This is a genomic window from Intrasporangium flavum (assembly GCF_001956915.1).
GTDB classification, from domain to species: Bacteria; Actinomycetota; Actinomycetes; order Actinomycetales; family Dermatophilaceae; genus Monashia; species Monashia flava.
In genome coordinates, this window is record NZ_MLJO01000013.1 from 1 (window position 1) to 223,101 (window position 223,101).

The window sequence follows — 223,101 nt, forward strand, 5'->3', positions numbered from 1 at the left end:
GTTGACGACCGACTCGGCGGCGTCGGAGAGCAGGCCGACCGAGCCGGTGAGCCGCCACGCGATGACCTTGAGGGTGATGGTGACGATCGCCGCCGCAATCGACAGGTAGGCGAACCGGCTGAGGTCGCGGGTCTGCAGGCCGCGTCGGGCGTCGGCCGACGCGGTGGCCGCGGTGGGCACGGTGTCGGGGCTGGTCTGGCTGCGGTCGGGGTCGGCGTCGCTCACGCCTCCAGTGTCGCAAAGCACACCGACGGCGTGGGTCGGCGCTCCCCATGCGGACGGCGTCGGTGCTGGTCGGTGGTGCACGAGCGCGCGATCCGGGTAGGGCAGGAGTGACCGAACGGAGAAAGGAGCCCGCATGGGTACCGAGGACAAGGCACGCAACATGGGCGAGGACCTCAAGGGCAAGGCCAAGGAGGCCGCCGGAAAGGTCACCGACAACGAGCGCCTCGAGGCCGAGGGCAAGGGCGACCAGGCGGCGGCTGACCTCAAGCAGCGGGGTGAGCACCTCAAGGACGCCTTCAAGACCGACTGACCACCTGCGTCACCGGTGAGGTGGGCCGGCTCCTGCACGGGCCGGCCCATCGCCGTGTCCGGACGCGTGCGGCTGCGCCCCGCGTCGACGCGTCCGCCGGGCGGGCCCCTCGGGCCTCAGGCGCCGCGCGGTGCGACGACGACCTCGACGCCGTTGCCGCGGAAGCGGTCGAGCTCGGTGGCGTCGGCCGACGCGTCGGTGACGAGCGTCCAGCGCGCGGGCATGACGGCCCACGCGTGGAACGGCGACTGGCCGAGCTTGTCGGCGTGCGCGAGGACGTAGGTGTGCTCGGCGCGGCTCATCATCAGCTCCTTGAGCCGCGTCTGCTCGAGGTCGGCCTCGCAGATGCCGCGGTCGGCGTGCACGGCGTCGGCGCCCATGAAGGCGCGGTCGAACGACAGCCGCTGCACGGCCGCCTCGGCCAGTGGCCCGACGAACGCCTGGCTCAGCGCTCGCAGGCGCCCGCCGAGGGCGATGACGTCGATGCCCGGCCGCTCGGCCAGGGTCGACATGGCGCTGATGCCTGCGGTGACGACGGTGAGCTCGGTGAGCGACGTGGTGCGGGCCATGGCGTCGGCGAGCGCCCCCGTGGTCGAGCCGGCGTCGAGCAGGACGGTCTCGCCCGGCTCGACCTGCGACGCGGCCCACCGGGCGATGTCGCGCTTGGCCTCGTGCGCCTCGCCGAGGCGCTGGCGCAGCGAGGCCTCGGGGTGGTGCGACAGGCTCATGACGCCGCCGTAGGTGCGGGCCAGCTTGCCCTGCGCCGTCAGCTTGGCGAGGTCGCGGCGGATCGTCGACGGCGTGACGCCGAGCTGGTCGGAGAGGTCCTCGACGCTCGCGAGGCCGCTCGTCGTGGCCAGGCGCACGATCTCGCCACGGCGCGTCTGTGCGCTCTGCTTCGCCACGAGCGGCACCTTAGGCGTCGGCGGGCTGCGGCGCCATCTCCGCGCCGAGCCGCAACGCCTCGATCATGGAGCGGTGGTCGGCGATGCCCGTGCCGGCGATGTCGAAGGCCGTGCCGTGGTCGACCGACGTGCGGATCACCGGCAGGCCGACGGTGACGTTGACGCCGGCCTCGAGGCCGAGCACCTTGACCGGGCCGTGGCCCTGGTCGTGGTACATCGCGACGACGAGGTCGTAGTCGCCGCGGCCGGCCAGGAAGAAGAGGGTGTCGGCGGGCAGGGCGCCGTGCACGTCGATGCCGTCGGCGCGGCAGGCCTCGACACCGGGGTTGATCTTGGCCTCCTCCTCGCCGTGGCCGAAGAGGCCGTTCTCGCCGGCGTGCGGGTTGATGCCGCAGACGCCGATCTTCGGGTTCGGGGTGCCGGCGTCGACGAGGGCCTTGTGGCCGCGGCGGATGACCCGCTCGACGAGGCCGGGCTCGATGCGCTCGACGGCGTCGATGAGCCCGATGTGCGTCGTGACGTGGATGACCTTGACCTTCTCGGTCGAGAGCATCATCGAGACCTCGGGGGTGCCGGTGAGGTCGGCGAGCAGCTCGGTGTGGCCCGGGTAGAGGTGGCCGCCCGCGTGCAGGGCCTCCTTGTTGAGGGGGGCCGTGCAGATGGCCTGGACCTTGCCGGCCATCGCGAGCTCGGAGGCGACGCGGATGTAGTGGTAGGCGGCGTCGCCCGCCACGGCCGACAGCTCGCCGAAGGGCAGGTCGGCCGGCAGGAGCCCGAGGTCGATGACGTTGATGCGGCCCGGGGCCTCGACGGCCTCCTCGACGTCGGAGACGGTGACGATGTCGACGGCGGCACCGACGATCTCGGCGGCCTGCTTGAGCCGCAGCGCGTCGCCGACGACGACGGTGCGCGCGAGGGTGGAGACCTCGGGCTCGGCGAGCGCCCGGACGATGATCTCCGGACCGATGCCGGCGCCGTCGCCCATGGTCACGGCGATACGGGGAAGGACGGTGCTCATCGGTTCTCCTTGGTGAAGGCGCTCGTGCGCGACGGGGGTGTGGGTGAGTCGGGTGCGGGGGTGGCAGCGGGTGCGGCGGTGGGGAGGAGCTGTTCGGCGACGCGGCGCAGCGAGGCCGCGTCGCCGAAGCTGCCGGGGCGGGTCACCACGACGCGGGTGCGCGGGGCGACGCCGGTGGCCTCGGATCGGTCGGGGGAGGCCTCGGGGGTGGGGCGCAGGCTGGCGACGGTGCCGGGGCCGAGGGCGGACACGACCTCGAGCGATCGGGTGCCGAGCCGGTCCAGGACCGCGCGGGCGGTCTGGCCGCCGGCGAGGAAGAGGCCCTCGAAGCGGTCTGCGACGGCGGCGACGGCGTCGGCGAGGGCGGCGACGATGGCCTCGGACGCGGCGGGGTCGGCCGGGGCGGCGGGGTCGAGTGCGACGACGGCGAGACCGTCGGGAACCTGGCCGTCGGGGGCGAGGGCCTCGAGGTCGGCCAGCACCGACCGGGGGTCGGTGAGCAGCGCGGCGGGGTCGACGTGCACGCTCGCCCGAGCCAGCGGGGCGACCTCGTCGAGCTGGGTCGCGACGACGCCCGCCCGGGTGCCGAGCACCATGAGCAGCGACCGCACTGCGGGCGGCCGGGCGACGGACGCCGGGCCCGCTCCCAAGGTTGCGGACGTATCGTGCCCGGTGTGCGCGGCGCGTTCGTGGGGTGGGAGGGCACGGATCGCGGCCGCCGCCAGGGCGCCGGACCCGACGAGCAGGCTCTCGCCGAACGCGGCCCGGGCCGCGGCCACGACCGTGTCGAGGTCGGCGTCGTCGGTGGCGTCGCACACGGGCGCGCTGCCGTCGGCGGCGGCCCGGCGGAACGCCTCGGCCAGCGCCCCGACGCCGGAGCGGACGGTGTCGAGTGGCACCGGCGTCGTGCGCACGGTGCGCAAGGCGTCCGCGACGCCTGCCGGTGGGGCTCCGGGCTCGACGGCCCACAGGGTGGTGTCGTGCAGCGGCGTGCCGCCCACGTGCAGGACGCCGTCGGTGACCGTGCGTCCGAGCGCCGGGTTGGCCACGGCCACGACCGGTGTGCGGGCCAGGCTCTCGGCGAGGGCGGCGACCTCGACGGCGACGTTGCCGCGCAGCAGCGAGTCGATCTTGTGCACGACGACCGGGGCGCTCGCGACGAGCTGGCTTGCGGCGCAGACGCGCTCGCGGGCGGCTGGCCCGCTGAGGACGCGCGTGTCGGTGTCCACGACGACGACGCGTCCGGATGCGTCGGGCGCCTCGCGGGGCGCGCCGGCGTCGGCGGGGGAGAGGAGCTGGAGAGCAACACTGCGCGAAACGCGCAGCAGGCCGTGCGCGGCGCACTCGGCGGCGCCGCTGAGGTCGTCGGCGACGACGGCCAGCTCCGGGGTGGTCTGCACTGCTCTCTCCTCTCCGCTGTGGTGCCAGTTAATCCTTTGTGGGACAAGGAGTTAGGCGACCTTGCCCACGCAGGAGCGGGACGTCCGGGTGGGGCGGCGCGGGGGCCGTCCGACCGGCTCCCGGCCGCAGGGCCGGGGATCCGCTCGTGAAAATGACGGTACAGGTCTTGCGCATTTCGCGCAATGGTGGGAGCGTTACCTCATTCCGAACGGCGCACAACGCGCAGTTGCGGTCACGGCCAACTCAACGAGGAGTCCAGATGCCCCACACGCCAGCACTGCTGACCCAGCCCGACCAGCCGGCGCGCGAGGTCTCCCGCCGGTCGATCCTGAAGTTCGCGTCGCTGGCCGGCGCCGGAGCCCTCTTCGCTCCCGCGATCGCCGCCTGCGCCGGACCGAAGTCGGCGACGAACGCGAGCACCGCCGGTGCCGCGGCGTCGGGCGGCAAGCTGAGCATCGTGCTCAACCGCAACCTGGTCAGCCTCGACAACAAGCTGAACCAGTACGACGCGGCCGTCACCGTCCAGCGCGCCGTGCGCGAGGCGCTGACGAAGATCGGCGACGACCTCACCCCCGAGCTCGTCCTCGCCGAGTCGTTCGAGCAGACCAAGCCCACCGTCTGGACGGTCAAGCTGCGCAGCGACATCCACTACTCCGACAAGTCGCCCGTCACGGTCGAGGACGTCGAGACGGCGCTCAAGCTCTACTTCCAGGTGCCCGCCGGCTACGTCGCGGCGCAGTTCCCCGAGCAGCCGACCTTCGCCAAGGTCGACGACAAGACCTTCACGCTCACCACCAAGGTGCCCGTCGTCACGCTCAACTCGCTGATGTCGAACATCCTGATCACGCCGGCCAAGGACAACAAGGCCGAGGAGCTGTCGACCGGCCTCGGCACCGGGCCCTTCACCATCGCGAGCGCCGACACCGGCACCGGCACCTACCGCCTCGCCCGCAACGAGAACTACTGGGGCCAGAAGGCCGCGCTCGAGGAGGTCAACGTCTCCTACCAGGAGGAGGAGGGCGCGCGCGTCATCGCCATCACCTCCGGCCAGGCCGACGTCATCGACACCATCACGCCCGAGTCGGCCGCCTCGCTCAAGACGAACGCCGACATCGACGTCATCGAGACGCCCGGCACGCGGCTGATCCACCTCTTCTACAACTTCCGCAAGCCGGCCGGCCACCCCCTCGCCGACCCGAAGGTGCGCGAGGCGCTGACGTACGCCATCGACCACGACTCGCTCATCAAGGCCCTCATGAACGGCCAGGTCACCTCCGCCGAGGGCGTCGTGCCCACGACCCTGGCCGGCTACGCCAAGACCGGCTCGTACGTCTACGACCAGGCCAAGGCCAAGCAGCTGCTCGCCGACGCGGGCGTCTCCGGCCTCAAGCTCACCTTCATCTGGGAGGACTCCGAGTTCGCCGGCGCCTCGCGCGTGCTCGAGGCGATCTCGCAGATGCTCGCGGCCGTCGGGGTCACCGCCACCCTGAAGATGATCCCCAAGGGCGGCGAGATCAACGCCTGGCGCCGCGGCGAGGCCGGGGACTGGGACGTCCTCGCCAACGGCTACGGCAACCAGACCGGCCTGGCGCTGACCAACCTCGTCGGCCAGTACGGCGGCACGCCGGCCAAGGAGAAGACCAAGGACACCTACCAGGGGTACGTCTTCCCCGACGTCGTCGCACTCCTCGACCAGGCCGGGGCCGAGCCCGACGAGGCCAAGCGCAACGACCTGCTCAAGCAGGCCCAGGAGAAGGTCTGGGCCACGTGGCCGGCCCTGTGGGCCTGGACGCCGAACAACGTCCTCGCCAAGCGCAAGCGCGTCGCGACGCTCAAGCTGCGGGCCATCAACTCCTACGACCTCGGATCCGTGACGGTCTCGGCCTGATCGGTCCACCACCCAGGTGAAGCCATGCTGAAGTACGTCCTCAAGCGCATCGGACAGACCGTCCTCACCGCGTTCCTCGCGACCGCGACGGTGTTCGTCCTGCTGCGGATGGCCCCGGGCGACCCGGCCGCGAACTACGCGCCGCCGAACCCCACCTCGGCCCAGCTCGAGGCCATCCGCGTGCAGTTCGGGCTCGACCAGTCGATCCCCGTGCAGTTCGTGACCTTCCTGCAGCACCTGTTCCAGGGCGACGTCGGCACGTCGTTCTTCTTCAAGCGCCCCGCGCTCGAGGTCGTCCTGGAACGGCTGCCGTACACGATCACCCTCGCGGTCGCGGCGATCGTCGTCACCTCCGTCGTCGCGATCCCGCTCGGGGTCTGGATGGCGCGACGGGCCAACACGGCCACCGAGCTCGGCGCCAACATCGGCACCATCGCCGGGCAGTCGATGCCCGACTTCTGGATCGGCTTCGTGCTGCTCATCCTCTTCGCCGTGCAGCTGCAGTGGTTCGAGCCCTCGGGCTTCAACTCGATGGCCTCCATCGTGCTGCCGACCCTGACGGTCGCGATCCTGCAGATCGCCCTCATCTCCCGGCTCGTGCGCCGCGAGATGGTCGTCAACCTCGCCGCGCCCTACCTGACCGTGGCGCGCTCGCGCGGCATCTCCGAGCGGGCCCTGACGTGGCGCTACGCGTTCGGCAACTCGGCGCTGCCCGTCGTCACCGCGCTCGGCACGCGCTTCGCCGCGATGCTCAACGGCGTCGTCATCGTCGAGGTCGTCTTCAACTGGCCGGGCGTCGGTGAGCTCGTCGTCAACGCCCTCAAGCAGCGCGACTTCCCGCTCATCCAGGCCACCGTCCTCGTCACCGTCGTGCTGGCGCTCGTCGTCCAGCTCCTCGTCGACCTGCTCTACCCGCTCATGGACCCGCGCGTCCGTCTCGGAGAGGCCAGCGCATGACCACCTCCACGCCGAACCTGCCCGGTCACCCGCAGGTCCCGAACCTCAGCGAGGTGCCCGGCTCGATCCTCGGCCGCGACTCTGCGGTGACGAAGGTGCTGCAGCGACGCTCGTCCGCCGCCCGGCGGGCCCGCTACAGCACCATCAAGATCTGGGTCGGCGCGATCTGCGCGGGAGTCGTCGTGATCCCCGTCGTGCTCGCTCGCGTCCTGCCGCTGCCCGACCCCATCGTCGGCGCCCTCGCCGAGTCCTCGCTGCCGCCGTTCAGCCCCGGGCACCTCTTCGGCACCGACCCCAACGGCCGTGACCTGCTCAGCCGCATCCTCAACGGCGGCCAGACCTCCCTCGTCATCGGGTTCCTCGCGATCTTCGTGTCGGGCCTGGTCGGCATCGTGGCGGGGGCGGCCGCGGGCTACTTCGGCGGCTGGGTCGACACCGTCGTCTCCCGCCTGCTCGAGGCGCAGATGTCGCTGCCGCTGCTGCTCATGCTGCTGCTCGTCGTGGCGCTCTTCGGCCCGTCGATCCCGGTGATCACGCTCGTCATCGCCTTCGCCCAGTGGCCCGAGCCCGCCCGCATCACCCGCGCGCTCGTCCTCGTCGAGCGCGAGAAGCCCTACATCGCCGCGGCCCGGGTGCTCGGCCTGCACCGGATGTCGATCATCACCCGCCACGTCGTGCCCAACATCCTGCAGCAGGTCCTCGTCGTCGTCCTGCTGCTCCTCGCCCAGGCCGTGCTGCTCGAGAGCGCGCTGTCGTTCCTCGGGGCCGGCGTCCAGCGTCCGTACCCCACGTGGGGCGGCATCATCTCCGACGGCCGCGAGCTGTTCGTCACCGGCAAGTGGTGGCTCGTCACGATCCCGGGCATCGTCATCGCCCTGCTCGTCGTCGGTGTCAACCTCATGGGTGACGGCCTGCGCGACCGCGTCCGCCGCGCGAAGGGAGACCAGTCATGAGCGTCCTCGAGGTCACCGACCTGCAGGTCGAGCTGATGGTCGGCGACGGCAACGTCGTCCGGGCCGTCGACGGCGTGAGCTTCCACATCGACCGCGGCGAGACCGTCACGATCATCGGCGAGTCCGGCTCGGGCAAGTCGACGACGGCCATGGCGATCCTGCGCCTGCTGCCCGACGACCTCGCCGTCATCTCGGGCGAGGCCCGCATCAGCGGCCACGACGTCACCGGTGACCGCAAGGTCATCAACGGGCTGCGCGGCCGCACGGTGGCCCTGATCCCGCAGGACCCGATGACGGCGCTCAACCCGATCCGCACCATCGGCAAGCAGATGTCCGAGGCCGTGCGCATCAAGTACCCGAAGCTCAGCAAGGCCGAGGCCAGGGCGCGCTCGCTCTCGCTCATGGAGCAGGTGCACATCCGCAACCCGGCCAAGCAGTACGACGCCTACCCGCACCAGCTGTCCGGCGGCATGCTCCAGCGCGTCCTCATCGCGATGGCGGTCTCGACCGACGCCGACCTCATCGTCGCCGACGAGCCGACGAGCGCCCTCGACGTCACGGTGCAGGCCGGCATCCTCGACCTGCTCCTCGAGCTGCAGGAGCAGACCGGGATCGCGATGCTGCTCATCACGCACGACCTCGGCGTCGCGCGCCTCATGAGCGACCGCATCCACGTCATGAAGTCGGGCGTCTTCGTCGAGGGCGGCCCCGTCACCGACGTCGTCGACCACCCGCAGCACCCGTACACGCAGAAGCTGCTCGGCGCGATCCCCGAGCTCGGGCCCTGGCAGGACCCGGCGCTCACGGCGACGGACGCGTCCGGTACGCCCGACGCGTCCGGTACGTCCGACGCGTCCGGCACGCCCGACGCGTCGGGCACGCCCGACGACCCGTCCGCCGCCACGCGCGTCAAGGAGGCCAGCCATGGCTGAGGACCTGCTCACCGTCCGCAACCTCGTCGTCGAGTACGGCACCGGCAAGAACGTCTTCCGCGCCGTCGACGACGTGTCGTTCAGCGTCCCGCGCGGCGGCACCCTCGCGATCGTCGGCGAGTCCGGCTGCGGCAAGTCGACGATCGCCAAGGCGCTCGTGCGGCTGCTCAAGCCGACGTCGGGCTCGATCGACCTCGACGGCACCGACCTCGCTGAGCTCACCGAGAAGCAGCTGCGCCCGATGCGCCACCGCGTGCAGATGGTCTTCCAGGACCCCTACGGCTCGCTCGACCCGCACCTCACGGCCCAGGAGATCGTCGCCGAGCCGATCGCCGTCCGCGGCGAGAGGTCGCGGAAGGTCCAGCGCGACAAGGCCGCCGAGCTCATCGACCGCGTCGGGCTGCCGAAGACGGCGCTCGACCGCAAGCCCCCGGAGTTCTCCGGCGGGCAGCGCCAGCGCATCGGGATCGCCCGCGCCCTGGCGTCGGGCCCCGAGCTGCTCGTCTGCGACGAGGCCACGAGCGCCCTCGACGTGTCGGTGCAGGCGCAGGTGCTCGAGCTGCTCGCCGACCTGCAGGAGGAGACCGGCCTGACCTACCTGTTCATCTCGCACAACCTCGGCGTCGTGCGGGCCATCTCCCAGGACACGATCGTCATGCGGGCCGGCCGCATCGTCGAGAGCGGCCGCACCGACGACCTCCTCTCGCGCCCGCAGGAGGACTACACCCAGCGCCTGCGTCGTTCGGCGCTCGAGCCCGCGCTCATGACGGGCATCAAGCCGCGCCACCTCATCCGCCACATCGCCGCCTCGCGGGCGGCCGAGACCGAGAAGGCCTCATGACCCTCCCCGCCACCGACCTCCCCGGCCTCGAGCAGCCGCTCTCGCAGCTCGTGCTCGGCACCATGACGTTCGGCGACACCGTCGACCTCGACACCGCGCGCACCATGGTCGACACCGCCCTCGACGCCGGCATCACCTCGCTCGACACCGCCAACGGCTACTCGGCCGGCCGCAGCGAGGAGATGCTCGGCGAGATCCTCGCCGGGCGCCGCGACAGCGTGACCGTCGCGACCAAGGCCGGCATCTACCCGGGCGACGCCGGTGGGCAGCCGCTGCTGTCGGCGCCCGCCCTGCGCTCGTCCCTCGAGGCGAGCCTGCGCCGGCTGCGCACCGAGTACGTCGACGTCTACTACCTGCACCAGCCCGACCGGTCGGTGCCGATCGACGAGACCGTCTCCGCGCTGGGCGACTTCGTCAAGGAGGGCAAGGTCCGCGCCATCGGCGTCTCCAACTTCTCCGCGTGGCAGATCGGCGACGTCAACGTCGCGTGCGACGCGTTCGGCACGCCGCGCCCGGTGCTCGCCCAGCAGCTCTACAACCTCGTGGCCCGCCGGATCGAGGCCGAGTACGCGGAGTTCGCGACGACCAAGGACCTCGCGACCATCGTCTACAACCCGCTCGGTGGCGGCCTGCTCACGGGTCGCCACTCGTTCACCGAGTCGCCCACCGAGGGGCGCTTCGGGTCGTCGGCGCTGTCGACGATGTACAAGGACCGCTACTGGAACGCCGAGACGTTCGCGGTCATCGACGCCCTGTCGTCCGTCGCGGCCGGCGCCGGCGTCTCCCTGCCCGAGCTCGCGCTGCGGTGGCTGCTGTCCAAGCCGGTCGTGTCCGCGGTGCTCCTGGGCGGGTCCAAACCACACCAGCTGGAGGCCAACATCACTGCTGCACAAACCGGTCCGCTCCCCGACGACGTCGTCGCCGCGTGCGACGAGGCAGGCGCGCCCCTCCTGGGCTCGATGCCGGGGTACAACCGATGAGCCCCGCGGCCGACGGCGGCCAGACGGCGATGGAGCGCAGCCGCGCCCGCGTGCTCGACTTCGCCCGGCGCGTCCGGTCCCGCCAGCCGATCCTCGGCTACTGGGTCATCATCGACTCGCCGGTCTCGACCGAGCGGCTGGCGCGCGTCGGCTACGACTACGTGTGCTTCGACGCCCAGCACGGCCTGCTCGACTACAAGGGCATCCTCTCGGGCATGCAGGCCATCGACGCCGGCGGCGAGTCCGTCGGCATGGTGCGCGTCGGGGCCAACGACCCGTTCCTCATCGGCCAGGCGCTCGACGCCGGTGCCGCCGGCATCATCGTGCCGCTCGTCAACACCGCCGAGGACGCCGCCCGCGCCGTGACGTACGCCAAGTACGGCCCGGAGGGCATCCGCTCCTACGGCCCGATGCGCTCGCAGCTGCGGATCGGCCCGAACCCCGCCGACTCCAACGAAGCCACCGTGGTGCTCGCGATGATCGAGACGCCCCAGGGCCTCGAGAACGTCGAGGAGATCGCGGCGATCCCCGGTATCGACGGGCTCTACATCGGCCCCTCCGACCTGCGGCTCGCCGTCGGCGGCGCGACATCGACCGACCCGGCCGTCGACGACGTCTTCGAGGCGGCCGTGGAGCGCATCCTGCGGGCCGCCGACGCGGCCGGCATCGCCGCCGGGTTCCACACTCCCGGTGGGGAGGTCGCGGCCAAGCGGCTCGGCCAGGGCTTCACGCTGGCCACCGTGTCGTCCGACCTCGTCCACCTCGAGCAGGCGGCCGCCGCCCACCTGCGGGCGGCCCGGGGCGAGTCGTGACCGTGGCGGCGGGGGCCGTCGCGGACGGCGTCGTGCGGGTCAGGGACGAGGCGTCCTTCCCGCACGCGTTCCCGACGGCCCTGCTGCCGACGCCGACCGTGCAGTGCCACGCGGCGAACCTCGCGTGGCTGCCCGGCGGCGACCTGGCCTGCGTGTGGTTCGGCGGCACCCAGGAGGGCGTCGCCGACATCTCGGCCCACCTGTCGGTGCTGCCGGCCGGGTCGGACACGTGGCGCGAGCCGGTGCGGCTCAGCGACGACGCCACGCGCTCGGAACAGAATCCCGTGCTCTTCACGGCCCCCGACGGCGCCGTGTGGCTGCTCTACACGGCCCAGCTGGCCGGCAACCAGGACACCTCCGAGGTGCGCCGACGCGTGTCGCGCGACGGCGGTGCGACGTGGGGCGAGCCGACGGTGCTGTTCCCGGCCAGCGACCGCGGCGGCGTCTTCGTGCGTCAACCCCCGGTCGTGCTGCCAAGCGGCCGCATCGTCGTGCCGGTCTTCAACTGCGTCAGCGTGCCCGGCGAGAAGTGGTCCGGGGACGCCGACACCTCGAGCGTTCGGGTCAGCGACGACGGCGGCGCCACGTGGACCGACGTCGAGGTGCCCGGATCGCTGGGCTGCGTGCACATGAACATCGTTCTGCGGCAGGATGGTTCGCTGTGGGCGTGCTTCCGCAGCCGGTGGGCCGACCACGTGTACGAGACGACGTCGGTCGACGACGGCTCGACGTGGGCCGAGCCGGTGCCCACCCCGCTGCCGAACAACAACTCCTCGATCCAGGCCACCGCGCTCGGCGACGGGCGACTCGCCCTCGTGCTCAACCGCAGCAGCGCCGCCGACGCCACCGCGCGACGCGTGTCGCTCTACGACGAGATCGACGACGAGGGCATCCGCGAGGGCGTCGACGGGCCGGTGCTCGCCGACGCGGACGGGGCCGATGCGACGGGCACCCTTGTGGCGTCGGACGACTCGGGTGACGGGAACCGGCCGCGGCGCGCGTTCTGGGGCGCCCCCAGGGCGCCGATGACCCTCGGCGTCAGCGTCGACGACGGCCGCACCTGGCCGGCGCTGCTCGACGTCGAGACCGGCGACGGCTACTGCCTGTCGAACAACTCGCGCGACGGCCTCAACCGCGAGCTGTCCTACCCCTCGGTGCTGCCCGGCCGCGACGGCGACCTCCACGTGGCCTACACGCGGCACCGCCGCGCGATCCGGTACGTGCACGTGCCGGCCGAGACCGTCGAGGCCCTGGTGCGCGACGCGATGAAGGCTTCCGGGCAGGCGTGACCGGCGTGACCGGGCCGGCGACGAGTGGACCCCTGACCGGCGGGACGCGCCCACCCGCGCCCCGCACCGCCGTCGTCACGGGCGCCAGCTCCGGGATCGGGCTCGCCGTGGCCCTCGACCTCGTCGAGGCCGGGTGGCACGTCATCGGCCTGAGCCGGACGCGCGGGTCGCTGCCCGGCGGCACCACGTGGCTGACGTGCGACCTGGCCGACGTGACCTCGGTCGACGCGGCCGTCTCGGCCGTGCGCGAGTCCGCGGCCGGCGGCGTGGACGCGATCATCCACGCCGCCGGCCTCCAGCACTCCGGCCGGCTCGGCTCGCTCGACCACGCCGGCGGCGAGCGCATGTGGGCCGTGCACGTCCGCGCCGCCGAACGGTTCGTGGACGGGCTCGTCGACGACGTCGTCGACGGCGGACGCGTCGTGCTCGTGGGCAGCCGCACCATGACCGGTGTGCCCGGCAAGAGCCAGTACGCGGCCACGAAGGCGGCCCTCGCCGCCCTGGCCCGCTCGTGGGCGGCCGAGCTCGCCCCCCGACGCGTCACCGTCAACGTCGTGGCGCCCGGCCCCACCCGCACGGCGATGCTCGAGGACCCGAACCGCTCGATGACGCCTCCGGTCGTGCCGCCACTCGGGCGCCTCGTCGAGCCGTCCGAGGTGGCGGGCCTCGTGCGGTTCCTGCTCGAGCCCTCCGGGGCGATGGTCACGGGGCAGACGCTCGTCGTCTGCGGCGGCGCCTCGCTGCCCTGACCCGACCCCACCCGAAGCGTCCGGAACCGCCCCCGCGATCACCCACGCGGTAGGACGCTGGGGTGATGGACACCGTGGTCAGGACCCGCCACGGCGTGGTCCGCGGGCTCGTGGAGGACGGCGTGCACGTCTTCCGCGGCATCCCGTACGCCGCGCCCCCGTTCGGCCCGAACCGGCTCCGGCCTCCGGCGCCCGTGGTGCCGTGGGACGGGACGCGGGACGCCACCAGGCTCGGACCCGAGCCGCCCCAGGTCGCGCCACCGTCGACGGGCGGGACGGCCGAGGGCGCGCAGGAGGAGTGGCGTGACGTCGACGCCGCGTTCGCCGCCGTGGAGCGGGCGAGGGCGACCGAGGACTGCCTCAACCTCAACCTCTGGACCCCGGACCCCGGAGCCGCCGCCCTGCCCGTCATGGTGTGGATCCAGGGCGGCATGTTCGAGCTCAGCTCGACCGCCGCCTACGACGGCAGCAGGTTCGCGCGCGACGGGGTCGTCTGCGTCGTCGTCAACTGGCGGCCGGGTGCCGAGGGCCTCCTGCACCTCGGCGACGGCGTCGCGAACGTGGGGCTGCTCGACCAGGTGGCGGCCCTGGAGTGGGTCCGCGACGACGTCGCGGCGTTCGGCGGCGACCCCGGCGACGTCACGGTCTTCGGTGAGTCCGCCGGGGCGATGAGCATCGGCTGCCTGCTCGCGATGCCACGCGCCGAGGGCCTCTTCCGGCGGGCGGTCCTGCAGAGCGGCGCCGCCCACCACGTGCTGTCCTCGGCCGACGCGCGTCGGGTCGCCGACCGGCTGGCCGCGGCGCTCGGCGTCGAGGCGACCCGGGAGGCCATCGCCGGGGCGGGCGTCGACCGGCTCCTCGGCGCGCAGGCGGCGCTCAAGCAGGAGCTGCTCGCCCGGCCCGACCCCGCGATCTGGGGGCAGGACGTCGTCGCGACCGTCATGCCGTGGCAGCCCGTCGTCGACGGCGTCGTGCTGCCGGCACTGCCGATCGAGGCGATCGCCGCCGGGTCGGCCCGCGGCGTCGACGTGCTCGTCGGCACGAACACCGACGACTGGAGGCTCTGGCTCCTCGTCAGCGGCGCCATGGGCCAGGTCACCGACGCCATGCTCGCCGGCCCGGTGGAGCGGTTCGGCCACCTCAGCCTCGCGGCGTACGGCCTCGACGCCGGTGACGACCTGGCCGCCTACCGTGCGCACCACCCCGGCCTGGCGCCGGGGGAGCTGCTCGCGAAGGTGCAGACGGACTGGTGGATGCGGGTGCCCGCACTGCGCCTCGCCGACGCGCACCTCGCCTCGCGGAGGGACGCGTCGACGCGCACGTTCGTGTACGAGTTCGCCTGGGGCGCACCGGGTCTGGGTGCCGTGCACGCGCTCGAGGTGCCGTTCGTCTTCGACACGGCACACCCGGACGCGCCGCTCTTCGGGCCGCTGCTCGGCCCGGACCCGCCGCAGGACCTCGCGCGGGCCGTGCACGCGGCGTGGGTCGGCTTCGCGCGGGACGGCGACCCCGGGTGGCCCGAGCACGACCTCGCCCGGCGCGCGACGATGCGCTTCGACACTGCGAGCGGCGTCGTCGACGACCCGTACACGTGGGAACGCACCTTCTGGGAGGGGCGGAGGTGAGCGGCGCCGGCGGCTACACCGTCCGGGACATCCCGCCCGAACGGCGGCCCGTGCTCGACCGCCTCGCCGGGGCCGCGCGACGGTTCCAGGTGCACGCGCTCGTCGAGCTCGACGTCGCGGAGGCGCAGCGCCGGATCGACGCCGCGACGGAGCACGTGTCGTGGACCGGCTTCGTCACGGCATCGGTCGCCGCCGCGGTGGCGCTGCACCCGGAGGTCAACGCCCGCAAGGCGGGCCGTCGCATCCTGTCCTTCGACCGGGTCGACGTCGGGGCCACCGTCGAGCGCCTCGAGCAGGGCCGCGCAACGCTCGACATCGTCGTGCTGACCGACGCGGACCGGCTCTCGTGCGCGGACGTGACGGCCGCGCTGCACCGGGCCAAGGTCGGCCCGCGCCAACCGCACCCGCAGGGCAGGCTGCTCGGCGCGGTGCTCCGCCTGCCGGGACCGGTGCGGCGGGCCGCGGTGCGGGCCGCCGCGACGAGCCCGGCGGTGTCGGCGTCGTTCGGTCCCGCCGTCGGGGTCACCTCGATCGGGATGTTCTCCTCGACGTGGGGCTGGGCCGTGCCGCTCGCCCCGCTCACGGTCATCGTCACCGTCGGCGGCGTAGCCGAGCGTCCGGTGGCGCGGGACGGGCAGGTCGTCGTGCGGCCGATGCTGCCGCTCACGATCAGCCTCGACCACGCCGTCGTCGACGGCGCCCCGGCGGCCCGGTTCGTCGAGACGCTGCGCCGGCTCGTCGAGACGGCCGCCGTGCTCGACGCCACGCGTCCGACGGGGGACGCCGCAGCCGCCCGCTAGGCCGAAGGCGGGTCCGGGGGCGCCATCCTGCTGCCGAGCTGCGCCTCGACGGCGCGGTGGACGCTGCCGTGGATCCGGTCCGCCCCGATCCGCTCGAGGACGCCTTCCCGGTCGAGGATGTCGCGGGCAGCGGGCTTGAGCTTGGCCAGCCGGAGGGTGATCCCCGACTGTTCGGTGAGGTCGAGGATGTCGGCGATCTTGCCCGAGCCCTGGGAGTCCACGTAGGCGATCCCAGAGCAGTCCAGGACGATCCCGGTGAGCCCGTCGCTCGAGTTGATCACCTCCCTGATGCGGTCCTGGAGGGCGTCGGACGTCGCGAAGAACAGGCCCCCGTCGAGCCGGAGCGCGGCCACTCCCGGCACCTCTTCGTCCTCGGGGTGCTCGGAGAGCTCTCGGAAGACCTGCGTGCCGGCCTCGCGCGCCAGCGTCGGCATGGCCGGGTGGGTGGCCACCCACACGAGCCAGAGCAGCGACAGCGCGATCCCGATGACGACGCCGGCGAACACGCCGAAGAGCAGCGTGCCCACGATGGCGGCGGTCGCGATCCAGAAGTCGAAGCGTTGCACGCGGAAGAGCCGGCGCATCTCGGGCACGTCGATCATCCCGCTGACGACCGCCTCGATGATGAGCGCCGCGAGAACCGGCTTGGGCAGCTGGGAGAACAGGGGGGCCAGCACGACCAGGGTGAGTAGGACCGTCACGCCGGAGGTCAGCGACGCCAGACCGGTCCGAGCCCCGGACCTGTCGTTGAGCGAGCTCGCGGACAGGCTGGTCGATACCGGCATCCCCTGCAGCAGACCGGCGCCGGTGTTGGCCACCCCCTGGGCGAACGACTCCTGGTCCATGTCGATGCGGTAGCGGTGCCGTGCTGCGAAGGCCCGGGCGTCCCCGGCGGTCTGGGAGAACCCGATGAGCACCAGCGCCGTCGCCGCCACGGCCACGACACCGACGTGGTCGAGGGCTAGCCCGAGGTCGGGCACCTCCACCGAGGGCAGCCCCCGCGGCACCTCACCGACCAGCGCCACCCCCCGGGCGCCGAGGTCGAGCAGCCACGACGCGACCAGACCACCGACGACCAGCACCAGGGCTCCCGGGACCGAGGGCGCCAGCCAGCGGAGGCCGAAGACGACCGCGAGGGCCGCGACCCCGACGAGCACGGTCCACGCGTCGGACTGCCCCAGCGTCCCGAACCAGGACCACAGCTCCTGCACGGGGTTGGACCCGGTCGTCTCGGTCCCGGTCAGCTTGGGCAGCTCACCGATGACGACGTCGAGCGCGGCTCCGAAGAGGAACCCGGTGACCACCGCCCGGGACAGGAACTGTGCGATCCAGCCGACGCGGAGCACGAACATCAGCAGGAACAGCACGCCCGAGGCCAGCGTGATCCCGGCGACGAAGCTCGCGATCTCGTGCTCGGCGGTGAGCCCGGCGGCCAGCGTCGCACCGGCGGCCACCGCCGCCAGCCCGGAGCTCGGCCCCACCGAGATCTGGCGGCTCGTGCCGAAGACCGCGTACAGGATGGCGCCCGCGGCCGCCGCGTAGAGCCCGTTCTGCAGCGGGATGCCGGCGATGCCGGCGTAGCCGAGGTTCTTCGGCACGATGAGCGCCGCGACGGTGACGCCGGCGACGATGTCGGGACGCAGCCAGCTCCGGTCGTAGGAGCGGAGCCACCCGGCGATGGGCACGAGGCCCGGCCGCGTGGCGGTCATCGCGCCGTGGGCGTCAGCGTCCGTGCGCCCGTCACGCGGGTCGGCCCGCCGTGGCGCAGGTGGTGCAGCGGCCGGCCGGGGACCGGCGTCGGCACCGGCTCGACCGCGGCCGGCACGACCATCGCGTCGCAGGGCAGCGCGTCGAGGGCCCCGCGCAGGACCGAACCGCGGACCATCTCGACGAGCGCTCCCCGTCCGGGTCGGCGCACCTCGTCGTGGCCGCCGACGACGACGAGGTCATCGGGGTGGCAGCGCGTCGTCAGGGTGTCGACGCGGTGGTCGAGGACGACGACCTCAGCCCGGCACCGCAGGGCGGCACTCTCCGCGACGGTGCTCTCCGCGACGGTGCGGACCGCGTCCCACGCCGCGACGAGGGCCGCCTGCCGCTCCGCCTCGCCCCCGAGCGCCCGGACCGTGCGGACGACCGAGAGGGGGTCGCCGCGCAGCCGCGCCTCCCGGACCGCGCACCGCAGCACCTCGCCGTCGTCGGCCCGGCCGGTCAGCGCCGCCCGCACGGCGGGGCCGCGGTCGGGGGAGCGGTCGAGGTCGGCGGGGTGCACGTGGGGGGCCCGACGCGTCACGTGCGGCAGCATGACCGGGCACCCGGCGCGTCGGATCACCTCGTCCGCGGTCCGGCCCAGGAAGAGCACCTGGTGCCCGCCGAGCCCACGGGCCGGCGCCACGAAGAGCGCCGCGCGCGCGGCCAACAGGCCCATCGCCGCGTCGTCCTCCCGGGGGATCGAGGCGATCTCGACGGGCACCGTCGGGTCGGTGGCCTCGGCGACGATCGCGGCCCGGCGCGCTGCCGTGTGCATCGCCTCGGCGGACAGCCGCCGGTGGCCCGGCACGCTGATGCTCGTGCTCGACTCGTCGACGACGAGCAGCACGAGGTCGTGCCCCCGGCGCGCCGCCTCCGCCGTGGCGGTGGCGATGGCGGCCTGGTCCGCAGCCGACCGCCCACACCCCACGACGACTGCGTCACAACGCTTTCGATCGAGCATGGCCCACCGCCCATCCGCGCCACCCTGCCGCCTCGCGCAGGGCCGAGGTCCGACCTCGCCGCCGCCAGTGTTGCGCCGCCGCCACGCGGCGGGATCACTCCTGCGGGATGAGGCTGACCCCGCGCCCGTCGACCACGCTGGTCCTGACGACCACCGTGGCGTCGAGCTGGCTCTTCGAGAGGACTGGCATGGACAACATCACGACCAACTTCTGGGACGTCCTGCTGTGGAGCTTCTGGTTCTTCATCTGGTTCGCCGCGATCTTCGTGTGGGTCCGGTGCATCTTCGACGTCTTCCGGGACCGGGACCTCAGCGGCTGGGGCAAGGCCGGCTGGGCCATCCTGCTCATCCTCGTGCCGTGGCTCGGCGCGCTGATCTACCTCATCGTCCGCGGGCGCAGCATGTCCGACCGGCAGATGCGCGAGATGGCGCAGGTGCAGCAGCAGCAGGAGGAGTACATCAGGTCCGTGGCGTCCGGCTCGGGCGCTGCGCCGAACGCGGCGGACCAGATCGCCAGCGCCAAGTCGCTGCTCGACTCCGGCACGATCACGCCAGAGGAGTTCGAGGCGCTGAAGACGAAGGCCCTCGCCTGACCCTGCGGAGCGACAGGGTCGGAAGGAGCACCCCGATGGCGAAGAGCACCGCGCCCGCAGTCGCGGCGACGGCGGGCGCGGGCTCTGGCGCCATCCTCGTCACGCTGGCCTCCGGCCAGTTCCTCATGGCGCTCGACAGCTCGGTCATGAACGTGTCGATCGCGACGGTCGCCGCCGACCTCGACACCTCGGTCACCGGTATCCAGACGGCCATCACCCTCTACACGCTGGTGATGGCCTCACTCATGATCACCGGCGGCAAGGTCGGCCAGATCCTGGGCCGCAAGCGGGCCTTCGCCCTCGGCTGCATCATCTACGGCTGCGGGTCGCTGACGACCTCGCTGTCGCCGAACCTCACGGTCCTGCTCATCGGCTGGTCGATCCTCGAGGGTGTCGGCGCCTCGCTCATCATGCCGGCCATCGTCGCCCTCATCGCCGCCAACTTCGGTCGGTCGGAGCGTCCGCGCGCGTACGGCATGGTGGCCGCGGCGGGGGCCATCGCGGTGGCGGCCGGCCCGCTCATCGGTGGGCTCTTCACGACGTACCTGTCGTGGCGGTGGGTGTTCGCCGGGGAGGTCCTCGTGGTGCTCGGCATCCTCGTGCTGACCCGCAGGATGGCCGACACGCCACCGGAGTCCGGCGTGAGGCTCGACCTCGTCGGCACCGCGCTGTCGGCCTCCGGCCTGGCGCTCGTCGTCTACGGCATCCTCCGCGCCGGGTCGTGGGGGCTCATCGACCCCAAGCCCGAAGCGCCGACGCTCTTCGGCCTGTCCGCGGTCATCTGGCTCATCCTGGCCGGTGGCTTCGTCCTCGTCGGGTTCCTCGCGTGGGAGCGTCGACGCGTCGAGCGCGGGGAGGCCGCACTCATCGACCCGGCGATGCTGCGCAACCCGCTCCTGCGCGGTGGGCTCACCGGCTTCTTCTTCCAGTACCTGCTGCTCGCCGGCCTGTTCTTCGCCGTGCCGCTGTTCCTGTCGGTCTCGCTCGGCCTGTCGGCGATCGCCACCGGGGTGCGGATGCTGCCGCTGTCGGTGACGCTGCTCATCGCGGCCGTCGGCGTGCCGAAGTTCTTCCCCGACGCCAACCCCCGTCGCGTCGTGCGCCTCGGGTTCCTGTCCCTCCTGCTCGGCCTCGTCACCCTGCTGGGTGCGCTCCAGCTCGGCGCCGGCCCCGAGGTCGTCACGCTGCCGATGCTGCTCGCGGGGCTCGGGATCGGCGCCCTGGCCTCCCAGCTCGGCAGCGTCACCGTGTCGTCGGTGCCCGACGAGGAGACGGACGAGGTGGGCGGCCTGCAGAACACCGTGACGTTCCTCGGGTCCTCCTTCGGCACGGCGCTCAGCGGCGCCGTGCTCATCGCGGCGCTCTCCTCGTCGTTCTTCACCGGCATCCAGGACAACCCGGCGATCCCTGCGAGCCTCTCGTCGCAGGCACAGGTCGAGCTGTCCGCCGGCGTGCCCTTCATCCCGGACTCGCAGCTGAGCGCCGCCCTCGACGCGGCCGGCGTCCACGGCGACACCGCGGCCGCGGTGATGGACGAGAACACCGCCGCCCGACTCGCCGGCCTGCGGGCCTCGCTCGGGGTGCTCGCGCTGCTCGGGCTCGTGGCCATCTACTCGGTGGGCGGCATCCCGACGCGCCAGCCGGGCGCCAAGCCCGAGACGACGGCCGCCGGGGACGAGGCGGGGGCCGCCCCCGACCCGGAGGCCGCCGGGTCGTCGTGACGCGTGGCGCCCTTGACGTGGTCCGGAGGGGGACGGACAGTGAGGCGTCGGGTCGGCGGCTCGGGTGAACAGGGGGCACGTGGTGCGTCGCGTGGTTGTGGCTTCTGCGGGCGTCGCCGTGGTGGCGTCGGTGGTCGTCGGGGTTCTGGCGTGGTTGGGTGCCGGGCCCTTCCGAGCACCACTCAAGGAGTACTCGTTCTCGCCGACCGAGGTTCGTACGCTGGGCGAGGGCGGGGACCCGCTGGTGATCTCCGTCATGTTCCCGTGGGGCGAGGACGGGGTGTGTTCGGGCCAGTTCACGGTGACGGCGGTCGAGTCCGCGTCGTCGGTGGTCGTGAGCCAGGTCAAAGGCTCGGAGTGGCCAGCCGGAGAGCTGTGCGCGGACCTCGGAACGCCGGATGGGGTCTCCAGTGCGGAACTCACACTGCGGAGTCCGCTGGGCGACCGGACGGTCACCAGGGCTCAGGATGGCGCGGTGCTGCCCGTGCTGGATCCGTGTGAGCGGCAGGGTGTGCCGTCGATGTGCCCACGGCTTCAATAGCGCTACTTCGCGCTCGAGCCACGTACAGAAACTCTTCACCGGGTCGAACGCCGGGCCGGAGTCCTCCTGCGGTGACGTGCTTGTCCGTCTGTGCAGCTGGGGGCTCGAGCCGTCAGCGAGTCAGCCCCCGACTGCGAACGCCACAACCTCGTGGTCACGACATGCGTCGGGTAGCAAGGAGCGCACGTCGGTGCCGTGTGGCCTCCCAACGCCTCCATCGAGCCGGTCGCCGGGTCGAAACGTCATGCCGTTGACGCGGACCTCGAAACTGTCTCCGCGAGAAACCAGTTCGGTGCCTGGGGGCCACGCGAGAACGGTGTCGTCGTCCAGGAAGCCGACGCACGTGCGTGCGACCAGGCCCAGCTGTCCACCTCCACCGACCATGTCCCCGCTGTCCCCCTGCCTACCGAGGGTCTCGCTTCGTGCATCGATCAAGAGGGTGACGCCGTCGGCGTGCTCGAGGTGTGCGGCAGAGCCTCGCGGGAGCACCGAGAAGGCAACAGCGGCGCCGACCAACACGACAGCGGCCGTGACAGCGCACAAGATCCACAGTCGGGCAGGCCCGCTCGGATCGATCCCGCTCATGCGGCTGTCTGAACGTGCGCGACGCCGACATCCATGAGGCGATCCTGTCACCTGACCCGCGTCGAACGCGCCGTCAGAGGCGAGCCCCGACGACCTGCTCTTCACTGCTCCCGAGGACGGCCTGCGTCGTCCGGACAACCGGCGTGGATGCGTGCTCGACCCGGAGACATGTGGTGGGCCCCGTCGGGCTCGAACCGACGACCAGCGGATTAAAAGTCCGACGCTCTACCAACTGAGCTAGAGGCCCGGGTGGGTGGGGACGTTAACAGGGAGAACCGTAGGGACAACAACGGTGTGATTCGCCTGGATCCCAGCCCGCCGTCAGTATGCCGCACGGACCCTCCGCTGAGACCCGCACCCGGTGCCTCGGCCCGGAATCGAACAGCGCGCCCGACCGCGCCGGGACCGCGTGGCCTGGGCCGCGGGCAGCCTCGAGATGGCGCTATGTCCGGTCGAGGAGCCCGGCGCTGCGGGCGGCCGCGATCGCGGCCGTGCGGCTGTCCACACCGAGCTTGGTGTACGCGTGGTTCAGGTGCGTCTTGACCGTCGCCTCGCTGACGAACAGGCGCTTGGCCACCTGCCGGTTCGACAGCCCCTCAGCGACGAGCCGCATGACCTCGAGCTCGCGCGCGCTCAGCCCGGCCTTGCGGGTGCGCAGGGTCGCGATCATGCGCTCGGTCATCGACGGGCTGAGGACGGTCTGCCCGGACGCCGCGGCCACGATGGCAGCGACCAGCTCGTCGGTGGCGACGTCCTTGAGGAGGTATCCCGAGGCGCCCGCCTCGACGGCGCGCACGATGTCGGTGTCATGGTCGTACGTCGTCAGGATGAGTACCGCAGGCGCAGGGGGCGTGAAGGAGAGGACCGCTCGGGTGATCGCGACCCCGTCCATGCCGTCACCGAGTCGCAGGTCGCACAGCACGACGTCCGGGCGCTGCTGCGCCGCAGCGGACAGCGCCGCCGGGCCGTCCCCGGCTTCGGCGACGACCTCGACCTCGGGCCGGGCTGCCAGCAGCATGCGCAGTCCAGCCCGCACCACCGGGTGGTCGTCGACGATGAGGACGCGGACGGGCGTCATCCAGCGACTCCCGCGCGCAACGGCACGTGCGCGGTCAACGCGGTGCCCTCACCCGGCGCGGACTCCACGTCGAGACCGCCGCCGAGCTCGCGCAGCCGTGCCCGCGTGGACGACAGCCCGTAGCCGCCGGCCTCGGGCGCGTGCGGTCTCGAGTCGACCGCTCTGGGGTCGAAGCCGATTCCGTCGTCGACGACGTCGAGGCGTACGGAGTCCGTTGTCTCCGACAAGGACACGACGACACGGGTGGCGTGGGCGTGCCTGCGCACATTGGCCAACGCCCCCTGCAACGTGCGGACCAGGGCGACCTCCAGGGCCGTCGGCAGGGCATCAAGCTGCCCGTCCAGACGCAGGTCGGTGGGGATGCCGGTCTGGTCGGTGAACGAGTCCAGCAGGCGCCGGAGGCTGGTCGGCAGGGTCGCCCCATCGAGCTGCCGTGGCGCCAGCGACGCGACGACCCGTCGTGCCTCATGCAGGTTCTCGGACGCCGTGGACTGGATGTGACGCAGGAGCTCACGTTGGCGCGTCCGGTCGGTCACCTCCTCGGCTGAGCGCGCCAGCAGCACGATCGAGGAGAAACCCTGCGCCAGGGTGTCGTGGATGTCGCGGGACAGGCGGGCCCTCTCGCCGAGCGCGCCGGCCTCACGTTGGGTGGCGGCCAGTTGTGCATGCAGCGACTCGGCCTCGGCCTGCGCTTCGACGAGGGAAGCGATGAGGCGTTCGCGTTCCACGCCGTACCGGACGAGCTGGACCTGGCCCCAGGAGACGATGAGGGCGAACAACGCGCCGATCGCCGGCCCGATGACCCCCGCGACCGTGAGCACGCCCAGCGCGTGCCACGGCGCGACCACGACCACGGCCAGCACGGCGAGCGCGTACGGCACGGACCAGCGCCACGGGAGAAAATGCCCGGCAAGCAACCAGAGGCTGAACGCGACCCAGACGAACTCCGCGGAGAGGGCGACCAGGACGAGCCACAGGGCCGTCAGCCCGAGCAGCCATACGAGTACGGCTGATCCGGCGCCCGATGTGGCACCGGGGACTCTGCCGGTGCGCTCGGTCTCCCGCGAGGCGGGTGCGCCAGGGCCCGCTCCGCCATGCACCCGTCGGCGCCGGGAGAAGACGACGCCGAGGACGTACCAGCCCAGGAACGCGACGGTGAGCGCCACGGCGGAGGCCGGCGATGCCCCGAGCGTGACGGCCCTGACCAGTCCGATGCTCGTCAGGGCCACCAGGAGCAGGTGCTGGAAGCCGGTCAGGAACCGCAGGGCCGAGTCCACATCCCGAACCTACGGCACAGCCCGATTCGCGGGGACGGCCTCGGCGTCAGCGGGTTCTTCGCCGGTACCTGTGGCGGCACGACGCGAGCGGGTCGGGCGGGTCGAGCGGGTCGGGCGGGTCGGGCGCGCCGGCCACCACAGGCGGTCCTGCACGAGCCCGGCCAGCGCCGGCACGAGCACCGTGCGCACGACGAGCGTGTCGAGCAGGACCCCGAGCCCGACGATCAGCCCGAGCTGGCCCAGGGTCACCAGGGGCAGCACGCCCAGGGCGGCGAACACGGCGGCCAGGACGACTCCGGCGCTGGTGATGACGGTCCCGGTCGCCCCGACCGCGCGCACCATGCCGTCCTTCGTGCCATGCGCGACGGCCTCGTCACGGGCGCGGTGAGCCAGGAAGATGGTGTAGTCGACACCGAGGGCCACCAGGAACAGGAACGCGATGAGTGGAACCTGCAGGTCGAGGGCCGGCCAGCCGAGCAGGTGCGTGCCCACCCAGGAGCCGGCGCCGATGGCACCCAAGGCGCTCAGGGCGTTGACCGGCAGCAGGAGCAGCGGCGCGACGAACGAGCGCAGCAGCACCAGCAGGACCAGCCCGGTGATGGCGAAGACGAGCGGCACGATGAGCCTCAGGTCGGCCTCGTTCCCGGCGCGGGCGTCGACGTCGGTCGCCTCGGGACCGCCGACGAGCACGGCCGCCCCTGGGACCTGGTGGACGGCTGCACGGATGGCTTCGACGCTCTGCCGCGCTTCGGCAGTGCCGGGCGAGGCGTCGCTGATGACGGTGACCACGACGGGTCCGGTGCCGGTGGCTGCGGCAGTGTCTCCCGCGGTGCCCGCAGCTGATGGTGCACCGAGGACGTGCACGCCCGGCACGGTGGCGGCGGCGCGGGCCACCCCTTCGGCATGGTGCGCGTCGGTGATCACGACGGTGGGCTGTGCGGCCCCGGCCGGGTAGTGCTGGGCGAGCACCTGCAGCCCGGTGGCGGACTCTGCCGAGCCGCGGAAACGCTCGGTCTGGCTCAGGCCGAGGTTGGTGCCGAACAGTCCGGTGCCGAGGACCGCGAGGAGGGCCACGGCGGCCGAGGCCATGACCGCGGGCCGGCGCACGACGCGAGTGGCGACGCGTCCGAAGGCGCCGGCACGGACGTCACGGCTCGTGCCCGCGTCAGGTACGAACGGCCAGAAGACGCGACGGCCGGTGATGGCCAGGGCCGCGGGCAGCAGCACGAGCACGCAGACGAGGGTGATGAGCAGACCGGCGGCTGCAGCCACCCCGAGGCCGCGGATGCCCGGTGTCGAGGCGAAGGCGAGACTGCCCAGGGCCAGCACGACCGTGACGTTGCTCGCGAGCACAGCCGGGGTGGTGCGTCGCCGAGCGGCAGCCAACGCGGTGAGGTGGTCGGGGTGGGTGTGCAGCTCCTCGCGGTAGCGGGAGATCAGCAGCAGCGCGTAGTTGGTGCCTGCACCGAAGACCAGGACGCTGACGATTCCGGTGTCGAACTGCAGGTCGAGCGCCGCACCGAGCCGGGCCGTGACGGTGGCTGCCGCCTGGTCGGCGAGGGCGACGACCGCGAGCGGGATGAGCCACAGGATGGGGGAGCGGTAGGTGAGCAGCAGCAGCAGGGCGACGATGCCGACGGTGATCAGCAGCAGGGTCACGTTCGCGCCGTCGAAGGCGGAGGCGATGTCGGCGCCGAACGCCGGCCCGCCGGTGACGAGCACCTGCACCCCTTCCGGGCGCGCGTCGGCGATGCGTTCGCGCAGCGTGGCGATGGTGGCGGCGTTGTCGGTGTTGGACGCTGCGGTGGCGACCGGGAGCTGGATCGTCGCGGCGAGCCGGTCGGCGGAGCGGGTCGCGCTCGAGGCGGGATGACCTGCCGGTGTCGGCAGGTGCCGTCCGAGCTCGTCGAGGGCTTCCAGGTCGGTGCTGGTGACGGGGTGGCCGTCCTGGCGGGTGGCGACCAGCAGGACGGGCTGGACCTCCTGCCCGGGCAGGGTCCCCAGGACCCGGGCTGCGCGCGCTGACTCACTGCTCGTGGGCGCTGGTTCAGAGCGCGAGGCGGCGTCGGTGGTCTTCAGGCCGCCGATGGCGGCCAGGACGGTGACCAGGCCGAGCACGAGCGTGATCCACGCTCGACGACGGCTGGTTGTTCGGTCAGTGGACACGGTTCTCCTTCAACCAAGGCGGAGCACGGCGCTGCCGCGGGGATGAGTCGCGGTGGCCGCGCGACGGTGACGGGGGCCTGGCGGCGGTGCCTGGCGGCGCGAGTGGGTCGAGCGGCGGGGCGGCCCCTCCCCGGCGCCGACCGTGGCACGCAGGGTCAGCCGGCCGCGGAGGTCACGGGCTGGGCCGGCTCGCTGGTCTCTGCGGCGTGGGTGGGGCTGTGCACGCCGGGATCGTCGGCCGGCGCGTGGAGCGCTGACGCGCCGGCAGCGTCCGTTCGTTGGGCGGGCACGCCGAGCGGGCTCGCCGGTGCCAGGCGTGCCACTCGGATGGCGCCGAGGACGCCGAGGCCCACGAGGACCGCGGCGCTGATGAGGGCGAGGCGGGTGGCGTCGGCGAACCCGGCCGACAGCGCGTCCGTCACCAGCGGCCCGATGCCGCCGAGCGGACCGTGGGTGCCGTCGGCCCTCAGCAGCGGGATGACCCCTCCGGCGCTGTCGGCGCTGGAGGCTGCCAGCTGCTGGGCGAGCTCGTTCGGCAGCTGGGGGATGCGTGCGAGCCGGTCGGGCAGGCCCGCCGACAGGCCGGCCGCGAGAGTGGAACCGGCGATGGCGGTGCCCAGGGCCGAACCGAGCTGGCGTGCCGTGCTCTGTGCCGCGGACGCCGACCCTGACTGCTCGGTCGGCACGTCGCCCAGCACGGTGCTGGTGAGCTGCGCCGAGGCCAGGCCGAGCCCGACGCCGTAGACGACGAGGGTGGCGGCCAGCGCCCACGGTGAGGTGTCCGGCCCGACCATGAACGCGGTGACCAGGACGCCGGCCAGCTCGAGCGCCAGGCCGAGCACCACGATGACGGGTGGGCGAAGGCGCGTGGCCAGGCGGCGTGCCTGCGCCCCCGACGCGAACGCCCCCAGCGCCATCGCGGCCACGACGACGCCGGTGGACAGGACGGTCAACCCGAGCACGTTGACCAGGTAGAGCGGCAGCACGAAGACGAGGGCGAACTCGCCGGCTGCGACGGCGAACGCGGTGAGGTTGCCCCAGGAGAACGTGGGCACCGCGAACAGGCGCAGGTCGAGCAGCGCGTCACGGCCCGCGCTGGAGCGGCGCCGCTCCCACACGGCGAACAGGACGAGCAGCCCGACCCCGGTTGCGATCGCCGGCACCACGACGCTGACGGGGGCGGTCACCGGCCACGTCAGGCCGGCAAGGGTGAACGTGGCGGTCGGCCTCCACCACCCCAGGGGGGTGCCCTCGATGAGGCCGAAGACGACCAGGGCCAGACCTGGCCCGCTGGTGAGGAGACCGCCGACGTCGAGACCCCGGTGGGAGCGGGCGCCCTGGGTCTGCGGAACGGTCAGGGCCGTACCGATGAGGATCAGCACCCCAAGGGGCACGTTGACGTAGAAGATCCAGCGCCAGTCGAAGCTCGTCACGAGCCAGCCGCCCAGCAGCGGGCCGACCGCAGCCATCCCGGCCATCACGGCTCCCCAGATGCCGAACGCCCGGGCGCGGTCCTGGCCCCGGAACGTCGCGTTGACCGTCGACAGGGTCGCGGGCAGGATCATGGCGCCGCCGATGCCCTGCAGGGCCCGCGAGGCGATGAGGGCTGAACCGGAACCGGCCTGCCCCGCGATGATGCTGGCGACGACGAACACGGCGACACCTACCGCGAACACGGTGCGGCGGCCGAGCCGATCGGCCAGCCTGCCGAACACCAGCAGGAGCGCTGCGAACACCATCGCGTAGAGGCTCGAAACCCACTGTGCGTCAGTCAGGTCCAGATGCAGGTCGCCGATGATGCGCGGCAGGGCCACGCCGACGATGGTGCCGTCGAGAACGATCATCGACAGGCCGGCGGCCAGAACCCCCAACGCGAGCCACTTCCTCGGCTGCTCGCTCACAGTCGGTGACAGAGCCTGCATCGCTCAGGCCTCTGCGCGCGCCGTCGCGGCCCCCATGAGCACGTGCTGACGCTCGGCCTCGACCTGGCGCACCACGCGCCCGATCCCGACGAAGAGCAGTACGAACGCGCCGGTCAGCACCATGTGGCCGAGGCCAGAGACCCCTGCCAGCGCCGCACTGTCGGCGGCGTCGTTGCCCAGGACCTGCAGGACGCCCTTGACGAGCATGCCCCCGGTCGTCAGGACCAGGCCTGCCTGCCACACCCAGAAGCCCGCCCTGAACGGGCGAGTCGTCGCCAGCCGGCTCCAGATCCCAACCAGTGCCAGCAGCACGAGCGAGACGACGGTGCCGAGCACGAGCGTGTGCGTGTGCACCAGAGCCAGCTGGGTGCCGCCGGCGACATCGTTGAGCTTGGTGAACTCGCGGTAGAAGAGCCCACCGGTGAGGCCGACAGCGGTCCAGGCGGCGGCCGAACGGTAAAGCAGGGGAAGCATTTTCGAGACCTCTCATCGACGTGTCATCAACGTCTTCGACGCTACGGAGCGCCGGCGCCGCCGCCCACCGGCCGGCATCAACCTTTCGGTGGAGCCGGTCAGCGGAGCCCCCGGTCGACCGGCCGAGGCGCGTCCGTGTTTCGGCCGCGGCCGCGGCGACGAACGCTCCCGGCTCGTGCTGAATCACCCGCCGCCGACGATCCATCCGGATCACCCCTCGCAGGCGATCTCGGACCGCGGACCTCAGCAGGCGGACGGCAGGGCGTCGGCCGACCCCGGGCTGCGGTAGTCGAGCCGGATCCCGTCGCCGCGCGGTACGGCGACGGCGCTGCCGTCACTGCGCGTCCAGCCGACGGGCAGGAAGACGTACTGGCCGTCGGTGTTGAGCAGCAACACCAGGCCCGAGTACCGGAACGCGTACGCGTTCTGGCCGCCGCCCGCACAGCGCAGGACCTGCACCCCGTGCTCGGCGGGGATGCCGAGCGACTTCTCGCTGTAGACCACGACCCGGGCACTGCCCTGCAGGCCCGCTGCGAGCTGGGCGGCCCGCTCACGTCCCACGGCGGAGGAGTAGTCACCGGCCGCCCAGAACAGCGCCATGGCGACGACGACGGTGAGCCCGGTGACCTCGGCGATGCCGGAGGTGCGCGAGTACGAGGGGCGTCGTGGACGGACGGCGTGGGCTGCGTAGCTGAGCAGCGTCACCCCGGCGACGAGGCACCCGGGCCCGACGCCGACCCGGTCCGGCAGCAGGCGCACGCCGAGGACCGCGAGCAGCCCGGTCGCCGCGAGAAGCAGACCGACGACGGCGACCGCCGGTGCGACCCGGCGACGGACGTCCGGGCCGAACCGGCCGCTGCGCCGGACGGCGGGCGCCAGCCAGAGCACCGCGAGCGCGACCATCGCGATGACGACGCCGGGCACGAAGAGGCCGTCCTGGCTCACCAGCAGGTAGTCGGCGTTGCTGAACCCGAGAGATGTCGGGTCGATCCCGAACCACCCGAACAGCGCCGTGGTGCGCGACCAGCCGAAGTAGACGAGCAGGGCCGTGACCAGGGTGACCGGCGCGACGACCGCGCCGATGACCTTCGTGACCCCGGGCAGCTCGCGCAGCATGCTCGCCGGGCTGTCCAGGACCTCGGCCGTGAGCTCCTCGGACCGTGGCGTCGTCCCGCCCGCACCGTCCGGCCGAGGCGCGTCGCCAGGACGGGGCTCGGTCACGACCCGGCGCCCTGCCCGGTGGCCGGCACGCTCGTCGACCCGTCCGTCGACCCACCGGACGACCCGCCCGACGAGTCGCCCGTCGACGAGCTGTCGGAGGGCTCCTGCGTCGGCTCGACCGTCGGTTCGTCCGTCGGTTCCGGGGGCCCGTTGTTCGCGGCGTCGCACTCCTCCTGCGACTCGGTCAGGACCGTGACGGTCGACCCGCGGGCCGCCGTGGTGCTGGGCGAGTAGCCGAGGAGGCAGGCGCCGTCGCCGTACTCCAGCTGCACGCAGAGGGTGTCTCCGCCGCAGGCCGTGACGAAGGCGCCCTCGATGGCCGACCGCAGCCCGTCCATCGAGGTGTGCGGGTCGGGGATCGTCGGCACGTCGATCGGCGACCCCACCGCGCCGCCACCGCCGTTCCCGCCGTTGCCATTTCCGCTGCCGCTGCCACCACCGCCGGTGCCGCCGCCTCCACCACCGCCGCCCGCGCCCGTCGGCTCCACGGCCGAGCCGGTCGACGGCGCAGGCGTCGACGCCGTGACCGTGGTCGGCTCGGACGCGCCCGCCTGGGTCGTCGCGGAGGAGGCGACCGGGGTGTCCGGCGGGCCCGAGGGCGCGGCCGAGCGTTCGCACGCCGTCAACGCCGCGACGGCAACGAGCAGTGCGACCATCCCCCGCAGAGCTTCTCGTCCAGGCATGGTGAGTTCCTCACGACCAGTATTCCCCCGTGATCAGAGCCGCACACCGGATCGCCTGATACGAGAGGCGACCGGGCGTGGGACCGTGCGAGAGGGACGCGCGACCGTCACGTTCGCCCTCGCCCGACGCGCGTGTGGGGTTGACTGGCGCCCATGTCGCTGCCGCCGGTCGAGATCACCGACCTCCTGTGGTCGTTCGACGCCTCCGGCGGGCGCCGCGCGACCGGCCGCACCGCGGTGGTCGAGCGGCTCCGGGCCTCCGGCCAGGAGCGGGCGGCGCGGCTCGTGTCGCGGCTGCCCGTGACCGACGGCGACGTCCTCGACCCTCGGCACGTCGACGCCCTCGGGATCCGGGCGCACGCCGAGCTGCAGCGCCTCGCCGAGGAGCTGCTCCTGTGGCGGCGCGTCCGGGCGACCCTGGCGCCGCTGCTCGCCGACGTCCGCCTCCGCGCGGCCGCAGCGGCAGGTCCGGGTGCTCCGGTGACGACCCCGCCGGTGCGCGTCGTCGACGTCGGGCGCGGGCTCGGGTACGTCGTGCGAGCCCTGGCCGCCCGGGGCGGCCTCGGGGCCGGCGTCGACCTCGTCGGCGTGGACCTGAACCCGGTCCTCGTCGGCGAGGCGCGTCGCCTCGCCGAGGTCGAGGGCCTGGCCGCGCGGTTCGTCGTGGGCGACGCCCTCGACCCGGGGGTCGCCGTCGACGACGGCGCGACGACGATCGTCATCTCCACGGGCCTGCTGCACCACCTCCCCGCCGAGGCCCTGCCGGGCTTCTTCGCCGCGCACGCCCGGCTCGGCGTCGCGGCCTTCGCGCACTGGGACCTCGTGCCCGGACGCGTCGCGCGCCTCGGCTCGTGGGTCTTCCACCGCGCCCGGATGCGCGAGCCGCTCTCGCGGCACGACGGCAACCTCTCGGTCCGGCGGGCGCACGAGCCCGCGCTCCTGCGCGCAGCCGTGGCCGACGGCGCGCCGGGCTACCGCCTCCCCGACACGTCGGGCGGGCTGCTCCAGGTGCCGGCCCTCGAGGTGCTCCGTCCCACGGTCGGGGTCCGGGTGTGAGCCCGCCCGCCGTCGTGACCGGCGTGCTCCCGCCGGGCCTGCCCACCGTGGCAGCGCTGTCGACGCTCCTCGTGCTGGCCGCTCTCGACGCCGCCTTCTCCGGGTTCGGGCCTCGGCCGGACGCGACGGGGTGGTGCGCCACCGTCGCCGCGACCTGGTGGCGTCGGCGCGCGGACTGGCCGCCCTGGCTCTGTCCTCGTTCCCGCTGCTCCCGCTCCTGGTGCTGAACCTCAACCACGGAGCCACGCTCGAGCGCTGGGGGAGCGCCGCGAACGCGATGCTCGTCGTCTACGTGCCGTACGCGCTCGTCGTGCTCACGGCGCTCGCGGCCCACGCGGTGCTGCCGTGGGAGGTCGGCTACCTGGCCACCGCCGTGCTGCTCGGGCCGCTGACGCTCGTCCGACCCCTCGTCGCGGTCGGCGGGGCCGCGTTCGCGTGGTTCGCCGTCGACGCGCTCCTGGTGAGGCTCGGCGTCGTCGTCGCGCTCGTCGTGATCCTCAGCGTCGAACGTGACGTGTCGCTGCGGTGGTACCGGCCCGCCCGGGCCTGACCCCAGCCCGGGCGTGACCCCTGCCCGGGCACCCGCCCGCGGGGCGAGCGGCGTCAGGGTGCGTAGCGCTCGGCGAGCGCGGCCGCCACGGCCTCGGGCCCGGGCATCGCGGCGATCTCCTCACGCACCTGCGTCACCCGGCCGCGCAGCGACTCGTCGGTGAGCAGCGCGTCGACCGCGGTGCCCACGTCGGACGTGTCGGCGTCGTTGTGCACCGCGTGGCCGAGCCCCAGCTCGGCGAGGCGCGAGGCGTTGAGGAACTGGTCGGCGCCCTGTGGCGTGATCACTTGGGGGACACCGGCGGCGAGGCAGCCGAGCACCGTGCCCGTACCGTCGTGGTGGACCGCGATGTCGACCCGGTCGAGGACGGCCGGCTGGTCGACGTAGCGCTCGACGCGGACGTGGTCGGGCAGCGCGCCGAGGGCCTCGACGTCGGCCTCCGGCCCGGCGGCGACGAGCACCCGGTCGCACCGCTCCGCCGTCTCGAGCACGGAGCGCCGCAGGATGTCCACGGCGCCGAAGGCCACGGTGCCGAGGGTCAGGTAGGCCGTGGGTCCCCCTGCAGCGTCGAGCCATTCGGGTCCGGCGCCGCGCGGGTCCGACCAGCCGGTCGAGCGCACCGGGACGCGCTCGAAGGGCAGCTCCTCGCTCCCACGCCACGAGTCGGGCCGCGGGTCGAGCATGACGTCGAGGGGAAAGTCGATGACCGAGCGCAGGGCGTCGAGGAAGAACATCGGGGGCGTCAGCGACACGTGGAACGACACGGCCGGCACGCCGGCGGTCCGCGCCGCGACGGCCGCACCGACGTTGCTGCCCTCGTGGACGACGAGGTCGGGCCGGCCGTGCCGGTCCCAGTGCGCGAGGAGGCGCGGCGTGACGTGCCGGGGCATGACGACGCCGAACATCGCGGTGGGCCAGCCCATCGGGTCGCTCGGGTCGCGCACCTCGGCGCGGGCCTCCTCCTCCGCGTCGTGCAGGGTCATCCCCTCGGGCACGATCGGCACGACGGGGACGGGGACGTGCCCGGCGAACGTGACCCCGGCGCCGAGCTCGACGTCGTGGCCCGCCGCCGCGACCGCGGCCGCGAGCGGCAGCAGCGGCAGCACGTGCCCGTGGGCCGGGATCGACGCGAACATGACGCGCATGGACCGAGTGTCGGGCCGTGTCAGGCGGTGGCGCAACGGCTTTGCGCCGCGCCGGTCACAGGGCGGCGAGGATGCGGTCGGCCACCTCGGCGGGCCGGATGCGGGTCGTGTCGATGACGATCGCGTCGGGCGGGGCCGGTAGCTCGGGGATCGGCAGCAGCGTCCGGAGCACATCGGGGTCCATGAGCTTGGCGCGCTGCGTCCGCTCGGGCCCGACGACGCGCGCGGCCAGCTCGTCGGCGTCGGCGGTGAGCCAGACGGGCACGAAGCGGGCGCCGCGGCGCCGAGCCAGGTCGCGCAGCCGCTGGACGAGCGCCGCGTTCTCCGGCTCGTCCGGCAGCCAGTTGGTGAAGACGTGGCTGAAGGAGGACGGCGCCAGCTCGGCGGCCTCGTGGACGACGGACAGCACGCGTCGGCGCAGCTCGTCCGTTGCCCTGATGCCCTCGCCGCGGTGCACGCCCATCGGCACGAACACGGGGTCGTTGACGAGGTGGTTGTCGACGACGATGGCCCCGGTGCGCCTCTCCAGCTCGCGGGCGACGGTCAGCTTCCCGACGGCGGGCGGCCCGACGAGGTAGAAGAGGTGCGACATGGGTCGTCAGTGTGCCGGACCAGCGTGCCGGACCCGGCACGACGCCGCGGGAGCCGGACCTGCCGCGCCTGCATCTTCGTGCAACCGGCCGTGCCGCGGCCCTCGGCGGGCACCCCGGCCACGTACCGTGCTCGCACACCGGGCCGGGCCGCACGCCGACCGGGCCCGGGTGACCGACTCCCGCCAGCGCGGGGGCGAGCCACGACAGGGGACCCACATGACACAGACCCACCGAGCGGCGGTGGCCCGGCCCTCGCCGCGGGGCGCCGGACCGATCCTCGACCGGACCGACTGGCGCCGCGGCTTCGACCTCGCCGCCACCGGCCTCGACTGCCGCGAGTGCGGCGCTCGCGTCGGCGTGCGCCCGGAGCTCGCCGACCGGCACCGCCGGTGGCACGCCGAGCTCGCCGGCCTCCTCGCAGCGCCTCTCGAGGACGCGCCGGGCGGACCCGACCGGGGCCCTGCGGGGTCGTGACGCCCCGGGGGCTGCTTGTGGACCGCTTGCGGCGCCCTTGCGGAAATCTTGCGAAACCGGCACGAAACGGGCAGAGGTTTCCGACACTGGGTGGGATTCCACCCTTCGTCGTCCGGAGCTCCGCATGTTCTTCACGTCCCGCCGCCACCCTTCCCGACGGTCCAGCGCCGGTCGGGTCGCCCCGGTCATCGCGCTCGCTCTGGGTGCCCGGGGCGCGCTGGGCGCCGGCGGCGCCCGGCTCGCCGTGACGACGCTCGCGATCCTCGCCGCGGCGGCAGGAGCCCTGGCCACCGCGCCGGGGGCCGCCGCCGCGACGACGACGCCGGGCGCCGACAGCCGAGCCATGTGGGTCTGGGACACGAGCACGCCCGCCGCCACGGTCGACCTCGCGGTCAGCACCGGCATCGACCAGCTCTTCGTGGCCGTGCCGCCCAACGTCACGACGTCGAGCCGGCTGCCCGAGATCAAGGACCTCGTCGGCCGCGCCCGCGCCGCAGGCATCCGCGTCGACGCCCTCGGGGGCGACCCCGGCTGGGTGGACAACCCGTCGTGGGTCGTCACGTACTGGCTCAAGCCCGCGAAGAACACGGGCCTGTTCACCGGCATCCACGTCGACGTCGAGCCGTACTCGACATCAGCCTGGACCACCGACCAGCCCACCGTCGTCGCGAAGTACCTGACGCTCCTCGACAAGCTCAAGGCCAACGCCGGCACCTACCCGGTCGAGGCCGACATCCCCTTCTGGTTCGGCGAGATCCCGGCGACCGCGAGCAGCGGCGCGGCCTCGAGCCTCGACCGCGAGATCATGAAGCGCACGGCGGGTGTCACCGTCATGTCCTACCGCAACACCGCGACCGGCCCCGACGGCACGCTCGACGTCGCCGCCGCGGCGCTCGCGGCCGGCGCGTCCCTCGGCAAGCCGGTCCGTCTCGGGCAGGAGACGAACTACCTCGGCAGCACGGCCGTCGACGCGAAGCAGACGTTCTTCGGCTGGACCCGCACCGACATGGAGGTGCAGCTCGCGCAGGTCGTGGCCGGCGCGTCCGGCTCGGCGACGTTTGCCGGCCTGGCGATCCACGACGCCTCCGGCTACGCCGCCATGGCGCCCTGACCGAGCCGCCGCCGGCCCCCCGGGACCGACCTGCCCGACGCGGCTCAGTCGTCGAGCGACGACACGTACTGCTCGAGGGCGGCGCGGTCGGTGCCCAGCTGCTTGACGTCGTGGCCGAGCGCCTGAGAGGCCGCTGCCGCGGTGAGGGTGAACGTCGTCCCGTTGGCCTCCACCGTCACGCGTTCGAGGTTGCCGACCGTGCCGAGCAGGAGCGTTGCCTGCGAGGTGACGTCGACGGGTCCGCCCGACTTGACCGGGTCGGGGAAGCGGACGGTCACGCCGTAGGGCGAACGGTCGGTCTGCAGCGAGATCGTCCGCCGGCCCAGGGCGTCGAGCCCGGTGTCGCCGACGAGGGCGATGACCTTGCTGTTGTCCCCGACGTGCGCCGTGCGGTCGGCCCACAGCTGCGCGACGAGCCTGCCCGACGCGTCGGTCGGGGCCTCGCTCGGGGTGGCGTCGCGGCCCGACGTCGCGGAGCAGCCGGTGAGGAGCGCGACGGCGGTGAGGGCGGCCATCGCGCCCGCTCGGGACACGGGGGAGTGCGGCGACGGGGTCTGGTGGGGCATGGGATCTCCTGTGCTCAGGCCGGGCTCGCCGGGTGCGGCGCTCCGGGTGGACGCTGGCAGGCGCCGATCGGATCCCTCCTTTCCCGGACGTGTCCCCGTGCACCGCGGCCCACCTGAGAGGCTGGACGCGTGTACGTCAAGGTGTGCGGTCTCAGGGACGCCGCGATGGCGCGGGTGGCCGTCGAGGCAGGCGCCGACGCGGTCGGCGTCGTCATGAGCGAGGGCAGCCCGCGGCACGTGACGCCCGAGGCTGCGGCCCGCGTGGTCGAGGCGGTCGATGGCCGGGCCGACACGGTGCTCGTCGTGCGCGAGATGCCGGTGGAGCAGGCGGTCGAGACCGCGAGGCGGATCGGGGCCGACGTGCTCCAGCTGCACGGTGGCTACTCGGCGGCCGAGTTCTCCACGGCGCGAGCGGGTTTCGCGCGAGTCTGGCGCGCGACGGCGCTCGGTGCGACCACCGACCTCACCGTCGGAGCGTGGGGCGAGGAGCTGCTCCTGCTCGATGCGCCCGTCGCCGGCTCGGGGCACACCTGGGACCTCGGGGTGCTCGAGCACCGAAGGCCCGAGGGGCGCTGGCTGCTCGCGGGCGGTCTCGACCCCGCCAACGTCGCGGCCGCCGTCGAGGCCGCCCGCCCGTGGGGCGTCGACGTGTCGAGCGGTGTCGAGTCGAGCCGCGGGGTCAAGGACCCCGACCTCGTGCGGGCCTTCGTCGCCGCGGCCCGTGCTGCGGACGCCGCGGGTCGCTGATCCCGCAGGGCAGGCTGCCTCGGGCGCGGACGCTAGCGGCTCGGCAGCGGCGTGCCGGTGACCGGCGTCGTCGTGCCGGCACCTGACGCGGTCGTCGCGGCGAGGCTCGACGAGGTCGCCTGGACGGGAGCGCTCGACGTCCCCGGGCCCGGCGTGCCGGACGTGCCCGGCGAGGTCGCCTGGGTCGTCGGGCTGGTGGGTGTGGCCGTGATCGTCGAGGTCGCCGTGACGGTCGCCGTGACGGTCGCCGTGACGGTCGCCGTGACGGTCGCGGTCGTCGTGCTGCGCGCGGTCACCGTGGAGGTCACCGTGACCGTGGTGCGGGGAGGCGTCGCCCGGGGGAGCGGCGTCGACGCCGAGGGAGGCGGCGCGGGTGCCGGAGGGCCGCCCGTGCCCAGGGCCCCGACGTCGCCGGCACCGGATGGCACCGCGGCCCGCGCCATGAGGCGGAGCACGGTGGCGAGGTAGGCCCGCGAGTGGTTGTACGACAGCACCGCGCCGCGCAGGTCGGCCGGGCGGGCGAGGTCGCGGCCGGACGCGCAGAGGTAGGCGGCGGCGGAGGCTGCCGCGTCCTCGACGTCCTGGGGGTCGCGGGCGCCGTCGGCGTCACCGTCCCGGCCCCACCGGCGCCACGTGCCGGGCAGGAACTGCATCGGTCCCACCGCGCGGTCCCACACCCGGTCCCCGTCGAGCGCGCCGCCGTCGCTGTCGTGGACCGCCGCGGTCCGCGTCCCGTCCAGCCGGGGGCCGAGCACCGCCGGCACGACGACGTGGTCGGCCGTCAGGCGCCGACCCCGCAGCGACCCCGACTCGACCTCGCCGATCGCGGCGAGCAGCGACACGGGCAGGTGGCACGAGGCGCGGGTCGAGCGGGCCGCCCGTGCGTACGCCGCCCCGAGCACCGCCGGGACTGTCCACGGGGCCGCGTGGCCGAGCGTCCCCCCGGCCGTGCTGCCGGCGTCGGCGTGACGCGTCGATGCCGTACCGACGACTCCCGTGGAGGTTGGGGGCAGGGCCGTCACCGAGGCGGGGACGGGGTCGACCGGCGAGGAGCCGATCCCCGTGCCGAGGAGCGCGACGGCCGGTACCGCCGACCGGCCGAAGCGGGCCACGACGACGGCGGCGTCGGCGGCAGCCGCTTCGGCCGGAGGGACGATCGCGAGCTCGACGCCCGGCCGGCCGTCGGCAGCGAGCTGCGACCCGGTGGGCAGCGTCCGCGCCGACGGGTCGCCACCCAGCCCGCCGAGCACCATCAGGCCCGCGCAGAGCAAGAGCGCCACGCGTGGACGCGACCTCAGCCCGGCCGACCACGCCGAGGCGGTCAGGACGGGCCCGGACACGACGCGTGCCGGCCACCGATCCCGTCGCGCCTCGTCCACGGTGCACCCCCGCACGCCTCGGGGCAGGCCCGATGACCCGCCGCACCGACCGTCGCACCACCGCGGGACGCCCGCTCCCGGACGGGCCGGGTGCTCACGCGTCGGTCATGTGCGGCCGAGGTCCGCATCACGACCCGGTCAGGTCGCGCAAACACCTCTGTCATGTTCCTGTCAGGATCCCGCACCCTTTCGTCCGGGACCGTCCGCATTCGGGCCGCCCGACGGGAGCGACATATCGGACATCGCCTCATCAGGAAGCTCACAGGTGCTGAACTGATCTGACTTGTCAGTACGGGGGACGTCAAGGGGGACCGAGGATGGCCACAGTCATGGTCGTCGACGACGAAGAACGCATTCGGGGACTGCTGGCGAGATCGCTCTCGTCGGAAGGGCACTCGGTCGTGACGGCGGCCACCGCCAACGCCGCGCTCGACCGCCTCCAGGGCGGGGGCGTCGACCTCGTGCTGCTCGACCTGGTCATGCCCGGACCGAGCGGCCTGTCGATGCTCAAGGTGATGAAGCAGCGCACCGACATGCCACCGGTCATCGTGCTGTCGGGGGTCACCGACGTCGGGGCGCGCGTCCAGGCGCTCGACAACGGGGCGGTCGACGTCGTGGCCAAGCCGTTCAGCCTCACCGAGCTGCTCGCCCGGGTGCGCCGCAACGTCGGCCAGGCACGCCCGGCCCGCGACGACCAGGTGCTCGAGGCCGGCGGGGTCCGCCTCGACCTCGGCCGCCGACGGGCCGGCTTCCACGACGTCGGGGTGACGCTGACCGAGCGCGAGTTCAGCCTCCTCGCCCACCTCATGCGTCGACGCGGCCAGGTGTGCCGCCGGGAGGAGCTGCTCCACGACGTGTGGGGGCTCGAGTTCGACCCGGGGAGCAACGTCGTCGAGGTGTGCGTCGGCCGGCTGCGGAGCAAGCTCGGCCAGGACCTGCCGCTGGAGACGGTGCGCGGCGTCGGCTACTGCTTCTACGAGGACTGAGGAGAGGCCGTGGTGGCGCGTCGGTCGTTCTGGGTCTGGGTCGTCGTCGGCATCGTCTGCTCGGCGATCATGTGGGCCGTCCCCGGCAGCGAGACCGTGCCGTACCACATCGCGTGGGCCACCTTCGCCCTCTGCTTCGGGCTCGAGGTGTGGAGCGCCGCGGCCACGTGGACCAGCCTCGCGATCTTCACGGTGGTGACCGGCTCGATCCTCGTCCTGCGGGTCGCGGAGGGCGTGCTCGACTGGCAGGAGGCCGCCGAGATCCCGCTCATGCTCCTGCTCATGGCGCTCATGGTCGTGCACGTGCGGCGCCGGCAGGGAGCGATCGCCGCACTCACCGCGCTGCACGAGCGCGAGAGCCGCGAGGCCCACTCGCGCGAGCTGCTGACACGTCGCACGTCGCACGAGATGCGCTCGCCGCTGACCATCACGCGCGGCTACATCGAGGTGCTCGAGGACCGGCACGTCGGCACCGAGTCGGCCATCGAGCTGGCCATCGTCAGCGACGAGCTCAAGCGGCTCACCCGGGTCTGCGAGCGGCTCGTGCGCAGCCTGCTCGCGCAGCAGGACCTCGAGCTCGAGGCCGTCGACCTCGACGACCTGCTCCTGCGCACGCGCAACGCGTGGGCCGCCGTCGCCGAGCGCGAGTGGCTCGTCACGGCGAGCGCCGGCACGTCGAGCTGCTCGCCCGAACGGCTGCGCGCCTGCCTCGACACGCTCGTCGAGAACGCGATCCGCTACACGCGCCCCGGCGACACGATCGAGCTCTTCGGCAGCCGCGGGCTCGACGGCTGGATCTCCGTCGGGGTGTCGGACTCCGGCCCGGGCTTCTCCGCGGGCACCCGCCGCGCGGTGCTGGCGGGTGCGCACACGCAGGCCGTCGGGGCCGTCGGGGCCGGCGGTGACGTGAACGGCTTCGCGGCTGAGGGGCCGGATTCACCTGTGGCACAGCTGGGCTCGCCGGACGCGTTCGGGGACGAGCTGTCGCAGACCGGGCTCGGTCTCGGCATGGTCGAGGAGGCGGCGTCCCGACGCGGGGGCCGGCTCGAGATCGGTGTCTCGCAGTGGGGCGGTGCGCGGGTCGGGTTCTCCTGGCCGGCGCGGACCGCCTGACGCCGCGCCCGTCGGCTCGGCCCGTCGGCTCGGCCCGTCGGCGCGTACGACGCGCCTCCGGGCGTGCGTAGTGCTTGCATGGGGGCACGCGCCGGGCACCCATCGTGCCGGCGGTCGTCGAACAGGGGCACGGAGGTCGGTCGTGGACGCAGCGTCGCAGGTCGGGAACGAGCAGTCGCCCGGCGCCGGGGGACCGGCGCCGCAGCCGGGGCAGGGGACCGCCCCCACGCCACCGGGGGTGACGATCACTCTCGGTGCGGGCGACGGCATCGGCTGGGCCGTCGCCGCCGGGCTCGCGCTCGCTGCCCTCTTCGTGCCGGGCGTCCTCCGGGCGCGCTCTTCGTCGTGGCGGGCCTGGTGGCGACGGCCACGGGGAGCCCGCGCTGGCTCGGCATCCTCCTCGTGACGGCGGGCGTGCCGATCCTGCTGCTCGTCCTCGTGACGCGTTCGTACTGGTTCGGCTGACGCCGCGCGCACCCTCGTCCCTGACCGATCGGTCGGTGGCTGACCGATCGGTTTGACGCTGACCGATCGGTCAGTGCACCATCGGACCGTGAGCAGGCCACCCCGTGACGCCCTCCGGCGCGAGATCGTCGACGTCGCCCAGCGGATGTTCGCCGGCATCGGCTTCCGCGGCACGTCGCTGCGGATGATCGCCGACGAGGCGGGCTGCTCGAAGGCCGCGCTGCTCTACCACTTCAAGACGAAGACGGCGATCCTCGAGGAGCTGCTCGACCCCCTCGTCGTCGACGTCGAGCACATCCGCGCGAGCGCGCCGGAGTCCCCGCCCACCGACGCCGTGGCCTTCGCCCTCGAGCACGCGGCCGCCCTCGTCGTGAAGCACCGCAGCGCCATCGCCATGCTCCGCGGCCTCGAGGACATGGCCGACGAGATCACCGTCGTCGGCCGTGGGCAGGAGTGGGTCGACGAGCTGACCGAGGTCGTCGTCGCCGACGAGGACACCCTCGACCGACGCGTCGCCGCCCACGCCTTCGTCGCCGGCCTGCTCGCCGCGTGCCTCTCCCTGCCCGACGTCGACGACGAGGCCCTGTCCGGGGCCCTGCTGCGGCTCGGGGCGCGGATGTTCGACCGCGACCCGGCGAGCCTCACCACCGTCCGTCTCTGACCCGACCGACCCACCCACTGGAGACCCGCATGGCCACCCTGCTCTACCGACTCGGGCGCCTCAGCTTCCGCCGACGCGGCATCGTCGCGACGCTGTTCGCCCTCGTGCTCGCCGCCGTCGTCGGCGGGTTCGTCGCCGCCGGAACGCCGCCCACCTCGAACATCACGATCCCGGGCACCGAGTCGCAGCGCGCGCTCGAGGCGCTGAGCACCGAGTTCCCGCAGGCGAGCGGCGCGGCCGGCACCGTCGTCGTCCGGGCGCCCGAGGGCCAGACGGTCATGACCCCCGCCGGCCAGGCCGCCGTCAACGCGGTCGTCGCCAAGGCCAACCAGCTGCCCGGCGTCCTCGGCGCGATGAGCCCGTTCGACACCAAGGCGATCAGTCCCGACGGCCGGTACGCCCTGGTCACCGTCCAGTACAAGCAGAGCGCCGACAAGCTGACCCCCGACCAGCGCACCGCCTACGAGCACCTCGGCCAGGGCGCCCCGGCCGGGTGGACCGTCGCCTCCGGCGGTGAGCCGCTGCTCGCCGAGCCGGAGGTGGGCTCGACCGAGGGGCTCGGCGTCGTCGTCGCGCTCGTCGTCCTGCTCATCACCTTCGGCTCGCTCGTCGCGGCCGGCATGACGATGCTCAACGCGCTCGTCGGCGTCGGCCTCGGCGTCGCCGGCCTCATGCTGCTCGGGCACGTCGTCGACCTCACGAGCACGACGCCGATCCTCGCGCTCATGCTGGGCCTCGCCGTCGGCATCGACTACTCGCTGTTCATCACCTCGCGCTACCGGGACGACATCGCGGTCGGCATGGACCGCGAGGAGGCCGCGGGCCACGCGGTGGGCACGGCCGGGTCGGCCGTCGTCTTCGCGGGCCTCACCGTCGTCATCGCCCTCGCCGGCCTTTCGGTCGTCGGCATCCCGTTCCTCACGGCGATGGGCCTGGCCGCGGCCGGGACCGTCGCGATCGCCGTCGTCGTCGCGGTGACGCTGCTGCCGGCCATCCTCGGCTTCGCCGGCGACCGCGTCCTGTCGCGGAGCCAGCGCAAGGCGCGCCGCGGCGGCGCGCCCGCCGCCGACCTCGAGGACGCCGCGACCAACCGTGGGTTCGCCTGGGGCCGAAGGGTGGTCAAGGCCCGTGGCCCGGTGCTGCTCATCGGCGTCGTGCTGCTCGGCGCCCTGGCGATCCCCGCCGCGAGCATGCGTCTGGCCCTGCCCGACGACGGCACCGCCCCGAGCGGCTCGAGCAAGCGCGTCGCCTACGACATGGTGTCCGAGGGCTTCGGCCCCGGCTTCAACGGCCGCCTCGTCATGGTCGTCCACGGCGACGACGCCGCCGGGGTCAAGGCCGCCGTGCACCAGGCCGCCGGCATCGCCCAGAAGACGCCCGACGTCCTCGCGGTCGCGCCCGGCCAGACCAGCGCCGACGGCCGCACCACGATCCTCGCCGTGATCCCGAAGTCCGGCCCGAGCGACGAGGCCACCTTCGACCTCGTCCGCGACCTGCGCTCCGGCGTGGCGCCCGTCGCCACGTCGACCGGGGCGGAGATCTCGCTGACCGGCGTCACGGCCATCGGCGTCGACGTGTCGGACAAGCTCTCGGCAGCCCTGCCCGTCTACCTGCTCGTCGTCGTCGGGCTCAGCTTCGTGCTGCTCGCCCTCGTGTTCCGCTCGGTCCTCGTGCCGCTCAAGGCGACCGTCGGCTTCCTCCTGTCGGTCGGGGCGACGTTCGGCGCCACGGTGGCCGTGTTCCAGTGGGGCTGGCTCAAGGACGCCATCGGCCTCGACACCCCCGGGCCCCTCGTCAGCTTCCTGCCGATCCTGCTCATCGGCATCCTCTTCGGCCTGGCCATGGACTACGAGGTGTTCCTCGTGTCGCGGATGCGCGAGGACTTCGTGCACGGCGAGTCGGCCCCCGAGGCGATCGTCTCCGGGGTCGGCCACGGTGCGCGAGTCGTCGTGGCGGCGGCGCTCATCATGATCAGCGTCTTCGCCGGCTTCGTCTTCGTCGACGACGCGATCATCAAGTCGATGGGCTTCGCGCTCGCGTTCGGCGTGCTCGTCGACGCGTTCGTCGTCCGCCTCGCGCTCGTGCCGGCCGTCATGTCGTTCTTCGGCGACCGGGCGTGGTGGCTGCCGCGCTGGCTCGACCGGCTCCTGCCGAACGTCGACATCGAGGGCGAGAGCCTGCGCCGGCGCACCGCCGCCTGAGGTCCCTGAGATCCCTGAGGAGCCACGGACGCCCGCGGGGGCAGCGGGCCGCGCGGACGCCGTCAGGCCGGGCGGTGCAGCACCGCGCCGGAGGGGGCCACGGTCAGCGTGCCCTCGCCGGTGCCGACGACCTCGCCGTCGACGATGAGCGAGCGGCCGGCGGGGTCGCGTGCCGGGAAGACGAGCGTCACGGCCGGCCGGTCGGCGACGATCCCGGTCGCCGTGCTCCCGACCCGGTCGACGACGAGCCCGCCGTCCTGCTCCGACCCGGGTCTGACGCGCACCGCGAGCACGTGCGGGCGCTCCGCGCCCTGCGCCACGAGGAACGCGTAGTCGTGGTCCTCGAGGGCTCGCGGCAGGTCCGCGAGCTCCACCCTGATGCTCATGGCCACCTCCGGGTCCGGCCGCACGCCGCGCGCGTCGTCCCTCGGATCCTCCCGCGTCGGGGCCCGGGTGACCAGAGCGAGGCCCACATGGGTAGGCACAGTGCAGGGCCTTCGGCGATGCCGGCTCGACCTATCGGCCCAGGCCCGGGTGGTTCTGACCGTGAGCCGCCCGGGCCGTCCCCGCTGGATCGTGCACCTCGCCGTCGGCCGGGAGGGCTAGCCTGCCGGGATGAGCGATGGCGAGCACCGCAGCAACCCCCGCCGTCCGGCGTTCTTCAGCCCGGCGGCGCTCGAGGCGCACGGCCCCGCCTACGACCCGACCGAGGAGATCCTCGTCGCGCACGAGACGGCCCGGGCCCTCGTCCGCGCGGGGCGCGCGGCCGCCGACCCCGATGTCACGGCCAAGCTCGTCGCGCTCGTCGACGAGATCGGGCTGTCCACCCTCGCCGAGCTGTGGTCGCAGCGCCCGGCCCGCAGCCTGCCCGGTGCCCTGTGGCGCCTCTACGTGCTCCGCGAGTGGGTCCGGCGGACCCCCGACGACGCCAGCCGCGAGTACGGCGCGGGCATCCGGTTCACCGGTCCGAACCACGCCGTCGCCGGCGCCGCCGAGCCACCGGGCCCGCAGGAGATGAGCCGGCTCGTCGACGAGGTGCTCCGGGGCGTCTTCGAGGGCGACCTTGCCGTGGCCCTGGAGCGGGCCGCCGCCTTCTGCCGCGTCGTCGCCGCCGGACGGGCCGACCTCGGCTCGGGCGACGAGAGCGCCGAGCAGGCGGCCAACGTCCTGTCGATGGGCGAGGACCTCGCCGCGTGCGCCCGCCTCTGGCGTGCCGACACCCTCGACTGAGCCTCCGGTCCCGCACGCGCCCCGCACGGGCTCCCGCAGCGGGCCCGCACGGGCCACGCCGCCCGGGTCCACGTTTCGACGCGGTTTCTTTGGACTTCGCCGCGGACGCGCCTATCCTTGAACCCGCGTCGGGCCGCGGTAGCCCCGGGTCCCAAAATCCGCCGCTACGAGCGGCCCAGTGCCGAGAGGCGCTCCCGGCCCGACGTCACCATCCACCGGAGTCCGGCCTGCTGTCGCCACGGTCCAGCCGCCACCCGCCCCGATTTCCGCGGCCCGTGGGTGGGGGGTGATGATGCTCCGTGTGGCTCCACCCGCATCCCTGTCATCTCGTCGTCCCCTTCCACGCCCGGCACCTGCCCGGCGGATCTACTCTGGGCGCATGACGCCCGAGGAGGAGCGGTCCTCAGACCTGCTCGATGTCGCCCTCCGGGACGAGATCGAGCTCGTCTCGGACCTCGTCGTGGCCGCCTCCGGCAGCCCGCGCCACTTCACCCCGGCCGAGGTCGACGAGCTTCTCGGGGTCGGTGAGGACGCCTGCCCCGATGCCTCGCCGGCGCCGGATCCCGCTGCGGCAGCAGGGGCTTCGCTCCCCGTCGTCCCCGACGCCCCGGGTGCCGTCGTCGGCGACGTCGCTGCCCACCGCGCCGACTGACGCGCCGACCGACGCCGACCGGCGCCGACCGCGGCTCCGCTGCGGCGCCGCTGCGGCTCCGCCCGTCCCGCGGGGTGGTCCCACGACCCCTACCCGCCGGTAGGGCCCGCTCCGCCGCCCGAACGGGAGGTGAACCCCGGGTGGAGCCTCGATTGCGTCGCATGTCGTCCTTGCCCGTAGCATCGTCCCCGGACCAGACCCCGACTCGACCGGAGCACGCCCGTGGGTTTTCGCCTCACACCCCAGGACACGAGCTTTTTCTCCCTCTTCACCTCCTCCGCACAACTCCTCGTCGAGGCGACCCGGGAGCTGACCCGCTTCCTCGAGGTCGAACCGGCGAAGCGCCAGGAGGTGGCCGACCGGCTCAAGGAGCTCGAGCACGCCGCGGACGACGCGACGCACGAGCTCATCAACAAGGTGAACAGCTCGTTCATCACGCCGTTCGACCGCGAGGACATCCACAACCTCGCCGCGTCGCTCGACGACTGCATGGACCTCATCGAGGAGACCGCCGACCTCATCGTGCTCTACCGCGTCGGTGAGATCCCCGAGGGTCTCGTCGACCAGTTCGAGATCCTCGCCCGGATGGCCGAGGTCACCGCCGAGGCGATGCCGCGCCTGCGCTCGCTGCAGGACCTCAAGAGCTACTGGATCGAGATCAACCGTCTCGAGAACCAGGCCGACTCGCTGCACCGCACCATGGTCGCGAACCTCTTCAACAACTCCGTCGACCCCGTCACGGTCATCAAGGTCAAGGCCATCGTCGACGGCTTCGAGAACGCGGCCGACGCGTTCGAGAAGGTCGCGCACGTGGTCGAAGGCATCGCGGTCAAGGAGTCCTGACCCTCCGATGGACACCACCGTCCCCCTGTTCGGCGTGGTCGCGGTCATCGCGCTCGCCATGGGCTTCAACTACACCAACGGCTTCCACGACGCGGCCAACGCCATCGCGACGTCGGTCTCGACGCGCGCGCTGACCCCGCGCGTCGCGCTCGTCATGGCCGCCGTCGCCAACCTCTTCGGTGCGTTCTTCGGCCAGAAGGTCGCCGCGACGATCGGCAGCGGCATCATCGCCCAGCCCACCGGCGTCGACGGGCTGTGGCTCGTGGCCGCCGCGCTCGTCGGCGCCACCGGCTGGAACCTGCTGACGTGGTGGTTCGGCCTGCCGTCGAGCTCCTCGCACGCCCTCATCGGCGGCCTGGGCGGCGCGGCGCTCGTCGCGGGCGTCGCCGTCCAGTGGTCGGTCATCTGGACCAAGGTCGTCATCCCGATGGTCCTGTCGCCGGTCATCGGCCTCGTCGTGGGCTACCTCGTCATGGCGGCGATCCTCTGGCTCTTCCGCCGGTCCAACCCCGGACGCGTCACCCGCGGGTTCCGCCTCGCGCAGACCGCCTCGGCCGCCGCGATGGCCTTCGGCCACGGCCTGCAGGACGCCGCCAAGACCGCCGGCGTCGTCGTGCTCGCCCTGACGATCGCGGGCTACCACACCGGACCCACGGTGCCCCTGTGGGTGCTCGTGCTGTCGGCGGTCGTCATCTCCCTCGGCACCTACGCCGGTGGCTGGCGCATCATGCGCACCCTCGGCCGTCGCATCATCGACCTCGGGCCCCCGCAGGGCTTCGCGGCCGAGACGACCGCCGCGTCCATCCTCTACGTGGCCGGCCTCGCCTTCGGCGCCCCGATCTCGACGACGCACACGATCACCTCGGCGATCATGGGCGTCGGGGCGACCAAGAGCGTGCGCGCCGTGCGCTGGAACGTCGCCGGCAACATCGTCGGCGCGTGGTTCCTCACCTTCCCGGGTGCCGCGCTCGTGGCCATCCTCTGCTGGTACGCCACTGCGATCTTCCGCTGACGCGCGGTCGCGCAGGCCGGTGAGACCCGGCCCCGCGCACGAGAAAGCGCCCACCCGACCTGACGGTCGGGTGGGCGCTTCGTCGTCCGGGCCGGTGCGGCCCCGGGCCCCGGGCCTCCGGCTCAGCCGAAGCGGCCGGAGATGTAGTCCTCGGTGGCCTGCTCGGTCGGGTTGTTGAAGATGCGGGTCGTGTCGTCGAGCTCGATGAGCCGGCCCGGCTCGCCCGTCGCCTTGAGGTTGAAGAACGCGGTGCGGTCCGAGACGCGGGCCGCCTGCTGCATGTTGTGCGTGACGATGACGATCGTGTACTCGCTCTTGAGGTCGTTGATGAGGTCCTCGATGGCGAGCGTGGAGATCGGGTCGAGCGCCGAGCACGGCTCGTCCATGAGCAGCACCTGGGGCTGCACGGCGATGGCCCGGGCGATGCAGAGGCGCTGCTGCTGGCCGCCGGACAGGCCCGCGCCGGGCTTGCCGAGGCGGTCCTTGACCTCGTTCCAGAGGTTGGCGCCCTTGAGCGAGCTCTCGACGATGCCGTCGAGCGTCTTCCTGTTCTTGACGCCGTTGAGGCGCAGGCCGGCCGCGACGTTGTCGTAGATCGACATCGTCGGGAACGGGTTGGGCCGCTGGAAGACCATGCCGACGGTGCGGCGCACCGCCACCGGGTCCATCGACGGGGCGTAGAGGTCCTGGTCGTCGAGCATGACCTTGCCCTCGACGCGTCCGCCGGGGATCACCTCGTGCATCCGGTTGAGGGTGCGCAGGAAGGTCGACTTGCCACAGCCCGAGGGGCCGATGAACGCCGTGACGGACCGGGGCTCGACCGTCATCGTGACGCCCTCGACGGCCTTGAAGCCGCCGTAGTAGACGTTGAGGTCGCTGACGTCGATTCGCTTTGCCATGTCAGGGGATTCGCTTTCTCTTACTTCTTGACCGAGCCGAAGTGCGCGATGAGCCGGCCGATGACGTTGAGCATCAGGACGAGGATGATCAGCGTCAGGGCCGTGCCCCACATCCGCTCGGCGGCGGCCGCGAGGGCGATGTCGCCACGGTCCTGGTTGATCATCATGGGCAGCGTCGGGAAGTTGCCGTTGAACAGGTCGCGCTGGAAGTTCTTGGTGTACGGGGCGAGGATCAGCAGCGGGGCCGTCTCGCCCATGACGCGGGCGACGCCGAGCAGCACGCCGGTGACGATGCCCGAGAAGGCGGTGCGGAGCACCACCCGCACGACGGTGACCCACTTGGGCACGCCGAGGGCGTACGACGCCTCGCGGAGCTCGTTCGGGACGAGCTTGAGCATCTCCTCGGTGGAGCGCACGACCACGGGGATCATGAGCAGCACGAGCGCGAGCGAGGCCGCGACGCCCGAGCGGTCGATCCCGAAGGTCGTGACCCACACGGCGTAGATGAACAGGGCCGCCACGATCGAGGGGATGCCCGAGAGGATGTCGACGGTGAAACTGATCGTGCGGGCGAACCAGCCACGGCCGTACTCGACGAGGTAGACGGCGGTGAGGATGCCGATCGGCACGGCGATGAGCGCCGTGAAGCCGACCATCTCGAGGGTGCCCTCGATGGCGTGGCGCGCGCCGCCGCCGACGTCGTCGGAGTTGATGTTGCGCTGGTTGCCGGTCCACCACACCGAGGTGGTGAGCATGTGCGCACCCTTGAGCACGACGGTGCCGAGGATCCACACGAGCGGCACCATGGCGAGCAGGAAGGCGCCCCACATGACGACGCGGGCCACCACGTCCTTGACGGCGCGGGCCCGGTGCGGGTTGCTCATCTCGCGCAGGGCCTCGCGGCCGCGCTTGCCCCCGGGCGGGGTGGCGTCGGTGGTGGTGCCGTCGGTGCTGTCGAGGGGGCCGCGGTTCTCGGTCACCGTGCTCATTCGCTGAAGGCCTTCCTGCGCTCGATGACGACGCGGGCGATGCTGTTGACGACGAAGGTCAGCACGAACAGCACGAGCCCGGCCGCGATGTAGGCGCCGGTCTTGCTCGGGTTGCTGAACTCGGCGGCGTTGTTGGCGATCTTCGAGGCGAACGTCTCGCCGCCGTTGAACAGCGAGAAGGTCCAGTCGGTGCCGTCGGCGAGCGCCGACACGAGGAAGGTCACCGCGATGGTCTCGCCGAGCGCGCGGCCCAGGGCCAGCATCGCGGCGGAGATGACGCCGGGGCGACCGAAGGGCAGCACCGCGGTGCGGATCATCTCCCACTGGGTCGCGCCGAGGGCGAGCGCGCCCTCCTTGTGCGTGACCGGCGTCTGGTCGAAGACCTCGCGCGAGAGCGCTGTGACGATGGGCAGGACCATGATCGACAGGACGATGCCGATGAAGAAGATCGTGCCGCCGGAGATGCCGGTCGGCGCGAGGAGGGGGAACCAGCCGAGGGTGGACTCGACCCACGTCTGCACGGGCTTCCACACCGGGAAGAACACGATGAGGCCCCAGAGGCCGTAGACGATCGAGGGCACCGCGGCCAGCAGGTCGACGAGCGTCGCCGCCGGCCGGCGCAGCCAGGCCGGGGAGTACTGGGTGAGGAACAGGGCCACGGCCACGCCGACGGGCACCGCGATGCACATCGCGATCGTCGAGGCGGCGACCGTGGTCCAGAGGAACTCGAGGATGCCGAAGGCGGGCTTGTCGCCGCCCGGCGCCCAGACGCGGCTCGTCAGGAAGCTCGCGTTGTTGTCGACGAGGGCCGGGACGGCCTCGACGACGAGGAACACCGCGATGAGGGTCACGATGGCGATGACGAGGAAACCGGACAGCGTCGCGGCGCCGCCGAAGAGGCGGTCGCCGATGCGTCCGGTGGAGGCGCGGTCGGCCTCGAGGGGGGCTCGTCCGTCGGGGCCTGGCATCTCGTCAGTGGCGGATGCACCCGTCACGCTCGACATGTGGGGCCTTCCTGCTCGGGGTCAATCGGGTGGTGCCTGGGTCCGGTACCGCCTCAGGGGCGGACGCCGGTTCGGCGTCCGCCCCTGAGCGGTCGGTCGGTCAGGAGATGGCGTCGACGGCCGTCTTGACCTTGGTCGCGACGTCGGTCGGCAGGGGCGCGTAGCCCTTGGTCTCGAGGTCCTTCTGGACCTCGTCGGAGGCGAACGTCTTGAGGAAGGCCTTGACCTTCTTGCCCGTCTCGGCGTCGGCGTACTTCGAGCAGACGACCTCGTAGGTGACGAGGACGATCGGGTAGGCCCCGGCCTCCTTCGTCGCGTAGTCGATCTTGAGCGCGAGGTTGTTGCCGGTGCCGGTCTGCTTCGCCGTGGCGATCGTCTTGCCGGCAGACTCGGCGGTCAGCTCGACGGGGCCGGAGCCGGTGTCGATCTGCGCCATCGGCAGCTGGTTCTGCTGGGCGTAGGACAGCTCGACGTAGGTGATGCCGCCGTCCTGGCCCTTCGTCGCGGTGGCGACACCGGCCGACTTCTCCTTGCCCTCGCCCTTGCCGGTCCACTTCTTGCCCGGGTCGTAGCTCCAGGCCTCGGGTGCGGCGGCCTTGAGGTACTTGGTGAAGTTCTCGGTCGTGCCCGACTCGTCGGAGCGGAAGTAGACCTTGATCGGCGTCGACGGGAGCGTGACGCCCTTGTTGAGCGCGGCGATGGCCGGGTCGTTCCACGCCGTGATCTTGCCGTCGAAGATCTTCGCGGCGACGTCGGCGTTGAGAACGAGCTTGTCGACGCCCTTGACGTTGTAGGCGATCGCGATGGGGCCGGTGACCATGGGCAGGTTCCAGGCCTCGGAGCCGCAGGCCTGCTTGGCCGCGTCGGACTCGATGACGCCGTCCTTCGGCTCGGTCTTGAGCGCCGAGTCGGAGCCGGCGAAGTCGACCTGCTTGGCGATGAACTGCTTGATGCCGGCACCCGAGCCCGTGGGCTGGTAGTCGATGTTGGCGTCGGCGCAGGCGCTCTGGTAGGCCTTGATCGCCTCGTCGATGGCGTTCTTCTGGGCCGAGGAGCCCTCTGCCTTGAGGTCGCCGCTGAAGCAGTCGCCGGCGGCGGTCGAGCCGCCCGCAGCGGTGGAGCCGGCGCCGGGAGCGGCACCGTTGTTCTCGGACGCGCAGGCCGAGAGCGCAAGGGCCCCGGACAGGGCGATGGCGCCGAGGGCGCTGGTACGCGAAACAGACACGAGTGTGTTCCCTCTCGATGGGACGGTCCTGGTGGCCGGGCGGGCGCTGCCGTCCGACGGTGAATGACGTTTCATCCACCGCGAAGGTAGGGCTGCAGGGTGTCCGTTCCCCCACGTCCGGTTAACTCCGGGTGAACGAGGAGCGACGTCTTGGGGTCGGCGCTCGGCTCGGGATGCGCGGGGGTGCGCACGCGCCGACGATGGAGGGTTCGGGCGGGCGCGCAGGCGCGAGCACGGGGGATGCGGCGCGGTCCGCAGGGGCGGCGGGTGCAGCCGGTCGGCCTCAGGTGTCGATGCGCTCGACGTCCACGACGCGCGCGTCCGCGCCGGCGCCGGCGACGTGGCACACGAGCACCTCGCCCTTGTGCATCGCCTTGGCGCCGGCCTCGGCGAGGTGCTCGCGCATGAGGTCGGCGTCGGGGCTCGTCGCGTCGACGGCCTCGGTGAGCCGCGCGATGAGGGTCGGCAGCACGGGGCCGTGGCTGCACAGCGCGGCCGGCCGGGCCTTGCGCAGCAGCTTGTCCAGCTGGCGGCAGGCCCCGGACGGGTCGGCCTCGAAGCCTTCCTCGGAGAGCGAGTCGCGGGTGCGCAGCCTGACGCCGGCCCGCGTCGCGTACGGCTCGACGGTCTCGACGCAGCGGGTGCTCGACGAGCTGACGACGCGGCGCACCCCGAAGGCTCCCAGCACCGCGGCGACGTCGACGGCCTGGGCGCGGCCGACGGCGTCGAGCGGGCGCTCGCGGTCGTCGGCGCTCCACCGGCTTCGGGGCCGGGCCTTGGTGTGGCGCACGAGAGCCAGCGGCCACGTCGCGAGCTGCTCGGCCCGGTCGAGGCGCACGAGGGCGAGCAGCTGGTCGCGGTCGCGGGCGTAGTCGAGCCGGCCGTGCGCCGTGCGCACGTCGACCCAGGCCACCTCGTCGATCTCGTGGAGCAGGCTCCCGTCGCCGCCGATCACCTCGGCTGCCCAGTAGTGCACCTGCTTGGTCGCGGGCCCGCCGGTGGCGTCGAGCACCGCGTACTCGGCCGGCGGCAGCGAGGGTCCGAGCCGCACCACGAGCCCGGTCTCCTCGAACGTCTCGCGCACGGCGGCCACGCACGGGTGCTCGCCCGGGTCGAGCTTGCCCTTGGCCCAGCTCCAGTCGTCGTACTTGGGCCGGTGCACGAGCGCGACCTCGACCCCCTCGTCGGTGCGGCGCCACGGCAGGGTGCCGGCGGCGGGGATCACGGAGGCCACCCGCGTCAGCCTGCCAGACGCGTCGGGCCCACGGGGGCAGGCACGGGAGACTCCCGCGGTGGCGTCAGCGTCGCCGGGCCTTGCGGCGACGCTTGTCGTGCCGCTCGATGAGCGTGGCCTGGAGGTCGTCGAGGGGCTCGCCGTCCTCGTTCTGGTGGTAGCGCACCCACCGGCCGTCGGAGCCGAGGTCCCAGCGCGAGGTCGAGTCGGCGAACGCGAGGTCGATGAGGTCGGCGAGCTCGAGCACGTGGCCCGGGTCGGTGATGCGCACGAGGGCCTCGACGCGTCGGTCGAGGTTGCGGTGCATCATGTCGGCGCTGCCGATGTACACCTGCGGGTCGCCGCCGTGGTCGAACCAGAAGACCCGCGAGTGCTCGAGGAAGCGGCCGAGGATGGAGCGCACCCGGATCGTCTCCGAGAGCCCCTCGACGCCGGGGCGCAGGGCACAGATGCCGCGGACCCACACGTCGACGCGGACCCCGGCCATGCTGGCCCGGTAGAGGGCGTCGATGACGGCCTCGTCGACCATGGCGTTCGCCTTGATGACGATGCGCCCCCGGCCGTCCCCGCCGCGAGAGCGGTGGATCTCGATCTCCTGCTCGATGAGGTCGACGAGCCCGGAGCGCGCCGTGCGGGGCGCGACGAGGAGGCGCTTGAACTTGCTGCGCGGGGCGAACCCGGAGAGGAGGTTGAAGAGGCGCGAGAGGTCCTCGCCGACCTGCGGGTCGGTGGTGAAGAGGCCGAAGTCCTCGTAGACGCGGGCCGTCTTCGGGTTGTAGTTGCCGGTGCCGATGTGGCAGTAGCGCACGAGGCCGTCGGACTCCTGACGCACGACGAGGCACAGCTTGGCGTGGGTCTTGAGGCCGACGACGCCGTAGACGACGTGGACGCCCGCCTCCTCCAGCTTGCGGGCCCAGCTGATGTTGTTGACCTCGTCGAAGCGGGCCTTGATCTCGACGACGGCGAGCACCTGCTTGCCGGCCTCGGCGGCGTCGATGAGGGCGTCGATGATGGGGGAGTCGCCGGAGGTGCGGTAGAGCGTCTGCTTGATCGCGAGGACCTTCGGGTCGTTCGCGGCCTGCTCGATGAAGGCCTGCACCGACGTCGAGAACGAGTGGTACGGGTGCTGGACGAGCACGTCCTTCTGGCGCACGGCCGCGAGCAGGTCGATGGCCTTGGCGCTCTCGGTCGGGGCGAAGTCGGGGTGCGTGCGCGGGAAGAACTTCGGGAACTCGAGGTCGCTGCGGTCGACGTCGGCGATGGTGAACAGGCCGCGCAGGTCGAGCGGGGTGGGCAGCCGGTAGATCTCGCGGTCGCTGATCTGCAGCTCGCGGCTGAGCATGTCGAGGACCTTGGGGTCGATCTCGTCCTCGACCTCGAGGCGGATCGGCGGGCCGAACCGGCGGCGCGTCAGCTCCTTCTCGAGCGCGGTGAGGAGGTTCTCGGCGTCGTCCTCCTCGACCTCGAGGTCCTCGTTGCGGGTGACGCGGAAGGAGAAGTGCTCCTGCACGAGCATCCCGGGGAAGAGCTGGTCGAGGTGGCTGGCGATGACGTCCTCGAGCGGCACGAACCGCTTGCGCTCGACCTCGGAGTCGATGTCCTCCTCGACGAGGATGAAGCGCGGCAGGCTCGGCGGCACCTTGACGCGGGCGAAGTGCTCGGAGCCGGTCTTCGGGTTCTGCAGCAGCACCGCGAGGTTGAGCGACAGCCCCGAGATGTAGGGAAACGGGTGCGCGGGGTCGACGGCGAGCGGCGTCAGCACCGGGAAGACGCGGTCGGCGAAGAAGAAGTGCAGCGGCTCGCGCTCCTCGTCGTCGAGCTCGTCCCAGCGAACGATGGTGATGCCCTGCTCCTCGAGCTCGGGGCGCACCTCGTGCTGGAAGACGGCCGCGTGCTGGAGCATCAGCTCGTGGGCCAGGCGCGCGATGCGCTCGATGAGCTCGCGCGGCTCGATGCCGGCGGCGGTGCGCACGGCGAGGCCGGTGGCGATGCGGCGCTTGAGCCCGGCGACGCGCACCATGAAGTACTCGTCGAGGTTGTTGGCGAAGATCGCCAGGAAGCGGGTGCGCTCGAGCAGCGGCACGGCCGGGTCCATCGCCAGCTGGAGCACGCGCTCGTTGAACTGCAGCCACGACAGCTCGCGCTCGAGGTACCGGTCGGCGGGCAGCTCGTCCTGGGCCTCGTCGGGCGCGGCGCCGCCGACGAAGCGGCCGTTGGCGGCGCGCGTCGGGATGCGTCGGGCGTGGACGGTGCTCGTGAAGGAGCTGACCTCGGCGCCCTCGACGAGGGCCTCCTGCCCCTCGCGGCCGGCCTCCGGGGCCCGGTCACGGCCCTGCTCACGGTCCTGCTCACGGTCCTGGTCGTGGCCGTGCTCGCGGTCCTGCTCGGCGACGTCGGTCGGGGTGAGGCTGCCGGTGCTCATGCGCTCATCGTGGCACCGTTCGGCCACGCCGGGGTGAACTCGTCCCAGCCGCCGGGCACCTCACACGTGCCGGCCGCGCGAACCCCACCCGCCCCGCGGAGGCGACCGGACGCGTCAGGGCCGCGCGAACTGGCGGTGCACCTCGACGTCCTCGAAGCCGAGGCCCCGGTAGGTGCGCACCGCCGCCGTGTTCTCCTCGTCGACGTAGAGCACGACGCGTGCCAGGCCGAGCGAGCGCAGGTGGTCCAGCCCCAGCACGGTGACGGCCCGGCCCAGGCCCTCTCCCTGGTGCTCGGGGGACACCGCGACGACGTACACCTCGCCGACGTCGCCCTCCGGCGGGTCGACCTTCGTCCAGTGCGAGGCGACGAGCCGGGCGGGGTCATCGGCCCGGACCACGAGCAGCAGGCCGTCCGGGTCCCACCACGGCTCGGCCGTGCGCTGGTCGAGGTCGGCGCGCGTCAGCGACCCCTGCTCCGGGTGGTGGGCGAAGGCCGAGGCGTTGAGGGCCAGCCAGGCGTCCTCGTCGCGCCCGGGCTCGAAGCGTCGCACGGCGTACCGCTCGGGGACGACCGCCGCGGGCCACCCCGGGCCGTCGACGAGCGAGCGACCCATGACGTGCAGGGAGCGGACCGGGCGCAGGCCGTTCGCGGCCGCGAACGCAGCAGCGCCCTCGCCGGCGGGGCCCGACGCGTGGCTCCACACCCGCGCGTCCGGCGGGAGAGCCTCGAGCAGCCAGGTGCCGACGCCGGTGCGCCGCGCCGACGGGGCGACGACGAGCTCGGCCGACGGCGGCTCGCCCGGCGCGCCGTCGCGCACCTGTGCGTAGCCGACGACGCGTCCGCCGGAGCGGGCCACGACGTGCCGCGCGCCCTCGCTCGAGGCCGCGCGCAGCGCGAGCTGGAACTGCTCGGACAGCGGCGACGAGCCGTCCGCGTCGGCGGCCTCGGAGGCCACCGCGAGCGACTCGGCGACGTCCACGGCCGACAGGGGGCTCGACGCGTCGTGGACCGTCACGTCGAGGTCGGTCGGGTCCGGGGCGGTCGGGTCCGTCATGGCGCCGATTCCACCACACACCGGACCCCCCGACCGCGGGGCCGGGGACGAAAGCCGCAGTTGACAAAGCGATGCGCGCCAAGCGCCCCGACGGTCGCTGCCGCGCACTACAGTCCGTCGCGTGCCCCCGGCACGCAACGTCACTGCCAGACAAGGGGAGATCATGTCCCGTTCCACCCGCCGTATCGCCGGCGTGGGCATCGCAGGCATCTGCGCGGCCGCGCTCGCGGCACCGGCCCTCGCGGCCCCGTCCGCCGCGGCGCCCGACGCTCCGGGCAAGACCCAGTTCAAGATCCAGATCCTGTCGTTCAACGACTTCCACGGCAACCTGGAGCCGCCGAGCGGTTCCAGCGGCCGTATCCAGACCGGTCCCGCGTCGACGCAGACCACCGACGTCGGGGGCGTCGAGTACCTCGCGGCGCACCTCAAGGCGGCCCGTGTCGGTCACGACAAGACCGTCACCGTGGCGGCCGGCGACATGGTCGGGGCCTCCCCGCTGCTGTCCGCGGCCTTCCACGACGAGCCCACCGTCGAGGCGCTCAACAGCCTCGGCCTCGAGGCCACGTCCGTCGGCAACCACGAGTTCGACGAGGGCTACAAGGAGCTGCAGCGCCTGCAGAACGGCGGCTGCATCGACGACGGCGACGGCGCCAACAACCAGAACTCCTGCCCCGCCGGCACGTTCACCGGTGCGAAGTTCCAGTACCTCGCGGCCAACGTCGTCGAGAAGGCCACCGGCAAGACGATCCTGCCGCCCTACTGGGTCAAGAACTTCAACGGCGCCAAGATCGGCTTCATCGGCATGACCCTCAAGGACACGCCGACCATCGTCACCGCCTCGGGTGTCGCGGGCCTGCAGTTCAACGACGAGGTCGAGACCGCCAACGCGCTCGTGCCCGTGCTCAAGGCCCAGGGCGTCAACGCCATCGTCGTGCTCGTCCACCAGGGCGGCACCCCGCCGGCCAACACGCCCTACGACTACACGTGCAAGGGCGGCGGCACGCTGTCGGCCGACTCGCCGATCATCCCGATCGTCAAGAACCTCGACCCGGCGATCGACATGGTCATCTCGGGCCACACGCACCAGCCGTACGTGTGCGCGATCCCGGACTCCAACGGCGTCCCGCGCCTCGTCACCTCGGCCTCTTCGTTCGGCCGTCTGTACAACGACACCGAGGTCACCTACGACCGTCGCACGTCCGACATCGTCCGTCCGACCGAGGCCGACTCCGTCAACAACCTCGTGACGCGCACCATCGCCCCGGACACCGCCCAGACGGCGCTCATCGCCAAGTACAAGGACCTCGTCAAGGCGATCGCGAGCAAGATCATCGGCACGATCTCGACCGACATCGTGCGCACGCAGAGCGCCGCCGGTGAGTCCCCGCTCGGTGACCTCATCGCCGACGCCCAGCTGGCCGACACCTCGGTCGTCCCGAGCGGCCAGACGGCGCCGGTCGTCGCCTTCATGAACCCGGGCGGCATCCGCACCGACCTCACCTACGCCAGCTCGAAGTATGGCGAGGCCCCCGGGGCCATCACCTACGAGGAGGCGTTCAACGTCCAGCCGTTCAACAACTACCTCGTGTCGATGAACCTCACCGGCCAGCAGATCTATGACGTCCTCAACCAGCAGCGCACCGGCAAGAACGCCGGCAGCGCCGCGAAGATGCTGCAGGTCAACAAGGGCTTCACCTACACGTGGAGCACCGCGACCCAGCAGGTCGTCGACGGCACGGTGGCGATCAACGGCACGCCGGTCAGCAAGACGGCGTCCTACCGCATCGTCACGAACAACTTCCTGTCCGACGGCGGCGACAACTTCCCCGCCTTCCAGGGCGGTACGGCCAAGTACTTCGGTGGGCTCGACATCGACGCCTTCGCGAACTACCTGTCCAAGCCGGAGAACGCCAACTACGCGCCCGCCCCGGCGACGCGCATCAGCGTGGTTCCCTGACGGCGGCGACGCCTGCGACGCACGACGCGTGGCCCGGACTCCCCAGCGGGGGTCCGGGCCACGCCCGTTCCCGGACGCCTCACGCGGTGGCGTCGGCGCGGTCGGGCACGAGGCGGTAGCCCACGTTGCGCACCGTGCCGATGAGGGCCTCGTGGTCGGGGCCGAGCTTGGCGCGCAGCCGGCGCACGTGCACGTCGACGGTGCGGGTGCCGCCGTAGTAGTCGTAGCCCCAGACCTCCTGGAGCAGCTGGGCGCGGGTGAAGACGCGTCCGGGGTGCTGCGCGAGGTACTTGAGCAGCTCGAACTCCTTGTACGTGAGGTCGAGCGGCTGGCCGCGGAACCGGGCCGAGTAGCTCGCCTCGTCGATGACGAGCTCGCCCGAGGTGATCGGCAGGTCGAGGTCGGCGTCGTCCTCCTGGCCCTTGGTCATCGCGAGGCGCAGGCGCGCGTCGACCTCGGCGGGGCCGGCGGAGTCGAGGATCACGTCGTCGAGGCCCCACTCGGCCGTGAGACCAGCAAGGCCGCCCTCGGTGAGGACGGCCAGGAGCGGGGTGCCGATGCCGGTGGTACGGAGCACCCGGCACAGCGACCGGGCACTGGCCAGCTCCCGTCGCGCATCGACGAGCACGACGTCGCAGTCCGGCGCGTCGACGAGGGCCGTGGCCTCGGCGGGCAGGATGCGGACCGTGTGGCTGAGCAGCCCGAGCGCGGGCAGCACCTCGGCGCTCGGAGCGAGCGCGTTGGTGAGCAGCAGCAGGCGGGCCATCTCATGCAGGATAGGCGAGACTGGTCGGGCCCGGACCGAACGGCATGAACGATGAGACGGAGTCCGATGACCTCGAGCCAGACCTCCCCGGCAGCCACCGACGCCCCCGTGGCCGCAGGCACCGTCGGCGCTCCCGCGCCCGCGGCGGCCCCGGCGTCCGGCGTCACGGTGCGCTACTGGGCGGCGGCGCGCGCTGCGGCCGGCACCGACTCCGACGTCCAGCCCGGCGACACCGTGGGATCGGTCGTCGACGCCGCGGTGGCGGCGCACCCCGGGCTCGAGCGCGTCGCCCGCGTCGCCACGTTCCTGCTCGACGGGCGCAAGGTCGGCCGCGAGACGTCGGTCCCGGCCGGCGCGACGGTCGAGGTCCTGCCGCCGTTCGCCGGCGGGTGATGCACAATGGCCCCCGTGCCCGACGACCCCACGGCGGCCCAGCCGGCCGACGGACCCGCCCCCGCTGACCCCGGCGGCCGGCCCGAGGGCACGCTCCACGTGCCGATCTCGCCGGTCGGGGCCGACCGCGTCCGGTGGGTCGCCATCGGGGTGACGCTCGTCGGGGCGCTCGCGCTGCTCCCCGCGTTCGCCTCGGGCTACGGGGCGACCCTCGCCCTCACGCTCGTACTCGCCCTCGTCACCGCCTGGGGCTGGCCGGTGCTCTCGGGCTCGGCGACCCCCGACGCCACCTCGGTCGTCCTCGCCCTCTCGGCCGTCGCCGTGGTGCTGAGCGCCGTGCGCGACGACCTGCGCTGGGTCGCCGCCGCCGTCGCGTTCGGCATCCTCCTGTCGTTCTCGGCCCAGCTGCTGCGGCGCACGGGCCGCGAGGGTCTCGTGCTGACCCTCCTGTCCTCGTTCGGCGGCCTGGCCGTCATCGCCTCCGGCACCACGGCCGTCGTCGCGGCCGACACCGGTCGGGGTCGCGCCGTCGCCGTGGTGGCGATGGCCGCGGTGGCCGCGGCCCTGCTCGCCGACGCCGTCGCCGCCGTGCGGGTGGCCGCCCCGGCCCTCGGGCTCGTGGCGCTCGTGGCCGCCTCGGTCGTCGCGATGCTCGTGTCGACGCGCGTCGACGAGGTCGGGCTCGCCGGCGCGTTCGGCATCGGCGCGGCCGTCGGCACGGTGTCGTGGTCCTTCCGCCGCGTGCTCGCGCTCGAGCCGGCGATGATGACGCTGCGCGGCCAGGTGGGTGCCGGCGCCGGGTCGGTCCTGGCCGTCGGCGCGGTCGTGCACCTCTTCGCCGTCTTCTCCTGACCCGCCCTACACCGTCGAGAGGTCACGTTCGGTCGGCTCCCGACCGTCGAGAGGCCACGATCGGTTCCTGCGACGTGGTCAGTAGACGAGGGCCTGCGCGCCCGGGGCCATGACCTCCTCGACGAACGCCGCGGCCCCGCGGATGACCGCACCCTCGACGAGCCGGTCCTCCGTGAGGTCGCGCCGGGCGGCGCACTGGGTGCACACCGTGAGCCGGCCCCCGGCCAGGACGGCCTCGCGCAGGTCGACGATCGAGGCGGCGTGCGGCAGCTCGAACGCCTCGGCCCGCCCGGGCACCGCCATCCACGACGCCTCGCCCGTCAGCCACAGCGACACCTCGACGCCGCTCGCCACCGCCGTGGCCGCGACGGTGAACGCCTGCGACAGCCGTTCGGGCGCCTCGACGCCGGAGGTGACCTTGACGACGAGCGAGCGGGCGGGGGAGTCCATGGGCTCAGGCTACGATTCCGGGCATGTTCAACCTCGACCAGGACATCCCGGAGCCGCTGCGACCCCTCGCCTGGCTCATCGGACGCTGGGAGGGCGCCGGGGTCGTCGGCTACCCGACGATCGAGTCGGCGCACTTCGGCCAGGAGATCGAGGTGAGCCACGACGGCCGCGGCTTCCTCAAGTGGGAGAGCAAGGCGTGGATCCTCGACTCCGAGAACGGCGCCAAGGTGCGCCCGGCCGCCGTCGAGTCCGGCTTCTGGCGTCCCCTGGACAACGGCGAGGTCGAGCTGCTCCTCGCCCACCCGACCGGCATCCTCGAGCTCTACTACGGGAAGATGGAGCCGGCCAAGATCGAGCTGCGCACCGACGGCGTCCTGCGCTCGCCGGGCGCCAAGGAGTACAACGCGGCCACCCGCCTGTACGGCCTGGTCGAGTCCCAGCTGATGTGGGTCATGGACATGGCGGCCGTCGGCCAGGACATGCAGAGTCACCTCTCGGCCCAGCTCAAGCGCGTCGAGTGACGGCCCCGCGGAATGCAGCCCCCGCGCCGCTCGTTCCACCGACATGAGTGACGTCGACGTGCCCGCAGCACCCGCCCGCGCGAGCCACCGCAGCCCGCTCCTCGACGCGCCCCGCGCGGTCGCGGGGGAGGGGCTCGAGGCCGGGGTGGCCGTGCACTACGGCGACCCGATGCGTGAGCAGCGCCTCCTCGAGGAGGGCCTGGCGGTCGTCGACCTGTCGCACCGCGACGTCATCACCGTCACCGGCCCGGACCGGCTCAGCTGGCTGCACTCGCTGACCACCCAGCACCTGCTCGGCCTGGAGCCGCGGCAGTCGCGCGAGGCCCTCGTGCTGACGCCGAAGGGCCACGTCGAGCACTCGCTGCACCTCGTCGACGACGGCACGACGACGTGGGTCACCACCGAGCCCGGCGCGGGCCCGGCCCTGGCCGGGTGGCTCGACAGGATGCGCTTCATGCTCCGCGTCGAGGTCGCTCTCGTCACCGACGACTGGGCCGTCCTGGGCGAGCCCCACGCGTCGGAGTCGGTCGAGGGCGAGCCGCTGGCCTGGCGCGACCCGTGGCCTGACCTCGTCGGCGACACCACGGCCTACGGCCCCACCGAGGGCCATCCCGGAACCGAGCGGTCCTGGCGCGAGGTCATCGTGCCGCGCGCGGATCTCGTTGCAGCCGTGGGTGATCGGCCGCTCGCAGGGCTGTGGGCCGCGGAGGCGCTGCGCGTCGCCGCCTGGCGCCCGCGGCTCGGCCTCGAGACCGACCACCGCACGATCGTGCACGAGGTCGACTGGCTGCGCACCGCCGTGCACCTGCACAAGGGCTGCTACCGCGGGCAGGAGACCGTCGCGCGCGTGCACAACCTCGGCCGGCCGCCGCGTCGGCTCGTCTTCCTGCACCTCGACGGCTCGGGCCACACCCTGCCGGCGCGGGGCAGCGAGGTGCTCGCGGGCGACCGCGTCGTCGGCCACCTCACGTCGGTCGGCCGCCACCACGTCGACGGGCCCATCGCCCTCGCGATCGTCAAGCGCAACACCGACCCCGGCCTCGAGCTGCTCGTCGACGGGCTGTCGGCCGCGCAGACCGTCATCGTCGCCCCCTGACGCCGCCGCCCGGGTGCCCTGACGCGTCGGGCCGTTCGGGCCAGTCGGGAGCGGCCCGCGCTGGCAGGATGACGCCATGAGTCCTGCACGCAGCGCCGCGAGCACCCTGATCACCGTCGCGCCCACCGGCGCCGAGACCGCGAAGGCGGACGTCCCGGCCCTGCCGACGACGCCGGAGGAGCTCGTCGAGACGGCCGTCGCGTGCGAGCGGGCCGGCGCCGGGCTCATCCACATCCACGTGCGCGACCGCGACCACCAGCCGACGCTCGACCGGGTGCTGCTCAAGGAGGCCGTCGACGCCGTGCGCGAGGCCACCGACCTCGTCGTGCAGCTCTCGACCGGCGGTGCCGTCACCGACCCGCTCGAGCAGCGGCTGACCGTTCTCGACGCCGACCCCGACTCGTGCTCGCTGACGTGCGGCACGACGAACTTCGGCGACGGCGTCTTCCTCAACCCGTGGGGGTTCATGGTCGACCTCTACCGGCAGGCGCAGGAGAGGGAGGTCGTGCCGGAGTTCGAGCTGTTCGAGCTCGGTCACGTGCACGCGCTGCGCCGGCTCATCGACGAGTGCGGGCTGCCCTACGGCGGCAAGGTGCACGTCGACTTCGTCACCGGCGTCCCCGGGTCGATGCCCGGGACGCCGCAGGCGCTGCTCGCCGGCGTCGCGATGCTGCCCGAGGAGGTGACGAGCTGGTCGGCCACCGGCATCGGCCGGGCGCACCTGCCGATCGTCGCCGCCGCGCTGTCGGCCGGGGGTCACCTGCGGGTCGGTATGGAGGACAACCTGATGTTCGCCAAGGGCCAGCCGGTTGCCCACAACAGCGAGCTCGTCTCTCGCGCAGCCGAGCTCGCGACGCTGATGCAGCGGCCGCCGATGTCGACCGTCGAGGCGCGCGCCGTCCTCGGCATCAGGGACCGCCGCACCCGCTGACCTCCCGCTGGCCTCCCACCGGCCTTTCACGTGGCCGGCCCGCCGAGTGTGGGACGGCTCACGCTGCCTGGGGTTTGCATTCTGCTTGCTCCAGTTAGCACAATGGAGGGGTGAGCAAGCTTCCGCTACCCGACCTCGGGGCGTACCTGCGCGAACAGCGCGAGAACGCCCAGCTGTCGCTGCGCCAGCTCGCCGAGATGGCCGGGGTCTCCAACCCGTACCTGTCCCAGATCGAGCGAGGCCTCAAGCGCCCGAGCGCCGAGATCCTCCAGCAGATCGCCAAGGGCCTGCAGGTCTCGGCCGAGTCGCTCTACATCCGGGCGGGGATCCTCGACGAGCGGGTCGGCGACGACCCGGTCACCGCCCCCGACGTGCTCACCGCGATCGCCGCCGACCCGGTCCTCACCGACCGCCAGCGAGGCGTCCTCGTCGAGATCTACCTGTCGTTCGTCGGCACCGCCGCCGCGACCCCTGACGTCACCCAGAAGGAGAAGTGAGATGGCACTGACCAAGAAGATCACCAAGGCCGTCAAGGACGCCCAGAAGCAGGCCGAGGCCGCCGTGGCCGACGTCCGCGGGCAGATCGACGGACGCATCCCCGAGGTCACCGTCGACCCGACCCCGTTCTACGCCGTCGTCGGCGCCGCCAACCTCGCGATCGCCACGGTCCGCACCGCCGGCGAGCAGCTCGACGCGGGGCGCAAGCAGGCCAAGAACGTCGACCTGCGCAAGGGCGCCCGCAAGGAGGCCGACCAGCTGCAGAAGGACCTCCAGAAGCGCATCGTCGACCTCCAGGCCCGCACCGCCGACCTGCAGCGCATCGCCGCGACGTACGCGGACCGCTTCGTCGCGCAGGCCCAGGAGCTGCCGGCCCACGTGCTCAACCAGGGCTTCGTCCTCGCGAGCAACGCCAAGGACCAGTACGACGCCGCCGCCGCCCGCGGCGAGAAGGTCGTCACCGACGCCCGCGCCCAGGGCCAGCGCGCCGCCTTCGACGCCGTCGAGAAGGGCAACGCCGTCATCGCCCGCGGTCGCCGCGTCGCGAGCACCGCGACCGCCGAGGGCGAGAAGGTCGCCCAGAGCGTCCTCGGTGCCGTGTCCGACGACGCCGCCACGGTGACCGCCCAGGTCGAGAAGTCGGCCGCCGCCGTCGAGAAGGCCGCGGCGCCGGTCCCGGCCACGCGCACCGCCGAGCACGAGAAGGCCCTCCGCTCCGCGGCCGCCAAGAAGTCGGCGGCCACCCGCAAGGCCGACGCCGTCGAGTCGACGACGACCCGCAAGGTCGCCGCCCGCACCTCCTCGCCGGCCAACGACGCCGAGACCACGACCGGCTCGACGAAGACCGCCTCGCGCAAGACGGCGGCCAAGAAGTCCGCCGTCAAGAAGTCGACGGCCAAGAAGGCCGCCACGGCCAAGACCGCCGCGAAGAAGACCGCAACGAAGGCCACGACGACCCAGTCCTGACCCGACCCGCACCCGCTCGCACGAGGGCCGTCACCGATCCGGTGGCGGCCCTCGCCGCGTCACCGGGCCCCTCCGGCATACTGCGGGTCGTGTCCGACCACGCGCAGACCCCGTCCGCCAACGCCCCCGACGCGACGCCCGACGCGACGCCCGTGTCGCCGGCCCTCGCCGACGCCCCCGTCGTCGCGCACGTCGTGCGCGCCGGCTTCGTCGAGTCGGTCCACCACGGCACCGTCGTCGTCACCGCCCCCGACGGCTCGGTCGAGCTCGAGGTGGGCGACGCGTCGGGCCCGGTGTTCCCGCGCAGCTCGAGCAAGCCGCTGCAGGCGCTCGCCATGCTCCGCTCGGGCCTGCAGACCGACGACCTCCACCTCGCGCTCGCGTGCTCGAGCCACTCCGGCGAGGACTTCCACGTCGCGGCCGCCCGCGAGATCCTCGCCGGTGCGGGTCTGACCGAGACCGACCTGCAGAACACCCCGGACTACCCCTACGACGAGGCCGCCCGCATCGCCTGGATCGCGAACGGCCTGCCCAAGCAGTCGATCGTGCAGAACTGCTCGGGCAAGCACGCGTCCATGCTCGCCACCTGCGTGACCAACGGCTGGGACCTCGCCACCTACCGCGACCCGGCCCACCCGCTGCAGGTCGCCGTGGCCGACACCGTGCGCGAGCTGTCCGGCGCCGAGCCGGGCGCGGTGGCCGTCGACGGCTGCGGCGCCCCGATCCACGCCATCCCGCTATCGGCGCTGGCCCTCGCCTTCGGCCGCCTCGCCGCAGCCACCGACGGCCCCGAGGCCCGCATCAGCGCGGCGATCCGCGCCTACCCCGAGTACCTCGGCGGCACCCACCGCGACGTCACGACGCTGATCCGCGGCGTCGACGGCCTCGTGGCCAAGGACGGCGCCGAGGCCGTCTACGCGGTCGGCCTGCCCGACGGCCGCGGCGTCGCCGTCAAGGTCGCCGACGGGTCCTCGCGGGCGCGGCCGGTCGTCCTCGCGGCCGTCCTGCGCCGCATCGGCGTCGACGCCGAGGACACCCTGGCCGCCCTCGAGCACCAGCCGGTCCTCGGGCACGGCCAGCCCGTCGGCTCGGTCGTCGCCGTCGGCATCTGAGGCGGGGCGACCCACGTGCGTGCGGTCCTCCAGCGCGTCACCAGCGCCCGCGTCGAGGTCGACGGCGAGGTCGTCGGCGCCATCGACCGGCCCGGGCTGCTCGCCCTCGTCGGCGTGACCCACGGCGACGGTCCCGAGCAGGTCGAGCGGCTGGCCCGCAAGATCGCCGAGCTGCGCATCCTGCGCGACGAGCAGAGCGTGCTCGACACCGGCGCACCGGTGCTCGTCGTCAGCCAGTTCACCCTCTACGCCGACACCCGCAAGGGCCGGCGTCCGTCGTGGGGCGCCGCGGCACCCGGTCCCGTGGCCGAACCGCTCGTCGGCGAGGTCGTCGCGGCGCTGCGGTCGCGCGGGGTCGAGGTGGCCGAGGGCCGCTTCGGGGCGATGATGCAGGTCTCGCTCGTGAACGACGGACCCGTGACGCTCGTCGTCGACGCCTGAGGCGGCCCCGGGCTGGGCGTCCGCTGGGAGACCGCTGGACGGGTTCGGGCCCAGAGACGCGGGTTACGCTTCCACCATGCAGCTCTACTACGGGTTCCAGAGCGTCGTGCAGCTCGTCCTCGGTGTCGTCGCGCTCGGCTGCGAGGTCTGGGCCTTCGTCGACGCGCTCCGGCACCCGGAGGGCGCCTACGTCGCCGCGGGCAAGCGCACCCGCACCTTCTGGCTCGTCCTGCTCGGCGTCGCCCTGGCGCTGGGCTTCGTGACGGTCCTCAACCCCCTCAGCCTGTTCGGCCTGCTCGGGTTCGTCGGGGCGGCGGTCTACCTCGCCGACGTCCGGCCGGCCCTGCGCCAGGTGCGCGGCCTCGGCGGGCGGTCCGACCGCCCCTGGTGAGGCGCGAGCCCGGCCCCGGCCGGCGATCTCGCACGCCGTCGGGCGCAGGCACCGCTGCCCATGGGGCACACTGGTGCACTCACAACCGATAGGAGAACCATGTCCGACCAGCAGCCTGCTGCTGCCGTCGTCGACGACGTCGACGCGCACCTGCACGACGCGCGTCCGTCGCACGGACCTGACGAGTACGACCTCGGCGACCGCAACCCCACCGAGGACATCTTCGTCGCCGAGCGGCCGTGGGGACGGTTCCAGCAGTTCGTGTCGAACGAGCAGGTCACCGTGAAGATCATCACGGTGCAGCCCGGGCACCGGCTCTCGCTCCAGCGTCACGACCACCGCGGCGAGATGTGGCAGGTCCTCGACGTGCCGATCGACATCACCGTCGACGACCGGCAGTGGACCGCCGGCCCGGGCGAGACCGTCTGGGTCCCGCGTGGGGCCACCCACCGCATGGGCAACTCCGGCGACCAGCCGGGTCGCCTCCTCGAGGTCGGCTTCGGCCACTTCGACGAGCACGACATCGAGCGCCTCGAGGACGACTACGCGCGCTGAGCGCGACGCGTCGAGCATCCTCACGTGCCGCTGGACCCCTGGGGTCCGGCGGCACGCGCGCGTCCGGCCCCGTGCGTCCGGCCCCGTGCGTCCGGCCCCGTGCGTCAGCGCCGGCGCCGCGGGTCAGTCCGACAGGTCGAGGTCGGCCCAGACGACCTTCCCGCCGGGCAGCGACTGCGCGCCCCACGTGCCCGACAGCGCCTCGACGATCTCGACGCCGCGCCCGTCGACGGCGTCCGCCGAGCGCTCGCGACGCTCGAGCGGGGCGTCGGTCGCGTCCTCGACGCCGATGCGCACGCCGCCGTCGCGCCGCTCCACGAGGGCCCGGAACGGGGTCACGGCGTGGGAGAGCGCGTTGGTCGCCAGCTCCGAGACGATGAGGGCCGCGTCGGTGGTGAGGCCGTCGTGGCCCCACGAGCGCAGCACGTCGAGGACGAAGTGACGCGCGGCCGGCACCGACTCGGGCAGCGGCTGGTACACCTGCGAGTACGCGTGGGTCAGCCCGAGCTGCGGGGTCACCCGTGGTGCGCCGGGTTCGCCGGACGCGCCCGCCCGGGCAGCCGGGTCGACGTGCAGGTCGACGTGCAGGGCCGTGATGCGGGCGACGTCGACGAGCTCGGCGTGGTCGACGATGCGGCCCGGGTAGGCGCAGACGAGCTGGAAGCCGTAGGCGTCCATCGCCTCGGCCCAGTGCAGCTCGAGCTCGATCGCCGCCTCGACGAGCCCGCGCTGCCACAGCAGCGACAGGGTCTCGCTGAAGACGCGGACGCGGCGGCCGCCGGAGACCTCGGGGCCGACGAGCGTGCGCGCCATGCGCCAGAAGGCGTCGACGTCGAAGCGTCCGTCGAGGACGAAGCCGGCGATCGAGGCCTCGGGGTCGCGCGGCCAGTACCGGGCGGAGGCCACCTCGGCGGCAGGATCGCAGCCGAGCCTGGCGAGCGCGCCCTCCACGCGTCGCCGTAGGTCCGTCGTGCAGATCGAGACGACGCACTCGTCATGGTCCCAACCGTCGGCGACGTACCTCGCCACGGCCGTGACACCCTCGTTGTCGAGTGCGTAGAAGCTCACTCCACGACCCCGCCCCCACGCGGCCATGCCGCCCTGCGACATGTCGCTCATGCTACGCCCGGGCTCCACGCCGGCGGCGGACCGCGGACCCGGGAGTTTTTCGTCCGGGTTGGGGGGCTTCGGGCGGTCCATGTGGTTCGGGGGTCGGCCGCGTCGGGGCCAAGGGGACTCAGGCGGGGGCGACGGCCTCCCAGGCCACCGTGAGCTCGCCGAGGCGCCATCGCGAGGGACCGTCGAGAAGCGGCCACTCCTGCCGGACCTCGCGGGCCATGGCGAGGAAGCGCTGCCGCGCGCCCCACGACGACTGCGGCGCGCTGCGCGCCCAGGCCCGGTCGAGGTCGCCGAGGAAGGCGTGCACGCGCTCGCCGGGCACGTTGCGGTGGATGAGCGACTTGGGCAGGCGCTCGGCGACGTCGGAGGGCCGCTCGAGCCCGCCCATCCGCAGCGACACGGTGAGGCTGAGCGGCCCGGACGCGTCGACGGCCACCCAGCTGGCCCGCCGCCCGATCTCGTCGCACGTGCCGTCGACGAGGAGGCCGCCGGGGGCGAGGCGCTGCTGCACGAGCGCCCAGGCGTCGGCCACCTCGTCCTCGGCGTACTGGCGCAGCACGTTGAAGGCGCGCACGACGGTCGGGCGGGCGCCGGCCTCGAGGGGCACCTCGAAGCCGCCGAGGCGGAAGGTGAGGCCCTCGCGCTCGAGCGGCCGTCCCGCCGCGACGCGCGCCGGGTCGATCTCGACGCCGACGACCTGCACGTCGGGGCGCACCCGACGCAGCCGGTCGTGCAGCTCGACGGCGGTGATCGGCGAGGCGCCGTAGCCGAGGTCGACGACGACCGGGGGGCCGGGGCTGCGGCGCAGCCGCCAGGCCTGCGGGCCGGCGAGCCAGCGGTCGCAGCGCCTGAGCCGGTTGGGGTTCGTCGTGCCCCGGGTGATGGTCCCGACGGGGCGAGCGCGGCCGGCCACGCCCGCAGCCTACGCGGGCGACCCCGCCGCCCCCGAGTCGACGGGTGCGCCGGAGGGGCAGGTCACCGGCGACCGCGGAATACATCGAATCGGCGGGATGGTTGTGTCGGGGAGAGCAGGGACCACAGACGAAGGGATGCCGACGGTGGCCGATCCGAGACGGGTCGCGATGATCAGCGTGCACACCTCGCCGCTGGAGCAGCCCGGCACGGGCGATGCCGGCGGCCTCAACGTGTACGTCGCCGAGACGGCGCGCCAGCTGGCCTCCCGCGGGGTCGAGGTCGACATCTTCACCCGGCGCACCACCGGCGACGTCCCGGTCGAGGCCGACCTCGTGCCCGGCGTCCGCGTCCGGCACGTCACGGCGGGGCCGTACGAGGGCCTCTCCAAGGAGGACCTGCCCGGACAGCTGTGCGCCTTCTCGGCCGGCATCATGCACGCCGGGCTGTCGGTGCCCGAGGACCACTACGACCTCGTCCACAGCCACTACTGGCTCTCCGGCCAGGTCGGCTGGCTCGCCGCCGACCGCTGGCGCGTCGCCCTGGTGCACACGATGCACACGATGGCCCGGGTCAAGAACCTCCACCTCGCCGAGGGCGACGCCCCGGAGCCGCGCGGGCGCGAGATCGGGGAGGTGCAGGTCGTCGAGGCCGCCGACCGGCTCGTGGCCAACACCGACGACGAGGCCCGCGAGCTCGTCCAGCTCTACGACGCCGACCCGGGCAAGGTGTCGGTCGTGCCGCCCGGCGTCGACCTCGAGACGTTCACGCCCGGCGACCGGTCGCAGGCGCGCAGCGAGCTCGGCCTGCCCGTCGACGGCCACCTGCTGCTCTTCGTCGGGCGGATCCAGCCGCTCAAGGCCCCCGACGTCCTCGTGCGCGCCGCCGCCGAGATGGTCCGCCGCGACCCGACGCGTCGCGAGCGCCTCACCGTGGCCGTGCTCGGTGGCCCGAGCGGCTCGGGCCTGGCCCGGCCCCGCGACCTCGAGGAGCTCGCCGCGGCCCTCGGCGTCGCCGACGTCGTCCGGTTCGTCCGCCCGGTGGCCCGACCCGAGCTCGCGCGCTGGTACCGCGCGGCCGACGTCGTCGCCGTCCCCAGCTACTCCGAGTCGTTCGGCCTCGTCGCGATCGAGGCGCAGGCCTGCGGCACCCCCGTCGTCGCCGCCGACGTGGGTGGCCTGCCCACGGCCGTCGGCGACGCGGGCCTCCTCGTCCCCGGCCACGACACGGGGGAGTGGGCCGACGCCCTCGACGCGCTCCTGCTCGACGAGCCCCTGCGCGCCCGGCTGGGTCGCCGTGCCGTGCGCCACGCCGCCGGGTTCGGGTGGGCCGCGACGACCGACCGCCTCCTCGACGCGTACCGTCGGGCCATGCGAGCCCGCAGCGACGCACCCGACTCACCCATCGACGACGGCGAGAGCCTGACCGGCGTGCCCACCGCGGTGATCCCGTGACGGCACCCGCCGAGGGCGTCCGCGCCGACGCGGAGGCCGGTCTCCGCGGCTACCTCGACTCCGTCGACCTCGAGTGGGAGCTCGGCGGGCGCGCGGGCGAGTACGTCGTGACCCTGCCCGGGGAGAAGAAGCTCAAGACCGTCGTGTCCCTGCTCGTGCGCGACCGCACGACGAGCGTCAGCGCCTTCGTCATCCGCAACCCCGACGAGAACCACGAGGCGTTCTACCGGGCCCTGCTGCGCAAGAACCTGCGGCTGCAGGGCGTCGCGTACGCCATCGACACCGACGGCGACGTCTACCTGCGCGGGGAGGTGCCGACGGTCGCGCTCGACGCCGAGCACCTCGACCAGCTCTTCGGCATCGTGCTCGCCGCGAGCGACGACGTCTTCAACGAGCTCCTCGCGCTCGGCTTCCTCGGCTCGATGAGGAAGGAGTGGGCCTGGCGCGTCTCGCGCGGCGAGTCGACCCGCAACCTCGACGCCTTCCGTCACCTGCTGGACGACGCCTCGGAGGCCTGAACGGCCGTCGCTAGGCTGGCGCGCATGACCTACACGCTCGTCCTCGTCCGCCACGGCGAAAGCGACTGGAACGCCAAGAACCTCTTCACCGGCTGGGTCGACGTCGACCTGACCGACAAGGGCCGCGCCGAGGGCGTGCGCGCCGGGCAGCAGCTCAAGGAGGCCGGCATCCTGCCCGACATCGTGCACACCTCGGTGTTGCGCCGGGCCATCACGACGGCCAACCTCGCGCTCGACGCGGCCGACCGCCACTGGATCCCGGTCAAGCGCGACTGGCGGCTCAACGAGCGGCACTACGGCGCGCTCCAGGGCAAGAACAAGAAGCAGACGCTCGAGCAGTTCGGCGAGGAGCAGTTCATGCTGTGGCGCCGCTCCTACGACGTGCCGCCGCCGGCGATCGACCCCGAGGACGAGTTCGCCCAGACCCACGACGCGCGCTACGCCGGGCTCGGCGAGGCGATGCCGGCCACCGAGTGCCTCAAGGACGTCGTCGCCCGGATGCTGCCCTACTGGGAGAACGAGATCCAGAACGACCTCGCCGACGGCCTGACGGTCATGGTCGCGGCGCACGGCAACTCGCTGCGGGCCCTCGTCAAGACGCTCGACGACATCTCCGACGAGGACATCGCCGGGCTCAACATCCCCACCGGCATGCCGCTCGTCTACGAGCTCGACGACGACTTCCGCCCGGTGACCCGCGGCGGTCGCTACCTCGACCCCGAGGCCGCCGCCGAGGCCGCCGCCGCGGTCGCCAACCAGGGCCGCTGACGACGCGCACCCCCGAGCACCTCGAAGGGCCACCTCCCATGGCGGGAGGTGGCCCTTCGACGGTGCGGCGGACGCGTCAGGCGTGGGAGTCGTGCTCGATCGACTCGAGCACGTCGGCGTCCTCGGCGTCCTCGTGGTCGTAGCTGACCTCGGAGTCGTACTCGCCGGTGACGAGGTAGATGACGCGCCGCGCCACCGAGACGGCGTGGTCGGCGAAGCGCTCGTAGTAGCGGCCGACGAGCGTCAGGTCGAGGATCGAGCTGCGCGACCACGACGTGTTCTCGTCGAGCAGCGCCGCGAAGAGCTGCCGGTGCAGCTCGTCCATGGCGTCGTCGTCCTTGTCGAGGGCGATGGCCGCCGCGACGTCCTTGCTCGCGATGATCGAGCCGCACTTGGCCACGATCGACTCGGCGACCTGGCCCATCTGCAGGATGTGGGCGCGCAGCTCGGGCGGCACGGCGGAGTCGGGCGTGCGCAGCCGCGCCACCTTGGCCACGTGCCGGGCGAGGTCGCCCATGCGCTCGAGGTCCGAGCTCATGTGCATCGACGTGACGACGATGCGCAGGTCGGTCGCCACGGGCTGCTGCCGGGCGAGGAGGTCGATGGACCGCTCGTCGAGCTCGATGCGGATGTCGTCGAGCTTGCGGTCGGCCTCGATGACCGACTCGGCGAGGTGGACGTCCGCGTCGAGGAGGGCGGTCGTCGCGCGGGAGATGGCGGACCCGGCCAGGCGGGTCAGCTCGACGAGCTGGTCCGTGATGGTGTCGAGGTCCTCGTGGAACTGGTCGCGCATGCTCTTCCTGTCGCTAGCCGTTCTGGGCCGTCTCCGGCCCGGCGTGGGCACCGGGGCGTGCGGCTCGTGGTGCGGGGCCGCCGACACGGTGGCGCTGCGGACACGTCCCAGCGTCCTTCCCACCCTGCCACTGCGCGGCGCTCGACACACGGCCGACACGACCCTGTCCCGCAGAGGGTGGCACCGCTGCGTGAACGGGTGGGTGCGCCAAGGTGAACACTCGGTTCCTGGCCCGCGTGCGGGCCGTCCACGCGTCCGGAGCACGCGTCGGCCGTGCGTACGCTTGGTGACGTGGACCCGACGACCGCGGCAACGCTCGGTGGCATCGCCGGCCTCGCCCTCGGCGGGGTGGCGATGGTGGCCGTTCGCCTGTCCGACCGCTCGACCGCCGCCGAGGAGGTGCTGGCCCCCGAGCCGGCCCTGCCGCCCGGTGTCGCCGAGGTCATCGCCGTGCTGCGCTCGAGCGGCATCCTCCTCGACGCCTCCGACCGCGTCGTCAACAACTCGCCGGCGGCCGTGGCCCACGGCCTCGTGCGCGGCCACGAGGTCGTGCACACCGAGCTGCTCGACCTCGCGCGCGCCGTCCGCCGCGACGGCGTCATCCGCGAGGCCGAGCTCGAGCTGCGCAAGGGGATCGGCGAGGGTCGCATCGTCGTCTCGGCGCGCGTCGCACCGCTCGGGGCCAACCACGTGCTCCTCCTCGTCGAGGACCGCACCCAGGCCGCGCGCGTCGACGAGATCCGCCGCGACTTCCTCGCCAACGTCAGCCACGAGCTCAAGACGCCCGTCGGGGGCATCGCCCTCCTCGCCGAGGCCATCCGCGACGCGCACGACGACCCCGAGGCGGTCGCGCGGTTCGCGACCCGCATCGGCGTCGAGTCGACGCGTCTGACGCGGCTCGTCAAGGAGATCGTCGAGCTCTCGCGCCTGCAGGGCGCCGACGTCATCAAGGAGCCGCAGCTCACCGACGTCGGGGCGTGCGCCGACGACGCCGTCGAGCGCAGCCGGCTGCTCGCCGAGGAGCAGGGGATCACGCTGGCCAGCTCCGTCGAGCCGGGCTGCGAGGTGTGGGGCGACGCCGAGCTGGTCACGACCGCGATCAGCAACCTCGTCGGCAACGCCATCGCCTACTCCGACCGCGACACCCGGGTCGGCGTCACGGTGCGCCGGACGCCGGGCGGCCTCGTCGACGTGTCGGTCACCGACCAGGGCCTCGGCATCGCCCCGGAGGAGCAGGCCCGCATCTTCGAGCGCTTCTACCGCGTCGACACGGCCCGGTCGCGCGCCACCGGTGGCACCGGCCTCGGCCTCGCGATCGTCAAGCACGTCGCCGACAACCACGGCGGCCACGTCCGCGTCTGGTCCGAGCCCGGCCGCGGCTCGACGTTCACCATCGAGCTGCCCGCGGCCACGCCTCCGGTCCGACCGGCCGGCGGCCCGCCGGCCGACGCGTCCGTGACCGTCTTCACGACGCCGGCCGCACCCGCGGCGCCCGCCGCGCCGGACGCGTCGCCCGCGTCGCCCGCGTCGCTGACCCCCGCACCCTCCAGCCCGACCTCCTCCAGCTCGACCGAGCACCCGTCCCACACCGTCGCCTGAGTCGCCCGATCCCTGAAGAGGACCCCTTGAGCCGCATCCTGATCGTCGAGGACGAGGTCTCGTTCTCCGACCCGCTCTCCTACCTGCTGAAGAAGGAGGGGTACGACGTCGCCGTGGCCGAGACCGGCCCCGACGGCCTGGCCGAGTTCGACAAGAACGGCGCCGACCTCGTCCTGCTCGACCTCATGCTCCCCGGCCTGTCGGGCGTCGACGTGTGCCGGGCGCTGCGCCAGCGCTCGTCGGTCCCGGTCATCATGCTCACCGCCAAGGACAGCGAGATCGACAAGGTCGTGGGCCTGGAGATCGGCGCCGACGACTACGTCACCAAGCCGTACTCGAGCCGCGAGCTGCTGGCGCGCGTCAAGGCCGTGCTGCGCCGCCTCACCGAGCCCGAGGACCTGCTGCCCTCGACGCTCGAGGCCGGACCGGTGCGGATGGACGTCGAACGGCACACCGTCAGCGTCCGCGGCGAGACGGCGTCGCTGCCCCTCAAGGAGTTCGAGCTGCTCGAGATGCTGCTGCGCAACTCCGGCCGGGTGCTGACCCGGATGCAGCTCATCGACCGGGTCTGGGGCAGCGACTACGTCGGCGACACCAAGACCCTCGACGTGCACGTCAAGCGGCTGCGCGCCAAGATCGAGCCCGACCCGGCCAGCCCGGTGCACATCGTCACGGTGCGGGGCCTGGGCTACAAGTTCGAGGCCAGCTGACCACCGACGGGGCCTCGGGCCCCGCGAACGACGACGGCCGCCCCGCGCGATGCGGGGCGGCCGTCGTGTCGTCGTGCGGCGGTGCGGCGCCGGTCAGCCGGTGGTCGTGCCGGTGGGCGCGGGCGTCGCGGTCGAGTAGTAGCCGTCGGGCGGGAGGACCGGCACCTGGGCGACCGTGGTGCCGCCGGTGCTCGAGGTGATGGTGACCGGCACGAGCGTGCCCGGCTTGGCGGTGACGCCCGAGAGCTGCAGGCCCTTGCCGGCGAGGTCGACCTGCTCGCGCGGGCCGAGGGGCACCTCGGAGCCCGACGGGGCGGCCGTGGCGCCCTGGGCCGCCTGCGGCACGAACTTGACCGTCATCGGGTCGGTGCCGAGGTTGATGGCCGAGCCGGTGACGACCGCCTGGCCGGTGCCGTCGCCGACGAGCACGAGGTTGCGCACGGCGAGCTGGCCCACGTCGGCGGGCACGCCGTCGGCCGGCACGTACGCGACATCGGTCTGGACCGGGGAGTTGACCTGGCACCCGGCCGTCACGGCGGCGAGGGCGAGGCCGGCGGCGAGCGCCGAGACACGGCGACGCACGGGGGTCTGCACGAGGAATCGACGCTTCACGGGGCACAGCCTACAAGCGGCCGGTCGGGCGTCGCGTCCGGACCCGTACCCCGACGCCCTTGTGGCGCAGGCACGCAGCGGCCGCGTCCTGTCGCGACGGGTGCCACGGACGCGTCGCGGGCCCGTGGGGGCGCTCGCGCGATGCATGTCGACCGCCGTTCTGTCAAGACGTCGGAGGGGACGGATGAGTGACCAACTGTGGCTCTGACCTGCGCAGATGCCGGATCCTGAGATCGCGATGTGCGCGCCGTCGTGATAATCTGGGGGTCGCGAAAGGGGAAAACAGCACATGGTTTTCAAGGTCGGCGAGACGGTCGTGTACCCCCACCACGGGGCGGCACTGATCGAGGAGATCAACACACGCACGATCAAGGGAGAGGACAAGCTCTACCTGAAGCTCAAGGTCGCCCAGGGCGACCTCACGATCGAGGTGCCCGCAGAGAACTGCGACCTCGTCGGCGTCCGTGACGTCGTCGGCCAGGAGGGGCTGGACCGGGTCTTCGAGGTCCTGCGCACCCCGCACACCGAGGAGCCCACCAACTGGTCCCGCCGCTACAAGGCGAACCTCGAGAAGCTCGCCTCCGGCGACGTCATCAAGGTGGCCGAGGTCGTGCGCGACCTCTGGCGTCGCGACCAGGACCGCGGCCTGTCGGCCGGCGAGAAGCGGATGCTCGCCAAGGCCCGCCAGATCCTCGTCTCCGAGCTCGCGCTCGCGGAGAAGACCGACGAGGACAAGGCCGAGTCGATCCTCGACGAGGTCCTCGCCTCCTGACGGCGAGCCTCATCCTGAACGGCCGCACCGGAGCCGGTCGCGTCGGCGTCATCGTCGTCGCGGCCGGCTCCGGTTCGCGTCTGGGGGCCGGTGTCCCCAAGGCGTTCGTGCCCCTCGCCGGGCGGCCCCTCCTCGGGCACGCCCTGCGGGGGGCCTTGTCGTGCCCCGACCTGCACCAGGTCGTCGTCGTCGCGCCGGCCGAGTGGGTCGGGCCGGCGCAGGAGGCCTGCCGCCTCGCCGCCGCCGAGCACGCGTCGGGCGGCCCGGAGCCCGCGGTCGTCACCGGGGGAGCCGAGCGCGGCGACTCGGTGGCCGCGGGGCTCGCCGCCCTCGACGCGTCCGTCGACGTCGTCCTCGTCCACGACGCCGCTCGCTGCCTGACGCCGCCGGAGGTGTTTGCGCGCGTCGTCGCGGCCGTCGAGGCCGGGGCGGTGGCCGTCGTCCCCGGCACGCCGGTCGTCGACACCGTCAAGCAGGTCGACGCCTCGGGCCGGGTCGTGGCCACGCCCGACCGGTCCTCGCTGCGGGCCGTGCAGACCCCGCAGGGCTTCCGCCGTGAGGTCCTGGCCCGCGCCCACGCCGTCTCGAGCGAGGCCACCGACGACGCCGGGCTCGTCGAGCGCCTCGGCGAGCCGGTCCTCGTCGTCGAGGGCCACCGCCTCGCGCTCAAGGTGACGACGCCCGACGACCTCGAGACGGCCACCCGCCTCCTCGCGTCGTCCTCCTGACGACTCCCGCCGGCACGTCGCGGGCGCACCGGTTCCGGCGCTCCCACGCCGGCTCCGGACCGCGCCGTGCGTCGGACCGCTGAGCGCCTATCCTCGGTCGCGTGACCGAGCAGCCGGCTGACCAGACCCGACCCCTCGCCCTCATCACCGGCGGAGGCACCGGCATCGGCGCCGCCACCGCGCAGCGCCTCGCCGCCGACGGCTTCGACGTCGTCGTGGCCGGACGACGCGCCGACCGGCTCGAGGCCGTCGTGGCGCAGATCGGCCCGGCGGCGCGCGCCCTCGTCATGGACGTCACCGACGCCGCGAGCGTCGAGGCCGGCGTCGCGACCCTCGGGCGGTGCGACGTCGTCGTCAACAACGCCGGTGGCGCGCTCGGCGTGACGCGCGTCGAGGACGGCGACGCGGACGAGTGGGAGCGGATGTACGCGACGAACGTCGTCGGCACGATGCGCGTCACGCAGGCCGTGCTGCCCCTGCTGCGACGCTCGGCGCGGGCCACCATCGTCGACGTGTCCTCGATCGCGGGCGAGCGCGTGTACGAGGGCGGTGGCGGCTACGTCGCGGCCAAGCACGGCACGTCGGTCGTCTCCGAGACGCTGCGCCTCGAGCTCAACGGCGAGAACATCCGCGTCGTCGACATCCGCCCCGGCATGGTGCACACCGAGGAGTTCTCGCTGACGCGCCTCGGTGGCGACCAGGCGGCGGCGGACAAGGTCTACGACGGCGTCGACCGGCCGCTCGTGGCCGACGACGTCGCCCGGTGCATCGCCTTCGTCGTCGGGCTGCCCCAGCACGTGAACATCGACACCATGGTCGTCAAGCCCGTGGCCCAGGCCGCACCGCACAAGCTGCACCGCGGCCCCATCGACTGGAAGGACGGCCGGTGACCGCCCTCCCGCGCGTCGGCGTCGGCGTCGACGTCCACGCCCTCGCGCCCGCGGGGTCGGACCGCGAGCTGTGGGTGGCCGGGCTGCACTGGCCGGGCGAGCGAGGCCTCGACGGGCACTCCGACGCCGACGTCGCCGCGCACGCCGCCTGCGACGCGCTCTTCTCGGCCGCCGGCATCGGTGACCTCGGCGCCCACTTCGGCACGGCGCGTCCCGAGCTCGCCGGTGCGTCGGGCGCCACGCTGCTCGCCGAGGCGGCGCGGCTCGTGCGCGAGGCCGGGTTCGAGATCGGCAACGTCGCGGTGCAGGTCGTCGGCAACCGGCCCAAGGTCGGTACCCGCCGCGCCGAGGCCGAGGCGGCGCTCTCGGCGGCGGCCGGCGCCCCGGTCTCGGTGAGCGGCACGACGACCGACGGTCTCGGGCTCACCGGCCGCGGCGAGGGCGTGGCGGCGCTCGCCACCGCCCTCGTCGTCGCTCGCTCCTGAATGCCGGACCGGAGCCGGGTCACGCCGTCGAGCCCGGTGGGTGATTCGGTTGGCCGCCGCCCACGGGGGTAGGGCGAGGTCAGGAGCGGCGTGCAGCCGTCTCGGAGGCTGACCGAGGAGGACCTCATGCAGACCAGCACCATCATCTGGATCGTCATTGCCGTGGTGGTCGTGGCCGTCGTCGTCGCCGCCCTGATGTCGCGGTCGCGCGGCAGCAGGGAGCGCGTGGAGCGGGAGCGGGCCGAGCAGATGCGTAAGGAGGCGGACACGCACGACCGCCTGCTGCGCGAGCGCGAGGTGGGCGCGAGCGAGGCGCAGGCCCGGGCCCAGCTGGCCCAGGCCGAGGCCGAGAAGCAGCGCCTCGAGGCCGAACGGCTCGAGGCGCAGGCCCGTGAGCGTGCCGGCGGCCTCGACGAGGTGCGGCACGAGCGCGACGAACGGCTGCGCCAGGCGGACCTGCACGACCCCGACGTGCGCACCGACGACGACGGCAACCGCATCGACGGCCTCGACGCCGACGGCGAGCGTGCGGACCGCACGGACGACACCGACCGCGTCGGCGACGAGGACCGCATCGGCGAGAACGGACACCGCGTCGACGGCCGCTGACGTGACGGACCGGACGGACCGGGCGGCTGCGTCAGCGGCGCGTTTGGCAGGATCGGTGGCGAACGCCCGACCCCGCCATGCGAAGGAGCATCACCGTGCCGCAGACCGTCAAGGGTGTCATCGCCCGGAGCAAGGGTGCCGACGTCGAGCTCGTCGACATCGTCGTGCCGGATCCCGGCCCCGGTGAGGCCGTCGTGGCCGTGCAGGCCTGCGGCGTCTGCCACACCGACCTGCACTACCGCGAGGGCGGCATCAACGACGAGTTCCCGTTCCTGCTCGGGCACGAGGCCGCCGGCGTCGTCGAGGCGGTCGGCGAGGGCGTCACCGACGTCGCGCCCGGCGACTTCGTCATCCTCAACTGGCGAGCCGTGTGCGGCCAGTGCCGCGCCTGCGCCAAGGGCCAGCCGTGGTACTGCTTCGCGACCCACAACGCGACGCAGAAGATGACGCTCACCGACGGCACCGAGCTGACGCCGGCCCTCGGCATCGGTGCGTTCGCCGAGAAGACGCTCGTGGCCGCCGGCCAGTGCACCACGGTGCCCGAGGCCGACGCGGCCGCCGTCGGCCTGCTCGGCTGCGGCGTCATGGCCGGCTTCGGGGCCGCGGTCAACACCGGCAACGTGCGACGCGGCGACTCCGTGGCCGTCATCGGCTGCGGCGGCGTCGGTGACGCCGCGATCGCCGGGGCGAGCATCGCCGGCGCCACGACGGTCATCGCCGTCGACGTCGACGACCGCAAGCTCGAGAAGGCCAGGCACTTCGGGGCCACCCACACCGTCAACAGCCGCGAGACCGACCCGGTGGAGGCAATCCGCGAGCTGACCGGTGGCAACGGCGCCGACGTCGTCATCGAGGCGGTCGGCCGGCCCGAGACCTACGAGCAGGCCTTCTACGCCCGCGACCTGGCCGGCACCGTCGTGCTCGTCGGCGTTCCGACGCCCGACATGCAGCTGACCCTGCCGCTCATCGACGTCTTCGGCCGCGGCGGCGCGCTCAAGTCGAGCTGGTACGGCGACTGCCTGCCCAGCCGCGACTTCCCGATGCTCGTCGACCTCTACAGGCAGGGGCGGTTCGACCTCGACGCGTTCGTCACCGAGCGCATCGGCATCGGCGACGTCGAAGCGGCGTTCGAGAAGATGCACGGCGGCGACGTGCTGCGCTCGGTCGTGGTCCTGTGACGGCCCTTCCCGAGCTGCCCACCTCGCCGGGCGGCGTCCGCGTCGAGCACGCGACCACGTCGGGCACCTTCAGCCTCGACGGCGGCACGTGGGACGTCGAGAACAACGTCTGGGTGCTGGGCGACGACCGCGAGTGCGTCGTCGTCGACGCGCCGCACGAATCGGGCGCGGTGCTCGACCTCGTCGGGGACCGGAGGATCGTCGCGGTGCTGCTGACCCACGCCCACGACGACCACGTGTCGGCCGTGCCGGGCCTGCTCGAGGCCCGCCCGGGCACCGAGGTGGCGCTGCACCCCGCCGACCGCGTCCTCTGGGAGCGCACCCACCCGGGTCTCGCCCCGACGCGCGAGCTCGCCGACGGCGACGTCGTGCGGGTCGGCGACGTGGACATGCACGTGCTGCACACGCCGGGCCACGCGCCCGGCGCCTGCTGCTTCCACGTGCCCGCCCTCGGCGTCCTCTTCTCCGGCGACACGCTGTTCCAGGGCGGCCCCGGGGCCACCGGTCGCTCGTTCTCGGACTTCGGGGCGATCATCGACTCGCTGCGCGAGCGCGTCCTCGGGCTGCCCGAGGACACCGTCGTGCTCACCGGGCACGGCGACGCGACGCGCGTCGGCGCCGAGGCGCCCGACCTCGACGCCTGGGTGGCGCGCGGCCACTGACCGCCGGCTCAGGTGCGCGGGGTGGCCCGCAGGAGGCTGATCTTCTGCCAGATCTTGCGGCTCATCCCGGTCGTCAGCGTCTCGATCTCGCTCACCGTGTCGAGCACGAGCGCGTCGGTCGACTCCTCGGCGCACAGGGCCGCCGCCTTCGAGGTCAGCGACAGCAGTTCGGAGCAGTAGTCGAGGTAGACGCCGTAGTCGCGCACCGACAGCGTGCGCGGGCTGACGACGTCGGGCCCCTGCGGCTCGGCCCGGGCGGTGCCGGGCAGCAGGGCGGCCGGGTCCTTGCTCATCTGGTGCATGTCGATGACGTGCGCGAGCGACCGCAGCCGGTGCAGCCGTCGCATGAGGTCGGCCCGCACGACGCGGTCCGCCAGGGACAGCAGGAACCAGATCGCGACGCCGGCGTACACGAGGTCCTGGATCGCGCTCTCCAGCAACGGGATCCACTCGAAGGCCTTGAGGCCGCCGGCGTCGGCGGCCGCGTCGCGCACGGCGAACACCACGGCCACGACCGCCGTGGCGACGACGAGAACGATGAGCACGCGTGAGACCCACACGAGCACGCGCCGCAGCGTCGCCCACCGGCGCTCGCCGGCGAGGAGGTCGTCGACGAAGGTGCCGAGCTCGGCCGTGGCCGCCCGCAACCCCGGGTGGCGCGGCAGGAACTCGTCGACGCGCTCCCCGAGGTAGTCGACGACGGCCCGCACCTCGTGGCCGTCGAGACGCTCGTAGCTGGTCAGCCGCGGCTCCGCCATGGCCGCAGCGTAGTGCGGGCCGTGCGGCCTGCAGGGGCCCCGCGTCGACGCGTCCGGAGCGATGCCCGCGCGCCGATAGACTGCGGCGGGTGAGCCTACGACTGTTCGACACCGCCACCCGGGAGCTGCGCGACTTCACGCCGCGCGAGGCCGGCAAGGTGGGCATGTACATCTGTGGGCTCACGACCCAGGGCGCCCCGCACATCGGGCACATCCGTTTCGCCGTCGCCTTCGACGTGCTGCGCCGGTGGCTCGAGACCGGCCACGGCTACGCGGTCACCCTCGTGCGCAACGTCACCGACATCGACGACAAGGTGCTGCGCAAGGCCGCCGAGTCCGGTGAGGACTGGTTCGCCCTCAGCTACCGCAACGAGCGGCTGACCACCCTCGCCCTCGACGCGCTCGGCGTCGAGCCGGCGTCCTACGAGCCGCGGGCCACCGGGCACGTCCCCGACATGGTCACCCTGATGGAGACCCTCGTCGAGAAGGGTCACGCCTACCCGGCGCCCGACGGCTCGGGCGACGTCTACTTCGACGTGCGCTCGTGGCCCGAGTACGGGTCGCTGTCCAACCAGTCGATCGAGGACATGGTGGCGGCCGAGGACGCCGACCCCCGCGGCAAGCGCGACCCCCGCGACTTCGCCCTGTGGAAGGGCCGCAAGTCCGAGGAGCCCGAGACCGCCTCGTGGCCGACGCCGTTCGGCGCCGGCCGCCCCGGCTGGCACCTCGAGTGCTCGGCGATGGCTCGGCGCTGGCTCGGCGAGGAGTTCGACATCCACGGCGGCGGCATCGACCTGCGCTTCCCGCACCACGAGAACGAGCTCGCGCAGTCGCGCGCGGCCGGCCTCGGCTTCGCCCGGTACTGGCTCCACAACGCGTGGGTCACGGTCAAGGGCGAGAAGATGGGCAAGTCGCTCGGCAACGCCCTCGAGGTGCGCCACCTGCTCGAGACGACGCGCCCGATCGTGCTGCGCTACTTCCTCACGGCCGCGCACTACCGGTCGACGATCGAGTACCACCCGGGCTCGCTCGACGAGGCGGCCGCTGCGGTCGAGCGCATCGAGGGCTTCCTCGAGCGGGCTGCCCGCCGCGGCGACGTCGCGGCTGCCGCAGCCGCGTCGGCGCTGCCGGCCGAGTTCGTCGCCTCGATGGACGACGACCTCGGGGTGTCCGGGGCGCTCGCCGTCGTGCACGACACCGTGCGTGCCGGCAACACCGCCCTCGACGACGCCGACGACGAGGCCGCCCTCGCCGCCGCTGCGTCGGTCGTCGCGATGACCGACGTGCTCGGCGTCAACCCGCTCGCGACCCACTGGGGTGGCACCCACCGGGGCAGCGACGCCGTGGCCGAGTCCGCGCTCGACACCCTCGTCCGCGTCCAGCTCGAAGCGCGCCAGCACGCCCGCCAGGAGCGCGACTTCGCCCGTGCCGACGAGATCCGCGACGCGCTCGTGGCCGCCGGCATCGCCATCACCGACACGCCCTCGGGCGCCGAGTGGTCGCTGACGCGGCCCGAGCGCCACGAGGCCGCGGCGGACTGACCCGCCGACCCACCCGAACCGAAGGACTCCCATGCCAGGCAACTCCCAGCGTCGCGGCGCCGTCCGCAAGGGCGGCAAGAAGCCGACCGTCGGCTCCGGCGGCCAGCGCCGCCGCGGCCTCGAGGGCAAGGGCCCCACGCCCAAGGCGGCCGACCGCGAGTACCACCCCGCGCACAAGCGGGCCAAGGCGGCGGCCAAGCGCTCCGGCTCCGGCTCGTCCGGACCGCGTGCGGCCTCGCGCCCCAAGAGCCGCAGCAAGACCTCGAGCGAGATGGTCTACGGCCGCAACTCCGTCGTCGAGGCGCTGCGCGCCGAGGTGCCGGTGGCCACGATGTACGTCGCCACCCGCATCGACACCGACGACCGCGTCCGCGAGGCCCTCAAGCTCGCGACCGAGCGGGGCCTGGCCATCCTCGAGACGCCGCGCGGCGAGCTCGACCGGCTCACCGACGGCGGCGTGCACCAGGGCCTCGCGCTCCAGGTGCCGCCCTACGACTATGCCGAACCGGCCGACCTCATCGACCCCGAGATGCCCGGCATCCCGCTCGTCGTGGCCCTCGACGGCATCACCGACCCGCGCAACCTCGGCGCGATCGTCCGCTCGGTCGCGGCGTTCGGCGGCCACGGCGTCGTCGTGCCCGAGCGGCGCTCGGTCGGCATGACGGCCTCGGCCTGGAAGACCTCCGCCGGTGCGGCGGCGCGCATCCCGGTGGCCAAGGCGAGCAACCTGACCCGGGCGCTCGAGGAGTTCAAGAAGGCCGGGTTCTTCGTGCTCGGCCTCGACATGGACGGCGACGTCGAGCTGCCCGACCTCACGCTGGCGACCGAGCCGCTCGTCATCGTCACCGGCTCGGAGGGCAAGGGCCTCTCGCGCCTCGTCCGCGAGACGTGCGACCAGATCGTCTCGATCCCGATGAGCTCGGCCGTCGAGTCGCTCAACGCGGGGCTCGCCACGGGCGTCACGCTCTACGAGGTGGCCCGGCAGCGGCGTCGGTGACCCGATCGTGACCGCGCGGGGCGCGTCCGGGGAACTCCCCGGGTGCGCCCGACGCTGGTCACAGTGTCGTCGGTAGAGTGGGCCGGGCCCGCACTACGTCGTGTAGTAGCGGATGGCAGACAGCAGGCACCGGCGCGGATGGCCGCGCATCGAGTGAAGGACGCAGACGTGGGCAAGAGCAGCAGGGCCGATACCGCCGCACGCGCGGCGCAGATGCGCGCCGAGGTCGAGCGCAAGGAGCGCCAGCGCAAGCAGGTCATCGCGGCCGTCGTGGCCGTGGTCGTCGTCATCGTGGCCGTCGCCGTCGGGGTCGCCGTGTCGAACCGGCCCAAGCCCGCTCCCGCGGCCACCGGCGCCGACGCGGCCCTGTCGGCCCTCGTCTCGCTGCCGCAGGCCACGCTCGACGCGTCGGCCGCGCCCGACCCGAACTTCGCACCGGCCAAGCTCGAGGGCGGCACGCCGCTGACCCAGGACGGCAAGCCGAAGGTGCTCTACGTCGGCGCCGAGTACTGCCCGTTCTGCGCCATGGAGCGCTGGGCCCTCATCGGCGCGATGGCCCGCTTCGGCACCTTCAGCGGCCTGACGCCGACGACGAGCTCGTCCAACGACGTGCACCCCGACACCCCGACCTGGTCGTTCGCCAAGGCGAAGTACACCAGTGACGTGCTCGCCTTCGAGGCGGTCGAGACCCAGGACCGCAACCAGCAGCCCCTGCAGACGCTCGAGGGCCAGAACCTCCAGCTGTTCACGAAGTTCAACCCCGGCGGCGGCATCCCGTGGATCGACTACGGCGGCACCAACGCGAGCAACGGCGCGACCGTCGACGCCAACGTCATCGACGGCAAGACCTACGACCAGATCATCGCCGGCATCAAGGACCCCAACTCCGAGATCGGCAAGACGATGAACCCGGCGATCAACCTCATCACCGCCCAGCTGTGCCAGATGACGGGCGGCAAGCCGACGAACGTCTGCACCTCGAGCAGCGTCCTGACGGCCTCGGTCCTGCTCAAGAAGAAGTGACCCCGTGAGCCGCATCGGGCACACCGGCGAGACGGCCGCCACGCAGACGGGTGCGGCGCGCCCCGCACGCGTCCGCCCGGCGTGGCTCGCGCCGAGCACCCTCGGCCTGACCGTGGTCGGGCTCGCGGTGTCGGTCTACCTGACCGTCGAGCACTTCACGAACAACGCGACGCTCGCGTGCAGCATCGGCGGGGTCGTCGACTGCGCCAAGGTCACGACGAGCGCCTGGAGCACCTTCATGGGCGTCCCCGTGGCGCTGCTCGGGCTCGTGTTCTTCCTCGTCCTGCTCCCGCTCGTGTGGCCCTCCACGTGGCGCAGCCGGGTCGGGTGGCTCGACGTCGTCCGGCTCGGCTGGCTCACCGTCGGCCTCGGCATGGTGCTCTACCTCGTCTGGGCCGAGCTGTACCGGATCCACGCGATCTGCCTGTGGTGCACGGCGGTCCACGTCGTGACGTTCCTGCTGTGGGTCCTCGTGCTCTTCGGCCAGATCCTGTCCGGCCCGGCCGAGGACCGCCTCGAGGCCTGAGGCCTGGGCCCGGCTGCTCGGACGCCCGGACGCTCAGTCGAGCCGGCTGATGACCGGCATCTCCTCGGTGTCGACGCCGACCACCGACTTCTCCTCCGGCTTGGCCGGTAGCACCGTCGAGAGGTAGTCGCGCACGGCCTCGTCCATCGACACGTCGCGCCCCGCCCGCTCGCTCATGTACCACCGGTGCTCGAGCACCTCGTGGAAGATCTCGGCCGGCTCGAGGCGCCCGACGAGCGCACGCGGCACCGAGCGGACGACCGGCTCGTAGACCTTCGAGAGCCACTCGTGCGCGACGATCTCCTCGTCGACGCCCTGCTGGTCGGTGGCGGCCGTGTAGGCGTCGAGGTCGTTGAGCAGGCGGCGGGCCTGGTTCTCGCCGACGTCGAGGCCGGTGAGGCGCAGCAGGCGCCGGGAGTGGTGACCGGCGTCGACGACCTTCGGGGTGATGACAATCTCGGTGCCGCCGAGGTCGGTCGTGATCTGCAGCTCGTCGACGTCGAACCCGAGCTCGTTGAGGCGGCGGATGCGCTCGTCGACGCGCCACCGGTCGCCGACCTCGAACCGCTCGGTGCCGGTGAGCGCACCCCACAGGGTGTGGTACCGGTCGATGATCGAGGCGGCCACCTCGAACGGGTCGGCGGCCTCCTCGAGGAAGCCGCCGGCATCGAGGTCCATGAGCTCGCCGGCGATGTTGACCTGGGCGATGTCGAGGTCGTGCTCGCGCTGGCCGTCGGTGAGTCGCGCGTGCAGCTCGCCGGTCTCGGCGTCGACGAGGTAGGCGGCGAAGGCGCCGGCGTCGCGGCGGAACAGGGTGTTGGACAGCGACACGTCGCCCCACCAGAAGCCGTCGAGGTGCAGGCGCACGAGCAGCAGCGCGAGGGCGTCCATGAGGCGCACCGCGGTGTCGGGGCGCAGGTTCTGGCTGTAGAGGGCCCGGTACGGCAGGGAGAACTGCAGGTGCCGGGTGATGAGGCACGCGTCGAGCGGCTCACCGTCGGCGTCGGTGCGACCGTGGACGACGCCGAAGGGCTCGACGCACGGGACGTCGAGGCGACGCAGGTTGCGCAGCATCGCGTACTCGCGGTCGGCGATGTCGGCCTTGATCTCCTTGACCGCGAGGACGCGCCCCCCGAGCTTGACGAAGCGCACGACGTGGCGCGAGATGCCGCGGGGGAGGGCGGCGAGGGTGCTCTCGGGCCAGTCCTCGAGAGGCGTCGACCACGGCAGGTCGAGCAGGGCCGACTCGGGTCGGGCGGTGGTGATCTCGAGAGTCACGCGCTCATCGTGGCACGGCTGCGCGAGAGGCGTCGATCCAGCCCGAGCACCACGGCGGCCAGCCCGAGGAAGAGGGCCGCGATGACGGCGCAGTTGACGAGCGTCGAGCCGTAGCCGATGGTCCCGACGTCGACGAAGGGGTAGGGGTACCAGTCGACCACCGGCCCGAGCGCGAGCGTCGCCGCGAGCCAGAGCACCGGCCAGGCGAGCGAGGGCAGCAGGTCGCCGCGGGTGACCTTGCCCCGCGGGCCGAAGGCCACCCACCCGACGACGGTGAGGACCGGCACGACGACGTGCAGGAGCCGGTCGCACAGGAGGTTGGCCGCGGTGTAGGTGGCCGGCGGCTTCAGGGCCACCGCGGCGACGATGCCCGTCACCGTGATGCCGATGAGCGAGGCGAGCCGCACGACCCGGAAGGCCTGCGACCGCGTGCGATCGAGCAGCACGAGGAGCACCGCGACCCCGACGAGCAGGTTCGACTGGATCGTGAAGTAGGAGAAGAGCCGTCGCAGTCGCTCGGGCAGCGCCGCGACCGTCGTCGGGGAGTCGATGACGGTCTGACCGGACGCCACGAGAACCGTCTGCAGGACCAGAGCCACGACGACGACCCCGAAGGTCAGAAGGTGCCACCAGCGTCCGAGGCGCGTCATGGTCGGAGCCTAGGGCCCGATTCGCCCACCTGTCGCGCACCTGTCCAGCCTTGCCCGAGAACGGTGCCGGGCCGGCACCCCGCGTGGGGTGCCGGCCCGGTGACCGTGCTGTGGTGCCGTGGTGCTGTGACCTCAGTCGCCGATGCGCAGGCCGCTGTCGGAGTTGAAGAGGTGGACGTGGCCCTGCTTGGGCTTGAGGTGGATGACCTGGCCCTTCTCCGGGGGGCGACGGCCGTCGACGCGAGCGATGAACGGCTTGGCCGTCTCCTCCTCGCCCTCGGCGTCGACCTGGTGGGCCTTGGTCGTGCCGTAGATGTAGGCGTCGGCGCCGAGCTCCTCGACGACGTCGACCGTGACGGCGATGCCGTGGCCGTCCTCGGCCGGCTCGAGATCCTCCGGACGGACACCGATGGTGACCTCCTTGCCGGCGTCACCGATGAGGCTGCGCTCGACCGGGACGATGTGGCCGCCGTAGTCGACGCCACCGTCGGTGACGGGGGCCGACACGAGGTTCATCGCGGGCGAGCCGATGAAGCCGGCGACGAAGACGTTGGCCGGGTGGTCGTACATGCGGCGCGGGGTGTCGCACTGCTGGAGGATGCCGTCCTTGAGGACCGCGACGCGGTCACCCATCGTCATGGCCTCGACCTGGTCGTGCGTGACGTAGACCGTCGTGACGCCGAGACGGCGCTGGAGCGAGGCGATCTGCGTGCGGGTCTGGACGCGGAGCTTGGCGTCGAGGTTCGACAGCGGCTCGTCCATGAGGAAGACCTGCGGCGAACGGACGATGGCGCGGCCCATGGCGACGCGCTGGCGCTGGCCACCGGAGAGGGCCTTCGGCTTGCGCTCGAGGTACTGGGTGAGGTCGAGGATCTTGGCAGCCTCCTCGACGCGCTTGCGGATCTCGGCCTTGTCGACGCCGGCGATCTTGAGCGCGAAGCCCATGTTGTCGGCGACCGACATGTGCGGGTAGAGCGCGTAGTTCTGGAACACCATCGCGACGTCGCGGTCCTTGGGGGACAGGTTGGTCACGTCGCGGTCGCCGATGAGGATGCGGCCGCCGTTGACCTCCTCGAGGCCGGCGAGCATGCGCAGGGACGTGGACTTGCCACATCCGGAGGGACCGACGAGGACGAGGAACTCACCGTCCGCGATCTCGATGTTGAGCTTGTCGACCGACGGGATCGGGTTACCCGGGTACTGACGCGTCGCGTTGTCGAACGTCACAGTTGCCATGGCTTCATTGCCTTCCTTCACCGGCAGGAACGTGCCGGACGATCCGTTGTAAAGGGCTGCCCGCCCGAGTGGGCGAGCCACGGCCATCCTGCCCCATGGCGGTCGCGGTGACCAGAGGTGCCCCGTGCGGTGGGTCGGTGCGGCAGGCGCGTGCGGCCGTCGTGAGGCGGTCCGGGGCGTCCAGACTTCGTGTCCGGAACGTTGCAAAAAGTTGCTGCAAGACCTGTAGTGACTGTCTGCAAGTTCTTGCTATCGTCTGCGCCACCGGTGGCGGCGTGTGCCACCTGGCTTCAAAGGAGAATCCATGCACAAGCGTGCGCTCGGCGCTGCTGCCGTCACGGGTGTTGCCGCCCTGGCTCTCAGCGCCTGCGGTGGGTCCAGCCCCACCACCCCGTCCAACACCGGCGGCGCCGGCACGAGCAAGGCGGCTGCCACCTCCGGCACCCCCGAGACGCCGAGCGGCACTGCGGCCCCCGTCCGCGACGCCAACGTCGACCTCGTCATCTGGACCGACGCCGACCGCTCGGCGGCGGTTCAGAAGTACGCCGACCAGTTCGCCCAGGAGAACGGCGTCTCGGTCAAGGTCCAGATCTCCACCGACGTGCGTGCGCAGTTCAAGGACGCCACGAAGGTCGGCAAGGGTCCGGACGTCATCGTCGGCGCCCACGACTGGCTCGGCGAGCTCGTCCAGAACTCGACCGTCGCCCCGATCAACCTCAGCTCCGACGTCGCTGCGAAGTTCCTCCCGAAGGCCATCGAGGCCACGAAGTTCAACGGCCAGTCCTACGGCGTGCCCTACGCCGTCGAGAACATCGGCCTCATGTACAACAAGGACCTCGTCCCGAACCCGCCGAAGACGATGGACGAGCTGGTCTCCATGGGCGAGAAGCTCGTCAAGGAGGGCAAGGCCAAGCAGGTCCTGTCGCAGTTCGTCTCCAAGGTCGGCAACGCCTACTTCGCCTACCCGTACCTGTCGGCCTTCCAGGGCGGCGGCATCTTCGGCACCAAGGCCAACGGCGACTACGACCCGAACAAGGTCATCGTCAACAGCGCCGGCTCGGTCAAGGGTGGCGAGGTCCTCGCCGACCTCGGCAAGAAGAAGATCCTGTCGACCAACGTCGACGACACGAACCAGGACGCGCTCTTCGACACGAAGGCCGCCCCGTTCATGATCAGCGGCCCGTGGAGCGTCGCGAAGGCCAAGGACGCCGGCATCAACTACGGCATCGCCCCGCTGCCCTCGCTCACCGGCGGTGGCCCGATGCAGCCGTTCCTCGGCGTCCAGATGTTCTACGTCTCGAGCAAGGCCAAGAACGCGGCCCTCGCCCAGGAGTTCGTCACGAACTACATCCCGCGCAAGGACGTCCAGCTCGCGCTCTTCGAGGTCGGCAAGCGTCCGCCGGCCCTCAAGGAGGCCTACGACGAGGTCTCCGCTAGCGACCCCGACGTCAAGGCCTGGTACGAGGCCGGCACCGGCGGCGCGCCGATGCCGAACATCCCCGCGATGAACTCGGTCTGGGGCCCGTTCGGCCAGGCGACCGCCGACATCATCGCCGGCAAGGCTGGTGCCCAGGCGCGTCTCGACGCGGCCGCCAAGGAGATCACCGCCAACATCGCCAAGGGCTGAGTCCCTCTGATGTGACAGGGGTCCCGGGGTCCGCCACGACGGCGGACCCCGGGGCCCCGACCCCTCTCGGGGTCCCTCGGGAGTGCTCGTTCTCCCTCTACGGCATCGACGGCAACGGCGCCGGGACGGCGCAAAAGGACGTGTGACATGACCAAGCCCCTCGCGCTCGCGATCAAGTGGGTCCTCATCCTCGTGACGATGGCCGGCCTCCTGTGGATCGCCACCAAGCTGGCCCAGGCCGGCAACATCACCTTCGTCATCATCACCGGGCTCGTGGGGATGGGCATCCTCGCGGTCTACGCGACGCGGCGCGCGGTGCCGCTGAAGTACCTCGTCCCCGGCCTGATCTTCATGGCGCTCTTCCAGCTGTGGCCGGTGCTCTACACGGCCGCGCTGTCCACGACGAACTACGGCGACGGACACCTCTACAGCAAGGAGGCGTCGGTCAGCGACATCATCGCCCAGTCGGTGCGCGAGGTGCCCAACACGCCTCGCTACAAGATGTCGATCGCCACCAAGGAGGGCGGGGACCCCGCCACTGCCGACATCGTCCTGCTGCTGACCAAGCCCGACGGCTCGATGTACGTCGGCGACAAGTCCGGTCTCACGCCGCTGCCCGCGACGGGGGTCGAGAAGACCGACCTCGGCAAGATCACCAAGGCGCCCGGCTACGCCGTCCTCAACGCCAAGCAGGCCAACGCCCGGAGCAAGGACCTCTCGGCCATCGCCATCCCGACGAGCGACGGCGGCGGCATCAAGCCGGTCGGCCTGTCCGAGGCCTTCGAGGGTCGCGCGACCGTCAGCTACGACGCGAAGACCGACCGTCTCACGGACAACGCGACCCAGCCCCCGACGGTCTACGGGCCGAAGGACGCGCGCTGGGTCAACGTCGCCGACCCGACCCAGTCCTACCCCCAGGGCTGGAAGGAGAGCATCGGCTTCGCGAACTACACGCGCATCTTCACCGACGACACGATCCGCAGCGGCTTCCTCGGGATCTTCGTCTGGAACGTCGTCTTCGCCATCGTGTCGGTGCTCTCGACGTTCCTGCTCGGCATGCTCATCGCGCTGCTCTTCAACGACCCGCGACTCAAGGGCAAGGCCATCTACCGGTCGCTGCTGATCCTGCCCTACGCCCTGCCCGGCTTCGTCACGGCGCTGGTGTGGAAGGGCATGTTCAACCAGGACTACGGCATCATCAACCAGACGCTGCACATCGGCGTCGACTGGCTCGGGTCCGATGCCGGAGCGAAGGCCGCCATCCTCATCACGAACCTCTGGCTCGGGTTCCCGTACATGTTCATCGTGTGCACCGGTGCGCTGCAGTCGATCCCGCAGGACGTCCGCGAGGCGGCGACCATCGACGGGGCCAACGCCTTCCGCACGCTGCGCTCGATCATCATGCCGCTGCTGCTCGTCGCGGTGGGCCCGCTGCTGCTCGCGTCGTTCGCCTTCAACTTCAACAACTTCGGCCTGATCTACCTGCTCACCAAGGGCGGCCCGTTCAACGGTGCCGACACGAGCATCGGGTCGAGCGACCTGCTCATCACCTACGCCTACCGGCTGGCCTTCTCCGGCAGCGCACCCAACTACGGCTTCGCCGCCGCCGTCTCCGTCGTCATCTTCCTGCTCGTGGCGCTGATGAGCATCCCGGGCTTCCGTCGCACCAAGGCTCTCGAGGAGGTCAACTGATGTCCGCTCCCGTCCCCACCGACCCCCGCCTCGAGCACCGCCTCGAGGTCGAGACCCACGAGTCCGTCACCCCCACCGCCCCGTCGCGCAAGCGTCCGGGTGTCGGGGGTCAGGTCTGGTGGCGTCACGCCCTCGGCATCGTCGCCCTCATGTGGGCCCTCTTCCCGATCCTCTTCATCTACTCGGCCGCGACCAACCCGAGCGGCACGCTCAACACGGCGAGCCTGTGGCCGTCCGGCTTCTCGACGAAGAACTTCACCGCCCTGTTCAACGACCCGTCGCGCCCGTTCTGGACCTGGTACAAGAACTCGATGATCATCTCGTTCTCGGGTGCGCTGCTGGCCGTCTTCATCGGCGCGTGCGCGGCGTTCGCCTTCTCGCGACTGCGGTTCAAGGGCCGCCGCCCGGGCATGATGTTCCTGCTGCTCACGACGTTCTTCCCGGCGCTGCTGGCCATCGTCGCGATGTACATCATCTTCGCCGGCATCAGCGACGTGCTGCCCGCCATCGGCCTCAACACGACCACCGGCCTCATCCTCGCCTACCTCGGCGGCGCGCTCGGTGCCAACGTCTGGCTGCTCAAGGGCTACTTCGACACCGTCCCGCGCGAGCTCGACGAGGCCGCAATCGTCGACGGCGCGAGCCACGCCCGGATCTTCTTCACGATGACGCTGCGCCTCGTCATGCCGATCCTCGTCACGGTGTTCATGCTCGTGTTCGTCGGGCTCTACGGCGAGTTCATGCTCGCCAGCGTGTTCCTCACCGACGTCGACCAGCAGACGCTCGGCGTCGGCCTCTACGGCATGACCCTCGGCAACGACGCGAACACCCTCTTCGGGCGGTTCACGGCCGGCGCGCTGCTCGGTTCCATCCCCGTCATGCTGCTCTACCTGGCCTTCCAGAAGCAGCTCGTCGGTGGCCTCACCACGGGCTCGGTCAAGTGAGTCCGAGCCCCGCACCGATCCCCACCCTCCTGTCCGAGCCGCACCACGACGGCTCCGCCCGCTACGTCTCGAACCTCACGCCACGGCTCGGCGACACCGTCGACGTGCTCGTGCGGGTGCCGCTCGAGTGCGAGGTCGACGCCGTGCACGTGCGCACGTCGCCCGACGGCGAGCAGCAGTTCGCCAGGGCGCGCCGCGTGCGCACGACGTCCACCGACGCGTGGTGGAAGGCGAGCCTCGTCTGCCACAACCCGGTGACCAACTACCGGTTCCTGCTGGCCGGCGGCCCGACCAAGTACGCGTGGCTCAACGGGACCGGGGTGCACCTGCGCGACGTGCCCGACGCGAGCGACTTCCGTCTCGTCGCCCACGACAAGCCGGCCCCGGTGTGGGCCGAGGGCTCGGTCGTCTACCAGATCTTCCCCGACCGGTTCGCGCGCTCGGCGCGGGCGGACCGCCGGCCGCTGCCCGACTGGGCCGTGCCGGCGTCGTGGGACGACCCCGTCGACACGAGCCCGGGCGTCATCGCCCACCAGCTCTACGGCGGCGACCTCGACGGCGTCGTCGAGCACCTCGACCACCTCGAGTCGCTCGGTGTCGACGTCGTGTACCTGACGCCGTTCTTCCCCGGGCGCTCCAACCACCGCTACGACGCGTCGTCCTTCGAGTCGGTCGACCCGCTCCTCGGCGGCGACGCCGCCCTGCGCCGGCTCACCACGGCCGCGCACGAGCGGGGCATGAAGGTCCTCGGCGACTTCACGACGAACCACACGGGCGATGCCCACGAGTGGTTCGTCACGGCGTCCGGGCCGGGAGGCAAGAGCACCCCCGAGCGCGACTACTACATCTGGGAGGGCGGCCAGTACGTCTCCTGGCTCGGCGTGCCCACGCTGCCCAAGCTCAACCACCTCAACCACGACCTGCGCCGCCGCATCTTCGAGGACCGCTCCGGCGTCGTGCGCAAGTGGCTGTCGCGCTCGGGTGGCCTCGACGGCTGGCGCGTCGACGTCGCGAACATGACGGGTCGCTGGCGCGCCACCGACGTCAACCACGAGGTCGCCGCGCAGATGCGCGACGCCCTGGGCCGCTGGGCCCCGGACGCCCTCCTCGTCGGCGAGCACGTCCACGACTACACGGTCGACATGCCGGGCGACGGCTGGCACGGGGTCATGAACTACGCCGGGTTCTGCAAGCCGGTGTGGACGTGGCTGCGCGACGACACCGGCGACCCGAACTTCCTCGGTGCGCCCGTGCCCGTACCGCTGCTCGACGCCGGTGCGGTCGTCGAGACGATGCGCGACTTCACCTCCCGCATCGCGTGGTCCTCACTCGTGCACTCGTTCAACCTCGTCGGCTCGCACGACGCCACGCGCGTGCGCACGCTCGTCGGTGACGACGACCGCATGGTCGACGCCGCGGCCGGGCTGCTCTTCACCCTGCCGTCGATGCCGATGCTGACCTACGGCGACGAGATCGGCATGGAGGGCACGTTCGGCGAGGACGGCCGCCGCCCGATGCCGTGGGACGAGTCCCGTTGGGACACAAGGATCCTGGCCACCTACCGCGGCATGATCTCCGCACGCCGGCGCTCGGTCGCGCTGCGGCGGGGTGGCCTGCGCTGGGTCCACGCATCGGGCGACGCCATCGTGTTCCTGCGCGAGACGGCCGACGAGGTCGCCCTCGTGCACGTGGCCCGGGCGGCCCACGAACCGGTCGTCGTCGAGCGTCGCCACCTCGGCGGCATCGAGGACGGCGCCTCGGCCTACGGACCGGCTCCGAAGCTCGGCGCGCGTGCTGTCACACTGTCGGCGACCGGCCCGGGAGTGCGCATCTGGACGTGGAAGCCCACCGACGGCGGGGCCAAGCACGTCCGACGTAGGGGGCACTAGGTGAAGGCACGGCTGCGCGACATCGCCGAGCAGGCGAACGTCTCCGAGGCGACGGTCTCGCGCGTGCTCAACGGCAAGCCCGGGGTGGCCGAGTCGACGAAGCAGGCGGTCCTCACCGCCCTCGACGTGCTCGGCTACGACCGGCCGAGCCGCCTGCGCCGCAAGAGCGCCGGGCTCGTCGGCCTCATCGTCCCCGAGCTGACGAACCCGATCTTCCCGGCGTTCGCGCAGATCATCGAGAACTCCCTGGCCCAGAACGGCTACACGCCGGTGCTCTGCACCCAGGTGGCCGGGGGAGTCCACGAGGACGACTACGTCCAGATGCTGCTCGAGCGCGGCGTGGCCGGCATCATCTTCATCTCCGGCCTGCACGCCGACACGACGACCGACTCCGAGCGCTACGTCGCGCTGCGCGACCGCGGCCTGCCGCTCGTCCTCGTCAACGGCTACATCGAGGGTGTCGACGCGCCGTTCATCAGCAACGACGACGTCGCCTCGATGGGCCTGGCGCTCGAGCACCTCGTCGCGCTGGGGCACCGTGAGATCGGCCTCGCGGTCGGCCCGGACCGGTACGTGCCGGTCATCCGCAAGATCGCCGGCTTCCGCCACTCGATGCAGGAGCTGACCGGGCGGTCCGACGTCGACGACCTCATCGAGCGCTCGCTCTTCTCGGTCGAGGGCGGGGCAACCGCGGCCGGCCGGCTGCTCGACCGCGGCGCCACCGCCGTGGTGTGCGGGTCCGACCTCATGGCGCTCGGCGCCATCCGGGAGGCGCGCAAGCGGGGCCTGCAGGTGCCGCGCGACTTCTCGGTGGTCGGCTACGACGACTCGACGCTCATCGCCTTCACCGACCCGCCGCTGACGACGGTGCGCCAGAGCGTCAACGCGATGAGTGCCGCCACGGTTCGGGCCCTGCTCGACGAGATCGCCGGGCAGCCTTCTCCCCGTGCGGAGTACGTGTTCCGGCCCGAGCTCGTCGTGCGTGGGTCGACGGGCGCCGCCCGCCACCGCTGACGCGGGTCAGCCGGCGTCGGGTCCGGCTGACCGCCGCCGCTCGAGCAGGGCGTCGAGGAACCGGGCGACGGCGGGCTCGTCGTCGAGCCGGTAGTGCGCCGCCGTCGAGCCGGTGCCGACCTTGACCGTGACGTCCTCGGGCCGCGTCATCCGCATGAAGGCGTCCTCGTCGGTGACGTCGTCGCCGAGGTAGACGCGGGCGGTCGCACCCACCGCGCGGCCCAGGGCCGTGACGGCGGATCCCTTGTCCGCGTGGGAGACCGACAGCTCGAGCACCGACTTGCCCTTGAGCACCTTGACGCCGTCGTGGTCGAGGGCGACGCGTCGGGCGTCGGCGATGGCGGCGTCGCCGACGTCCTTGGGCAGGCCGCGGGTGTGCACGACGACCGCCGCCGACTTGTACTCGATGCCGGCGTCGGGGTGGCGCTCCTTGACGAGCGTCTCGATGTCGGAGCGCAGCTCGGCGAGGGTCACCTCGTCGTCGGGCGTGACGGCGGCGGCCTCCATCGCGGCGCGCACCTGCTCGTCGGAGGACTCGGCGCCGTGGCTGGCGATGAGCACGATCGGCTCGTCGTCGGTGAGCCCGGTCAGGGTGCGCAGGGTGTCGAGGTCGCGGCCCGACACGACGGCCACGTGGACGCCGGGCAGGCCGGCGAGCGCGCGCAGCGTGTCGACGGTGCCGGGCAGCGGGAGCGCCTTCATCGGGTCGGCGTCGAAGGGCGCGAGCACGCCGTCGAAGTCGGTGGCCACGAGCAGCGTCGACGCGCCGGCGACGTCGTCGAGGGTGTTCTCGGGAGACGACGAGGCGCTCATCGCCCCGCCTCCTGGGGCGCCGGCTCCTGCGCGGCTGCGTGCGAGGAGTCCTGTACCGCAGCAGGGTTCGGCTTCTCGGCCGACCGGGACGGGCCGCCCGCGGTCGGCTGGGGCACCTCGGGCGCGGCGTCGAGCGCCGCGAGGTAGCGCGCCGCCCACCGCTGCACGTCGTGGTCGGCGACGCGTCGGCGCAGCGCCCGCATGATGCGCTGCTTGTCCTTGGCCGGGGTGTTGATGGCGCGCAGGATCGTCTGCTTGAGGCCCTCGATGTCGTGCGGGTTGCACGCGAAGGCCTGGTGCAGCTCGTGCCACGCGCCGGTGAACTCCGACAGCACGAGTGCGCCGCCGAGGTCGTGGCGGCACGTGACGTACTCCTTGGCGACGAGGTTCATGCCGTCGCGCAGGGGCGTCACGAGCATGACGTCGGCGGCCTGGAAGAGGGCGGCCATCTCCTCTCGCGGGTAGGAGTGGTGCAGGTAGTGCACGGCCGGGGCGCCGATCTTGGCGAGGTCGCCGTTGATGCGGCCCACGGTCTGCTCGATCTCGTTGCGGAGCGTGCGGTAGGCCTCGACGCGCTCGCGGCTCGGCGTCGCCACCTGGACGAGCGTGACCTCCGGCGGTCCGAGCCTCCGCTCGGACAGCAGCTCCTCGTAGGCCTTGAGCCGGTGTCGGATGCCCTTGGTGTAGTCGAGCCGGTCGACGCCGAGCATGAGCACCTCGGGGTCGCCGAGGCTCGCCCGGATCTCGCGGGCCCGCGCCATGACGTCGGGGCGCTTCGCGAGCTCCTCGAGACCGTGGAAGTCGACGGAGATCGGGATGGCCGCGGCCCGGACGCGCCGGTGCTGGCCCTCGACCGTGACGAGGTCGCGCTTGGTGGGGGCGCCGAGCAGCTGGCGGCAGGCCCGCACGAAGTTGCGGGCGTCGGCCTGGCGCTGGAAGCCGAGGAAGTCGGCCCCGAGGAGGCCCTCGAGCAGCTGGGCGCGCCAGGGCAGCTGGGCGAAGAGCTCGACGGGCGGGAACGGGATGTGGTTGAACCAGCCGATCCGCACGTCGGGGCGCAGCTCGCGCACGAGGGCCGGCACGAGCTGGAGCTGGTAGTCCTGCACCCAGACCCGGGCGCCCTCGGCGGCCACCTCGGCCACGGCCCGGGCGAACCGCTCGTTGACGGCGCGGTAGGCGGCCCACCACTCGCGGTGGAAGGTCGCCGGCACGATGACGTCGTGGTAGATCGGCCACAGGGTGTCGTTGGAGAAGCCCTCGTAGTAGTCGCGGACCTCCTCGGCCGACAGCGCCACGGGGTGCAGGTGGATGCCGTCCTCGTCGAAGGGCTCCGGGGCCTCGCCGGAGTCGCCGGCCCAGCCCACCCACGCGCCGGGCTGCGTGCGCATCACCGACTCCATGGCCGTGACGAGCCCGCCGGGGGAGCGGCGCCACTCGATCTCGCCGTCGTCGGTGATGACCTTGTCGACGGGGAGGCGGTTCGCCGCGATGACGAGGTCGAAGGTCTGCCGTTCGGGCGACACCGGGGATCAGCTCCTGTGGTTCGAGGGGACGGCTGCAGGGCCACTGTCCGGCATACCCACGTCGGCGCCGGGTGGAGCGGCCAGGGCGCGATCTCACTCTAACGAGCCAACGGTGGCGCCTCGTCGGGCGGCGCTCTAGGGTCGAGTCAGGGCACCGCGCGGCGTCGTCGACGGCGATAGGGGACACGCGTCGGGGCACTCACCCGAGGTGAAGGAGGTCGCCGTGAAGATTTCTGACGTGCTGAGGGCGAAGGGCAGCGGGGTCATCTCCGTGCAGCCCGACGAGACCGTGTCCGGGCTCCTGGGCCTGCTCGAGGAGCACCGCATCGGTGCCGTCGTCGTCAGCTCCGACGGCACGACCGTCGAGGGCATCGTCAGCGAGCGCGACGTCGTGCGCCACCTGCACTCGACCGGTGCGGGCATCCTCGAGGCGCCGGTGTCCCAGATCATGACGAGCGAGGTGTCCACGGGCACCGCCGCCGACGACATCGCCACCCTCGCCACGACCATGACCGAGCAGCGCGTGCGCCACGTGCCGATCCTCGACGAGGACGGCCGCCTCGTGGCCATCGTCAGCATCGGCGACATCGTCAAGCACCGCCTCTCCGAGCTGCAGTCCGAGCGCGACCAGCTGCGCGACTACATCTCCGGCTGACCCCGCCACCCGGCGAGCCGACCGACCCGACCGGACAAAACGGACAACCGACCCGCGCCACGGGCCCGAGGTCGTCGGCCTGACCCCCTGCGGGGGCATACCGTAGGACCATGACTGCGTACGACCGGACCGAGCGGGTCTCCGCCCCGCGGTCCGGCGTGCGGTCGGGCCCCCGCACCGGCGGTGTGCCCATCGGCGGAGCCCGTGACGGCTGGGACGCCGGACGCATCGGACGGTACCGCCTCGTCGAGGAGATCGGCGAGGGCGGCATGGGCGTCGTCCACCTCGCGCTCGACCCCCGCGGCCGCGCCGTGGCCATCAAGGTGCTGCGCGCGCACGTGGCCCACGACGCCGACGCGCGCCAGCGGCTCATGCGCGAGGTCGAGACCCTCTCGCGCATCCGCGACCCCCGCGTCGCGAGCGTCATCGACGCCGACGTCATGGGTCCGCGGCCCTACATCGTCACCCGCTACGTGCCGGGTCCCGCGCTCGACGAGATCGTGGAGGAGCACGGGCCGCTGCACCCCGGCGAGCTCGTCAGCCTCGCCCGCGGCGTGGCCGAGGCGATCCGCTCGATCCACGCCTGCGGCGTCGTCCACCGCGACATCAAGCCGGGCAACGTCCTCGTCGAGGAGGGCGAGCCCGTCCTCATCGACTTCGGCATCGCCCACGTGCAGGACGACGTGCGGCACACCGTCGGCGGTCTCGTCATGGGCACGCCCGGCTACCTCTCGCCCGAGCTCGTCGAGGGGGCGCCGATCACCGACGCCACCGACTGGTGGGGCTGGGCCGCGACGATCACCTACGCGGCGTCGGGGCGCCCGCCCTTCGGGCGGTCGCGGATGGACGCCGTCCTGAGCCGCGTGCGCGCTGGTGACGTCGACGTCGACGGCGTCGACCCGCGTCTGGTGCCGCTGCTGCGCGCGTCCCTGTCGCCCGACCCGTCGCGTCGACCGCACGCGGACGAGGTCATCGCCGCGCTCGAGCAGTACGCCGCGGGCCGCGCCGCCACGGTGCCGACGCCGCACGCGTCGCCGTGGGGGGCGTCCACCGAGGTGCTGGGCGCCGCTCCCGCGGCACCGGCCCTCCCGAGTGCCACGCAGGTGTTCCAGGACCGCGGCACCGCCGTGCTCCCGCCGGTCGCGCCGACCGCCGACGACGTCCGCTGGGCGCCGCCGCCCACGGGGCCGCGCCGACGCCCGGAGCCCGAGCCCGAGTACGAACCGGAGCACTGGGACGAGGGCCAGGGCGGCACCGACCTCTACGACGAGCGGTACGGCCGCAGCGCGGGCCGCGACGAGTGGGACGACGAGTGGGGCGAGGAGCAGCCCGAGCAGGCGCCGCGCGAGGGTGACCCCCGCATCGGCATGGCCATGCGTACCGGCGTGCTCGGTGCGGCCGGCATAGCCTGGGTGGGCGCCCTCATGGCCTGGCCCGGCTACGTGCTCGTCGCGCTGGCCGCGTGGTCGGTGCTCGCCCGCGCCACCGACCGCTCCGTGTCCGCGCTCGTCTTCCGCCGCTACGCCCACGGCCGACGCGGCAGCGACATCCCGCTCGCCGTCATCACGAGCCCGTGGCACCTGCTCGTCGGCGCCATCGCCACCGCGGTGACGCTCGTGCTGCCGATCGCCGTGGCGCTCGCCGGCATCTTCGCCACGGCGCTGCTGCTCGCCGGGGCCACCGGGACCGAGCTGGTGCCGGGGTCGCCGACGACGCTCGCGGTCGGGGGCATCGCCGGGCTCGCGATGCTGTGGTGGGGCCCTGGCGGGGTGTCCCTGCGGCGCGGCTCGCGCTCGATCGTGCGGCGCACCGTGCCGCTGGGGACGGCCTCGCAGGTCGTGGCCATCGTGCTCGTCGTGGCCGGCCTCGTCCTCGGGCTCGTGGCCGTCGACCACGGCGAGAGCCTCTCCTGGCTCCCGTTCGGGTCCAACCCGCTGGCCCGCTGACGGCCCCTCGTCGTCCGTCGGGGCGGCCGGTCCGCGGGAGCCGTGACCGAGCGCCGCTTACTGCGGCGGAGCCGGCCGCCGGGCTCGCGGCGGGTCAAGGCCGGATCTCGAGAAGATCACGAAATCATCTCGGAACAGGTTGTGGTTCGTTGATTCCTCACGTACCGTCATGCCTCGGCGGCCCCGAATCTCGGGCCGGACGGGGTGGGTCCCGGGCGCGTCCCGGGGGTGTCCACGACCGGTCGCTGCCACGGTGTTCCGGCCTCCACACGGCACGCTGCACAACTTCACATGGACACCCAGCAATCCGGTCCCTGAGCGCGCCGAGCCTCGCCAGCCAGGGACATCGCCCACTCCGGTGGGCCGGGCGAGGACGGGGGACCCAGTGTGGTCAGTGAGTCGTGATGTCGAAGGCCGTCGGTACGCCGACGGTCGAGCCCTCGTGCTCGACTGACCTTGGGGTGAAGCCGCTTGCGCGGCAGGGCACCTGACGTCCCCAACCCGACAGCTAACCCCGCAGGCGCGCGTCAGGAAGGAATACCCCTATGCAGTACCTGTCCAAGCATGCTGCCGCCAAGCGGGTCTCGATGAAGCAGCGCATCGCCGGAGTCGGCATCGCCGGCGCCGCCACCGTCGTCGGTGGCCTCACCACCGCGGGGTCGGCCAAGGCCGCGTCGGTGTGGGACTCGGTCGCCCAGTGCGAGTCGAGCGGCAACTGGCACATCAACACCGGCAACGGCTACTACGGCGGCCTGCAGTTCTCGCAGAGCACCTGGGTCGGCTTCGGTGGCCGCGCCTACGCCCCGCGCGCCGACCTCGCAAGCAAGGCCGAGCAGATCGCCATCGCCCAGAAGGTCCTCGCCGTGCAGGGTCCCGGCGCGTGGCCGGTCTGCTCGCGTCGTGCGGGCCTGACCCGGGCCAACGGTGGCGGCGAGGCCGCTGCGTCGCGCTCCTCGGTCCGCAAGCCGGTCACGACGAAGAAGAAGGTCGCGAAGAAGAAGACCTACGCGACCAAGACGACGACCAAGAAGGTCAACAGCTACGCGGGCTCCGGCAAGAAGGTCTCGGTGCGCCGCGGCGACACGCTCGGCAGCATCGCTCAGCGCTACCACGTGTCCGGCGGCTGGAAGGCCCTGTACGCTGCCAACACGGCGCGGGTGCACAACCCGAACCTCATCTACGTCGGCCAGGTGCTGCGTCTTCCGTGACGCACCCCTGACCGAGCACGACCGGACGGCCTCGCGCGACCAACCCCTGGGTCCCGCGGGGCCGTCCTTCGTCTGCCGTGTGGGACGCGGCGGGCGCCCTCGGTTACGCTGGCGCCCGACCGGACGGCGGCGGGCCTGCCGCACGACCGGGCCGCTGGCGTGGCGCAATTGGCAGCGCACCTGTCTTGTAAACAGGTGGTTGGGGGTTCGAGTCCCCCCGCCAGCTCTCTGACCTGCGGACGAGGGGTCTGCGGGGCTCCAGCGCGGCCAGGGCCCGCGTCAGGGGAGCACGGGCGCGCCGGGTGGCACGCCCAGCACGGCGTCGACCTGCTCGGGACTGAGGTGGTGCCCCACTCCGGCCACGTCGGCGATCACGTCGGCCAGCAGGGTGATCTCGTGCAGGACGCCGGCGTCGACCAGCTCGGCCCCGGGTCTGCCGGCGGCGACGGCGTCCGGGTCGTCCGGCACCGGGGGTGGCGCTCCGTGTGGAGCCGGCGGTTGCATCTCGCGTTCGTTGCGGGTGTGCATGGCGTGCGACCTGACTGCATCGGTCGACCTCCAGCTCACCCCGGGTACTCGAGGCGCTGGCAGGAACAGGGTACGTCCGCGGACGCCCCCGTGTCCCCGTCTCGTGCAGACCAATCTGTCAGCGGCTGCAGTGCTCAGCGCATCCCGGGTCGCCGGACGCTCACCGCGGCGCGGTTTCGGACTACGTTCAGGAGCATGGGCGACGAGGCCGAGGCCGAGATGTCAGCGACGGGACCCGACGTCGTCATCGTCATGGGGGTCTCCGGAAGCGGGAAATCCACTGTGGCCAAAGGGATCTCAACGGTCATGGGCTGGGAGTTCGCCGAGGGGGACGCGTTCCACTCGGAGGCCAACGTCGCCAAGATGCGCAACGGGCAGGCACTCACCGACGAGGACCGCTGGCCCTGGCTCGAGGCGATCGGCAGCTGGATCAGCGCCAAGGAGGCCGCCGGGGAGTCGGCGGTCGTCACGTGCTCGGCCCTGCGCCGGGCCTACCGCGACCTGCTGCGCCGCGGCCGCCCCCACGTGCGGTTCCTGCACGTCACCGCGCCGGCGGAGCTGATCCGCGACCGCATGGAGCACCGGCCGGGCCACTACATGCCTCCCTCGTTGCTGCCGAGCCAGATCGCCACGCTCGAACCGCTGGGCGACGACGAACCGGGTATCTCGGTGACGAACGAGGGCACCGCCGCCCAGGTTCTCGACCGCGCTCTCGGCGCGCTCGGTCTGCGAAAGGACACCCAGGCATGATCCTGAACCCGACTCTCGCACCGCCGGCCCTGACGATCGCGCTGGCGGCCGACCCACCGGCGGTGCCCTACGCCGGTGACGGCCAGCTCGTCGCCGCCTGCATCCTCGGCATCCTCGCCGTCGTCCTGCTCATCACCGTCGGCAAGGTGCACCCGTTCCTGTCGCTGATGCTGGGCTCGGCCGTCCTCGGCGCCGTGGCGACGATGCCCCCGGGCGATGTCGTCGCGAGCTTCCTCGACGGGTTCGGCAGCACGGCCGGAGCGGTGGGCGTCCTCATCGCCCTCGGCGCGATGATCGGCAAGCTGCTGGAGGACTCGGGAGGGGCCAACCGCATCGTGTCGACGATCGTCGGCCGGGTCGGGCCCGGGCGGCTGCCGTGGGCCATGGCGCTCATCGCGGCGATCCTCGGCCTGCCCCTCTTCTTCGAGGTGGGGGTCGTGCTCCTCGTGCCGGTCATCATCCTCGTGGCCCGGCGAACCGGACTGTCCCTCATGAAGATCGGCATCCCCGCGCTGGCCGGCCTCTCGGTCCTGCACGGGCTGGTGCCTCCGCACCCGGGGCCGCTGACCGCCATCGGCCTGCTCAACGCCGACCTCGGCCGCACCCTGCTCTACGGCGTCATCATCGCGATCCCCACCGTCATCGTCGCCGGGCCCGTGCTCGCGCACTACGTGGACCGGTGGGTCCCCAAGTACGTGGACGCCGACTCCCGCTTCCTGGAGCCGGTGGGCGCCGGCGTGGGCGCCGGCCGTGGGTCGGAGCCGCGGCCCGCGCACGACGCACCCGGCAACGAGGACGCGGCCCGAGGCCACGGGGCGACGGGGTCGGTCGCGACGTACGAGGACCTCGAGGCCCCGCTCGCCCCCGGGCGTCGACGCGTCTCCTTCGCGGCCGCGATCATCGGAATCACGCTGCCGGTGGTGCTCATGCTCGTCGACGCCATCGTCAAGCTGCTCGTCACCGACAAGAAGAACGGCGCCCGCACCGTCATCGACTTCTTCGGCACCCCGACGGTCGCCCTGCTCATCGCCGTCCTCTTCTGCTACGTCGTGCTCGGGCTCGGCTCCGGCATGGACAGGAACGAGGTCAGCGCGTCGGTGGGCGCGGCCCTGCCGCCCATCGCCGGCATCATCCTCATCGTGGCCGCCGGCGGCGGCTTCAAGCAGACGCTCATCGACGCCGGGGTCGGCAACGTCATCAAGGACTGGGCCACCGGCGTCAACATCTCGGTGCTCGTGCTCGGGTGGCTCGTGGCCGTCCTCATCCGGCTCGGGACCGGCTCGGCGACAGTGGCCACCATCACGGCCGCCGGCATCGTCGGGCCGCTCGCCTCGACGCTGACGACGAGCCACCTCGCCCTGCTCGTCCTCGCCATCGGCTGCGGCTCGCTCTTCTTCAGCCACGTCAACGACGCCGGGTTCTGGCTCGTCAAGGAGTACTTCGGCCTCACCGTCGGGGAGACGATCAAGTCCTGGTCGGTGATGGAGACCGTCATCTCGGTGTTCGGGTTCGCGCTCGTCATGGTGCTGAGCCTCGTCGTCTAGCCCCGCTGTGCCGCCAGGGCGCCGGGCTCGGACAAGCGGATCCCCGTGCGGTCAGAGCACGGTGGATCCGTACATCTGCCCGAGCGGGTCGGCGATGAGCTCGAGCCGGGCGCCGTTGGGGTCACGGAAGTAGATCGACGTGCCGCTCTCGCGGACGTACTCGACGCCGGCCTCGTCGAGACGGGCCCGGAGCCGTTCCCACGTGGCCGGTTCGACCGAGATGGCGAGGTGGTGCAGCCCTCCGAGCACCTCGGCGTACGGCCCGACGTCGAGCCCCGGGAAGTCGAAGAACGCCAGCAGGTTGCCGTTGCCGATGTCGAAGAAGAAGTGGTTGGAGCCGCGGTAGTCGCGGTTCTCGACGATCTCCGTCAGCGGGAACCCGAGGACGTCCTGGTAGAACCGCACCGTCTCCTCGACGTCGCGGGCGAGCAGCGCGGCGTGGTGCAGTCCTCGTGCGCTCGAGGCGGGACGGCGGTCGGCGGCTTGCAGGTGGGTGTCCCGGATCCGGGCACGTTCGGCGTCGATGGCGGCGAGGTCGATCTCGGTCATGCGGCCCTCACGACAGGTAGTTGCGCGTTCAACTCAGGCTAGCCCCCGAGCGGGCCGCCGCTCCAGTGTTCGCGGTGGGTCATCTGCGCCACCGGGACCCGGCGCAGCCGCGTCACCTGGTGCACCGGCCGGCCGAGGGGGACCACGGCGGCCACGGCGAACGGCTCCGGGACGCCGAGCAGCTCCTTGAGCGCCGGCTCCTCGGCGACGGCCATCGTCGTGATCGTGCCCCCGAAGCCCTCGTTGCGGGCCGCGAGCAGGATGTTCCAGACCAGCGGGTAGACCGACGCCCCCGCCACGAGGCCGACGCGGTCGAGCTCCTTGTCGAGCGCGGCCACCGCCCGCAGGTCGACGCAGACGACGAGGACCACCGCGGCTCGGCGCACGGGCTCGGTGACCCACCCCGGCACGACGGTCCGCGCCACCTCCTGCTCGGTGACCCTGCTGCGGTCGTGGCCGCTCCACGGCGTCTCGCCGGCCGCCCGCTCGGCGTGGTAGCGACGGGCGCCGGGCTCGGTGAGCTCGACGAGGCGCTCCCTCACGGCGGGGTCGCGGACCACGACGATCTGCACGCCCTGCCGGTTGCCCCCGCTCGGGGCGAACCGGGCGTTCTCGAGGATCGTCCCGAGCACGACGTCCGGCAGCGGGTCGTCGGTGAAGTCGCGGACGGCGGCGGTGGTGCGCATGACCTCGTACAGGTCCATGCGACGCACGATAGCCCGCCGCGCGGGCTGCCGAACCGCCCTACGGGCGTACCGGGCTCGGGACGCCGGTGCCGGGCACGACGGTCACCGGGCAGGACGCGTGGTTGAGCACTGCGCGGCTCACCGAGCCGAGCACCATCCGCTCGAGCGGACCGAGGCGTCGTGACCCGAGGACGACGAGGCCGGACCGGCGCGAGTCCTCCTCCAGGGTGGGCGCGGCGGGAGCCTCGGGCGTGACGATCTCGACGACGAGGTCGTGGGCGACCTGCCGGGCCAGCCCCGCCGCGTCGAGGGCCGCGCCCCGCGCCATCCCGAAGCGCGTCAGCGCCCACTCGTTGGTCTCGCCCGGCGGCTGGTGGGCGAGCCCCGCCGCGCCCTGGTTGAGCAGGGCCCAGGCCGACACGACCCGCAGCGGCACGCCCCAGCGGGCCGCCTGGTCGGCCGCGAACCGCACCGCGGCGCCGGACGGCTGCAGGTAGTCCACGCCCACCGTGACCGGACGCCGCCGGTCGGGCTCGTCGACCGCCCCGCGCACGACGGTCACGGGGCAGTAGGCGTGCCGCGCCACCGACGCGGACACCGAGCCCAGGACGACCGAGCCGAACGCCCCGTGGCCGCGGTTGCCGACGACGAGCAGGCGAGCCTCCTCGGACGCGTGGACGAGGGTGGCCACGGCCGCGCCGGCGACCTCGGTGAGGGTGACCGCGTCGTCGGGCAGGTACTTGGCGGCCAGCTGCCGCGCGTCCTCGACCCGCGCGTCGGTCCGGTGGCGCGGGCGGGCGGGCACCACCGCGAGCGCCAGCCCGATCGGGACCGACCAGCCGTCGGCCAGCGGCAGGGCCGTGACGACCTCGAGGTCGCACCGGCGGTCGGCCGCAGCGCCGGCCGCCCACTCGAGGGCCGCCGAGGCGCCGGCCGAGCCGTCGAAGCCGACGACGATCCGGGACCTGCGCGGCGTCGACCTGTCCGCGTTCATCGGTCCTCCTCCGCCGCTCCTGTCAGGACGCCGATGCGCCTCGCAACCGGGCGCTGGCTCCAGCGTCGGGCGCGGGGCCGTGGTCCGGGCGGGCCGAAGGTCCCCCGATCACCGCATTCCGGGCCGGGACGCGTCAGGAGGGGTGCGCGTCGGAACAGGTGGGCGTCGCGCCGTCACGGCGTCAGGGCCGGGGGACCTCCGTCGTCGGGTCGGCGTGATGGACGGCGACGTACACGGCTGCCTGCGTGCGCCGCTCCATCCCGAGCTTGGCCAGCACCGAGGTGACGTAGTTCTTGACGGTCTTCTCGGCCAGCGACATCGCCTCGCCGATCTGGCGGTTGGTCTCGCCGGCCGCGACGTGGTCGAGGACGCGTCGCTCCTGCGGCGTCAGCGAGCGCAGCCGCGGGTCCCGTTCCTGGCCGTCGGCCCAGCTGGCCCGGAGCCGGCGGGCGCGCGCGGTGTCGAGGAGGTTCTCGCCGCGTGCCACGCGCTCGACCGCCTCGACGAGACCGTTGCCGCGGACGTCCTTGAGCAGGAACCCGGACGCGCCGGCCAGGACCGCGGCCGCCAGCGCGTCGTCGTCGTCGTAGGAGGTGAGGACGAGGCAGGCGATGGTCGGGTCGACCGACCGCACCTGGCGGCAGGCCTCGATGCCCGAGCCGTCGGGCAGCCGGACGTCGAAGACCGCGACGTCGGGCCGCAGGGCGGGGATGCGTCGCGCGGCCTCGTGCGCCAGGCCGGACTCGCCCACGACCTCGAAGCCGGGGTTCGCCTCCAGCAGGTCGCGAAGGCCACGCCGCACGATCTCGTGGTCGTCGAGGAGGAAGACTCGGATGGTCACGGCTCTCGCCTCTCGCGTCGTCGGGCCGGGCGCCCGAGGGTCGCCGGAGGTCCGAGGGGGACCGTCCAGCGCACTCGGGTCCCGTGCGGCTCGACCCCCTCGATGTTCAGCTCGCCGGAGCGCGCGGCGGCGCGGTGCTCGAGGTTCGCCAGCCCGCTGCGGCGGTCGGCCGACCCCATCCCGACGCCGTCGTCGGTCACCTCGACCGTGAGGACCTCGCCGAAGTCCACGCGAACCGTCGCCGTGCTCGCCTCGGCGTGGCGCGAGACGTTGGCCAGCGACTCGCGCACGACGGCGAGCACGTCGGCCCGCAGACCCTCGTCGTCCTCGTCCGGCTCGCCGTCCAGGTCGAGGACGGGCAGGAAGCCCAGCGTCGGGTACCACGACGTCACGACGTTCTCGAGCTGGTCGACGAGGCTCCCGCCGGGGGCGACGGTGTGCAGCTCGAAGATCGTGGAGCGGATCACCTTGATGGCCTCGTCGAGGCTCGTGACGGCCTCGTCCAGCCGTGACCTCACGACCGGGTGCATGGCCAGCCGTGCCGCCGCCTGGAGGGACAGGCCGGTGGCGAAGAGGCGCTGGATGACGTGGTCGTGCATGTCGCGGGCGATGCGGTCGCGCTCCTCGAGCATGGCGAGGTGCTGGCGGTCCTCCTGGGCGCGGGCCGCGACGAGGCCGAGCGCCGCCTGCCGCGCGAAGAGGCTGAGCATCGGCATGGCCTCGCCGGGTGCGTCGTCCTCACCCACCCGCCAGTGGACGAGCAGGTGGCCGATGGCGCGCTGGCCCGTGGAGATCGTCACGAAGGCGACCGGGACGTCGTGGTCGGCGCCGACGAGCCGCAGCAGCGTCGCCGGCAGCGGCTCCGCGGGGCGGGGCCCGGGCAGCACCTGGTCGGCGCTCGCGGACGTCGGCCAGTCGTCCTCGGTCTCCAGGGCCGGCCAGGAGCGCCACGGCACCTGGTGCTCGGTCGGGTCCGACTCGTGCAGGGCTCGCACGCGCACCGTCCCGGTGCCCTGGTCGCGCAGGGCGACGAGGCACGTGCGCGCGTCGGTGATCCGGCACACGTCCTTCGCGACGAGCATGAGGGCGGCCTCCTCGTCGTGCCCCTCGAGCAGGCTCTGCGTCAGCTCGTTGACCGACTGGGCCCAGAGCCGCTGCTGCTGGCTGCGGGCGTAGAGGCGGGCGTTGTCGATGGCGAAGCCGGCTGCCCCCGCGAGCGCCACGAGCATGGCCTCGTCGGCCTCGGAGAACTCCTCCTGGCCCTGCCGCTCCGCGAGGTAGAGGTTGCCGAAGACGTGGTCGCGGATGCGGATCGGGGCGCCGAGGAAGCTCGTCATCGAGGGGTGGCCGGGCGGGAAGCCGTGGGAGTCGGGGTGCGCCGAGATGTCGGTGAGCCGCCGCGGCTGCGGGTCGCGGATGAGCAGGCCGAGGATGCCGTGGCCCGACGGCGGGTCGCCGATGCGCGCCCGCTGCTCGGCGGTGACGCCGTGGGTGATGAACTGCATGAGGTGCTCGCCGTCGGGGCCGAGGACCCCGAGCGCGCCGTACCGGGCGTTGACGAGGGCGCAGGCGGACCGGACGATCCGCTGCAGCACCTCGGACAGCTCGAGGTCCTCGCTGATGGCGGTCACGGCGTCCAAGAGGCCCCTGAACTGGGCATGCGTCCGCTGCGCCGAGTCGGCCCTCGAACGGAGTTCCTCCATGAGGTCGTCGACGCGTACCGACCTGCCTTCAGCCCCTCGCCGCAGGCGACGACTGGGCTCGGCCTCCGAACCCATGGTTCGAGCATAGGCTTCCCCGGTCGGACCGGGGCCGCGTTGCAAGGATCGTTGCGCGGATCCCGGCGACGCGCACGACCCGCGTCGGGCGGGCGCTCAGGCGTCACGGGCGTCGATCACCGCGACGCCGGCGAACCGGCCCGCGAAGAGGTCGTCGAGTGCCCGGTCGGCCTCCTCGAACGGGTAGCCCACGACGTCGGCGCGCACCGAGAGGGCCGACGCGAGGCGCAGCAGCTCCTCGCCGTCCGAGCGCGTGTTGGCCGTCACCGACGTGAGCCGCTTCTCGTGGAAGAGGTGCGCTTGGTAGTCGAGCGGTGGCACCTGCGAGAGGTGGATGCCCGCGAGGGCGACGGTGCCGCCGCGGTCGAGGGCCGCCAGCGCGACCGGGACGAGCTCGCCGGCGGGAGCGAAGACGATGGCCGAGTCCAGCGGCACCGGCGGTGCGTCGTAGGGGCCTGCGGCCGAGGCGACCCCGAGGGAGAGCGCGAGCCGACGCGCAGCGTCGCCGCGGGTCAGCACGTGCACCTCGGCGCCCTGCGCCAGCGCGATCTGCGCGGTCAGGTGCGCGCTGGCGCCGAACCCGTAGATGCCGAGCCGGCCGCCGGGTGGCAGGGCGGCCCGGCGGAGCGCGCGGTAACCGATGATGCCGGCGCAGAGCAGCGGCGCCGCTTGCTCGCTCGGCAGCCCGGCGGGCAGGGCGTACGCGTACGCGGCCGGCGCGACGACGAACTCGGCGTAGCCGCCGTCGGCGTCCCAGCCGGTGAAGGTGGCGTCGGGACAGAGGTTCTCGCGCCCCGCCCGGCACCAGCGGCAGGCGCCGCACGTCCCGCGCAGCCAGGCGAGTCCGACCCGCTCGCCCACGGCGAAGCGGGCGGCTCCGGGCCCGGTCTCCACGACGTGCCCGACCACCTCGTGCCCGGGCACCACCGCGCTGCGGTGCACGGGCAGGTCCCCGTCGGCCACGTGGAGGTCGGTGCGGCAGACGCCGCACACGTCCACCCGCAGGAGCACCTCGCCGGGCCCGGGGGAGGGCACCGCCCGCTCGCAGAGGCGGATGCGCTCGCGGCGTCCGGGCGTGCCCGTCACCTCCCACGCCCGCATCCGCGTCGGACGCGGCCCGGGGTGCGCTCCCTCGTCGCCTGTCATGTGCCCTCCCGCTGCGCCGTGGCCAGCCTGCACCCCGGCCGTGAGCCGGGACAAGGCCTTTCGGCCCTTCTCCGATGCCGTGGACCGACCAGACTGGGCATCGGGCGAAGGAGCACGTCATGACGAACCGCGCGCGGTCCGGGGCCGTCCTCGTCGGGTACGACGGCCGGCGGAGCACCCACGCCGCCCTGGCCTGGGCGACGCACGAGGCCGAGTCGCGCGGGCTGCCGCTGCACCTCGTCCACGCACTGACCGGCGACGACGAGCCGCGGCCCGGGTCGGGAGCGGCGCACCGGGCCCAGGAGGCCACCGACGCGGCGCTCGCGCTCGTCGAGCAGCTGGCCCCCGGGCTCGAGGTCCACGCCGAGACGGTCGTCGGCCCTCCCGCGCGCGAGCTGCTGTCCCGGGCGCGGACGTGTGCCGTCGTGGTGCTCGGCGGGCGCCGCCACGACGACGACGCGCTGACGCACGGCCACGCCGTCGCCGAGCAGCTCGCCGGACGCTGCGGGTGCCCGCTCGTCGTCGTGCGGGACACCGCGCACCTCACCGCGACGCCGAGCTACGCCGGCCGGGCGGGCCACCGGCAGCGGGTCATGGTCGGCGTCGACGGCAGCGGGTCGTGCGGTGCGGCCGTCGAGTTCGCCTTCGACCGCGCGAGCCGGCTGGGCCTGGGCCTCACCGTCCTGACGTGTCGCTGGCGCCAGGAGACGTGGCCGCACGGCGCGGACGCGGTCGACTGGGCGGCCCCGCCGCAGGAGGAGCAGGCCCGGCTCGTCGGCGAGGAGCTCGCCGGACGGCGCGACGCCCACCCGGACGTCGACGTCGAGACGCGGCTCGTCGGCGGCCACCCGGTCGACGCGCTCATCGAGGAGTCGGCCGCCTCGGAGATGCTCGTGCTCGGCAGCCGCGGGTGCGGCGGGTTCGAGGGGCTGACGCTCGGCTCGGTGAGCCGCCGCGTGCTCACCCACGCCCGCACGCCCGTCGCCGTCGTGCCGTCCGAGCCGCAGTCGTCGCAGCAGTCGTCGCACTGACGCGCGTCGGGACGCAGGCGCATCGGGACGCGTCGGGAACGGACGCGCGCCGGGGTCAGTGGCCGTGCATCGGCAGCCGCAGGGTGGCGCGGCGGCGGCGCAGCGCCGTGACGACGAGACGCTGGCGCCGGAGCAGCAGCCGGCGCTCCGGGTTGACGACGAGCCGGCCGCCCAGCACGACCAGGGTCGGCGTATGGCGCAGGCGGTCCTCGATGCCGGCCAGCGTGCCGATCAGCTCACGGATCGACAGCGTGGCCAGGTGGGGGCCGTGCTCGTCGATGGCCGTGGACAGGTGCTGTGCGTGTGCCATGCCTGACTCCAATGTCGTTCGGTCACGGTCGGTCGGTCACGGTCGGTACGGACGGTCGGGGGGCGTGCGAGGGGCGCCTCGGGCGGGGGGTCAGACCCGGCGGGGCACGTTGCCGGTCAGGCCGAACACCCAGCGCATCATCTTGTGGCCGGCATCGGCCGTCGGGTCGAACATGAGCGGGCAGCCGCCGTCGATGACGGTCATGCCGTGCCCGCGACCCCACTGGGTCGCCTCCTCGGAGACGCTGCCGGCACCCGGTCCGCGGTGCATCCACACCTGCTTGATGCCGAGCCCCGCACACTCCTCGAGCGTGGCGAGGGCGTGGTCGGGACGCGTCCCGATGACCACGGCCTCGACGCCGCCGGGGATGGCCCCGAGGTTGGGGTAGGCGGGGTCGCCCTCGACCTCGGACGCGTTCGGGTTCACCGCGTAGACGTCGTAGCCGCGGGCGCGCAGGCGCTGGTAGACGGCGTTGCTGCCGTGCGAGGCCGGGGTGCGCGAGACACCCGTGACGGCAACCCGCTTGTGGCTCAGGAAGTCTGCTGCGGCGTCGTTGATCGATGGCATGCGCTGTGTCCCCTCGCGGTGGCGCGTGGTCGCGCCGCTCCTCGACGCGTCCACGATCTCCCGTTCGCTCGGGCCCGGGGCAGGGCCGAAGGTCCCCGGTCGGGGACGGAGGTCCCGGTCAGGGACCGGCGTGGATCGCGTCGCAGGTGACGCGGCGGGCGTGCAGCCGGCAGATGACCCGGGTCTCCGCCGAGGCCCGGGCGGCGGGGTGCACGTGGCCGTAGAAGGCGGGCTGTCGGTGTAGGTGCGGGTCAGGGCGTCGAGGTGCTCCAGGGCCCCGTCGCGCACCAGCTCGACGACGCCACGGATCTGGACGTAGCGCGACGTGTCGTCCGGGTCGACGACGAGCAGGCTCGCCCTCGGGTCGGCGAGCAGGTTGCGGCCCTTCTGGCGCTCGAGGGTCGTGTTGACGCGGGCGCACTCGCCGTCGGCGTCGAGCCACACGAGGCTCGACTGCGGCCGGCCCCGGCGGTCCATCGTCGTGAACACGCCACAGATCCCGCGGTGGAGCAGGTCGAGGTGCGAGCGCGGGACCGGGCCACCGGCGTCGGGCGGGACCGCCTGACGGGCGGGCGGCCGGGCGGCCGGCTGGACGGGTGGCGCGGGCCTCGGCCCCGCTGGTCGCGTCGCCGCGGACGGCTCCTCGTCGACCGCGACCACGTGCCGGGGCCTGATCCGGCACAGGACGGGCCGCTCGGTTTGCGCGTAGTGCTCGGGGGCGACGTCGCCGAAGTAGTGCACGGGGCGCCCGACGTAGGCGGAGGCGATGGCGTCGAGGTGCTCCCGGGCGCCGTCCTCGTCGAGGCCGACGACCGTGCCCCGCACCTCGAGGTAGCGCAGCGGCCGGCGCGGGTCGTAGCCGAGGATGGCCACCTGCGGGCGACGTCGCATGTTGCGCTCCTTGGCGAACCCCCGCATCGTGTTGACGCGCACCATCCCGCCGTCGAGGTCGCACCAGACCACCGAGGTCTGCGGGGAGCCGTCGCGGGCGACCGTCGTGAGCGCGGCGACGCGCGGGTGCTGCACGAGGTCGGTGCACGCGTTAGGGATGACGCCGGGCGCCGGGCCCGCCCGCGGGGCCCGGCCGGCTCTCGGGACACCGGTCGGCACCGTCACGGGTCGAGGCTCGCGCGTCCGGCGCCTCGGGGGCAGGGGCGATGGTCCCCGAACCGGGGCCGTGACTCCTGTGTCACAGCCGCGGTGTCACCGGTGCCCGTCCTCCTAGGCTTGAAGTGGCACCCGCGACCGTCGCGGTCACCCGCCCGACGGCCCACCGGGGGCCCGGAGGTGATGGCATGGACGCGACGACGGCACCCCTGGTCCACCCCGTCACCCGACCCGGTGGCGCGCCGCGGTCGGCGTGGGCCGACAACCTCAAGGTGGTGCTCGTCACCGGGGTCGTCGTGGCGCACACGACGATGGCCTGGACCCACGTGGGCAATTGGGCCTTCCTCGAGCCGGTCGTGCGTGACCCGCTCCTGTCGGTGCTGGCCCTGGCGACCGTGGCGGTGGGCCTCTTCGGCATGCCGCTGTTCTTCCTCGTGGCCGGGTACTTCACGCCGAACTCGTTCTCGCGCAAGGGTCTCGGCCGCTTCATCGGCGACCGGGCCGTGCGGCTCCTCCTGCCGATGCTGGCCTTCGCCCTGCTGCTCAGCCCGCCCATCGAGTACGTCGACCCGCAGAACGCCGGCTGGGCCGGCGGGTTCGTGGAGTTCCTGCCCCACGTCCTGTGGGTGCCGGTGCCCGGGCCGACGTGGTTCCTCGGCGTGCTGTTCCTCTTCTCGGCCGGGTACGGCCTCCTGCGACAGGCGCGGCCGGCTCCCGCCGGCGCGTCCGGGGCGCCGTCGGTACGGTCCCTCCTCGCCGTGGCGCTCGCCGTCGCCGTCGCGGGCTTCCCGATCATGGTCGTCGCACCGCTCGGCCAGGAGGTCTGGCGCCTCGCCGTGGCGCAGGCGCCCGCGTGGCTCGCCGGGTTCGCCCTGGGCGTCGTGGCGCGTGAGCGGGGCTGGCTGCCCTTCGATCGCGAGCTCGCGCGCCGGCTCCGGTGGACCGCGTGGTCGGCGTTGCTCGCGTGCCTCCTCGTGTTCGTCCTCGCCGACGTCTCGGGCACCGACCTGGCGCTGCTGCTCGGCGGCGGATCCTGGCAGTCCGCCGTCGTCGCGCTCGTCGAGGGCCTGCTCGTCGTCTTCGCTCGCTCTGGGTCGTCGACCTGTTCCAGCGCCGGTTCGACGCGCAGGGTGCCCGTGGAGTGGTCCTGGGCCGGGCCGCGTACGGCGCCTTCCTCGTGCACCAGGGCGTGCTCGTCGCGCTCGTGCTCGGCTCCCACGTGCTGGCCTGGCCGCCCGAGGTGTCCTGGGCCGCCGTCACCACCCTGGGGGTGGCGGGCTCGTTCGGCGTCGGCGTCCTGCTGACGCGCGTCCCGGGGATCAGACGCGTCGTGTGACCGCGGGGGCCTCAGGAGGTGGCGCGCTGCTCGTCGATCCAGTTCTTGCCGAGGCTGGCCAGCGCGGAGGCCGCGAGCACCGCGACGATGAACCCGAGCGAGGTGACAATGCCGATCTCCGGCAGGGCGAGCGAGCCGATGTGGTCGATGTGCGAGCCGTGCAGGGCCTCGATGATGAGCTTGACGCCGATGAAGGCGAGGATCGCCGACAGCCCGATGTTGAGGTAGATGAGCCGCTCCAGCAGCCCGCCGACGAGGAAGTAGAGCTGACGCAGCCCCATGAGGGCGAACGCGTTGGCCGTGAAGATCACGAAGGCGTCCTGGGTCAGCCCGAAGATCGCCGGGATCGAGTCGAGGGCGAACACGACGTTGGCCAGCGCGATCGCCGACACCGCGATGACGAGCGGCGTCCAGTGGCGGCGCCCGTCCTGGCGGACCGAGAGCCGGTCCCGGTGGTAGTCGCGCGTCATCGGCAGGACGCGGCGCATGGCCCGCAGCACCCGGTACTCGCCGAACTCGGGCTCGTCGTCGCCCCGCAGGAGCGAGACCGCGGTGTAGATGAGCAGGATGCCGAAGAGGTAGAAGGTCCACGACGCCGCGGCGATGAGGGCGGCTCCGGCGAAGATGAACACCGCCCGCAGCGCCATCGAGATGACGATGCCGAGGTAGAGCACCTTGTCCTGGGCGAAGGGCGGCACCGCGAACTTCGTCATGATGATGACGAAGACGAAGAGGTTGTCGACCGACAGGCTGTACTCGGTGATGTAGCCGGAGAAGAACTCGGCCCCGGTGCGGCCCCCGATCGTCAGCGACAGCACGAGGCCGAAGGCCAGGGCCAACGACACGTAGAAGGTCACCCACTTCGTGGCCTGGCCGAGCGTCACCTCACCGTCGCGACGCGCGATGACCCGCAGGTCGACGAAGACGATGACGGCGAGGAGCGCGAGCGTGGCGACCCAGGCGTAGACGGGCACGGCGCTGATCATGAAACCTCCGGAGGCACAGGACATCTCCGGAGGTCTCCTCCGCCGACGAGCGTCGGCCCCGGACACCGGAACAGCAACGGTGCTGTTCGTGATGACGACATCCGGAGTTGGGAGTACTCCCCTCCACCGCGGGGGACCTTACCGGCCGCGCGGCCGCCCCGCATCCGGGGTCCGGATCGTGGCGTGGCTCGGCGTGGCGTGGCGTGGGCGTGGCGTGGGCGTGGCGTCGTGGGGCGTCGGGGTCAGGCAGGGATGGTGTCGCCGGGGAAGCCGAGACAGGGCAGGACCTCCACGGTCATCATCCCGGCCTGCACGCAGGGGTCGGCCGCCATCAGCTCGCCGGCCTCGTCGGCAGACAGGGTCAGGACGGCGATGCCGGCCACGGTGTCGGACAGCACCGGGCACAGCACCGCGATGACGCCCTCGGCACGCAGCGACACCATGCGCCGCTGGTGCTCGAACTCGATCGCGTCGGCCCCCTCCTGGTGGCGGTCCGGAGCCCAGCGCAGCTGGGCGACGCTGTACGGCCTCGCCGTCGCGGCCAGCTGCTGGATCTGCTCGTCCGTCACGGCCTCGCTCATCGTCCGCTCTCCCAGTCCCTCTGTGGTCGTCACGTCTGCAGGCGCTGACCGCGCGGTCGAACGTCTCCGCCTGCTCGCCGGCCGGGCGGTCAGGAGGACCGCTTCACCGGGTCGGCTCCCGGCTCCTTGCTGACGCGGTCGCCGACCTCGAGACTGTCCCACAGCTCGCGGTCGACGCGGACCTTGGTGACCCCGCCGTCGGCGAGGCGAAGCTCGAGGCGTCGGTAGAGGTTCGACCCGTCGAGCAGGCCGCGGGACTTCTTGACGACGGTGCCGTCCCAGGACTCAGGCATGTGCACGTTCCTTCCGGTAGGCGCCAGAGCGGTTCGTGACGCGTGAACCACTCTGGCGCACCGGGTGCCCCACGGGCATCGGTCGAAGGTCGCGACCCACCCGTCCGAAAGTCGTAGGTCGGCCCGTCGCGTCACTACCAGCGTCTCGGCACTGGAGCGCGGTCCCGTGACGTCGGGGGCGTGCGGCCGACGCCCGTCCGCGTCCATTCGCAGACGTTGCCGGTGCCGATGGTGCGCAGTCGGGCCCTGGCCGACGCCGAGCCGGCCTCGGGCGGGTCAGGCGCCGAGCGGGGCGCGGAGGTCCCAGCCCTCGAGGATGGCCTGGACGGCGCGGCCCTCCGCCTCGTTGACGAGGACCGGAGCGGCGAGGTTGACCGACGTGCCGGACTCGCCCGGCGTCGCGACGACGAGGATGCGTGCCGGCTCGTCGGGCTCGAGCCCGATCGACGCGCTCGGCACCTCGACCTCGGGGGAGTAGGACGGTGCGTACACCGCGGCGTCGAGCACGAAGAGGCGCACGTCGGGCGCGTCGGAGGGGCGCAGGCTGAAGACGCCCTCGGCGCCGTCGACCGCGTCGAGCTGGTAGACGGTGTGGGGCGCGAGGCCGGGCAGGGGCTGCTCGAAGACGAGGGTACTCATCGCAGGAACTCCGTGAGGCTGGGCTGGAGGACCTTCGCCGTGACGGCGAGGGCGGCTTGGTAGGCGGTCTGTTGCAGCTGGAGGTCGAGCACGGCCTGGCCGAGGTCGACCTCTTCGATCGCAGTGCGGCGCGAGGTCAGCGCGGTGGTGGCCTCGGTGGCGGTCTGGCTGGCCCGCTGGAGCAGGGTCGTGCGGGTGCCGGCCTCGGCCCGCGCCGCGACGACGTCCTTCAGGGCGCCGTCGAGGGCGCCGAGCCGGGCCGTCGGGTCGACACCGGCGCGGAGGTCGGCGGCGATGTCGTCGAGGACCGTGAAGGCCGAGGTGGACCCGCTGCCGAACGCGCTGCGGCCGTCGGCGTCGACGGCGACGGTGGCGTCGGGGCCGACGCGGCGCACGACGCTGCCCGGGGCGCCGTTGAAGGTCGGCGGGGTGCCGTCGGTGAAGGCGGCGTCGGCGTCGGACGTGCCTGCGAAGACGCTCCGGCCCAGGTAGCGCGTGTTGGCCGCGGACAGCAGGTCGGCGCGCAGGCCGTCGACGACCGTGGCGAGGGCGTCGCGGGCGTCCTGGGTCAGCGAGCCGTTGCCGCCCTGCACGACGGCGTCGCGCACCTGGCGCAGCACCCCGGTCGCGCCGTCGAGCGCGGAGTCGATGGTGGCCAGCCACGCGGAGCCGTCGTCGATGTTGCGCTGGTACTGGGCCTGCGCGGCGAGGTCGCCACGGACGCGGAGGGCCTCGCCCGTGCCGGCCGGGTCGTCGGACGGCCGGGTGATGCGGGCCCCCGAGGTGGCGGTCTGCTGGGCGGAGGCCAGCCGCGACTGCCGCTCGCCGAGCGCGCGCTGCGCGGCGAGGGACATCGACTGGTCGGTCACTCGGAGCATGTCAGCGTCCTACCATCCCGGTGCGGTTGATGAGGGTGTCGAGGGCTTCGTCGACGGCGGTGAGCACGCGGGCCGCGGCCTGGTAGGCGTGCTGGGAGGCCATCAGGCTGACGCTCTCCTCGTCGAGGCTCACCGAGGCGCCCGACACCTGGGCGTGCCGGGCGTTGCCGGCGGCGGTGTCGGCGATCGTCGCCTGCTGCGTGGCGGCCCGCGACGCGCTGCCCGTCGCGGTGACGAACGCGGCCCACCGGGCGTCGGGGGAGCCGGCGCCGCGGGCGAGCTGGGCGATGGCGTCGGCGGTGCTGCCGTCGAGCGCGCCGGCACCCACGGCTCCGGTCGCGAGGCCGGACGCGTCGGTCGGGACGACGGACAGCCCTCGCGCGGCAGGCAGGCTCGGGTCGATACGGAAGAAGTCGAGGCCGGTGGCGCCGGTGGAGCTCTGGCCGGTGCGGTGCACGGCGTTGACGGAGGCGGCGATCGTCGTGGCGACGGCGTCGTAGGACGCCGCGGCCTCGGCGATGGGCCCGCCGGTGCCGCCGGCGGCCGGGGCGAGCGTCGACAGGGCGCCGGCGATGCTGCCGCCCTCGAGGCCGACCTCGTGGCCCGGCTGGTCGGCCCACTCGAGCCGCAGCGCCGAGGACGTCGTGTCGGCCATCGACGCCGCGCCGACCAGCGCGACCGGGCGCGCGGTGTCGCCGCGCACGAGCGCGTTGCCGCCGACGTACACGGTGACGGTGCCGTCGGCCTCGTCGCGGACCGACGCGCCGGCCAGCGAGGAGATCGACTCCGTGAGCCGAGCCCGCGCGTCGATGAGCTCGTTTGGCGAACCGCCCTGTGCCACGGCCGACCTGATCTGCTTGTTGAGCGAGGCCACCTGTGCCGCAGCGTCGTTCAGGGAGGCGACCATGCCACGGGTGTCGGTGGCGGTGTCGTTCCACTGCGCCTCCAGGGCTGCGCGGCCGCTCGACAACGTCGACGCCAGCTGCCCCCCGGCGCTGAGGAGCGCGCTCGCCGGACCGGCCTCGCCGGGGTGGTTGGCGACGTCCTGCCACGCGGACCAGAACACCTGCAGACGCGTCGAGAGCCCGTCGGTGCCCGGCTCGCGCAGCGTCGCCTCGATGCGGTCGAAGGCGGCGGAACGCTGCGCCGTGTACCCGGCCGACGAGGCGGTGGTGCGCACCGACGCGTCGAGGAGCGCGCTGCCCAGGCGGGCGATGCGGTCGACCGAGACCCCTTGTCCTGCTTGCGGACCCGTCGTGCCGAGCCATCCGGATGCGGGAGCACTGATCGAGGACTGCTCGATGCGCTGGCGGGTGTAGCCGTCGGTGCCGACGTTCGCGACGTTGTGACCGGCGAGGTCCATGGCCTGCTGGGCCGCCGACAGCCCGCGGAAGGCGGTGTTCAGGGCGCCGAAGGTGCTCATGGTGACCCTTCTGGTGAGAGGTTGGTCAGGAGGTCGGGGCGGGCAGCGGGCACGGTCAGAGGTTGCGGTCGAACAGGTGCGCCTCGCCCTGCGCGGCCGCCCGTCCCTGCGAGTCGTAGGTGGTGGCCGCGGCGTCGGTGCTGGCGAGTGTCTCCTGCGTGGACCGCGCTGCGGCCCTGAGGAACTGGGCGTTGGCGTCGCGCAGCTGGCGGATCGCCGCCGACTGGTCGGTCATCGCCGTCAGGTGCGCCGACAGGATGTCGGCCCAGGCGGCCTCGGTGGCGCCGGCGGCGAGGTCGCGCAGGCTGGCGTCGTCCGGCAGGCCCCACTCGTGGGCGACCGCCGCTGCGGCGGCGGCGCGTTCGAGACCGGCGACGCGCAGCCGCTCGAGCACCTGCTCGACCTCGCGCGTCGCGTGGGAGAGCCAGCGCGTCTTGCCGGCCGTGAGGAGCAGCTGCTCCTCCTCGAGCTTGAAGGTCAACAGGTCCAGGAGCTCACGCTCGTACCAGAGCAGGGCCGACAGGTCCTGCACCGTCGAGCCGACCTTCGCCCCCGGGCCGCCTTCCCCGGCCTTTCGAGCCCCGCCATCCACCCGAGCTTCCCCCATCCAGAGACGTCGCGGACCGGCGCACTCCGCACCGTCAGTCTCCACTATCGGCAGCGGCCCACGACGGATTAGGCCCTCGGTAAAGGCGCGGTAAAACCGAAGTTCCCCTCGATGGCCGCTAACGCATCGGGAGGGGCTGCCGACAGTGGCGGCTGAGGGCCCACGGACGGGCCCGGAACCACCCACCCGTTTCATGGAGGAACCACGATGGCTCTCACCGTCAACACCAACCTGTCGGCTCTCCAGGCCTACAACAGCCTCTCCCGCACGTCCGCCAGCATGGCGAGCTCGATGGCCAAGCTCTCGAGCGGCCTGCGCATCAACACCGCTGCCGACGACGCCGCCGGCCTGACGATCTCCGAGGGCCTCAAGGCCCAGGTCAACGGCTACGGCATCGCCGCCCGCAACGCGCAGGACGGCATCAACATGATCCAGACCGCCGACGGCGCGATGGGCGAGGTCCACTCGATCCTGCAGCGCATGCGCGACCTCGCGGTGCAGGGCGCCAACGACTCGAACAACGCCGACTCCCGCACCGCCATCGCCAAGGAGGCCGGTGACCTCTCCCGCGAGCTCTACCGCATCGCCGAGGGCACCAACTTCAACGGCATCGACCTGCTCAAGGGCGGCAGCAAGGCCTTCCAGGTCGGCGCCGGCGGCACCGCCAACGACACGATCTCCGTCACCCTCGCGACGGCCGCCACCGACACGGGCACGCTCGCGTCGGCCGACGGCACCGCCGCGGGCGCGGGCTTCGACGTCTCGACGAACGCGGCCGCGCAGACGACCATCACGGCGATCGACACGGCCATCAAGGCCGTCTCGACGAGCCGTGCGGGCCTCGGCGCCGTGCAGAACCGCCTCAACCACGCGCTCAACATCGCGAACGTCTCGTCGCAGAACCTCGCGGCGTCGCAGTCGCACATCACCGACACCGACATGGCGCAGGAGATGGTCAACTACACGAAGACCAACATCCTGTCCCAGGCCGGCACGGCGATGCTCGCCCAGGCCAACCAGTCCGGCCAGCGCATCCTCAAGCTGCTCGGCTGAGCCGCTTGACCCGCACGGGGGCGTAGCCGACGGCGGCCGGGGGACCCGAACCCGGCCGTCGTCGGCGTCCCGCCGTCGGACCCCTCGCCGGACCCCTCGCCGGAACCAACACCGGCACCACCACCGGAACCAACGCTGGAACGAACGCCGGACGCGTCGACGGACACAAGGAGCACCTCGTGGGAGTCTCGGTCAACGGCCTCGGCAGCGGGCTCGACATCACCTCGATCGTCACCTCGCTCCTGAACGTCGAGGCCCTGCCGCAGCAGCAGCTCAAGCAGGCGCAGTCGCAGCAGGAGAGCCTGATGACGGTCCTGCGCACGCTCAACACCAAGGCGTCCGCGCTCGGCACGCTCGCGGCCAAGGTCGCCGCGCCGAACGCGCTCAACCTGCTCAGTGCCACCTCGAGCACGACCGGGATCACCGCGACGGCCGGCACCACGGCCACGGCCGGCACCTTCGACCTCACGGTGACGCGGCTGGCCCGCACCCAGGTCGACGTGACGGCCCCGCTCGGCACCTGGCCGACCGACGCCGGTGGTGCCCCGACCCACCTGACCCTCGTCGACGCGACCGGCGCGAAGACCGAGGTCGCCCCCGCGAGCGCGTCGCTCGACGACGTCGTGGCCGCGATCAACGCCTCCGGCGGCCCGGCGCGTGCCCTCAAGGTCGGCGCCGGCACCGACGGCAGCGGCGCCCCGCTCTACCGCCTCCAGCTGACCTCGACGCGTCCCGGTGCCGCGGGTGCCTTCAGTGCCTTCGAGGGCACGCCCGCCGACGTCACCGCCGGCACGGCCACCGACCTCATGAGCCACCCCGGCGCGGCCGTCGTCTCGCCCGCCCAGGACGCCACCGCGCTGCTCTACGCGGGCACCCCGGCCGAGCAGGCCATCACGTCGGCGACCAACACCTTCGCCGACATCGTGCCGGGCGTCTCCGTCACGGCCACCGCGGCCGGCGTCGGCACCGCGACGACCATCACCGTCACCGGCGACACCGCGGCCGTCGCCAAGCAGGCGAGCGACCTCGTCTCCTCCGTCAACGACCTGCTCGGCGCGATCGCCGGCAACACGAAGGTGACGACGACGTCCGGGGCCTCCGGCGTCTCGTCGGCCCAGGGCGGCCTGCTCACCGGCGACTCCACGGTCCGCGGCATCGCGACCGCCGTCACCGACGCCACCTACCGCCCGACGAGCAACGGCCGCTCGCCCTCGGAGATCGGCATCGTCATCCAGCGCGACGGCACGTTCACCTTCGACCAGGACAAGCTGACCGCGGCCCTCGCCGCCGACGCGTCGGGCACCCGCGCCGCCCTCGCCGAGGTCGCCGGCCGCGTGGCCACCGCCGCCAAGAACGCCTCGGCCCCGGTGAGCGGCTCGATCACCCAGCTCATCGCCGGTCGGCAGTCGGTGTCCGACGACCTCGGCACGCGCATCGCGAGCTGGGACCAGCGCCTCGCCGACCGCCGCACCCAGCTGTTCGCGCTGTACAACGCGATGGACAGCGCCCTCGGCACCCTGAAGTCCCAGCAGTCCTGGCTCACGAGCCAGATCGCCGGGCTCCCGAGCTTCTCGCAGCAGAACACCAAGTAAGGACACGACGCGTGACCAACGCAGCCAACGCGCGCCAGCAGTACGCCCGCGACGCCATCCTGTCGGCGAGCCCCGCGCGCCTCCTGACGATGCTCTACGACCGGCTCCTGCTCGACCTGCGCCGGGCCGAGGCCGCCCAGGAGGCGTCCGACTGGCCGGCCGCGAACACCCAGCTGCTCCACGCGCAGGACATCATCGCCGAGCTGTCCTCGACCCTGCGCTCCGACGTCTGGGACGGGGCCGACGGCCTGCGCGGCCTCTACGAGTACGTGCGGATGGCGCTCGTCAACGCCAACATCCACCGCGACGTCGCCCGCACCCGCGAGGCGATCACGCTGCTGACGCCGCTGCAGGAGGCGTGGCACGCGGCCGCCGGGGCGCTGCAGGACGCGACGCCGTCCGGGTCCGCCGGGCAGGCCGCGCCGGTCGCGTCGCCCACGTCACCCGCGCCGGCCGGTTCGGCCGGTTCGGCGGGTTCGCCCTGGTCGGCGGCGTCCTCCACCGTGTCCTCCACCGTGTCCTCGACCGGTGGCGAGCGAACGGTGCACGCCGTTGGCTGAGAGCTGGGACGCCGTCCTCGACCGCCTCGAGACCGACCTCGCCGCCGTCGAGCGGTCGCTGGCCGAGCGGGCGCCGACCGAGTCCGACGTCGAGGCGGCGCAGCTGCGCACGTGGGTGCCTCCGCGCGGCCTCGGCCCGCTGCCAGACCGGCTCATCGACCGGGCCCGCGAGCTCGCCGCCGCACAGGCGCGCGTCGCCGAGCGCCTCGACCTGCTCCACACGGCGACCGCCCACCAGCTGTCGGCGCTGCGGTCCCTGCCGGCGACGCCTCCGAGGACGCCGGTGTTCGTCGACGTCCGGGGCTGAGGCCCCGCGCGACGCCCGCAGCGGCCTCCGGACGGCGGCCCCGGAACCCGGCACCGACCGGCACTAACGCGGGTCGAGGACCTGCCGATAGGGACCGTCGAGCACGGATTGCTCTCCGCGTCAGGCCACGGATCGGCCACTTCCCCTCGCGATTCTCAAGCAGGAGAACTGTGCTCGATTCCGTGACGTCCGCCGCGCTCACGAGTGCCCTCGACGGCCTCTCGCAACGCCAGCGCGCCATCGCCGACAACATCGCCAACGTCAACACCCCCGGCTACCACGCCCAGCGCGTCGCCTTCGAGGACGCGCTCGCGGCATCGGTGCAGGCCGGAGACGGCCGGGCGGCCGCGACGACGTCGCTGTCGGCCGAGCCGACCCGGCTCAACGGCAACAACGTCAACCTCGACACCGAGACGCTGTCGAACATCGACACGGTGCTGCGCTTCCAGTTCGCGAGCCAGGCGATGAACACCCAGTTCGCCGGCATCCGCGCGGCGCTGAGGACGAGCTGATGACCTTCGACGCCATCGGCATCGCCGGCACGGCCCTGACCGTGCACCGCAAGTGGCTCGACGCCGTCGCCGACAACCTCGCCAACGTCAACAACGCCGCGCCGACGAGCGGGCCGGCCTTCCAGGCCCGCTACGTCGAGGCCCAGGCGGGCGCAGGCACCTCGGGCGTCTACGTCGCCGGCATCCGGGAGGGCGACGCCGCCGGTCGCCTCGTGTACGAGCCGGACAACCCGATCGCCGACGCCGAGGGCTACGTGCGCTACCCCGACATCGACATGAGTGAGCAGATGGGCTCGCTGATCATGGCCCAGCGCGGCTACCAGGCCAACGCCCAGGTGGTCGACCGCGCCCGGACGATCTACGAGTCGGCGCTGCAGATCGGCAGGTCCTCGTGAGCATCGCGCCCGTCGGCCCGGTCGGCCCGGTCCTCGGGTCCGTCACGGCCCCGACGGGTCCCGCGGCGACGAGCGGTGGCGGCGGCTTCGCCGCGAGCCTCGCCGGTGCCGTCGACGACCTCCAGCAGCTGCAGTCGACCTCCAACCAGCTCGCCGTCCAGGCCGTCACCGGCAGCCTCGACGACATCCACTCCGCGACGATCGCGGCGACCCGCGCCCAGGTGACGCTCGAGGTCGCGGCAGCCCTGCGCAACAAGGGAGTCGACGCCTTCAACGAGATCATGAGGATGCAGGCCTGATGCCCCCGTTCCTGACGTCCGCGGCCCAGCGCCTCGGCACCACCGTCAAGGGTTTCACCGTCGGCCAGAAGACGGTGGCGGCCATCGGCCTCGCCGTGCTCGCCCTCGGTGCCGTCGCCCTGACGAGCTGGCTCACCAGGCCGAGCTACAGCCCGCTGTTCACCGGCCTGGCCAGCGCCGACGCGAGCGCCGTCGTCCAGCAGCTGACCAAGGACGGCGTGCCCTACCAGCTCGCCGACGGCGGCTCGAGCGTCCTCGTCCCGCAGGAGAACGTCTACGACGAGCGGCTCAAGGCGGCGTCGGCGGGCCTTCCGGCGGCGCCCGCGTCGGGCTACTCGCTGCTCGACAAGATGGGCGTCACGTCCTCGGAGTTCCAGCAGAACGTCACGTACAAGCGGGCCATCGAGGGCGAGCTCGGCACGACGATCTCCCACCTCGAGGGCGTGCAGACCGCGTCGGTGCAGCTGGCGATCCCCGAGAAGACCGTGTTCACCTCGCAGCAGGGCGAGCCCACGGCGTCGGTGTTCGTGCAGACGCTCCCGGGCCAGACGCTCTCGGCCGACAAGGTCGACGCCATCGTCCACCTCACCTCGGCGGCCGTGCCCGAGCTCAAGGCGGCCAACGTGTCGGTCGTCGACGCATCGGGCACCGTGCTCTCGGCCGTCGGCGTCGGCACGAACGGCTCGGGCTCGAAGCAGGCGAGCGAGTACCAGCAGCGCACCCAGGCCTCCGTGCAGGCCGTCCTCGACAAGGTGCTCGGGCCCGGCAACGCCACGGTCGCCGTGACCCCCGAGATCGACACGAACTCCGCGCAGCAGACGTCCGAGACGTTCGCCGGCGTCAAGAACGTGCCGCCGCTCAGCCAGTCGACGACGACGGAGAAGTACCGCGGCACCGGCACCTCCCAGGGGTCCGGCGTGCTCGGCCCCGACAACATCGCGGTGCCCGGCGGCACCGGCGGCAACGGCTCCTACGACTCGACGAAGGACACCCGCGACAACGCGGTCAACAAGGTCACCGAGGAGCGCACCATCCCGGCGGGCGCCCTGAAGCGCCAGTCGGTCTCGGTCGCGATCAGTGCCGCCGCCGCGCGCAACCTCAACGTCCAGGACCTGCAGAACCTCGTGTCGGCCGCGGCCGGCATCGACACCACCCGCGGCGACGTGCTGTCGCTGCAGGTGCTGCCGTTCAGCACCGCGGCGGCCGACCAGGCCAAGGCGGCGCTCGCCGCGCAGCAGGCCCAGGACGAGGCCCAGGCCGGCGCGCAGCTCATGACGACCCTCGTCTGGGCCGGGGTGCTGCTGCTCATCGCCATCGCGGTGCTCGTGCTGTGGCTGCGCTCGCGCCGCCGCGCGGTCCGCGAACCGGTCGACCTCGAGGGCGAGCTCGTGGCCGACGAGGTGCCGGCGATCGCCGGGCCCGACTCGACGATGGTGCTGCCGGCCGTGCGCGTCACGCCCGACCTCGGCGCCGTGCCCGAGCTGCCCGGCCCGAGCGAGGACGTCCTCGACGCCGAGCGCCGCCGGGCCCAGGTCAACCGGCTCGGGGCGGCCGAGCCGCTCAAGACCGCCGAGCTGCTCCGCGGTCTCATGGACGAGCGGCAGCCGGTATGACCCTCGAGACGACGACCCTGTCAGCGCTGACGACCGCCTCGCACCTCACCGGCACGCAGAAGGTCGCCATCGTCCTCATGCAGATGAGCCCCGAGAGCGCCGCCGCGGTCATGGGCCACTTCAGCGACTCCGAGGCCGAGGACATCGCCGCCGAGATCGTGCGACTGAGCCGCGTCGAGCCGTCGGTGTCGGAGGAGGTCATCGCCGAGTTCCACGAGCTCGCGGTGTCGGGCCGGCGCACGACGCTCGGCGGGCGCGACTTCGCCGTCGGGCTGCTCGAGTCCTCGTTCGGGCCGAACCGCGCCGCGGGCGTCATGGACCGGCTCGCCTCGACGATGGCGGGCAAGTCCTACGACTTCCTCGAGAGCGTCGACCCCTCGCAGCTGCTCAGCCTCCTCGACGGCGAGCTGCCCGAGACGATCGCCCTGGTCCTGGCGCACCTGCGGCCCGAGCAGGCCTCGCACGTCATCGCCGGGCTCGGTGCGGCCCGGGCCGCCGACGTCGCCCACGCCGTCGCGACGATGGGCACCCCGACCCCGGAGGCCGTGCGCGTCGTGGCCGACGACCTCCGGGCACGCACCGGGGCGGCCATCGCCGCGGGGCCGCGCCAGCAGCGGGCCCTCGGCGGCATCCAGCCACTCGTCGACATCATCAACCGGTCCGACGCCGCCACCGAGCGATCCGTGCTCGACGCGCTGGCCGAGCGCGACCCGGTCCTCGCCGAGGAGGTCCGCAGCAAGATGCTGACCTTCGCCGACATCGTCAAGCTCGAGCGCAAGGACGTCCAGCTCGTCCTCCGCGGCCTCGACGCCGCCGTCCTCGCGCGCGCCATGAAGGGCGCGCCGCAGCCGGTCGTCGACACCATCACCGGCAACATCTCCGACCGCATCCGCGAGATCCTCGAGTCCGAGCTCGCCGCCCTCGGCCCGGTCCGCGCCTCCGAGGTGGAGGAGGCCCGCGCCGACATCGTCCGCTCGATCCGCGACCTCGAGGAGGCCGGCACCATCACGCTGCGCCGGGCCGAGGAGGACGACCTTGTCTACTGACACCTCGTTCGGCGGGTCGGCCTACCCGACGCGCCACGCCCCGGAGGCCGTCGTCTTCCCGGCGCTCGACCTCATGGGCGAGACCGAGGGGTACACGCGCGGCCACGCCGCCGGGTACGCCGCCGGGCTGCGCCGCGCCGCCGACGAGGTGGCCGCCCGCGAGTCCGAGCTCGTGGCCCGGCACGCCGCCGCCGTCGCCGCCGAGCGGGCCCGCACCGACCGGGCCCTCGCGGTCCTCGACTCCGCGGCCCGCGCCCTCGAGCTGCGCACCGCGCCGGTGCTCGCCGATGCCGACGCCCAGCTCGTCGCCGCCGCCGTCGAGCTCGCCGAGGCCATCGTCGGGTGCGAGCTGTCCGACGCGCCGCACGGGGCACGCGCTGCCCTGGCCCGGGCGCTGTCGGCGCCCGACGCGTCGTCGGTCACGGTGGTGCGCCTGCACCCGGACGACCTCGCCCTCGTTGAGGACTCGGTCGACGCGTCCAGGGTCGAGCTCGTGGCCGACGCTGGTCTCTCGCGTGGTGACGCCGTCGCCGTGTACCCGGACGGCGAGCTCGACGCCCGGATCGGCTCGGCGCTGGCCCGGGCCCGTTCCGCCGTGTCGGGGGAGCCGGCGTGAGGGGCCTCGCCGACGTCCTCGACGCCGCCGCGCCCGAGCGCGTCGGCACGGTCACGGCCGTGCGCGGCCTCGCCCTCGAGGTGGCCGGGCTGCCGTGCGCCGTCGGTGACCACCTCGAGGTGGCCGCCGACGCCGGCGTGCCCACCCGCGCCGAGGTCGTCTCGTCCGCGCGCGGGACCCTGACCTGCATGCCGCTGGGGCCGCTCGCCGGCCTGCGCGTCGGACAGCCCGCCCGTGCCGTGCGCGGTGGCCCGCACGTGCCCACCGGCCCGGCCCTGCTCGGGCGCGTCCTCGACGGCCTCGGCCGCCCCATCGACGGCCGCGGCCCGCTCGTCGCCCCGACCGTGCGCCCCTCGGACCGGGCCCCCTCGCCGATGGAGCGGGCGCGCATCGACACCCCGCTCGCCACCGGCGTCCGTGCCCTCGACACGCTCGTCACCCTCGGCCGCGGCCAGCGCATCGGCCTGTTCGCCGGCTCGGGCGTCGGCAAGTCCTCGCTGCTGTCGATGATCGCGCGGGGGAGCGAGGCCGAGGTCTGCGTCATCGCCCTCGTCGGCGAGCGCGGCCGCGAGGTGCGCGAGTTCCTCGAGGACGACCTCGGGGCCGAGGGCCTGGCCCGGTCGGTCGTCGTCGTCGCGACCTCCGACGAGCCCGCCCTCGTGCGCCTGCGCGCCGCCGACACCGCGACGAGCATCGCCGAGTCGTTCCGCGCCGACGGCGCCCACGCGCTGCTCATGATGGACTCGCTGACGCGGGTCGCCATGGCGCAGCGGGAGATCGGGCTCTCCGCGGGCGAGCCGCCGGCCACCCGTGGCTACCCGCCGTCGGCCTTCGCGCTGCTCGCCCGCCTCCTGGAGCGGGCCGGCACGGCCCGCTCCGGTTCCGTGACCGGCATCTACACCGTCCTCGTCGACGGTGACGACCACAACGAGCCCGTCGCCGACACGGCGCGCTCGATCCTCGACGGCCACGTCGTCCTCGACCGCAAGCTCGCCGTCATGGGCCACTACCCGCCCATCGACGTCCTCGGCTCGATCTCGCGTGTCGCCTCGAAGGTCAACCCGCCCGAGCGCACCGCCGCCGCGACCGCCCTGCGCCGTGTCCTCGCGGCGCGGAGGTCGGCCCAGGACCTCATCGACGTGGGCGCGTACACCCGCGGGGCCAACCCGCTCGTCGACGCCGCCCTCGACCAGGCCGCGCCGATCGAGGCGTTCCTGACCCAGCACCTCGACGACCGCACCGCGGCCGAGGACGCCTGGGCCGCCCTTGTCCGACTCACGACGACCCTCGGGGGGCCGCGATGACCCAACCGTTCTCGCTCGCCGGGCTGCTCCGGCTGCGCCGCCTCGAGGAGGACCAGGCCGCAGCGGTGTTCGGCGCCGCCGCGTCCCGGCACGCCGGCATCGCCGCCCGCACCGAGCGCGCCCTCGCCGAGGTGGACCGCCTGCCCACCGACGTCGACAGCCTCGACGTCATGCACACCATCGCCGCGGGTCGCGCGTCCTCGGCCGCCATGCTCACCGAGCTGCGGGCGCTCACGGACACCGCGGCCCAGGAGCGGGCGGTCGCCGAGCGCGACTTCGGAGCCGCCCGCGCCCGGACGCTCGGCCTCGAGAAGCTCGAGGCGCGGCACAGCTCGACCGTCCACGCCGCCGAGCTCGCCGCCGAGCAGGTCGTGCTCGACGAGCTGGGGTCCACCGCGCGCCTGCGCACGTCGGGCGAGGGGTCGCCGGCGTGAGCTTCACCGAGTCGCTGGGACGGATCCAGCAGATCGAGTCGACGCTGTCGCAGTTCGACCCGTCGGCGGCCTCGCGCGCGGCGTCGGCCGCGTCGGCCGGGTCGGCCCGCGCCGGCGGTGCGACCGGCGCGGGCGGGTCGACGGCCTTCGCCGACACGCTCGCCTCCGTGCTCGGCCCCGACGCCGCGCGGGGCCTCTCCGCGGCCGGTGACGCGACCGGCTCGACCGGCGGCGTCACCGGCGACCAGGTGGTCGCCGCGGCCAAGCGCTACGTCGGCGTGCCCTACGTGTGGGGCGGCACCGATCCGCGCAAGGGCATGGACTGCTCCGGCTTCGTCCAGCGCGTCTACGGCGACGTCGGCATCGACCTGCCGCGGCTCGTGCGCGACCAGATGAAGCGGGGCACCGAGGTGCCCTCGCTCGCGCAGGCCAGGCCCGGCGACCTGCTCGTCAGCCACGGCCACGGCCACGTCGCGATCTACCTCGGCGACGGCAAGGCCATCGACGCGCCCATGCCCGGCAAGACGATCCAGGTGCGCGACGCGTGGGAGATGCACGGCAACCTCACGACGATCCGCCGCATCGTGCCCGAGCGCGCGGCGGTCCCGTCGGGTGTGACCGCGCTCGGGCCGGGAACGGCGTCGCTCGACGCGACGCAGCGCGGCTACGCCCGCCTCATCGTCGACGAGGTCCGGGCCCAGGGCCTGCCGCAGCAGGCGGCCGTCAACGCGATCTCCACCGCCCTGCAGGAGTCGTCGCTGCGGATGTACTGGAACCCCAAGGTCGCCGGCTCGCAGGCCCTGGCTCCCGACCGGTCGGCGCGCGGCACCGACGGCTACTCGGTGGGCCTGTTCCAGCAGCAGGTGCACGGCTCGCGGTTCTCGTGGGGCACCGTCACCGACGCGATGGACCCGCGCACGTCGACCCGGATGTTCCTCGACCGGCTCACCGCGCTGCCGAACTGGCAGTCGATGCCGGTGGCCGCCGCCGACCAGGCGGTGCAGCGCTCCGCCTACCCCGACGCCTACGCCAAGTGGGAGGGCACGGCGCGCCAGATCGTCTCCGAGCTCTACGGGGCGGGGTCCTGATGCCGGCCGTCGTCTCCTCGGGGTCGGGTGCGACCCTTCCGGTGCCCGGCGCCGGCTCGGCCGGGGCGCGCGGTGCTGCCGCCGGTGCGCCGGGCGACTTCGTGGCCACCCTGGCCACACTCCTCGCACCCGCCTCGACGCCGGTGGCCGGCCCGCCCGCGACGGCTGCCGACCTGCCGGCCGCGCAGCCGGCCGGGACCGCCGACGGCAGCCCCGGGACCCTCGTCGCGGGTGGCCTCCTCGCGCCGGACACCCACGACGGCACCGACGCGCCGGACACGGCCGAGGCCCCGGACAGCGGGACCGTCGACCCGGACCTGGCTCTGGCGCAGCAGGTTCCGCAGATCCTCCTGACGGTGTCGCCGGCTGCCAGTGCCCCCGGCGTCGTCGCCGCCACGGCGGGCGACGGCCAGGGCGTGGCGGTGGGCGGGAGCGCGTCCGTCGCCCCCCTCGGTGCCCCGACCGCGTCGATCCTCGCTCCGCCGACGGCATCGGGGGGTGTCGTGGACCGCGGACCGGTATCCGCCGCCACCACCGCGTCGACCCCCGCTCCGCCGGTGGCGTCGGGCCCCGTGCCCGCCCTCGACGGGACCGCGCCCGGCACGTCCGGCGGGGCGTCAGCCCAGGCGCCCGACGCGTCGGCCGCCCAGGTCCCGGCGTCGCCGGTGCCGGGGCCGATGCCCAGCCTCGCCCACGCGCCGTCCGCCTCCGTCGCCGTCGTCGTGCCGCAAGCAGGCCCGGCGCCCAGGACGACCGACCCGTCGGCCGCCCCCGGAGCGCAGCCCGTGGCGGCCGTCTCGGCCCCGGCGGTCCCGACGACGCCCGTCGTCACCCAGGCGGCCCCCGCGTCCCCGAGCGCGCCGGCCACCCCCCAGCCGTTCGCCGAGCAGCTGTCCCGACCGGTCCTGCGCCTCGCCGCGGGCGCCCCGGGGGAGCACGTCCTCACGGTCCGCGTCAGCCCCGAGCACCTCGGGCCGGTCACGGTGCAGGCCCACATCGGCGCCGACGGCGTGCGCATCGAGCTGTTCAGCGGCTCCGACGCGGGACGCGCGGCCGTGCAGGCCGCGCTGCCCGACCTGCGCCGCGACCTCGCCGGCACGGGCCTCGGGGCGAGCCTCGACCTGTCCCACCGTCCCCACAGCGGCGCCCCCGCCCACGACCCGAGCGCCGGGGAGGGCCGCGGTGACCGCGGCGACACCGGCGGGCAGGGGCGCGACGGGAGCCGCGCCGACGCCCCGTCCCGGCTCGTCGCCGCTCCGGGCCACCACGCCTCCACCCCCTCCCAGCCGTCCCCAACCGTGGCCGTCCTGGACGTCCTCGCCTGAGAGAGAAGGAGATCCATGACCGCCACCCCCATCGGCCCCACCGGACCCGTCGCGTCGGTCGGAGGCACGAGCCTCAGCTCCACCGCCCCCACCCGTGCGCCCAAGCAGACCATGGACTCGACGGTCTTCATGGACCTGCTCGTGACCCAGCTGAAGAACCAGGACCCGAGCTCGCCCATGGACACCAACGCCATGATCGGGCAGACGACCCAGCTCGCCGTCATGGAGAAGCTGAGCCAGATGGCGGCCGACAGCACGCAGGGCCTGCAGGCCCAGCAGCGCAGCGCGGCAGCCGCGCTCCTCGGTCGCACCGTCACCTACCTCGACGCGACCGGCGCCCCGGCGACCGGCACCGCGTCGGCCGTCTCCTTCACCGGTGCCACCCCCACCGTCACCGTCGGCTCGGCGAGCATCCCCCTCGCCTCGATCACCGGGGTCGCCGGCGCCTGAGCCGGCCCCCGCACCAGACCACCCACCCCAGAAAGGCCGTCCCCATGCTCCGTTCGCTCTACTCCGGCATCTCGGGCCTGCGCGCCCACCAGACGATGCTCGACGTCACCGGCAACAACATCGCCAACGTCAACACCACCGGGTTCAAGGGCTCCTCGGCCCAGTTCCAGGACACCCTCTCGCAGCTGACCCAGGGCGCGTCCGGGCCGCAGGCCGCCACCGGCGGCATGAACCCCGCCCAGGTCGGCCTCGGCGTGCGCGTCGCCGCCGTGACGACGAGCTTCACGCAGGGCTCGGCGCAGACCACCGGCAAGGCCACCGACATGATGATCTCCGGCGACGGCTTCTTCGTCACGAACCGGGGCGGCCAGCAGTACTACACCCGTGCGGGTGCCTTCGGCCTCGACGCCGCAGGCCACCTCGTCGGACCCGACGGCGGCATCCTGCAGGGCTGGATGGCCGACCCGTCGGGCCGGGTCAACACCGGCGCCCCGACCACCGACCTCGTCCTGTCGCCGACGGCGATGATCCCGGCGCGCGCCACGACCGGCGTCGAGGTCGGGGGCAACCTGCCCTCCGACGCCGCCACCGGCACCGCGCTGCAGCGCGACATCCAGGTCTTCGACGCCGACGGCGTCAAGCGCACCCTGTCGCTGACCTTCACCCGCACGGCCAGCGGCTGGGACGTCGCCGCGACCGACGCGTCGGGCGCCACGGGCAGCGGCTCGCTCGCCTTCACCGCCGGCAAGCAGACGACGCCGGGGTCGGTCAGCGTCGGGGGCATCACCGTCGACCTCGGCACCGTCACCGGCTACGCCGGCAGCACGACGGTGGCCGCCACCGGCCAGAACGGCTGGGAGGCGGGCACGCTCGAGGCGTTCAGCGTCGGCGCCGACGGCTCGCTCGTCGGCTCGTTCAGCAACGGCGTCCGCCAGGCCGTCGGGCGGGTGGCCCTGGCCCGGTTCACCAACCCGGCCGGCCTCGAGAAGGCCGGGCAGTCCTCGTACTCGGCCACGGCGAACTCCGGCAACGCGCAGGTCGGGCAGGCCGGCGACTCGGGCTTCGGCTCGCTCGTGGGCGGCGCGCTCGAGATGAGCAACGTCGACCTCTCGCAGGAGTTCACCAACCTCATCGTCGCCCAGCGCGGCTTCCAGGCGAACGCCCGCATCATCACGACCTCGGACCAGGTGCTCCAGGAGCTCGTCGACCTGAAGCGCTGACCTTACGGTCGGTCGCCCCCTGCCGATAGAGGGGGGCGGAGGCACGAGCGCCCCGCCCCCCCCGACAGGAACGGCCAGATGATCGCAGTCACCCGCCTCAACGGGTCACGCTTCGCGGTGAACCCCGACCTCATCGAGCGTGTCCAGGAGAACCCGGACACGACGCTCGTCATGGTCGGCGGCGCCACGTACGTCGTGCGCGAGAGCCTGCCCGAGGTCATCGCGCTCATCGCCGAGTTCCGCGCGCTCGTCATCGCCACGGCCCACGCGTACACCCCGGGTGACGGGCCGCGCCTCAGCGTCCTTCGGGGAGAGGGCGACTCGATCGCCGCCGCGGAGGCCGCCACGGCCGCCGGGGCCGCCGCGGCGGCCGCACCGACGCCGATCCGGCCCACCGAGCGATAAGGAGCGCACCGATGGACCCCTCACTCGTCATCGGACTCGTCCTCGCGTTCGGGTCCGTCTTCGCCGTCGTCACCCTCGAGGGCGCGCACATCGGGTCCCTGTTCCTGCCCCCGCCGATGATCCTCGTGTTCGGGGCCACCCTCGCCGTGGGCATCGCCGGCAACACCCTCAAGGACAGCCTGCGCGCCTTCAAGGCCGTGCCCAAGGCGTTCACCGGCAAGGCGCCAGCGCCGCAGGAGAGCATCGAGCAGATCGTCCACCTGGCCGAGAAGGCCCGGGCCGAGGGCCTGCTCGCGCTCGAGGCCGAGGCGTCCGACAGCAAGGACCCGTTCCTGGCCCAGGCCCTGCAGAACGTCGCCGACGGCACCGACCCGGAGGAGCTGCGCATCCTCATGGAGGACCAGATCGGCACCCGGGCCCGCTCCGACCACGCCGACTCGAAGTTCTTCGCCGCGCTCGGTGGCTACGCGCCCACGATGGGCATCGTCGGCACGGTCGTCTCGCTGACGCACGTCCTCGAGAACCTCTCCAACCCCGACGAGCTAGGCCCGATGATCGCCAGCGCCTTCGTCGCGACCCTCTGGGGCCTGCTGTCGGCCAACTTCATCTGGCTGCCGCTGTCGGCCCGCATCGCCCGCCTGTCCGAGCTCGAGGTCGAGCGGATGACGCTCGTCATGGAGGGCGTCCTCGCCGTCCAGAGCGGCGCCCAGCCGCTGCTGCTCGCCGACCGCCTGCGCGCCATGGTGCCCGAGCGCGGGACAGGCAAGGACGGCAAGGGCGGCAAGGGCGGCAAGGGCGCCAAGGACGTCAAGGACAAGGAGGCGGCGTGAGCCGCCGGCGCTCGACGCGCAAACCGCCGGAGAAGTTCCACGTCGACGAGCGGTGGGCCGTGTCGTACATGGACATGATCACCGTGCTCTTCTGCCTCTTCGTCGTGCTCTACGCGATGTCGACGGTCGACCAGAACCGGTTCGAGAAGCTGCGCAACTCCCTCGCCACCGGGTTCGGCACGACGATCACCCAGCGGATCGACACCGCGAGCGGCACGGTCGTGCCGCCGTCGGTGGCCAAGAAGGACTCCGAGGGCTTCGCCGACCTCGCCCTCGCCACCAAGGACGTCAACCGCTTCGCGGCCATCCAGAAGGAGATGACGCGGCGCCTCACCGTCCAGGGCCTGCAGAAGGACGTCCAGTTCCACATCGACCAGCGCGGCCTCACGGTGCGCCTCGTCGGGTCGCAGACGTTCTTCAGCCCGGACAGCTCGATGCTGACGGCGCGGGCCAACCGCATCCTCGACGCCATCACCCCGGTCATCGTGCCCACCCGCCTGCAGGTGTCCGTCGAGGGGCACGCGGCCAACCTCCGCACCTCCTACCCGTCGGTGTGGGAGCTGTCGGCCGAGCGCGCCACGAAGGTGCTCCGGGCCATGGTCGAGCGCGACCACCTGCCGGGCTCGCGCATCGGGGCCACGGGCTTCGGCTCCTCCCGCCCCGCGAGCCGGGGCCGGACCGACGCCGACTACCGGCAGAACCGACGCGTCGACGTCGTCGTGCTCTCCGACCAGCCCGAGAGCGTGCGCGCGCTCATCCCCGAGGCGCTCAAGGCGCGGGTGGCCCAGACCCGCTCGTGACCGGCCGCACGCGCCGGGCCCGCCCGGCCCGCGCCTCGACACGTGCCTCGACACGGGCCTTGACGCGTGCCTTAACACGGGGCGGTCCCTGCCGATAGTGCCGGGCGTGACCATGCACGCCGTCGGGGCGACCGCGCAGCGGACCGCGGAGCCGTACGACTTCCGCCGACCCACGACGCTCGCGCGCGAGCACAGCCGGATCCTCGAGGCGGCCTTCGACTCCTTCGCCCGCCAGTGGGGCACCCAGCTGACCGCCAAGGTGCGCACCAAGTCGACGGCCACCACCGAGTCGGTCGTCGTGCAGACCTACGACGAGTACACCGCGTCGCTGCCGACGGTCACGTGCATGGTGCGGTGCGTGCTCGGCGACACGGCGGCCAAGATGGTCGTGCAGTTCCCGACGCCGGTCGCGCTCGGCTGGGTCGCCCGGATGCTCGGCGGCAGCTCGGACAAGGCCGGGCTCGAGCGCAAGCTCACCCCCATCGAGCACGCGCTCGTCAAGGCGGTCGTCGAGGAGTCGCTGGACGTCCTCGCGTACGCCCTCGGGCCGCTGCTGCCGGCCGAGGCGCGCGTCGAGTCGATCCAGTACAACTCGCAGTTCGCCCAGGCCGCCGCGCCGTCCGACCTCATGGTCGTCGTGACGTGCGGCGTGCAGGTGGGGGAGACCACCTCGCCCGTCACCTTCGCGATCCCGGCCGACACGATCCTGCCGCAGCTCGGCGCCGTCAACCCGGTGGCGAGCAGCGAGAACGCTGCCGAGCTGACCCGCGAGCAGGTCGCCCTCGTTCCCGTCGAGGTGACGGTCCGGCTCGCGTCGGTCGCCGTGACCCCGGAGCAGGTGCTGACCCTCGCGGTCGGCGACACCATCCCGCTGCCGCACCACGCCCGCGACCCGTTCCACCTCACCGTCGAGGGCCAGGACCTCGCGCGCGCCATGGTCGTGCGCTCCGGCTCGCGCGCGGCGGCGCAGGTCGTCTCGCTCGTGCCGTCGCCGGCGGCTCCGGCCCTCCCCACCACCCCCGACGCCTCCGCCCCCACCCAGGAGTACCGCCCGTGAGCACCGCAACCCTCGTCTCCGCAGCCGAGCACCTCGTGGCCTCCCTGCCCGTCCCCGGCCTGCGCGTCCTCGGGCAGGTCGGGCCGGACGCCGTCGCCGGGCCCGCCGACGCGGCCGTCGTGGCCGCCTCGCTCGTCGGACCGCACCCGGCCGACCTCGTGCTCGTCGCCCTCGACACCCGGTTCGTCGCCGAGGCGGGCGGCGGGCCCGCCGCGTCGGCCACAGTCGTCCTGCGCCCGGCATTCGAGCGCGCGGCCGCGGCCCTCGGTGACGGCGTCCTGTCCGAGCTCGTCGACGGCGACCCGAGCGGGGTGCTGTCCGACCCGGAGGGGGCCGCCTTCTTCGAGATCTCCGACGGCGCAGCGCCGTTCGGCTGGCTGGCGGTCCGACGCGCCCCGGGTGCGCCGGCGACGGCATCGGCCGGGTCGACGCCGTTCGCCTCGTCCACGGCCTCGTCCACGGCCCCGTCCGCCGGCGAGCCGGCCGGGGCGTTCGACGGTCGCCTGCGCCGGATCCAGGACGTCGAGATGGCCCTGACCGTCGAGATCGGCCGGACGCGGATGAGCGTGCGCGACGCGCTGTCGCTCGAGCCCGGTGCGGTCGTCGAGCTCGACCGCTCCGCGGGCGCGCCCGTCGACGTGCTGCTCAACGGCCGCCGGATCGCCCTTGGCGAGGTCGTCGTCGTCGACCAGGACTACGCCGTGCGCATCTCCCGGATCCTCGACACCGCCGAGGGCCGGCCCTGAATGGAACCGCTCGTCCTGGGCCTGCGGGTCCTCGTCTCGCTCGGCGCGGTGTTCGGCCTCATGTGGCTGCTGCACCGGCGGCTGCGCGCCGGCGCCCCCGGCTTGCGGGCCAAGGTGCTCAGCGTCGTCGCGCGCCAGACCGTCGGCCCCAAGGCCTCGGTCGTGCTCGTCGACACCGACGGCAAGCGGTTCCTCCTCGGCGTGACCGAGCACGGCATCAGCGTCCTGCACACGGCCGACGTGCCCGAGCCCGTCGCGGCCGTGCCGGCCACGGGCGCGGGTCCTGAGGCGGGAGCTGACGCGGGTCCTCACACGGGTCCCGGCGACGGGCCCGACCCCGACCACGACGCCGTCCCCGGCGACTCGCTCCCGGCGACGGCCACGCGCCGCTCGGTCCGGCAGGCGGCCTCCTTCGAGGCCGAGCTGCGGCGCCAGCGCGCCCAGGCCGTCGGCGAGCCCGGGCGGCCCGCGCGGACCGGGTCGATCCTCGAGCCGGCGACGTGGCGCCTCGCGGCCGACGCACTGCGGTCCGGTCGACGCCCGTGACGGGCGCGGTCCTCACGGCGCGCGGCCCCGCGCGGCCCCGGCCGGACGCGTCCCGCGCGTCCCGTGCGTCCAGCGGGTCGCGCCCCACGCGTCGCGCCCTCGTGCTGACGCTCCTCGTGCTCGTCGCCGCCGCCGCGCTGCTCGTCCTCGCGGCGTCGGCGGGCCACGCCGCGACGCTGCCGCACCTGCCGGCGCCGGCCCCCACGCCGACGCCGGTGCCCGGTGAGGGCTCGGGCATCGAGCTGAAGATCAACGCCCCCGACAACGCGCCGTCCTCGTCGGTCGTGACGCTCCTCGGGATCACCCTGCTGTCGGTGGCCCCGGCCCTGCTGCTCATGATGACGTCGTTCACGAAGATCTTCGTCGTCCTGGCGATGACGCGGAACGCGCTCGGCCTCGCGTCGGTCCCGCCCAACCAGGTGCTCGCCGGCCTGACGCTGTTCCTGTCGCTGTTCATCATGTGGCCGGTGCTGACGCACGTGAACACCCTTGCGGTGCAGCCCTACCTGCACGGCCACCTCGACTTCGGGGCCGCCCTGTCGGCCGGCGCCAAGCCGCTCGCGAGCTTCATGCTGGCGCACACGCGTCAGGAGGACATCGCCCTCATGACCCGGGCCGCCGGCATCGCCAACCCGGCCACGCCCGCCGCGACCCCGCTGCAGACGCTCATCCCGGCGTTCATGATCTCCGAGCTGCGGGCCGCGTTCATCATCGGCTTCGTCATCTTCATCCCGTTCCTCGTCATCGACCTCGTCGTGTCCTCGGCCCTGATGTCGATGGGCATGATGATGCTGCCGCCGGTCATGGTGTCGCTGCCGTTCAAGGTGCTGCTCTTCATCCTCGTCGACGGGTGGGGCCTCATCATCACCGCGCTCGTGCAGAGCTACGCCGGCGGCGGGGGAGTCACGTGAACGCCGCCGCCGTCCTCGACATCTGCGTCCAGGCCCTCGCCGCGGCGGCAAAGCTGTCGGCGCCGGTGCTCGTCACCTCGCTCGTCGTCGGGCTCGCGGTGTCGCTCGTGCAGTCGATCACCCAGCTGCAGGAGGTCACCCTCTCCTTCGTGCCCAAGGCGGTCGCCGTCGCCATCGCCCTCGCCGTCTCCGGGCAGTGGATGATCGCCGAGATGGTGACGTTCACCCACGACCTCTTCGCGCGGCTGCCCAGCCTCCTTGGGACGTGAGGCACCGATGACCGTCCCCATCGACCAGGCGTGGGCCGAGGCGACGCTGCTCGCCATCGTGCGCATGACGGCGTTCCTCTTTATCGCACCGCCCTTCTCCTACAACGCCTTTCCCGCGCGGATCAAGGCGATGCTCGGCGTCGGCCTGGGCCTCGCCGTCTCGATGCGGGCGCACTCGGCGTACACGAGCCGGGGCGACGCCGCGTTCATCACCGGGCTCGTCCTCGAGCTCGCCACGGGCCTCGCGCTCGGGTTCCTCGTCTACCTCGTCTTCGCCGCCATCCAGTCGGCCGGCTCGCTCGTCGACCTCGCGGCCGGGTTCCAGATGGCCCAGGCCTACGACCCACAGAGCATGGTCAACGGCGCCCAGTTCGCCCGCCTGACCCAGATGGCGGCCCTCGCGCTGCTCTTCTCCTCCGACGGCTACCAGCTCGTCATCGGCGGGCTCACCGGCAGCGTCACGGCCATCCCGCTCGGCGGCGGCTTCGACCTGTCGCGCCCCGTCGAGGTCATGACGACCGCGACCACGGGCATGTTCGTCGCGGCCGTGCAGATCGCCGGCCCACTCATGGCCGTCCTCTTCCTCGCCGACGTCGGCCTCGGGCTGCTGACGCGGGTCGCCCCGGCCCTCAACGCCTTCCAGCTCGGCTTCCCGCTCAAGGTCCTCATCACGCTCGGCCTCGCCGGCGTCATGTTCCTCGCCATCCCGCGCGTCGTGTCGGGGCTCGCCCACGAGTCCGCGCGCCTGCTTCTGGGGGTGGGCTGATGTCCGACGGCCAGGAGCGCACCGAGCAGGCCACCGACAAGCGGATGCGGGAGGTCCGGTCCAAGGGCCAGCTCGGCCGGTCGCAGGACCTCACCGCGTGGCTCGCGGTCGGCGTCGGTGCTGTCATGCTCCCGCTCACCGTGTCGCGCGCCGCGGACGCCGGTGCCGGGCAGCTGCTCACCCTCGGCTCGGTCATCGCCGACCCCGAACCGGGCCGGGCGCTCGCCGCGCTCTCGGAGGGGCTCGGCTCGGTCGGGACGATCCTGCTGCCGCTCGTCGGCGCGGTGTTCGCCGCGGTCGTCATCGGGGCGATCGTGCAGGGCGGCGTGCACGTCAAGCGGCTCTCGCCCTCCTTCGAGCACTTCGACCTCGTCAAGGGCGTCGGCCGGATGTTCGGCAAGCAGGCGCTGTGGGGCGGGGCCAAGGCCATGCTCAAGACCGCGGTCGTCGGCCTCGTCCTCTGGATGGTCGTGCAGGACCTCGTGCCGATCCTGCTCACCGCCGGCGGCCTGCCGGTGTCGGGCCTGCTCGCCGCGACCGGCGACGGCGCGGCCTCCCTGCTGCGCTTCGCCGTCGGCGCAGGGCTCGTCCTCGCCGCCGCCGACGTCCTCGTCGTCCTGCGCCGCAACCGGAACAAGACCCGGATGACCAAGCGCGAGGTCAAGGAGGAGAACAAGAGCAGCGAGGGCGACCCGCTCCTGCGCTCGCAGCGCCGCTCCCGGCAGCTGGCCATGTCGCGCAACCGGATGATCGCGGCCGTGGCCGGGGCCGACGTCGTCCTGCTCAACCCGACGCACGTCGCCGTCGCCCTGACCTACGAGCCCGGCAAGGCGGCGCCCCGCGTCGTCGCCAAGGGCTCGGGCACCATCGCGGCCCGGATCCGCAAGGAGGCCGAGGACCGGCGGGTGCCCATGGTGCGTGACGTGCCGCTCGCGCGGGCCCTGCACGCCGGCTGCGAGATCGGCCAGGAGATCCCCGTCGAGCTCTACACCGCCGTCGCCGGCGTGCTCGCCTTCGTCATGGCCCTCAAGGCCCGCGGTGCCGCCGCCGGCGTCCACACCGTGCCCCGACGCGTCAGCACCCCGGCGGCGCCGACGCGCCCCACCGCCCGACCCACCGCCCGACCCACCGCTCGACCCGGAGGAGCCACCTCGTGAACCGCGACCTCGCCCGGCTCGCCGTGCCGCTCGGCATCGTCGGCATCGTCCTGCTCCTCGTCGTGCCGGTCCCGGCGGCGCTGCTCGACGTGCTCATCGTCTGCAACATCGCGCTGGCGCTCGTCATCCTGCTGACGAGCATGTTCGTCACCAAGCCGCTCGACTTCTCGGTGTTCCCGTCGCTGCTGCTCGTCGCGACGCTCTTCCGCCTCGGCCTCAACGTCGCCTCGACACGCCTCGTGCTGAAGGACGGCTTCGCCGGCCACGTCATCGAGGCCTTCGGGCACGTCACCGTCGGCGGGTCGCTCATCATCGGCTTCGTCGTGTTCGTCATCCTCGTCGTCATCCAGTTCGTCGTCGTCACCAAGGGTGCCGAGCGCGTCGCCGAGGTGGGGGCCCGCTTCACCCTCGACGCGATGCCCGGCAAGCAGATGGCCATCGACGCCGACCTCAACGCGGGGCTCATCACCGACGTCGTGGCGCGCGAGCGGCGCGCCCAGGTGGCCGCCGAGGCCGACTTCTACGGCGCGATGGACGGCGCCTCGAAGTTCGTCAAGGGCGACGCGATCGCCGGCATCGTCATCATCGTCGTCAACATCGTCGGCGGCATCGGCGTCGGCATGGTGCAGCGCGGCCTGTCGCTGTCCGACGCGCTCAACACCTACAGCCTGCTCACCGTCGGCGACGGCCTGGTGACGCAGATCCCGGCCCTGCTCATGGCCGTCTCGACCGGCATGATCGTCACCCGGTCCGGCGCCGAGACCGACCTCGGGCGCAGCGCCTCGGTGCAGCTGTCGCAGTCGCGCACGGCGCTGCTCGTGGCCGGCTGCGCGGCCATCGTCATGGCGCTGCTGCCGGGCATGCCGCCGCTGCCGTTCCTCGGCGTCGGCGCCGCGCTCGTCATCGCCTCGCGCCGGGTGCGCCCCGTCGCCGGCTCCGGGGCGTCCGGTGCCGCGGGCGCGGCGGGCGAGGTGGAGGGGCAGGCCGCCGAGCGCGACCCGAACGAGGAGATCATCGAGCGGATGCGCGTGCAGCCCCTCGAGATCCTCCTCGCGCCCGACCTCGTCGACCTCGTCGGCGGCTCGCCCGACGACCTGCTCGGCCGGGTCAAGGCGCTGCGCCACACCATCGCCATGGACCTCGGCATCGTCATCCCGCCGGTGCGCACCCGCGACAGCGTCGACCTGCCGCCCTCGACGTACGCCATCCGCGTCGCGGGGGTCGAGGCCGGCCGCGGCACCGCCCCGCCCGGCAAGCTGCTCGCCCTCGGCGAGGCGCTCGACGCGCTGCCCGGCGTCTCCGTCATCGAGCCGGTCTTCGGCCTCGCCGGCAAGTGGGTCCCGGCCGAGCTGCGGCACAGCGCCGAGATGACCGGTGCGACGCTCGTCGACCGCGTCAGCGTCCTCGTGACCCACCTGTCCTCGATCGTCGGCGCGCACGCCTCGCGGCTGCTCTCGCGCGAGGACGTCCGCGTGCTCACCGAGGGAGTCCGCGGCATCAGCCCGGCGACCGTCGACGAGCTGACCCCGGCGCTGCTCTCGCTCGCCGAGGTACACCGCGTCCTGCAGGGGCTGCTCGCCGAGCAGGTGCCGATCAACGACCTCACCCGGATCTACGAGGCACTGACGTTGCGCGCCAAGGCCGGCGGCGACCCCGAGTCGCTCGTCGAGGCCGCCCGCGCCGCGCTCGGACCGGCGCTCGTCGCGCGGTTCGCCGACGGCGGGCACCTGTCGGTCATCACCATCGAGCCGGGCCTCGAGCAGACCCTCGTGCAGGACCTTCGCCCGGTCGAGGGCGGCAGCCAGCTCGTCGTCGACCCGGCCCGCCTCGACGCCGTGCTCGCCTCGCTCAGCTCGGCCGTCGCCGCGGCCGAGTCCTCCGGCCGGTCGGCCGTGCTCGTCTGCGCGCCGGTGCTGCGGCCGGCCCTGCGCCGCCTGCTGCCGCCCGCCCCGCGCGGGGTGCCCGTCCTGTCCTACGCCGAGGTGACCTCGGCCGACGTCACCATCGAGACCGTCGGGGTGGTGCGCGTTGGCACAGCAGTTCCTGCTTGAGGGGCGCTCCCTCGACGAGCTGGCCCGCGAGGCGACCCACCTCTACGGCGACGGCGCGCGGATCGTGCGCGCCGAGCGCGTGCTCGACGCCGGGATCGCCGGGTTCCTCGGCCGGCGCCACCTCGAGGTCACCGTCGAGGTGCCCGACACCCGGGTGCCGCGCGTCGTGCCGATCCAGCCGGCGCTGCACGTCCTGGGCGACCGCGCCGGCATCCTGGCCCTGCTCGACAGCGCCGACCGCGCCGAGGACGACGTCAACGCCGACGTGCGTGCCGACATGGCTGCCGACGACGCGCCCGGCATCGACGGTGACCCGGTGTCGACCGAGTTGCCCGGCCTGTCGGACCTGCTCGCCCGCCTCGGCGACGACGGCGGCCGCACGCACCGGCCCGCCGAGCGCGTCCCTACCGTGCTGTCGGCTCCCGGTGACCTCGTCCTCGTCGTCGGGCTCGAGGACACCGCCCGCGGCGTCGCGACCTCGATGGCCGACGCGTCCGCGGCCGCCACCGGACGCGTCGGGCACGACCTGCACGGCGCCGGGGCCACCGACGAGCGCGGGCTCCCGCACCTCGCCGGCCGCTGGGAGGCCGCCCGGGCCCGGGCGCTCGCCGTCGAGTCGGGCACGGCCGTCCTCGTGGCCTGCGGCCTGGGCCCCACCGCCGCGGGCCTGCCGCACCTCGAGGCGGCCGCGGCCCTCGGGCCCGACCAGGTGTGGGTCGTCGTCGACGCCCGACACAAGCCGGACGAGACGAGCGCCTGGGTGGACCGCGTGCGCGCGTCGGTCGAGGTCGACGCCCTCGCCGTCGTCGGGGCCGGCGAGTCCCGGTCCGCACACACGGTGCACGACCTCGGCGTTCCCGTAGGCTGGACGGACGGCGGGCCGGCACCACGGACGGTGCCCCGGGCCGGGTCGGACCGGAACGCCCTGTAACGGCTCGGCACCGAACACCGCACCCACGGAAGGGGATCCATGCTCGTCCTGACCCGCAAGCCCGGCGAGAAGATCATGATCGGCGACGACATCGTCATCACGTTCCTCGAGAGTCGCGGCGGCGACGGCATCCGCATCGGCATCGACGCGCCCCGCCACCTCGAGATCAAGCGCGAGGAGATCTTCGGCGCCGTCGCCGACGCCAACCTCGAGGCCTCCAGGGCCACGGCCGACGACGTCCTGCGGGGCCTCGGCAACGCGCCGACGGGCCTGGAGGAGCCGGGTTCGGACCCCGCCGTCCCGTAACGTTTTCCCCGCACCTGCCGATAGTCCTCCATCGAATTTCGCGTTTTCGATACAAAACGGACAAATCGCCCCAAACTGGACTTAGTCCGAGGGGTCGGGCAGGCCTTCCTGCTCGACCCCCGGTCACGTTTTCATCGTGAGCGTCAGAGGGGTCCAGTGGATAAAGCGGAGCGCAACCGTCTCGTCGTCGACAACCTTCCGCTCGTGGGCTACCTCGTCTCCGAGCTGTGCGGTCGGGCGACGCACCTCTCGCGCGAGGACCTCGCCTCGGTCGGGGCCGTGGGCCTCGTCCTCGCGGCCGACGCCTACGACCCCTCGACCGGGGTGCCCTTCGGCGCCTACGCCCGGCGCCGCATCACCGGGGCGCTCGTCGACGAGCTGCGTTCGATCGACTGGGCCGGCCGCGGCACGCGCCAGCGGATCAAGGCCCTCCAGTCGATGACCGAGACCCTCGCCGCACGGCTCGGTCGCACCCCGACCCACGACGAGATGGCCGCCGCGCTCGGCCTGACCCGCGAGCAGGTGCGGGCCTGCCTCGCCGACGCCGCCCGCACCGTCGGACCGCTCGACGACGCGGCCGACGCCCTCGCCGCCGAGACCGTCGCGCCCGAGGACTCGATGCTCGAGCGCGAGCGGGTCCGCTACCTCGGTGCCGCCGTCGCCGCCCTGCCCGAGCGGCTGCGGTTCATCGTCACCGCGATCTACCTCGAGGGCCGGGCGGTCAAGGACGTCGCAGCCGACCTCGGCCTGACCTCCTCGGCCGTGTCGCAGCAGCGCGGCGAGGCCCTGCGGCTGCTGCGCGGCGGGCTCGAGCTGCACTACGCCGACGACGCCGCCGCGTCCGGTGGCCGGGCCGGAGCCCCCGACCACGGCGCGGTGCCGACGCCGCGTCGGGCCGCCTACCTGGAGACCCTCGGCGAGACCGTGCACGGCCTCCGGTGCGTCCACTCCCGGCCGGCCGGCACCGTGCACCCGGCGCCCGCGTCGGTGCCGTCCGCGCTGCAGGCGCCCGTCCCGGCCGCTGCCGTGGCCGCGACGCTCGAGGCTGCCGGCTGATTCCCAGCCGACGCCCAGCACGGCGTCGGTGAGCGGCGCCTATCGTCGCCTGTGGGTACCCATCGTGTCGACGTCGGCCGGACGCTGCGGCTGCTCGCCGCCTTCCTCGTGGCCTCGACCGCCGTCGGCCTCCTCGGGGCCGCCCTGTCCGCGCCGACCCTCGCGGCCATCGGGGGACTGTCGAACGCCGGCAGCGAGGCGTTCCTGTCGCTGCCCAGCACCTTCACGATGGCCGATCTCGTGCAGGGCTCGCGGATCCTCGCGGCCGACGGGTCGGTCATCGCCACCCCGCAGGACCAGTACCGGGTCGTCGTCCCGCTGTCGCAGGTCGCGCCCCTCATGCGCACGGCCCAGCTGGCGATCGAGGACAGCCGCTTCTACGACCACGGCGCCATCGACCCCCAGGGCCTGACCCGCGCCGTCATCGAGGACCTGCGCACCGGGCAGGCCAGCGAGGGCGCCTCGACGCTGACCCAGCAGTTCGTCAAGCTGTCGATCCAGGCGCAGGCCCTGCGCACCGGGCAGGGCGACGCCGCCGCGGCCGCCGTGGCCAAGACGATCCCGCGCAAGCTGACCGACCTGCGCTACGCCGTGGCCCTCGAGCGGACGTGGAGCAAGGACCAGATCCTGCAGGGCTACCTCAACCTCGCCTACTACGGCGACGGCGCCTACGGCGTCGAGGCCGCCGCCCGGCACTACTTCGGCGTGCACGCGAGCCGGCTCACCCTCACCGAGGCGGCCACCCTCGCCGGCCTCGTCCAGAGCCCGAGCGCCACCGACCCGGTCCACCACCCGAAGGCGGCGCAGGCCCGCCGCAACCTCGTGCTGACCCGGATGCGGGCGCTCGACGAGCTGACGGCGCCGCAGTTCGACGCCGCGGTGCGCCACCCCCTCGCCAAGGACCTCTCGGTCACCGACCCGCCCGCCACGTGCGCGGCGTCGGCCGACCCGTACTTCTGCTCGTTCGTGATCGCCTGGCTCGAGGAACAGCCGGCGCTCGGCGCGACGCAGCAGGCCCGGCGCGACCTGCTCTTCCAGGGCGGCCTGACCATCCGCACCACGCTCGAGCCCTCCGTGCAGGCCACGGTCGACGCGTCGCTGCGCAAGGTCGCCCCCGAGCACAACGTGCTCGGCGTCGCGGCAGCGGCGTACGTCACGCAGCCGGGGACCGGCGCGGTCGTCGCGCTCGGGCAGGACACCCAGTACGGCTCGGGCGGCGGCGCGACCGAGCTCGACTACGCCGTCGACCAGCGCTACGGCGGCTCGGGCGGCTTCCAGTTCGGGTCGACGGCCAAGGCGTTCTCGCTCGTCACCGCCATGGAGCAGGGCCTCGGCACCAGCGCGTCGGTCACTGCCCCCCGCGCGGACAACCACACGCCGGCCACGTTCCGGCCCGCGCAGTTCCCGCAGCCGTGCGGACTCGCCACCGACTGGAAGGTCTACAACGACGAGGCCTGGGGCGGCGGTCGGATGTCGCTCAAGCAGGCCACGGCGAAGTCGACGAACACCGCCTTCGTAGCGCTTGCCAGCCGCATCGGCGTCTGCGCCATCCACACGACGATGACCGACTTCGGCATCCACGGCGGTGACGGCACCGCGCTCGGCACGTACCCGCCACAGGTCATCCTCGGGGCGCAGGCCATCTCGCCGCAGACGCTCGCCGAGGCGTATGCCGGGCTCGCCGACCACGGCACCGTCTGCCAGGTGCACCCCGTGACGAGCGTCGTGCAGGGCTCCCGGACGCTGTGGGCGCCGGCGCCCGCCTGCCGGCAGGTGGCCGACCCGAGCGCCGTGGACCAGGCCACGCAGTACCTCGAGTACAACATGACCCACGGCTCGGGCATCCTCAACCAGCTCGCCGGCCGCCGTTCGGCCGGCAAGACCGGCACCGCCGACGGCAACGCGCAGTCGTGGTTCGTCGGCTACACGCCGCAGCTGACGACGGCGGTGTGGGTCGGCAACCCGGTGCACCCGACCCGTCGGATGTTCAACGTGTCGATGGCCGGCAAGTCGTGCACCGCCATGACCGGGGCCTGCTACGCCGCGCCGATCTGGCGGCGCATCATGGACGGCGCGCTGGCCGCCGAGCCGGCCCTGCCGATGCCGTGACCGACGGGTCGGTCCCCTAGAGGGCAGCGCCGAGGGCGTACCCGCCGAGCGCCGCCGCGAGGCCGGCCACGAGCGAGACGCCGACGTTGGCCAGCGCGACGAGCACGGCCCGCGACTCGAGCAGCCGCAGCGTCTCGTAGCTGAAGGTCGAGTACGTCGTCAGGGCCCCGCAGAAGCCGGTGCCGACGCCGAGGGTGACCGCCTCGGGCATGTCGTGCGCGACGGCGAGGCCGGTGAGCGTCCCGAGGACCAGCGAGCCGACGACGTTGACCACCAACGTCCCCCACGGCAGGAGGCTGTCGTGGCGGGACTGCACGGCGCGGTCGGTGAGGTAGCGCGCCGGAGCGCCGACGGCGGCCCCGGCACAGACGAGCAGGAGCGCCGTCACCGGTCCGTGCCGCCGGCGTCGGGGGCGTCCGGGGTCGCAGGGGTCGCGGGGGTCGCGGGGGAGCCGGACGCGTCGGGGGTCGCGGCGTCGGGGCCGGACCGGAAGGTGTGGTGCACGACGCGCACGTCGTCGACGGTGACGAGCCCCTCGCCGACGACCTCGGTCACCTGGGGCAGGAAGGCGTCGATGCGCTCGGCGGTGTCGATGACGACGACGGCGACGGGCAGGTCCTCCGACAGCGAGAGCAGGCGCGAGGTGTGGACGAGGTGGGAGGAGCCGAAGCCCTCGATGCCGCGGAAGACGCTCGCGCCGGCGAGCCCGGCGGCGTGCGCCCGGTGAACGATCTCGCTGTGCACCGGGCGGTGGTGCCAGGTGTCGGCCTCGCCGACGTAGACGGTGAGGCGGCGGGCGGGACCGTCGAGCGTGGTCATCGGGAACCTCCACGGGTGGCGAGTCGGTGGCGGGCGGCGAGGGCCGCGCGGGTGAGCAGGACGCCGGCCGCGACGCCCGCGAGGGCCGCGAGCGGGGTGCCGACGAGGTAGGCGAGGGCGAGGGCCGGATGGCCGCCGTGGAGCAGCACCGTCGTCTCCGACGCGTACGTGCTGAAGGTCGTGAACCCGCCGAGGACGCCGACGCCGAGGAACGGGCGCAGCAGCGGGTGGGTGCCGCCGACCTCGACGACGAAGACCATGAGGACGCCGATGAGCAGGCTGCCGGAGACGTTGATCGACAGGGTGATCCACGGGATGCTGCCGGGCTGGGCCGGTGCGGCTTGGGCGAGTCCGTAGCGGGCGCAGGCGCCGAGGATGCCGCCGAGCGCGATGACCGGCAGGACGTGGCGGTTCGTGGGTCGTGCGGACATGCGTTCTCCTACCTGGACAGGCGAATTCGTCAGGTAGGGACTGTTGGCAGCGTCCGTGCTGCGGTTGTCGGCGAGCCCCACCGCCATCGGGTGGCAGTCTACGCGGCGACCAGGCCGGGCGCGGGGACCGTCAGCGGACCGAGACGACGCGTCCGTCGAGGGCAGCGTCGTCGAGGGCCACGAGCCGCCCGACGACCGGGTGGCCGGGCAGCTCGCCGACGACGAGGAGGCCGCCGGAGGTCTGGGCGTCGGCGAGCAGCACGAGCTCGTTCTCATCGACGCCCGCGGTGACGTGCGGGCGCACCCAGTCGAGGTTGCGGCGGCTCCCGCCCGGCACGTAGCCGGCTGCGTAGGACTCGCGGGCCCCGGCGACGTAGGGCACGGCCGCGGCGTCGACGACCGCCCCGACGCCGCTGGCCCGGCACAGCTTGTAGAGGTGCCCGAGCAGCCCGAAGCCGGTGACGTCGGTGGCGCACCGGAGGCCCGCCGCGAGGGCCGCGCGCGACGCGTCGCCGTTGGGGGTCGTCATGACGGCGACGGCCTCCTCGAACACCTCGCCGGTGGCCTTGTGCCGGTTGTTGAGCACGCCGAGACCGATCGGCTTGGTCAGCGTCAGCGGGAGGCCCGGCTCACCGGCGTCGTTGCGCAGCAAGCGGTTCGGGTCGGCCAGACCCGTGACGGCGAGGCCGTACTTCGGCTCCGGGTCGTCGATGCTGTGCCCGCCGGCGAGGTGGCAGCCCGCGGCCCGGGCGACGTCGGCACCGCCGCGGAGCACCTCGGCGGCGAGGTCGAAGGGGATCCGGTCGCGCGGCCACGCGAGCAGGTTGAGGGCCACGAGCGGTTCGCCGCCCATGGCCCACACGTCGGACAGGGCGTTCGTCGCCGCGATCCGGCCCCAGTCGTAGGGGTCGTCGACGACGGGGGTGAAGAAGTCGGTGGTCGCGACGACGGCGCGGTCCCCGTCGAGGCGCACGACCGCGGCGTCGTCGCCGGTGTCGACGCCGACGAGCAAATCGGGTCCGGCCGCCGGGGTCAGCGTGCCGAGCACGCGCTCGAGCTCGCCCGGGGGCACCTTGCACGCGCAGCCACCCCCCGACGCGTACTGCGTCAGCCGCAGGGCCGGGCCGGGGGCGGACGTCGTCGGCGTCGTCGGGGCGGTCACCTCGTCATCGTGCCACCGCAGCGACGCGGGCGCGGGCCCCGGCCGGCCCCGACCGGCGGTGGCCTGCCGGGGTAGGGTCGCCGCGGAGGCGTTTCCCGCCTGGTGACGGGCGCGGTCTTCAAAACCGTAGTGACCGGGTATCCCGGTCAGGCGGGTTCGATTCCCGTCCGCCTCCGCCACACGTTCCCATCCCGAACCGCCGAGCCCGCCCCAGGGAGGCCGCGATGCAGGACCCTCGCCGCCGGGTGCCCCGGACCGACGCGGTGCTCGCCGACGCGGGTGTCGCCGCGGCCGTCGGTCGTCTCGGCCGCGACCGGGTCAAGGCGGTCGTCGTCGAGGTGCTCGGCGCCTGCCGGGCGGGGGAGGTCGCGCCGGAGGCCGTCGTCGGCGAGGTGCTCGACCGGCTACCGCACGCGCCCACCTCGATGCGTCGCGTCGTCAACGCCACCGGCGTCGTCGTGCACACCAACCTCGGCCGGGCTCCGTTGTCCGAGGCGGCGGTCGAGGCGGTGACCATCGCCGCGGGCGCCACCGACGTCGAGCTCGACCTCGCGACGGGACGCCGCGGACGACGCGGCACGGCCACCCTCGACGCGCTCCGGCGGGCGGTGCCGGCGGCCGGCGACGTGCACGTCGTCAACAACGGCGCCGCCGCGCTCGCGCTCGTGGCCCGGGCGCTCGCACCCGACCACGAGGTCGTCGTCGCCCGCGGCGAGCTCGTCGAGATCGGCGACGGCTTCCGCATCCCCGAGCTCGTCGAGTCGGTCGGCGCGCGGCTGCGCGAGGTCGGCACGACCAACCGGGTGCACCGGTCCGACTACGCCGACGCGATCGGCGAGCGGACCGCGTTCGTGCTCAAGGTGCACCCGTCCAACTTCCGCGTCGAGGGCTTCACCTCGAGCGTCCCGGTGTCCGAGCTGGCGACGCTCGGCCCACCCGTCGTCGCCGACATCGGCTCGGGCCTGCTCGCGCCGCACCCGCGGCTGCCCGAGGAGCCCGACGCCGACTCGACGCTGCGGGCGGGAGCCTCGCTGGTGACGGCCTCGGGTGACAAGCTGCTCGGCGGGCCCCAGTGCGGGCTGCTGCTCGGCGACGCAGACCTCGTGCACCGCCTTCGGCGCCACCCGATGGCCCGGGCGCTGCGCGTCGACAAGCTGACGCTCGCGGCGCTCGAGGCGACACTCAGCGGGCCGCCGACCCCGGTGGCGCGGGCGCTCGACGCGCGCCCCGCCGACCTGCTCGCGCGGGCCCGGCGGATCGCCGTCGCGGTCGGCTCCGGGCTGGCGCGGGCCGTCGAGTCGCAGGGACGCGTCGGCGGCGGGGGCGCGCCCGGGGTGCCGCTGCCGAGTGCCGCCGTAGCCCTGCCCCACGGCCTCGCCGAGCCGCTGCGCCTCGGGGAGCCCCCCGTCGTCGGGCACGTCCACGACGGGCACCTGCTGCTCGACCTGCTCACCGTGCCCGAGGACCTCGACGAGGTGCTCGTCGAGGCGGTCCGCCGGGCTGCCGAGGTCGACGCCGCCGCCGTCAGGCGTCGCGCAGGTGGATCTGCTCGCCCTGCGGGCTGAAGAGCGACAGCAGCTCGACCGGGTGCTCGGTGGCGCTGCGCATCGAGTGCGGCGTGCGGGTCTCGAACTCGGCGGCCTCGCCCTCCTCGAGCACCGTGACCGTGTCGCCGAGCCGCAGCTCGAGGCTGCCGCCGAGCACGTACACCCACTCGAACCCGTCGTGCCGCTGCTGCTTCGGGGTCGTGCGACGCCGCCCGGGCAGGAGCAGCTTGAACGCCTGGACGCCGCCCGCGCTGCGGGTCAGCGGGATGAAGACCATGCCGCCGCGGCGCACCGGTCTCGGGTGGACGCGCGGGTCGCCGGAGGGCGGGGCGCCGACGAGGTCGTCGAGCGGCACGCGGTAGGCCCGCGCGAGCGGCAGGAGCAGGTCGAGCGTCGGGCGGCGCAGGCCGGACTCGAGCCGCGAGAGGGTGCTGACGCCGATGCCGGTCTCGGCCGAGACGTCGGCGAGCGTGCGGCTGCGCTGGGTGCGCAGGTGCCGCAGCCGGGGCGCGACGGCCTCGAGCGCCCGGTCGATGTCGTCGCTGCCGTCGGCGTGGTCGTGGTCGGCCGGTGTCGCACCCATGGCGGCAGGATGCCCCGGCCTTGCTGTTCCTGCAAGCGGTCTTGCAGCCGTGGCCGGGCGCGGGTGACCATCGGCTCATGACGAGCGACGCGCACCAGCACCACCCCGGCCGCAGCGGCCACCACCCCGACCGGCACGGCGACCGCCCGAGCGACCCCGCGCAGTTCTGGGAGCAGCACTACGGCGCGCTGGCCGAGGACTGGGGGACCCGCCCAAACGCCTCGCTCGTCCGGCTCGTCGAGGAGCACGCCGTCGTGCCGCCGGGCCCGGGTGCCCCCGCCCTCGACCTCGGCGCCGGGCACGGCGGTGACGCGGTGTGGCTCGCGGCGCGCGGGTGGAGCGTCACCGCCGTCGACGTGTCGACCACCGCCCTCGGACGCGTCGACGCGCTCGCCGCGGCGCACGCCGTCGGCGACGCTGTCACGACCGAGCGCCACGACCTCGCCGCATCGATGCCACAGGGCCCGTTCAGCCTCGTCACCGCGTCGTTCTTCCAGACCCCGCTCGACCTCGACCGGGACGCGGTGCTGCACCGCGCCTCGCGGACCGTGGGCCACGGCGGATGGCTCCTCGTCGTCGACCACGCTGCCGCGCCGTCCTGGGCCGGGCCCGACCACGGGCACGAGTTCCCCACGGCTGCAGAGACGCTCGAGGGCATCGGGCTCGGCGACGGCTGGGTCGTCGAGCGCTGTGAGCGGGTCACCCGCACCGGCACCAGCCCCGAAGGCCAGCAGGGCGAGCTCGTCGACAACCTGCTCGTCGCCCGTCGGCTCTGACCCGGTCGCCGGGCCTGTTCGGACCGAGGCGTTGCGTCAGTGCTCACCCTGAGTGAGCACTGACGTAGGGCTCGCTACGTCAGTGCTCACTCTCGCTGAGCAGTGACGGAGCCGACCCCCGGCCGAGGTGGTCGCCGCTGCTCCGGCCGAACCGCCACATCGCGACCGCCCCGGCCAGCGGCCCGGGCGCGAGCAGGAGGAAGGCGAACTGCCACCCGACGCGGGCCGCGAGCACCGCGGCCAGCTGGATCGTCACGACGGTGAGGGCGAAGCCGATCGCGGTCTGCACCGTCAGGGCCGTGCCGACGAAGCGCTGGTCCACGCTCTCGCTCAGCGCGGTCGAGAAGACCCCCGAGTCGGCGATGACGGCTGCACCCCACACGGCCAGGAACGGCACGAGGGCCTGCTGCGGCCAGGTGAACGCCCACGGCGAGGCGAGGCAGCAGGCGCCGCTGACCACGAGGGCCGAGGTCGCCGCGAACGAGCGCCCCCGCCGGTCGGCGAGGACACCCCCGACGAGCGCACCGACCGCGCCGGCGAGCCCGATGACGGCGAAGGTGAGCAGGCTGACGGCAGGGCCCGGTCCGCCCCGGCCGGACGCCTCGCGTCCGGCGACGAGGAAGGCCGACAGCCAGGTCCAGAAGGCGTAGAGCTCCCACATGTGACCGAAGTAGCCGAGGTTGGCGAGCCGGGGGCGGCGTTCCCGGAAGACCTCGAGGGCGTAGCGGGCGTGCGGGCGGGCGGATGCGCTGAGCAGCGGCCCCGGGCGCACGAGCAACCACGCGATGCCGGCGGCGACGAGCGTGATCGCGGCGGCGACGAGCATGACGCCGCGCCACGGCAGCGGCCCGACGCTCGCGACGAGGTGCGGCATCGCCGACCCGAGCGTCAGCGCGCCGATGAGCACGCCGAAGGCCCGCCCACGGCCGTCCGAGCCGACCCACGAGGCCGTGAGCTTCATGCCGACGGGGTACACGCCGGCGAGGAAGAACCCGGTCAGGGCCCGCAGGGGGACGGCAGTGCCGGGACCGTGCGCGGCGAGCGCGAGCACTGCCGTGCACACGGCAGCCCCGAGCGCGCTCGCGGCCATGAGCCGCTGCGGGAGCACCCGGTCGGCGAGGCCCAGCGTGCTCGAGGTGACCGCCCCGACGGCGAAGCCGACCTGCACCGACGCCGTGAGCCACACCGCGGCGGTCGTCGACAGGGCCCACTCGGTGCGCAGGCTCGGCGCGATCGCCGTGGCCGAGAACCACACCGCGAGGCCCAGCACCTGCACCAGGGCCACGAGCCGCCGCTGGCCACGGGCCGAGAACCGCGCCCGGCCCGGGACGAGCGGGCCCGCGTGTCCGGGGTCGTCCGCGCGCTGCTGCATGCCGACACCATGGCACGACGTCAAAGCTCGCGCGCCGGGGCTCGCGCGCCCGGTCGCGCGAGCGCGTCAGGCGATCCGCTCCCGCAGCGTCTGCAGGACGCGTCGGAGCGAGCGCGACACCTGCATCTGGCTCACCCCGAGCGCCTCGCCGATCTCGCGCTGGCTCAGGTCGTCGACGAAGCGGCGGTGCAGAAGGTCACGGTCCGCCGTCGACAGGTGGCGCACGGCGGAGCCGATGGTGACGCGGTCGTCGGCGCCGTCGAGATCGACGTCGTCGCAGGCGATCCCGCGCTCCATGGGCTGGTTGTCGTCGTCGCGGACGCGCTGCTCCAGCGGGTCGGCGTGGAAGTACCGTCCGGTCGCGACCGCCTCGCGCACCTCCGAGGCCGTGCTCGAGAGCGACTGCGCCAGCTCGGCGTCGGTGACCGGGCGCCCGAGGTACTGCTCGAGGCGCTCGCGCTCCGCGGTGGCGTCGGCGCGCAGCTCCTGGAGCCGACGCGGTGGGCGCACGAGCCAGGCCCGGTCGCGGAAGTGGCGCTTGAGCTCGCCGGTGATCGAGGGCACGGCGTAGGCCGCGAACGACGGGCCGGCCCCGGGTCGGTAGCGCGACACTGCCCCGACGAGGGCGAGGCGGGCGACCTGGACGAGGTCGTCCTGCTCGACGCCGCGCCCGGAGTACCGGGCCGCGAGCGTCGCGCAGAGGTCGAGGTAGAGCACGCAGATGCGTTCGACGACGGCGTCGTGCGCCGCCGGCGTCACCGCCCTCGCCAGCTCGGCGAAGAGGGCGTCGGTGACCGCGTCGCGGTCGGTGTGCGTGGCCGTGCGGGTGCTGTCGGGCCCGGACGGCACGCCGACTGGCGTGCCACGGGGCGGGGGAGGGGTGGACCGGTCGGCGGTAGGCGCCATGACTCGTCCGTTCGATTGGGCACGAGTCGGCCTTTTGGCTGGACCGCTCTGTCCTCGACCATCGCACGCCGCGCCCCGGAACACAACATGCCGGGACGGCAGGATTGCCGCGCGACCACCCGGACCGCCACAAAGCCCCCCAGGGCATCCGTTCCGTCCCGCCGCAGGTGCGGGAGGAGGAGACTGCTGGGCAGGTCGTCCCTCACACGACGGCCGCCGCACGCGCTACTGGGGGCTCGATGGCCGACTTCGAGCAACGCAACGACGACGCGATCGACCGCGACCGGGCCGACCTCGATGCTCGCCTCGGCAAGGCGGAGCAGCAGTTCCGGGCCACGAGCGAGATCCTCCGCGTGCTGACGAGCGCCACGCGCACCGGCCAGCCGGGGCGGGACCGGGTCTTCGACGCCGTCGTCGACAACGCGCGGCGGCTGCTCGCCGCCCAGGTGGCGCAGATCTACCTCGTCGACGGGGACTCGTTCGTGCTGGCCCGCTCGAGCGGCCTCACGCGGGAGTTCGTCGACTTCGTCGCGGCGCACCCCATCGCGCGGGACCGGGCCACCCTCGTCGGACGCGTCGCGATGGACCGGGTCGTCCACCGCATCGACGACGTCCTCGCCGACGCCACGTACGGGCGCACCGACTTCCAGCAGCTCGGTGGCTACCGGACCATGATGGGCGCCCCCATGGTCGTCGGCGACGAGGTCGTCGGCGCCCTCAACGTCTGGCGCACCGAGGTGGACCCGTTCGACGAGCGGGCCGAGGAGCTGCTGACGACGTTCGCGGAGCAGGCGGCGCTGGCGCTGCGCCACGTCGAGCTCTTCGCCGCCGTCGAGAGCAGGTCGGCCGAGCTGGCCCGCAAGGTCGACCAGCTCGAGGCGCTCGCGGAGGTGGGCGCGGCCATCAGCTCGACCCTCGTGCCCGACGAGATCCTCGCGCTCATCGTGTCCCGGGCCGTCGAGTTGTCGGGCACCGACGGTGGCTCGCTCATGGAGTTCGACGAGGAGACGGGCCTGTTCGGCGTCCGCACGGTGTCGGGGACGAGCCCGGAGGTCGTCGCGGCGCTCCGCGAGGCCGAGATCCGGATCGACAGCACGTGGGTCGGGCGCGCCGCCCGGACGCGTGAGGTGCTCCAGATCCCCGACCTCGACGCCGTCCCGCCGCCCCTCGACGACCACCTCGCGGTGCTGCACGGCTCGGGCTGGCGCTCGCTCGTGGCCATCCCGCTGACCCGGGCGGAACGGGTCGTCGGGGCCCTCGTCGTGCGGCGCAAGTCACCGGGCAGCTTCAGCGCCGACACGTGCGAGCTGCTCGCGGCCTTCGCCGCCCAGTCGGCCGTGGCGCTCACCAACGCCCGGCTCTACCAGCAGCTCGAGCAGCAGAGCGTCGAGCTCGCCGAGGCCAGCCGGCACAAGTCGGAGTTCCTCGCCAGCATGTCGCACGAGCTGCGCACGCCGCTCAACGCCGTCATCGGCTTCTCCGAGGTGCTGCTCGAGCGGATGTTCGGCGAGCTCAACGAGCGCCAGGAGGACTACCTGCGCGACATCCACTCCGCGGGTCGTCACCTGCTCGCCCTCCTCGGCGACATCCTCGACCTGTCGAAGATCGAGGCGGGTCGCATGGAGCTCGACCTCAGCACCTTCCCCGTCGAGGACGTCATCGCGCAGGCGCTGGCGCTCGTCCGGGAGCGCGCGACGCTGCACGGCATCGACCTGACGCTCGAGGTCGCCGACTCCCTCGGCGTCGTGACGGCAGACGAGCTGCGTCTCAAGCAGGTGTTGCTCAACCTGCTGAGCAACGCCGTGAAGTTCACGCCCGACGGCGGACGCGTCGACGTGCGTGGGTGGCGCGACGGCGACGACGTCCTCGTCACCGTGACCGACACCGGGATCGGGATCGACCCCGCGGATCAGGAGCGGATCTTCGACTCCTTCCAGCAGGGCGAGCGGTCGGCCTCGACGAGCGAGGGCACCGGGCTCGGCCTCACGTTGAGCCGCCGCATCGTCGAGCTGCACGGTGGGCGGCTCTGGCTGACGAGCACGCCCGGGAAGGGCAGCACCTTCGGCATCGCGGTGCCCCAGCGCGCGCCGGGCGCCCCTCCCGACGAGACACGGTGGGAGGAGGGGGCCGACGCGTCCGGCCCCACGGTCGTCGTCATCGAGGACGACGCCCGCTCCGCCGAGCTCGTCGGGCTGCACCTGCGCGTCGCCGGCCTGCGGGCGCTCGGGGCCGCGACGGGCGAGGAGGGCCTCGAGCTCGTCCGCGCCGAGCAGCCGGTGGCCGTCGTCCTCGACATCCACCTGCCCGGGATGAACGGGTGGGAGGTCCTCACCGAGCTGAAGTCCGACCCCCGGACGGCGTCGGTGCCCGTCGTCATCGTCAGCGTCGAGCCCGAGCGGGGCCGCGGGTTCGCCCTCGGGGCCACCGAGTACCTCGTGAAGCCGGTGAGCGGGGAGCACCTGCTGGCGGCCGTCTCACGGGTCCTGCCGCACCGGACGCCGGACGACGGCGCCGGGCCGCGGCTCAGCGTCGTCGTCGTCGACGACGACCCCCTCGCCCTCAAGCTCGTGCGCAGCACGCTCGAGCCGCTCGGGTGGGAGGTCCACACGTGCGCGGGCGGCCGGGAGGCGGCCGACGTCGTCCGCGAGGTCGCGCCGTCGGTCGTCGTCATCGACCTGCTCATGCCGCAGGTCGACGGCTTCGCCGTCATCGACGAGCTGCGCCCCGAACGTGACTCGGACGGGCCGCCGATCGTGGTACTGACCGCGAAGACCCTGACGCCGCAGGACCGTTCGCGTCTCGAGGGACGCATCGAGTTCGTGGCCCAGAAGGCGGGGCTCGACCTGGCGGGCCTCGCCCGTCGGCTCGCCGCGGTCGCCTCGGACCACGACGCCGACGAGGAGCCGTCGTGACCCGCCCGCCCGTCGTGCTCCTCGTCGAGGACAACGAGCGCAACCTCAAGCTCGCCCGCGACGTGCTGGAGTACGCGGGCTTCACGGTCGTCGTCGCCACGACGGGGGAGGAGGGCGTCGAGCGGGCCCGGGCCTCGCTGCCCGACGTCATCCTCATGGACCTCCAGCTGCCCGGCATCGACGGGTTCGCCGCGCTCGAGCAGCTCCGCGGCCACGGCCCCACCGCGCACATCCCGGTCGTCGCCCTCACCGCCTTCGCGATGCGCAGCGACCGCGAGCGGGTGCTGACCTCCGGGTTCTCGGGCTACCTGGAAAAGCCGATCAGCGTGCGGGAGTTCCCGGCGCAGGTGCGCCGTCACCTGCCGCACCGCGACGAGGTGGAGCGCTGATGGGCATCTCCGCCGACACCCTCGCGCAGCCCCTGACGGGGGTGCGGGTGCTCGTCGTCGACGACCTGGAGCAGAACCGCAAGCTCATGCACGCGGTCCTCGAGCCGCGTGGCTTCCTCGTGCGCTCGGAGGCCTCGGGCGACGCGGCGCTCGCGGCCCTGGCCGAGGCGGAGGTCGACGTCGTGCTCCTCGACGTGCTCATGCCGGGCCTCGACGGCTACGAGACGTGCACCCGCATCAAGTCCGACCCGCGCACGGCCCTGCTCCCCGTCGTCATGGTCACGGCGAGCGGTGCGCAGGAGCGGGTCCGGGCGCTGGAGGCCGGCGCCGACGACTTCGTCACCAAGCCCTTCGACCCGGCCGAGCTGCTGGCCCGGGTCCGGTCGCTCGCCCGCGTCAAGCGGCTGCATGACGTCGTCCTCGAGCAGTCGCGGGCCCTCGAGCTCTGGAACGCCGAGCTCGAGTCGCGCGTGGCGGCGCAGGTGGAGGACCTCCAGCGGCTCGGCCGGCTGCGCCGCTTCCTCTCCCCGCAGATCGCCGGGCTCATCGTCGAGTCCGGCGACGAGTCGTTCCTCGAGAGCCACCGCCGCGACATCACGACGGTCTTCACCGACCTGCGCGGGTTCACGGCGTTCGCCGAGACGGCCGAGCCCGAGGAGACGATGTCGGTGCTGCGCGAGTACCACGCCGCCCTCGGCGAGCTCGTCTTCGCCTACGAGGGCACGCTCGAGCACTTCGCCGGCGACGGCCTCATGGTGTTCTTCAACGACCCGCCACCGTGCCCCGACGCGCCGGTCCGGGCCGTGCTCATGGCCCTGGAGATGCGCGACCGCGTCGACGACCTGACCGAGGCGTGGCGCCGGCGCGGCTACGACCTCGGCTTCGGCGTCGGCATCGCGCAGGGCTACGCGACGCTCGGGCGCGTCGGCTTCGAGGGGCGCTGGGACTACGCCGCGATCGGCACCGTGACGAACGTGGCGGCACGGCTGTGCGCGTCGGCGGCCGCGCGCCAGGTGCTCGTCAGCCCGCGCGTCCTCGCGGGCCTCGACGAGCGCTTCGAGACCAGGTCGCTCGGGCCGCGTGAGCTGCGCGGGATCGCGCGGCCCCTCGAGGTCCACGAGGTCGTCGGCACCGTCAGGCAGGAGGCCACCCCATGAACGACGCCATGATCGCCGGCGTACCGGCCGGCGGGATCGCCGACCTCGACCAGGCGGAGGTCGAGCGCCTCTTCGACGACCTCCAGGCCCGGTTGCCTGACGTCTGGCGCCGGATCCGGCAGGACGACCCGCTCGAGTCGGTCGTCGTCGTGCCGTCGATGAGCATCGACCGCATCGGCCCGTCGGCCGGTGCGATGAACCAGGCCCTCGAGGAGCGGCTCCTCTTCCTCCTCCTGCTCCTGCGCCAGCCGCGGCTGCGGATGGTCTTCGTGACCTCGATGCCGGTGAGCGAGGCGATCATCGAGTACTACCTGTCGCTGCTGCCCGGCGTCATCCCGAGCCACGCCCGCTCGCGGCTGCAGCTCGTGTCGGTCGGTGACTCCTCGGCGACGCCGCTCACCGACAAGCTGCTCGGACGACCGCGGCTGCTGGCCCACATCGCCTCCCTCGTGCCCGACCCCGCGCGGTCGCACCTCGTCCCGTACACGAGCACGCCGCGGGAACGCGACCTGGCCCTGCTGCTCGGCATACCGATGTACGCCGCCGACCCGCGCCTCTATCCGCTGGGCACCAAGACCGGCTGCCGGCGGGTCTTCGCCGAGGCCGGCGTCGAGCACCCATACGGCACCGAGGACCTGCACTCGACCGACGACGTCGTCGACGCGCTCCTCGACCTGCACGCCTCGCGTCCCTCGGCGCCGTGGGCCCTGGTCAAGCTCAACGACGGGGTGTCCGGGTCGGGCAACGCCCTCGTCGACCTCCGCGACCTTCCCGACGCGTCCGACGCGTCCGACGCGTCCGACCCACGCGTGCGGGAGACCGTGGTCGAGCGCCTGCGCAACCTGCAGCTCGAGGACACGACCGTCCCGGTCGAGGCCTACCTGCGTCGGCTCGAGGAGATCGGCGGCATCGTCGAGGAGCGCGTCGTCGGCGACGAGGTGCGCAGCCCGAGCGTCCAGCTGCGGGTCACGCCGCTCGGCGAGCTCGAGATCCTCTCGACGCACGACCAGATCCTCGGCGGTCCGACCGGGCAGCTCTACCTCGGTGCGCGCTTCCCCGCCGACCCGGCCTACGCCACGACCATCACGCGCGATGCCGAGCGGGTGGGACGCGTGCTCGCGGACAAGGGCGTGATCGGACGCTTCGCCCTCGACTTCGTCGTCGTGCGCCACGGCGACGCGTGGGAGGCGCACGCGATCGAGATCAACCTGCGCAAGGGCGGCACGACCCACCCGTTCCTCACGCTCCAGTTCCTCACCGACGGCGAGTACGTGCACGAGGAGGGCCGGTTCGTCACGCCGTCCGGGCAGGCCCGTCACCTGGTGGCCACCGACCACCTCGAGGACCCGGCGCTCAGGGGGCTGCGCACCGAGGACCTGTTCGACCTCGTCGCGCGCTCGGGCCTGCACTTCGACCAGTCGCGCCAGACCGGCGTCGTCTTCCACATGATCAGCTCGATCACCGAGTGCGGCCGGGTCGGGATGACGGCGATCGGGGACACGCCAGACTCCGCCCAGGAGGTGTTCGACCGGGCGGAGTCGGCGTTGCTCACCGAGGCGCGCGCCTCCCTGCGGCCGCTGGCGGTGCCGGCTCCCGCACGCCTCGGCGAGGGTCTGCGGTGAGCGGTCAGGGAGCGATCGAGGCCGAGTGGATGAGGGCGCCGATGAACGCCTGCCGCCAGGTCAGCCGCACCAGGGCCGCGCGGGCCGAGGCGCTGCCGCAGTCGCACTCCCACGTCCACGACCCGAGCCGGGTCCGCGTGACCCGCGGGTGGTGGTGGGCCAGGTCGGGGTGTGCGTGCCGTCCGGTCGTGGTCGTCATGTCGAGCTCCTGCCTCCGCGAGGGGTTCGAGGCCCCTCGCCCTCCGGATGTCCTCGGGCACGACGATCCCGTTCCTTCGGCCCCGCGTCTGTGCCCGCCGCGACACTCCACGGGTGCGCGCGGGCACCCGTTCGTCCCGCGACCGGCATGACACCGACGCCCGGCCTGCTGGCCGACCTCGGGCCGGAGGAGCGCCGCGCGGTGCTGGCCCGCATGCGTCGGCGCACATTCGCGGCGGGCGAGATCGTCTGTCACGAGGGCGATCCCGCCGACACCGTGCACTTCGTCGTCGAGGGCAGGGTCATGGCCTGGCGTGCGTCGGAGTCGGGCGACGTGCACGCGTACACGGTCATGGGCCCGGGGCAGACGTTCGGCGAGCTCGCGATGATCCGGCGCGACGGCCGGCGCACGGCCACCGTCGAGGCCATCGAGCCGACGGTGACGATGACACTCGCCTACGTGGAGTTCGAGCGGCTCTGCGCGTCACATCCGGAGGTCAACCGGCTGCTCCTGCGGTTGCTCGCGGCGCGCGTCACGCGGCTCACGGACGCCCTCATGGAGGCGCTGCACCAGCCGGCGGAGCAGCGGGTGGTGCGACGGCTGGCCGGCCTCTGCGACGTCTACTCGGCCTCGTCGCACGACGCGGTCAGCGTCACGGTCCCGCTCAACCAGAGCGGGCTGGCCGAGCTGGCCGGGGTCACCCGCCCGACCGCCAACCGGGTGCTGCGCCACCTCGAGGCCGAGGGCGTCGTCGAGCTGCTCCGGGGACGCATCGCGGTCCTCGACGTCGGGGCCCTCCGGCACGCCGCCGAGCGCGGCCGGGGGACGCGTCACGGGTGACCCGTCGCTGGTCCCCGGCCCGGCACGGTCGAGCCCGGGGCCCGTGACCTCGGTCGTCGGGCCCCGGGCTCGTGGTCGGGGCGGGTGTCGTCGCGCGGGCGCGGTCAGCCCGGCACGTCCGCACCGGTGGGGTCCACCTCGGGGTGCGAGATCGCCGTCTCGAAGTACGGCGCGGCGAGGGCCGCGATGACCCCGCCCACGAGCGGGGCGAGGATGAACAGCCACACGTGGGCCAGCGGCTCGCCACCGTTGAGCAGTGCCGGCCCGATGCTGCGCGCCGGGTTGACCGACGTGCCGTCGAGCGGGATGCCGACGAGGTGGATGACGGCCAGGGTGAGGCCGATGGCGAGCCCGGCGAACCCGGGAGCCGCCTGGCGGTGCGTCACGAGGAGCACGACGAACACGAGGAGGAAGGTGAGGACCACCTCGAGCACGAAGGTGCCGCCCATGCTGATGGTCGGGCCCCAGTTGTTCGTGCCGAGGGCACCGGTCTGGTCCGTGACACCGCCGAACCCGGAGACCATGAGCTTGATCAGCGCCGCGGCGACGACGGCCCCGACGAGCTGGGCGACCCAGTAGTAGCCGGCCTCGGCGGTGGTGATCCCCTTGCGCAGGAGGATCCCGAGGGTGACCGCGGGGTTGACGTGGCAGCCCGTGAGGGGACCGATCGAGTAGGCGAGGGCGAGCAGGACGAGCCCGAACGCGAGGGCCACGCCGGTGTCGCCGATCTTGTTGCTGCCGAAGACGGCAGAGCCGACGCCGAAGAAGACGAGGACGAAGGTTCCGACGGACTCGGCCACGGCCTTGCGGACGATGTCGGGCGCCGGTTCTACGGTGCTGGACTCGGGCATGTGCGGTCCTTTCCGTGAGGGATGAGCAGTCCCGTTCCCCCGGGGCGCTCCGTGCCAGCGTAGGGCGAACGGCAGGTCCCGGTCACGTGGGCCGGGACCTGCCGTGCTGGTGGAGCGAGGTGCGTCCTCAGCTCACGGGAGCTCGAGGAAGGCGTTGCGCAGGAGGGGCTGGTTGTTGACGAACCCATAGCCGGCGCAAGCGGATCCGCTGCACGACACCCGCGAGTCGACGCCGACGCGCATGTCGATGTGCAGGTGCGAGTCGGTGCACAGGGCGTGGTACTTCGTGCCGACGTAGCCGATGCGCTGGCCCTTGCTCACCGACTGGCCGACGGACACGACGGGCGCCGGGCTGTCGTCCATGTGTGCGAAGTACCAGAGCCGGCCGAACCCGTCCTTGACGGTGACCGTGCTGCCGACGCTGTCGCAGGAGGTGCTGCCGGCGCGGACGTTCTTCGTCATGACGGTGCCGTTGACGGGCGAGAGCACCGAGGTGCCGGTGGCGGCGAAGATGTCGGACGCGTTGTAGTCGTGGTGGCAGTTGTCCTTGCTGTCCCAGCACCAGTGCGGGGTGCGGTTCTTGATGTCCGCCTGGTTGACGGCGAGCGGGAAGCGCAGGGAGGCGTCGCCGATGATCTGCGAGGCGTTGTTGTTGTAGACGTTGCTGTTGAGGTTGACCTTGGCGCCGTCGGGGATCTGGTCGTAGGTGCCGCCGAAGTCGCTGTTGTAGAAGACGAACACCGGCTTGCCGGTGCGGTTCCACACCGACGCCGTGTTGTTCTTGACGCACTGGCCCTGGCCGGCGCCGCTGCTGACGAACTCGATGCAGCCGGAGCCGCTGCCGTAGTCGCGCTGTGAGTTGACGAGGTCGACGCGCGACCCGGCGTTGCCGCTGTTGTAGTAGAGGCAGAACTCGCCGTCCTCGCAGACGCCGTTGCGGGCGGTGGCGCTGGCCGACGGGGCGCCGGCGACGAGGGCGGCGGCCAGCGCCGCCATCGCGACGACGGCCGTACCGAACTTCCTGAGCATGGGAGTGACCTTTCCCGAGCAGAAGCAGTGGTTCTGTGGACCCTCCGCACTGAACGCCCCCCGGCTAACAAGCGGCTAACCGCCGGCGTCCGCCACGGGGCGCCATGATGGGCGAGTGACGATCTACCACCTGGCCGAGCAGGCCCACTGGGAGCAGGCCCTGCGCGACGGCGCCTACACACGGTCGACGCGGCAGCTGTCCCTCGAGCAGGAGGGCTTCATCCACGCCTCGACGGCCGAGCAGTGGCCGGTCGTGCGCCGACGCTTCTACGGCGACGTCACCGAGCCATTGGTCCTGCTCGAGATCGACGAGTCCCGGCTCGGGTCCCGGGTCGTCCACGAGGTCGGCGACCCGGAGACGGGCGAGCAGTTCCCGCACGTGTACGGACCGATCGAGGTCGACGCGGTCGTCGCCACCACGGTGCTGCCCCCGCCGCACGCCTGAACCCGCCTCACCGTCAAGAGGCCACGACGGGCCGTCAGTCGGGGCGCATCCTCCCGCGTCCGGACTTCACCTCACCGCGGCGCTTCTTGTCCTCGAGGCGACGCCGCTGCGAGCCGCGCGTCGGCTTCGTGGCGCGCCGTGACGGTGGCGGGGGCGCCAGGGCCTCGCGCAGCAGCGCGACGAGGCGCTCGCGCGCGGCCTCCCGGTTGCGCAGCTGGGACCGGTGCTCCGACGCGACGACCGACACGCGTCCGGCGACGAGCCGGCCGCCGAGGGCCGCGACGGCGCGCTCACGCTGCGTCGGCGTCAGGGCGCTCGACGCGCCCGGCTCGAAGAGCAGCTCGACGCGGCTGTCGGTGGTGTTGACGCCCTGGCCGCCCGGCCCGGACGACCGGCTGAACCGCTCGAGCAGCTCGGCCGCGGGGATGACGAGGCCTCGCCGCAGCCCCGGGCCGGGCGCGACGACGAGGTCCTGACCCGGTTCGCCCACCCCGCCATTGTGCGCGACGGCGCCGCGTCAGCGCGGCGGCATCCGGAGCGCGCCGTCGAGGCGGATGACCTCGCCGTTGAGCATCGGGTTGTCGACGATGTGGCGCACGAGCGAGGCGTACTCGACGGGGTCGCCGAGGCGCGAGGGGTGCGGCACCTGCTTCTCGAGGATCTCCTTGACCTCACCCGGCAGTCCGGCGAGCATCGGCGTCTCGAAGGTGCCCGGAGCGATGGTCATGACGCGGATCGCCTTGTCGGCCAGGTCTCGTGCGGCCGAGAGCGTCAGGCCGACGATGCCGCCCTTGCTCGCCGCGTAGGCCGCCTGGCCGATCTGCCCGTCGAACGCCGCGATGCTCGCGGTGTTGACGATGACGCCGCGGTCGCCGTCGACGGGCTCGTTGGCGAGCATGGCCGCGGCCGCGAGGCGAAGCACGTTGAACGAGCCGACGAGGTTGATGTCGATGACGGTCCTGAAGGTGTCGAGCGCGAGCGGGCCGCCGCGGCCGATGACGCGGCCGGGGGTGGCGACGCCGGCGCAGTTGACCGCGATGCGCAGCTCGCCCAGGGAGGTGGCGCGGTCGACGGCCGCCTGGACCTGCGCCTCGTCACGCACGTCGGCCGGCACGAAGACGACGTGGTCGCCGCCGAGCTCGTCGACGAGCGCCGGGGCGGTCGAGCCCTCGAGGTCGATGACGACCACCTTGGCGCCGTCGGCGACGAGGCGCCGGACCGTGGCCCCCCCGAGGCCCGAGCCTCCGCCGGTCACGAGGGCGACGGTCGATGAGTTCAGCTGCATGGCAGGGCCTTTCGGGTCAAGGGAGGTAGGCGAGTGGTGCGGGGATGCGCGGGAGTCGGCAGGTCAGCGGACCTGGGCGAGCAGCTGCCGGGAGACGACCAGGCGCTGGATCTGGTTGGTGCCCTCGAAGATCTGGGTGACCTTGGCCTCGCGCATGTATCGCTCGAGGGGGAAGTCCTCGGTGTAGCCGGCGCCACCGAGCACCTGGACGGCGTCGGTCGTCACCTTCATCGCCGCGTCGGTGGCGACGAGCTTGGCGACGGCCGCCTCCTTGCTGAATGCGCGTCCGGCGTCCTTGAGCCGGGCGGCGTGCAGGTAGGTGGCGCGCGCGCTGGTGACGGCGGCCTCCATGTCGGCGAGGAGGAAGGCGAGGCCCTGGAAGTCGGCGATCCGGCGCCCGAACTGCTCGCGCTCGGACGCGTACCGCGCCGCGGCGTCGAGGGCCGCCTGCGCCAGGCCGGTGGCGGCCGCGGCGATGCCGAGCCGGCCGGCGTCGAGGGCCGACAGCGCGGTCTTCATGCCGTCGCCCTCGGCGCCGACGAGGCGAGCGGCGTCGACGGGGACGGCGTCGAACATGACCTGCGCGACGGGGTCGCAGTGCAGGCCCATCTTGCGCTCGGGCTCGGCGAAGGTCAGCCCGGGGGCGTCGCCGGGGACGATGAACGTCGACAGGCCCTTGCCGCCGTCGTCGGAGGTCCGGGCGAAGGTCGTGTAGTAGTCGGCGTGCCCGGCGTGGCTGATCCAGGCCTTGGTGCCCTTGAGGCTCCAGCCGTCGGCGGTGCGGGTGGCGCGGGTCGTCATCGAGGCGATGTCGGAGCCGGCGAGCGGCTCGGACAGGCAGTAGGCGCCGAGCTGGTCGCCCGAGAGCATGCCCGGCAGGAGGGCGGCCTTCTGCTCGTCGGTGCCGAACGTGGCGACGGGGTAGGCGGTGAGGCTGTGGACGCTGACGCCGACGGCGACGCTCATCCAGACCGAGGCGATCTCCTCGACGACCTGCAGGTACACCTCGTAGGGCTGGTCGGCACCGCCGTGCTCCTCCGGGTAGGGCAGCGACAGCAGCCCGGCCCGCCCGAGCGTGCGGAACGCCTGCTCGGGGAACGCGTGGGCGCGCTCGGCGTCGTCGACCCGCGGGGCGAGGTCCTTGCGGCAGATCTCGCGCGTCAGCTCGATGAGGTCGGCGGCGTCGTCGGTGGGCATCAGCCTCGTCGCTGGCATGGCGAAATACTAGGACGTCCGAGCATCTCGTCCAAAATGTGGACGGCCTCGGTGTTAGCCGCCTGTTAGCCCGGCTCGATTGGCTGGACCCGTCCAGCACCGCACGCGCTCACAGGAAACAGGAAGGACCCCATGAAGAAGCTCCTCGCCGTCGCCGTGGCGGCAGCCGGGATCGTGCTCTCGAGCGCCGTCCCGGCGATGGCCGCGCCCCGGCCACCGGCCGCCTCGGACGCCGATCTCAAGTGCTCGTACTGGTGGACCGACCCGGGCAGCACCAACTTCGTCTACTCCTGCTACGACCGGAAGTACGACAACTTCTGGGTCTACGACGGCGTCAAGGACGGCAACTCCGCCGTCGTGCGCTGGTCCACGCAGACGGGTGGCTCCGGCTCGTGCCGCAACGCCCAGGGCGTCGGCACGTGGCAGCGCTGCTCCTACGACCTCGCCGAGTACAAGGCCGACGGCACCCGCAACCACGTGACGTGGGACGAGTACCGCTACGACTCCGCCTACGACTCGTGGCAGCTGGTCACGGCCCCGGCCGGCACCTCGGTCACGTGAGAGGACGACCCGACATGATGCGGAAGAAGACCCTCAGGACCTCCGCGGTGGCACTGGCCGCCGTCGCCGCCATGGCCGCCGGCATGGCCCCGGCGAGCGCCAACGACTCGCCGGCCGGGTGCGGCTCGCCGCACCTGGTCAACAGCGCAGGCATCTACGCCTCGTGGGGCGGCGAGCGCATCGGCACGCTCTCGCAGTACTGGGGCTGGTGCAACGGCAACCTGCGCAACTGGGCCCACGTGCACCTCGGCTCGGGCCAGGCGTGGGCGACGAAGATCAGCATCCAGACCCCGGACGGCGTGAAGCACGGCACCCGCGTGCAGCAGTACGGCACCGACTTCACCTCCGACCCCACGGCGACGATGGACCGCAGCACGCGGGCCCGGGTCGAGGGCGACGTCTGGCTCGGCCAGGTCGAGCCCATCGACGTGGCGACCACCGGCTGGAGCGGCTGAGCACCGCCGGCCCGACAGGCGAGCGGGCGCCGACCCGACGTGTCGGCGCCCGCTCGCGCGTCCTCGATGCGTCGTGCACCGCCCCGACACGACCGGGACCGTCGAAAAGCCGGGGACGTCGGGGTCGTTCGCGCCGTACCGTCGGTCCGTGCCGAACCTCCTGCTGGTGCCCCTGCGCCCGGCCGATGCGAGACGGACCTTCTACGCGCTGACCGCGGTCAGCGCGTTCGCCTTTTCGGCCTGCTTCACCCTCAACCTCGTCTTCCAGTACCGCGTCATCGGCCTCGACCCGTTCCAGATGGTGCTCGTCGGAACCGTCCTCGAGGCGACGTGCTTCCTCTTCGAGGTGCCGACCGGCGTCGTCGCCGACCTCGTGAGCCGGCGCCTGTCGGTCATCATCGGCTTCTTCCTCATCGGCGTCGGCTTCGCGTTCGAGGGCCTCGTCGCCACCTTCGCCGCCGCGGTCGTCGGCAACGTCGTGTGGGGGATCGGCTACACGTTCACCTCGGGCGCGCTGCAGGCGTGGATCACCGACGAGGTGGGGGAGGAGGAGGTCGGCCCGGTCTTCACGCGCGAGACCCAGATCGACCTCGGCGCCAGCGTCGTCGGCACGCTGGCCGCGGGCGCGCTCGGCCTCGTCGCGCTCCGCGTGCCCGTCGTCGTGGCCGGCGTCGTGCTCGTCGGCCTGGCCGTCGGGCTGCTGCTCGTCATGCCCGAACGGCACTTCCACCCGACGCCGCGTGGCGAGCGCGAGACTTTCGCGCACCTGCGCGGCCAGGTCGTCGCCGGCCTGCGGGTGGCCCGGCACCGTCGCGTCGTGCGGGCCTTCCTCCTCGTCAGCCTCCTCGTCGGCCTGTCGAGCGAGGTCTTCGACCGGCTCTGGCGGGTGCGGCTGCTCGACTCCTTCGCGATGCCGGAGGTCTTCGGCGGCGACGAGGCGCTCGCGTTCACCGCCTTCGCCCTCGTCGGCACGCTCATCTCGCTCGCGGCCTCCCTCGCCAGCGGGCGGTGGCTGCCGCGGCGGTTCGTCGACGAGCACCCGGCCGTGCCGGTCGTGGTGGCGGTGTCGGCGCAGGTGGCGGCGGTCGTCGGCGTGGCCCTGCTCGGCAACCTGTGGCTCGTGCTCGCGTGCGTGTGGCTGCGCGGCGCCGGGCAGGCCTTCGCCGGCCCCATCCAGGCTGCCTGGCTCAACCGCAACCTCGAGTCGGGCACCCGCGCGACGGTCCTGTCGATGAACGGCCAGGCCGACGCCGTCGGCCAGGTGGCGGGCGGGCCCCCGCTCGGGGCGCTCGCGTCGTGGGCTTCGATCCCGGTGGCGCTGCTCGTGGCGGCCGTGGTGCAGGCCCCGTCGGTCCTCGCGTTCCTGCGCGTGCGCCGCAGCACCGGGCGGCCCGACGCCGAGCCCGTCGGCGACGTCGCACCGGCGCCCGCCACCTGACCTTCGGGTCAGCGAGGGTAGGTGCGCACCTCGGTGGCCTTGACGGCGGCCCACAGCTGCTCGCCCACGCGGATGCCGAGGCCGGCCACCGACTCGAGCGTCACCTCCGCCGTCAGGTCGAGGTCGCCCTCCAGCCCGACGCGGGCCGACTGGCCCTGCATCGTCACCGACGCCACCCGCAGCGGCCACGTGTTGCGGGGCGAGCCGTCGGGCCGGGAGCGGTGGAGCGCGACGCCCTGGGGCGGCACCGTCGCCCACACCGGACCCTGCGTGGGGTCGGTGGTCACGAGCAGGGCGCCGGTCGGCGTCGTGACGTGACCGTGCGAGTCACCGTGTCCCGCATAGAGGTTGAGGCCCACGACGGTGGCCACGTAGTGGCTGCGGGGCTCCCCGAGCACCTCGGCCGGCGTGCCCGCCTGCGACACGCGGCCGTCCTCGACGAAGACGAGGGTGTCGGCGAGCGTCAGGGCGTCGAGTGGGTCGTGGGTGACGAGGACCGTGATGCCGTCGTAGCCGGCGAGGCGGGCGGCGAGGTCGCTGCGGGTGCGGGCCCGGGTGTCGGGGTCGAGCGCGGCGAGCGGCTCGTCGAGCAGCAGCAGCGCCGGGTCGGTGGCGAGCGCCCGGGCCAGGGCGACCCGGGCCTGCTGGCCCGAGGACAGCTCGCGCGGGCGGGCGGCGGCGCGCTCGGCGAGGTCGACGCGTCGGAGCTCGTCGTGGGCCCGATCGCGCGCCGTGCGCCGGTCGACACCCCGGCTGCGCGGGCCGTAGGCGACGTTGTCGAGGGCGCGCAGGTGGGGGAACAGGAGGCTGTCGGCGAGCATGAGCCCGACGGCGCGCTCCTCGGGCGGGACGCGTCGGTGCCCGTCGTCCCAGACGGCCGGGCCGACGCGGACGTGCCCCGCCTCGAGGGGCAGCACGCCGGCGAGGGCGAGCACCGTGGTCGTCTTGCCGCCGCCGTTCGGGCCGAGCACCCCGATGACCTGACCCGGCTCGGCCGCCAGCGCGACGTCGACCTCGATCGGCCCGCGCCGCAGGCGGACCCGGGCGTCGAGGTGGCCGGGGGCGTGTGGCGTCGGGGCGCTCACCGCAACCACCGCCCACGGAGCACGCCGAGCACGAGGACGCTGACGGCGAGCAGCAGGATCGAGATGGAGACGGCCACCTGCGGGTCGCGCTCGAGCTCGACGTAGACGAGCAGGGGGAGGGTCTGGGTGCGGCCCTGGAAGTTGCCGGCGAAGGTGATCGTCGCGCCGAACTCGCCGAGCGCCCGGGCCCATGCGAGGGCGAGCCCGCTCGCGATGCCCGGCAGCACGAGCGGGATGCCGACGGTCCGCAGGTAGCGCAGGTCGCTCGCCCCGAGCGTGCGGGCCACCGACTCGAGGCGGGGGTCGAGGCCGCGCATCGCCCCCTCGACGGCGAGCACGTAGTAGGGCATCGCGACGAAGGTCTCGGCGAGCACGACCGCGACCGTCGTGAACGGGATCTGGATGCCGAACGGCGAGAGGTACTGTCCGAGAAGGCCGTTGCGTCCCCACGTCATGAGCAGGGCCACGCCGCCGACGACCGGGGGCAGCACGAGCGGCACCGTGAGCAGCGCGCGCAGCCAGCTCGTCGCGCTGCCGTCCGAGCGGGCCAGCAGCCACGCGAGCGGGGTGCCGAGGAGCAGGCACAGGAGCGCGGTGCACGAGGTCGTCGTGAGCGAGAGGCGCAGGGCCGGAAGGACGGTCGGCGTCGCGAGGTCGGACGGGATGCGCGCCCAGTCGGCCCTCAGCAGCAGCGCCACGAGCGGCACGACGAGCAGCAGCAGCGCCAGCGCCGCCGGCACGCCGAGGGCGACGCGCGAGCGCCACCGTCCGCCCTGCCTCATGTCACGCCATCCTGCCCGCGTCGGGCGGCGCACCGGTCAGGGCGCGCCGAACCCGAACGACTGCACGGTCGCCTGGCCCCTCGCGCTGAGGACGTAGGCCACGAACGCCTTCGTGGCGGCGTCGTCGGTCAGCGTGATGACGGGGTAGTCGAGCGTCGTGTTGTCCGCGGCCGGGATCTCGACGCCCTCGACCGCGTCCTTGGCCGACACGACGTCGGAGTGGTAGACGACGGCGGCGTCGGCCTCGCCGAGCTTGACCTTGGCGAGCGTCGCCTTGACGTCGACCTCCTTGCTCACGACGTTGGGCGTGATGCCGGCCTTGGTGAAGATCTTCTGGGCCGCCTTGCCGCACGGCACCGTGTCGGCGCAGAGGACGACCTTGACGTCGGGCCTGGCGAGGTCGCCGAGCGTGGCGACCTTCGCCGGGTTGCCCGGGGGCACGGCGATCTCGAGGACGTTGGTCGCGAAGTTCTTCGAGTCCTTGACCATGCTCTTGTCGAGGGGGTCGGCGGCTGCGGTGCCGGCGAGGGCGAGCACCGACGCAGGGGCGCCGTTGTTCGCCTGCTGCACGAGCGTCGCGCTCGAGCCGTAGGAGGTGTCGACGGTGACGCCGGGGTTGGCGGCCTCGAAGTCCTTCTTCAGCTGGTCGAAGGACTCGGTGAGCGAGGCCGCCGCGAGGACCGTGACGGTCCCCTGCAGCGACGCCGCCGAGGCACCGGACTTCCCCGGCTGTCCGGTGCCGTCGGCGGACGACGGGGTGGTGCTGCCGCAGGCGGACAGCAGCAGGGCCGCGAGCACGGTGGCGGCCGGGAGCAGGGTGGTGCGGGTTCGGCTCATGCGGGGACCTCCACGACGACATGGGTGGACTTGACCGAGGCGACCGCCACCGACCCGACCTCGAGGCCGAGGTCGTCGACGGACTCGCTCGACAGCAGGGAGACGATGCGGAACGGGCCGCACTGCATCTCGACCTTGGCCATGACGGTGTCCTTGGTGATGGCGGTGACGATGCCGCGCATCCGGTTGCGTGCGGACGCGCCCCCGATGGCGCCGACCGCAGCCGGATGCGCGAGCTCCTGGGCGACGGCGGCCAGCTGGGCGCCGTCGACGGTGCGACGGCCGGCCTCGTCGGTGCCGCCCGCGAGGCGTCCGGCGTCGACCATCCGGCGGACGGTGTCGTCGGAGACGCCGAGCAGGGCGGCGGCCTCGGTGATGCGCAGGTGCGGCATGGACGTGACTCTACACACGCAACTGCGGTCTTGTGGTGCGCTGTCCAGCCGCACGCGCTTTTCCGACCGAAGGGGGTTGACGGCGCGGGGGTCGTGCGGTGTAATCAATGTATCGATTGATCAAGGAGTCGGTTGACAATGATCCTCTCGCCGGTGTCCGAGGCCGACCTCGACCGCGCCTTCGCGGCCCTGGCCGACCCGGTGCGGCGCGCGATCATCGCCCGCCTCAGCCGGGGCGCCGCGACCGTCAACGAGCTCGCCGAACCGTTCGAGATCAGCAAGCAGGCCGTGAGCAAGCACATCCAGGTGCTCGAGCTCGCCGGGCTCGTCAGCCGGACCCGCGACGCCCAGCGCCGGCCGGTCCACCTCGAGGCCGCCCGCCTCGAGGCGCTGACCGCCTGGATCGACCGCTACCGCCTCGTGGCGGAGCAGCGCTACCGCAGCCTCGACGCCCTCCTCGAGCGCACCACCGCACCGGCCACCACGCCCGGCGCCACCAGCACCGCCCGCAGTGCCGACCAGTCCGACAAGGAGCAGCAGAAATGAGCAACCCCCTGAACATCGACGCGCCCGCCGGCGTGCCGTGGATCGACTTCACGCGCGAGTTCGACGCCCCCGTCGAGGCCGTGTTCAACGCCCACCGCGACCCCGAGCTCGTCCGCCAGTGGCTCGGCCCGCGCGGCTACGAGATGGTCGTCGAGCGCTGGGACTTCACCTCCGGTGGCGGCTACCGCTACACCCACCGCGACGGCGACAACGTCTACGCCTTCCGCGGCACCTTCCACACGGTGCGCGACAACGACCTCGCGATCCAGACCTTCGAGTTCGAAGGCGCGCCCGACGACGTCGCCATCGAGTTCATGCGCTTCGTCGACCTCGGCGACGGCCGCTGCCGGCTCGAGGGCCACAGCGTCGGCCCCACGGTCGAGGGCCGCGACATGATGATCCAGAGCGGCATGGAGAAGGGCATGGTCGAGGGCTACGAGCGCCTCGACGAGCTCGTCGCCGCCTCCTCCAGCACGCCCGCCGACGCCGCGTCGACGAACGGCTGAGCGCCGTGGACTGGACCCTCGAGGTCGTCATCGTCCCGGTCAGCGACCTCGACGCCGCGATCGCCTTCTACCGCGACCGGGTCGGCTTCCACCTCGACCACGACACGAAGAACGAGCACATGCACGTCGCCCAGCTGACGCCGCCGGGCTCGGGCTGCTCGATCGTGGTGGGGAGCCTGCCCCCGCAGCAGGAGATGGCGCCGGGCTCGCTCAAGGGCGTCCAGCTCGTCGTCGCCGACGCCGAGGCCGCCCGGGCCGAGCTGGTGTCGCGGGGCGTCGAGTGCTCGGAGGTCCAGGTCATCGACCCGCGCGACGGCGGCACGTTCTTCGGGTTCGCCGACCCGGACGGCAACACGTGGGCCGTGCAGCAGATCCGGGCCCGGGCCGACCGGCCCCTCATCCCCCTCGACCACCGGGGCCGGTTCGGCGAGGGCGTCGAGCTGTGACCCACCGGCCGGCGGCGCCACGACAGGGCGCGCCGCCGGCCGGCCCGAGCACCACCGGAGGAGAGCAGTCATGAGCACGGTCGTCTTCGACATCAGCACGTCGCTCGACGGGTTCGTCACCGCCGCACCGCAGACCGCCGAGGAGCCGCTCGGCCCGGGCGGGCTGGACCTGCACGCCTGGACCGCCGACCGCGAGTACCTCGACCGGGCGATCGCGGATCTCGGCGCCGTCATCGCCGGGCGCACCACCTATGACCACGCCATCTCGAGCTGGGAGGCGGACGGGCCGTCGGGGCCGGCTCGCCGCCCGGTCTTCGTCGTGACCCACGCCGCCCCGGACCCCGACGCGGTGCCCGCGGGCGGCGTCTACACGTTCGTCACCGACGGCATCGGGTCGGCGCTGGAGCAGGCGCGTGCCGCGGCGGGTGGCCGGACCGTCACCGTCATGGGCGGTGCCGACCTGGGCCGGCAGTACATCGCGGCGCGCCTGGTCGACGAGCTCTCGCTGCACGTCGCCCCGCGGCTCTTCGGGGCGGGCACGCCGCTGTTCGAGGGTCTCGACCTCGGACACGTGGAGCTCGAGCTCGTCGACTGCACGCCCGCCCCGGACGCGGTCCACCTGCGCTACCGGGTCCAGTCCGGGTAGGGCAGCCCGAACGAGTTGTTCGATGTCGAACTCTGCGTTCGGTGTCGAACGGCGCAGTGGACCACCGAGTTCGACACTCAACGCGGAGTTCGGCTACGGAATGAGTGGTATCCGGGGTGGCCACCCGCCTTTCGGGAACGCCGTCCCGGACGGCATACTGACGCGCATGAGCAGCGTCCCCCAGCAGCGCGTCCTCAAGACCGCGATCCCCGGCCCCCGCTCGGTAGAGCTCCAGCAGCGCAAGACCGCCGCCGTCTCTGCCGGTGTCTCCACCGGCCTGCCGGTCTACGTCGAGAAGGCCGGCGGGGGCATCCTCGTCGACGCCGACGGCAACCAGCTCATCGACTTCGGCTCCGGCATCGCCGTCACGACCGTCGGCAACGCGGCCCCGCGCGTCGTCGAGCGGGTCACCGAGCAGGTGGCCGACTTCACCCACACGTGCTTCATGGTGACGCCCTACGAGGAGTACCTGGAGGTGGCCGAGGCCCTCAACGAGCTGACCCCGGGCGACCACGAGAAGCGTTCGGCCCTCTTCAACTCCGGCGCCGAGGCCGTCGAGAACGCCGTCAAGGTCGCGCGCCACTACACCGGCCGCAACGCCGTGGTCGCCTTCGACCACGCCTACCACGGCCGCACCAACCTCACGATGGCGCTGACGGCCAAGAACATGCCGTACAAGCACAGGTTCGGCCCGTTCGCCGGTGAGGTCTACCGCGCGCCGATGAGCTACCCGTACCGCTGGCCGGGCGGCCCCGCCGACTGCGCCAAGGAGTCGTTCGACGTCTTCGTGTCGCAGGTGCACGCCCAGGTCGGCGAGGAGAACCTTGCGGCCGTCATCCTCGAGCCGATCCAGGGCGAGGGCGGGTTCATCGTGCCGGCGCCGGGCTTCGTCAAGCAGGTCGCCGAGTGGTGCCGCGAGAACGGCATCGTCTTCATCGCCGACGAGGTGCAGACCGGCTTCTGCCGCACCGGCGACTGGTTCGCGAGCGAGCACGAGGACGTCGTCCCCGACCTCATCACGACGGCCAAGGGCATGGCGGGCGGCCTGCCGCTCGCCGGCGTCACCGGTCGCGCCGAGATCATGGACGCCGTCCACGGCGGCGGCCTCGGTGGCACCTACGGCGGCAACCCCGTCGCGTGCGCGTCGGCCCTCGGTGCCATCGAGACGATGAAGGCCGAGGACCTGTGCGGCCGGGCCAAGCAGGTGGAGGGGCTCTTCGTGCCGCGGCTCGAGGCGCTCGCCGCGAAGTACCCGCAGATCGGCGACATCCGCGGCCGCGGGGCCATGCTCGCCGTCGAGCTCGTCAACGGCGAGGGCGACACGACGCCGAACGCCGCCCTCACCGGGGCCGTCAACAAGGCCTGCCACGCGGCCGGCCTCGTGACGCTGACGTGCGGCACCTACGGCAACGTCTTCCGCTTCCTGCCGCCGCTCGCCGCGAGCGACGAGCTGCTCTCCGAGGGTCTCGACGTCTTTGAGGAGGCGTTCGCCGCCAGCGTCTGACAGGCTGGAGCACGCAGCGAGGCCGACCCGCGTTCGTGGCGGGTCGGTCTCTGCGCGTCCGGCGGCGGTCGACGGGGCCGGGGGCGCCGTCAGACGACGTCGAACAGCTCGGTGTGGATGCGCCGCGACGGGGCGCCCCGGTCGCTGACGATCCGGGTCGCCGCCGCGACCATCGGCCCCGGCCCGCAGATGAAGTAGTCGACGCGCTCCTGCCGGCGCCGGCGCGGCAGCGCCGCCTCCAGCGTCTCCGTGGTGAAGCGCCCCACCTCCCCGTCCCAGTCCACCGGGGGCTCCTCGAGGATCTCGACGAGGCGCAGGTCCAGCTGCTCCTCGAGGTGCTCGCTGTCGGCGCGGTGCAGCATGTCGTCGGCGGTGCGTCCGGCGACGACGAGCAGCACCGGGCGGCGGTCGCCGCGGGCGGCCAGGGTGCGCAGCATGCTGAGCATCGGGGTGATACCGACGCCGCCGGCGATGAGGACGAACCGGTCCGAGCGCAGCCCGTCGAGGGTGAACGCCCCGTGCGGCCCGTCGAGGAAGACGTGCCGCCCCGGGCGCAGCCCCGCGACGATCTCGCTGAAGTCGCCCAGGCCCTTGATCGTGAACTCCTTGCGCCACGGCTCGGTCGCGTCGGAGGAGATGGTGAACGGGTGCTCCTCGAAGACGAACGGCGAGGCGCCGATCTTGAGCCAGGCGAACTGCCCCGGCCGGAACGGCACCCCGCGGTGCCCGACGGCCCGCAGCACGAGCGTCGTGGCGCCCGGGGCCGGGTGGCGCACCTCGTCGACGACGTACCGGTTGCGCAGCGCACGGAGCGGGCGCCAGACCCACCGGTGGGCGACGGCGAGGAGCATCGCGACGCCGAGGGCCACGAGCCAGTACCGCGTCTGGTCCCAGCGCGTCAGGTCCTGCAGCCACAGCACGTGCAGGGCCGTGGCGAGCAGGGCGACGTTGGCGAGCAGCACGTGCACGAGGCGCCAGCCCTCGTAGCGGGGGCGGCGACGCCGGCGGGTCAGCCCGAGCGTCACGAGTCCGAGGAGGGCGAGGGTCGCGATGCTCGCAGCCCACACGCGTGGTGGTGCGATGCGCAGGTCGAGCACGCCGAGGCCCGGCCCCGGCCGAAGCAGCACCGCGACCACGTGGGCCAGGACGAGGCCGACGGCGACGAGCGCGAGGGCCCGGTGGCTGCGCAGCAGCCGCTCGACGCCGAGGTAGCCCGTGATCGGGCGGAAGCGGCTCGGCAGGACGAACGTCAGCAGGAGCAGCGAGGCGGCTGCGAGCGCCGCGACGAGCGAGGTGACCCGCCAGAAGCCCTGGTGGGAGGACTCGGGGGCTGCCCAGAGGATCCGGAGCGGCACCCCGATGGCGGCGATGACGAGCAGCACCCACAGCGTCGGGGCGAGGAGGCGGCGGGTGGCGCCGCCCCGCAGGCGTCGCGGCGCCGCGCTCGACGGGGTCTGGGCAGAAGGGGACTCCGCATCCTCCGACGCCGGATCGCGGTGCACGGCGGCTCCTTCCCGCGCGCCGCGCTGCACCCGTCGGCGACCTCGCGCGGTGCGACAGCGGCAGCCTAGGAGCGGGCTCCCGTGCACGACTTCAAGGCAGCGTTAAGCCCGGCCTAAGGGCCCGGGGACGGACCGCCACCGATCGGGCGCATCGGGCGAAATGCCTGCGCCGCAAGGGTTCTCGCCGGGGGTTCAGTCCGTCTCGACCGGTGTGACGTCGGGCCGCTTGGCCGTGCGGTGGTCGCCGGACGAGCGGCCGGTGAGGCGCCGGTGCACCCACGGCCCGACGTACTCCCGGGCCCACTGGGCGTTGGCCTGCAGGGCATCGCGGCGGCTGATCGGGGGAGCGGGGTCGAGCGGCGTCTCCCACCCGGCCTCCGACGGGGTGTGGCCGAGCGCCTCGAGCGCGGCGAGGGAGACGCGTCGGTGGCCCTCGGAGGTCATGTGGATGCGGTCCTCGGACCACATCCGCCAGTCGCGCAGCGCGTGCAGGCCCCACTGGTCGATGACGTGGGCGCCGTTGCGCCGGGCGATGCTCCAGATGTTGGCCGAGTGGATCGCGGCGCGGCCGCGGGTGGCCTTGACGAGCGGCGCCTCGGCCGGGTCGACGGGGGTGGCCATGAGCACGTCGGCGCCGGTCGCCCGGATGCGGGCCACGGCGGCCTCGAGACGCGCGGCGAGGCCGTCGAGGTCGGCCTTGGGTCGCAGGATGTCGTTGCCGCCGCCGACGATGCTGACGAGGTCGGGCTCGAGCGAGAGCGCGTCGTCGAGCTGCGGGCCGACGACGTCGGCGAGCTTGCGCCCCCGGACGGCGAGGTTGGCGTAGCCGAAGTCCTGCCCCGCGGCAGAGGCGATCCCGGACAGGTGGGCGGCCAGACGGTCGGCCCAGCCGGCGAACTCCCCGTCGTGGGCGAAGGTCGGGTCGTCGTCGCACATGCCCTCGGTGAACGAGTCGCCGATCGCGACGAAGCGGGTCCAGACGCGCGGCACGTGGACGCCGGGTGCGGGCTGGGTCATGTCAGCCTCCAGTCGATGGGGTCGGCCCCCTGCGCGGCGAGCAGCTCGTTGGTGCGGCTGAAGGGCCGCGACCCGAAGAAGCCCGACCGTGCGGAGAGCGGTGAGGGGTGGGCGGACTCGATGCGGGGCACGTCGCCGAGCATCGGGGCGAGCGACTGCGCCTGGCGGCCCCAGAGGATCGCGACGAGCGGTCCGCCGCGCTCGACGAGGGCCGAGATCGCCTGCGTCGTCACGGTTTCCCAGCCCTTGCCCTGGTGGCTGGCCGGCTTGCCGGGGCGCACCGTGAGCACCCGGTTGAGCAGCATCACGCCGCGCCCGAACCACGGCGAGAGGTCGCCGTCGGCCGGCGTCGGAAGGTGCAGGTCGGTGCCGAGCTCGGCGTAGATGTTCTGCAGCGAGCGGGGCACGGGGCGCACGTCGGGGGCGACGCTGAAGCTGAGGCCGACGGGGTGGCCCGCCGTCGGGTAGGGGTCCTGGCCCACGACGAGCACACGTACGTCGGGCAGCGGCAGCGAGAAGGCGCGCAGCACGGCGTCGCCGGCCGGCAGGTAGCCGCGACCAGCCTGGACCTCGCCGCGGAGGAACTCGCCCATCGCGGCGATCGTGTCGGCGACGGGCTCGAGGGCGGGCACCCAGGTGGGATGGACGAGCTCGCTCAGGGGTCGCGCTGGCACGGCCACACGCTACCCCCGCGGCCGGTACGACAGAATCGACCCCGATGGACCTCACACTGCGCGGCCCCGCCCTCGTCGACGACACCGTCCTGCCCGACGTCCTCGTGCGGGTCGAGGGGGAGCGGATCGCGTCGGTCACCCCGCTCGCCCCCGGCGCCGAGCCGCCCCGCGACACCGCCGGAGGCCGCGTCGAGCGCGTCGAGCGCGTCGAGGGCACGCTGCTGCCGGGCTTCGTCGACATCCACTGCCACGGCGGTGGCGGCAGCGCCTTCACCGACCTGCGCGACGCCGCCGCCGAGGCCACGGCCCGCCACCACCACGAGCGCGGGTCGACGAGCGTCGTCGCGAGCCTGGTGACGATGAGCCCCGCCGACCTCGAGCGGGGTGTGGCGATGCTCGCCGAGCTCGCCGACGACGGGCTCGTCGACGGCATCCACCTCGAGGGGCCCTGGTTGGCCGAGGCGCGCTGCGGCGCCCACGACCCGGCGCTGCTGCGCGACCCCTCGCTCGCCGAGGTCGAGCGGCTCCTGCACCTCGCGCGCGGCCACCTGCGCCAGGTGACGCTCGCGCCCGAGCGCACACACGGCCTCGACGCCGTCCGCTGGTTCACCGACGCCGGCGTGCACGCGGCCGTCGGGCACACGACGGCGACGTTCGCGCAGGTCGAGCAGGCCCTGGCGGCCGGCGCCGACGTCGCGACCCACCTCTTCAACGGGATGGACCCGTGGCACCACCGCGAGCCGGGCGCCGTCGCCGCGATGCTGCGGGCCGCGGCGCGCGGCGCCGCGACGGTCGAGCTCATCGCCGACGGCGCGCACGTCTCCGACGACACGATGCGCACCGTCCTCGACCTCGTCGGCGTCGACCGCGTCGCCTTCGTCTCCGACGCCATGGCGGCCGCCGGCGTCGGCGACGGGCGGTACGTGCTCGGCGGGCTCGACGTCGTCGTCCGCGACGCCGTGGCCCGTCTGGCCCACGATCCGGACGGCTCGTCGCCGGGCTCGATCGCCGGCGGCACGGCCCACGTCCCCGACGTCGTCGCCCGGGCTGTGGGGGCCGGTGTGCCGCTGTCATCGGCCGCCCGCAGCGGGTCCGCAACTCCCGCAAGGGCGCTCGGCCTGCAGGGTCGTGGCGTGCTCACCGAGGGTGCGCGCGCCGACCTCGTCGTGGTCGACGCGTCGGCCCGGGTGGGGCGGGTCATGCGCGCCGGGCGCTGGCTCGGCTGAGCCGCCCAGGCCCTATTCTCGGCCGGTGACCAATCCCCGCTGGACCACCGCCGTCTTCGACCTCGACGGCACCCTCGCAGACACGATCCACCTCATCGTGGAGTCGTACCAGCACGCCTTCCGCACCGTGCTGGGCCGCGAGGAGGACCCCACCGTCATCCGCTCGTGGATCGGGCGCCCGCTCATCAACGCCTTCCGCGACCACTCGCCGGAGCACGCCGACGAGCTGTACGCGACGTACCTGCAGTGGAACGCCGACAACACCGAGCGGCTCATCCGCGGCTACGACGGCGTGCGCGAGGTGCTCGGCGACCTGCGCGCCGCGGGCGTCCGGGTCGGGGTCGCCACCTCCAAGCGCCGCGAGTCGGCCCAGCAGGCCATGGACATCCTCGGCCTGTCCGAGCACGTCGAGGACCTCGTGGCGATGGAGGACACCGAGCGCCACAAGCCCGACCCGACGCCGATCCTGCTGTGCCTCGAGCGCCTCGGCCGCGGCTCCAACGACGCGGTCTACGTCGGCGACGCCGTCGTCGACGTGCTCGCGGGCAAGGCCGCCGGCGTCGACACCCTCGCCGTCACGTGGGGCGCCGGCACGACCGAGGCCCTCTACGGCGTGCGCCCGACCGTCGTCGCCCAGGACGCCGCGGGCCTGCGCGAGGCCCTGCTCGGCTGAGCCGCGCCCCGCAGGGTGTCGGAGGACCCCCGCCGAGGCCCTAGCATCGGCGGGTGCACAGCTTCGACAAGGACGCCGACCACGTCGCCGTCGACAAGGTCCTGAGCTACGCGCGCGAGCGCCTCCTCATGGACCCGATCCCGCTCGACGGCGCCCAGACCGAGGAGTACCTCCACGCCGCGGTCGGCCAGACGATCACCCCGACGGGCCTCGGCTCGACGCGGGCCATGGAGCTCTTCGAGCACACGCTCGCCCCGGCCTGCCTGTCCACCGACCACCCGCGCTACCTGTCCTTCATCCCCTGCGCCCCGACGCGTGAGGCCGCGGCCTTCGACGTCGTCGTCGGCGCGTCGTCGATCTACGGCGGCTCGTGGATGGAGGGCGCCGGCGCGATCTACGCCGAGAACCAGGCGCTGCGCTGGATCGCCGACCTCGTCGGCCTGCCCGAGTCGGCCGGCGGCGTCTTCGTGCCCGGCGGTACCGTGGGCAACCTCTCGGCCCTCGTCGTGGCCCGGCACACGGCCCGGGCCAGGGCGGCCGAGGCCGGCACGGGTGCGCGTCCCTACCGCATCGCCGCCACCGACAACGCCCACTCCTCGGTCGTGTCGATGGCCGCCGTCATGGACGCCGAGGTCGTCGGCGTGCCCGTCGACGACAAGCTGCGCCTCACCGGGCCCGAGCTGCGGCAGGTCCTCGAGGAGCACGGCCCCGAGACCTTCTTCGCCGTCGTGGCCACCTCGGGCACGACGAACTTCGGCGTCGTGGACGACCTCGCCTCGGTGGCCGAGGTCTGCCGCGAGTACGGCATCTGGCTGCACGTCGACGGCGCGTACGGCGGCGCCGGGCTCGCCGCCCCGTCGGTGCGCCACCTCTTCGAGGGCATCGAGCACGCCGACTCCTTCATCGTCGACCCGCACAAGTGGCTCTTCGCGCCGTTCGACTGCTGCGCGCTGCTCTACCGCGACCCGCAGGTGGCCCGCGTCGCCCACACCCAGGAGGCCGGCTACCTCGACGTGCTGACCTCGGCGCCGGAGTGGAACCCGACCGACTACTCGATCGGCCTGACGCGTCGCGCCCGCGGGCTGCCGTTCTGGTACTCGCTCGCCGTCCACGGCACCGACGCCTACGTCGAGGCGATCGAGAGCACCCTCGCGGTGACCCGCTTCGCCGCCGAGGAGATCGGCCGCCGCTCCTACCTCGAGGTCGTCCGCGAGCCGGACCTGTCGGTCGTCGTGTTCCGCCGCCTCGGCTGGGCGCCGGAGGACTACGCGGCGTGGACCGACCGGCTGCTCGGGCAGGAGTTCGCCTTCGTCGTGCCGACGACCTTCCGCGGCGAGACCCTGACGCGCTTCGCCATCGTCAACCCGCACACGACGAAGGAGGACGTCTCGGCGATCCTCGATACGATGTCCTGACACCGCCCGGCCACCGGGTGGACAGGGGCGTCCACCGTGTGACGGATGCGGTCCTTGGGGCTGCTGTGACCGGTGTGGCAGCGTTGCCGAGATCGTCCCGCCGATTGCCGGCAACACCCCGGCGAGCCTCCCGCAGGCTGAATGACACCCCTGTCATTTGCGTCTAGGGTTGGCCCCGGAGCCAACGCAGCAGCACCCGTGCTGCTCACCGCCACCGGGGGTGGGTCGGCACCGGCGCGGCCCGTCCTCGAGGCGGCCGCACCGGAGCCAGGCCCCGCAGCGGGAGCACGACAGTCAGCAGGACAGCACGGACCGAGCCGCACGACGCGACGAGACGGGGACATGAGCACAGAACACGCCACGGCGCAGCCGCACCGCCACGACTCCGAGGGCGGCCTCAGCGCCCGCGACCTCGAGATCCTGGCGTTCGAGCGCCAGTGGTGGAAGTACGCGGGCTCGAAGGAGCAGGCCATCAAGGAGCTGTTCGACATGAGCTCCACGCGCTACTACCAGGTGCTCAACGCCCTCCTCGACGACCCGCAGGCCCTCGAGGCCGACCCGATGCTCATCAAGCGGCTGCGCCGGATGCGCGCCAGCCGCCAGCGCGCCCGCACGAGCCGGCGCCTCGGCATCAACGTCTGACGCGTCCCGCAGGTCCCGCTCGACCTCGGCATCCGCCGTCCGCGCGCCCGTGCGGACGTCCGTGCCGGCGCGCCCCCCGCGTGGTTCACTTCCCCCATGGCCGAGGTGACGATCCGCCGCGCCGGGGCCGACGACGCCTTCATCGTCGCCGCGCTGCACCTGCAGTTCGCCCGCGAGCTCGGCATGCCGTCCGAGCCGGGCTACCTCGACCGGTTCGTCGACGCGTGGCTGCAGGAGCGCCCCGACCGGCCCACCTGGATCGCCGAGAGCCGAGGCGAGCACGCCGGCATCCTCGAGACGCGCCGCATCCGGGCCCTGCCCTGGCCGGGCCGGCGCGACGTCAGCTGGCTGCACGTCGGCGGCCTCTTCGTCGCCCCCACCTGCCGTGACCGCGGCGTCGGTCGGGCGCTGACCGAGGCGATGATCGAGTGGTCGCGCTCCACCGACGTCAAGTGGATCCGCCTCAACGCCCCCGACGCCCAGGCGCAGGAGTTCTACGCCCGGCTCGGCTTCACCTCGCCGGGCACGCTCATGGAGTTCGACCTGAGGGACCCCTCGTGACCGCTCGCCCCGGCCCGACCAACTCGCTCGTCGACGTCGCCGGCCTGCGCGTCGGTCACGCCACGCGCGACGAGCCGGGCTGGCTCACCGGCACGACCGTCGTGCTGACGCCGCCCGGCGGTGCCGTCGCCGGCGTCGACGTCCGCGGGGGCGGGCCCGGCACCCGCGAGACCGACCTGCTCGACCCGCGCAACCTTGTCGACCGCGTCGACGCCGTCGTCCTCGGCGGCGGGTCGGCGCTCGGCCTCGCCTCCGTCGACGGGGTCGCGCGGGGCCTGCTCGCCGACGGCCGCGGCTGGCCGATGGGGGATGGCCGCGTCGTGCCGATCGTGCCGGGCGCGATCCTCTTCGACCTCGGCCGCGCGGGCACGTGGGAGCACCACCCGGGCCCCGACGAGGGCCGGGCCGCCTACGAGGCCGCGCGGGACGCGTCGGGCGACGACGCGCCCGCGCAGGGCTGCGTCGGGGCCGGCACCGGCGCCAAGGCCGGTGGCCTCAAGGGCGGGATCGGCTCGGCCAGCGTCGTGCTCGAGTCGGGTGTCACCGTGGCGGCCCTCGTGGCCGTCAACGCCGTCGGCTCGGCGGTCGACCCGGCCACCGGGGTGGTCCACGGCCTCCGGTACGGCCTCGGCGAGGAGTTCTCCGGCGTCGGCGCGCCCACGCCGGAGGAGGTCGAGGCAGCGCGCGAGCGGGGCGACGCCCTGGCGGCCGCCGGCGTCGCGATGCCCGGGCTGGCCACGACGATCGGGGTCGTCGCCACCGACGCCACCCTGACCAAGGCGCAGTGCGCCAAGCTCGCCGGGATCGGCCACGACGGGTTCGCCCGAGCCATCAAGCCGGTCCACACGCTCTTGGACGGCGACACCCTCTTCGCCCTCGCCACCGGCGGCGGCCCGGCACCCGACCCCGTCGGGCTGACGCTGCTCATGGAGGCCGGCGCCGACTGCGTCGCGCGGGCCATCGCGCACGCCCTGCTCGCCGCGACGTCGGTCGACCGCACCGCCGACGGCGGCGTCGCCCTGCGGTCGTGGCGCGACGCCTTCCCGTCGGCGACGCCGTCGCAACCCGACCTGGGGTAGATCGGCTCAGAGGTAGGTCTCGAGGAGGTCGTCGCGCACCGAGCGGGACAGGCCCCGACGCAGCCCGGCCAGCTCGGCGCTCGCCGCGACCTCGAGCGCGTCGAGGGACCCGAGGGAGCCGGTGGCGTCGCCGCCCAGGGCGACCGACGGCGCGCCGGGCAGTGCCTCGAGCAGGCTGATCCGCAGGTCGTCGCGCGGGTGGGAGTCGTCCCAGCGGCGGCCCGACTCGGCCGCGAGACGGCGCGCCGCGGCGAGCTGGGAGGGCCCGAGCGCCGGGCGGGCGGCCACGGCCTCGAGCGCGTCGAACGGGTCCTCGCCCCGGCGCACCGCCGCGGCGACCGTGGTGTGCACGCCGGGCAGGCCGCTCACGGTGAACAGGAGGCGGAGCACCGCAGCCGGGCCCGCCACGCGCGCGGCGGCCAGGTCGGCCAGGTACTCGCGCCGCTGGGCATCGACCGCGGCGAGGCGCTCGAAGCCGAGCAGCAGCGCGACGAACGGCAGCGACACGACCCGGAGCAGGGCGGTGCCCATCCGGTTGCCGAAGGCGCTGGAGACCCCGACCGTCGGGCACAGCCACTCGAGCTCGCCGTAGGAGCCGCGGGGCAGCGGGACGAGCAGCGAGGCGAGCCGTTCGAGGATGCCGTGGGCCCGGTCGACGAGCGCCGCGGCCACCGTGTCGCGACCCCGGAGGTGGCCGAGCTCGTGGGCCAGCAGCGCGAGCCGCTGCTCCGGACGCAGCATCGTCCACAGCGGCAGCCCGACGACGAGCGCGGGACGCATGCGCCAGCCGATCGTCGCGACGTGCGCGGACAGCCCGCCGTCGACCGCGACGACGGCCGGCGCCGGAGTGCCGACCGCCTGCGCCACGGCCGAGACGAACCGGTGCGTCGCCGGGTGCGACGACGCGTCGAGCGCCTCGGCCTCGAGGCGGACCGGGCGCGGCGCGACGTACGCGACGACGACCCAGCCGAGCACGACGAGCACCCAGCCCCACAGGCCCTTGTCGGCGAACGAGGCCCGGGCCAGCAGCACGACGGCGGCGAGCGAGAGCACGAGCACGACGACCGACGCGGCGACGACCGCGGTGCCCTGCGCCGTGCGCGTCGCGGGCGCCCGGCCCGACGTGACGAGCCGGACGAGCTCGGCGTGGCTGTCCTGCGCCGCCCGGTCGACGGCCTCGCGCCGGCGCCGCGCGAACCACGGCTCCCGGGCCTGCGGGGGCGCGTGCCGGGCCGTGGTCGGAGCTGTGGGGGAGGCCGACGCGGTGACTGTGGGCGTTGCGGCGGTGGTGGCCGGCGCGTCGGGCGGGGCGGCGGGCAGGTCGGACACGGGGCTCCTCTGGCGTCGGGTGAGCGCGGGAACTCTAGCCGCGCGTCGACGCCGGTGTGTCCGGTTCGCCGGGATCCGTGCAGGTTCCTGCAGGTGCCGTCCGTCAGCTCGGCCGGGGGAGCTGGGCGTACCCGCGTCGGAAGGCGTCGGCGAGCCCCTCGACCGGGTAGGGCAGCCGCGCGTCGGCCTCGCGCAGCGCGTCGTCGAGGGCGACCCCGGCGTCGCGGCGCTCGCGGACGAAGGTCGCCACCGTGGCGACCTCGTCACGCTGCCGGGCGACGAAGGCGACGTCGACGGGTCGGCCGTGCCCGGGCACGACGACCGTGTGGTCAGCGGTCTCGACGAGGTGGGCCGAGAGCGTGTCGGCCCAGTCGAGCGGCCAGGAGTCCTCGCCGAAGGACGGCGGGGCGCTCTCCTCCACGAGGTCACCGAGGAACAGGACGTCGGTGTCGGGCACCGTGACGCCGATGTCGCCGTCGGTGTGGCCGCGGCCGCGCCAGGCCATCGTCACGCACCGGTCGCCGAGGTCGATCGTCGCGTGCGAGCCGAAGGTGCGGTCCGGACGCCGGATGCGCGTCGCGAGCAGGTCGGCGACGTCGCGTGCCGTGTACCCGGCCTCCGGCGCGTCGCCCGGGTCGGCCCGGAAGAGGTCCTTGTAGTGCGCGGCGTGGGCGGCGAGGGTGCGCCCGACGTTGTCGTGGGCGTGCACCGTCGCGGCCTCGAAGGCGACGTTGCCGAAGGTGTGGTCGAAGTGGACGTGGGTGTTGACGACGTGCGTCACGACGATGTCGCGACCGAGCCGGCGCACGTCGTCGAGGACGCGCCGGCCCTGCGGGCCGCTCGCGCGGGTGTCGACGACGACCGCGCCGTCGCGGCCCAGGACGAGGCCGACGTTGACGTCCCACTCGGGGTAGCGCGCGACGAGGACCCGGTCGGCGACCTCGACGAACCCGGCGGGGCGGGACTGCTGCGCGGGTGTGATCCGCGTCTCGGAGTCCATGCGCGCCACGCTAGCCGTCCGCGGCCCGTGTGGGCTCGGGAGGCGCGTCGCGCGCGATTCGTCTAGTTTTGGGGCCCATGTCCTTCGACTCCGGGGCCCGCCCTCCACGCGCCAACCGTCGTCTCGTGCTCCTGCTGTCCGCGCTCGCCGCCATCGTCCTGGCCGGGGTCGGCGGCGTCGCCCTCTTCTCGGGCGACAGCTGGCGCGACGAGGCGATGTCGTCCGGCGTCTTCCCGAGCCTGCCCGGCAGCGAGTTCTCGAGCACCGAGACCGACGAGCCCTGGTGGACCTCCTCGGGCGACGCGTCCTCCTCGACCTCGAGCGTCGTCGTCACGACCTCGCCCGACGGCACCGTCACCATCGTGCCCGTCACGGCGCCGCCGACGGCCACGTCGAGCACGAGCGCCGTCCCGACGAGCACCGCCCCGGCGCCCGTGCCGACGACGACCCAGGCGCCGCCGCCGCAGACGGGCACGCCGACGCCGTCACCGTCCTCGCCGAACGGCCCGAAGCCGAAGCCCAAGCCGACGAAGTCGAGCCCGCCGCCGCCCCCGCCGTCGCCGACTCCCTCGCCGACCTCGAGCGACCCCGGCTGCTGGCTGCTCATCATCTGCTGACGCCCGGGGGCGGCGCCGGGCCGTTCGTCGGTCCGGCATGCCCCGGCGTGCCCACGGCGTGCCCCCGGCGTCACCTCGGCATGGCAGCCTGAGCGCATGGACTGCGTCTTCTGCTCCATCGTCGCGGGCGACCTCGCGGCCGACGTCGTGCTCGACGAGCCGGACCTGCTCGGCTTCCTCGACCGCCGACCGGTGTTCAAGGGGCACGTCCTGCTCGTCCCGCGGCGCCACGTCGACACGCTCCTGGACCTGCCGGCGTCGCTGCACGCGTCCCTGCTCGGGGCCGCGCAGCGGCTCGCCGGCGCGGTCGTCGAGGGGCTCGGCGCCCAGGGCAGCTTCGTGGCCATGAACAACGTCGTGAGCCAGTCGGTGCCGCACCTGCACGTCCACGTCGTGCCGCGGACCAAGGGCGACGGCCTGCGCGGCTTCTTCTGGCCGCGCACGACCTACGCGTCAGAGGCCGAGTCGGCCGAGTACGCCGCCCGCCTCGCGGGTGCGCTCGCGCCCCCGGCCGAGCCGGCGCGCACCTGACGCGTCGAGGTGCGCGCCCGGCCGGCACCGCCCGGTGCTCGGGCCGGCCTGCGCCGGGGGTGCCCGCTGTTTGCACTCTCAGGGTGCGAGTGCCAATAATGGCGTTAGCACTCTCCCTGTGGGAGTGACAGAACTGGGCCGCACGCCGAGGGGCTCGGTCCCGCAGCGACGTGAGCTGCCGGGTCCGGCCCCGTCCGTCGCGGGCGTCGTGCGGGCCGCCACCAACGATTCGCGTGGGAGGAACCACCCGAATGGCCAAGACCATTGCGTTTGACGAAGAGGCCCGTCGCGGTCTCGAGCGCGGCATGAACATCCTCGCCGACGCCGTCCGCGTCACCCTCGGCCCGAAGGGCCGCAACGTCGTCCTGGAGAAGAAGTGGGGCGCCCCCACGATCACCAACGACGGCGTCTCGATCGCCAAGGAGATCGAGCTCGACGACCCGTACGAGAAGATCGGTGCGGAGCTCGTCAAGGAGGTCGCCAAGAAGACCGACGACGTCGCCGGTGACGGCACGACGACGGCCACCGTCCTCGCCCAGGCCATGGTGAAGGAAGGCCTGCGCAACGTGGCCGCCGGCGCCAACCCGATGGCCCTCAAGCGCGGCATCGAGAAGGCCGTCGAGGCCGTCTCGGCCTCCCTGCTCGACTCCGCCAAGGAGATCGAGACCAAGGAGCAGATCGCCTCCACCGCCAGCATCTCGGCGGCTGACGAGGAGATCGGCGGCCTCATCGCCGAGGCGATGGACAAGGTCGGCAAGGAAGGCGTCATCACCGTCGAGGACTCCAACACCATGGGCCTCGAGCTGGAGATGACCGAGGGCATGCGGTTCGACAAGGGCTACATCTCGGCCTACTTCGTCACCGACACCGAGCGCATGGAGACCGTCCTCGACGACGCGTACGTCCTCGTCGCGAACAGCAAGATCGGCTCCGTCAAGGACCTTCTGCCCCTCCTCGAGAAGGTCATGCAGTCGGGCAAGCCGCTGCTCATCATCGCCGAGGACATCGAGGGCGAGGCCCTCGCGACGCTCGTCGTCAACAAGATCCGCGGCACCTTCAAGTCCGTCGCCGTCAAGGCTCCGGGCTTCGGCGACCGTCGCAAGGCGATGCTCACCGACATCGCGATCCTCACCGGCGGCCAGGTCATCTCCGAGGAGGTCGGTCTCAAGCTCGAGAACGCCACCCTCGACCTGCTCGGCAAGGCTCGCAAGGTCGTCGTCACCAAGGACGAGACGACCATCGTCGAGGACGCCGAGGACCGCAGCCAGATCGAGGGCCGCATCGCCCAGATCAAGGCCGAGATCGAGAAGTCGGACTCCGACTACGACCGCGAGAAGCTCCAGGAGCGCCTCGCCAAGCTCGCCGGCGGCGTCGCCGTCATCAAGGCGGGCGCGGCCACCGAGGTCGAGCTCAAGGAGCGCAAGCACCGCATCGAGGACGCCGTCCGCAACGCGAAGGCTGCCGTCGAGGAGGGCATCGTCGCCGGCGGTGGCGTGGCCCTCATCCAGGCCGCCAAGGCGCTCGACGCCCTGACGCTCGAGGGTGACGAGGCCACCGGCGCGAACATCGTCCGGGTCGCCACGGAGGCCCCGCTCAAGCAGATCGCGATCAACGCGGGTCTCGAGGGCGGCGTCGTCGCGGAGAAGGTGCGCGGTCTCGAGGCCGGCAGCGGCCTCAACGCCGCCACCGGCGCCTACGAGAACCTCCTCGAGGCGGGCATCATCGACCCGGTCAAGGTGACGCGCTCTGCCCTGCAGAACGCCGCCTCGATCGCGGCGCTGTTCCTCACCACCGAGGCCGTGATCGCCGACAAGCCCGAGAAGGCTGCCCCGGCGATGCCGGGTGGCGACGACATGGGCGGCATGGGCGGCATGGGCTTCTGAGCCCTGCCTGAGACCCACCGCATCGCCCGGGCCACGGCCCGTCGAACTGACCGGAGGGCGGTTCCCCACCAGGGGAGCCGCCCTCCGGCGCGTCCGGGCCGGACGGCGGAAACCCGGTCGTCCGGGCACCCGGGGCGGCGCTAGCGTCGCGTGCATGCCGACCCCGACCGGACGCCGACGCCCGCCCTTCGTCGCCGACGAGCGCACCCAGCTCGTCGGGTGGCTCGACCTGCAGCGCGAGATCGTGCGCTGGAAGTGCGAGGGGCTCTCCGACGCCGACGCCCACCGCGTCGTGCTGCCCACGTCCCCGCTCATGACGGTGGCCGGCATCGTCAGCCACCTGCGGTGGACCGAGAACACGTGGTTCGAGGTCGCCTTCCTCGACCGGCCCGAGGACGGGCCGCAGTTCGACGAGCCCGACGACGGCAGCGACGAGGACCTCGACAACGACATGCGTGTGGAGGGTGTGCCGCTCGCCCAGCTGCTCGCGGACTACGAGCGGCAGTGCGCGCTGTCGAACGAGATCATCGCCGCGCACTCGCTGGACGACGTGGGCCGGCACGAGTCGTGGCCCTCGGGCACGGCGAGCCTGCGCTGGATGCTGCACCACATGCTCGAGGAGACCGCGCGGCACCTCGGCCACCTCGACATCGTCCGCGAGCTGCTCGACGGCGGTCGCGGGTACTACTGACCGCGCGCGTCCCCGTCTCGGCCTGCAGCGTGGAGGCGCGATCGCGCCGGGTCGGCTCACCCGTAGGGGCGGGGAGCCGACCCGGCGCGCGGGCCGGCGACGGGGGAGGGCCGGCCGGCCCGGTCAGGGCGGGTGATGGGGAGTCAGCGGGCGAAGAGGGCCCGGGTCGCGGTCTCGTGCTCGGCGTAGGCCTGCGAGGCCTTGAGCGTCAGCCGGCCGACGTCGCCGAGCGACTCGGTCATCTGGGCCTGGACGCGCTGGTAGTCGGCCATGACGCGCTCGAACTCGACCTTGGCCGGGCCCTGCCAGTCGCCGCCGAGGCCGGCGAGGCGGCCCCGTAGCTCGGCGGCGCTGCTCGTGATGGAGTCGGCGAGGCGGTTGATGTCGGCCGCGGCGGCGGCGATGCGCTCGGTGTCGACGACGGAACGGGTCATGGTGTCCTCCTGCTCGATCGGGTGGCCGACCGGTCGGTGGCCTCAGGTCGAGGCTAGGTCGGTGCCGCGACACGCGTCGGGCGTCATCCACAGGCGCGGGCGCCGGCGTCCTGGCCTAGGCTCACGACTCATGACCGTGTGGATCGACCAGCCGATCTGGCCCGCCCACGGCAGGCTCTTCGCGCACCTGGCCAGCGACACGTCCTACGAGGAGCTGCACGCCGTGGCCCGCGCCGCGCAGCTGCACCCGCGGGCCTTCGACGGCGACCACTACGACGTGCCGGACGCGCGCTGGCAGGACGTCGTCGACGCCGGCGCCACCCCGACCGACGGCGCCGACCTCGCCCGCCGGCTCAACGCGTCGGGGCTGCGGCTGCGCAAGCGCAAGCGCGACCGCGGCGTCCGACGCATCCTCGACGTGACGTTCCCCAACGGGGCGAGCGACGTCGACCTCGTCGCCTCCGACGAGCCGCTCGACCCCGCGCGGGTCCTCGCGGCCATGGTCTTCGTGCGCGACCGCCGCGGCGACTTCGTCGTCGTGCACAGCGTCAGGCGCGGCGAGTGGGGCTCGCCGGGCGGCTGGCGCGAGGGCGACGAGACGCCGGTCGAGAACGCGGTGCGCGAGACGTTCGAGGAGACCGGACTGCGCCTGCGCCACCCCGACGTGCTGCCTTGCGGCTACGAGCGGTTCACGCCGAAGACCGACGACAACGTCTTCGGGCGCGACAAGCCCTACCTCCAGGTCTTCCGCACCCGGCTCGAGGACGTCCGACCCGCCCTGACCGACGGCGACGACGGCATCCACGAGACGCGGTGGGTGACGCCGCAGGAGTACGCGCAGCTGTGCGGGCGCCTCTTCTGGTGGCCGCTCGCCGTCGAGGTGTTCCCCGACCTCCGGGGCCTGGCGCCCACCGCCTGACCCTCGAACGAGACGACGCGTGCCGCCCACCGGGGTGGACGGCACGCGTCGGTGTTCAGGGCTGGTTCGCCTGCGGGGCAGGCGGGCCCGCGAGATCAGCGCTGGTTGGTGAAGTTCAGGGCGACGTCGAGGTCGGCCTCGCGCAGGAGGCGCTGCACGGCCTGGAGGTCGTCGCGCGACTTGCTCGAGACGCGCAGCTCGTCGCCCTGGATCTGGCTCTTGACGCCCTTGGGGCCCTCGTCGCGGATCAGCTTGTTGATCTTCTTCGCGTTCTCCTGGGAGATGCCCTCCTTGAGGGGCGCGTCGAGGTGGTACTCCTTGCCCGAGATGCGCGGGCCGGCCTCGGGGACGTCGAGGTGCTTGAGGCTGACCTTGCGCTTGACGAGGTGGGTCTGCACGACGTCGAGCACTGCGAGGCAGCGCTCCTCGGTGTTCGCCTTCATCTTGATGACGTCGCCGGCGAGGTCGACGGACGCGCCGACGTTCTTGAAGTCGTAGCGCGTCGCGATCTCCTTGCTCGCGCTGTTGACCGCGTTCGCGATCTCCTGCTTGTCGAACTTGCTGACGATGTCGAAGGAGGAGTCGGCCATCGGTGGGGTCCTTCCGCATGCTGTGGTCTGGGCTGCCGGGGCGGCGTGGCAGGGCTTCTCGCGAGGCCCGCGGACACGACGAAAGCGTCGTCGAGGCCCGATTCGGACCGCGCCCGATCTCTTGCTATCCTTCCAGACGCACCAAGGCAGGTTGCCCGAGCGGCCAATGGGAGCGGACTGTAAATCCGTCGCGAAAGCTTCGAAGGTTCGAATCCTTCACCTGCCACCCAGTGCCCCGAGAGGCCCTGACCAGCGGAGACGCCGGTCAGGGCCTCTCGCATGTACGGCGCGGGGGCATCTGGCGCCTCTGATTGCGCGGGTCGGGCCCGCAGCCGCAGAGGTCCTGGGCTCCTGCCGGACTCGAGGAGCGGGGCCGAAGACGGCCGTGGGCGGTCGCGGGCGGCCGAAGCCTCAGGACAGGCGCCAGACGGTCGTCGAGCGGAACACCTCGCCGGGGCGTAGCACGGTCGAGGGCAGGTCGGGCCGGTTGGGGGCGTCGGGGAAGCCCTGGGTCTCGAGTGCGATGCCGGCTCGGGGGCCGTACCGCCGGCCGGACAGCCCGATGATCGTCTCGTCGAAGTGGCCGCCGGTGTAGACCTGCACGCCCGGCTGGTCGGACTCGACGGTGAGGGTGCGCCCGCTGCGGCCCGTGAGGACGGCGGCGGTGCGCATGCCGGAGCCGCGCACGACGAAGTGGTGGTCGAGCCCGCGGGCCCGCCGCAGCTGTTCGTGGTCGTGCTGCAGGACGGTGCCGATGCGGCGGGGGGACCGCCAGTCGAGTGGCGTGCCGGTCACGGGGGCGAGGCCGGTGGGCAGCAAATCCGGTCGCACGGGTGCCACGGTGTCGGCCTCGACACGCAGGACGTGGTCGTCGACGCTGCCGGACCCCTCGCCGTCGAGGTTGACGTACGCGTGGTTGGTGAGGTTGACGACGGTGGCGCGGTCGGTCGTGGCGGTGTAGTCGAGGCGGACGGTCCTCGGCCCGATGCTGTAGGTGACCTCGGCGTCGAGCCGGCCGGGGAAGCCCTGGTCGCCGTCGGGGCTGGTCAGCCGCAGCCGCACGTGGTCGGTGGCGGCGTCCTCGACGGTCCAGACGCGTCGGTCGAAGCCGTCGGCCCCGCCGTGCAGGGTGTTCGGGCCCTCGTTCGTCGTGAGGGAGTACGTCGTGCCGTCGAGGGCGAACCTGCCGCCGGCGATGCGGTTGGCGTACCGACCGACGACAGCGCCGAGGTAGCCGCCGCCGGTGGCGTAGGTGCCGGCGTCGCGGTGCCCGAGGACGACGTCGACCGGGCCGTCGGAGTGGCCGTCCTGGACGACGAGCCGGCGCACGGCGGCACCGGCCGTCAGCACCTCGAGAGTGAGCCCGTCGGAGACGAGCTCGATGCTGGCGGGGCGGTGGACGGTCGACATGGGTTCTCCTGTCTGCGTAGAGATCTCGGGCGAGGTGCCGGGCGGCCCGTCGCGGGCCGCCCGGCGCCGGACGGGTCAGCTCGGCAGGAAGGTCGACTTCGAGCCGGACGCCGGAGCGACGGTCAGCCGGCCCTTGTCGTGCCGCACGTAGAGCGTCGGGTCGGCGACCGTGCGCAGCGACAGGCCCTTCGGCGTGGCCAGGCCCGGCAGCCGCACGAAGCTCGCGTCCGTGGCGAACGTCGCCCCGGTGTCGACCGGGTCGATCCGCAGGCTCGAGCCGGTGACGCGCACGTAGCGGTCGGGAAAGTTGACCGACTGCAGCGACACGGTGTCACCGCCGGCCAGGCCCGCGACGAAGCGGAACTGGCTGTCGGCGAGCTCCCGGACGTCGGCGTCGACCCGCAGCCCGTACTCGTAGTGGCGCACGAAAGAGCTCGACGCGTCGCCGGGCGAGAGCCGCAGGATCGGCCCGCCGACGCCGACCGGGACCCCGAAGAGTGGTGTGCCGTCGGGGTGCCAGTAGAGCCGCTGGGCGCGGGCGTGCCGGTTGGGGTCGTAGAGAGGGTCGCCGACGATGTCGCGGTAGTCGCGCGCGTGGTAGACGAGCACGTCGGTGACGCCGTCCTCGGCCACGGTGAAGCTGTTGTGACCCGGGCCGTACTGGCGGGTCTGCTCGTTCGTGGTGAACACGGGGTCCGGGCTCTTGGTCCAGGACCGGTGGTCGAGCAGGTTGGCCGACGCGTCGGCGGTGAGCAGCCCCATGCAGTACCGGGCGTCGGTGGCGCTCGCCGAGAACGTGAGGAAGACCTTCCCGTTGCGGACGAGGACCGCTGGTCCCTCGTTGACCTTGTACCCCTGTACCTCCCAGGGCAGCGTCGGGGTCGCGATGCGCACCGGGTCGGTGGCGAGCGCGAACGGCGAGGCCATCTCGGCGATGTAGAGGCTCGTGTTGACGGCGATCTCCGGCTCGCTCTGGGCCCACACGAGGTAGCGGCGTCCGGCGTGCTCGAACGTCGTCGAGTCGAGCGAGAACGACTGCCACGGCGTCAGGATCTGCCGTGGCGCGCCCCAGCCGGCGGGCTCCCGCGGGTCGGCGAGGTTCGACTCCATGACGTACATGCGGATGTTGAAGACGTTGCCGGCGTCGCCCGCGGCGAAGTAGACGTACCAGCGTCCGTCGATGCGGTGCAGCTCGGGCGCCCAGATGTGGCCGCCCATCTGGCCGGTCGACGGGCGGCGCCAGATGACCGACTCGCTCGCCGTGCCGAGGCCGGCGATGGTCGGCGCACCCCGGACGACGACCCGGTCGTACTCCGGCACCGAGCCGGTGAAGTAGTACGTGCCGTCGACGGGACGCGTGACGAACGGGTCGGCGCGCTGCCACACGAGCGGGCTCACGGTGGGGGCGCCGTAGACCTCGGCGTCGGTGCGTGCGGGCGTGGGCGCGGCCAGGGCGCGTCCGGACAGGGCGGGGACGGCCAGCCCCGTTGCGGCCAGGGCGAACCCGCCCTGCAGGAGCGTGCGCCGGGCGATGGCGTGGTGCAGCTGGGTGCGTGCGTCGTTCATGGTCGGCCTCACTTGAGCTGGACCCGGATGAAGGTCACCGAGTTCGGGTCGAAGGTGCGGGTGAAGGTGGGCGCGACGCCCTTGATCGTCGTCGTCACGGGCTCGACGGGCTGGGCGCTGCGGGTGTTCTGGGCCTCGGGGTCGCCGGAGATGACGGTCATCACGGCCCTGCCCATGACCCGCGTGCCGGCGCCGAGGTCGATGGTCGTGCGGGCCGGGGCGTTCTGGGCGTTGACGACCTTGACGACGAGCTGGTTGTTCGCGGTGTCGCGGGTGACGACCTGGGCGAACGGCTCGGTGACGGCGTCGTCACGGAAGCTGCCCCAGAGCGCGCCGTCGAGGTAGAGCTCGACCTGCCCGCCGCGGACCTTGACCTGCAGGTCGTAGGTGTGGCCGGTCGCGATGGTGTTCGGCTTGGCGAGCAGCGTCTGCTTGGCCCCGTTCGTGGCCTTCTCGACCGCGCCCTGGGTGTTGTTCCAGCCGCCGAGGTTCCACCAGTAGAAGTTGCCGGAGTCCTTGACGCCGAAGCCGACGAGGAATCCCTCGGCGCCGGACGTCTTCGTCGCCTTGAGCCGCAGGTCGTAGTCGTGCCACGCCGGGTCGCCCGCCGTGACGAGCGTGTCCTGCGCCGACGCGTCAGACTGCACGTAGGCGCCGTCCTGCACCGACCACGTGCCGCGGCCGGCCAGCGGCTTCCACTTCGAGGCGTCGCCGGAGAAGTCGTCGCTGAACAAGGGCGTGCCGTCGGCGCCGGTGACCGTGACGTCGTCGTACTTCGCGGCCGTGGCCCACGTCGACAGGCCGATGGCGCCGGTGATCGGCTTGGCTTGTGCGACAGCACCGCTCGCGGTGCTCGGTACGACGGCGTCGCCGACATTGTTCATGAACAGCTTCTGCACCTCGTAGCTCGTCGAGCCCCACGAGGCGTTGTTGTCGAACCAGATCATGTCCGGCTTCCACTGGACGTAGTCGACGTTCGACAGCAACGGTGCGTACGACGCCATCTTGACGACGTCCGCGTTGCGCTCGAGGCCCGTCATGAAGGCCGCCTCGGACAGGGAGTTGCGCAGCTTGCTGTCGAGCGAGGCGTATTCGCCGAGGAAGACCTTCGGGCCCTGGCGGTCGTAGGTGTCGTAGCGGGCGTTGTTCTGCAGGAACCACTCCGGGCTGTTGTAGTAGTGCTCGTCCAGCATCGCCGTGCCGTGGTCCTTGTTGAGCTGCCACAGCCGGTCGAAGGTCGTGCCGGTGTCGTCGGGCCCGGAGTTCGACAGCACGGTGACGTCGGGGTAGCGGGCCTTGATCGCCGCCTCGAACTTCACGAAGTTGGCGAAGTAGGCGTCGGGGAGGTTCTCCTCGTTGCCGATCGCGATCCGGCTCAGGCCGAAAGGCGCCGGGTGGCCCATGGCGGCGCGCTTGGCACCCCATTCGCTCGTCACCGGTCCGTTGGCGAACTCGATGAGGTCGAGGGTGTCCTGGATGTGGCGCTGCAGGAGGGCGTCGTCGACCGTGGCGCGGTTCTGTCCGCACCCGGTGACGAGGGCCGGCACGACGGGGACGGGCATCGCGCCGATGTCCTCGGCGAACTGGAAGTACTCGTAGTAGCCGAGCCCGTAGGACTGGTTGTAGCCCCAGAAGTTGGCGTTCGTCGCGCGCTGCTCGACGGGGCCGATGGTGTCCTTCCACTGGTAGCTGCGGGCCCGCGGGTAGCCGTGCTCGGCGTCGTAGGAGTACATGCTGCCGGTGTTGACGAGGCAGCCTCCGGGGAAGCGGACGAAGCCGGGGTGCAGGGCCGCGACCTTCTCGGCGAGGTCCTTGCGCAGGCCGTTCGCCCGCCCCTTGTACGTGTCGCGGGGGAAGAGCGAGACCATGTCGAGTCGCAGGGTGCCGGTGCCGGCGGCCTCGACCGCGAGGCGGGCGCTGGTCGTCGACGCCGTCGCGACGAAGCTGCCGCGGTACTGGCGCCACGTGTCGCCGGCCACCTGCAGCGTCAGGGGCGTGGCGTACGTCGTCGTGCGGGCCGCGTCGCGCACCGACACCGTGAGCGGGGTGGCGGACGCCGCGTCGGTGCGCGCCCAGACGCTGAAGTCGTAGGTCTGGCCGGTCTCGAGCCGGACGCCGGTGTTGTAGCCGGCGTTGGCCAGGCCGTACCGACCGCCCGAGGGGCTGGTGAGGGTGAGGCGCAGGTAGGTGCGGTTGCGCTCGTTCATCCGCTCGGCGTCATCGACGGTGGCGGCCGCCCCGCTTCCACCGGCCGTGCTCGAGGCGCTCCAGCCGGTGAGGCCGGTGTAGCCGCGGTTGTCGGTCGGGGAGTACTCGAAGGAGCGGTTCTGGACGAGCTCGGCGTAGAGGCCGCCGTCGGCGGCGCGGTTGATGTCCTCGAAGAAGACGCCGTACATCGAACGGTCGATGGTGGGGCCGGACCGGGACGGGTCGACGGTGATGCGGTAGTCGAGGGGCTCGGGCGTGGCCGCCCGGGCGCTCGGCAGGCCGGCGAGCAGCCCGACGCCGAGGACGCCGGTCGCGAGGCCCGCAACGAGGCGTGCGTGGCTCATGGGACACCTTTCGTGGGGGAGTGGGGTGGCGGGTGCCGTGTGTCCGGGTGTCCTCCGCGCACGGGACGGCACCGGTCCGGAGCTGCCCTGCCCACGAACGTGAGCGCTAACATAGCAGCCCGCGCACAGGCGTCAAGAGGCCTGAAAAAGTTCGGACAGGGGGTTGACGGCGGCGAATGTTAACGTTCACACTCTTGCCTCAAGTGGCCTGACGGTCACGGCGGACGAGGAGGTCGGCCGCACCCAGGCGCCAACGACGGCGTCCCGAGTTTGGAGGCAGTTCAGTGCTGAAGAAGATCCTTCCGGTGGCCGTCGGAGCCGTGGCGCTCGTCGCGCTCTCGGCCTGTGGCGGCGGCAGCAGCGCAGCGCCCGGCGCCGGCGGCGGCGCCGCGGGCAAGGGCGCGATCGTCATGGGCTTCGCCCAGGTCGGCGCCGAGAGTGGCTGGCGCACCGCCAACACGAAGAACGTCCAGGAGTCGGCCAAGGCCGCCGGCATCGAGCTGAAGTTCTCCGACGCGCAGCAGAAGCAGGAGAACCAGATCAAGGCGATCCGCAGCTTCATCCAGCAGAAGGTCGACGTCATCGCCTTCAGCCCCGTCGTCGAGACCGGCTGGGACACCGTCCTGCTCGAGGCCAAGCGCGCCAACATCCCCGTCATCCTCACCGACCGCGCCGTCGACTCCGAGGACACGTCGCTCTACAAGACCTTCCTCGGCTCCGACTTCGTCGCCGAGGGCAAGAAGGCCGGTGACTGGCTCGTCAAGGACAGCCAGGGCAAGAGCGAGGTCAACGTCGTGGAGCTGCAGGGCACGACCGGCGCGGCCCCCGCCATCGACCGCAAGAAGGGCTTCGCCGACGCCATCGCCGCCGCCCCGCAGATCAAGGTCGTCGCCTCTCAGACCGGCGACTTCACCCGCTCCGGCGGCAAGCAGGTCATGGAGGCCTTCCTCAAGTCGGTCCCGAAGATCGACGTCGTCTACGCCCACAACGACGACATGGGCCTCGGCGCCATCGAGGCCATCGAGGCCGCCGGCAAGGTGCCGGGCAAGGACATCAAGGTCATCACCGTCGACGCCGTCCACGACGGCATGCAGGCCCTGGCCGACGGCAAGATCAACTACATCGTCGAGTGCAGCCCGCTGCTCGGCGGCCAGCTGATGGACCTCGCCAAGAAGGTCATCGCCGGTGAGTCGGTGCCCGAGCGCGTCGTCACCGAGGAGACCACCTTCACGCAGGAGCAGGCCAAGGCGGCCCTGCCCTCGCGCAAGTACTGAGGTCGACCCGGGCCCGGCCCGAGCGTCCCTTGCCAGACGGCGGTCCCCGCCACCCTCCGGGTGTGGTGGCGGGGACCGCCCACCAGCCGCAACAGCCGACCGCATCGGCACGCGGCGCACCCAGCCGTCCAACACCCGCCCATCCGCATCCGGAACCGAAGGACACGTCATGACGGTCACGCCGAGCCCGCGGCCACCCGACCCAGCCCGACCCGTCGTCGCGATGAGCGGCATCACGATGGAGTTCCCCGGCGTCGTCGCCCTGCAGGACGTCGACTTCCGGCTCCTGCCCGGAGAGGTGCACGCCCTCATGGGCGAGAACGGCGCCGGCAAGTCGACCCTCATCAAGGTGCTGACCGGCGTCTACACCGCGACGAGCGGCACGACGCAGCTCGACGGCTCCGGCGTCCGGTTCTCCGGCCCCGGCGAGGCCCAGGCGGCCGGTGTCGCGACCGTGTATCAGGAGGTCAACCTCTGCCCCAACCTGTCGGTCGCCGAGAACATCCTGCTGGGTCGTGAGCCGCACCGGTTCGGGGCCATCGACGCCGGTGCCACCCGCGCCCGCGCCGCCGAGCTGCTCACGCGCATGGGCCTGTCCATCGACCCGGGCTCGGTCCTCGCCGAGCACCCCATCGCCGTGCAGCAGCTCGTCGCCATCGCGCGGGCCGTCGCGGTCGACGCGCGGGTGCTCATCCTCGACGAGCCCACCTCGAGCCTCGACCAGGACGAGGTCGCCGAGCTGTTCCGGATCATGCGCCACCTGCGCGACCAGGGCGTGGCCATCCTCTTCGTCTCGCACTTCCTCGAACAGGTCTACGAGATCGCCGACCGCATGACGGTCCTGCGCAACGGCCGCCTCGTCGGGGAGTACCTCACGCGCGACCTGTCCCGGATCCAGCTCGTGTCGGCGATGATCGGCCGCGAGCTCGGCGTGCTCGAGGAGGTCGAGCGCCTGGCCGAGGACGCCGGCTCCGGCACGGCCGAGGCGCCGCCGGTCCTCGAGGCCACGGGCCTGGGCCGACGCGGCTCCATCGCCCCGTTCGACCTGACGATCTGCGCCGGCGAGGTCATCGGGCTCGCCGGCCTGCTCGGCAGCGGCCGCACCGAGCTGGCCCGGCTGCTCTTCGGCGCCGACCGCGCCGACTCGGGCTCCCTCCGCGTCGGCGGCACGGCCGTCTCGCTGCGCACGCCCCGGGCTGCGATCGCCTCCGGGATCGCCTTCTGCTCCGAGGACCGCAAGGGCGAGGGGATCCTCGCCGACCTGTCGATCCGCGACAACCTCGTCCTCGCGATGCAGGCCGCGCGCGGCTGGGCACGGCCCATCCCGCGGCGCACCAAGGACGAGCTCGTCACCCGATGGATCGAGACCCTCGACATCCGCCCGGCCGACCCCGACGCGATCGTCGGGCGCCTGTCCGGTGGCAACCAGCAGAAGGTGCTCCTCGCCCGCTGGCTCGTCACGAACCCGCGGCTGCTCATCCTCGACGAGCCGACCCGTGGCATCGACATCGGCGCCAAGGCCCAGATCCAGAAGCTCGTGGCCCAGCTGGCCGCCGACGGCATGGCCGTCCTCTACATCTCCGCCGAGCTCGAGGAGGTGGCCCGTCTCTCGCACCGCGTCGTCGTGCTCAAGGACCGCGCCAAGGTCGCCGAGCTCGACGCGTCGGCCACCGTCGACGACATCCTGCACCTCATCGCCGAGACCGACGCCGCGGCCCTGACCGAGCAGGTGGCCTCGTGAGCACCCCGTCCCGCGCCACCGCCGCGACGAGCGAGAGCCTGGCCCAGCGCGTCCGGGGCAGCCGGCTGCTCTGGCCCGTCGTCGCCCTCGTAGCGCTCCTCGTGGCCAACGCCGTGAGCAACCCGGGCTTCCTCTCGGTCCGCCTCCAGGACGGCCACCTCTACGGCAGCCTGATCGACATCCTCAAGAACGGCGCACCGACGCTGCTCATCGCCCTCGGCATGACGCTCGTCATCGCCACCCGCGGCATCGACCTGTCGGTCGGCGCGGTCGCGGCCATCGCGGGTGCGGTGGCGTGCACGACGATCGTCGCCTCGCCCGACCCGACGGGTCCCGGCGCAGCGGTTCGCGGCGTGCTCGTGGCCCTCGCCCTCTGCGTCGTGCTCGGGCTCTGGAACGGCTTCCTCGTCGCAGCGCTGGGGATCCAGCCGATCATCGCGACGCTCGTGCTCATGACGGCCGGCCGCGGCATCGCCATGCTCGTCACCGACGGGCAGATCATCACCGTCCGAAACGGGCCGTTCAGCGAGATCGGGTCGGGCTTCCTGCTCCTGCCGGTCGCGATCCTCGTGGCGCTCGCGGTGCTCGTCGCCGTCGCGCTGGTGACCCGTCGCACGGCCCTCGGCCTGCTCATCGAGTCGGTCGGCATCAACCCCGAGGCGAGCCGCCTCGTCGGCATCCGCTCGCGCACCATCATCTGGACCGTCTACGTCTTCGCAGCCCTGTGTGCCGGCGTGGCCGGGCTCATGATCAGCTCGAACGTCAGCGCCGCCGACGCGAACAACGCCGGCCTGTGGATCGAGATGGACGCCATCCTGGCGGTCGTCATCGGCGGCACGTCGCTGGCCGGCGGCCGCTACTCGCTCGGCGGCACGCTCGTGGGCGCCCTCATCATCCAGACCCTGACGACGACGGTGTACTCGATGGGCATCGCGCCCGAGGTGACGCTCGTGTTCAAGGCGCTCGTCGTCCTCGCCGTGTGCCTGCTTCAGGCCCCGCGAGTGCGGGAGCGGTTCCGCCGCCGGCGCCCGTCCACGGCTCGACCGGCCAGCGTGACCACGGAACCGTCCGTGGCGCAGGGTGATCCGGCGGGTGGCCACGACGCCGCGTCGATTGACACCGACACCGACACCGTCCCGTCCGTCGCCAAGCAGAAGGTGGCCCAGCCATGACGACGACCACCCGGACGCCGACTCCCGCCCCGACGCGTCGCACCGTGCCCGGCGTGTCACGCCTGCCGAGGATCCCCGGGCGGGTGCTGCCCGTGGTGGCGACCTTCGTCCTCTTCGTGCTCCTCTTCGGCGCCGGCTCGGTGCGCTACGAGGGGTTCACGTCAGGCCAGGTGTTCGCCAACCTCTTCATCGACAACGCCTTCCTCATCGTCCTCGCGGTCGGCATGACCTTCGTCATCCTCACCGGCGGCATCGACCTGTCCGTCGGCGCGGTCGTGGCGCTCTCCACGATGGTCGCCGCAGCGACGCTGCGGGCCGGGCTGCCGGCACCCGTCGTCATCCTGCTCGTGCTCGCCGCGGGCACCGGGCTCGGCGTCGTCATGGGCCTGGTCATCCACCACTTCGAGATCCAGCCGTTCATCGTCACCCTCGCCGGGATGTTCCTGGCGCGCGGCCTGTGCTTCGTCATCGGCGTCGAGTCGATCTCGATCAAGGACCCGTTCTTCCGAGCCCTCGCCACCGGCACCATCGAGCTCGGCGGCGGCGTCGTCATCACGTGGAGCGTCGTCATCGCCCTCGTCGTCGTCGCCGTGGCCGCCTGGGTGCTGCACCGGACGCGCTTCGGCCGCACCGTGTACGCGGTCGGCGGCAGCGAGTCGTCGGCGGCCCTCATGGGGCTGCCGGTCGGCCGCGTCAAGGTGGCCGTCTACGGTGTCAGCGGGCTCTGCGCGTCGATCGCCGGGCTGCTCTTCAGCGTCTACATGCTCTCGGGCTACGGGCTGCACGCCGTGGGAATGGAGCTCGACGCCATCGCGTCGGTCGTCATCGGCGGCACGCTGCTCTCCGGCGGCGTCGGGTTCGTGCTCGGATCGCTCCTCGGGGTCCTCGTCCTGGGTGTCATCCAGACACTGATCTCGTTCCAAGGCACGCTGAGCTCATGGTGGACAAAGATCGCGATCGGAACCCTGCTGCTGCTGTTCATCGTCATGCAGCGCCTCTTCACGAGGAGGGCGAGGTGACCGACACCGCGGCGCGGGCCCCCGTCATGCAGGACGTCGCGCGGCTCGCCGGCGTCTCGCACCAGACCGTCTCGCGCGTCATCAACGGCGCCACGAGCATCCGGCCCGAGACCCGCGAGCGCGTCCTGCAGGCGATCGAGCGCCTGGGGTACCGGCCCAACACGGCGGCCCGCGCTCTCGTCAGCGGCCGGTCGGCGACCATCGGCATCATCGCCACGGCGTCGACGCTCTTCGGGCCGACGAGCGTGCACCGCACGGTCAACGTCGCCGCCCGCGAGGCAGGCTTCTTCGCCTCGTCGGTGTCGCTGTCGGAGATGACGCGCGAGGGTTTCGACGCCGCCGTCGACCACCTCGACCGGCTGGCCGTCGAGGGGATCGTCGTCATCGCCGGTCACGACGAGGCGCTCGAGGTGGCCAGGTCGCGCAGCGCCCACACCCCGTTCGTCATCGTCGAGGGCGACCTGACCCGGGCGCGTCGCACGGTCGGCGTCGACAACGTAGCGGGCGCCCGCCTGGCGACCCGGCACCTGCTCGACCTCGGCCACACCGAGATCGCCCACATCACCGGCCCGCTCGACTGGGCCGAGGCCCGGGCCCGGTCCGAGGGCTGGCGCGCCGAGATGGTGTCGGCGGGCCTGCGCCCCATGGAGCCGGTGGCGGGGGACTGGAGCGCCGGGAGCGGCTACCGCGCCGGGCTGCACCTCGCGGCGGACGAGGCGGTCACCGCGGTCTTCGCCGCCAACGACCAGATGGCCATCGGGGCCCTGCGCGCCCTGCATGAGGCCGGCCGGCGCGTGCCCGAGGACGTCAGCGTCGTCGGCTTCGACGACGTGCCGGAGGCCGAGTACGTCATCCCGCCGCTCACCACGGTCCGCCAGGACTTCGAGCAGATCGGCCGTGAGGCCATCGCCATGCTCACGCAGGTGATCTCCGGCGACACCGACCAGGAGCCGAGCCTCATCGACCCCGAGCTCATCGTTCGCGCGAGCACCGCGCCGCCGCTGTCGACACGACCGCCCCGAAACCCCTGAAGCCCCAGGAGCACCCACACATGACCAGCCCCGCCCTCGCCCCGCCGCGCTACGTCGTCGGCGTCGACTTCGGCACGCTGTCCGGCCGCGCGCTCGTCGTCCGCGTCGACGACGGCGCCGAGCTCGGCTCGGCCGTCCACGAGTACGCCCACGCGGTCGTCACCGACCGGCTGCCGGGTGGGGGTGCGACGCTGCCGCCCGAGTGGGCGCTGCAGGTGCCCGAGGACTACCGCGACGTGCTGCGCCGCGCGGTGCCGGCCGCGGTGGCAGCGGCCGGGATCGACCCGGCCGACGTCGTCGGCGTCGCCACCGACTTCACCGCGTGCACCGTGCTGCCGACGACGGCCGAGGGCACGCCGCTGTCCGAGCTGGCGCAGTGGGCCGACCGGCCGCACGCGTACACCAAGCTGTGGCGCCACCACGCGGCCCAGGGCCAGGCGGACCGGATCAACCGGCTCGCCGAGGAGCGGGCCGAGGCGTGGCTGCCGCGCTACGGCGGGCTCATCAGCTCGGAGTGGGAGTTCGCCAAGGCGCTGCAGGTGCTCGAGGAGGACCCCGAGGTCTACCGCGCCACCGAGCGGTGGGTCGAGGCCGCCGACTGGATCGTGTGGCAGCTGTGCGGTCGTTACGTGCGCAACGCGTGCACGGCCGGGTACAAGGGCATCCGTCAGGACGGTACGTACCCGTCGGAGGACTTCTGCGCCGCCCTCAACCCGGACTTCCGCACCTTCGTCGCCGACAAGCTCGACCAGCCGATCGGCGAGCTCGGTTCCCGCGCAGGCGGGCTCACCGCCGAGGCTGCCGCCTGGACGGGGCTGCCCGAGGGCATCGCGGTCGCGGTCGGCAACGTCGACGCGCACGTGACGGCGCCGGCGGCGCAGGCCACCGGGCCGGGGCAGATGGTCGCGATCATGGGCACCTCGACGTGCCACGTCATGAGCGGCGAGGTGCTGCGCGAGGTGCCCGGCATGTGCGGCGTCGTCGACGGCGGCATCGTCGAGGGCCTCTACGGCTACGAGGCCGGCCAGTCCGGCGTCGGCGACATCTTCGGCTGGTTCACCCGCACCGGGGTACCGGGCGAGTACGCCACGGCCGCAGCGGAGTCCGGCGAGTCGATCCACGAGCACCTGACGCGCCTCGCCTCCGGCCAGGCCGTGGGGGAGCACGGGCTCGTGGCGCTCGACTGGCACAGCGGCAACCGGTCGGTCCTCGTCGACCACGAGCTGTCGGGGCTGGTCGTCGGGCAGACCCTCGCGACCCGGCCCGAGGACGTGTACCGCGCCCTGCTCGAAGCCACGGCCTTCGGCACCCGGGTCATCCTCGAGGCGTTCCGCGACAGCGGCGTCCCGGTCTCCGAGCTCGTCATCGCGGGAGGCCTGGCGAAGAACCCGCTGCTCATGCAGGTCTACGCCGACGTCACGCGGCTGCCGCTGTCGGTGATCGGCTCCGAGCAGGGCCCGGCGCTCGGCTCGGCCATCCACGCGGCGGTCGCCGCAGGTGCCCACCCCGACGTCGCCGGCGCCGCCGAGGCGATGGGCCGGGTGCGGCGCGGCGTCTCCGTGCCCCGCGAGGCCGAGGCCGAGGCCTACGACGCGCTGTACGCCGAGTACCTGGCGCTGCACGACCACTTCGGCCGTGGTGGCAACGACGTCATGAAGCGGCTGAAGGCTCTGCGACGCAAGGCGATCGAGGGTCGCGAGTCGACGTCGCCGGTCACCGATTCCGGCCCCTCCTCCACGCTGGAGGTCAGTGCAGGCGGTGAGGCGGCGTGAGCGTGGCCACGGATGTTAACGCAACCATCGCGGCTCTGAGGCGCGAGGTCTGCGCCCTGCACGCCGAGCTGACGCGGTACGGGCTCGTCATCTGGACGGCGGGAAACGTGTCCGCACGGGTCCCCGGCCGCGATCTCATGGTCATCAAGCCGAGCGGGGTCTCCTACGACGACCTGACGCCCGAGAACATGGTCGTGTGCGACCTGCACGGCCGCGTCGTCGAGGGCGACCTCGCGCCGTCCAGCGACACCGACGCGCAGGCCTACGTGTACCGGCACCTGCCCGAGATCGGCGGTGTCGTGCACACGCACTCGACGTACGCGACCGCGTGGGCCTCACGGGGAGAAGCGATCCCGTGCGCGCTGACGATGATGGCCGACGAGTTCGGTGGCGAGATCCCGGTCGGCCCGTTCGCCCTCATCGGTGACGACTCGATCGGCCGCGGCATCGTCGACACCCTGACGCAGAGCCGCTCGGCCGCCGTCCTCATGCGCAACCACGGCGTCTTCACCATCGGCAAGGACGCCCGGTCGGCCGTCAAGGCCGCCGTCATGTGCGAGGACGTCGCCCGCACCGTCCACATCGCCCGCCAGCTCGGCGAGCCGATCGCCATCGACCCCGCCCACGTCGACTCGCTCTACGACCGCTACCAGAACGTATACGGCCAGCGCTGACGCGCTCGGCCCAGAAGGAGACCCCCCATGAGCACCGCCTCCGACCCGCGCCACTCCTCCGACCCGCGCGAGGTGTGGTTCCTCACCGGCAGCCAGGGCCTCTACGGCGAGGACACCCTGCGTCAGGTGGCCGAGCAGAGCCAGACGATCGCCAAGGAGGTCGACGCCGGCGGCCAGCTGCCGGTCAAGGTCGTCTGGAAGCCGGTGCTCACCGACGGGCAGGCCATCCACGCCGCGGTGCTTGCGGCCAACGCCGCTCCGGAGTGCGTCGGCGTCATCACGTGGATGCACACGTTCTCCCCGGCCAAGATGTGGATCACCGGCCTGGACGCGCTGCGCAAGCCGATGCTGCACCTGCACACCCAGGCAGGCATGGAACTGCCGTGGTCGACGATCGACATGGACTTCATGAACCTCAACCAGGCCGCTCACGGCGACCGCGAGTTCGGTTACGTCGCAGCGAGGCTCGGTGTCGCCCGCAAGGTCGTGGCCGGCCACGTCGGCAACCCGGCAGTCCTCGACCGCGTGGCGGCGTGGGCCCGGGCCGCTGTCGGCGTTGCCGAGCTGCGCTCGCTGCGGCTGGCGCGCTTCGGCGACAACATGCGCGACGTCGCCGTCACCGAGGGCGACAAGGTCGAGGCCCAGCTGCGGTTCGGCGTCTCGGTCAACACCTACGGTGTCAACGACCTCGTCGAGGTCGTCGACGCCGTGGCCGACGCCGACGTCGACGCGCTCGTGCGCGAGTACCTCGACACCTACGCCGTCGCTCCGGAGCTGCGCCCGGGCGGCGACCGGCACGCGTCGCTGCGCTACGGCGCCCGCATCGAGGCCGGCCTGCGGACGTTCCTGCTCGACGGCGGCTTCGGCGCGTTCACGACGAACTTCGAGGACCTCGGTGGTCTGCGCCAGCTGCCCGGCCTCGCGGTGCAGCGGCTGATGGCCGACGGCTACGGCTTCGGGGGCGAGGGCGACTGGAAGACCTCGGTGCTGCTGCGCGCGACCAAGGCCATGGCACAGGGCCGCCCGGGTGGCACGAGCTTCATGGAGGACTACACCTACCACCTCGTCCCCGGGCAGGAGAAGATCCTCGGCGCGCACATGCTCGAGGTGTGCCCGAGCATCGCCGGATCCGGTGCGGACCGGCAGCCCTCGCTCGAGATCCACCCGCTCGGCATCGGCGGCCGGGAGGACCCGGTGCGGCTGCGCTTCACCGCGGCTCCGGGGCCGGGCGTCGTCGTCGGCATGAGCGATCTCGGTGACCGGTTCCGCTTGACCCTCAACGAGATCGACGTCGTCGAGCCGGACGCCGACCTGCCGCGCCTGCCGGTGGCGTGCGCCGTGTGGGAGCCCCGCCCGAACCTGTCGACGTCGGCCGAGTCCTGGCTGTTGGCCGGGGGGCCGCACCACACGGTGCTGTCCACCGCCGTCGGCACGCCGGAGTTCCGCGACCTCGCCGAGATGGTCGGCACCGAGCTCGTCGTCATCGACGCGTCCTCCACCCCGGAGTCCACCCGCGACACCCTGCGCTGGAGCGCCGCCTACCACCGCCTCGCTGCCCGGCTCTGACCCGGCACGACACACCCGGACACCACCCTCCGCCCGCGGCTGCCCGCCGCGGGCCCGACAAGGAAGTCACCGGCATGTCCGACACGATGCTGCGCGGGATCTCCCGGCGGCCGCTCGCGGTCCTCGCGACCCTCTCCGTCACCCTGTCCCTGGCCCTGTCGACAGTCGTCGCCGTGGCCGCTCCGGCACGGGCCACCACCCTCGACGACGGGCTCGTCGTGCGGTACGCGCTCGACCAGCCATCCGGCACGAGCGTGCCCGACGCGTCCGGGCACGGCCACGACGCCACGGTCAGCGGCGACACGAGCTGGCTCGGCACCGAGGGCCTCGGCCTCGGTGGCACGAACGGCCACCTGCGACTGCCGAACGACCTCATGCGTGGCCTGTCCGCCATCACCGTGTCGACCCAGGTATGGGTCGACCCGGCCCAGGCCACCCCGTACTTCATCTGGGGCCTTGGCAACACGACGAGCGGTGCCGGCAACGGCTACCTCTTCACGACGGGAAACGCCTACCGCGCCTCGATCGCGAGCGGCAACTGGTCCACCGAGCAGACCGTCACCTCCGGCCGCAACGTCGATCGCGGCCAGTGGCGCACCCTGACCTACACCCTCGACGCCGGCACCGCGGTCCTCTACGAGGATGGTGTCGAGGTCGGGCGCAAGTCCGGCGTCACCCTCACCCCCGGCTCGATCGGCGGCGGCACGACGACCGCCAACTACCTCGGCCGCTCGGTGTACACCGGCGACAGGTACCTCAAGGGCAAGGTCCGCGACTTCCGCCTCTACGACCGCGCGCTCACAGCCGACGAGGCCGCCCGGCTCGGCGCACAGACCGCGTCGCTGCGCGTCGCGTCCGATGCCGCGGCCCTGGACCTCGGCGACACCTCCGCCGTGACCGACGACCTTCCGCTCGCGACGAAGGGCGCCGGCGGCTCGACTGTCACGTGGACCTCCGGCGACCCGTCGGTCGTCGCTCCCGACGGCACCGTGACGCGTCCGGCTCCCGGAACGGGCAATGCGACCGTCACGCTGACGGCGACGATCGCCTATGCCGCGTCGAGCGCGTCGAGGACCTTCACCGTCACCGTCCTGCAGGACATCACCGACGAGCAGAAGGTATCGAACGCCCTTGCGGCCGTGAGCATCCCGGATGCCGGTGCGGTGCGCGGCAACGTCACCCTCCCGACGAAGGCGGCGCGCGGCGTCACCCTGTCGTGGACGACGAAGGACCCCGGCGTCGTCACCGCCACCGGCGAGGTGACGCGTCCGGCCTTCGGCAGCAAGGACGCCAGGGGCCGGCTCGTCGTGCGCGCTGCGCTCGGCGCGGTGTCGGCCACGCGCAACATCAGGCTGACCGTCCTCGCGGCCCCGAAGAAGGAGCCGCTCGAGGGCTACGCCTTCGCGTACTTCACCGGTGAGGGCAGCGCCGACGGCGAACAGATCTACATGGCCGGCAGCCGCGGCAACGACCCACTGCACTGGGACGAGCTGAACGGCGGCCGCCCGGTCCTCACCTCCACCGAGGGCGAGGAGGGCGTCCGCGACCCGTTCGTCATCCGCAGCCCCGAGGGCGACCGGTTCTTCCTCATCGCCACCGACCTCAAGATCTACGGCAACGGCGACTGGGACCGCAGCCAGCGCACCGGCAGCCGCTACATCGAGGTCTGGGAGTCCACCGACCTCGTCAACTGGGGCCAGCAGCGTCACGTCCTCGTCTCGCCGAAGGAGGCCGGCAACACGTGGGCGCCCGAGGCGTACTACGACGACACCATCGGCGCGTACGTCGTGTTCTGGGCCTCGAAGCTCTACGCCGCCGACGACCCGCAGCACACCGGCAGCACCTACAACAGGATGATGTTCACGACGACCCGCGACTTCCGCACCTTCAGCGAGCCGAAGGTCTGGGTCGACCCCGGCTACTCGGTCATCGACTCGACGGTCATCAAGAACGGCGACACGTACTACCGGTTCACCAAGGACGAGCGGAACAACACCTCCTCGACGCCGTGCAGCAAGTTCATCCTCGAGCAGAAGTCGACCTCGCTGCTCTCGACCGACTGGGGCTTCGTCAAGGACTGCATCGGCAAGGCGACCGCGACGAGCGCCGGCATCAACCAGGGTGAGGGCCCGACCGTGTTCAAGTCGAACACCGAGGACAAGTGGTACGTCTTCATCGACGAGTTCGGGGGTCGCGGTTACGTGCCCTTCGAGACCACCGACCTCGAGTCCGGCCGGTTCACGATGTCCAGGGACTACCAGCTGCCCGGCCGCCCGCGCCACGGAACGGTGCTGCCGGTGACGAAGGCCGAGCTCGACCGGCTGCGCAGCGGGCCGACGCCCGCGGCGTCGACGAAGAAGGGAGTCGTCGCCGACTACCGCTTCGGCGCCGCTGCCGGCGGCACCGCGACGAGCGTCCCCGACGCGACGGGCGGCCAGCGCGCCGCGACCCTCAAGGGCGACGCGACGCGTACGGACGACGCCGTCGAGCTCGGTGGCACGAACGGCTACGTCGACCTGCCCGACAACCTGCTCGCCGGCCTCGACGCGGTCACCGTGTCGACGCAGGTGTGGCTCGACCCGAGCCAGCCGACGCCCTACTTCCTCTGGGGTCTGGGCAACACGCTGAACGGATCCGGCAACGGCTACCTCTTCGCGACGGGCAACGCGTACCGCACGGCCATCGCCCAGGGCGACTACTCGACCGAGCAGAACACCGCGTCGGGTCGCGACGTGCCGCGCGCGTCGTGGCACACGTTGACCTACACCCTGGGTGGCGGCACGGCCGTGCTCTACCTCGACGGTGCGGAGGTCGCCCGGAAGACCGGTGTCACCGTGACGCCGGGCCAGCTCGGCGACGGCGTGACGACCGCGAACTACGTCGGCCGCTCGCTCTACTCGGGCGACCGCTACCTCAAGGGCAAGGTCCGCTCGTTCACGCTGTGGAACCGGGGGCTGTCGGCGAAGGAGGTGCTCGCGCTGCCGGGCAACGAGACCGTCATCGGCTCGGTGAAGCTCGACGCGCTCAAGGTGCCGGCGATCATCGACGCCACCGCCGCGACCGTGACCCTGCCGGTGAAGCCCGGCACCGACGTCACTCACCTCGCACCCGAGCTCGGCCTGCCGGGCGACGCGCGGGTGTCGCCCGGCAACGGCTCGACACAGGACTTCTCGGGTCCGGTGACGTACACCGTGACCGGAGCCGACGGGTCGAACCGCGCCTGGACCGTCAAGGCGGTCGTCATGAACAGCCCGGTGCTGCCCGGCTACAACGCCGACCCCAACATCGTCCGGTTCGGCGACACGTACTGGATCTACGCGACGACCGACGGCTTCGACGGCTGGTCGGGCACGACGTTCAAGACGTGGTCGAGCACCGACCTCGTGCACTGGACCGAGCACCCGGTCATCCTCGACCTCGGGCCGGACGTCACGTGGGCCGACGGACGCGCCTGGGCGCCGGCGGCGATCGAGAAGAACGGCAAGTACTACCTGTACTTCTGCGCCGACGCCAAGATCGGTGTGGCCGTGGCGGACTCGCCCGCGGGGCCGTTCAAGGACGCCATCGGCAAGCCTCTCGTCGCGTCGAACCCCAACGGTGGTCAGGCGATCGACCCGGCGGTCTTCACCGACGACGACGGCCAGAGCTACCTCTACTGGGGCAACGGCAATGCCTACGTGGTGCCGCTCGACGCCGACATGACCTCCTATGACCCCGCGAAGGTCGTTCGGCTCACCGGCCTCACCGACTTCCGCGAGGGGCTGTTCATGCACAAGCGGAACGGCATCTACTACCTGTCGTGGTCGATCGACGACACGCGGAGCGAGAACTACCGGGTCGGTTACGCGACGATGACCTCGCCGCTCGGCGGCGGCCTCGTCAACCGGGGCGTCATCCTGTCCAAGGACCCATCGCTCGGGATCCTCGGCACCGGCCACCACTCGGTGCTCCAGGTGCCCGGTACCGACGACTGGTACATCGTCTACCACCGCTTCGCCATCCCCGGCGGAGATGGCACCCACCGCGAGGTCACCATCGACCGGCTGCACTACAACCCCGACGGCACCATCGCCCCCGTCGCGCCGACGCTCGAGAGTGTGCCGCCGCTGCCCTGACCCCGCCATCGGACGAAGGCCGGGTTCCGACGGCCGATGGCAGAGCATGGAACCTCGAACGCCGTGAGGCCCTGACCCGCGCAGTTGCGGATCAGGGCCTCACCGCGCGACGAACGGGTGTCCGTCCCTTCGAAGGCCGCAGGATCACGGCCCGACTGGGACCGAGGAACTCGGGAGACGACGACAGTCGCGCGCCCACCCGACAGGGAGCCTGTCGGGTGGGCGCGCTTGCGTCTACCGGGTGGTCGTCAGCTCACAGGGTCACCGTGCTCGTGCCGGCCGGCACGGAGACGACCTTCGGCTTGCCCCCTCCACGTGGCAGGAGCGAGAGCCGCGTCGGCTGCTCCGCCTTGACGGAGAACGTCGCCGTCGTGCCGTCGTAGACGAAGTCGCGCACGACCACCCGGCCACCGACGGCCTGGAAGACGAGGTGGCCGTCTTCCTTGAGCAGGGTGGTGTTCGTTGCCGCGGTCACGGCATACCGGTGCCCGTGCAGCGGCACCTCGTCGACCTCGTTGGTGCCGGGAAGGCCCAGGGTGCCGAAGCGAAAGCCGTTCGGGTCGCCCCACGGCTCGTCGGCGATGAGCTCCTGCGTGCCCATGAGGGGCATGAGGTTGCTCCACGAGTACGTCCGCCACGTCGTGTCGGTCGCTGCGCTGTTGATGACCTGGCCCGGCTCCGGGTCCCAGTACTCGGGGAACCAGCCGAGGTCCTCCCACGTGGTGAGCCAGAGGTTCGTGCTCTTCGTCGCGAGGTCGGCTGCCGGCTTGTCGAAGCCGTAGCGCTTGAGGCCGTCGTAGACGGTGGCGTTCATCGGCGGCCAGACGGCGCCCTGCCACTCCTCGCAGGCGTCCTCCTCGCCCTGCTTCTGGAAGTACTCGTAGCCGGTGACGCCGGGGTGCTTGGCGCCGGAGTTGCAGAAGGCCGGGTCGTTGCGCGCCACGCTCGGCACGGCGTACTCGCCCCAGTACTCGGCCGGGTTGAGCAGGTGCTTCTCGACGAGCTCCTGCGCGCGGTCGGGCGTCGCGAGGCCGCCGAAAAGGGGGTAGAAGACGGTCGGGGTGTTGGTCTGCTCCCACGAGCCGTCGAGGTAGCGGTTGAGGTAGAGGCCGCGGTCGGCGTTCCACAGGTGCTCGTTCATCCGCTTCTTCAGCTGGTCGTGCAGCGCGGCGTACTTCGCGGCGTCGTCCGGCTTGCCGAGCGCCGTCGCCATCTGCGAGAGGTTGTCGGCGAAGAGGCCGTAGTAGGAGTTGAGCGCGACGTCGGTGAGGTCGGTGTTGTCGCGGTTGTCCGTGCCGTTCGTGACGACCTGCTTGAAGTTCCAGTACTGCGGGCTGTCGTCGAGGCCGAGGTGGTTGCCACGGCCGCCCTGGCGCGGGCCGGCCCACGGGCTCTCGAGCAGCCCGTCCTTGTCGGTGTCGAACTCGGGCATGCGGGCGATGTAGCTCGTGAAGTAGGGGTAGACGAGCTCGAGGATGCTCTTGTCACCCGTGCGCGTGTAGGTGCGCCAGGCGAGGTAGGCGTGCATCGGACCGGCGTTGAGCTGGTCGTAGCGCGGCCCGCCGTTCTGGTCGTAGAAGTCGCGGATGTGGTCGAGGGCGAGCGCCGGGTCGAGGGAGTTGGCGGTGATGCCGTCCCAGCCGGAGTCCCAGCCCTTGAAGATGTCGTCGCCACCGCCGCCGAGGCCCCACATGACGAACGAGCGGTCGTACTTCTCGTCGTAGTTGGCGTTGAGCGCCATCGCGTCACGCATGAACGTCGTCGCGCGCGCCACCGGGCCGCTGCCGTGGACGCTGGTGTCGTCGACGTGGGCGCGGGCGTTCGCGATGAACGCGAGCGTCTCGTCCTGGCTCCGCGTCGACTGTGCGACGGGGGCCTCGCCCATCCGCGCCGTGAAGGTGAGCGTCTGACCCTTGGCGAGGTCGTAGCGCAACGCGGCCGCCCCCTGCCCCGACGCCGCGGGCTTGCCCACCATGCCGGCGAGCATGTCCTTGAGGGTGGCCCACGACCCGGTGGTCCCGGCCGCGGTGTTCGCGTCGACGCGGAAGTGACCCGTGCGGCTCGAGTCCCGGATACCTGCGGACGTGCCGGTGAGCGACGAGTCTCCCTGCACGGCATACGTGCTCGGCTCGAGCCACGGTGCGCTGGCGTCGAGCCACAGCGACGTGTCGTCGTCGAGCGCGGTGACCGAGCCGACGAGCTCGCTGTCGTTGACGCGCGCGTACTTGACGACGACGTTGCGCTTGCCTGCCTGCATCGCGTCGTACTTGGCCTGCAGACCCGGCAGCTGCGCCTTGGCGGCGGCGACGTCCGCGGCCGACCAGCTCTCGGGGTGGTCGATGGTCGCCTGGAGCCCGCCCAGGCGCTCCTTGGTGATGACGCGGTCGTCGGTGGACAGCTCGATCTCGTAGTAGGAACCGTCGGTGGCGATGGGGCCGAGCTTCCAGATGCTCGGCACCATGTTCTCGTTGATGGCCTTGCCATCCTTGGTCAGCAGGTCCACCGAGACCGAGAACCGGGTCTCGCCCTTCCCGACGAAGAGGGCGCCGTTGAACTCCTGCTCCTTGAAGCCGGGCATCGCGAACGGTCGGCTCAAGGGCGTCAGCTCGGGGTGGTCGGACGCAGCTGCGGCCGCCGAGTCGGCGGAGGTGACGGTGGCTTGTTCTGTGGGGGAGGCGCTCGCGGGACTGGTGGCCGCTGCGCCGACGGCAGCCACCACGAGGGTGGCCATGGCTCCGGCGGTGAGGCTGCGAACCCGCGGGGTTCGCGCTGGTCGAGACATCGTTGTCGTCCTTTGGTGGATGTGAGCGTTAACATCCGGGTGTTCCGAGACGGTATGCCGCTTTCGGCGCTCCGCGCAACCCCTCGTCCGACGGGCCGGCCAGCACGCATGAGAAGCGAGGGACATGGTCAGACGGCGTGCCCGAGACGGCGGTCAGGGCTACATGCCGACGTGCCGACCTGCGGCTCCCTTGGGCTCTACGGCCTGGACGTCCGAGGGAGGGGTCGAACAGGGGCCGGGCCTGTGTCCGGTTGAGGTCCAAGGTCCACCGTGTGCATGGAGGTGCGGCTTCCGAGGTCGAACCGGATCGCCGTGCCGATCAAATGCATTCCATGGAATACAGTTCCGGGGAACGTTGTTGGACCGGCCATGACAAGCCACCTCGAGCTGTTCGATGACCTGGTTCGCGTCGAGACGTACCTGTGGAACGACCTCGACCGCGCGCTGAAGATCGGGGACCATCCGTCGTTGGCGTGGCTGACGCCGCTGCGGGTGCTGCAGAAGGCGCCTGGTAGCCGGGTGCACGATCTCGCCGCGGACATCGGGATTTCCCCTGGCGGGGCGAGCAAGCTGGTGGACCGGCTGGTGGCCGCCGGGCTGGTCAGCCGCGAGGCCGACGAGGAGGACCGCCGTGCCAGCCGGCTGCGGCTGACCCCTGAAGGGCGCCGTGCCACGAGGGCCGGTGCAGCGGCCGCCGCCCGGTGGCTGGCTGACCGCTTCGACACGGCCCTCGGTGCGGGTCCGACGCAGGACCTGGCCTCCCTGTTGGGCAGGCTTCGGGCGCAGGGCTCGACCGAGGAGGGGGCGGCATGAGCGGGCTGCCCGAGACGATGCGTGCGGTGGTCCTGCGCGGCCCCGGCGGCACCGATGCTCTTGAGCTGCAGGAGCTTGCCGTTCCGGTCCCGGAGGAGGGGTGGGTCCTGATCCGCGTGCGTGCCTTCGGCATCAACCGGTCGGAGCTGCACACCCGGCTGGGCCTGGCCGAGGGTGTGACCTTCCCACGGGTGCCCGGTATCGAGGCCACCGGCGAGGTCGTCGCCTGCCCCGGCGGGGAGTTCGCCCTCGGTCAACAGGTGGTGGCCATGATGGGCGGGATGGGTCGGACCTTCGACGGCGGCTACGCCGAGTTCACGTGCGTGCCGGCGCGCCAGGTGATCCCGTTCCGCAGCGAGCTCCCCTGGGAGCTGCTCGGGGCGGTCCCCGAGATGCTGCAGACCGCTCACGGCAGCCTCACCACGGGGTTGGACGCGCAGCAAGGACAGAGCCTGCTCGTCCGGGGTGGAACGTCGTCGGTCGGGATGGCGGCGGCCATCCTTGCCAAACAACGGGGCCTCACGGTGATCTCCACGACGCGCACCCCCGCCAAGGCCGAGCGCCTGCGTCAGATCGGCGTCGATCACGTGGTCATCGACCACGGAACCGTCGCCCCGGCGGTCCGGGAGATCCTCCCTGCGGGAGCCGACCTGGCGCTCGAGCTGGTCGGGGCGCCGACACTGCGCGACACCCTCCTGTCGCTGCGCACGCATGGCGTGGCGTGCTTCACCGGCATGCTGAGCAACGCGTGGGTGATCGAGAGCTTCTACCCCATCGACTTCCTGCCGGCGGGCGTGCGACTGACCGCCTACTCCGGTGATGCCAGCGACCTGACGTCCGAGGTCCTGCAGGACTACCTGGACGCGGCCGCTGCAGATCGCGGGATCATCCCGCTGGATCGGGTGTTCGCGCTCGAGGAGATCGGCGCGGCCCACGACCACATGGAGGGCAACCGAGCCACCGGCAAGATCGTGGTGGTGCCGTGAAGGACAGACCGGCGACGTGGTGGTGGCGGTGGGGCCCCGGAGGAGGTTCGGGTCGCGCGCCGGAGTCTCTGGCGTGGCTCTTGGTCGTCGTCGCGTCGAGCCTGGGGCACGACCGTCGAAGGCAGGGAGGCTTCGGATTTCGAAGGCCTGCGTCTTGCGAGACATCCGATCCATCGTCCTGTGGCGTCGATGCAACTGATTCGGTAGGGTGCCTCATGGCGAGTGCGTCCTGCGTCGCCCAACCGAGGAGGCACCCGTGACCGAGACGGCCCGCGCACTACCCACCCATGACCCGGCGACCTGGCGCAGCCTGCCGACCTCGTCCACCCCGATCGATCCCAGCAGGGTGGAGCGGCTGCTCGCGGCCGAGTGGGAGCGTTTCTCCTCCTGGTCGAAGGGCTCGGGGGAGCACAACGCCCGGGCGAGCCGGTCCCTGCCCCTCGGCGTGACCAGCTCGTTCCAGCACTGGGACCCGTACCCCGTCTCCGTCGCGTCGGCGCGCGGCGCCTGGCTCACCGACGTCGACGGCAACCGCCTGCTCGACCTCTCGATGGGCTTCGGTGCGATGCTCGTCGGCCACCTCAACCCCGTCGTCGTCGAACGCGTCACCGAGGCCCTGACGCACACGGGCACGCTCTTCGTGACGCCGTCGCCGCAGGCCACAGAGATGGCCGAGAAGTACCAGGCGCGCTTCGGCCTCGACATGCTGCGGTTCACGAACTCCGGCACCGAGTCGCTGATGTACGCGATCCGCTCGGCTCGCGCCTACACCCGGCGCAAGGCGATCATCAAGATCGAGGGTGGCTACCACGGCGGCTACGACGGCCTCCAGGTCTCGGTCAAGCCCGACCTCGCCGACATCGGTCCGGCCGACGCGCCGATCCCCGAGGTGCCCTTCGACGTCGAGGCGGGGACGGTCCACGTCGTCGCGTACAACGACCTCGGGCAGCTCGAGCGGATCCTCGCCGAGCACGGCCGCGACATCGCTGCTCTCGTCGTCGAGCCGGTGATCGAGAACCTGTCCATCGTCGTCCCCGACGAGGGCTACCTCGCCAGCGTCCGGGCGCTCTGCGACGAGCACGGCGTCGTCCTCATCTTCGACGAGGTGAAGACGGGCCTCACCGCCGGGTACGCCGGCGCCGCGCAGCGTCTCGGCGTCAAGCCCGACCTCGTCACCCTCGCGAAGTCCATCGGCGGCGGCTTGCCGCTGGCGGCGTTCGGTGGCAAGCGTGAGGTCATGCAGGTCGTCGTCGACGGGCGGATGGCCCACTTCGGCACGTACAACGGCAACCCGCTCGTCATGGCCGCGGCGCACGCCGTCGACGAGGTCTGCACCCACGAGGCACTCGAGGCCGCCGAGGCGATGAACAACCGGGCTCTCGGCGCCATCGACGAGATCATCCGCACGCACGACCTGCCCGCTCACACAGTCGGATTCGGTGTCAAGGGCTGCGTCACCTGGTCCGCGACCCCGGTGCGCAACTACCGCGACTACAAGGCGACCGACTTCGGCCTCGCCGAGCTGTCGTGGCTCTGGGGCGTCAACCGTCGAGTGCTCACCCCGCCCGGACTCGACGAGCAGTGGCTCGTCTCCCTCGCCCACACCGACGAGGACATGGCAATCCTGGTCCAGGACTTCCGCCAGCTCGCGGAGGCCCTGCGAGCCTGAGCCGGGGACCGAGGCTGACGCTTCGTGCTTCCGACCCGGACCGCGGTGTCTCGGCGTCCCACCGGGAGGTGGTCTCTCACTCGCGGACGGCGGCATGACGGGACGTCGGGATCCCTCTAGGAGGAGCCCCCGCCGCCGACTCCCGTCATGGTCGCCCAGAACACGGAGACTGCGGCCGCGCCGCCGAGCGCAGCAGCCCCCGTGCCGATCAGCCACGGGCGCAGTGGGGCCAAGGCCTTCAGACGGCTCATCCAGCGAGCCGCTGCGAGCGCTGTTCCCAAGCCGACCGCCGCTGCGAGCAGGAGCCCGAGGGCGGGCAGCCCCACCGCCAGGGTGATGGCCCACGGCGTCTGCCGGCCCCCGAGCGCTTCTGTGGCCAGACCGAGGAAGAGCAGGGACAGGTAGGCGACGACAACAGTGGCGCCTCCCAACGGCACGACCCAGACCCAGCTGACCTTGACGGCCCAGTGCGCGACGGCCTTCGTACGGTCGCGTGAGTCCTCCTGTCCCGACTCCGTCTCGTCGGCCCCCGCGGGCGAGTTCATCGCATCACCGTATCCGGGCCCACCGCCTTCGGGGTACGTGACGGATTTCGCGATCTCATCCCGGCCGGTTGAGCCGTCGCCCCGGCCCGGGTGCCTAGCATCGAGGCCGTCCAGGACGGAGACCTCACATGGCAGCAGATCGTCTCGAACGGCCGGCCCCCTTCACCAGCGAGGACTACCGCGCCCGTTCACGACGTGTAGTGGATTCGGCTGCGGCGCAAGGCCTCTCCGGGGTCCTGATATCGCCGGGGCCTGACCTGGTCTGGCTGACGGGCTACCGCCCCACGGCCGTCACGGAACGACTCACCCTCCTCGTCCTGAGCCAGGACCGGGAGCCGACCCTGGTGGTGCCGACCCTGGAACGGCACGACGCCGAGCGAGCGGAGGGCGTCAAGAAGATCCAGGTGACGGACTGGGCGGACGCGACCGACCCGTACCGGGCGGTGGCCCCGCTGCTCCGGCCGGACGGGACCTACGGGATCTCCGACTCCACCTGGGCGCTGCACCTGCTCGGCCTGCAGGACAGCCTCCCCAAGTCACGCTACCGCTCCCTGACGAAGGCGCTGCCCATGATGCGCGCCGTCAAGGGCCCGGACGAGCTGGCGCGCCTCGCCTCGGCCGGTGCCGCCGCCGACGAGACCTACCGCGCAGTCCTCGAGGTGCCGTTCGCGGGGCGCCAGGAGACCGACGTGGCGGCCGACCTGGCTGCCCTGTTGCGGCGCTTCGGGCACGAGCAGGTCGACTTCACGGTGGTCGGGTCGGGCCCGAACGGCGCCAACCCGCACCACGAGGCTGGGGACCGCGTCATCCGCGAGGGTGATGCCGTGGTGCTCGACTTCGGCGGCCTCAAGGACGGCTACGGCTCGGACACCACCCGCACCGTCTGCGTGGGCGAGCCCACCGCGGAGATCCGGGACGTCCACGAGATCGTGCGGCAGGCGCAGCAGGCCGGGGTCGACGCCGTGCGGCCGGGTGCGACCTGCCAGGACGTCGACCGTGCCGCCCGCGCCGTCATCCGCGAGGCGGGTTACGGCGAGGCGTTCATCCACCGCACCGGCCACGGCATCGGCGTGACGACCCACGAGCCGCCCTACATCGTCGAGGGGGAGGGGCAGCCACTCGTCCCGGGCATGTGCTTCTCGGTGGAGCCCGGCATCTACCTCGAGGGACGCTTCGGGGTGCGGATCGAGGACATCGTCACTGTGACCGGCTCCGGCGTCGCCCGGTTGAACAACACGCAGCACGGGCTGGGGATCGTCGCCTGAGGCGTCGGCGCGACGATCAACCCCGTCGAGTGATGCTCCGGCCGGTGTCCGAGGCGACCCTGATGCGGAGCCGCGAGACAGCTCTGGAGGAGGCGGTGGTCAGCATGCTCGCTGTGGGAACCGTTCCGAGGAGAACGGGGGAGTCGCGATGAGCACGGTGGAGGGGGCCAGCGGTCGCGCGGTGCCCGTCGAGACGGCGAGGGCCCGTACCAAGGCCGCGCCCTACATCTCGTGGATAGCCCTGGCCATGATGACGACCAGCTCTGTGGCCAGCCTTCGCGCAGCCCCCACCATGGCCGTCTACGGGCTCGCGTGCGTCTTCCTGTACGTCGTGCCGGCCATCGTGTTCCTGATCCCCACGTCGCTGGTCTCCGCCGAGCTCGCCTCGGGGTGGGAGGGCGGCGTGTACAACTGGGTCTCCCGGGGCCTGTCCAAGCCCATGGGCTTCCTCGCGGTCTGGTGCCAGTTCGCGATGACGATCTTCTACTACCCGAGCCTGCTGGGTTTCGTGGCCAGCACCCTGGCCTACGTGATCAACCCTGCCCTCGCCTCCAACGGCGTCTGGACGGCCCTGGTGATCGTCGTCGTGTACTGGACGGGGGTCTGGGTCTCCTCCCGCGGCACCAAGGGGGTAGCGGGTCTGGCCAGCGCCGGACTCATCATCGGCACCCTGGTCCCGGGCGTCATCCTCGTCAGCCTCGGGGCCGTCTTCCTCGGTCAGGGCCACCCGTCGGCCGCCCCCATGGACGCCGCCCACCTCTTCCCGGTGTGGGCCGGGCTGTCGAGCCTCGTCCTCATCGTCAACAACTTCCTGTCCTACTCCGGCATGGAGATGAACGCGGTCCACGTCGGCAGCCTGAGGAACCCGGCCAAGGAGTTCCCGAGGTCGATGTTCCTCGCCATGGCGCTGGTCCTGCTGATCTTCATCCTCCCGGCCTTGGCGATCAGCTGGATCGTGCCCGCCGACGAGCTG

General features: G+C 73.0%; 222 protein-coding genes, 4 tRNA genes, 1 pseudogene and 1 riboswitch (1 of these 228 only partly in view). Of the genes and pseudogenes, 143 read left to right on the plus strand and 84 right to left on the minus strand.

The window, feature by feature from the left end:
• Positions 1–180 (minus strand): annotated as a pseudogene (locus BIV28_RS10580) (cation diffusion facilitator family transporter); the annotation flags it as partial.
• A gap of 178 nt (positions 181–358) precedes the next feature.
• On the opposite strand from BIV28_RS10580, the gene BIV28_RS10585 reads away from it, so the two are divergent.
• Positions 359–535 (plus strand): CsbD family protein, encoded by a 177-nt coding sequence (locus BIV28_RS10585; RefSeq protein WP_076261686.1) that lies wholly within the window; start codon positions 359–361, stop codon positions 533–535.
• A gap of 116 nt (positions 536–651) precedes the next feature.
• On the opposite strand, the gene BIV28_RS10590 is transcribed toward BIV28_RS10585, so the two are convergent.
• The 3 genes from BIV28_RS10590 to BIV28_RS10600 are packed head-to-tail and all read right to left on the minus strand — an operon-like array spanning position 652 to position 3,858.
• Entirely contained in the window at positions 652–1,440 is a 789-nt protein-coding gene (locus BIV28_RS10590) for a DeoR/GlpR family DNA-binding transcription regulator (protein WP_076262159.1), read from the minus strand.
• Between the two features lie 10 nt (positions 1,441–1,450).
• Positions 1,451–2,458, minus strand: coding sequence for a 4-hydroxythreonine-4-phosphate dehydrogenase PdxA (gene pdxA, locus BIV28_RS10595; protein ID WP_076261688.1), 1,008 nt, complete (start codon positions 2,456–2,458; stop codon positions 1,451–1,453).
• The gene (locus BIV28_RS10600) at positions 2,455–3,858 is read right to left on the minus strand and encodes a four-carbon acid sugar kinase family protein (protein ID WP_076261690.1); all 1,404 of its coding nucleotides are present in this window, start codon (positions 3,856–3,858) and stop codon (positions 2,455–2,457) included. The genes pdxA and BIV28_RS10600 overlap by 4 nt, the downstream gene beginning before the upstream one ends.
• Before the next feature lie 260 nt (positions 3,859–4,118).
• Here BIV28_RS10600 and BIV28_RS10605 point away from each other — a divergent pair, with 260 nt between their 5' ends.
• The 11 genes from BIV28_RS10605 to BIV28_RS10655 all read left to right on the plus strand — a co-directional run bounded on the left by BIV28_RS10605 (position 4,119) and on the right by BIV28_RS10655 (position 15,685).
• Complete coding sequence (locus tag BIV28_RS10605) at positions 4,119–5,747, plus strand: ABC transporter substrate-binding protein (protein ID WP_076261692.1); 1,629 nt, start codon at positions 4,119–4,121, stop codon at positions 5,745–5,747.
• 24 nt (positions 5,748–5,771) lie between these two features.
• Positions 5,772–6,704 (plus strand): ABC transporter permease, encoded by a 933-nt coding sequence (locus tag BIV28_RS10610; protein WP_076261694.1) that lies wholly within the window; start codon positions 5,772–5,774, stop codon positions 6,702–6,704.
• Positions 6,701–7,657, plus strand: coding sequence for an ABC transporter permease (locus BIV28_RS10615; protein ID WP_076261696.1), 957 nt, complete (start codon positions 6,701–6,703; stop codon positions 7,655–7,657). Before BIV28_RS10610 ends, BIV28_RS10615 begins: the two co-directional genes overlap by 4 nt.
• The gene (locus BIV28_RS10620) at positions 7,654–8,589 is read left to right on the plus strand and encodes an ABC transporter ATP-binding protein (RefSeq protein WP_242652908.1); all 936 of its coding nucleotides are present in this window, start codon (positions 7,654–7,656) and stop codon (positions 8,587–8,589) included. Before BIV28_RS10615 ends, BIV28_RS10620 begins: the two co-directional genes overlap by 4 nt.
• The gene (locus BIV28_RS10625; protein WP_076261697.1) at positions 8,582–9,430 is read left to right on the plus strand and encodes an ATP-binding cassette domain-containing protein; all 849 of its coding nucleotides are present in this window, start codon (positions 8,582–8,584) and stop codon (positions 9,428–9,430) included. Before BIV28_RS10620 ends, BIV28_RS10625 begins: the two co-directional genes overlap by 8 nt.
• Positions 9,427–10,410, plus strand: a complete 984-nt coding sequence (locus tag BIV28_RS10630) for an aldo/keto reductase (RefSeq protein WP_076261699.1) — start codon at positions 9,427–9,429, stop codon at positions 10,408–10,410. Before BIV28_RS10625 ends, BIV28_RS10630 begins: the two co-directional genes overlap by 4 nt.
• Positions 10,407–11,222 carry an HpcH/HpaI aldolase family protein gene (locus BIV28_RS10635; RefSeq protein WP_242652910.1) on the plus strand — a complete coding sequence of 272 codons (816 nt, stop codon included), beginning with the start codon at positions 10,407–10,409 and terminating at the stop codon, positions 11,220–11,222. The genes BIV28_RS10630 and BIV28_RS10635 overlap by 4 nt, the downstream gene beginning before the upstream one ends.
• The gene (locus tag BIV28_RS10640) at positions 11,219–12,511 is read left to right on the plus strand and encodes an exo-alpha-sialidase (protein ID WP_076261700.1); all 1,293 of its coding nucleotides are present in this window, start codon (positions 11,219–11,221) and stop codon (positions 12,509–12,511) included. The genes BIV28_RS10635 and BIV28_RS10640 overlap by 4 nt, the downstream gene beginning before the upstream one ends.
• Positions 12,508–13,260: an SDR family NAD(P)-dependent oxidoreductase gene (locus BIV28_RS10645; RefSeq protein WP_341350217.1), complete on the plus strand. Its 753-nt coding sequence runs from the start codon at positions 12,508–12,510 to the stop codon at positions 13,258–13,260. Before BIV28_RS10640 ends, BIV28_RS10645 begins: the two co-directional genes overlap by 4 nt.
• Before the next feature lie 65 nt (positions 13,261–13,325).
• On the plus strand, positions 13,326–14,885 hold the full coding sequence (locus BIV28_RS10650; protein ID WP_076261702.1) for a carboxylesterase/lipase family protein: 1,560 nt from the start codon (positions 13,326–13,328) through the stop codon (positions 14,883–14,885).
• Positions 14,882–15,685: a 2-oxo acid dehydrogenase subunit E2 gene (locus tag BIV28_RS10655; protein ID WP_076261703.1), complete on the plus strand. Its 804-nt coding sequence runs from the start codon at positions 14,882–14,884 to the stop codon at positions 15,683–15,685. The genes BIV28_RS10650 and BIV28_RS10655 overlap by 4 nt, the downstream gene beginning before the upstream one ends.
• On the opposite strand, the gene BIV28_RS10660 is transcribed toward BIV28_RS10655, so the two are convergent.
• Both BIV28_RS10660 and BIV28_RS10665 read right to left on the minus strand, forming a co-directional pair.
• A complete protein-coding gene (locus BIV28_RS10660; protein WP_076261705.1) occupies positions 15,682–17,394 on the minus strand; it encodes a SulP family inorganic anion transporter in 1,713 nt (570 codons plus the stop codon). The two genes, BIV28_RS10655 and BIV28_RS10660, sit on opposite strands and share 4 nt — an antisense overlap.
• Positions 17,391–18,362, minus strand: coding sequence for a universal stress protein (locus tag BIV28_RS10665; RefSeq protein ID WP_076261707.1), 972 nt, complete (start codon positions 18,360–18,362; stop codon positions 17,391–17,393). The genes BIV28_RS10660 and BIV28_RS10665 overlap by 4 nt, the downstream gene beginning before the upstream one ends.
• Positions 18,363–18,583: 221 nt before the next feature.
• Between BIV28_RS10665 and BIV28_RS10670 the strand changes: the two genes are divergently transcribed.
• The 3 genes from BIV28_RS10670 (at position 18,584) to BIV28_RS10680 (ending at position 21,250) form a co-directional block, all read left to right on the plus strand.
• Complete coding sequence (locus tag BIV28_RS10670) at positions 18,584–18,988, plus strand: SHOCT domain-containing protein (protein WP_076261708.1); 405 nt, start codon at positions 18,584–18,586, stop codon at positions 18,986–18,988.
• A gap of 35 nt (positions 18,989–19,023) precedes the next feature.
• On the plus strand, positions 19,024–20,709 hold the full coding sequence (locus BIV28_RS10675) for an MFS transporter (protein ID WP_076261710.1): 1,686 nt from the start codon (positions 19,024–19,026) through the stop codon (positions 20,707–20,709).
• Between the two features lie 79 nt (positions 20,710–20,788).
• A complete protein-coding gene (locus BIV28_RS10680; RefSeq protein ID WP_207555918.1) occupies positions 20,789–21,250 on the plus strand; it encodes a hypothetical protein in 462 nt (153 codons plus the stop codon).
• 120 nt (positions 21,251–21,370) lie between these two features.
• Here the strand turns inward: BIV28_RS10680 and BIV28_RS10685 are convergent, their stop codons facing one another.
• The 9 genes from BIV28_RS10685 to BIV28_RS20020 form a co-directional block, all read right to left on the minus strand.
• Positions 21,371–21,835: a hypothetical protein gene (locus BIV28_RS10685; protein WP_076261713.1), complete on the minus strand. Its 465-nt coding sequence runs from the start codon at positions 21,833–21,835 to the stop codon at positions 21,371–21,373.
• 171 nt (positions 21,836–22,006) lie between these two features.
• A tRNA-Lys gene (locus BIV28_RS10690) sits at positions 22,007–22,082 on the minus strand.
• Positions 22,083–22,277: 195 nt separating this feature from the next.
• Positions 22,278–22,913 carry a response regulator gene (locus tag BIV28_RS10695; RefSeq protein WP_076261715.1) on the minus strand — a complete coding sequence of 212 codons (636 nt, stop codon included), beginning with the start codon at positions 22,911–22,913 and terminating at the stop codon, positions 22,278–22,280.
• Positions 22,910–24,190 (minus strand): sensor histidine kinase, encoded by a 1,281-nt coding sequence (locus BIV28_RS10700; RefSeq protein WP_076261717.1) that lies wholly within the window; start codon positions 24,188–24,190, stop codon positions 22,910–22,912. The genes BIV28_RS10695 and BIV28_RS10700 overlap by 4 nt, the downstream gene beginning before the upstream one ends.
• A gap of 9 nt (positions 24,191–24,199) precedes the next feature.
• Positions 24,200–26,356, minus strand: coding sequence for an MMPL family transporter (locus BIV28_RS10705; protein ID WP_083707245.1), 2,157 nt, complete (start codon positions 26,354–26,356; stop codon positions 24,200–24,202).
• A 155-nt stretch (positions 26,357–26,511) separates the two neighbouring features.
• Positions 26,512–28,278 (minus strand): DHA2 family efflux MFS transporter permease subunit, encoded by a 1,767-nt coding sequence (locus tag BIV28_RS10710; protein WP_083707246.1) that lies wholly within the window; start codon positions 28,276–28,278, stop codon positions 26,512–26,514.
• Between the two features lie 3 nt (positions 28,279–28,281).
• Complete coding sequence (locus BIV28_RS10715; RefSeq protein WP_076261721.1) at positions 28,282–28,752, minus strand: DUF2871 domain-containing protein; 471 nt, start codon at positions 28,750–28,752, stop codon at positions 28,282–28,284.
• Positions 28,753–28,995: 243 nt separating this feature from the next.
• Positions 28,996–29,973 carry a hypothetical protein gene (locus BIV28_RS10720; protein ID WP_076261723.1) on the minus strand — a complete coding sequence of 326 codons (978 nt, stop codon included), beginning with the start codon at positions 29,971–29,973 and terminating at the stop codon, positions 28,996–28,998.
• Positions 29,970–30,656 carry a hypothetical protein gene (locus BIV28_RS20020; RefSeq protein WP_207555919.1) on the minus strand — a complete coding sequence of 229 codons (687 nt, stop codon included), beginning with the start codon at positions 30,654–30,656 and terminating at the stop codon, positions 29,970–29,972. The genes BIV28_RS10720 and BIV28_RS20020 overlap by 4 nt, the downstream gene beginning before the upstream one ends.
• Positions 30,657–30,809: 153 nt before the next feature.
• Here BIV28_RS20020 and BIV28_RS10730 point away from each other — a divergent pair, with 153 nt between their 5' ends.
• Both BIV28_RS10730 and BIV28_RS10735 read left to right on the plus strand, forming a co-directional pair.
• A complete protein-coding gene (locus BIV28_RS10730; protein ID WP_076261726.1) occupies positions 30,810–31,712 on the plus strand; it encodes a methyltransferase domain-containing protein in 903 nt (300 codons plus the stop codon).
• Positions 31,713–31,845: 133 nt separating this feature from the next.
• Positions 31,846–32,262, plus strand: a complete 417-nt coding sequence (locus BIV28_RS10735; protein WP_207555920.1) for a hypothetical protein — start codon at positions 31,846–31,848, stop codon at positions 32,260–32,262.
• Positions 32,263–32,315: 53 nt separating this feature from the next.
• Here BIV28_RS10735 and BIV28_RS10740 read toward each other — a convergent pair whose 3' ends face one another.
• Together BIV28_RS10740 and BIV28_RS10745 are read right to left on the minus strand one after the other, a co-directional pair.
• The gene (locus BIV28_RS10740; RefSeq protein ID WP_076261729.1) at positions 32,316–33,407 is read right to left on the minus strand and encodes a glycosyltransferase; all 1,092 of its coding nucleotides are present in this window, start codon (positions 33,405–33,407) and stop codon (positions 32,316–32,318) included.
• Between the two features lie 55 nt (positions 33,408–33,462).
• On the minus strand, positions 33,463–33,999 hold the full coding sequence (locus BIV28_RS10745; protein WP_076261731.1) for a P-loop nucleotide/nucleoside kinase family protein: 537 nt from the start codon (positions 33,997–33,999) through the stop codon (positions 33,463–33,465).
• 217 nt (positions 34,000–34,216) lie between these two features.
• Between BIV28_RS10745 and BIV28_RS10750 the strand changes: the two genes are divergently transcribed.
• Positions 34,217–34,474: a hypothetical protein gene (locus tag BIV28_RS10750; protein ID WP_207555921.1), complete on the plus strand. Its 258-nt coding sequence runs from the start codon at positions 34,217–34,219 to the stop codon at positions 34,472–34,474.
• A 124-nt stretch (positions 34,475–34,598) separates the two neighbouring features.
• Positions 34,599–35,585: a hypothetical protein gene (locus BIV28_RS10755; RefSeq protein WP_076261734.1), complete on the plus strand. Its 987-nt coding sequence runs from the start codon at positions 34,599–34,601 to the stop codon at positions 35,583–35,585.
• 44 nt (positions 35,586–35,629) lie between these two features.
• Here the strand turns inward: BIV28_RS10755 and BIV28_RS10760 are convergent, their stop codons facing one another.
• Positions 35,630–36,151: a DUF4825 domain-containing protein gene (locus BIV28_RS10760; protein WP_076261736.1), complete on the minus strand. Its 522-nt coding sequence runs from the start codon at positions 36,149–36,151 to the stop codon at positions 35,630–35,632.
• A gap of 129 nt (positions 36,152–36,280) precedes the next feature.
• Here BIV28_RS10760 and BIV28_RS10765 point away from each other — a divergent pair, with 129 nt between their 5' ends.
• Positions 36,281–36,898, plus strand: coding sequence for a phosphoribosylanthranilate isomerase (locus BIV28_RS10765; RefSeq protein WP_076261738.1), 618 nt, complete (start codon positions 36,281–36,283; stop codon positions 36,896–36,898).
• Positions 36,899–36,930: 32 nt separating this feature from the next.
• On the opposite strand, the gene BIV28_RS10770 is transcribed toward BIV28_RS10765, so the two are convergent.
• The gene (locus BIV28_RS10770; protein WP_242652911.1) at positions 36,931–38,178 is read right to left on the minus strand and encodes a lytic transglycosylase domain-containing protein; all 1,248 of its coding nucleotides are present in this window, start codon (positions 38,176–38,178) and stop codon (positions 36,931–36,933) included.
• Positions 38,179–38,606: 428 nt separating this feature from the next.
• Between BIV28_RS10770 and BIV28_RS10775 the strand changes: the two genes are divergently transcribed.
• The 4 genes from BIV28_RS10775 to BIV28_RS10790 all read left to right on the plus strand — a co-directional run bounded on the left by BIV28_RS10775 (position 38,607) and on the right by BIV28_RS10790 (position 43,703).
• Positions 38,607–39,263 (plus strand): response regulator transcription factor, encoded by a 657-nt coding sequence (locus BIV28_RS10775; protein WP_242652952.1) that lies wholly within the window; start codon positions 38,607–38,609, stop codon positions 39,261–39,263.
• A gap of 12 nt (positions 39,264–39,275) precedes the next feature.
• On the plus strand, positions 39,276–40,376 hold the full coding sequence (locus BIV28_RS10780) for a sensor histidine kinase (protein ID WP_207555922.1): 1,101 nt from the start codon (positions 39,276–39,278) through the stop codon (positions 40,374–40,376).
• A gap of 553 nt (positions 40,377–40,929) precedes the next feature.
• Positions 40,930–41,502, plus strand: a complete 573-nt coding sequence (locus BIV28_RS10785; RefSeq protein WP_076261744.1) for a TetR/AcrR family transcriptional regulator — start codon at positions 40,930–40,932, stop codon at positions 41,500–41,502.
• A gap of 29 nt (positions 41,503–41,531) precedes the next feature.
• Positions 41,532–43,703, plus strand: a complete 2,172-nt coding sequence (locus tag BIV28_RS10790) for an MMPL family transporter (protein WP_076261746.1) — start codon at positions 41,532–41,534, stop codon at positions 43,701–43,703.
• 62 nt (positions 43,704–43,765) lie between these two features.
• On the opposite strand, the gene BIV28_RS10795 is transcribed toward BIV28_RS10790, so the two are convergent.
• Positions 43,766–44,089 (minus strand): hypothetical protein, encoded by a 324-nt coding sequence (locus BIV28_RS10795; protein ID WP_076262165.1) that lies wholly within the window; start codon positions 44,087–44,089, stop codon positions 43,766–43,768.
• A gap of 229 nt (positions 44,090–44,318) precedes the next feature.
• Here BIV28_RS10795 and BIV28_RS10800 point away from each other — a divergent pair, with 229 nt between their 5' ends.
• The 4 genes from BIV28_RS10800 (at position 44,319) to BIV28_RS10815 (ending at position 47,440) form a co-directional block, all read left to right on the plus strand.
• Positions 44,319–44,933: a hypothetical protein gene (locus BIV28_RS10800; RefSeq protein ID WP_076261747.1), complete on the plus strand. Its 615-nt coding sequence runs from the start codon at positions 44,319–44,321 to the stop codon at positions 44,931–44,933.
• A 379-nt stretch (positions 44,934–45,312) separates the two neighbouring features.
• Entirely contained in the window at positions 45,313–45,585 is a 273-nt protein-coding gene (locus BIV28_RS10805) for a hypothetical protein (protein ID WP_076261749.1), read from the plus strand.
• Positions 45,586–45,807: 222 nt separating this feature from the next.
• The gene (locus BIV28_RS10810; protein ID WP_076261750.1) at positions 45,808–46,428 is read left to right on the plus strand and encodes a DUF47 domain-containing protein; all 621 of its coding nucleotides are present in this window, start codon (positions 45,808–45,810) and stop codon (positions 46,426–46,428) included.
• Positions 46,429–46,435: 7 nt separating this feature from the next.
• Positions 46,436–47,440, plus strand: a complete 1,005-nt coding sequence (locus BIV28_RS10815; protein ID WP_076261752.1) for an inorganic phosphate transporter — start codon at positions 46,436–46,438, stop codon at positions 47,438–47,440.
• A gap of 122 nt (positions 47,441–47,562) precedes the next feature.
• On the opposite strand, the gene pstB is transcribed toward BIV28_RS10815, so the two are convergent.
• From pstB to mshD, 7 genes are all read right to left on the minus strand, one after another.
• Positions 47,563–48,339 carry a phosphate ABC transporter ATP-binding protein PstB gene (pstB, locus tag BIV28_RS10820; protein ID WP_076261754.1) on the minus strand — a complete coding sequence of 259 codons (777 nt, stop codon included), beginning with the start codon at positions 48,337–48,339 and terminating at the stop codon, positions 47,563–47,565.
• 20 nt (positions 48,340–48,359) lie between these two features.
• Entirely contained in the window at positions 48,360–49,328 is a 969-nt protein-coding gene (gene pstA, locus BIV28_RS10825) for a phosphate ABC transporter permease PstA (RefSeq protein WP_076261755.1), read from the minus strand.
• Positions 49,325–50,332: a phosphate ABC transporter permease subunit PstC gene (gene pstC / locus BIV28_RS10830; RefSeq protein WP_076261757.1), complete on the minus strand. Its 1,008-nt coding sequence runs from the start codon at positions 50,330–50,332 to the stop codon at positions 49,325–49,327. The genes pstA and pstC overlap by 4 nt, the downstream gene beginning before the upstream one ends.
• Before the next feature lie 100 nt (positions 50,333–50,432).
• Positions 50,433–51,557: a phosphate ABC transporter substrate-binding protein PstS gene (gene pstS, locus BIV28_RS10835; RefSeq protein ID WP_076261758.1), complete on the minus strand. Its 1,125-nt coding sequence runs from the start codon at positions 51,555–51,557 to the stop codon at positions 50,433–50,435.
• A gap of 283 nt (positions 51,558–51,840) precedes the next feature.
• Positions 51,841–52,791, minus strand: coding sequence for an NUDIX hydrolase (locus BIV28_RS10840; RefSeq protein WP_076261760.1), 951 nt, complete (start codon positions 52,789–52,791; stop codon positions 51,841–51,843).
• A 64-nt stretch (positions 52,792–52,855) separates the two neighbouring features.
• Positions 52,856–55,213, minus strand: a complete 2,358-nt coding sequence (locus BIV28_RS10845; protein ID WP_076261761.1) for an RNA degradosome polyphosphate kinase — start codon at positions 55,211–55,213, stop codon at positions 52,856–52,858.
• Between the two features lie 114 nt (positions 55,214–55,327).
• Positions 55,328–56,269, minus strand: a complete 942-nt coding sequence (mshD, locus tag BIV28_RS10850; protein WP_083707248.1) for a mycothiol synthase — start codon at positions 56,267–56,269, stop codon at positions 55,328–55,330.
• 163 nt (positions 56,270–56,432) lie between these two features.
• On the opposite strand from mshD, the gene BIV28_RS10855 reads away from it, so the two are divergent.
• Positions 56,433–58,226 carry a bifunctional metallophosphatase/5'-nucleotidase gene (locus BIV28_RS10855; RefSeq protein WP_076261763.1) on the plus strand — a complete coding sequence of 598 codons (1,794 nt, stop codon included), beginning with the start codon at positions 56,433–56,435 and terminating at the stop codon, positions 58,224–58,226.
• Between the two features lie 79 nt (positions 58,227–58,305).
• On the opposite strand, the gene BIV28_RS10860 is transcribed toward BIV28_RS10855, so the two are convergent.
• Positions 58,306–58,992, minus strand: a complete 687-nt coding sequence (locus tag BIV28_RS10860) for a response regulator transcription factor (RefSeq protein WP_076261765.1) — start codon at positions 58,990–58,992, stop codon at positions 58,306–58,308.
• Positions 58,993–59,058: 66 nt separating this feature from the next.
• Here BIV28_RS10860 and BIV28_RS10865 point away from each other — a divergent pair, with 66 nt between their 5' ends.
• The gene (locus BIV28_RS10865) at positions 59,059–59,385 is read left to right on the plus strand and encodes a MoaD/ThiS family protein (protein ID WP_083707249.1); all 327 of its coding nucleotides are present in this window, start codon (positions 59,059–59,061) and stop codon (positions 59,383–59,385) included.
• Positions 59,386–59,391: 6 nt separating this feature from the next.
• Positions 59,392–60,237, plus strand: a complete 846-nt coding sequence (locus BIV28_RS10870) for a hypothetical protein (protein ID WP_076261766.1) — start codon at positions 59,392–59,394, stop codon at positions 60,235–60,237.
• 78 nt (positions 60,238–60,315) lie between these two features.
• Here BIV28_RS10870 and BIV28_RS10875 read toward each other — a convergent pair whose 3' ends face one another.
• Positions 60,316–60,687, minus strand: a complete 372-nt coding sequence (locus BIV28_RS10875) for a DsrE family protein (RefSeq protein WP_076261768.1) — start codon at positions 60,685–60,687, stop codon at positions 60,316–60,318.
• A gap of 23 nt (positions 60,688–60,710) precedes the next feature.
• On the opposite strand from BIV28_RS10875, the gene BIV28_RS10880 reads away from it, so the two are divergent.
• The 9 genes from BIV28_RS10880 to BIV28_RS10920 all read left to right on the plus strand — a co-directional run bounded on the left by BIV28_RS10880 (position 60,711) and on the right by BIV28_RS10920 (position 67,198).
• On the plus strand, positions 60,711–61,208 hold the full coding sequence (locus tag BIV28_RS10880) for a heme-binding beta-barrel domain-containing protein (RefSeq protein ID WP_076261770.1): 498 nt from the start codon (positions 60,711–60,713) through the stop codon (positions 61,206–61,208).
• A 43-nt stretch (positions 61,209–61,251) separates the two neighbouring features.
• The gene (ygfZ, locus tag BIV28_RS10885) at positions 61,252–62,304 is read left to right on the plus strand and encodes a CAF17-like 4Fe-4S cluster assembly/insertion protein YgfZ (protein ID WP_076261772.1); all 1,053 of its coding nucleotides are present in this window, start codon (positions 61,252–61,254) and stop codon (positions 62,302–62,304) included.
• A 76-nt stretch (positions 62,305–62,380) separates the two neighbouring features.
• Positions 62,381–63,235 carry a beta-keto acid cleavage family enzyme gene (locus BIV28_RS10890; protein WP_076261774.1) on the plus strand — a complete coding sequence of 285 codons (855 nt, stop codon included), beginning with the start codon at positions 62,381–62,383 and terminating at the stop codon, positions 63,233–63,235.
• Positions 63,236–63,345: 110 nt separating this feature from the next.
• Entirely contained in the window at positions 63,346–63,732 is a 387-nt protein-coding gene (locus BIV28_RS10895; RefSeq protein WP_076261775.1) for a helix-turn-helix domain-containing protein, read from the plus strand.
• Between the two features lies 1 nt (position 63,733).
• Positions 63,734–64,699 (plus strand): hypothetical protein, encoded by a 966-nt coding sequence (locus BIV28_RS10900; RefSeq protein ID WP_076261777.1) that lies wholly within the window; start codon positions 63,734–63,736, stop codon positions 64,697–64,699.
• A gap of 89 nt (positions 64,700–64,788) precedes the next feature.
• Positions 64,789–65,811, plus strand: a complete 1,023-nt coding sequence (locus BIV28_RS10905; protein WP_207555923.1) for an asparaginase — start codon at positions 64,789–64,791, stop codon at positions 65,809–65,811.
• A 15-nt stretch (positions 65,812–65,826) separates the two neighbouring features.
• Positions 65,827–66,252 carry a D-aminoacyl-tRNA deacylase gene (gene dtd, locus BIV28_RS10910; RefSeq protein ID WP_076261778.1) on the plus strand — a complete coding sequence of 142 codons (426 nt, stop codon included), beginning with the start codon at positions 65,827–65,829 and terminating at the stop codon, positions 66,250–66,252.
• Positions 66,253–66,328: 76 nt separating this feature from the next.
• On the plus strand, positions 66,329–66,643 hold the full coding sequence (locus tag BIV28_RS10915; protein ID WP_076261780.1) for a DUF2516 family protein: 315 nt from the start codon (positions 66,329–66,331) through the stop codon (positions 66,641–66,643).
• A 99-nt stretch (positions 66,644–66,742) separates the two neighbouring features.
• Positions 66,743–67,198, plus strand: a complete 456-nt coding sequence (locus tag BIV28_RS10920; protein WP_076261782.1) for a phosphomannose isomerase type II C-terminal cupin domain — start codon at positions 66,743–66,745, stop codon at positions 67,196–67,198.
• A gap of 123 nt (positions 67,199–67,321) precedes the next feature.
• On the opposite strand, the gene BIV28_RS19735 is transcribed toward BIV28_RS10920, so the two are convergent.
• Together BIV28_RS19735 and BIV28_RS10935 are read right to left on the minus strand one after the other, a co-directional pair.
• Positions 67,322–68,317 carry an MEDS domain-containing protein gene (locus tag BIV28_RS19735; protein ID WP_207555924.1) on the minus strand — a complete coding sequence of 332 codons (996 nt, stop codon included), beginning with the start codon at positions 68,315–68,317 and terminating at the stop codon, positions 67,322–67,324.
• Positions 68,318–68,435: 118 nt separating this feature from the next.
• Positions 68,436–69,230, minus strand: coding sequence for a class I SAM-dependent methyltransferase (locus BIV28_RS10935; RefSeq protein WP_076261783.1), 795 nt, complete (start codon positions 69,228–69,230; stop codon positions 68,436–68,438).
• Between the two features lie 136 nt (positions 69,231–69,366).
• Here BIV28_RS10935 and mshA point away from each other — a divergent pair, with 136 nt between their 5' ends.
• The 3 genes from mshA to BIV28_RS10950 are packed head-to-tail and all read left to right on the plus strand — an operon-like array spanning position 69,367 to position 71,969.
• Positions 69,367–70,683 (plus strand): D-inositol-3-phosphate glycosyltransferase, encoded by a 1,317-nt coding sequence (gene mshA, locus BIV28_RS10940; RefSeq protein ID WP_076261785.1) that lies wholly within the window; start codon positions 69,367–69,369, stop codon positions 70,681–70,683.
• Positions 70,680–71,201 (plus strand): type III secretion system chaperone family protein, encoded by a 522-nt coding sequence (locus BIV28_RS10945; protein ID WP_076261787.1) that lies wholly within the window; start codon positions 70,680–70,682, stop codon positions 71,199–71,201. The genes mshA and BIV28_RS10945 overlap by 4 nt, the downstream gene beginning before the upstream one ends.
• Positions 71,202–71,225: 24 nt before the next feature.
• On the plus strand, positions 71,226–71,969 hold the full coding sequence (locus tag BIV28_RS10950) for a phosphoglyceromutase (protein ID WP_207555925.1): 744 nt from the start codon (positions 71,226–71,228) through the stop codon (positions 71,967–71,969).
• 76 nt (positions 71,970–72,045) lie between these two features.
• On the opposite strand, the gene phoU is transcribed toward BIV28_RS10950, so the two are convergent.
• Positions 72,046–72,762 carry a phosphate signaling complex protein PhoU gene (gene phoU / locus BIV28_RS10955; RefSeq protein ID WP_076261790.1) on the minus strand — a complete coding sequence of 239 codons (717 nt, stop codon included), beginning with the start codon at positions 72,760–72,762 and terminating at the stop codon, positions 72,046–72,048.
• Between the two features lie 291 nt (positions 72,763–73,053).
• Here phoU and BIV28_RS10960 point away from each other — a divergent pair, with 291 nt between their 5' ends.
• Positions 73,054–74,361 carry a sensor histidine kinase gene (locus tag BIV28_RS10960; RefSeq protein WP_083707252.1) on the plus strand — a complete coding sequence of 436 codons (1,308 nt, stop codon included), beginning with the start codon at positions 73,054–73,056 and terminating at the stop codon, positions 74,359–74,361.
• A gap of 26 nt (positions 74,362–74,387) precedes the next feature.
• Positions 74,388–75,071 carry a response regulator transcription factor gene (locus BIV28_RS10965; RefSeq protein ID WP_076261791.1) on the plus strand — a complete coding sequence of 228 codons (684 nt, stop codon included), beginning with the start codon at positions 74,388–74,390 and terminating at the stop codon, positions 75,069–75,071.
• 93 nt (positions 75,072–75,164) lie between these two features.
• Here the strand turns inward: BIV28_RS10965 and BIV28_RS10970 are convergent, their stop codons facing one another.
• Positions 75,165–75,683: a hypothetical protein gene (locus tag BIV28_RS10970; RefSeq protein WP_076261793.1), complete on the minus strand. Its 519-nt coding sequence runs from the start codon at positions 75,681–75,683 to the stop codon at positions 75,165–75,167.
• 289 nt (positions 75,684–75,972) lie between these two features.
• On the opposite strand from BIV28_RS10970, the gene BIV28_RS10975 reads away from it, so the two are divergent.
• From BIV28_RS10975 to BIV28_RS11005, 7 genes are all read left to right on the plus strand, one after another.
• Entirely contained in the window at positions 75,973–76,455 is a 483-nt protein-coding gene (locus tag BIV28_RS10975) for a CarD family transcriptional regulator (protein WP_076261794.1), read from the plus strand.
• Positions 76,456–76,535: 80 nt separating this feature from the next.
• A complete protein-coding gene (ispD, locus tag BIV28_RS10980; protein ID WP_423221539.1) occupies positions 76,536–77,183 on the plus strand; it encodes a 2-C-methyl-D-erythritol 4-phosphate cytidylyltransferase in 648 nt (215 codons plus the stop codon).
• A 101-nt stretch (positions 77,184–77,284) separates the two neighbouring features.
• A complete protein-coding gene (locus BIV28_RS10985; RefSeq protein ID WP_076261797.1) occupies positions 77,285–78,073 on the plus strand; it encodes an SDR family oxidoreductase in 789 nt (262 codons plus the stop codon).
• Positions 78,070–78,558 carry a 2-C-methyl-D-erythritol 2,4-cyclodiphosphate synthase gene (gene ispF, locus BIV28_RS10990; RefSeq protein WP_076261799.1) on the plus strand — a complete coding sequence of 163 codons (489 nt, stop codon included), beginning with the start codon at positions 78,070–78,072 and terminating at the stop codon, positions 78,556–78,558. The genes BIV28_RS10985 and ispF overlap by 4 nt, the downstream gene beginning before the upstream one ends.
• A 126-nt stretch (positions 78,559–78,684) precedes the next feature.
• The gene (locus BIV28_RS10995) at positions 78,685–79,167 is read left to right on the plus strand and encodes a hypothetical protein (RefSeq protein ID WP_076261801.1); all 483 of its coding nucleotides are present in this window, start codon (positions 78,685–78,687) and stop codon (positions 79,165–79,167) included.
• Positions 79,168–79,262: 95 nt separating this feature from the next.
• The gene (locus BIV28_RS11000) at positions 79,263–80,345 is read left to right on the plus strand and encodes an S-(hydroxymethyl)mycothiol dehydrogenase (protein WP_076261803.1); all 1,083 of its coding nucleotides are present in this window, start codon (positions 79,263–79,265) and stop codon (positions 80,343–80,345) included.
• Positions 80,342–81,007, plus strand: a complete 666-nt coding sequence (locus BIV28_RS11005; RefSeq protein ID WP_083707253.1) for an MBL fold metallo-hydrolase — start codon at positions 80,342–80,344, stop codon at positions 81,005–81,007. Before BIV28_RS11000 ends, BIV28_RS11005 begins: the two co-directional genes overlap by 4 nt.
• Positions 81,008–81,015: 8 nt before the next feature.
• Here the strand turns inward: BIV28_RS11005 and BIV28_RS11010 are convergent, their stop codons facing one another.
• A complete protein-coding gene (locus BIV28_RS11010) occupies positions 81,016–81,765 on the minus strand; it encodes a hypothetical protein (RefSeq protein WP_083707254.1) in 750 nt (249 codons plus the stop codon).
• Between the two features lie 89 nt (positions 81,766–81,854).
• On the opposite strand from BIV28_RS11010, the gene cysS reads away from it, so the two are divergent.
• From cysS to BIV28_RS11030, 4 genes are all read left to right on the plus strand, one after another.
• Positions 81,855–83,306 carry a cysteine--tRNA ligase gene (gene cysS, locus BIV28_RS11015; RefSeq protein ID WP_076261804.1) on the plus strand — a complete coding sequence of 484 codons (1,452 nt, stop codon included), beginning with the start codon at positions 81,855–81,857 and terminating at the stop codon, positions 83,304–83,306.
• A gap of 31 nt (positions 83,307–83,337) precedes the next feature.
• Positions 83,338–84,303 carry a 23S rRNA (guanosine(2251)-2'-O)-methyltransferase RlmB gene (gene rlmB, locus BIV28_RS11020; protein ID WP_076261806.1) on the plus strand — a complete coding sequence of 322 codons (966 nt, stop codon included), beginning with the start codon at positions 83,338–83,340 and terminating at the stop codon, positions 84,301–84,303.
• Between the two features lie 168 nt (positions 84,304–84,471).
• Positions 84,472–85,326: a DUF929 family protein gene (locus BIV28_RS11025; protein ID WP_076261808.1), complete on the plus strand. Its 855-nt coding sequence runs from the start codon at positions 84,472–84,474 to the stop codon at positions 85,324–85,326.
• A 4-nt stretch (positions 85,327–85,330) separates the two neighbouring features.
• The gene (locus BIV28_RS11030; RefSeq protein WP_242652914.1) at positions 85,331–85,852 is read left to right on the plus strand and encodes a vitamin K epoxide reductase family protein; all 522 of its coding nucleotides are present in this window, start codon (positions 85,331–85,333) and stop codon (positions 85,850–85,852) included.
• A gap of 33 nt (positions 85,853–85,885) precedes the next feature.
• Here the strand turns inward: BIV28_RS11030 and BIV28_RS11035 are convergent, their stop codons facing one another.
• From BIV28_RS11035 to BIV28_RS11045, 3 genes are all read right to left on the minus strand, one after another.
• On the minus strand, positions 85,886–87,130 hold the full coding sequence (locus BIV28_RS11035) for a DUF4032 domain-containing protein (protein ID WP_076261809.1): 1,245 nt from the start codon (positions 87,128–87,130) through the stop codon (positions 85,886–85,888).
• Positions 87,127–87,780 (minus strand): Pr6Pr family membrane protein, encoded by a 654-nt coding sequence (locus BIV28_RS11040; protein ID WP_076261811.1) that lies wholly within the window; start codon positions 87,778–87,780, stop codon positions 87,127–87,129. The genes BIV28_RS11035 and BIV28_RS11040 overlap by 4 nt, the downstream gene beginning before the upstream one ends.
• Positions 87,781–87,912: 132 nt before the next feature.
• Positions 87,913–89,016: an ABC transporter ATP-binding protein gene (locus BIV28_RS11045; RefSeq protein ID WP_076261813.1), complete on the minus strand. Its 1,104-nt coding sequence runs from the start codon at positions 89,014–89,016 to the stop codon at positions 87,913–87,915.
• A gap of 304 nt (positions 89,017–89,320) precedes the next feature.
• On the opposite strand from BIV28_RS11045, the gene BIV28_RS11050 reads away from it, so the two are divergent.
• The 5 genes from BIV28_RS11050 to BIV28_RS11070 all read left to right on the plus strand — a co-directional run bounded on the left by BIV28_RS11050 (position 89,321) and on the right by BIV28_RS11070 (position 96,182).
• Positions 89,321–90,643, plus strand: coding sequence for a sugar ABC transporter substrate-binding protein (locus BIV28_RS11050; protein ID WP_076261814.1), 1,323 nt, complete (start codon positions 89,321–89,323; stop codon positions 90,641–90,643).
• 147 nt (positions 90,644–90,790) lie between these two features.
• Positions 90,791–92,335, plus strand: coding sequence for an ABC transporter permease subunit (locus BIV28_RS11055; protein WP_076261816.1), 1,545 nt, complete (start codon positions 90,791–90,793; stop codon positions 92,333–92,335).
• Complete coding sequence (locus tag BIV28_RS11060) at positions 92,335–93,279, plus strand: sugar ABC transporter permease (protein WP_076261818.1); 945 nt, start codon at positions 92,335–92,337, stop codon at positions 93,277–93,279. The genes BIV28_RS11055 and BIV28_RS11060 overlap by 1 nt, the downstream gene beginning before the upstream one ends.
• A complete protein-coding gene (locus tag BIV28_RS11065) occupies positions 93,276–95,168 on the plus strand; it encodes a glycoside hydrolase family 13 protein (protein WP_083707256.1) in 1,893 nt (630 codons plus the stop codon). Before BIV28_RS11060 ends, BIV28_RS11065 begins: the two co-directional genes overlap by 4 nt.
• Positions 95,169–96,182, plus strand: a complete 1,014-nt coding sequence (locus BIV28_RS11070; protein WP_076261820.1) for a LacI family DNA-binding transcriptional regulator — start codon at positions 95,169–95,171, stop codon at positions 96,180–96,182.
• A 6-nt stretch (positions 96,183–96,188) separates the two neighbouring features.
• On the opposite strand, the gene otsB is transcribed toward BIV28_RS11070, so the two are convergent.
• Complete coding sequence (gene otsB / locus BIV28_RS11075; protein WP_076261822.1) at positions 96,189–96,995, minus strand: trehalose-phosphatase; 807 nt, start codon at positions 96,993–96,995, stop codon at positions 96,189–96,191.
• Positions 96,992–98,518, minus strand: a complete 1,527-nt coding sequence (locus BIV28_RS11080; protein WP_076261824.1) for an alpha,alpha-trehalose-phosphate synthase (UDP-forming) — start codon at positions 98,516–98,518, stop codon at positions 96,992–96,994. Before BIV28_RS11080 ends, otsB begins: the two co-directional genes overlap by 4 nt.
• A 223-nt stretch (positions 98,519–98,741) precedes the next feature.
• On the opposite strand from BIV28_RS11080, the gene BIV28_RS11085 reads away from it, so the two are divergent.
• The 4 genes from BIV28_RS11085 to BIV28_RS11100 all read left to right on the plus strand — a co-directional run bounded on the left by BIV28_RS11085 (position 98,742) and on the right by BIV28_RS11100 (position 102,553).
• Positions 98,742–99,173 carry a CBS domain-containing protein gene (locus BIV28_RS11085; RefSeq protein ID WP_076261825.1) on the plus strand — a complete coding sequence of 144 codons (432 nt, stop codon included), beginning with the start codon at positions 98,742–98,744 and terminating at the stop codon, positions 99,171–99,173.
• Positions 99,174–99,283: 110 nt separating this feature from the next.
• Positions 99,284–101,119: a serine/threonine-protein kinase gene (locus BIV28_RS11090; protein WP_076261827.1), complete on the plus strand. Its 1,836-nt coding sequence runs from the start codon at positions 99,284–99,286 to the stop codon at positions 101,117–101,119.
• Positions 101,120–101,456: 337 nt separating this feature from the next.
• Positions 101,457–101,659: riboswitch (cyclic di-AMP (ydaO/yuaA leader) on the plus strand.
• Positions 101,660–101,664: 5 nt separating this feature from the next.
• Entirely contained in the window at positions 101,665–102,327 is a 663-nt protein-coding gene (locus tag BIV28_RS11095) for a LysM peptidoglycan-binding domain-containing protein (RefSeq protein WP_076261829.1), read from the plus strand.
• 153 nt (positions 102,328–102,480) lie between these two features.
• Positions 102,481–102,553, plus strand: a tRNA-Thr gene (locus BIV28_RS11100).
• Positions 102,554–102,606: 53 nt separating this feature from the next.
• Here the strand turns inward: BIV28_RS11100 and BIV28_RS11105 are convergent.
• Positions 102,607–102,795 (minus strand): hypothetical protein, encoded by a 189-nt coding sequence (locus BIV28_RS11105; protein ID WP_076261830.1) that lies wholly within the window; start codon positions 102,793–102,795, stop codon positions 102,607–102,609.
• 255 nt (positions 102,796–103,050) lie between these two features.
• On the opposite strand from BIV28_RS11105, the gene BIV28_RS11110 reads away from it, so the two are divergent.
• Both BIV28_RS11110 and BIV28_RS11115 read left to right on the plus strand, forming a co-directional pair.
• Positions 103,051–103,605, plus strand: coding sequence for a gluconokinase (locus tag BIV28_RS11110; protein WP_076261832.1), 555 nt, complete (start codon positions 103,051–103,053; stop codon positions 103,603–103,605).
• Positions 103,602–105,149, plus strand: a complete 1,548-nt coding sequence (locus tag BIV28_RS11115) for a GntP family permease (protein WP_083707257.1) — start codon at positions 103,602–103,604, stop codon at positions 105,147–105,149. Before BIV28_RS11110 ends, BIV28_RS11115 begins: the two co-directional genes overlap by 4 nt.
• Positions 105,150–105,200: 51 nt before the next feature.
• On the opposite strand, the gene BIV28_RS11120 is transcribed toward BIV28_RS11115, so the two are convergent.
• From BIV28_RS11120 to BIV28_RS11145, 6 genes are all read right to left on the minus strand, one after another.
• Positions 105,201–105,698: a VOC family protein gene (locus BIV28_RS11120; protein WP_076261834.1), complete on the minus strand. Its 498-nt coding sequence runs from the start codon at positions 105,696–105,698 to the stop codon at positions 105,201–105,203.
• Positions 105,699–105,736: 38 nt separating this feature from the next.
• Positions 105,737–106,402 carry a nitroreductase family protein gene (locus tag BIV28_RS11125; RefSeq protein ID WP_076261836.1) on the minus strand — a complete coding sequence of 222 codons (666 nt, stop codon included), beginning with the start codon at positions 106,400–106,402 and terminating at the stop codon, positions 105,737–105,739.
• Positions 106,403–106,442: 40 nt separating this feature from the next.
• On the minus strand, positions 106,443–107,378 hold the full coding sequence (locus BIV28_RS11130; protein WP_076261838.1) for a universal stress protein: 936 nt from the start codon (positions 107,376–107,378) through the stop codon (positions 106,443–106,445).
• Positions 107,379–107,559: 181 nt separating this feature from the next.
• Positions 107,560–108,219, minus strand: a complete 660-nt coding sequence (locus tag BIV28_RS11135) for a response regulator (RefSeq protein ID WP_076261840.1) — start codon at positions 108,217–108,219, stop codon at positions 107,560–107,562.
• Entirely contained in the window at positions 108,216–109,850 is a 1,635-nt protein-coding gene (locus tag BIV28_RS11140) for a GAF domain-containing sensor histidine kinase (RefSeq protein ID WP_207555927.1), read from the minus strand. Before BIV28_RS11140 ends, BIV28_RS11135 begins: the two co-directional genes overlap by 4 nt.
• A 243-nt stretch (positions 109,851–110,093) precedes the next feature.
• Positions 110,094–111,143, minus strand: a complete 1,050-nt coding sequence (locus tag BIV28_RS11145) for a zinc-dependent alcohol dehydrogenase family protein (protein WP_423221537.1) — start codon at positions 111,141–111,143, stop codon at positions 110,094–110,096.
• A 119-nt stretch (positions 111,144–111,262) separates the two neighbouring features.
• On the opposite strand from BIV28_RS11145, the gene BIV28_RS11150 reads away from it, so the two are divergent.
• Positions 111,263–112,174, plus strand: coding sequence for a universal stress protein (locus tag BIV28_RS11150; RefSeq protein ID WP_076261846.1), 912 nt, complete (start codon positions 111,263–111,265; stop codon positions 112,172–112,174).
• A 55-nt stretch (positions 112,175–112,229) separates the two neighbouring features.
• Here the strand turns inward: BIV28_RS11150 and BIV28_RS11155 are convergent, their stop codons facing one another.
• Together BIV28_RS11155 and BIV28_RS19740 are read right to left on the minus strand one after the other, a co-directional pair.
• The gene (locus BIV28_RS11155) at positions 112,230–112,484 is read right to left on the minus strand and encodes a hypothetical protein (protein WP_076261848.1); all 255 of its coding nucleotides are present in this window, start codon (positions 112,482–112,484) and stop codon (positions 112,230–112,232) included.
• Between the two features lie 90 nt (positions 112,485–112,574).
• Positions 112,575–114,167 (minus strand): TIGR03618 family F420-dependent PPOX class oxidoreductase, encoded by a 1,593-nt coding sequence (locus BIV28_RS19740; protein ID WP_083707259.1) that lies wholly within the window; start codon positions 114,165–114,167, stop codon positions 112,575–112,577.
• Between the two features lie 179 nt (positions 114,168–114,346).
• On the opposite strand from BIV28_RS19740, the gene BIV28_RS11175 reads away from it, so the two are divergent.
• On the plus strand, positions 114,347–115,462 hold the full coding sequence (locus tag BIV28_RS11175; protein WP_076261849.1) for an acyltransferase family protein: 1,116 nt from the start codon (positions 114,347–114,349) through the stop codon (positions 115,460–115,462).
• A 43-nt stretch (positions 115,463–115,505) separates the two neighbouring features.
• On the opposite strand, the gene BIV28_RS11180 is transcribed toward BIV28_RS11175, so the two are convergent.
• The 7 genes from BIV28_RS11180 to flgN form a co-directional block, all read right to left on the minus strand.
• Positions 115,506–116,468 carry a TerC/Alx family metal homeostasis membrane protein gene (locus tag BIV28_RS11180; RefSeq protein WP_242652916.1) on the minus strand — a complete coding sequence of 321 codons (963 nt, stop codon included), beginning with the start codon at positions 116,466–116,468 and terminating at the stop codon, positions 115,506–115,508.
• A 254-nt stretch (positions 116,469–116,722) separates the two neighbouring features.
• The gene (locus BIV28_RS11185; protein ID WP_207555928.1) at positions 116,723–117,094 is read right to left on the minus strand and encodes a YciI family protein; all 372 of its coding nucleotides are present in this window, start codon (positions 117,092–117,094) and stop codon (positions 116,723–116,725) included.
• Positions 117,095–117,150: 56 nt separating this feature from the next.
• Positions 117,151–117,354 (minus strand): DUF7489 domain-containing protein, encoded by a 204-nt coding sequence (locus BIV28_RS11190; protein WP_076261855.1) that lies wholly within the window; start codon positions 117,352–117,354, stop codon positions 117,151–117,153.
• A 276-nt stretch (positions 117,355–117,630) separates the two neighbouring features.
• A complete protein-coding gene (locus tag BIV28_RS11195; RefSeq protein WP_076261857.1) occupies positions 117,631–117,993 on the minus strand; it encodes a flagellar assembly protein FliW in 363 nt (120 codons plus the stop codon).
• The gene (flgL, locus tag BIV28_RS11200) at positions 117,990–118,871 is read right to left on the minus strand and encodes a flagellar hook-associated protein FlgL (RefSeq protein WP_076261858.1); all 882 of its coding nucleotides are present in this window, start codon (positions 118,869–118,871) and stop codon (positions 117,990–117,992) included. Before flgL ends, BIV28_RS11195 begins: the two co-directional genes overlap by 4 nt.
• 1 nt (position 118,872) lies before the next feature.
• Positions 118,873–120,294: a flagellar hook-associated protein FlgK gene (gene flgK / locus BIV28_RS11205; protein WP_076261860.1), complete on the minus strand. Its 1,422-nt coding sequence runs from the start codon at positions 120,292–120,294 to the stop codon at positions 118,873–118,875.
• A 55-nt stretch (positions 120,295–120,349) separates the two neighbouring features.
• Positions 120,350–120,826, minus strand: a complete 477-nt coding sequence (flgN, locus tag BIV28_RS11210; protein WP_242652917.1) for a flagellar export chaperone FlgN — start codon at positions 120,824–120,826, stop codon at positions 120,350–120,352.
• Positions 120,827–121,108: 282 nt separating this feature from the next.
• On the opposite strand from flgN, the gene BIV28_RS11215 reads away from it, so the two are divergent.
• From BIV28_RS11215 to BIV28_RS11365, 31 genes are all read left to right on the plus strand, one after another.
• Entirely contained in the window at positions 121,109–121,954 is an 846-nt protein-coding gene (locus tag BIV28_RS11215; protein WP_076261863.1) for a flagellin N-terminal helical domain-containing protein, read from the plus strand.
• A gap of 179 nt (positions 121,955–122,133) precedes the next feature.
• Positions 122,134–123,546, plus strand: coding sequence for a flagellar filament capping protein FliD (fliD, locus tag BIV28_RS11220; protein ID WP_076261865.1), 1,413 nt, complete (start codon positions 122,134–122,136; stop codon positions 123,544–123,546).
• An 11-nt stretch (positions 123,547–123,557) separates the two neighbouring features.
• Positions 123,558–124,106, plus strand: coding sequence for a flagellar export chaperone FliS (gene fliS / locus BIV28_RS11225; RefSeq protein ID WP_076261867.1), 549 nt, complete (start codon positions 123,558–123,560; stop codon positions 124,104–124,106).
• Positions 124,099–124,413: a hypothetical protein gene (locus BIV28_RS11230; RefSeq protein WP_083707261.1), complete on the plus strand. Its 315-nt coding sequence runs from the start codon at positions 124,099–124,101 to the stop codon at positions 124,411–124,413. Before fliS ends, BIV28_RS11230 begins: the two co-directional genes overlap by 8 nt.
• Before the next feature lie 170 nt (positions 124,414–124,583).
• On the plus strand, positions 124,584–124,925 hold the full coding sequence (locus BIV28_RS11235) for a flagellar basal body rod protein FlgB (RefSeq protein ID WP_076261870.1): 342 nt from the start codon (positions 124,584–124,586) through the stop codon (positions 124,923–124,925).
• Positions 124,925–125,320 (plus strand): flagellar basal body rod protein FlgC, encoded by a 396-nt coding sequence (locus tag BIV28_RS11240; RefSeq protein WP_076261872.1) that lies wholly within the window; start codon positions 124,925–124,927, stop codon positions 125,318–125,320. Before BIV28_RS11235 ends, BIV28_RS11240 begins: the two co-directional genes overlap by 1 nt.
• Positions 125,317–125,619, plus strand: a complete 303-nt coding sequence (gene fliE, locus BIV28_RS11245) for a flagellar hook-basal body complex protein FliE (RefSeq protein WP_076261874.1) — start codon at positions 125,317–125,319, stop codon at positions 125,617–125,619. Before BIV28_RS11240 ends, fliE begins: the two co-directional genes overlap by 4 nt.
• Entirely contained in the window at positions 125,619–127,232 is a 1,614-nt protein-coding gene (gene fliF, locus BIV28_RS11250) for a flagellar basal-body MS-ring/collar protein FliF (protein WP_076261876.1), read from the plus strand. The genes fliE and fliF overlap by 1 nt, the downstream gene beginning before the upstream one ends.
• Entirely contained in the window at positions 127,229–128,278 is a 1,050-nt protein-coding gene (fliG, locus tag BIV28_RS11255; protein ID WP_076261877.1) for a flagellar motor switch protein FliG, read from the plus strand. Before fliF ends, fliG begins: the two co-directional genes overlap by 4 nt.
• Positions 128,268–128,894 carry a FliH/SctL family protein gene (locus BIV28_RS11260; RefSeq protein ID WP_076261879.1) on the plus strand — a complete coding sequence of 209 codons (627 nt, stop codon included), beginning with the start codon at positions 128,268–128,270 and terminating at the stop codon, positions 128,892–128,894. Before fliG ends, BIV28_RS11260 begins: the two co-directional genes overlap by 11 nt.
• Entirely contained in the window at positions 128,891–130,198 is a 1,308-nt protein-coding gene (locus BIV28_RS11265) for a FliI/YscN family ATPase (RefSeq protein WP_076261880.1), read from the plus strand. Before BIV28_RS11260 ends, BIV28_RS11265 begins: the two co-directional genes overlap by 4 nt.
• The gene (locus BIV28_RS11270) at positions 130,195–130,632 is read left to right on the plus strand and encodes a hypothetical protein (RefSeq protein ID WP_076261882.1); all 438 of its coding nucleotides are present in this window, start codon (positions 130,195–130,197) and stop codon (positions 130,630–130,632) included. The genes BIV28_RS11265 and BIV28_RS11270 overlap by 4 nt, the downstream gene beginning before the upstream one ends.
• Positions 130,629–131,720, plus strand: a complete 1,092-nt coding sequence (locus tag BIV28_RS11275; protein WP_076261884.1) for a C40 family peptidase — start codon at positions 130,629–130,631, stop codon at positions 131,718–131,720. The genes BIV28_RS11270 and BIV28_RS11275 overlap by 4 nt, the downstream gene beginning before the upstream one ends.
• Positions 131,720–133,045 carry a flagellar hook-length control protein FliK gene (locus BIV28_RS11280; protein WP_076261885.1) on the plus strand — a complete coding sequence of 442 codons (1,326 nt, stop codon included), beginning with the start codon at positions 131,720–131,722 and terminating at the stop codon, positions 133,043–133,045. Before BIV28_RS11275 ends, BIV28_RS11280 begins: the two co-directional genes overlap by 1 nt.
• A 15-nt stretch (positions 133,046–133,060) precedes the next feature.
• A complete protein-coding gene (locus BIV28_RS11285) occupies positions 133,061–133,495 on the plus strand; it encodes a flagellar hook assembly protein FlgD (RefSeq protein WP_076261887.1) in 435 nt (144 codons plus the stop codon).
• A 44-nt stretch (positions 133,496–133,539) separates the two neighbouring features.
• Complete coding sequence (locus BIV28_RS11290; protein ID WP_076261889.1) at positions 133,540–134,715, plus strand: flagellar hook protein FlgE; 1,176 nt, start codon at positions 133,540–133,542, stop codon at positions 134,713–134,715.
• Positions 134,716–134,793: 78 nt separating this feature from the next.
• The gene (locus BIV28_RS11295; RefSeq protein WP_076261891.1) at positions 134,794–135,120 is read left to right on the plus strand and encodes a flagellar FlbD family protein; all 327 of its coding nucleotides are present in this window, start codon (positions 134,794–134,796) and stop codon (positions 135,118–135,120) included.
• An 11-nt stretch (positions 135,121–135,131) separates the two neighbouring features.
• Entirely contained in the window at positions 135,132–135,950 is an 819-nt protein-coding gene (locus BIV28_RS11300) for a motility protein A (protein WP_076261893.1), read from the plus strand.
• Entirely contained in the window at positions 135,947–136,750 is an 804-nt protein-coding gene (locus BIV28_RS11305) for an OmpA/MotB family protein (RefSeq protein WP_076261894.1), read from the plus strand. The genes BIV28_RS11300 and BIV28_RS11305 overlap by 4 nt, the downstream gene beginning before the upstream one ends.
• A 112-nt stretch (positions 136,751–136,862) precedes the next feature.
• A complete protein-coding gene (locus tag BIV28_RS11310) occupies positions 136,863–137,807 on the plus strand; it encodes a flagellar motor switch protein FliM (RefSeq protein WP_076262189.1) in 945 nt (314 codons plus the stop codon).
• A complete protein-coding gene (fliN, locus tag BIV28_RS11315) occupies positions 137,804–138,553 on the plus strand; it encodes a flagellar motor switch protein FliN (RefSeq protein ID WP_076261896.1) in 750 nt (249 codons plus the stop codon). The genes BIV28_RS11310 and fliN overlap by 4 nt, the downstream gene beginning before the upstream one ends.
• A complete protein-coding gene (gene fliO / locus BIV28_RS11320) occupies positions 138,554–139,099 on the plus strand; it encodes a flagellar biosynthetic protein FliO (protein ID WP_076261898.1) in 546 nt (181 codons plus the stop codon).
• A gap of 101 nt (positions 139,100–139,200) precedes the next feature.
• On the plus strand, positions 139,201–140,010 hold the full coding sequence (fliP, locus tag BIV28_RS11325) for a flagellar type III secretion system pore protein FliP (protein WP_076262191.1): 810 nt from the start codon (positions 139,201–139,203) through the stop codon (positions 140,008–140,010).
• Positions 140,007–140,279, plus strand: a complete 273-nt coding sequence (gene fliQ / locus BIV28_RS11330) for a flagellar biosynthesis protein FliQ (protein ID WP_076261899.1) — start codon at positions 140,007–140,009, stop codon at positions 140,277–140,279. Before fliP ends, fliQ begins: the two co-directional genes overlap by 4 nt.
• Before the next feature lie 7 nt (positions 140,280–140,286).
• Positions 140,287–141,045, plus strand: a complete 759-nt coding sequence (locus BIV28_RS11335) for a flagellar biosynthetic protein FliR (RefSeq protein ID WP_076261901.1) — start codon at positions 140,287–140,289, stop codon at positions 141,043–141,045.
• A complete protein-coding gene (locus BIV28_RS11340) occupies positions 141,045–142,202 on the plus strand; it encodes an EscU/YscU/HrcU family type III secretion system export apparatus switch protein (protein ID WP_076261902.1) in 1,158 nt (385 codons plus the stop codon). The genes BIV28_RS11335 and BIV28_RS11340 overlap by 1 nt, the downstream gene beginning before the upstream one ends.
• On the plus strand, positions 142,199–144,253 hold the full coding sequence (locus tag BIV28_RS11345) for a flagellar biosynthesis protein FlhA (protein WP_076261904.1): 2,055 nt from the start codon (positions 142,199–142,201) through the stop codon (positions 144,251–144,253). The genes BIV28_RS11340 and BIV28_RS11345 overlap by 4 nt, the downstream gene beginning before the upstream one ends.
• Complete coding sequence (locus BIV28_RS11350; RefSeq protein ID WP_076261905.1) at positions 144,231–145,184, plus strand: hypothetical protein; 954 nt, start codon at positions 144,231–144,233, stop codon at positions 145,182–145,184. Before BIV28_RS11345 ends, BIV28_RS11350 begins: the two co-directional genes overlap by 23 nt.
• A gap of 39 nt (positions 145,185–145,223) precedes the next feature.
• Positions 145,224–145,490 (plus strand): carbon storage regulator, encoded by a 267-nt coding sequence (locus tag BIV28_RS11355; RefSeq protein WP_076261907.1) that lies wholly within the window; start codon positions 145,224–145,226, stop codon positions 145,488–145,490.
• A gap of 156 nt (positions 145,491–145,646) precedes the next feature.
• On the plus strand, positions 145,647–146,546 hold the full coding sequence (locus tag BIV28_RS11360) for a sigma-70 family RNA polymerase sigma factor (RefSeq protein ID WP_076261909.1): 900 nt from the start codon (positions 145,647–145,649) through the stop codon (positions 146,544–146,546).
• Positions 146,547–146,597: 51 nt separating this feature from the next.
• Entirely contained in the window at positions 146,598–148,655 is a 2,058-nt protein-coding gene (locus tag BIV28_RS11365) for a transglycosylase domain-containing protein (protein WP_076261911.1), read from the plus strand.
• Positions 148,656–148,671: 16 nt separating this feature from the next.
• Here BIV28_RS11365 and crcB (BIV28_RS11370) read toward each other — a convergent pair whose 3' ends face one another.
• The 4 genes from crcB (BIV28_RS11370) to selD all read right to left on the minus strand — a co-directional run bounded on the left by crcB (BIV28_RS11370) (position 148,672) and on the right by selD (position 151,067).
• Positions 148,672–149,043, minus strand: coding sequence for a fluoride efflux transporter CrcB (gene crcB, locus BIV28_RS11370; RefSeq protein ID WP_076261913.1), 372 nt, complete (start codon positions 149,041–149,043; stop codon positions 148,672–148,674).
• Entirely contained in the window at positions 149,040–149,474 is a 435-nt protein-coding gene (locus BIV28_RS11375; protein ID WP_083707262.1) for a DUF190 domain-containing protein, read from the minus strand. Before BIV28_RS11375 ends, crcB (BIV28_RS11370) begins: the two co-directional genes overlap by 4 nt.
• Positions 149,471–149,905, minus strand: a complete 435-nt coding sequence (crcB, locus tag BIV28_RS11380) for a fluoride efflux transporter CrcB (RefSeq protein WP_076261914.1) — start codon at positions 149,903–149,905, stop codon at positions 149,471–149,473. Before crcB (BIV28_RS11380) ends, BIV28_RS11375 begins: the two co-directional genes overlap by 4 nt.
• A gap of 130 nt (positions 149,906–150,035) precedes the next feature.
• Positions 150,036–151,067: a selenide, water dikinase SelD gene (gene selD, locus BIV28_RS11385; protein WP_207555930.1), complete on the minus strand. Its 1,032-nt coding sequence runs from the start codon at positions 151,065–151,067 to the stop codon at positions 150,036–150,038.
• 84 nt (positions 151,068–151,151) lie between these two features.
• On the opposite strand from selD, the gene BIV28_RS11390 reads away from it, so the two are divergent.
• Both BIV28_RS11390 and selA read left to right on the plus strand, forming a co-directional pair.
• Positions 151,152–151,246 (plus strand) — tRNA-Sec (locus tag BIV28_RS11390).
• A 45-nt stretch (positions 151,247–151,291) separates the two neighbouring features.
• A complete protein-coding gene (selA, locus tag BIV28_RS11395; protein WP_076261916.1) occupies positions 151,292–152,632 on the plus strand; it encodes an L-seryl-tRNA(Sec) selenium transferase in 1,341 nt (446 codons plus the stop codon).
• Here the strand turns inward: selA and BIV28_RS11400 are convergent.
• Positions 152,592–153,197, minus strand: coding sequence for a helix-turn-helix domain-containing protein (locus tag BIV28_RS11400; RefSeq protein ID WP_076261917.1), 606 nt, complete (start codon positions 153,195–153,197; stop codon positions 152,592–152,594). The two genes, selA and BIV28_RS11400, sit on opposite strands and share 41 nt — an antisense overlap.
• A 77-nt stretch (positions 153,198–153,274) precedes the next feature.
• On the opposite strand from BIV28_RS11400, the gene BIV28_RS11405 reads away from it, so the two are divergent.
• Entirely contained in the window at positions 153,275–153,973 is a 699-nt protein-coding gene (locus BIV28_RS11405; RefSeq protein ID WP_076261919.1) for a class I SAM-dependent methyltransferase, read from the plus strand.
• A 79-nt stretch (positions 153,974–154,052) separates the two neighbouring features.
• On the opposite strand, the gene BIV28_RS11410 is transcribed toward BIV28_RS11405, so the two are convergent.
• Both BIV28_RS11410 and BIV28_RS11415 read right to left on the minus strand, forming a co-directional pair.
• Positions 154,053–155,345: an MFS transporter gene (locus tag BIV28_RS11410; RefSeq protein ID WP_083707263.1), complete on the minus strand. Its 1,293-nt coding sequence runs from the start codon at positions 155,343–155,345 to the stop codon at positions 154,053–154,055.
• Between the two features lie 66 nt (positions 155,346–155,411).
• Positions 155,412–156,194: a sigma-70 family RNA polymerase sigma factor gene (locus BIV28_RS11415; RefSeq protein WP_076261921.1), complete on the minus strand. Its 783-nt coding sequence runs from the start codon at positions 156,192–156,194 to the stop codon at positions 155,412–155,414.
• 296 nt (positions 156,195–156,490) lie between these two features.
• On the opposite strand from BIV28_RS11415, the gene BIV28_RS11420 reads away from it, so the two are divergent.
• Genes BIV28_RS11420 through BIV28_RS11435 form a run of 4 tightly spaced genes read left to right on the plus strand, consistent with a single transcriptional unit; the run spans position 156,491 to position 162,331 of the window.
• Complete coding sequence (locus BIV28_RS11420; RefSeq protein WP_076261923.1) at positions 156,491–159,163, plus strand: GAF domain-containing protein; 2,673 nt, start codon at positions 156,491–156,493, stop codon at positions 159,161–159,163.
• Positions 159,160–159,552, plus strand: coding sequence for a response regulator (locus BIV28_RS11425; protein WP_076261925.1), 393 nt, complete (start codon positions 159,160–159,162; stop codon positions 159,550–159,552). The genes BIV28_RS11420 and BIV28_RS11425 overlap by 4 nt, the downstream gene beginning before the upstream one ends.
• Positions 159,552–160,709: an adenylate/guanylate cyclase domain-containing response regulator gene (locus tag BIV28_RS11430; RefSeq protein ID WP_076261926.1), complete on the plus strand. Its 1,158-nt coding sequence runs from the start codon at positions 159,552–159,554 to the stop codon at positions 160,707–160,709. Before BIV28_RS11425 ends, BIV28_RS11430 begins: the two co-directional genes overlap by 1 nt.
• On the plus strand, positions 160,706–162,331 hold the full coding sequence (locus BIV28_RS11435; RefSeq protein ID WP_083707264.1) for a peptide ligase PGM1-related protein: 1,626 nt from the start codon (positions 160,706–160,708) through the stop codon (positions 162,329–162,331). Before BIV28_RS11430 ends, BIV28_RS11435 begins: the two co-directional genes overlap by 4 nt.
• 4 nt (positions 162,332–162,335) lie before the next feature.
• Here BIV28_RS11435 and BIV28_RS11440 read toward each other — a convergent pair whose 3' ends face one another.
• Positions 162,336–162,530: a hypothetical protein gene (locus tag BIV28_RS11440; protein WP_076261928.1), complete on the minus strand. Its 195-nt coding sequence runs from the start codon at positions 162,528–162,530 to the stop codon at positions 162,336–162,338.
• Between the two features lie 147 nt (positions 162,531–162,677).
• Here BIV28_RS11440 and BIV28_RS11445 point away from each other — a divergent pair, with 147 nt between their 5' ends.
• The gene (locus BIV28_RS11445; RefSeq protein WP_076261929.1) at positions 162,678–163,370 is read left to right on the plus strand and encodes a Crp/Fnr family transcriptional regulator; all 693 of its coding nucleotides are present in this window, start codon (positions 162,678–162,680) and stop codon (positions 163,368–163,370) included.
• Positions 163,371–163,474: 104 nt separating this feature from the next.
• Here BIV28_RS11445 and BIV28_RS11450 read toward each other — a convergent pair whose 3' ends face one another.
• Positions 163,475–164,221, minus strand: a complete 747-nt coding sequence (locus BIV28_RS11450) for an aquaporin (RefSeq protein ID WP_076261931.1) — start codon at positions 164,219–164,221, stop codon at positions 163,475–163,477.
• 132 nt (positions 164,222–164,353) lie between these two features.
• Positions 164,354–165,250, minus strand: a complete 897-nt coding sequence (locus tag BIV28_RS11455; protein ID WP_076261933.1) for a peptidoglycan DD-metalloendopeptidase family protein — start codon at positions 165,248–165,250, stop codon at positions 164,354–164,356.
• A 115-nt stretch (positions 165,251–165,365) separates the two neighbouring features.
• On the opposite strand from BIV28_RS11455, the gene BIV28_RS11460 reads away from it, so the two are divergent.
• Entirely contained in the window at positions 165,366–165,695 is a 330-nt protein-coding gene (locus BIV28_RS11460) for a DUF952 domain-containing protein (RefSeq protein WP_076261934.1), read from the plus strand.
• A 34-nt stretch (positions 165,696–165,729) separates the two neighbouring features.
• Here the strand turns inward: BIV28_RS11460 and arfB are convergent, their stop codons facing one another.
• The 3 genes from arfB to BIV28_RS11475 form a co-directional block, all read right to left on the minus strand.
• A complete protein-coding gene (arfB, locus tag BIV28_RS11465; protein WP_083707265.1) occupies positions 165,730–166,185 on the minus strand; it encodes an alternative ribosome rescue aminoacyl-tRNA hydrolase ArfB in 456 nt (151 codons plus the stop codon).
• Positions 166,186–166,212: 27 nt separating this feature from the next.
• Positions 166,213–166,980 (minus strand): SDR family NAD(P)-dependent oxidoreductase, encoded by a 768-nt coding sequence (locus BIV28_RS11470; protein ID WP_076261936.1) that lies wholly within the window; start codon positions 166,978–166,980, stop codon positions 166,213–166,215.
• A gap of 63 nt (positions 166,981–167,043) precedes the next feature.
• On the minus strand, positions 167,044–168,195 hold the full coding sequence (locus tag BIV28_RS11475; RefSeq protein ID WP_076261938.1) for an acyl-CoA dehydrogenase family protein: 1,152 nt from the start codon (positions 168,193–168,195) through the stop codon (positions 167,044–167,046).
• Between the two features lie 132 nt (positions 168,196–168,327).
• Between BIV28_RS11475 and BIV28_RS11480 the strand changes: the two genes are divergently transcribed.
• The 3 genes from BIV28_RS11480 (at position 168,328) to BIV28_RS11490 (ending at position 170,649) form a co-directional block, all read left to right on the plus strand.
• Positions 168,328–168,756 (plus strand): hypothetical protein, encoded by a 429-nt coding sequence (locus tag BIV28_RS11480; RefSeq protein WP_076261940.1) that lies wholly within the window; start codon positions 168,328–168,330, stop codon positions 168,754–168,756.
• Positions 168,757–168,770: 14 nt separating this feature from the next.
• Positions 168,771–169,211: a hypothetical protein gene (locus BIV28_RS11485; RefSeq protein ID WP_076261942.1), complete on the plus strand. Its 441-nt coding sequence runs from the start codon at positions 168,771–168,773 to the stop codon at positions 169,209–169,211.
• Between the two features lie 148 nt (positions 169,212–169,359).
• A complete protein-coding gene (locus BIV28_RS11490; protein ID WP_076262198.1) occupies positions 169,360–170,649 on the plus strand; it encodes an MFS transporter in 1,290 nt (429 codons plus the stop codon).
• A gap of 8 nt (positions 170,650–170,657) precedes the next feature.
• Here the strand turns inward: BIV28_RS11490 and BIV28_RS11495 are convergent, their stop codons facing one another.
• The 4 genes from BIV28_RS11495 to BIV28_RS11510 are packed head-to-tail and all read right to left on the minus strand — an operon-like array spanning position 170,658 to position 173,745.
• Entirely contained in the window at positions 170,658–171,734 is a 1,077-nt protein-coding gene (locus BIV28_RS11495; protein ID WP_083707266.1) for an ABC transporter ATP-binding protein, read from the minus strand.
• Positions 171,731–172,516 (minus strand): ABC transporter permease, encoded by a 786-nt coding sequence (locus BIV28_RS11500; protein ID WP_076261944.1) that lies wholly within the window; start codon positions 172,514–172,516, stop codon positions 171,731–171,733. Before BIV28_RS11500 ends, BIV28_RS11495 begins: the two co-directional genes overlap by 4 nt.
• 36 nt (positions 172,517–172,552) lie before the next feature.
• Entirely contained in the window at positions 172,553–173,353 is an 801-nt protein-coding gene (gene modA / locus BIV28_RS11505; protein WP_076261945.1) for a molybdate ABC transporter substrate-binding protein, read from the minus strand.
• A complete protein-coding gene (locus BIV28_RS11510) occupies positions 173,350–173,745 on the minus strand; it encodes a TOBE domain-containing protein (protein WP_076261948.1) in 396 nt (131 codons plus the stop codon). Before BIV28_RS11510 ends, modA begins: the two co-directional genes overlap by 4 nt.
• A gap of 138 nt (positions 173,746–173,883) precedes the next feature.
• Between BIV28_RS11510 and BIV28_RS11515 the strand changes: the two genes are divergently transcribed.
• From BIV28_RS11515 to gabT, 5 genes are all read left to right on the plus strand, one after another.
• Complete coding sequence (locus BIV28_RS11515; protein ID WP_076261950.1) at positions 173,884–174,291, plus strand: ArsR/SmtB family transcription factor; 408 nt, start codon at positions 173,884–173,886, stop codon at positions 174,289–174,291.
• Positions 174,288–174,797, plus strand: coding sequence for an SRPBCC family protein (locus BIV28_RS11520; RefSeq protein WP_076261952.1), 510 nt, complete (start codon positions 174,288–174,290; stop codon positions 174,795–174,797). Before BIV28_RS11515 ends, BIV28_RS11520 begins: the two co-directional genes overlap by 4 nt.
• A 5-nt stretch (positions 174,798–174,802) precedes the next feature.
• Positions 174,803–175,243, plus strand: coding sequence for a VOC family protein (locus tag BIV28_RS11525; protein ID WP_076261954.1), 441 nt, complete (start codon positions 174,803–174,805; stop codon positions 175,241–175,243).
• 70 nt (positions 175,244–175,313) lie between these two features.
• On the plus strand, positions 175,314–175,889 hold the full coding sequence (locus BIV28_RS11530) for a dihydrofolate reductase family protein (RefSeq protein ID WP_076261956.1): 576 nt from the start codon (positions 175,314–175,316) through the stop codon (positions 175,887–175,889).
• 166 nt (positions 175,890–176,055) lie between these two features.
• Positions 176,056–177,393, plus strand: coding sequence for a 4-aminobutyrate--2-oxoglutarate transaminase (gene gabT / locus BIV28_RS11535; RefSeq protein WP_207555931.1), 1,338 nt, complete (start codon positions 176,056–176,058; stop codon positions 177,391–177,393).
• Positions 177,394–177,482: 89 nt separating this feature from the next.
• Here the strand turns inward: gabT and BIV28_RS11540 are convergent, their stop codons facing one another.
• From BIV28_RS11540 to BIV28_RS11550, 3 genes are all read right to left on the minus strand, one after another.
• Positions 177,483–178,895, minus strand: coding sequence for a ferredoxin reductase family protein (locus BIV28_RS11540; protein WP_076261958.1), 1,413 nt, complete (start codon positions 178,893–178,895; stop codon positions 177,483–177,485).
• A gap of 192 nt (positions 178,896–179,087) precedes the next feature.
• Positions 179,088–179,912, minus strand: a complete 825-nt coding sequence (locus tag BIV28_RS11545; RefSeq protein ID WP_076261959.1) for an SGNH/GDSL hydrolase family protein — start codon at positions 179,910–179,912, stop codon at positions 179,088–179,090.
• Positions 179,909–180,586: a uracil-DNA glycosylase gene (locus tag BIV28_RS11550; RefSeq protein ID WP_076262203.1), complete on the minus strand. Its 678-nt coding sequence runs from the start codon at positions 180,584–180,586 to the stop codon at positions 179,909–179,911. Before BIV28_RS11550 ends, BIV28_RS11545 begins: the two co-directional genes overlap by 4 nt.
• 44 nt (positions 180,587–180,630) lie before the next feature.
• On the opposite strand from BIV28_RS11550, the gene BIV28_RS11555 reads away from it, so the two are divergent.
• From BIV28_RS11555 to BIV28_RS11580, 6 genes are all read left to right on the plus strand, one after another.
• Complete coding sequence (locus tag BIV28_RS11555) at positions 180,631–181,812, plus strand: N-acetylglucosamine-6-phosphate deacetylase (protein WP_076261961.1); 1,182 nt, start codon at positions 180,631–180,633, stop codon at positions 181,810–181,812.
• 25 nt (positions 181,813–181,837) lie between these two features.
• Positions 181,838–182,485 (plus strand): HAD family hydrolase, encoded by a 648-nt coding sequence (locus tag BIV28_RS11560; protein ID WP_076261963.1) that lies wholly within the window; start codon positions 181,838–181,840, stop codon positions 182,483–182,485.
• Between the two features lie 53 nt (positions 182,486–182,538).
• The gene (locus BIV28_RS11565) at positions 182,539–183,900 is read left to right on the plus strand and encodes a pyridoxal phosphate-dependent decarboxylase family protein (RefSeq protein WP_076261964.1); all 1,362 of its coding nucleotides are present in this window, start codon (positions 182,539–182,541) and stop codon (positions 183,898–183,900) included.
• Positions 183,901–184,242: 342 nt separating this feature from the next.
• Positions 184,243–184,542 carry a nucleoid-associated protein NapA gene (locus tag BIV28_RS11570; protein ID WP_076261966.1) on the plus strand — a complete coding sequence of 100 codons (300 nt, stop codon included), beginning with the start codon at positions 184,243–184,245 and terminating at the stop codon, positions 184,540–184,542.
• Between the two features lie 96 nt (positions 184,543–184,638).
• On the plus strand, positions 184,639–185,103 hold the full coding sequence (locus BIV28_RS11575) for a GNAT family N-acetyltransferase (protein ID WP_076261967.1): 465 nt from the start codon (positions 184,639–184,641) through the stop codon (positions 185,101–185,103).
• Complete coding sequence (locus BIV28_RS11580) at positions 185,100–186,182, plus strand: P1 family peptidase (RefSeq protein WP_076261969.1); 1,083 nt, start codon at positions 185,100–185,102, stop codon at positions 186,180–186,182. Before BIV28_RS11575 ends, BIV28_RS11580 begins: the two co-directional genes overlap by 4 nt.
• A gap of 6 nt (positions 186,183–186,188) precedes the next feature.
• Here BIV28_RS11580 and BIV28_RS11585 read toward each other — a convergent pair whose 3' ends face one another.
• Positions 186,189–187,511 carry a M48 family metallopeptidase gene (locus tag BIV28_RS11585; RefSeq protein ID WP_076261971.1) on the minus strand — a complete coding sequence of 441 codons (1,323 nt, stop codon included), beginning with the start codon at positions 187,509–187,511 and terminating at the stop codon, positions 186,189–186,191.
• A gap of 103 nt (positions 187,512–187,614) precedes the next feature.
• Complete coding sequence (locus BIV28_RS11590) at positions 187,615–188,511, minus strand: MBL fold metallo-hydrolase (protein ID WP_076261972.1); 897 nt, start codon at positions 188,509–188,511, stop codon at positions 187,615–187,617.
• Between the two features lie 77 nt (positions 188,512–188,588).
• On the opposite strand from BIV28_RS11590, the gene BIV28_RS11595 reads away from it, so the two are divergent.
• The 4 genes from BIV28_RS11595 (at position 188,589) to BIV28_RS11610 (ending at position 192,233) form a co-directional block, all read left to right on the plus strand.
• Entirely contained in the window at positions 188,589–189,128 is a 540-nt protein-coding gene (locus BIV28_RS11595) for a hypothetical protein (protein WP_207555932.1), read from the plus strand.
• A 96-nt stretch (positions 189,129–189,224) separates the two neighbouring features.
• Positions 189,225–189,659, plus strand: coding sequence for an HIT family protein (locus BIV28_RS11600; protein ID WP_076261975.1), 435 nt, complete (start codon positions 189,225–189,227; stop codon positions 189,657–189,659).
• A 251-nt stretch (positions 189,660–189,910) separates the two neighbouring features.
• Positions 189,911–191,542 (plus strand): chaperonin GroEL, encoded by a 1,632-nt coding sequence (gene groL, locus BIV28_RS11605; RefSeq protein WP_076261977.1) that lies wholly within the window; start codon positions 189,911–189,913, stop codon positions 191,540–191,542.
• A 154-nt stretch (positions 191,543–191,696) separates the two neighbouring features.
• Positions 191,697–192,233, plus strand: coding sequence for a DinB family protein (locus BIV28_RS11610; RefSeq protein WP_076261978.1), 537 nt, complete (start codon positions 191,697–191,699; stop codon positions 192,231–192,233).
• 143 nt (positions 192,234–192,376) lie between these two features.
• Here BIV28_RS11610 and BIV28_RS11615 read toward each other — a convergent pair whose 3' ends face one another.
• Positions 192,377–192,667 carry a WXG100 family type VII secretion target gene (locus BIV28_RS11615; protein WP_076261980.1) on the minus strand — a complete coding sequence of 97 codons (291 nt, stop codon included), beginning with the start codon at positions 192,665–192,667 and terminating at the stop codon, positions 192,377–192,379.
• Between the two features lie 130 nt (positions 192,668–192,797).
• Here BIV28_RS11615 and BIV28_RS11620 point away from each other — a divergent pair, with 130 nt between their 5' ends.
• Positions 192,798–193,586: a DUF4031 domain-containing protein gene (locus tag BIV28_RS11620; protein ID WP_076261982.1), complete on the plus strand. Its 789-nt coding sequence runs from the start codon at positions 192,798–192,800 to the stop codon at positions 193,584–193,586.
• Between the two features lie 95 nt (positions 193,587–193,681).
• Here BIV28_RS11620 and BIV28_RS11625 read toward each other — a convergent pair whose 3' ends face one another.
• Positions 193,682–194,176: a YajQ family cyclic di-GMP-binding protein gene (locus tag BIV28_RS11625; RefSeq protein WP_076261984.1), complete on the minus strand. Its 495-nt coding sequence runs from the start codon at positions 194,174–194,176 to the stop codon at positions 193,682–193,684.
• 145 nt (positions 194,177–194,321) lie between these two features.
• Between BIV28_RS11625 and BIV28_RS11630 the strand changes: the two genes are divergently transcribed.
• A tRNA-Tyr gene (locus tag BIV28_RS11630) sits at positions 194,322–194,402 on the plus strand.
• Positions 194,403–194,587: 185 nt separating this feature from the next.
• Here the strand turns inward: BIV28_RS11630 and BIV28_RS11635 are convergent.
• From BIV28_RS11635 to BIV28_RS11645, 3 genes are all read right to left on the minus strand, one after another.
• Positions 194,588–195,586 (minus strand): aldose epimerase family protein, encoded by a 999-nt coding sequence (locus tag BIV28_RS11635; RefSeq protein WP_076261986.1) that lies wholly within the window; start codon positions 195,584–195,586, stop codon positions 194,588–194,590.
• Between the two features lie 75 nt (positions 195,587–195,661).
• Entirely contained in the window at positions 195,662–197,152 is a 1,491-nt protein-coding gene (locus tag BIV28_RS11640; RefSeq protein ID WP_076261987.1) for a family 43 glycosylhydrolase, read from the minus strand.
• An 8-nt stretch (positions 197,153–197,160) separates the two neighbouring features.
• Complete coding sequence (locus tag BIV28_RS11645) at positions 197,161–199,704, minus strand: alpha-L-arabinofuranosidase C-terminal domain-containing protein (protein ID WP_076261989.1); 2,544 nt, start codon at positions 199,702–199,704, stop codon at positions 197,161–197,163.
• 284 nt (positions 199,705–199,988) lie between these two features.
• Here BIV28_RS11645 and BIV28_RS11650 point away from each other — a divergent pair, with 284 nt between their 5' ends.
• The 9 genes from BIV28_RS11650 to BIV28_RS11690 all read left to right on the plus strand — a co-directional run bounded on the left by BIV28_RS11650 (position 199,989) and on the right by BIV28_RS11690 (position 214,068).
• A complete protein-coding gene (locus BIV28_RS11650) occupies positions 199,989–200,978 on the plus strand; it encodes an ABC transporter substrate-binding protein (RefSeq protein WP_076261991.1) in 990 nt (329 codons plus the stop codon).
• 169 nt (positions 200,979–201,147) lie between these two features.
• Positions 201,148–202,719, plus strand: coding sequence for a sugar ABC transporter ATP-binding protein (locus tag BIV28_RS11655; protein ID WP_076261993.1), 1,572 nt, complete (start codon positions 201,148–201,150; stop codon positions 202,717–202,719).
• On the plus strand, positions 202,716–203,891 hold the full coding sequence (locus BIV28_RS11660) for an ABC transporter permease (RefSeq protein WP_242652921.1): 1,176 nt from the start codon (positions 202,716–202,718) through the stop codon (positions 203,889–203,891). The genes BIV28_RS11655 and BIV28_RS11660 overlap by 4 nt, the downstream gene beginning before the upstream one ends.
• Positions 203,888–204,910: a galactofuranose ABC transporter, permease protein YjfF gene (yjfF, locus tag BIV28_RS11665; RefSeq protein WP_076261995.1), complete on the plus strand. Its 1,023-nt coding sequence runs from the start codon at positions 203,888–203,890 to the stop codon at positions 204,908–204,910. Before BIV28_RS11660 ends, yjfF begins: the two co-directional genes overlap by 4 nt.
• Entirely contained in the window at positions 204,907–205,941 is a 1,035-nt protein-coding gene (locus tag BIV28_RS11670) for a LacI family DNA-binding transcriptional regulator (RefSeq protein WP_242652922.1), read from the plus strand. The genes yjfF and BIV28_RS11670 overlap by 4 nt, the downstream gene beginning before the upstream one ends.
• Before the next feature lie 20 nt (positions 205,942–205,961).
• Positions 205,962–207,713 carry a ribulokinase gene (gene araB, locus BIV28_RS11675; RefSeq protein WP_076261996.1) on the plus strand — a complete coding sequence of 584 codons (1,752 nt, stop codon included), beginning with the start codon at positions 205,962–205,964 and terminating at the stop codon, positions 207,711–207,713.
• A gap of 2 nt (positions 207,714–207,715) precedes the next feature.
• Entirely contained in the window at positions 207,716–208,387 is a 672-nt protein-coding gene (locus tag BIV28_RS11680) for an L-ribulose-5-phosphate 4-epimerase (RefSeq protein WP_207555933.1), read from the plus strand.
• A gap of 27 nt (positions 208,388–208,414) precedes the next feature.
• On the plus strand, positions 208,415–209,953 hold the full coding sequence (gene araA / locus BIV28_RS11685; RefSeq protein WP_076262000.1) for an L-arabinose isomerase: 1,539 nt from the start codon (positions 208,415–208,417) through the stop codon (positions 209,951–209,953).
• A gap of 74 nt (positions 209,954–210,027) precedes the next feature.
• Positions 210,028–214,068: a family 43 glycosylhydrolase gene (locus tag BIV28_RS11690; protein WP_076262001.1), complete on the plus strand. Its 4,041-nt coding sequence runs from the start codon at positions 210,028–210,030 to the stop codon at positions 214,066–214,068.
• Between the two features lie 253 nt (positions 214,069–214,321).
• Here the strand turns inward: BIV28_RS11690 and BIV28_RS11695 are convergent, their stop codons facing one another.
• Positions 214,322–216,799: an MGH1-like glycoside hydrolase domain-containing protein gene (locus BIV28_RS11695; RefSeq protein ID WP_207555934.1), complete on the minus strand. Its 2,478-nt coding sequence runs from the start codon at positions 216,797–216,799 to the stop codon at positions 214,322–214,324.
• A 420-nt stretch (positions 216,800–217,219) separates the two neighbouring features.
• Between BIV28_RS11695 and BIV28_RS11700 the strand changes: the two genes are divergently transcribed.
• The 3 genes from BIV28_RS11700 to BIV28_RS11710 all read left to right on the plus strand — a co-directional run bounded on the left by BIV28_RS11700 (position 217,220) and on the right by BIV28_RS11710 (position 220,318).
• A complete protein-coding gene (locus tag BIV28_RS11700; protein ID WP_076262004.1) occupies positions 217,220–217,663 on the plus strand; it encodes a MarR family winged helix-turn-helix transcriptional regulator in 444 nt (147 codons plus the stop codon).
• Entirely contained in the window at positions 217,660–218,649 is a 990-nt protein-coding gene (locus tag BIV28_RS11705; RefSeq protein ID WP_242652924.1) for a zinc-binding alcohol dehydrogenase family protein, read from the plus strand. The genes BIV28_RS11700 and BIV28_RS11705 overlap by 4 nt, the downstream gene beginning before the upstream one ends.
• Positions 218,650–218,905: 256 nt before the next feature.
• Positions 218,906–220,318: an aspartate aminotransferase family protein gene (locus BIV28_RS11710; protein ID WP_076262006.1), complete on the plus strand. Its 1,413-nt coding sequence runs from the start codon at positions 218,906–218,908 to the stop codon at positions 220,316–220,318.
• 116 nt (positions 220,319–220,434) lie between these two features.
• Here the strand turns inward: BIV28_RS11710 and BIV28_RS11715 are convergent, their stop codons facing one another.
• Positions 220,435–220,863, minus strand: coding sequence for a hypothetical protein (locus tag BIV28_RS11715; protein ID WP_076262008.1), 429 nt, complete (start codon positions 220,861–220,863; stop codon positions 220,435–220,437).
• 128 nt (positions 220,864–220,991) lie between these two features.
• Between BIV28_RS11715 and BIV28_RS11720 the strand changes: the two genes are divergently transcribed.
• Positions 220,992–222,128, plus strand: a complete 1,137-nt coding sequence (locus BIV28_RS11720) for an aminopeptidase P family protein (RefSeq protein WP_076262009.1) — start codon at positions 220,992–220,994, stop codon at positions 222,126–222,128.
• A 148-nt stretch (positions 222,129–222,276) separates the two neighbouring features.
• Positions 222,277–223,101 carry the 5' portion of a glutamate/gamma-aminobutyrate antiporter GadC gene (gene gadC, locus BIV28_RS11725; RefSeq protein ID WP_076262011.1) on the plus strand. The gene runs 639 nt beyond the window's last position, so 825 of the gene's 1,464 nt are visible here — the first part of the coding sequence; the start codon lies at positions 222,277–222,279; its stop codon lies beyond the right edge, outside the window.

Excerpts from the sequence above, each read along its gene's own strand:
- BIV28_RS11510 (WP_076261948.1), bottom strand. The coding sequence starts at position 173,745 with ATGCCGCACCTGCGCATCACCGAGGCCGCCGCCCTGCTCGGCGTCTCC.
- BIV28_RS10915 (WP_076261780.1), top strand. The coding sequence starts at position 66,329 with ATGCAGCTCTACTACGGGTTCCAGAGCGTCGTGCAGCTCGTCCTCGGT.
- BIV28_RS11615 (WP_076261980.1), bottom strand. The coding sequence starts at position 192,667 with ATGACCCGTTCCGTCGTCGACACCGAGCGCATCGCCGCCGCCGCGGCC.
- BIV28_RS11010 (WP_083707254.1), bottom strand. The coding sequence starts at position 81,765 with ATGGCGGAGCCGCGGCTGACCAGCTACGAGCGTCTCGACGGCCACGAG.
- BIV28_RS11335 (WP_076261901.1), top strand. The coding sequence starts at position 140,287 with ATGACCGTCCCCATCGACCAGGCGTGGGCCGAGGCGACGCTGCTCGCC.
- BIV28_RS11285 (WP_076261887.1), top strand. The coding sequence starts at position 133,061 with ATGACCGCCACCCCCATCGGCCCCACCGGACCCGTCGCGTCGGTCGGA.
- BIV28_RS11120 (WP_076261834.1), bottom strand. The coding sequence starts at position 105,698 with ATGACCGAGATCGACCTCGCCGCCATCGACGCCGAACGTGCCCGGATC.
- BIV28_RS10900 (WP_076261777.1), top strand. The coding sequence starts at position 63,734 with ATGGCACTGACCAAGAAGATCACCAAGGCCGTCAAGGACGCCCAGAAG.
- araA (WP_076262000.1), top strand. The coding sequence starts at position 208,415 with ATGAGCACCGCCTCCGACCCGCGCCACTCCTCCGACCCGCGCGAGGTG.
- BIV28_RS11690 (WP_076262001.1), top strand. The coding sequence starts at position 210,028 with ATGTCCGACACGATGCTGCGCGGGATCTCCCGGCGGCCGCTCGCGGTC.
- selA (WP_076261916.1), top strand. The coding sequence starts at position 151,292 with ATGCAGGACCCTCGCCGCCGGGTGCCCCGGACCGACGCGGTGCTCGCC.
- BIV28_RS11290 (WP_076261889.1), top strand. The coding sequence starts at position 133,540 with ATGCTCCGTTCGCTCTACTCCGGCATCTCGGGCCTGCGCGCCCACCAG.
- BIV28_RS11455 (WP_076261933.1), bottom strand. The coding sequence starts at position 165,250 with ATGCTCAGGAAGTTCGGTACGGCCGTCGTCGCGATGGCGGCGCTGGCC.
- BIV28_RS11655 (WP_076261993.1), top strand. The coding sequence starts at position 201,148 with ATGACGGTCACGCCGAGCCCGCGGCCACCCGACCCAGCCCGACCCGTC.
- pstC (WP_076261757.1), bottom strand. The coding sequence starts at position 50,332 with ATGTCGAGCGTGACGGGTGCATCCGCCACTGACGAGATGCCAGGCCCC.
- BIV28_RS10650 (WP_076261702.1), top strand. The coding sequence starts at position 13,326 with ATGGACACCGTGGTCAGGACCCGCCACGGCGTGGTCCGCGGGCTCGTG.
- BIV28_RS11145 (WP_423221537.1), bottom strand. The coding sequence starts at position 111,143 with ATGACAGGCGACGAGGGAGCGCACCCCGGGCCGCGTCCGACGCGGATG.
- BIV28_RS10975 (WP_076261794.1), top strand. The coding sequence starts at position 75,973 with ATGGTTTTCAAGGTCGGCGAGACGGTCGTGTACCCCCACCACGGGGCG.
- BIV28_RS11475 (WP_076261938.1), bottom strand. The coding sequence starts at position 168,195 with ATGCCAGCGACGAGGCTGATGCCCACCGACGACGCCGCCGACCTCATC.
- gabT (WP_207555931.1), top strand. The coding sequence starts at position 176,056 with ATGAGCAGCGTCCCCCAGCAGCGCGTCCTCAAGACCGCGATCCCCGGC.
- BIV28_RS11295 (WP_076261891.1), top strand. The coding sequence starts at position 134,794 with ATGATCGCAGTCACCCGCCTCAACGGGTCACGCTTCGCGGTGAACCCC.
- BIV28_RS11590 (WP_076261972.1), bottom strand. The coding sequence starts at position 188,511 with ATGGACTCCGAGACGCGGATCACACCCGCGCAGCAGTCCCGCCCCGCC.
- BIV28_RS11190 (WP_076261855.1), bottom strand. The coding sequence starts at position 117,354 with ATGCCTGAGTCCTGGGACGGCACCGTCGTCAAGAAGTCCCGCGGCCTG.
- BIV28_RS11640 (WP_076261987.1), bottom strand. The coding sequence starts at position 197,152 with ATGAACGACGCACGCACCCAGCTGCACCACGCCATCGCCCGGCGCACG.
- BIV28_RS10605 (WP_076261692.1), top strand. The coding sequence starts at position 4,119 with ATGCCCCACACGCCAGCACTGCTGACCCAGCCCGACCAGCCGGCGCGC.
- BIV28_RS10715 (WP_076261721.1), bottom strand. The coding sequence starts at position 28,752 with ATGCTTCCCCTGCTTTACCGTTCGGCCGCCGCCTGGACCGCTGTCGGC.
- BIV28_RS10750 (WP_207555921.1), top strand. The coding sequence starts at position 34,217 with ATGACACAGACCCACCGAGCGGCGGTGGCCCGGCCCTCGCCGCGGGGC.
- BIV28_RS10790 (WP_076261746.1), top strand. The coding sequence starts at position 41,532 with ATGGCCACCCTGCTCTACCGACTCGGGCGCCTCAGCTTCCGCCGACGC.
- BIV28_RS11115 (WP_083707257.1), top strand. The coding sequence starts at position 103,602 with ATGATCCTGAACCCGACTCTCGCACCGCCGGCCCTGACGATCGCGCTG.
- fliG (WP_076261877.1), top strand. The coding sequence starts at position 127,229 with ATGACCCTCGAGACGACGACCCTGTCAGCGCTGACGACCGCCTCGCAC.
- BIV28_RS11215 (WP_076261863.1), top strand. The coding sequence starts at position 121,109 with ATGGCTCTCACCGTCAACACCAACCTGTCGGCTCTCCAGGCCTACAAC.
- BIV28_RS20020 (WP_207555919.1), bottom strand. The coding sequence starts at position 30,656 with ATGCCTGGACGAGAAGCTCTGCGGGGGATGGTCGCACTGCTCGTTGCC.
- otsB (WP_076261822.1), bottom strand. The coding sequence starts at position 96,995 with ATGAGCGCCTCGTCGTCTCCCGAGAACACCCTCGACGACGTCGCCGGC.
- BIV28_RS10845 (WP_076261761.1), bottom strand. The coding sequence starts at position 55,213 with ATGAGCACCGGCAGCCTCACCCCGACCGACGTCGCCGAGCAGGACCGC.
- BIV28_RS10635 (WP_242652910.1), top strand. The coding sequence starts at position 10,407 with ATGAGCCCCGCGGCCGACGGCGGCCAGACGGCGATGGAGCGCAGCCGC.
- BIV28_RS11240 (WP_076261872.1), top strand. The coding sequence starts at position 124,925 with ATGACCTTCGACGCCATCGGCATCGCCGGCACGGCCCTGACCGTGCAC.
- BIV28_RS11420 (WP_076261923.1), top strand. The coding sequence starts at position 156,491 with ATGGCCGACTTCGAGCAACGCAACGACGACGCGATCGACCGCGACCGG.
- BIV28_RS11515 (WP_076261950.1), top strand. The coding sequence starts at position 173,884 with ATGATCCTCTCGCCGGTGTCCGAGGCCGACCTCGACCGCGCCTTCGCG.
- BIV28_RS10610 (WP_076261694.1), top strand. The coding sequence starts at position 5,772 with ATGCTGAAGTACGTCCTCAAGCGCATCGGACAGACCGTCCTCACCGCG.
- BIV28_RS11625 (WP_076261984.1), bottom strand. The coding sequence starts at position 194,176 with ATGGCCGACTCCTCCTTCGACATCGTCAGCAAGTTCGACAAGCAGGAG.
- BIV28_RS19735 (WP_207555924.1), bottom strand. The coding sequence starts at position 68,317 with ATGAGCGACATGTCGCAGGGCGGCATGGCCGCGTGGGGGCGGGGTCGT.
- BIV28_RS11040 (WP_076261811.1), bottom strand. The coding sequence starts at position 87,780 with ATGACGCGCCTCGGACGCTGGTGGCACCTTCTGACCTTCGGGGTCGTC.
- BIV28_RS11610 (WP_076261978.1), top strand. The coding sequence starts at position 191,697 with ATGCCGACCCCGACCGGACGCCGACGCCCGCCCTTCGTCGCCGACGAG.
- BIV28_RS10675 (WP_076261710.1), top strand. The coding sequence starts at position 19,024 with ATGGCGAAGAGCACCGCGCCCGCAGTCGCGGCGACGGCGGGCGCGGGC.
- BIV28_RS10815 (WP_076261752.1), top strand. The coding sequence starts at position 46,436 with ATGGACACCACCGTCCCCCTGTTCGGCGTGGTCGCGGTCATCGCGCTC.
- phoU (WP_076261790.1), bottom strand. The coding sequence starts at position 72,762 with ATGCGCGACCAGTTCCACGAGGACCTCGACACCATCACGGACCAGCTC.
- BIV28_RS10805 (WP_076261749.1), top strand. The coding sequence starts at position 45,313 with ATGACGCCCGAGGAGGAGCGGTCCTCAGACCTGCTCGATGTCGCCCTC.
- BIV28_RS10620 (WP_242652908.1), top strand. The coding sequence starts at position 7,654 with ATGAGCGTCCTCGAGGTCACCGACCTGCAGGTCGAGCTGATGGTCGGC.
- BIV28_RS11400 (WP_076261917.1), bottom strand. The coding sequence starts at position 153,197 with ATGGGTGCGACACCGGCCGACCACGACCACGCCGACGGCAGCGACGAC.
- BIV28_RS11045 (WP_076261813.1), bottom strand. The coding sequence starts at position 89,016 with ATGGCAACTGTGACGTTCGACAACGCGACGCGTCAGTACCCGGGTAAC.
- BIV28_RS10660 (WP_076261705.1), bottom strand. The coding sequence starts at position 17,394 with ATGACCGCCACGCGGCCGGGCCTCGTGCCCATCGCCGGGTGGCTCCGC.
- BIV28_RS10710 (WP_083707246.1), bottom strand. The coding sequence starts at position 28,278 with ATGCAGGCTCTGTCACCGACTGTGAGCGAGCAGCCGAGGAAGTGGCTC.
- BIV28_RS11480 (WP_076261940.1), top strand. The coding sequence starts at position 168,328 with ATGAAGAAGCTCCTCGCCGTCGCCGTGGCGGCAGCCGGGATCGTGCTC.
- fliO (WP_076261898.1), top strand. The coding sequence starts at position 138,554 with ATGGAACCGCTCGTCCTGGGCCTGCGGGTCCTCGTCTCGCTCGGCGCG.
- BIV28_RS11410 (WP_083707263.1), bottom strand. The coding sequence starts at position 155,345 with ATGCAGCAGCGCGCGGACGACCCCGGACACGCGGGCCCGCTCGTCCCG.
- BIV28_RS11050 (WP_076261814.1), top strand. The coding sequence starts at position 89,321 with ATGCACAAGCGTGCGCTCGGCGCTGCTGCCGTCACGGGTGTTGCCGCC.
- mshA (WP_076261785.1), top strand. The coding sequence starts at position 69,367 with ATGCCGACGGTGGCCGATCCGAGACGGGTCGCGATGATCAGCGTGCAC.
- pstB (WP_076261754.1), bottom strand. The coding sequence starts at position 48,339 with ATGGCAAAGCGAATCGACGTCAGCGACCTCAACGTCTACTACGGCGGC.
- BIV28_RS10880 (WP_076261770.1), top strand. The coding sequence starts at position 60,711 with ATGTTCAACCTCGACCAGGACATCCCGGAGCCGCTGCGACCCCTCGCC.
- BIV28_RS10685 (WP_076261713.1), bottom strand. The coding sequence starts at position 21,835 with ATGAGCGGGATCGATCCGAGCGGGCCTGCCCGACTGTGGATCTTGTGC.
- BIV28_RS10860 (WP_076261765.1), bottom strand. The coding sequence starts at position 58,992 with ATGGCCCGCCTGCTGCTGCTCACCAACGCGCTCGCTCCGAGCGCCGAG.
- BIV28_RS10920 (WP_076261782.1), top strand. The coding sequence starts at position 66,743 with ATGTCCGACCAGCAGCCTGCTGCTGCCGTCGTCGACGACGTCGACGCG.
- BIV28_RS10800 (WP_076261747.1), top strand. The coding sequence starts at position 44,319 with ATGAGCGATGGCGAGCACCGCAGCAACCCCCGCCGTCCGGCGTTCTTC.
- BIV28_RS10695 (WP_076261715.1), bottom strand. The coding sequence starts at position 22,913 with ATGACGCCCGTCCGCGTCCTCATCGTCGACGACCACCCGGTGGTGCGG.
- BIV28_RS10630 (WP_076261699.1), top strand. The coding sequence starts at position 9,427 with ATGACCCTCCCCGCCACCGACCTCCCCGGCCTCGAGCAGCCGCTCTCG.
- BIV28_RS10740 (WP_076261729.1), bottom strand. The coding sequence starts at position 33,407 with ATGCGCGTCATGTTCGCGTCGATCCCGGCCCACGGGCACGTGCTGCCG.
- BIV28_RS11340 (WP_076261902.1), top strand. The coding sequence starts at position 141,045 with ATGTCCGACGGCCAGGAGCGCACCGAGCAGGCCACCGACAAGCGGATG.
- BIV28_RS11175 (WP_076261849.1), top strand. The coding sequence starts at position 114,347 with ATGGACGCGACGACGGCACCCCTGGTCCACCCCGTCACCCGACCCGGT.
- BIV28_RS11485 (WP_076261942.1), top strand. The coding sequence starts at position 168,771 with ATGATGCGGAAGAAGACCCTCAGGACCTCCGCGGTGGCACTGGCCGCC.
- BIV28_RS11570 (WP_076261966.1), top strand. The coding sequence starts at position 184,243 with ATGAGCACAGAACACGCCACGGCGCAGCCGCACCGCCACGACTCCGAG.
- BIV28_RS11705 (WP_242652924.1), top strand. The coding sequence starts at position 217,660 with ATGAGCGGGCTGCCCGAGACGATGCGTGCGGTGGTCCTGCGCGGCCCC.
- BIV28_RS10670 (WP_076261708.1), top strand. The coding sequence starts at position 18,584 with ATGGACAACATCACGACCAACTTCTGGGACGTCCTGCTGTGGAGCTTC.
- BIV28_RS10745 (WP_076261731.1), bottom strand. The coding sequence starts at position 33,999 with ATGTCGCACCTCTTCTACCTCGTCGGGCCGCCCGCCGTCGGGAAGCTG.
- BIV28_RS10995 (WP_076261801.1), top strand. The coding sequence starts at position 78,685 with ATGCAGACCAGCACCATCATCTGGATCGTCATTGCCGTGGTGGTCGTG.
- BIV28_RS11720 (WP_076262009.1), top strand. The coding sequence starts at position 220,992 with ATGGCAGCAGATCGTCTCGAACGGCCGGCCCCCTTCACCAGCGAGGAC.
- BIV28_RS10870 (WP_076261766.1), top strand. The coding sequence starts at position 59,392 with ATGGCCCCCGTGCCCGACGACCCCACGGCGGCCCAGCCGGCCGACGGA.
- BIV28_RS11110 (WP_076261832.1), top strand. The coding sequence starts at position 103,051 with ATGGGCGACGAGGCCGAGGCCGAGATGTCAGCGACGGGACCCGACGTC.
- pdxA (WP_076261688.1), bottom strand. The coding sequence starts at position 2,458 with ATGAGCACCGTCCTTCCCCGTATCGCCGTGACCATGGGCGACGGCGCC.
- BIV28_RS11430 (WP_076261926.1), top strand. The coding sequence starts at position 159,552 with ATGGGCATCTCCGCCGACACCCTCGCGCAGCCCCTGACGGGGGTGCGG.
- BIV28_RS10865 (WP_083707249.1), top strand. The coding sequence starts at position 59,059 with ATGACCTCGAGCCAGACCTCCCCGGCAGCCACCGACGCCCCCGTGGCC.
- BIV28_RS11355 (WP_076261907.1), top strand. The coding sequence starts at position 145,224 with ATGCTCGTCCTGACCCGCAAGCCCGGCGAGAAGATCATGATCGGCGAC.
- BIV28_RS11095 (WP_076261829.1), top strand. The coding sequence starts at position 101,665 with ATGCAGTACCTGTCCAAGCATGCTGCCGCCAAGCGGGTCTCGATGAAG.
- BIV28_RS10755 (WP_076261734.1), top strand. The coding sequence starts at position 34,599 with ATGTTCTTCACGTCCCGCCGCCACCCTTCCCGACGGTCCAGCGCCGGT.
- BIV28_RS10615 (WP_076261696.1), top strand. The coding sequence starts at position 6,701 with ATGACCACCTCCACGCCGAACCTGCCCGGTCACCCGCAGGTCCCGAAC.
- BIV28_RS11195 (WP_076261857.1), bottom strand. The coding sequence starts at position 117,993 with ATGAGTACCCTCGTCTTCGAGCAGCCCCTGCCCGGCCTCGCGCCCCAC.
- BIV28_RS11645 (WP_076261989.1), bottom strand. The coding sequence starts at position 199,704 with ATGAGCCACGCACGCCTCGTTGCGGGCCTCGCGACCGGCGTCCTCGGC.
- pstA (WP_076261755.1), bottom strand. The coding sequence starts at position 49,328 with ATGAGCACGGTGACCGAGAACCGCGGCCCCCTCGACAGCACCGACGGC.
- BIV28_RS10775 (WP_242652952.1), top strand. The coding sequence starts at position 38,607 with ATGGTCGTCGACGACGAAGAACGCATTCGGGGACTGCTGGCGAGATCG.
- BIV28_RS10890 (WP_076261774.1), top strand. The coding sequence starts at position 62,381 with ATGAGTCCTGCACGCAGCGCCGCGAGCACCCTGATCACCGTCGCGCCC.
- BIV28_RS11310 (WP_076262189.1), top strand. The coding sequence starts at position 136,863 with ATGCACGCCGTCGGGGCGACCGCGCAGCGGACCGCGGAGCCGTACGAC.
- groL (WP_076261977.1), top strand. The coding sequence starts at position 189,911 with ATGGCCAAGACCATTGCGTTTGACGAAGAGGCCCGTCGCGGTCTCGAG.
- BIV28_RS11620 (WP_076261982.1), top strand. The coding sequence starts at position 192,798 with ATGACCGTGTGGATCGACCAGCCGATCTGGCCCGCCCACGGCAGGCTC.
- flgK (WP_076261860.1), bottom strand. The coding sequence starts at position 120,294 with ATGAGCACCTTCGGCGCCCTGAACACCGCCTTCCGCGGGCTGTCGGCG.
- BIV28_RS11270 (WP_076261882.1), top strand. The coding sequence starts at position 130,195 with ATGACCCAACCGTTCTCGCTCGCCGGGCTGCTCCGGCTGCGCCGCCTC.
- ygfZ (WP_076261772.1), top strand. The coding sequence starts at position 61,252 with ATGAGTGACGTCGACGTGCCCGCAGCACCCGCCCGCGCGAGCCACCGC.
- BIV28_RS11635 (WP_076261986.1), bottom strand. The coding sequence starts at position 195,586 with ATGTCGACCGTCCACCGCCCCGCCAGCATCGAGCTCGTCTCCGACGGG.
- BIV28_RS11125 (WP_076261836.1), bottom strand. The coding sequence starts at position 106,402 with ATGGACCTGTACGAGGTCATGCGCACCACCGCCGCCGTCCGCGACTTC.
- BIV28_RS11300 (WP_076261893.1), top strand. The coding sequence starts at position 135,132 with ATGGACCCCTCACTCGTCATCGGACTCGTCCTCGCGTTCGGGTCCGTC.
- BIV28_RS11470 (WP_076261936.1), bottom strand. The coding sequence starts at position 166,980 with ATGCAGCTGAACTCATCGACCGTCGCCCTCGTGACCGGCGGAGGCTCG.
- BIV28_RS11500 (WP_076261944.1), bottom strand. The coding sequence starts at position 172,516 with ATGAGGCAGGGCGGACGGTGGCGCTCGCGCGTCGCCCTCGGCGTGCCG.
- BIV28_RS11150 (WP_076261846.1), top strand. The coding sequence starts at position 111,263 with ATGACGAACCGCGCGCGGTCCGGGGCCGTCCTCGTCGGGTACGACGGC.
- BIV28_RS11280 (WP_076261885.1), top strand. The coding sequence starts at position 131,720 with ATGCCGGCCGTCGTCTCCTCGGGGTCGGGTGCGACCCTTCCGGTGCCC.
- yjfF (WP_076261995.1), top strand. The coding sequence starts at position 203,888 with ATGACGACGACCACCCGGACGCCGACTCCCGCCCCGACGCGTCGCACC.
- BIV28_RS11700 (WP_076262004.1), top strand. The coding sequence starts at position 217,220 with ATGACAAGCCACCTCGAGCTGTTCGATGACCTGGTTCGCGTCGAGACG.
- BIV28_RS11090 (WP_076261827.1), top strand. The coding sequence starts at position 99,284 with ATGACTGCGTACGACCGGACCGAGCGGGTCTCCGCCCCGCGGTCCGGC.
- BIV28_RS11595 (WP_207555932.1), top strand. The coding sequence starts at position 188,589 with ATGTCCTTCGACTCCGGGGCCCGCCCTCCACGCGCCAACCGTCGTCTC.
- BIV28_RS11440 (WP_076261928.1), bottom strand. The coding sequence starts at position 162,530 with ATGACGACCACGACCGGACGGCACGCACACCCCGACCTGGCCCACCAC.
- BIV28_RS11715 (WP_076262008.1), bottom strand. The coding sequence starts at position 220,863 with ATGAACTCGCCCGCGGGGGCCGACGAGACGGAGTCGGGACAGGAGGAC.
- BIV28_RS10875 (WP_076261768.1), bottom strand. The coding sequence starts at position 60,687 with ATGGACTCCCCCGCCCGCTCGCTCGTCGTCAAGGTCACCTCCGGCGTC.
- BIV28_RS11695 (WP_207555934.1), bottom strand. The coding sequence starts at position 216,799 with ATGGCCACCCTCGTGGTGGCTGCCGTCGGCGCAGCGGCCACCAGTCCC.
- BIV28_RS11375 (WP_083707262.1), bottom strand. The coding sequence starts at position 149,474 with ATGACCACGCTCGACGGTCCCGCCCGCCGCCTCACCGTCTACGTCGGC.
- BIV28_RS11155 (WP_076261848.1), bottom strand. The coding sequence starts at position 112,484 with ATGGCACACGCACAGCACCTGTCCACGGCCATCGACGAGCACGGCCCC.
- BIV28_RS10855 (WP_076261763.1), top strand. The coding sequence starts at position 56,433 with ATGTCCCGTTCCACCCGCCGTATCGCCGGCGTGGGCATCGCAGGCATC.
- BIV28_RS10795 (WP_076262165.1), bottom strand. The coding sequence starts at position 44,089 with ATGAGCATCAGGGTGGAGCTCGCGGACCTGCCGCGAGCCCTCGAGGAC.
- rlmB (WP_076261806.1), top strand. The coding sequence starts at position 83,338 with ATGCCAGGCAACTCCCAGCGTCGCGGCGCCGTCCGCAAGGGCGGCAAG.
- BIV28_RS11450 (WP_076261931.1), bottom strand. The coding sequence starts at position 164,221 with ATGCCCGAGTCCAGCACCGTAGAACCGGCGCCCGACATCGTCCGCAAG.
- BIV28_RS10730 (WP_076261726.1), top strand. The coding sequence starts at position 30,810 with ATGTCGCTGCCGCCGGTCGAGATCACCGACCTCCTGTGGTCGTTCGAC.
- fliF (WP_076261876.1), top strand. The coding sequence starts at position 125,619 with ATGCCCCCGTTCCTGACGTCCGCGGCCCAGCGCCTCGGCACCACCGTC.
- modA (WP_076261945.1), bottom strand. The coding sequence starts at position 173,353 with ATGAGCCGAACCCGCACCACCCTGCTCCCGGCCGCCACCGTGCTCGCG.
- BIV28_RS11600 (WP_076261975.1), top strand. The coding sequence starts at position 189,225 with ATGGACTGCGTCTTCTGCTCCATCGTCGCGGGCGACCTCGCGGCCGAC.
- BIV28_RS11530 (WP_076261956.1), top strand. The coding sequence starts at position 175,314 with ATGAGCACGGTCGTCTTCGACATCAGCACGTCGCTCGACGGGTTCGTC.
- BIV28_RS11435 (WP_083707264.1), top strand. The coding sequence starts at position 160,706 with ATGAACGACGCCATGATCGCCGGCGTACCGGCCGGCGGGATCGCCGAC.
- BIV28_RS11575 (WP_076261967.1), top strand. The coding sequence starts at position 184,639 with ATGGCCGAGGTGACGATCCGCCGCGCCGGGGCCGACGACGCCTTCATC.
- BIV28_RS11520 (WP_076261952.1), top strand. The coding sequence starts at position 174,288 with ATGAGCAACCCCCTGAACATCGACGCGCCCGCCGGCGTGCCGTGGATC.
- BIV28_RS11130 (WP_076261838.1), bottom strand. The coding sequence starts at position 107,378 with ATGAACGCGGACAGGTCGACGCCGCGCAGGTCCCGGATCGTCGTCGGC.
- BIV28_RS11555 (WP_076261961.1), top strand. The coding sequence starts at position 180,631 with ATGGACCTCACACTGCGCGGCCCCGCCCTCGTCGACGACACCGTCCTG.
- BIV28_RS11445 (WP_076261929.1), top strand. The coding sequence starts at position 162,678 with ATGACACCGACGCCCGGCCTGCTGGCCGACCTCGGGCCGGAGGAGCGC.
- mshD (WP_083707248.1), bottom strand. The coding sequence starts at position 56,269 with ATGACGGACCCGACCGCCCCGGACCCGACCGACCTCGACGTGACGGTC.
- BIV28_RS10625 (WP_076261697.1), top strand. The coding sequence starts at position 8,582 with ATGGCTGAGGACCTGCTCACCGTCCGCAACCTCGTCGTCGAGTACGGC.
- BIV28_RS11060 (WP_076261818.1), top strand. The coding sequence starts at position 92,335 with ATGTCCGCTCCCGTCCCCACCGACCCCCGCCTCGAGCACCGCCTCGAG.
- BIV28_RS10585 (WP_076261686.1), top strand. The coding sequence starts at position 359 with ATGGGTACCGAGGACAAGGCACGCAACATGGGCGAGGACCTCAAGGGC.
- BIV28_RS11405 (WP_076261919.1), top strand. The coding sequence starts at position 153,275 with ATGACGAGCGACGCGCACCAGCACCACCCCGGCCGCAGCGGCCACCAC.
- BIV28_RS11545 (WP_076261959.1), bottom strand. The coding sequence starts at position 179,912 with ATGACCCAGCCCGCACCCGGCGTCCACGTGCCGCGCGTCTGGACCCGC.
- araB (WP_076261996.1), top strand. The coding sequence starts at position 205,962 with ATGACCAGCCCCGCCCTCGCCCCGCCGCGCTACGTCGTCGGCGTCGAC.
- crcB (WP_076261914.1), bottom strand. The coding sequence starts at position 149,905 with ATGTCCGCACGACCCACGAACCGCCACGTCCTGCCGGTCATCGCGCTC.
- flgL (WP_076261858.1), bottom strand. The coding sequence starts at position 118,871 with ATGCTCCGAGTGACCGACCAGTCGATGTCCCTCGCCGCGCAGCGCGCG.
- BIV28_RS10760 (WP_076261736.1), bottom strand. The coding sequence starts at position 36,151 with ATGCCCCACCAGACCCCGTCGCCGCACTCCCCCGTGTCCCGAGCGGGC.
- BIV28_RS11055 (WP_076261816.1), top strand. The coding sequence starts at position 90,791 with ATGACCAAGCCCCTCGCGCTCGCGATCAAGTGGGTCCTCATCCTCGTG.
- BIV28_RS10950 (WP_207555925.1), top strand. The coding sequence starts at position 71,226 with ATGACCTACACGCTCGTCCTCGTCCGCCACGGCGAAAGCGACTGGAAC.